The 192,106-nt window shown below is 63.7% G+C and carries 190 protein-coding genes, 3 tRNA genes and 3 pseudogenes (1 of these 196 cut by a window edge); 94 read left to right on the forward strand and 102 right to left on the reverse strand.

Going from position 1 to position 192,106, the window contains the following annotated elements; translation table 11 throughout:
- Both DPM33_RS16360 and DPM33_RS16365 read left to right on the forward strand, forming a co-directional pair.
- A protein-coding gene (locus DPM33_RS16360) for a kinesin (protein WP_112098486.1) crosses the window boundary here: on the forward strand, positions 1-1,215 show its end. 5,193 nt of this gene lie to the left of the window's left edge; 1,215 of the gene's 6,408 nt are visible here — the last part of the coding sequence; the start codon falls outside the window, past its left edge; the stop codon is at positions 1,213-1,215.
- Positions 1,216-1,324: 109 nt separating this feature from the next.
- The gene (locus DPM33_RS16365; RefSeq protein ID WP_112098487.1) at positions 1,325-1,693 is read left to right on the forward strand and encodes an Imm1 family immunity protein; all 369 of its coding nucleotides are present in this window, start codon (positions 1,325-1,327) and stop codon (positions 1,691-1,693) included.
- Between the two features lie 40 nt (positions 1,694-1,733).
- Here DPM33_RS16365 and DPM33_RS16370 read toward each other — a convergent pair whose 3' ends face one another.
- The 4 genes from DPM33_RS16370 to DPM33_RS16385 all read right to left on the reverse strand — a co-directional run bounded on the left by DPM33_RS16370 (position 1,734) and on the right by DPM33_RS16385 (position 5,805).
- Entirely contained in the window at positions 1,734-2,345 is a 612-nt protein-coding gene (locus DPM33_RS16370; RefSeq protein WP_425373521.1) for an ABC-type transport auxiliary lipoprotein family protein, read from the reverse strand.
- Positions 2,346-2,415: 70 nt separating this feature from the next.
- Entirely contained in the window at positions 2,416-3,789 is a 1,374-nt protein-coding gene (locus DPM33_RS16375) for an MlaD family protein (protein WP_112098489.1), read from the reverse strand.
- Positions 3,790-3,803: 14 nt separating this feature from the next.
- Positions 3,804-4,616, reverse strand: coding sequence for an ABC transporter ATP-binding protein (locus DPM33_RS16380; protein WP_112098490.1), 813 nt, complete (start codon positions 4,614-4,616; stop codon positions 3,804-3,806).
- Position 4,617: 1 nt separating this feature from the next.
- Positions 4,618-5,805, reverse strand: coding sequence for an MlaE family ABC transporter permease (locus tag DPM33_RS16385; RefSeq protein WP_112098491.1), 1,188 nt, complete (start codon positions 5,803-5,805; stop codon positions 4,618-4,620).
- A gap of 77 nt (positions 5,806-5,882) precedes the next feature.
- Between DPM33_RS16385 and dgcA the strand changes: the two genes are divergently transcribed.
- Positions 5,883-6,866 (forward strand): N-acetyl-D-Glu racemase DgcA, encoded by a 984-nt coding sequence (gene dgcA, locus DPM33_RS16390; RefSeq protein ID WP_112098492.1) that lies wholly within the window; start codon positions 5,883-5,885, stop codon positions 6,864-6,866.
- Here dgcA and DPM33_RS16395 read toward each other — a convergent pair.
- Positions 6,837-8,051, reverse strand: coding sequence for an MFS transporter (locus DPM33_RS16395; RefSeq protein ID WP_112098493.1), 1,215 nt, complete (start codon positions 8,049-8,051; stop codon positions 6,837-6,839). The genes dgcA and DPM33_RS16395 overlap by 30 nt on opposite strands.
- A 203-nt stretch (positions 8,052-8,254) precedes the next feature.
- Positions 8,255-9,085 carry a UDP-2,3-diacylglucosamine diphosphatase gene (locus DPM33_RS16400; RefSeq protein ID WP_112098494.1) on the reverse strand — a complete coding sequence of 277 codons (831 nt, stop codon included), beginning with the start codon at positions 9,083-9,085 and terminating at the stop codon, positions 8,255-8,257.
- A gap of 121 nt (positions 9,086-9,206) precedes the next feature.
- On the opposite strand from DPM33_RS16400, the gene DPM33_RS16405 reads away from it, so the two are divergent.
- Together DPM33_RS16405 and DPM33_RS16410 are read left to right on the forward strand one after the other, a co-directional pair.
- The gene (locus DPM33_RS16405; protein ID WP_112098495.1) at positions 9,207-9,986 is read left to right on the forward strand and encodes an SDR family oxidoreductase; all 780 of its coding nucleotides are present in this window, start codon (positions 9,207-9,209) and stop codon (positions 9,984-9,986) included.
- Between the two features lie 169 nt (positions 9,987-10,155).
- Complete coding sequence (locus DPM33_RS16410; RefSeq protein WP_112098496.1) at positions 10,156-12,480, forward strand: NADP-dependent malic enzyme; 2,325 nt, start codon at positions 10,156-10,158, stop codon at positions 12,478-12,480.
- Positions 12,481-12,502: 22 nt separating this feature from the next.
- On the opposite strand, the gene DPM33_RS16415 is transcribed toward DPM33_RS16410, so the two are convergent.
- Positions 12,503-13,126 (reverse strand): DUF1287 domain-containing protein, encoded by a 624-nt coding sequence (locus tag DPM33_RS16415; RefSeq protein ID WP_425373529.1) that lies wholly within the window; start codon positions 13,124-13,126, stop codon positions 12,503-12,505.
- A gap of 248 nt (positions 13,127-13,374) precedes the next feature.
- Here DPM33_RS16415 and DPM33_RS16420 point away from each other — a divergent pair, with 248 nt between their 5' ends.
- Positions 13,375-14,610 carry a DUF2865 domain-containing protein gene (locus DPM33_RS16420; protein WP_112098498.1) on the forward strand — a complete coding sequence of 412 codons (1,236 nt, stop codon included), beginning with the start codon at positions 13,375-13,377 and terminating at the stop codon, positions 14,608-14,610.
- Here DPM33_RS16420 and DPM33_RS16425 read toward each other — a convergent pair.
- A complete protein-coding gene (locus DPM33_RS16425; protein WP_112098499.1) occupies positions 14,528-15,901 on the reverse strand; it encodes a glutamate--tRNA ligase in 1,374 nt (457 codons plus the stop codon). The genes DPM33_RS16420 and DPM33_RS16425 overlap by 83 nt on opposite strands.
- 712 nt (positions 15,902-16,613) lie before the next feature.
- Here DPM33_RS16425 and DPM33_RS16430 point away from each other — a divergent pair.
- Positions 16,614-20,390, forward strand: coding sequence for a vitamin B12-dependent ribonucleotide reductase (locus DPM33_RS16430; protein ID WP_112098500.1), 3,777 nt, complete (start codon positions 16,614-16,616; stop codon positions 20,388-20,390).
- 70 nt (positions 20,391-20,460) lie between these two features.
- Positions 20,461-20,832 carry a VOC family protein gene (locus DPM33_RS16435; RefSeq protein ID WP_112098501.1) on the forward strand — a complete coding sequence of 124 codons (372 nt, stop codon included), beginning with the start codon at positions 20,461-20,463 and terminating at the stop codon, positions 20,830-20,832.
- 275 nt (positions 20,833-21,107) lie between these two features.
- Here DPM33_RS16435 and DPM33_RS16440 read toward each other — a convergent pair whose 3' ends face one another.
- Together DPM33_RS16440 and DPM33_RS36275 are read right to left on the reverse strand one after the other, a co-directional pair.
- Complete coding sequence (locus DPM33_RS16440; protein ID WP_112098502.1) at positions 21,108-21,710, reverse strand: class I SAM-dependent methyltransferase; 603 nt, start codon at positions 21,708-21,710, stop codon at positions 21,108-21,110.
- A 43-nt stretch (positions 21,711-21,753) separates the two neighbouring features.
- Positions 21,754-21,927, reverse strand: coding sequence for a hypothetical protein (locus DPM33_RS36275; RefSeq protein ID WP_167449097.1), 174 nt, complete (start codon positions 21,925-21,927; stop codon positions 21,754-21,756).
- 105 nt (positions 21,928-22,032) lie between these two features.
- Here DPM33_RS36275 and DPM33_RS16445 point away from each other — a divergent pair, with 105 nt between their 5' ends.
- Both DPM33_RS16445 and DPM33_RS16450 read left to right on the forward strand, forming a co-directional pair.
- Positions 22,033-22,947, forward strand: a complete 915-nt coding sequence (locus tag DPM33_RS16445) for a LysR substrate-binding domain-containing protein (RefSeq protein ID WP_112098503.1) — start codon at positions 22,033-22,035, stop codon at positions 22,945-22,947.
- Between the two features lie 138 nt (positions 22,948-23,085).
- Positions 23,086-23,538, forward strand: a complete 453-nt coding sequence (locus DPM33_RS16450; protein WP_112098504.1) for a pyridoxamine 5'-phosphate oxidase family protein — start codon at positions 23,086-23,088, stop codon at positions 23,536-23,538.
- Between the two features lie 239 nt (positions 23,539-23,777).
- On the opposite strand, the pseudogene DPM33_RS16455 reads toward DPM33_RS16450, so the two are convergent.
- The 4 genes and pseudogenes from DPM33_RS16455 to DPM33_RS16465 all read right to left on the reverse strand — a co-directional run.
- Positions 23,778-24,647 (reverse strand): annotated as a pseudogene (locus DPM33_RS16455) (glycoside hydrolase family 25 protein); the annotation flags it as partial.
- Between the two features lie 158 nt (positions 24,648-24,805).
- Positions 24,806-24,941: pseudogene (locus tag DPM33_RS37755) on the reverse strand (glycoside hydrolase family 25 protein); the annotation flags it as partial.
- A 156-nt stretch (positions 24,942-25,097) separates the two neighbouring features.
- Positions 25,098-25,883 carry a phosphodiester glycosidase family protein gene (locus tag DPM33_RS16460; protein WP_112098505.1) on the reverse strand — a complete coding sequence of 262 codons (786 nt, stop codon included), beginning with the start codon at positions 25,881-25,883 and terminating at the stop codon, positions 25,098-25,100.
- Positions 25,884-25,929: 46 nt separating this feature from the next.
- Complete coding sequence (locus DPM33_RS16465) at positions 25,930-26,802, reverse strand: undecaprenyl-diphosphate phosphatase (RefSeq protein WP_112098506.1); 873 nt, start codon at positions 26,800-26,802, stop codon at positions 25,930-25,932.
- 205 nt (positions 26,803-27,007) lie between these two features.
- Between DPM33_RS16465 and DPM33_RS16470 the strand changes: the two genes are divergently transcribed.
- On the forward strand, positions 27,008-27,940 hold the full coding sequence (locus DPM33_RS16470; RefSeq protein ID WP_112098507.1) for a hypothetical protein: 933 nt from the start codon (positions 27,008-27,010) through the stop codon (positions 27,938-27,940).
- Between the two features lie 18 nt (positions 27,941-27,958).
- Here the strand turns inward: DPM33_RS16470 and DPM33_RS16475 are convergent, their stop codons facing one another.
- Both DPM33_RS16475 and DPM33_RS16480 read right to left on the reverse strand, forming a co-directional pair.
- Entirely contained in the window at positions 27,959-28,171 is a 213-nt protein-coding gene (locus DPM33_RS16475) for a hypothetical protein (protein WP_112098508.1), read from the reverse strand.
- A 140-nt stretch (positions 28,172-28,311) separates the two neighbouring features.
- Positions 28,312-28,707: a GFA family protein gene (locus DPM33_RS16480; protein WP_112098509.1), complete on the reverse strand. Its 396-nt coding sequence runs from the start codon at positions 28,705-28,707 to the stop codon at positions 28,312-28,314.
- Between the two features lie 183 nt (positions 28,708-28,890).
- Between DPM33_RS16480 and DPM33_RS16485 the strand changes: the two genes are divergently transcribed.
- Complete coding sequence (locus DPM33_RS16485; protein WP_112098510.1) at positions 28,891-29,925, forward strand: isopenicillin N synthase family dioxygenase; 1,035 nt, start codon at positions 28,891-28,893, stop codon at positions 29,923-29,925.
- A 161-nt stretch (positions 29,926-30,086) separates the two neighbouring features.
- Here the strand turns inward: DPM33_RS16485 and DPM33_RS16490 are convergent, their stop codons facing one another.
- A complete protein-coding gene (locus tag DPM33_RS16490) occupies positions 30,087-30,335 on the reverse strand; it encodes a ParB N-terminal domain-containing protein (RefSeq protein WP_095490758.1) in 249 nt (82 codons plus the stop codon).
- 148 nt (positions 30,336-30,483) lie between these two features.
- On the opposite strand from DPM33_RS16490, the gene DPM33_RS16495 reads away from it, so the two are divergent.
- The 5 genes from DPM33_RS16495 to DPM33_RS16515 are packed head-to-tail and all read left to right on the forward strand — an operon-like array spanning position 30,484 to position 35,972.
- Positions 30,484-32,124: a N,N-dimethylformamidase beta subunit family domain-containing protein gene (locus tag DPM33_RS16495; RefSeq protein WP_112098511.1), complete on the forward strand. Its 1,641-nt coding sequence runs from the start codon at positions 30,484-30,486 to the stop codon at positions 32,122-32,124.
- 1 nt (position 32,125) lies between these two features.
- Positions 32,126-33,508, forward strand: coding sequence for an aminotransferase family protein (locus DPM33_RS16500; RefSeq protein WP_112098512.1), 1,383 nt, complete (start codon positions 32,126-32,128; stop codon positions 33,506-33,508).
- Positions 33,509-33,517: 9 nt separating this feature from the next.
- A complete protein-coding gene (gene kce / locus DPM33_RS16505) occupies positions 33,518-34,447 on the forward strand; it encodes a 3,5-dioxohexanoate:acetyl-CoA acetone transferase (RefSeq protein ID WP_112098513.1) in 930 nt (309 codons plus the stop codon).
- On the forward strand, positions 34,447-34,941 hold the full coding sequence (locus tag DPM33_RS16510) for a GNAT family N-acetyltransferase (protein ID WP_167449098.1): 495 nt from the start codon (positions 34,447-34,449) through the stop codon (positions 34,939-34,941). Before kce ends, DPM33_RS16510 begins: the two co-directional genes overlap by 1 nt.
- 2 nt (positions 34,942-34,943) lie before the next feature.
- On the forward strand, positions 34,944-35,972 hold the full coding sequence (locus DPM33_RS16515; protein WP_112098515.1) for a histone deacetylase family protein: 1,029 nt from the start codon (positions 34,944-34,946) through the stop codon (positions 35,970-35,972).
- Between the two features lie 3 nt (positions 35,973-35,975).
- Here the strand turns inward: DPM33_RS16515 and DPM33_RS16520 are convergent, their stop codons facing one another.
- From DPM33_RS16520 to DPM33_RS16530, 3 genes are all read right to left on the reverse strand, one after another.
- Positions 35,976-37,232: a cysteine desulfurase-like protein gene (locus tag DPM33_RS16520; RefSeq protein WP_112098516.1), complete on the reverse strand. Its 1,257-nt coding sequence runs from the start codon at positions 37,230-37,232 to the stop codon at positions 35,976-35,978.
- Between the two features lie 37 nt (positions 37,233-37,269).
- The gene (locus DPM33_RS16525) at positions 37,270-38,337 is read right to left on the reverse strand and encodes an aldo/keto reductase (protein WP_112098517.1); all 1,068 of its coding nucleotides are present in this window, start codon (positions 38,335-38,337) and stop codon (positions 37,270-37,272) included.
- A 110-nt stretch (positions 38,338-38,447) separates the two neighbouring features.
- Positions 38,448-38,906: a hypothetical protein gene (locus DPM33_RS16530; RefSeq protein WP_112098518.1), complete on the reverse strand. Its 459-nt coding sequence runs from the start codon at positions 38,904-38,906 to the stop codon at positions 38,448-38,450.
- 400 nt (positions 38,907-39,306) lie between these two features.
- Here DPM33_RS16530 and DPM33_RS16535 point away from each other — a divergent pair, with 400 nt between their 5' ends.
- The gene (locus DPM33_RS16535) at positions 39,307-39,471 is read left to right on the forward strand and encodes a DUF1127 domain-containing protein (protein WP_112098519.1); all 165 of its coding nucleotides are present in this window, start codon (positions 39,307-39,309) and stop codon (positions 39,469-39,471) included.
- Positions 39,472-39,529: 58 nt separating this feature from the next.
- Here the strand turns inward: DPM33_RS16535 and DPM33_RS16540 are convergent, their stop codons facing one another.
- Entirely contained in the window at positions 39,530-40,036 is a 507-nt protein-coding gene (locus tag DPM33_RS16540) for a DUF1993 domain-containing protein (RefSeq protein ID WP_112098520.1), read from the reverse strand.
- Between the two features lie 140 nt (positions 40,037-40,176).
- Here DPM33_RS16540 and DPM33_RS16545 point away from each other — a divergent pair, with 140 nt between their 5' ends.
- Complete coding sequence (locus DPM33_RS16545; protein ID WP_112098521.1) at positions 40,177-41,226, forward strand: DUF1176 domain-containing protein; 1,050 nt, start codon at positions 40,177-40,179, stop codon at positions 41,224-41,226.
- Positions 41,227-41,241: 15 nt separating this feature from the next.
- Here the strand turns inward: DPM33_RS16545 and DPM33_RS16550 are convergent, their stop codons facing one another.
- The 7 genes from DPM33_RS16550 to DPM33_RS16580 form a co-directional block, all read right to left on the reverse strand.
- Positions 41,242-42,129, reverse strand: coding sequence for an alpha/beta hydrolase (locus DPM33_RS16550; RefSeq protein WP_112098658.1), 888 nt, complete (start codon positions 42,127-42,129; stop codon positions 41,242-41,244).
- 33 nt (positions 42,130-42,162) lie between these two features.
- Positions 42,163-43,779: an NTP transferase domain-containing protein gene (locus DPM33_RS16555; protein ID WP_112098522.1), complete on the reverse strand. Its 1,617-nt coding sequence runs from the start codon at positions 43,777-43,779 to the stop codon at positions 42,163-42,165.
- Positions 43,780-43,845: 66 nt separating this feature from the next.
- On the reverse strand, positions 43,846-44,583 hold the full coding sequence (locus tag DPM33_RS16560; RefSeq protein ID WP_112098523.1) for an XdhC family protein: 738 nt from the start codon (positions 44,581-44,583) through the stop codon (positions 43,846-43,848).
- Between the two features lie 6 nt (positions 44,584-44,589).
- The gene (locus DPM33_RS16565) at positions 44,590-44,928 is read right to left on the reverse strand and encodes an XdhC family protein (protein ID WP_042644561.1); all 339 of its coding nucleotides are present in this window, start codon (positions 44,926-44,928) and stop codon (positions 44,590-44,592) included.
- Between the two features lie 102 nt (positions 44,929-45,030).
- A complete protein-coding gene (locus DPM33_RS16570) occupies positions 45,031-46,281 on the reverse strand; it encodes a vWA domain-containing protein (protein ID WP_167449099.1) in 1,251 nt (416 codons plus the stop codon).
- Positions 46,282-46,286: 5 nt separating this feature from the next.
- Positions 46,287-47,210 carry an AAA family ATPase gene (locus tag DPM33_RS16575; RefSeq protein WP_112098524.1) on the reverse strand — a complete coding sequence of 308 codons (924 nt, stop codon included), beginning with the start codon at positions 47,208-47,210 and terminating at the stop codon, positions 46,287-46,289.
- A gap of 47 nt (positions 47,211-47,257) precedes the next feature.
- Complete coding sequence (locus tag DPM33_RS16580) at positions 47,258-47,752, reverse strand: flavin reductase (protein ID WP_112098525.1); 495 nt, start codon at positions 47,750-47,752, stop codon at positions 47,258-47,260.
- A 194-nt stretch (positions 47,753-47,946) separates the two neighbouring features.
- Between DPM33_RS16580 and DPM33_RS16585 the strand changes: the two genes are divergently transcribed.
- The gene (locus tag DPM33_RS16585) at positions 47,947-49,017 is read left to right on the forward strand and encodes a branched-chain amino acid ABC transporter substrate-binding protein (RefSeq protein WP_112098526.1); all 1,071 of its coding nucleotides are present in this window, start codon (positions 47,947-47,949) and stop codon (positions 49,015-49,017) included.
- Positions 49,017-50,033 (forward strand): P1 family peptidase, encoded by a 1,017-nt coding sequence (locus DPM33_RS16590; protein ID WP_112098527.1) that lies wholly within the window; start codon positions 49,017-49,019, stop codon positions 50,031-50,033. Before DPM33_RS16585 ends, DPM33_RS16590 begins: the two co-directional genes overlap by 1 nt.
- 85 nt (positions 50,034-50,118) lie before the next feature.
- Here the strand turns inward: DPM33_RS16590 and DPM33_RS16595 are convergent, their stop codons facing one another.
- Positions 50,119-50,376 (reverse strand): DUF2171 domain-containing protein, encoded by a 258-nt coding sequence (locus DPM33_RS16595; RefSeq protein WP_112098528.1) that lies wholly within the window; start codon positions 50,374-50,376, stop codon positions 50,119-50,121.
- 184 nt (positions 50,377-50,560) lie between these two features.
- Here DPM33_RS16595 and DPM33_RS16600 point away from each other — a divergent pair, with 184 nt between their 5' ends.
- Complete coding sequence (locus tag DPM33_RS16600; RefSeq protein ID WP_167449100.1) at positions 50,561-51,085, forward strand: hypothetical protein; 525 nt, start codon at positions 50,561-50,563, stop codon at positions 51,083-51,085.
- Positions 51,086-51,143: 58 nt separating this feature from the next.
- Positions 51,144-52,451: an adenylosuccinate lyase gene (purB, locus tag DPM33_RS16605; RefSeq protein ID WP_112098530.1), complete on the forward strand. Its 1,308-nt coding sequence runs from the start codon at positions 51,144-51,146 to the stop codon at positions 52,449-52,451.
- A gap of 51 nt (positions 52,452-52,502) precedes the next feature.
- On the opposite strand, the gene DPM33_RS16610 is transcribed toward purB, so the two are convergent.
- A complete protein-coding gene (locus DPM33_RS16610; RefSeq protein ID WP_112098531.1) occupies positions 52,503-53,315 on the reverse strand; it encodes a VOC family protein in 813 nt (270 codons plus the stop codon).
- 198 nt (positions 53,316-53,513) lie between these two features.
- Here DPM33_RS16610 and DPM33_RS16615 point away from each other — a divergent pair, with 198 nt between their 5' ends.
- Positions 53,514-54,071 (forward strand): RBBP9/YdeN family alpha/beta hydrolase, encoded by a 558-nt coding sequence (locus DPM33_RS16615; protein ID WP_112098532.1) that lies wholly within the window; start codon positions 53,514-53,516, stop codon positions 54,069-54,071.
- 8 nt (positions 54,072-54,079) lie between these two features.
- On the opposite strand, the gene DPM33_RS16620 is transcribed toward DPM33_RS16615, so the two are convergent.
- The gene (locus DPM33_RS16620) at positions 54,080-54,853 is read right to left on the reverse strand and encodes an HpcH/HpaI aldolase family protein (protein WP_112098533.1); all 774 of its coding nucleotides are present in this window, start codon (positions 54,851-54,853) and stop codon (positions 54,080-54,082) included.
- Between the two features lie 145 nt (positions 54,854-54,998).
- Complete coding sequence (locus DPM33_RS16625) at positions 54,999-55,319, reverse strand: DUF1476 domain-containing protein (protein WP_112098534.1); 321 nt, start codon at positions 55,317-55,319, stop codon at positions 54,999-55,001.
- Between the two features lie 274 nt (positions 55,320-55,593).
- On the opposite strand from DPM33_RS16625, the gene purC reads away from it, so the two are divergent.
- The 6 genes from purC to DPM33_RS16655 all read left to right on the forward strand — a co-directional run bounded on the left by purC (position 55,594) and on the right by DPM33_RS16655 (position 59,069).
- On the forward strand, positions 55,594-56,388 hold the full coding sequence (gene purC, locus DPM33_RS16630) for a phosphoribosylaminoimidazolesuccinocarboxamide synthase (protein WP_112098535.1): 795 nt from the start codon (positions 55,594-55,596) through the stop codon (positions 56,386-56,388).
- Positions 56,389-56,454: 66 nt separating this feature from the next.
- On the forward strand, positions 56,455-56,694 hold the full coding sequence (gene purS / locus DPM33_RS16635; protein WP_112098536.1) for a phosphoribosylformylglycinamidine synthase subunit PurS: 240 nt from the start codon (positions 56,455-56,457) through the stop codon (positions 56,692-56,694).
- Positions 56,695-56,737: 43 nt separating this feature from the next.
- Positions 56,738-57,289, forward strand: coding sequence for an RNA 2'-phosphotransferase (locus DPM33_RS16640; protein WP_112098537.1), 552 nt, complete (start codon positions 56,738-56,740; stop codon positions 57,287-57,289).
- Positions 57,286-57,954 (forward strand): phosphoribosylformylglycinamidine synthase subunit PurQ, encoded by a 669-nt coding sequence (gene purQ / locus DPM33_RS16645; RefSeq protein WP_112098538.1) that lies wholly within the window; start codon positions 57,286-57,288, stop codon positions 57,952-57,954. Before DPM33_RS16640 ends, purQ begins: the two co-directional genes overlap by 4 nt.
- 37 nt (positions 57,955-57,991) lie before the next feature.
- Positions 57,992-58,402, forward strand: a complete 411-nt coding sequence (locus tag DPM33_RS16650) for a hypothetical protein (RefSeq protein WP_112098539.1) — start codon at positions 57,992-57,994, stop codon at positions 58,400-58,402.
- 7 nt (positions 58,403-58,409) lie between these two features.
- Positions 58,410-59,069, forward strand: coding sequence for a Pr6Pr family membrane protein (locus DPM33_RS16655; RefSeq protein ID WP_112098540.1), 660 nt, complete (start codon positions 58,410-58,412; stop codon positions 59,067-59,069).
- Between the two features lie 3 nt (positions 59,070-59,072).
- Here DPM33_RS16655 and DPM33_RS16660 read toward each other — a convergent pair whose 3' ends face one another.
- Positions 59,073-59,327 (reverse strand): DUF1127 domain-containing protein, encoded by a 255-nt coding sequence (locus DPM33_RS16660; protein WP_425373522.1) that lies wholly within the window; start codon positions 59,325-59,327, stop codon positions 59,073-59,075.
- 85 nt (positions 59,328-59,412) lie between these two features.
- Between DPM33_RS16660 and DPM33_RS16665 the strand changes: the two genes are divergently transcribed.
- The 6 genes from DPM33_RS16665 (at position 59,413) to DPM33_RS16690 (ending at position 65,936) form a co-directional block, all read left to right on the forward strand.
- Positions 59,413-60,822: an aminotransferase-like domain-containing protein gene (locus DPM33_RS16665; protein ID WP_112098542.1), complete on the forward strand. Its 1,410-nt coding sequence runs from the start codon at positions 59,413-59,415 to the stop codon at positions 60,820-60,822.
- Between the two features lie 145 nt (positions 60,823-60,967).
- Complete coding sequence (gene purL, locus DPM33_RS16670; RefSeq protein WP_112098543.1) at positions 60,968-63,199, forward strand: phosphoribosylformylglycinamidine synthase subunit PurL; 2,232 nt, start codon at positions 60,968-60,970, stop codon at positions 63,197-63,199.
- Entirely contained in the window at positions 63,196-63,720 is a 525-nt protein-coding gene (locus DPM33_RS16675) for a hypothetical protein (RefSeq protein ID WP_112098544.1), read from the forward strand. The genes purL and DPM33_RS16675 overlap by 4 nt, the downstream gene beginning before the upstream one ends.
- Positions 63,721-63,799: 79 nt before the next feature.
- Positions 63,800-64,033 carry a BolA/IbaG family iron-sulfur metabolism protein gene (locus tag DPM33_RS16680; protein WP_112098545.1) on the forward strand — a complete coding sequence of 78 codons (234 nt, stop codon included), beginning with the start codon at positions 63,800-63,802 and terminating at the stop codon, positions 64,031-64,033.
- A gap of 152 nt (positions 64,034-64,185) precedes the next feature.
- Positions 64,186-64,521, forward strand: a complete 336-nt coding sequence (gene grxD, locus DPM33_RS16685; RefSeq protein WP_059185116.1) for a Grx4 family monothiol glutaredoxin — start codon at positions 64,186-64,188, stop codon at positions 64,519-64,521.
- A 146-nt stretch (positions 64,522-64,667) separates the two neighbouring features.
- Positions 64,668-65,936: a multidrug effflux MFS transporter gene (locus DPM33_RS16690; RefSeq protein ID WP_112098546.1), complete on the forward strand. Its 1,269-nt coding sequence runs from the start codon at positions 64,668-64,670 to the stop codon at positions 65,934-65,936.
- Between the two features lie 30 nt (positions 65,937-65,966).
- Here DPM33_RS16690 and DPM33_RS16695 read toward each other — a convergent pair whose 3' ends face one another.
- From DPM33_RS16695 to rpsD, 4 genes are all read right to left on the reverse strand, one after another.
- The gene (locus DPM33_RS16695; RefSeq protein ID WP_112098547.1) at positions 65,967-66,374 is read right to left on the reverse strand and encodes an energy transducer TonB; all 408 of its coding nucleotides are present in this window, start codon (positions 66,372-66,374) and stop codon (positions 65,967-65,969) included.
- Positions 66,375-66,441: 67 nt separating this feature from the next.
- Positions 66,442-67,269: an inositol monophosphatase family protein gene (locus DPM33_RS16700; RefSeq protein WP_112098548.1), complete on the reverse strand. Its 828-nt coding sequence runs from the start codon at positions 67,267-67,269 to the stop codon at positions 66,442-66,444.
- Positions 67,259-68,143 (reverse strand): tRNA 2-thiocytidine(32) synthetase TtcA, encoded by an 885-nt coding sequence (ttcA, locus tag DPM33_RS16705; protein ID WP_208648419.1) that lies wholly within the window; start codon positions 68,141-68,143, stop codon positions 67,259-67,261. Before ttcA ends, DPM33_RS16700 begins: the two co-directional genes overlap by 11 nt.
- Positions 68,144-68,255: 112 nt before the next feature.
- Positions 68,256-68,873 (reverse strand): 30S ribosomal protein S4, encoded by a 618-nt coding sequence (gene rpsD, locus DPM33_RS16710; protein ID WP_112098550.1) that lies wholly within the window; start codon positions 68,871-68,873, stop codon positions 68,256-68,258.
- A gap of 370 nt (positions 68,874-69,243) precedes the next feature.
- Here rpsD and DPM33_RS16715 point away from each other — a divergent pair, with 370 nt between their 5' ends.
- Complete coding sequence (locus DPM33_RS16715; RefSeq protein ID WP_112098551.1) at positions 69,244-69,447, forward strand: hypothetical protein; 204 nt, start codon at positions 69,244-69,246, stop codon at positions 69,445-69,447.
- A gap of 68 nt (positions 69,448-69,515) precedes the next feature.
- Here the strand turns inward: DPM33_RS16715 and DPM33_RS16720 are convergent, their stop codons facing one another.
- Positions 69,516-69,698: a DUF3008 family protein gene (locus DPM33_RS16720; RefSeq protein ID WP_112098552.1), complete on the reverse strand. Its 183-nt coding sequence runs from the start codon at positions 69,696-69,698 to the stop codon at positions 69,516-69,518.
- Between the two features lie 226 nt (positions 69,699-69,924).
- Between DPM33_RS16720 and DPM33_RS16725 the strand changes: the two genes are divergently transcribed.
- Positions 69,925-71,316, forward strand: a complete 1,392-nt coding sequence (locus tag DPM33_RS16725; RefSeq protein WP_112098553.1) for an RNB domain-containing ribonuclease — start codon at positions 69,925-69,927, stop codon at positions 71,314-71,316.
- Between the two features lie 3 nt (positions 71,317-71,319).
- On the opposite strand, the gene murI is transcribed toward DPM33_RS16725, so the two are convergent.
- The 4 genes from murI to DPM33_RS16745 all read right to left on the reverse strand — a co-directional run bounded on the left by murI (position 71,320) and on the right by DPM33_RS16745 (position 74,435).
- Positions 71,320-72,120: a glutamate racemase gene (gene murI / locus DPM33_RS16730; RefSeq protein WP_112098660.1), complete on the reverse strand. Its 801-nt coding sequence runs from the start codon at positions 72,118-72,120 to the stop codon at positions 71,320-71,322.
- A 164-nt stretch (positions 72,121-72,284) separates the two neighbouring features.
- A complete protein-coding gene (locus tag DPM33_RS16735) occupies positions 72,285-72,896 on the reverse strand; it encodes a hypothetical protein (protein WP_112098554.1) in 612 nt (203 codons plus the stop codon).
- An 81-nt stretch (positions 72,897-72,977) separates the two neighbouring features.
- Complete coding sequence (locus DPM33_RS16740; protein ID WP_112098555.1) at positions 72,978-73,826, reverse strand: RNA methyltransferase; 849 nt, start codon at positions 73,824-73,826, stop codon at positions 72,978-72,980.
- Positions 73,827-73,982: 156 nt separating this feature from the next.
- The gene (locus DPM33_RS16745; protein ID WP_112098556.1) at positions 73,983-74,435 is read right to left on the reverse strand and encodes a hypothetical protein; all 453 of its coding nucleotides are present in this window, start codon (positions 74,433-74,435) and stop codon (positions 73,983-73,985) included.
- A 226-nt stretch (positions 74,436-74,661) separates the two neighbouring features.
- On the opposite strand from DPM33_RS16745, the gene DPM33_RS16750 reads away from it, so the two are divergent.
- The 3 genes from DPM33_RS16750 (at position 74,662) to DPM33_RS16760 (ending at position 77,232) form a co-directional block, all read left to right on the forward strand.
- Positions 74,662-75,873: an NADP-dependent isocitrate dehydrogenase gene (locus DPM33_RS16750; protein ID WP_112098557.1), complete on the forward strand. Its 1,212-nt coding sequence runs from the start codon at positions 74,662-74,664 to the stop codon at positions 75,871-75,873.
- 170 nt (positions 75,874-76,043) lie between these two features.
- A complete protein-coding gene (locus DPM33_RS16755; RefSeq protein WP_112098558.1) occupies positions 76,044-76,658 on the forward strand; it encodes a glutathione S-transferase family protein in 615 nt (204 codons plus the stop codon).
- Positions 76,651-77,232, forward strand: a complete 582-nt coding sequence (locus DPM33_RS16760) for a demethoxyubiquinone hydroxylase family protein (RefSeq protein WP_112098559.1) — start codon at positions 76,651-76,653, stop codon at positions 77,230-77,232. The genes DPM33_RS16755 and DPM33_RS16760 overlap by 8 nt, the downstream gene beginning before the upstream one ends.
- Before the next feature lie 9 nt (positions 77,233-77,241).
- Here the strand turns inward: DPM33_RS16760 and alaS are convergent, their stop codons facing one another.
- Both alaS and recA read right to left on the reverse strand, forming a co-directional pair.
- Positions 77,242-79,911, reverse strand: coding sequence for an alanine--tRNA ligase (gene alaS / locus DPM33_RS16765; RefSeq protein WP_112098560.1), 2,670 nt, complete (start codon positions 79,909-79,911; stop codon positions 77,242-77,244).
- 444 nt (positions 79,912-80,355) lie between these two features.
- Complete coding sequence (gene recA / locus DPM33_RS16770; protein WP_112098561.1) at positions 80,356-81,453, reverse strand: recombinase RecA; 1,098 nt, start codon at positions 81,451-81,453, stop codon at positions 80,356-80,358.
- 282 nt (positions 81,454-81,735) lie between these two features.
- Between recA and DPM33_RS16775 the strand changes: the two genes are divergently transcribed.
- The gene (locus DPM33_RS16775; RefSeq protein WP_112098562.1) at positions 81,736-82,674 is read left to right on the forward strand and encodes a carbohydrate kinase family protein; all 939 of its coding nucleotides are present in this window, start codon (positions 81,736-81,738) and stop codon (positions 82,672-82,674) included.
- A gap of 39 nt (positions 82,675-82,713) precedes the next feature.
- Positions 82,714-83,631, forward strand: coding sequence for a pseudouridine-5'-phosphate glycosidase (locus DPM33_RS16780; RefSeq protein ID WP_112098563.1), 918 nt, complete (start codon positions 82,714-82,716; stop codon positions 83,629-83,631).
- 3 nt (positions 83,632-83,634) lie between these two features.
- On the opposite strand, the gene DPM33_RS16785 is transcribed toward DPM33_RS16780, so the two are convergent.
- A complete protein-coding gene (locus tag DPM33_RS16785; RefSeq protein WP_112098564.1) occupies positions 83,635-83,958 on the reverse strand; it encodes a TfoX/Sxy family protein in 324 nt (107 codons plus the stop codon).
- Between the two features lie 89 nt (positions 83,959-84,047).
- Here DPM33_RS16785 and DPM33_RS16790 point away from each other — a divergent pair, with 89 nt between their 5' ends.
- Positions 84,048-84,545 (forward strand): GFA family protein, encoded by a 498-nt coding sequence (locus tag DPM33_RS16790; RefSeq protein WP_112098565.1) that lies wholly within the window; start codon positions 84,048-84,050, stop codon positions 84,543-84,545.
- 2 nt (positions 84,546-84,547) lie between these two features.
- On the opposite strand, the gene DPM33_RS16795 is transcribed toward DPM33_RS16790, so the two are convergent.
- From DPM33_RS16795 to DPM33_RS16835, 9 genes are all read right to left on the reverse strand, one after another.
- Positions 84,548-85,072: a DUF2199 domain-containing protein gene (locus DPM33_RS16795; protein WP_112098566.1), complete on the reverse strand. Its 525-nt coding sequence runs from the start codon at positions 85,070-85,072 to the stop codon at positions 84,548-84,550.
- A gap of 9 nt (positions 85,073-85,081) precedes the next feature.
- On the reverse strand, positions 85,082-85,468 hold the full coding sequence (gene sufA / locus DPM33_RS16800) for a Fe-S cluster assembly scaffold SufA (protein WP_112098661.1): 387 nt from the start codon (positions 85,466-85,468) through the stop codon (positions 85,082-85,084).
- A gap of 92 nt (positions 85,469-85,560) precedes the next feature.
- Positions 85,561-85,953 (reverse strand): SUF system Fe-S cluster assembly protein, encoded by a 393-nt coding sequence (locus DPM33_RS16805; protein WP_112098662.1) that lies wholly within the window; start codon positions 85,951-85,953, stop codon positions 85,561-85,563.
- Positions 85,954-85,958: 5 nt separating this feature from the next.
- Positions 85,959-87,200, reverse strand: coding sequence for a cysteine desulfurase (locus DPM33_RS16810; protein ID WP_112098567.1), 1,242 nt, complete (start codon positions 87,198-87,200; stop codon positions 85,959-85,961).
- A 106-nt stretch (positions 87,201-87,306) separates the two neighbouring features.
- The gene (gene sufD / locus DPM33_RS16815; protein WP_112098663.1) at positions 87,307-88,578 is read right to left on the reverse strand and encodes a Fe-S cluster assembly protein SufD; all 1,272 of its coding nucleotides are present in this window, start codon (positions 88,576-88,578) and stop codon (positions 87,307-87,309) included.
- 25 nt (positions 88,579-88,603) lie between these two features.
- A complete protein-coding gene (sufC, locus tag DPM33_RS16820; protein ID WP_112098664.1) occupies positions 88,604-89,359 on the reverse strand; it encodes a Fe-S cluster assembly ATPase SufC in 756 nt (251 codons plus the stop codon).
- A 32-nt stretch (positions 89,360-89,391) separates the two neighbouring features.
- Complete coding sequence (locus tag DPM33_RS16825; RefSeq protein ID WP_112098568.1) at positions 89,392-89,631, reverse strand: hypothetical protein; 240 nt, start codon at positions 89,629-89,631, stop codon at positions 89,392-89,394.
- Complete coding sequence (sufB, locus tag DPM33_RS16830; RefSeq protein WP_112098569.1) at positions 89,628-91,151, reverse strand: Fe-S cluster assembly protein SufB; 1,524 nt, start codon at positions 91,149-91,151, stop codon at positions 89,628-89,630. The genes DPM33_RS16825 and sufB overlap by 4 nt, the downstream gene beginning before the upstream one ends.
- A 189-nt stretch (positions 91,152-91,340) precedes the next feature.
- Positions 91,341-92,501 carry a cysteine desulfurase family protein gene (locus tag DPM33_RS16835; RefSeq protein WP_112098570.1) on the reverse strand — a complete coding sequence of 387 codons (1,161 nt, stop codon included), beginning with the start codon at positions 92,499-92,501 and terminating at the stop codon, positions 91,341-91,343.
- Positions 92,502-92,766: 265 nt separating this feature from the next.
- Between DPM33_RS16835 and DPM33_RS16840 the strand changes: the two genes are divergently transcribed.
- Positions 92,767-93,441 (forward strand): alpha/beta hydrolase, encoded by a 675-nt coding sequence (locus tag DPM33_RS16840; protein ID WP_112098571.1) that lies wholly within the window; start codon positions 92,767-92,769, stop codon positions 93,439-93,441.
- A 32-nt stretch (positions 93,442-93,473) separates the two neighbouring features.
- Here DPM33_RS16840 and DPM33_RS16845 read toward each other — a convergent pair whose 3' ends face one another.
- On the reverse strand, positions 93,474-94,331 hold the full coding sequence (locus DPM33_RS16845) for a phosphatase PAP2 family protein (RefSeq protein ID WP_208648415.1): 858 nt from the start codon (positions 94,329-94,331) through the stop codon (positions 93,474-93,476).
- Positions 94,332-94,376: 45 nt separating this feature from the next.
- Positions 94,377-96,020, reverse strand: a complete 1,644-nt coding sequence (locus DPM33_RS16850) for an ArnT family glycosyltransferase (RefSeq protein ID WP_112098572.1) — start codon at positions 96,018-96,020, stop codon at positions 94,377-94,379.
- A 233-nt stretch (positions 96,021-96,253) separates the two neighbouring features.
- Between DPM33_RS16850 and tyrS the strand changes: the two genes are divergently transcribed.
- Positions 96,254-97,507 carry a tyrosine--tRNA ligase gene (tyrS, locus tag DPM33_RS16855; RefSeq protein ID WP_112098573.1) on the forward strand — a complete coding sequence of 418 codons (1,254 nt, stop codon included), beginning with the start codon at positions 96,254-96,256 and terminating at the stop codon, positions 97,505-97,507.
- An 8-nt stretch (positions 97,508-97,515) separates the two neighbouring features.
- Here the strand turns inward: tyrS and DPM33_RS16860 are convergent, their stop codons facing one another.
- Positions 97,516-100,917 carry a YhdP family protein gene (locus tag DPM33_RS16860; protein ID WP_112098666.1) on the reverse strand — a complete coding sequence of 1,134 codons (3,402 nt, stop codon included), beginning with the start codon at positions 100,915-100,917 and terminating at the stop codon, positions 97,516-97,518.
- Between the two features lie 95 nt (positions 100,918-101,012).
- On the opposite strand from DPM33_RS16860, the gene DPM33_RS16865 reads away from it, so the two are divergent.
- Together DPM33_RS16865 and DPM33_RS16870 are read left to right on the forward strand one after the other, a co-directional pair.
- Positions 101,013-101,486 (forward strand): peroxiredoxin, encoded by a 474-nt coding sequence (locus tag DPM33_RS16865; protein WP_112098574.1) that lies wholly within the window; start codon positions 101,013-101,015, stop codon positions 101,484-101,486.
- Between the two features lie 166 nt (positions 101,487-101,652).
- A complete protein-coding gene (locus DPM33_RS16870) occupies positions 101,653-102,930 on the forward strand; it encodes a M23 family metallopeptidase (RefSeq protein WP_112098575.1) in 1,278 nt (425 codons plus the stop codon).
- Positions 102,931-102,945: 15 nt separating this feature from the next.
- On the opposite strand, the gene DPM33_RS16875 is transcribed toward DPM33_RS16870, so the two are convergent.
- Positions 102,946-104,172 (reverse strand): M20 metallopeptidase family protein, encoded by a 1,227-nt coding sequence (locus DPM33_RS16875; protein ID WP_112098576.1) that lies wholly within the window; start codon positions 104,170-104,172, stop codon positions 102,946-102,948.
- Positions 104,159-105,337 (reverse strand): M24 family metallopeptidase, encoded by a 1,179-nt coding sequence (locus DPM33_RS16880; protein ID WP_112098577.1) that lies wholly within the window; start codon positions 105,335-105,337, stop codon positions 104,159-104,161. Before DPM33_RS16880 ends, DPM33_RS16875 begins: the two co-directional genes overlap by 14 nt.
- A gap of 242 nt (positions 105,338-105,579) precedes the next feature.
- Here DPM33_RS16880 and DPM33_RS16885 point away from each other — a divergent pair, with 242 nt between their 5' ends.
- The 8 genes and pseudogenes from DPM33_RS16885 (at position 105,580) to DPM33_RS16920 (ending at position 111,700) form a co-directional block, all read left to right on the forward strand.
- Positions 105,580-107,016, forward strand: a complete 1,437-nt coding sequence (locus DPM33_RS16885; RefSeq protein ID WP_245442191.1) for an FAD-binding oxidoreductase — start codon at positions 105,580-105,582, stop codon at positions 107,014-107,016.
- Positions 107,013-107,747, forward strand: coding sequence for a FadR/GntR family transcriptional regulator (locus DPM33_RS16890; protein WP_112098579.1), 735 nt, complete (start codon positions 107,013-107,015; stop codon positions 107,745-107,747). Before DPM33_RS16885 ends, DPM33_RS16890 begins: the two co-directional genes overlap by 4 nt.
- A gap of 2 nt (positions 107,748-107,749) precedes the next feature.
- Positions 107,750-108,184, forward strand: coding sequence for a VOC family protein (locus tag DPM33_RS16895; protein ID WP_208648416.1), 435 nt, complete (start codon positions 107,750-107,752; stop codon positions 108,182-108,184).
- A gap of 67 nt (positions 108,185-108,251) precedes the next feature.
- Complete coding sequence (locus tag DPM33_RS16900) at positions 108,252-109,304, forward strand: ABC transporter substrate-binding protein (protein WP_208648417.1); 1,053 nt, start codon at positions 108,252-108,254, stop codon at positions 109,302-109,304.
- Positions 109,304-110,077, forward strand: coding sequence for an ABC transporter ATP-binding protein (locus DPM33_RS16905; protein WP_112098582.1), 774 nt, complete (start codon positions 109,304-109,306; stop codon positions 110,075-110,077). The genes DPM33_RS16900 and DPM33_RS16905 overlap by 1 nt, the downstream gene beginning before the upstream one ends.
- The gene (locus tag DPM33_RS16910) at positions 110,074-110,829 is read left to right on the forward strand and encodes an ABC transporter permease (RefSeq protein ID WP_112098583.1); all 756 of its coding nucleotides are present in this window, start codon (positions 110,074-110,076) and stop codon (positions 110,827-110,829) included. Before DPM33_RS16905 ends, DPM33_RS16910 begins: the two co-directional genes overlap by 4 nt.
- 50 nt (positions 110,830-110,879) lie before the next feature.
- Positions 110,880-110,987, forward strand: a pseudogene (locus DPM33_RS36985) (SDR family oxidoreductase); the annotation flags it as partial.
- Between the two features lie 170 nt (positions 110,988-111,157).
- Positions 111,158-111,700, forward strand: coding sequence for a hypothetical protein (locus tag DPM33_RS16920; RefSeq protein ID WP_112098584.1), 543 nt, complete (start codon positions 111,158-111,160; stop codon positions 111,698-111,700).
- Positions 111,701-111,774: 74 nt separating this feature from the next.
- Here DPM33_RS16920 and DPM33_RS16925 read toward each other — a convergent pair.
- Positions 111,775-111,850: transfer RNA gene (locus DPM33_RS16925), tRNA-Val, on the reverse strand.
- 218 nt (positions 111,851-112,068) lie between these two features.
- Between DPM33_RS16925 and DPM33_RS16930 the strand changes: the two genes are divergently transcribed.
- Positions 112,069-112,145 (forward strand) — tRNA-Asp (locus DPM33_RS16930).
- A gap of 98 nt (positions 112,146-112,243) precedes the next feature.
- On the opposite strand, the gene DPM33_RS16935 is transcribed toward DPM33_RS16930, so the two are convergent.
- Positions 112,244-112,438 carry a hypothetical protein gene (locus DPM33_RS16935; protein WP_112098585.1) on the reverse strand — a complete coding sequence of 65 codons (195 nt, stop codon included), beginning with the start codon at positions 112,436-112,438 and terminating at the stop codon, positions 112,244-112,246.
- A gap of 539 nt (positions 112,439-112,977) precedes the next feature.
- The gene (locus DPM33_RS16940; RefSeq protein WP_112098586.1) at positions 112,978-113,859 is read right to left on the reverse strand and encodes an ATP-dependent DNA ligase; all 882 of its coding nucleotides are present in this window, start codon (positions 113,857-113,859) and stop codon (positions 112,978-112,980) included.
- A gap of 389 nt (positions 113,860-114,248) precedes the next feature.
- Between DPM33_RS16940 and DPM33_RS16945 the strand changes: the two genes are divergently transcribed.
- Positions 114,249-115,145 (forward strand): ankyrin repeat domain-containing protein, encoded by an 897-nt coding sequence (locus tag DPM33_RS16945; protein WP_112098587.1) that lies wholly within the window; start codon positions 114,249-114,251, stop codon positions 115,143-115,145.
- A gap of 37 nt (positions 115,146-115,182) precedes the next feature.
- Here DPM33_RS16945 and DPM33_RS16950 read toward each other — a convergent pair whose 3' ends face one another.
- The gene (locus tag DPM33_RS16950; protein ID WP_425373525.1) at positions 115,183-115,452 is read right to left on the reverse strand and encodes a hypothetical protein; all 270 of its coding nucleotides are present in this window, start codon (positions 115,450-115,452) and stop codon (positions 115,183-115,185) included.
- A gap of 44 nt (positions 115,453-115,496) precedes the next feature.
- Between DPM33_RS16950 and DPM33_RS16955 the strand changes: the two genes are divergently transcribed.
- Complete coding sequence (locus DPM33_RS16955; RefSeq protein WP_112098588.1) at positions 115,497-115,700, forward strand: hypothetical protein; 204 nt, start codon at positions 115,497-115,499, stop codon at positions 115,698-115,700.
- A gap of 25 nt (positions 115,701-115,725) precedes the next feature.
- Here the strand turns inward: DPM33_RS16955 and DPM33_RS36655 are convergent, their stop codons facing one another.
- The 4 genes from DPM33_RS36655 to DPM33_RS16970 all read right to left on the reverse strand — a co-directional run bounded on the left by DPM33_RS36655 (position 115,726) and on the right by DPM33_RS16970 (position 118,393).
- Positions 115,726-115,824 (reverse strand): putative RiPP precursor, encoded by a 99-nt coding sequence (locus DPM33_RS36655; protein WP_208648418.1) that lies wholly within the window; start codon positions 115,822-115,824, stop codon positions 115,726-115,728.
- A 99-nt stretch (positions 115,825-115,923) separates the two neighbouring features.
- The gene (gene rbsK / locus DPM33_RS16960) at positions 115,924-116,853 is read right to left on the reverse strand and encodes a ribokinase (protein ID WP_112098589.1); all 930 of its coding nucleotides are present in this window, start codon (positions 116,851-116,853) and stop codon (positions 115,924-115,926) included.
- A gap of 4 nt (positions 116,854-116,857) precedes the next feature.
- Positions 116,858-117,310, reverse strand: coding sequence for an RbsD/FucU family protein (locus DPM33_RS16965; RefSeq protein ID WP_112098590.1), 453 nt, complete (start codon positions 117,308-117,310; stop codon positions 116,858-116,860).
- A gap of 27 nt (positions 117,311-117,337) precedes the next feature.
- The gene (locus tag DPM33_RS16970) at positions 117,338-118,393 is read right to left on the reverse strand and encodes an ABC transporter ATP-binding protein (protein WP_112098591.1); all 1,056 of its coding nucleotides are present in this window, start codon (positions 118,391-118,393) and stop codon (positions 117,338-117,340) included.
- A 281-nt stretch (positions 118,394-118,674) separates the two neighbouring features.
- Here DPM33_RS16970 and DPM33_RS16975 point away from each other — a divergent pair, with 281 nt between their 5' ends.
- The 3 genes from DPM33_RS16975 to DPM33_RS16985 all read left to right on the forward strand — a co-directional run bounded on the left by DPM33_RS16975 (position 118,675) and on the right by DPM33_RS16985 (position 122,475).
- Complete coding sequence (locus tag DPM33_RS16975) at positions 118,675-120,339, forward strand: ABC transporter substrate-binding protein (RefSeq protein ID WP_112098592.1); 1,665 nt, start codon at positions 118,675-118,677, stop codon at positions 120,337-120,339.
- Positions 120,340-120,432: 93 nt separating this feature from the next.
- Complete coding sequence (locus DPM33_RS16980) at positions 120,433-121,548, forward strand: carbohydrate ABC transporter permease (protein WP_112098593.1); 1,116 nt, start codon at positions 120,433-120,435, stop codon at positions 121,546-121,548.
- A 9-nt stretch (positions 121,549-121,557) separates the two neighbouring features.
- Positions 121,558-122,475, forward strand: a complete 918-nt coding sequence (locus DPM33_RS16985; RefSeq protein ID WP_112098594.1) for a carbohydrate ABC transporter permease — start codon at positions 121,558-121,560, stop codon at positions 122,473-122,475.
- A gap of 40 nt (positions 122,476-122,515) precedes the next feature.
- Here DPM33_RS16985 and DPM33_RS16990 read toward each other — a convergent pair whose 3' ends face one another.
- Both DPM33_RS16990 and DPM33_RS16995 read right to left on the reverse strand, forming a co-directional pair.
- Positions 122,516-123,259, reverse strand: a complete 744-nt coding sequence (locus DPM33_RS16990) for a creatininase family protein (protein ID WP_112098595.1) — start codon at positions 123,257-123,259, stop codon at positions 122,516-122,518.
- Positions 123,260-123,262: 3 nt separating this feature from the next.
- Positions 123,263-123,829, reverse strand: a complete 567-nt coding sequence (locus tag DPM33_RS16995) for an SIS domain-containing protein (protein ID WP_112098596.1) — start codon at positions 123,827-123,829, stop codon at positions 123,263-123,265.
- A 186-nt stretch (positions 123,830-124,015) separates the two neighbouring features.
- On the opposite strand from DPM33_RS16995, the gene DPM33_RS17000 reads away from it, so the two are divergent.
- Complete coding sequence (locus DPM33_RS17000; protein ID WP_112098597.1) at positions 124,016-125,038, forward strand: aldo/keto reductase; 1,023 nt, start codon at positions 124,016-124,018, stop codon at positions 125,036-125,038.
- Positions 125,039-125,106: 68 nt separating this feature from the next.
- Here the strand turns inward: DPM33_RS17000 and hupB are convergent, their stop codons facing one another.
- The 4 genes from hupB to clpP form a co-directional block, all read right to left on the reverse strand.
- Positions 125,107-125,379, reverse strand: coding sequence for a DNA-binding protein HupB (gene hupB, locus DPM33_RS17005; RefSeq protein ID WP_027166452.1), 273 nt, complete (start codon positions 125,377-125,379; stop codon positions 125,107-125,109).
- A 196-nt stretch (positions 125,380-125,575) separates the two neighbouring features.
- On the reverse strand, positions 125,576-127,987 hold the full coding sequence (gene lon / locus DPM33_RS17010; RefSeq protein WP_112098598.1) for an endopeptidase La: 2,412 nt from the start codon (positions 127,985-127,987) through the stop codon (positions 125,576-125,578).
- A gap of 274 nt (positions 127,988-128,261) precedes the next feature.
- The gene (clpX, locus tag DPM33_RS17015) at positions 128,262-129,536 is read right to left on the reverse strand and encodes an ATP-dependent Clp protease ATP-binding subunit ClpX (protein ID WP_112098599.1); all 1,275 of its coding nucleotides are present in this window, start codon (positions 129,534-129,536) and stop codon (positions 128,262-128,264) included.
- Between the two features lie 295 nt (positions 129,537-129,831).
- Positions 129,832-130,461: an ATP-dependent Clp endopeptidase proteolytic subunit ClpP gene (clpP, locus tag DPM33_RS17020; protein ID WP_112098600.1), complete on the reverse strand. Its 630-nt coding sequence runs from the start codon at positions 130,459-130,461 to the stop codon at positions 129,832-129,834.
- A 344-nt stretch (positions 130,462-130,805) separates the two neighbouring features.
- Between clpP and DPM33_RS17025 the strand changes: the two genes are divergently transcribed.
- Positions 130,806-131,393 carry a hypothetical protein gene (locus tag DPM33_RS17025; RefSeq protein WP_112098601.1) on the forward strand — a complete coding sequence of 196 codons (588 nt, stop codon included), beginning with the start codon at positions 130,806-130,808 and terminating at the stop codon, positions 131,391-131,393.
- 171 nt (positions 131,394-131,564) lie between these two features.
- Here DPM33_RS17025 and DPM33_RS17030 read toward each other — a convergent pair whose 3' ends face one another.
- The 3 genes from DPM33_RS17030 to DPM33_RS17040 form a co-directional block, all read right to left on the reverse strand.
- On the reverse strand, positions 131,565-131,768 hold the full coding sequence (locus DPM33_RS17030) for a DUF3126 family protein (RefSeq protein ID WP_027166457.1): 204 nt from the start codon (positions 131,766-131,768) through the stop codon (positions 131,565-131,567).
- A 148-nt stretch (positions 131,769-131,916) separates the two neighbouring features.
- On the reverse strand, positions 131,917-132,765 hold the full coding sequence (gene cysE, locus DPM33_RS17035; RefSeq protein WP_112098602.1) for a serine O-acetyltransferase: 849 nt from the start codon (positions 132,763-132,765) through the stop codon (positions 131,917-131,919).
- Between the two features lie 203 nt (positions 132,766-132,968).
- Entirely contained in the window at positions 132,969-133,604 is a 636-nt protein-coding gene (locus DPM33_RS17040) for a VOC family protein (protein ID WP_167449101.1), read from the reverse strand.
- 147 nt (positions 133,605-133,751) lie between these two features.
- Between DPM33_RS17040 and DPM33_RS17045 the strand changes: the two genes are divergently transcribed.
- The gene (locus DPM33_RS17045) at positions 133,752-134,360 is read left to right on the forward strand and encodes an HD domain-containing protein (protein WP_112098603.1); all 609 of its coding nucleotides are present in this window, start codon (positions 133,752-133,754) and stop codon (positions 134,358-134,360) included.
- Between the two features lie 189 nt (positions 134,361-134,549).
- Here the strand turns inward: DPM33_RS17045 and DPM33_RS17050 are convergent, their stop codons facing one another.
- From DPM33_RS17050 to DPM33_RS17060, 3 genes are all read right to left on the reverse strand, one after another.
- Positions 134,550-135,317: an alpha/beta fold hydrolase gene (locus DPM33_RS17050; RefSeq protein ID WP_112098604.1), complete on the reverse strand. Its 768-nt coding sequence runs from the start codon at positions 135,315-135,317 to the stop codon at positions 134,550-134,552.
- A 16-nt stretch (positions 135,318-135,333) separates the two neighbouring features.
- Positions 135,334-135,834, reverse strand: a complete 501-nt coding sequence (locus DPM33_RS17055) for a DUF192 domain-containing protein (RefSeq protein ID WP_112098605.1) — start codon at positions 135,832-135,834, stop codon at positions 135,334-135,336.
- 113 nt (positions 135,835-135,947) lie between these two features.
- Positions 135,948-136,541 (reverse strand): cold-shock protein, encoded by a 594-nt coding sequence (locus DPM33_RS17060; RefSeq protein WP_112098606.1) that lies wholly within the window; start codon positions 136,539-136,541, stop codon positions 135,948-135,950.
- Between the two features lie 258 nt (positions 136,542-136,799).
- On the opposite strand from DPM33_RS17060, the gene gloA reads away from it, so the two are divergent.
- Together gloA and DPM33_RS17070 are read left to right on the forward strand one after the other, a co-directional pair.
- Complete coding sequence (gloA, locus tag DPM33_RS17065) at positions 136,800-137,240, forward strand: lactoylglutathione lyase (protein WP_112098607.1); 441 nt, start codon at positions 136,800-136,802, stop codon at positions 137,238-137,240.
- Between the two features lie 223 nt (positions 137,241-137,463).
- Positions 137,464-137,751: a DUF2218 domain-containing protein gene (locus tag DPM33_RS17070; RefSeq protein WP_112098608.1), complete on the forward strand. Its 288-nt coding sequence runs from the start codon at positions 137,464-137,466 to the stop codon at positions 137,749-137,751.
- Positions 137,752-137,764: 13 nt separating this feature from the next.
- On the opposite strand, the gene DPM33_RS17075 is transcribed toward DPM33_RS17070, so the two are convergent.
- Together DPM33_RS17075 and ilvA are read right to left on the reverse strand one after the other, a co-directional pair.
- Entirely contained in the window at positions 137,765-138,322 is a 558-nt protein-coding gene (locus DPM33_RS17075; RefSeq protein ID WP_112098609.1) for a DUF1697 domain-containing protein, read from the reverse strand.
- Positions 138,319-139,575 (reverse strand): threonine ammonia-lyase IlvA, encoded by a 1,257-nt coding sequence (gene ilvA, locus DPM33_RS17080; protein ID WP_112098668.1) that lies wholly within the window; start codon positions 139,573-139,575, stop codon positions 138,319-138,321. Before ilvA ends, DPM33_RS17075 begins: the two co-directional genes overlap by 4 nt.
- Positions 139,576-139,851: 276 nt before the next feature.
- Here ilvA and DPM33_RS17085 point away from each other — a divergent pair, with 276 nt between their 5' ends.
- Both DPM33_RS17085 and DPM33_RS17090 read left to right on the forward strand, forming a co-directional pair.
- On the forward strand, positions 139,852-140,886 hold the full coding sequence (locus DPM33_RS17085) for an alpha/beta hydrolase (RefSeq protein WP_245442193.1): 1,035 nt from the start codon (positions 139,852-139,854) through the stop codon (positions 140,884-140,886).
- Between the two features lie 95 nt (positions 140,887-140,981).
- On the forward strand, positions 140,982-142,148 hold the full coding sequence (locus DPM33_RS17090) for an alpha/beta hydrolase (protein ID WP_112098611.1): 1,167 nt from the start codon (positions 140,982-140,984) through the stop codon (positions 142,146-142,148).
- Positions 142,149-142,257: 109 nt separating this feature from the next.
- Here the strand turns inward: DPM33_RS17090 and ade are convergent, their stop codons facing one another.
- A complete protein-coding gene (gene ade / locus DPM33_RS17095) occupies positions 142,258-144,075 on the reverse strand; it encodes an adenine deaminase (RefSeq protein ID WP_112098612.1) in 1,818 nt (605 codons plus the stop codon).
- 251 nt (positions 144,076-144,326) lie between these two features.
- Between ade and DPM33_RS17100 the strand changes: the two genes are divergently transcribed.
- Complete coding sequence (locus DPM33_RS17100; RefSeq protein WP_112098613.1) at positions 144,327-144,983, forward strand: outer membrane protein; 657 nt, start codon at positions 144,327-144,329, stop codon at positions 144,981-144,983.
- Positions 144,984-145,230: 247 nt separating this feature from the next.
- Here the strand turns inward: DPM33_RS17100 and DPM33_RS17105 are convergent, their stop codons facing one another.
- Complete coding sequence (locus DPM33_RS17105; RefSeq protein ID WP_112098614.1) at positions 145,231-145,458, reverse strand: hypothetical protein; 228 nt, start codon at positions 145,456-145,458, stop codon at positions 145,231-145,233.
- 609 nt (positions 145,459-146,067) lie between these two features.
- Here DPM33_RS17105 and DPM33_RS17115 point away from each other — a divergent pair.
- A tRNA-Leu gene (locus DPM33_RS17115) sits at positions 146,068-146,153 on the forward strand.
- Between the two features lie 106 nt (positions 146,154-146,259).
- Here DPM33_RS17115 and DPM33_RS17120 read toward each other — a convergent pair.
- Positions 146,260-146,838 (reverse strand): NUDIX domain-containing protein, encoded by a 579-nt coding sequence (locus tag DPM33_RS17120; RefSeq protein ID WP_112098616.1) that lies wholly within the window; start codon positions 146,836-146,838, stop codon positions 146,260-146,262.
- Positions 146,839-146,994: 156 nt separating this feature from the next.
- Between DPM33_RS17120 and DPM33_RS17125 the strand changes: the two genes are divergently transcribed.
- From DPM33_RS17125 to DPM33_RS17135, 3 genes are all read left to right on the forward strand, one after another.
- A complete protein-coding gene (locus DPM33_RS17125) occupies positions 146,995-148,098 on the forward strand; it encodes an NADH:flavin oxidoreductase/NADH oxidase (RefSeq protein WP_112098617.1) in 1,104 nt (367 codons plus the stop codon).
- Positions 148,099-148,240: 142 nt separating this feature from the next.
- A complete protein-coding gene (locus DPM33_RS17130; RefSeq protein ID WP_112098618.1) occupies positions 148,241-148,519 on the forward strand; it encodes a DUF982 domain-containing protein in 279 nt (92 codons plus the stop codon).
- A gap of 25 nt (positions 148,520-148,544) precedes the next feature.
- Positions 148,545-148,784 (forward strand): DUF2188 domain-containing protein, encoded by a 240-nt coding sequence (locus DPM33_RS17135; RefSeq protein WP_027045573.1) that lies wholly within the window; start codon positions 148,545-148,547, stop codon positions 148,782-148,784.
- A 64-nt stretch (positions 148,785-148,848) separates the two neighbouring features.
- Here DPM33_RS17135 and DPM33_RS17140 read toward each other — a convergent pair whose 3' ends face one another.
- The gene (locus tag DPM33_RS17140; protein WP_112098619.1) at positions 148,849-149,127 is read right to left on the reverse strand and encodes a hypothetical protein; all 279 of its coding nucleotides are present in this window, start codon (positions 149,125-149,127) and stop codon (positions 148,849-148,851) included.
- Between the two features lie 181 nt (positions 149,128-149,308).
- A complete protein-coding gene (locus tag DPM33_RS17145) occupies positions 149,309-150,283 on the reverse strand; it encodes an alpha/beta fold hydrolase (RefSeq protein WP_112098620.1) in 975 nt (324 codons plus the stop codon).
- A gap of 128 nt (positions 150,284-150,411) precedes the next feature.
- On the opposite strand from DPM33_RS17145, the gene DPM33_RS17150 reads away from it, so the two are divergent.
- The 4 genes from DPM33_RS17150 (at position 150,412) to DPM33_RS17165 (ending at position 153,407) form a co-directional block, all read left to right on the forward strand.
- The gene (locus DPM33_RS17150; protein WP_112098669.1) at positions 150,412-151,152 is read left to right on the forward strand and encodes a competence/damage-inducible protein A; all 741 of its coding nucleotides are present in this window, start codon (positions 150,412-150,414) and stop codon (positions 151,150-151,152) included.
- A gap of 93 nt (positions 151,153-151,245) precedes the next feature.
- Positions 151,246-152,079: a universal stress protein gene (locus DPM33_RS17155; RefSeq protein ID WP_112098621.1), complete on the forward strand. Its 834-nt coding sequence runs from the start codon at positions 151,246-151,248 to the stop codon at positions 152,077-152,079.
- Positions 152,080-152,220: 141 nt separating this feature from the next.
- Positions 152,221-152,721, forward strand: coding sequence for a xanthine phosphoribosyltransferase (gpt, locus tag DPM33_RS17160; RefSeq protein WP_112098622.1), 501 nt, complete (start codon positions 152,221-152,223; stop codon positions 152,719-152,721).
- Between the two features lie 197 nt (positions 152,722-152,918).
- Entirely contained in the window at positions 152,919-153,407 is a 489-nt protein-coding gene (locus DPM33_RS17165) for an NUDIX hydrolase (RefSeq protein WP_112098623.1), read from the forward strand.
- Positions 153,408-153,513: 106 nt separating this feature from the next.
- Here the strand turns inward: DPM33_RS17165 and DPM33_RS17170 are convergent, their stop codons facing one another.
- From DPM33_RS17170 to DPM33_RS17185, 4 genes are all read right to left on the reverse strand, one after another.
- Positions 153,514-154,683, reverse strand: coding sequence for a hypothetical protein (locus tag DPM33_RS17170; RefSeq protein WP_112098624.1), 1,170 nt, complete (start codon positions 154,681-154,683; stop codon positions 153,514-153,516).
- 374 nt (positions 154,684-155,057) lie between these two features.
- Complete coding sequence (locus DPM33_RS17175) at positions 155,058-156,863, reverse strand: ABC transporter ATP-binding protein (protein WP_112098625.1); 1,806 nt, start codon at positions 156,861-156,863, stop codon at positions 155,058-155,060.
- 444 nt (positions 156,864-157,307) lie between these two features.
- Positions 157,308-158,984 carry an NAD+ synthase gene (locus tag DPM33_RS17180; protein ID WP_112098626.1) on the reverse strand — a complete coding sequence of 559 codons (1,677 nt, stop codon included), beginning with the start codon at positions 158,982-158,984 and terminating at the stop codon, positions 157,308-157,310.
- Positions 158,985-159,101: 117 nt separating this feature from the next.
- Positions 159,102-159,815 carry a DNA-3-methyladenine glycosylase I gene (locus tag DPM33_RS17185; RefSeq protein WP_112098627.1) on the reverse strand — a complete coding sequence of 238 codons (714 nt, stop codon included), beginning with the start codon at positions 159,813-159,815 and terminating at the stop codon, positions 159,102-159,104.
- Positions 159,816-159,906: 91 nt separating this feature from the next.
- Here DPM33_RS17185 and DPM33_RS17190 point away from each other — a divergent pair, with 91 nt between their 5' ends.
- Both DPM33_RS17190 and DPM33_RS17195 read left to right on the forward strand, forming a co-directional pair.
- Positions 159,907-160,470 carry a DUF1003 domain-containing protein gene (locus DPM33_RS17190; protein ID WP_112098628.1) on the forward strand — a complete coding sequence of 188 codons (564 nt, stop codon included), beginning with the start codon at positions 159,907-159,909 and terminating at the stop codon, positions 160,468-160,470.
- Positions 160,467-161,066: a DedA family protein gene (locus tag DPM33_RS17195; protein WP_112098629.1), complete on the forward strand. Its 600-nt coding sequence runs from the start codon at positions 160,467-160,469 to the stop codon at positions 161,064-161,066. Before DPM33_RS17190 ends, DPM33_RS17195 begins: the two co-directional genes overlap by 4 nt.
- A gap of 16 nt (positions 161,067-161,082) precedes the next feature.
- Here the strand turns inward: DPM33_RS17195 and DPM33_RS17200 are convergent, their stop codons facing one another.
- Together DPM33_RS17200 and DPM33_RS17205 are read right to left on the reverse strand one after the other, a co-directional pair.
- Entirely contained in the window at positions 161,083-161,442 is a 360-nt protein-coding gene (locus DPM33_RS17200; protein ID WP_112098630.1) for a diacylglycerol kinase, read from the reverse strand.
- Between the two features lie 78 nt (positions 161,443-161,520).
- Positions 161,521-161,940, reverse strand: coding sequence for a GFA family protein (locus tag DPM33_RS17205; protein WP_112098670.1), 420 nt, complete (start codon positions 161,938-161,940; stop codon positions 161,521-161,523).
- Positions 161,941-162,261: 321 nt separating this feature from the next.
- Here DPM33_RS17205 and DPM33_RS17210 point away from each other — a divergent pair, with 321 nt between their 5' ends.
- From DPM33_RS17210 to DPM33_RS17220, 3 genes are all read left to right on the forward strand, one after another.
- Complete coding sequence (locus DPM33_RS17210; protein WP_112098631.1) at positions 162,262-163,332, forward strand: GGDEF domain-containing protein; 1,071 nt, start codon at positions 162,262-162,264, stop codon at positions 163,330-163,332.
- Between the two features lie 62 nt (positions 163,333-163,394).
- Positions 163,395-163,772, forward strand: coding sequence for an antitoxin Xre/MbcA/ParS toxin-binding domain-containing protein (locus tag DPM33_RS17215; RefSeq protein WP_112098632.1), 378 nt, complete (start codon positions 163,395-163,397; stop codon positions 163,770-163,772).
- Entirely contained in the window at positions 163,732-164,499 is a 768-nt protein-coding gene (locus DPM33_RS17220) for an RES family NAD+ phosphorylase (RefSeq protein WP_112098633.1), read from the forward strand. The genes DPM33_RS17215 and DPM33_RS17220 overlap by 41 nt, the downstream gene beginning before the upstream one ends.
- A 58-nt stretch (positions 164,500-164,557) precedes the next feature.
- On the opposite strand, the gene DPM33_RS17225 is transcribed toward DPM33_RS17220, so the two are convergent.
- Positions 164,558-165,262, reverse strand: coding sequence for a hypothetical protein (locus DPM33_RS17225; protein WP_112098634.1), 705 nt, complete (start codon positions 165,260-165,262; stop codon positions 164,558-164,560).
- A gap of 202 nt (positions 165,263-165,464) precedes the next feature.
- On the opposite strand from DPM33_RS17225, the gene DPM33_RS17230 reads away from it, so the two are divergent.
- On the forward strand, positions 165,465-167,045 hold the full coding sequence (locus tag DPM33_RS17230; protein ID WP_112098635.1) for an ArnT family glycosyltransferase: 1,581 nt from the start codon (positions 165,465-165,467) through the stop codon (positions 167,043-167,045).
- An 88-nt stretch (positions 167,046-167,133) separates the two neighbouring features.
- On the opposite strand, the gene DPM33_RS17235 is transcribed toward DPM33_RS17230, so the two are convergent.
- The 3 genes from DPM33_RS17235 to DPM33_RS17245 all read right to left on the reverse strand — a co-directional run bounded on the left by DPM33_RS17235 (position 167,134) and on the right by DPM33_RS17245 (position 172,497).
- A complete protein-coding gene (locus DPM33_RS17235) occupies positions 167,134-168,507 on the reverse strand; it encodes a class II 3-deoxy-7-phosphoheptulonate synthase (RefSeq protein WP_112098636.1) in 1,374 nt (457 codons plus the stop codon).
- A gap of 191 nt (positions 168,508-168,698) precedes the next feature.
- Positions 168,699-172,196 carry a transcription-repair coupling factor gene (gene mfd, locus DPM33_RS17240; protein ID WP_112098637.1) on the reverse strand — a complete coding sequence of 1,166 codons (3,498 nt, stop codon included), beginning with the start codon at positions 172,194-172,196 and terminating at the stop codon, positions 168,699-168,701.
- A gap of 13 nt (positions 172,197-172,209) precedes the next feature.
- Positions 172,210-172,497, reverse strand: coding sequence for an FAD assembly factor SdhE (locus tag DPM33_RS17245; RefSeq protein ID WP_112098671.1), 288 nt, complete (start codon positions 172,495-172,497; stop codon positions 172,210-172,212).
- A 93-nt stretch (positions 172,498-172,590) separates the two neighbouring features.
- Between DPM33_RS17245 and recG the strand changes: the two genes are divergently transcribed.
- Entirely contained in the window at positions 172,591-174,699 is a 2,109-nt protein-coding gene (gene recG / locus DPM33_RS17250; RefSeq protein WP_112098638.1) for an ATP-dependent DNA helicase RecG, read from the forward strand.
- Here recG and DPM33_RS17255 read toward each other — a convergent pair.
- The 4 genes from DPM33_RS17255 to glmS all read right to left on the reverse strand — a co-directional run bounded on the left by DPM33_RS17255 (position 174,651) and on the right by glmS (position 178,028).
- Complete coding sequence (locus tag DPM33_RS17255; protein WP_112098639.1) at positions 174,651-175,403, reverse strand: DUF502 domain-containing protein; 753 nt, start codon at positions 175,401-175,403, stop codon at positions 174,651-174,653. The genes recG and DPM33_RS17255 overlap by 49 nt on opposite strands.
- An 85-nt stretch (positions 175,404-175,488) precedes the next feature.
- On the reverse strand, positions 175,489-175,788 hold the full coding sequence (locus DPM33_RS17260; RefSeq protein WP_112098640.1) for a HigA family addiction module antitoxin: 300 nt from the start codon (positions 175,786-175,788) through the stop codon (positions 175,489-175,491).
- A 37-nt stretch (positions 175,789-175,825) separates the two neighbouring features.
- Positions 175,826-176,107 (reverse strand): type II toxin-antitoxin system RelE/ParE family toxin, encoded by a 282-nt coding sequence (locus DPM33_RS17265; RefSeq protein WP_112098641.1) that lies wholly within the window; start codon positions 176,105-176,107, stop codon positions 175,826-175,828.
- Between the two features lie 97 nt (positions 176,108-176,204).
- Positions 176,205-178,028 (reverse strand): glutamine--fructose-6-phosphate transaminase (isomerizing), encoded by a 1,824-nt coding sequence (glmS, locus tag DPM33_RS17270; protein WP_112098642.1) that lies wholly within the window; start codon positions 178,026-178,028, stop codon positions 176,205-176,207.
- A 211-nt stretch (positions 178,029-178,239) separates the two neighbouring features.
- On the opposite strand from glmS, the gene DPM33_RS17275 reads away from it, so the two are divergent.
- Entirely contained in the window at positions 178,240-178,611 is a 372-nt protein-coding gene (locus DPM33_RS17275; RefSeq protein WP_112098643.1) for an ADP-ribosylation/crystallin J1, read from the forward strand.
- 3 nt (positions 178,612-178,614) lie between these two features.
- Here DPM33_RS17275 and glmU read toward each other — a convergent pair whose 3' ends face one another.
- The gene (gene glmU, locus DPM33_RS17280; protein WP_112098644.1) at positions 178,615-179,985 is read right to left on the reverse strand and encodes a bifunctional UDP-N-acetylglucosamine diphosphorylase/glucosamine-1-phosphate N-acetyltransferase GlmU; all 1,371 of its coding nucleotides are present in this window, start codon (positions 179,983-179,985) and stop codon (positions 178,615-178,617) included.
- A gap of 332 nt (positions 179,986-180,317) precedes the next feature.
- On the opposite strand from glmU, the gene DPM33_RS17285 reads away from it, so the two are divergent.
- Positions 180,318-182,276 (forward strand): adenylate/guanylate cyclase domain-containing protein, encoded by a 1,959-nt coding sequence (locus tag DPM33_RS17285; protein ID WP_245442195.1) that lies wholly within the window; start codon positions 180,318-180,320, stop codon positions 182,274-182,276.
- An 18-nt stretch (positions 182,277-182,294) separates the two neighbouring features.
- Here DPM33_RS17285 and DPM33_RS17290 read toward each other — a convergent pair whose 3' ends face one another.
- On the reverse strand, positions 182,295-183,041 hold the full coding sequence (locus DPM33_RS17290) for a cytochrome c biogenesis CcdA family protein (protein ID WP_112098673.1): 747 nt from the start codon (positions 183,039-183,041) through the stop codon (positions 182,295-182,297).
- Positions 183,042-183,206: 165 nt separating this feature from the next.
- On the opposite strand from DPM33_RS17290, the gene DPM33_RS17295 reads away from it, so the two are divergent.
- The 7 genes from DPM33_RS17295 (at position 183,207) to DPM33_RS17325 (ending at position 191,763) form a co-directional block, all read left to right on the forward strand.
- Positions 183,207-183,584, forward strand: coding sequence for a COG4315 family predicted lipoprotein (locus DPM33_RS17295; protein ID WP_112098645.1), 378 nt, complete (start codon positions 183,207-183,209; stop codon positions 183,582-183,584).
- 275 nt (positions 183,585-183,859) lie between these two features.
- Positions 183,860-186,427: a type I DNA topoisomerase gene (gene topA / locus DPM33_RS17300; protein WP_112098646.1), complete on the forward strand. Its 2,568-nt coding sequence runs from the start codon at positions 183,860-183,862 to the stop codon at positions 186,425-186,427.
- A gap of 6 nt (positions 186,428-186,433) precedes the next feature.
- The gene (rnr, locus tag DPM33_RS17305) at positions 186,434-188,740 is read left to right on the forward strand and encodes a ribonuclease R (protein ID WP_112098647.1); all 2,307 of its coding nucleotides are present in this window, start codon (positions 186,434-186,436) and stop codon (positions 188,738-188,740) included.
- Positions 188,740-189,183 (forward strand): DUF983 domain-containing protein, encoded by a 444-nt coding sequence (locus DPM33_RS17310; protein ID WP_112098648.1) that lies wholly within the window; start codon positions 188,740-188,742, stop codon positions 189,181-189,183. Before rnr ends, DPM33_RS17310 begins: the two co-directional genes overlap by 1 nt.
- A gap of 92 nt (positions 189,184-189,275) precedes the next feature.
- Positions 189,276-190,016 (forward strand): NUDIX hydrolase, encoded by a 741-nt coding sequence (locus tag DPM33_RS17315; RefSeq protein WP_112098649.1) that lies wholly within the window; start codon positions 189,276-189,278, stop codon positions 190,014-190,016.
- 20 nt (positions 190,017-190,036) lie between these two features.
- A complete protein-coding gene (locus DPM33_RS17320) occupies positions 190,037-191,212 on the forward strand; it encodes an MFS transporter (RefSeq protein WP_112098650.1) in 1,176 nt (391 codons plus the stop codon).
- A gap of 92 nt (positions 191,213-191,304) precedes the next feature.
- Positions 191,305-191,763 carry a YqfO family protein gene (locus DPM33_RS17325; RefSeq protein ID WP_112098651.1) on the forward strand — a complete coding sequence of 153 codons (459 nt, stop codon included), beginning with the start codon at positions 191,305-191,307 and terminating at the stop codon, positions 191,761-191,763.
- The last annotated feature ends 343 nt before the right edge of the window (positions 191,764-192,106 follow it).

A 192,106-nucleotide genomic window follows, 5' to 3' on the forward strand; every position in this document is an offset into this window, starting at 1 on the left:
TCCAACACGACGCGGCTCACCGACCTGTCGTCGGCGACGCTGCGCGAGGTGGCCTCGATCGCGACGAAGTTCGACGAGCACAGCCGGTTGCTCTCCAGTGCCTCGAATTTGCTCAGCTCAGCGCAGAGCAATCTCGAGCACACGCTGGAGCGCCAATCCTCGCTGGAAGACCTCGCCGTCGGCCTGGTCAAGAAATCGGAAGACCTCGAGAAGGTGATGCGTTCCTTCGAGAGCCTCGTCGGCCAGACGATGCAGACCGCGGAAGGCCGGACGATGGAATCGGCTGAAAAGATCCGCACCGCGATCGCCGAGGTCGTGGATTCGGCGACGCGCCGCTTTGCCGACGCGACCGAGGAGATGCGCCGCACGGCGGGTTCGATCAAGAGCGAGCTCGACCTGACCCGCGCCGAACTGAAGAAGGGCGTCATCGAGATGCCGGTCGAGGCCAAGGAATCGACCTCGGCCATCCGCCGCGCCGTCTCCGAGCAGATCAATGCGCTCAAGGAACTGTCGGATATCGTTGCGAAATCCGGTCGCAGCGGCTCGAGCGAGCAGAGCCTGCGCCCTGCTCCGCAGCAGGCGCTGGCCCGTGCCGCCGAACCGCCGCTGCGCCGCCCGCCGGCCCCGCAACCTCAGCCGCAGCCGCAACCGGTGCCTCGCGCTCCGCAGGCGCCGCTTGCCGAAACCACGCTGCGCGGCACGCTCGATCTGGAACGTCCCGCCGAAGCGCCACGCCGCGACCCGAACGGCAAGCCTGCGCAGGGCGGCTGGGTGCGCGACCTGCTGACCAACGCCTCGCGTGAGGAAGAACTGAGGCCGTCGGCGCCGGTGGAAGCGCCGCGCGCGACGCCTGCCCAGCGCTCGCCGCTGCATGTCATGGAGTCGCTCAACTCGCTCTCGGTCGACATTGCGCGGGCCATCGACCACGACGCTTCGATCGAGCTCTGGAACCGCTACCGGCGCGGCGAGCGCGACGTGTTCACGCGTCGCCTCTACACGCTGAAGGGCCAGCAGACCTTCGACGAGATCCGCCGCAAGTACCAGGCCGAGGCGGAATTCCGCGCCGCGGTCGATCGCTACTGCGAGGATTTCGAGAAGCTGCTCAAGGATGTCTCGCGCAACGACCGCGACAACATCATGGCGCAGACCTACCTGACGTCCGACACCGGCAAGGTCTACACCATGCTGGCCCACGCCAGCGGCCGCCTGCACTGAGCCTGACCCGCATGCGGGAGACATTCGTGTCTTCCCGCATGCTGACGTGGCACCCTGGGCTGATTGCCAGTTTCTGGTTGGTGTTAAGATGTAGCGGCTGGCTGACGCGATGAGAGTCACATTCAACGGCGTCGCTCAATCATACGAAGCCTTGGAAGATTTTGCTTCGGCCCTGGGTCGCTTCGAGGTGCAGCAGTTTGAACTGTTTATCTCGGCCTTAAGCGGCCAATCCATCTCTATGCTGCGACATGGCCGCAATGCGTGGCTGATGTATTTGCGCTTCGAGGGCGATCGTGGTTCGGTGACGCAAGGCACCCAACACGTGAACGCGACGTGCACCTACACGCTCGCGAATGGTCAAGTCGACGAATACCCGCTCTCGTGGTGTATCCCGATCGAGCAATGCTACGAGGCGATGGCGCACTTCTTCCGTAGCGGCGGCAGACGATACGACTTGGTGCCATGGCAGGAACCCTGACCAGCGATCGCCGAACCACAGGCGCCTGATCGCCAGACTATCAGATCGTTGAATCCGTCCAGCGGACGATGTCCTTGGCCACCTGACCGAAGGCGTTGTCCAACGCACCAACATAGGCGGCATTGCCGCTGCCGGAGACCGGCGCGCTCGCGGTGAAGCTCTTCGAGGCGCGCACCTCGCCGTTGCGGTCGTTCAGGATGCGCACGAACAGGTCGACATCGGCATGCTCGCCGCCATTGACGCGCACCTCGAAGGAGCGCACCTCGACGATGATCTGGTAGTCGATCGCAAGCCCCTCGCCCGGCTTGCCGACGCCGGCGAAGCTGCCCGAGCGCTGGAAGGTCTCGGCCAGCCTCGCCTGCACGATCAACGGCAGCCGGTCCGCCCATTGCGCGCCCTTCAGGAACTGGATCGACTGGTCCGAGGGCCTGATGACGATGTTCTGGCTGTCGAGCGCTTTGAGCGCCGACGGCTGGGCGATCAGGATCTGGCGGCGGCTGTGCACATGCGCGTCGACCGACGGCGCGGATAGCTCGAACGTGTCGAGCGGCGCCGGCTTGCCGCCCAAGGCCGCGCAACCGGCAACCGCAAGCACCAGCAGCACCGCCGCGGATGATCTCAAACTACCCGCTACCACCCTGACCGACTTCACGCGTGATCCCCGTTGTCCCCGATCAACCCGCATTCGCGGTTCATTTTCTTGGCGGTCGCGGCGGCCGAAGTCAACGCCGTGCCCTTCCGTCGAACTGCCGGACCTCGCCATCGCCGCCAGACAGGATGCGCTGCGGATTGCGGCTGAGATCGGTCACCGCTTCCTCGATGCGGTTGATCGAGCGGCGGCTGTCCTGCACCAGCGCCTCGACATTGTTGAGGCCCTGGCCGGAGAAGCGCGCCAGATTGTCTGTGATGGTGCCGAGCCGGGCATTCAGCGTATCGGCTACCTGCTTGAAGGATTTCAGCGTCTCCCTGGCATCGGCCATCACGCCGTCGGCCTCGCCGGAGCCGAGGAGCTTGTCGACCTTGGCCAGGATGCCGTCGACGCGCACCGACGCGTCGTTGAGTCGCTGCGCCAGCTGGCGGGCGTCCTTGATGGTCTGGTCTATGTCGTCGGAACGGTTGGCGATCTTGTCGGTGACTTTGGCGATGTCCGAGGCGGCTTTGTCGGCGCTGGCACTAGCCTTCTGGATGTTGGCCAAAGCGGCCTTGACATCGGCCGGATCGATGCCGTCGAGCACGCCGTCGACCTTGGCCAGCGTGCCTTGCGTCTGCTTGGCGAAATCGTTGATCGAGCCCACCGCCGTGTTGACGTTGTCGATGACGGTATCGAACTGCTTCGAGGTCTCTTTCAGGTTCGCTGTCACCGTGTCGACATTGGCCACGATGCTCTTGATCTGGTCCTTGTCGACGGAGTTGAGCAGGCCTTCGGCCGCCTTCAGCGTGCTGTCGAGCCGGCCCGAGACATTCTTCAGCTGGTCCGAAAGCGAGCTTACCGCCGTCAGGAACTTGTCGATGCCGTCGGAATTCTTGGCCAGCGCGTCGGAGAAGGTCTCGACGTTCTTGACCGTCTGCGTCAGCGGACCGCGAACGTCCTTGGTGAAGCCTTCGAGCTCGCTGAGCACCTTGTCGGCGCGCGTGAAGATGTTCTGCGCCGTCTGCAGGAGGTTGGTGACCGCGGACGGATTGGCGACGATCTCGGCGACCTTGCCTTCCTTCTCCGCCTCGTCGAGCAGCCTGGCTTCCTTCGGGTCGGCGCCCTTGAGCTCGATATTGGCCTGGCCGCTGAGGCCGGTAAGTCCGAGATCGGCCTGGGTCGATTTGGTGATCGGCGTCCAGCGCGCGACTTCGGTATCGGCAATAGCCACCGTCGGATCGTCGCCGTCGATATAGACGTTCTTCACGTCGCCCACCCGGACGCCGTTGAACAGGACCAGGCTGCCGCGGCTTAGGCCGGAAGCCGAGCCCGGGATGCGCACGCGCAGCATCGCCGTTTCGCCCTTGTCGCCGATCGCGGCGGTCCAATAGACGAAAGCAAAGGCAGCCAGGATCGCGCCCAGCGTGAAGATGCCGACAATTACGTAGTTGGCTCTTGTTTCCATCGCCCCACTTATGGCTATGCGCGCGCCGCAAGATCAAGTTGCCGGGCGCGTTTTCCGCGGAAATAGGATTTCACCCACGGCTCGTCGCTTTTCAGCATGTCGTCGATCGTTCCTTCGACCAGCACCTTCTTCTTACCAAGCACCGCCACGTGGTCGCAGGCGGTGAACAGCGTGTCGAGGTCGTGCGTGACCATATAGACGGTCAGATCCATCGTATCGCGCAGCTTGACGACCAGCTCGTCGAACTCGGCGGCGCTGATCGGATCGAGCCCCGAAGTCGGCTCGTCGAGAAAGACGATGTCGGGATCGAGCGCCAGGGCGCGCGCCAATGCCGCACGCTTGATCATGCCGCCGGAAAGCTCTGAAGGGAACTTCTGCGCGGCGTCGGGCGGCAGCCCGACCAGCTCGATCTTGAGGATGGCGAGTTCGTCCATCAGCGCCTTGGGCAGATCGAGATATTCGCGCATCGGCACCTGCACGTTCTCCAGCACCGTCAGCGCCGAAAACAGCGCGCCATGCTGGAAAAGCACACCGAGCCGCATATCGATGCGCAGGCGATCGGCGTCGCTCGCCTTGTCGACATCGACGCCGAACAGGCTGATCGTCCCCGATTGCTTCGGCATCAGCCCCAATATGGTGCGCAGCAGCACCGATTTGCCGGCGCCCGAAGCGCCGACGAAACCGAGGATTTCTCCGCGCTTGATGTCGAGCGAGAGCTTGTCGAGGATCAGCTTGTCCCCGATGGCGACGGTGACGTCGCGCACCGAAAGCACGATCTCGTCGTCGTGTGGATCCTGCCCTGCCGTCGCGCCGTTGCCGTTCGCCATCTCAGAACCCGATCGCCGCGTAGAACATGGCGAAAAGCCCGTCGAGGATGATGACGACGAAGATCGACTTCACCACCGAAGCGGTGACATGCAGGCCGAGCGATTCGGCGCTGCCGCCGACCTTCATGCCTTCGACCGACGCGATGATGCCGATGATCAGGGCCATGAAGGGCGCCTTGATCAGCCCCGCAAAGATGGTGCTGAGATCGATGGCGACGCGCAGCCGGTCGATGAACGCGGCCGGCGGGATATCGGAATAGAGCCAGGCGGCGACGATGCCGCCGCCAAGTGCTGCGAAATTGGCGATGATGGTGAGGCATGGCAGCCCGATCACCAGCGCGACAAGCCTTGGAAAGACCAGCACGCCGATCGGATTGAGGCCGATCACCTTCAGCGCGTCGACCTCCTCGCGCATTTTCATCGAGCCGATCTCGGCGGTGATGGCGCTCCCCGAACGTCCGGCGAGCATGATCGCCGTCATCAGCACGCCGAGCTCGCGCAGGATCAGCACGCCGACGAGGTCGACGACGAAGATGTTGGCGCCGAAATAGCTGAGCTGGTAGGCGCCTTGCTGGGCGACGATGGCGCCGACGATGGCCGACATCAGCACTACCACCGGGATCGCGCCGACGCCCATGCGGTCGATCTGGTTGAAGATCGCGGCCAGGTTGACCGCATGGCCACGGCCGAGCTTCATCTGCGCGCCACGGATCGTGGCGCCGAGGATGTTCATCGAGGCGAAGAAGTCGTCGCGCATCTCATAGACCCGCCGGCCAACCAACTCCAGCGCGCGCAGGATAATGTTGGGCGGCCCGGGCGGACCCGATTCGGGCTCGCGGCGGACCGCGGCGCCGACAGCGCCGAGCAGAATCGAGGCGATCTCGCTCTGCCCCTGCATATGAACCTCGACGCCCTTCTTCTCGAAGGCGCTGGCCAGCCGGTCGATCAGCCAGGCGCCGGCCGTGTCCATCTTTTCGATGTGGGAAAGGTCGAGCATGAGCTGCTTTGCGCCGCCTCTGCGCTCGATCTTGCGCATGTCGGCATCGACCAGCGCCACGGTGCGCGTCGTCCACACGCCGGAAAAGGCGCAGCCCAGCACGCCGCCTTCGTCGCCCACGGAGACGCGTGGCCGGTGCTCGCCGTTCTGGGCGGCCTCGCTGCTTGCGTCGCGTTTGCGGATGGTCAACATGGCGTCCTGTTTAGCGTGATGGGACAGGCGTGTCGATTTGCCGGCAGACCGGTGTCGCACAGCCGGAGAAGAAAATTATGGCGCGTGGCATTTCGGTCGAAATGGAGCGATTCCCGATCGCCGGCACCTTCACCATCTCGCGCGGCTCGAAAACCGAGGCCGAAGTCATCACCGTAACGATCGCTGAAGAAGGACGTTCCGGACGTGGCGAGTGCGTGCCCTACAAGCGCTATGGCGAGACCATGGAGGGGGTGCGCGCGGCCATCGAGGCCATGCACGGTCCGATCGTTGCCGGCATCGACCGGACCGCTTTGCTTGCGGCGATGCCGGCGGGCGCCGCGCGCAACGCCATCGACTGCGCGCTTTGGGACCTGGAAGCCAAGCTGACCGGCACGCCCGTCGCGGTGGCGATCGGCGCGCTTCCGGCCAGGCCGCTGGAAACCGCCTATACGCTCTCGCTCGCCGAACCGGAAGCCATGGCGGCGCAGGCGCGCGCCAACGCCATGCGGCCTCTGCTCAAGGTCAAGATCGGCGGCGACAACGACATGGCGAGGATCCGAGCCGTGACGCAAGCCGCTCCAAACAGCCGCTTCATCCTCGACGCCAATGAAGGCTGGGCCGCAGACAACATCGAAGCCAACCTCGCCTTTGCTGCCGAGCACGGCATTACGCTGATCGAGCAGCCGCTGCCGGCGGGCAAGGACGCCATCCTGAGGCAGATCCCACATCCGGTGCCGATCTGCGCCGACGAAAGCGTGCATGCGGCAAAGGACCTCGATGCCCTGGTCGGCCTCTACGACGCCGTCAACATCAAGCTCGACAAATCGGGCGGCTTGACCGAAGCGTTGAAATTGCGCGACCGCGCCCGCGAGCTGGGCTTCGGCATCATGGTGGGCTGCATGGTCGGCACCTCGCTCGCCATGGCTCCCGCGGTGCTGCTGGCCCAAGGCGCCGATTTCGTCGATCTCGACGGTCCGCTGCTGCTCGCGCGCGATCGCGAGCCCGGCCTCGTCTACCAGGGATCGCTCGTTTCACCCCCGGACAGGACGCTGTGGGGCTGAACGCGAAGCGAGCCCGATCAGCGCCATCCCGATGATGGCGATCGGGATCATCGCCCAGAAACCGTCGACGCCAAGACGCTCATAGAGCGGACCGGAAGCAAGCGTCACCGCCGCCATGAAGAAGCCGTTGAAGAAATAGGCAATGCCTTGCGCAGCGCCGGTCCGCTCCTCGGAAACCGTCTCGCCGATCATCTTCTGCAGGCCGATCAGCACCATGGCGACGGAGACCGAGTGCAGCGACTGCACGAGGAAGAAGCCGGCGACACCCAGCCCGAGCGGCCAGACCAGCGGAAAGGCGATCCAGCGCACGATGGACCCGATGCTGGCGATCACCATCACCCTCGTGACCGAGACGGAAGCGAAAATACGGTTGAAGAACAGGAACATGCAGACTTCGGATACCACGCCCCAGGCCCACAACAGGCCCACGACGGAATCGCCGATGCCGATCGACTTCCAGTAGATCGACACGAAGCCGTAGAGGTAGGCGTGACTGGCGGTGATGATGCCGACGCCGAGCGTGAAATAGAGGAAATAGGCGTTGAACAGGCTGGGCGCCTTGTGCTGGATTTCGGCGGCCGACAGCGGTGAGGCTTTGCGCGGCCGCCCCATGCGCGGCGCCCACAGCCCAGCGGCAAGAGCCGCGCCAAGCGCCACGAAGATGATCACCGGAACCGCCTGCGGGCCGGTGGCCGCCAGGATCAACCCGCCCACGACATTGGCGCAGAGATATGAGATCGAGCCCCATTTGCGCATCGCCGTGTAATTCGAACCGAAGCGGCGCACGCCAGACAGCGCCAGCGAATCGGCCATCGGCGAATGCGGCGTCCAGACAATGGTGAGAAGCAGCGACACCGCCAGCACGATCGCATAGGTGACAGGCAGGAAATAGCCGGCTGAGATCACCATCGATGCCGCGAGCAGCGCGATATAGACGGTAGCGCGGTCTTTTGCCCGGTCGGCAAGCGCGGTCAGCATCGGTGTCGTCACCACGCGCAGGAACATCGGCGCCGCCAGGATGACGGCGATCTGTTCGGCATGAAAGCCTTTCGCCTGCAGCCAAAGCGGAAAATAGGGCAGATGCGTGCCCAGCGACACGAACAAGGTCGCAAAGATCAGGCTCATGCGCAGTTCGAAATGGCTGGGCTTGACGAGTTGCTCGGGCGACAGGGGCGGCAGCGACATGAATCGATCCAATTACGCTGCATTCCAGCACCTGCAACGCGCCCCGATCCCTAACATGCGGCAAGGCGCGGCGAAACCGTCTGGACCAATCGATCGGCGGCAAAGCTGTTGAAGACGGCGGCGTAGCTCGCCCGTGATTCCACGATGTCGATGAAAGTCGGGCCAAGGAGGCCGAATTGGCCAGTCTGACGGGGCAGGCGCGTTCAGGCTGCCTGTGCCGCCCTGCCCTTGAGGTCGATGATGTCGACCGGCACCAGCACGTCAGCGTCGGCCGAAGATTCGGGCAGCACATGCGCCCAGGTCAGGATCTCCATGCGGCCGTCGAAATGCTCGACCACCGCCGTGCAGCTCTCCACCCAGTCGCCGGTGTTGATGTACTGCACCTCGCCATAATTCTCGATGGCGGCATGGTGGATATGGCCGCAGATCACGCCGTCGACATGTGAGCGCCGCGCCTCCTCGGAAAGCACGGTCTGGAACGAGCCGATGAAATTCACCGCCTTCTTCACCTTGACCTTGGCCCAGGACGAGAACGACCAGTAAGGCAGGCCGAGCAAATGGCGCAGCTTGGTCACCACCCGGTTGATCAGCATCGCCGTGTCATAGGCATAGTCGCCGAGATAGGCGAGCCAGCGCTGGTTGTGCACCACCGTGTCGAACTGGTCGCCGTGGATGACCAGCAGCCGCCGTCCGTCGGCGGTTTCGTGGATGGCGCGGTCGGCGACGACGATGCCACCGAAATGCACGCCCTGGAACTGGCGAGCGAATTCGTCGTGGTTGCCGGCGATATAGGTGATCGAGGCGCCCTTGCGCGCCTTGCGCAGCAGTTTCTGCACCACGTCGTTGTGGCTTTGCGGCCAATGCCAGCTGCGCCGCAGCCGCCAGCCGTCGACGATATCGCCGACCAGATAGATGATCTCGGCGTCGTGATAGCGCAGGAAGTCGATCAGGAAATCGGCCTTGGCCGCCTTCGAGCCGAGATGCACGTCGGAAATGAACAGGGCGCGGAAAGTGCGGGGCTCTGGGTCTGACATCGCGATTTTACCCTTTGCTTTCGCGTGCCTATGCCCCGATTCATGCAACAACCGTATGACGGTTGCGGTTGGTCCAGCCCAGGCGCTAGCTTGCGCGCAACGCATTCAGGAGAAAATCACCATGGATCTGGGCATTCGCGGCAAGAAGGCCATCGTCTGCGCCTCGAGCAAGGGACTGGGGCGCGGCTGCGCGATGGCACTGGCCGAAGCCGGCGTCGACCTCGTCGTCAACGGCCGCAACGCCGAACTCGTGGCCAAGACCGCCAAGGAGATCCGCGACCGGTTCGCGGTCAAGGTGACCGAAATCGTCGGCGACGTGTCGAAGCCCGACGTGCAGAAGGCGATCCTTGCCGCCTGCCCCGATCCGGACATTCTGGTCAACAACAATGGCGGCCCGCCGCTGCGCGATTTCCGCGAACTCGACCGCACGAAAATCCTCGAAGGCGTGACCCAGAACATGGTGACGCCGATCGAGCTCATCCAGGCGGTGATCGACGGCATGGCCAGGCGCGGCTTCGGCCGCATCGTCAACATCACCTCGCTGTCCGTCTATGTGCCGATCCCCGGCCTCGACCTGTCGTCCGGCGCGCGCGCCGGCCTGACCTCGTTCCTGGCCGGCGTGGCGCGCACCGTCATCGACCGCAACGTCACCATCAACAGCCTGCTGCCGGGCAAGCTCGACACCGACCGGCTGCGCGGTCCGCATGAGGCTGGCACCCAGGAAGACCCGGCCGCGGCCGCCGCGCGCAAGGCCCGCATCAGCGCCGACGTGCCGGCAAAACGCCTCGGCACGCCGGAAGAATTCGGCCAGATCTGCGCCTTCCTCTGCTCGGTCCATGCCGGCTACCTGACCGGCCAGAACATCCCGGTCGACGGCGGTCTCTACGTCAGCGCGTTCTGAGCACTCGGCACCGAGTGTCGGAGGAGTCGCAGAGACCCAGCGCAAAACGCTGAAATAACTCGACGATTCCTCTTTCGCCAATGTGAACGCCGCGCCCGAGATTTTGGCGTCGCCAAAACGTTGCCGCATGCTAAAAGGCTCCAAAGCAGTATCGCAGGGAGGGGCCGCAATGGACGGCGAGAGCAAGAAAACGGCCCGGTCGGACCTCGACGAGGCCGCCCTCTTCTTCCACAAGCACCCGACACCGGGAAAGCTCGAGATCCAGGCGACGAAGCCGCTCGGCAACCAGCGCGACCTGGCGCTGGCCTATTCGCCGGGTGTGGCGGCGCCCTGCCTGGAGATCCGCGACGATCCGGCCACCGCCGCCGACTACACGGCGCGCGCCAACCTCGTCGGCGTCGTCTCCAACGGTTCGGCCGTGCTCGGGCTCGGCAATATCGGCCCGCTCGCCTCCAAGCCTGTCATGGAAGGCAAGGCGGTACTGTTCAAGAAATTCGCCGGCATCGACGTCTTCGACATCGAGATCGACGCGCCCGAGATCGAGCGAATGGTCGAAACCGTCGCCGCGCTCGAGCCGACCTTCGGCGGCATCAATCTCGAGGACATCAAGGCGCCGGAATGTTTCGAGGTCGAGGAGCGGCTGAAGGCCCGCATGGGCATTCCGGTCTTCCACGACGACCAGCACGGCACGGCGATCATCGTCGCCGCCGCTGTGCTCAACGGGCTGGAACTGGCCGGCAAGGCGATTTCGGAGATCAAGATCGTCACCTCCGGCGCCGGCGCGGCCGCACTCGCCTGCCTCAACCTTCTGGTTTCGCTCGGCGCCAAGGTCGAGAACATCTGGGTCACCGACCGCTTCGGCGTCGCCCACAAGGGCCGCGTCGAGGAGATGGATCGCTGGAAAGACCCCTATGTGAAAGACACCGAGGCGCGCACGCTGGCCGACGTCATTCCCGGTGCCGATGTCTTCCTCGGCCTTTCCGCCGCCGGCGTGCTGAAGCCGGAACTTTTGGCGCATATGGCGCCGAAGCCGCTGATCCTGGCTTTGGCCAATCCCAATCCCGAGATCATGCCGGAAGCGGCACGGGCCGCGCGCCCCGACGCCATGATCTGCACCGGGCGCTCGGATTTTCCCAATCAAGTCAACAACGTACTTTGCTTTCCTTACATCTTCCGCGGCGCGCTCGATTGTGGCGCCAGCGCCATCAACGAGGGGATGAAGATGGCGGCGGTCAGGGCGATCGCCGCCCTTGCCCGCGAGGAGCCGTCGGATGTCGCGGCGCGCGCCTATTCCGGCGAGACGCCGATGTTCGGCCCCGATTTCCTGATCCCCTCGCCCTTCGATCCGCGCCTCATCCTGCGCATCGCGCCGGCAGTGGCCAAGGCTGCCTGCGACACCGGCGTCGCGACACGGCCGATCGCCGATTTCGCCGCCTATATCGACAAGCTGAACCGCTTCGTCTTCCGCTCCGGCCTGGTGATGAAGCCGGTTTTTTCCTCGGCCAAGGCTTCCAGCGCCAAGCGCGTCATTTATGCCGACGGCGAGGATGAGCGCGTGCTGCGCGCGGCACAGGTGGTGCTGGAGGAAGGCATTGCCGAGCCGACCCTGATCGGCCGACCGCATGTCGTGGAGGTCAGGCTGAAGCGTTACGGTCTGCGCATCAAGCCAGGCGTCGACTTCGCCCTGATCAATCCGGAAGACGATCCGCGCTACCGCCACTATGTCGACCTCCTGATCGAGCTTGCCGGCCGGCGCGGCGTGACGACGGAAGCCGCCCGCACCATGGTGCGCACCGACAACACGGTCATCGCGGCACTGGCGCTGAAGCGCGGCGATGCGGACGCCATGATCTGCGGCCTCGAGGGCCGCTTCGAGCGGCATCTGCGCAACGTGACGCTGATCATCGGCCCGCGCGCCGGCATCAAGGACCGGGACCTGTCGACGCTGTCGATGCTGATTTCGCAGCGCGGCATCATCTTCCTCACCGACACCCATGTCTCGGTCGACCCGACGGCGGAGGAGATCGCCGAAATGACGGTGCTGGCGGCGGAGGAAATCCAGCGCTTCGGCATCGAACCGAAGGCGGCGCTGCTGTCGCATTCGGATTTCGGCTCGCGCGATTCTCCGAGTGCGCTGAAGATGCGCCGGGCAGCGGAAATCCTCGGCAGCATCGCGCCCGATTTGCAGTGCGACGGCGAGATGCATGCCGACACGGCTCTGTCGGAGCATCTGCGCCAGCGCGTCTATCCGCACTCGCGGCTGAAGGGCGAGGCCAATCTGCTGGTCTTCCCGAACCTCGATTCGGCCAACATCACGCTGACGGCGCTGCGCGCCATGATGGATGCGCTGCATGTCGGGCCGATCCTGCTCGGCACCGACAAGCCGGCGCATATCTTGACACCGTCGGTGACCTCGCGCGGCGTCGTCAACATGACCGCGCTTGCCGTCGTCGAGGCGGCGCACAAGGCGCAGGCGCTCGTCGATCTGGGCTAGGCTTCCAGGGATGCCAACCTTCTCAGATGGGCGCGAAGCGGAAATGCCCCGCCCGCCTGAAGACATATAGCGTGTCCTCCTCGCGGGCGCCCTGGCCGATATTGTGGATGACCAGCGGCCGTTCCGGCGCCTCGGTCGAGCGATTGGTCGAGACGATGGCGATATGCGTCAGGTTGCCGGGCAGCATCTGCGTGACGAGATCGCCCGGCTGGTAATCGGCGGGGTCCTCGCTGACGGCCAGGGAAGCGCCGCGCCGTTCAAAGAACATGGCGAGATTGGGCACGCGGCGGTGATCTATGTTGGTGTCCGTCGATTTCAGGCCCCAGGCCTTCGGATAGGCGGGGAAATTGGCCGCCATGTCCTCATGCACCAGCCTTTGCAGGTCTAACCGGAAGGCGCGGCGATAGGCGCGGATCACGACATCCGTGCACACGCCCCGATCCTCAGCGACATCGCCGCCGGGATAAGCGATGCGAGTGTAAGTCGGATCATAGAGCGTGGTGACGCCGATCTGCTGGCGCGCTGCACCGACCAGCCTGCCAGGCCAGTCTGGCACGGCCCGCGGTTTCGCGGCCATGGCGGCGGGCATCACCGCGCACAAGAGGCCGAGCTGTAGTGCGGTTCGACGGGTAATCGCGGTCAACACTGGCCTCGGCATCGCTGGAGCCAGAGGATTTTCGAAGCCGAATGCGTCTTTTTTGCTCCTTTCGCGTGCAACTTTCATGCACGGGAAGATCTCGCGTGCTTTGTGCAGCGGCGCCGGCGCCGATCCGCCCGTTCTGTTCAAGGTCGCCCTTGGCTGTGATCAAGGTCGCCTTTGGCTGTAAATTGAGGAAACGGTTAACCGCGAATCCGTTAGCATCCTGGCAGACGTGCGAGCGGGGTTCTGGCAAAATGGCAGGAGGGCTTAGGCTGACCCACCTTGCGGCGCTGCTTATGGCGCTGGGGGGCTTAGCCGTCGCCGTGTCCGAACCGCAGGCGGCCTCGCGCACCTGCAGGCAGCTCGAAGCCGAACTCGCGGCAGCGCGCGGCGGCGGTGGAGGCCCCGGCCTCGTCCGCAAATATGACGACGCGATCGCGCGCCAGCGCGAGCAGCTTGCCAAGGCCCGCGGCCGGGCGAGCGATGCCAGCTGCGGCTTCACGCTGTTTTCGCGCAATGTCAGCCAATGCGCGGCGATCAATGCCTCGATCCAGCGCATGAACGCCAATCTCGACACGCTTCAGGCCAAGCGCGAGCGGCTGTCCGCAGGCGGCGGTACGCGGCGCGACCGCAGCCGTATCCTGGCGGCGCTCGATGCCAATGGCTGCCGCGGCGACGACACCCCGCCGCGCCGTGCTCCGCTTCAGGAGGCCGCTCGCGACAATGGCGTCGGCAATCTGTTCGAGCAGCTTTTCGGTCGCCAGGACCAACAGCTGGAAACGCCGGAGGCTCCCGACGGGCCTGATATGGCGGAGGTGCCGCTCGACGATCCGAGCGTTCGCAACATCCGCCGCGTCATCAACCAGCCGGACGGCATGGACCTGCCGCGCCTCGGCGGCGAGTTCCACACCATGTGCGTGCGCACCTGCGACGGCTATTTCTTCCCGATGTCCAACGCCGCTTCCGTCGGCGACTTCGAACGCGACCAGAAGAATTGTGAATCGAGCTGCCCGGGCACCGAGATGCAGGTCTTCTATACGCGCGGCATGGATGACGACGCCGGCAACATGACGTCCTCCGCCGACGGCCGCCCCTACAGCGAGCTGCCGACCGCCTATCTCTACAAGCAGGCCAATTATTCGCGGCCGCCGAGTTGCGGCTGCAACGCGCAGGCCGGCAATGGCAATTTCACCATCATCGGCGGCAACCCGCCCAATCCCGAACAATCGCAACCGGAGGGCGGGGTGGCGCCCTTCATTCCGGTGCCCGCGAACAAGCCCGACCCGGGCGCCGATCCCGAAACGCTTGCCAACGCCCAAGGCGGGCTCGACCAGGACGCGATCAAGCGCCTGACCACCAAGGTGCCGGTGTCGCCGGTCTCGATGCTGCCGCCGGATCAGCGCAAGGTCAGGGTCGTCGGGCCAGCGTTCCTTCCCGACCCATCAGCGGCAATAGATCTGAAAGCTCCGGCCCCGAAGTCCGCCCCGTGAGCGCCAGCCGCAACGGCATGAACAGCGGCTTGCCTTTGCGCCCCGTAGCTTCCTTGATCGCGCCGGTCCAGTCCTTCCAGACCGTGCCGTTCCACGGCTCCTCGGGCAGCACGTCGAACGCCTGATTGAGAAAGTCGCGGTCCTCGCCGGAAAACTCCGCAGGCTCCTGCGGGCCGTCGCTGAGGATTCGCCACCAGCCGAGCGCATCCGACAGGCGGTCGAGATTGCCGCGCACCGCCATCCAGAACGGCTCGGCCCTGTCGCCCGAGATGCCGAGCACCATCAGCCGGTCGCGCGCCTCGTCGAACGGCATGTGATGCATCAGCGTGCGGTTGAGCACGAAGAGCTCGTCCGGATCGAACTTGGAGGCGGACTTGGAGGTCGCTGCCGGATCGAAATGGCCGGCAAGCTCGGTGAGGTCGTGCGCCGCGGTGACATTCTCCGAAGTGCCGACGAGCACGGCCAGCGAGGCGACCGCCATCGGCTCGATGCCGTCCTCGCGCAGGCTTTCGATCGACAGCGCGCCGGTGCGTTTCGACAGTCCCTCGCCCGACACGGTGGTGAGCAGGTTGTGGTGGCCGAGGACCGGCGGCTCGGCCCCGAGCGCCTTGAAGATCGCAATCTGCACGCCGGTGTTGGTGACATGATCGTCGCCGCGGATGACATGGCTGACGCCCATGTCGATATCGTCGACCACCGAAGGCAGCGTGTAGAGATAGGTACCGTCCTCGCGCACCAGCACAGGATCCGACAGCGAGGCGAGATCGACGGTCTCCTCGCCGCGCACCAAATCGTTCCAATGTACTTCGGTGCGTTCCGGCTGCAGCGGATCGCTGGTGAAATTGGGCAAGAGAAAGCGCCAGTGCGGCTTGCGTCCGTCCGACTGGTATTCGGCCACCTGCTCCGGCGTCAGCGTCAGCGCCTCGCGGCCATAGACCGGTGGCAGACCGCGCGTACGGCGCACCTTGCGGCGCAGGTCGAGCTCTTCCGGCGTCTCGTAGCAGGCATAGAGCACCCGCGCCGCCTTCAGCCGTTCGACCGCCGCGTCGTAGATCTCGAAGCGGCGCGACTGGTATTCGGTGACATCCGGGAAGATGCCCAGCCAATGCAGGTCGTAAAGGATGGAATCGGCATATTCCTGCTTCGAGCGGGCGATGTCGGTGTCGTCGAAGCGCTGGATGAAGCGGCCCTTGTTGTTCATGGCGAAAAGCCAGTTGAACAGGGCCGTGCGCGCATTACCGATATGGATGCGGCCGGTCGGCGAAGGGGCAAAACGTACGGTGACTGTCATGAGCGGGGCGTAGCGGATGCTTTTGGTGTTGACAAGGCGCGCCCCCCGCGCGAACGCAACAGATAGTGCAAGCCAGCTAAAATGAAAAGCCGCCGCCCCAGCACGCTTCGCGGCAGCCTGTTAAACCGCGTCAAGAGCCTGCGAAGCCGGGCTTCTCATGTCCCCGTTATCCACATATGTGACACACAAGATGTTGGGGTCATAAAAGCTACGCAAACGAATCCTTGACGGGTCGGAACGAGTCGCCTTTTATAGGTCATGCGCTCCTGTTGCGGGCGCGACCGGAGAGTTCTGAGGCCGGTCTTTTTTCCCGGATTTTGTGCGTTTTGCCCGGACTTCCGCCTGTACACGAGGGCGGCGGAAGCGTTGGGATCGTAGGGGCTTGGGTGGGCGAAAGGGAGAATTGTCGGTCTGGAAAAAATGATCTGTTAACACTATATTTAGTGTTTGCAGGCAGGCTCGACGCTAGATAGTGTGAACCTCCCTCTACGGAGGGAATCGACAAAAGTTTCAGTCTCGAGGGACCCGCGGGTCGGCCGGCAACCTGGGTAAGCGCCTGGAAAGGCGTTTGCTCGTCTGCATGGCTGCGCCCGCGACGAGGAGAGTGTCGGCGTCGCCTGCGATGCCGGCAAACGGCGGACTGCGCTTTTCGCTCAGCGGGGCAGAAAACCCCAGGGAAAAGCGCTATATGTAGATAAAAGGGACCGGACCAATGCGCATCGAGCGTCGCTTCACCAAGCCAGACCAGTCAGCCTATGCGGAGATCGAATTCCGCAAGGCTCTGTCGGAGATCAAGAATCCGGACGGCTCGGTGGTGTTCCGCCTGGACAACATCGATGTGCCGGCGCAGTTCAGCCAGGTCGCGGCCGACATCCTGGCGCAGAAATATTTCCGCAAGGCCGGCGTTCCGGCGCGCCTGAAGAAGGTCGAGGAGAACGACGTCCCCTCCTTCCTGTGGCGCTCCGTCGCCGACGAGGCCGAGCTGGCCAAGCTGCCCGAGGCCGAGCGCTACGGTTCGGAAACCGATGCCCGCCAGGTCTTCGACCGTCTTGCCGGCACCTGGACCTATTGGGGATACAAGGGCGGCTACTTCAAGTCCGAGGACGACGCGCGCGCCTTCCGCGACGAGCTCGCCTATATGCTCGCCACCCAGCGCGTCGCGCCGAATTCTCCGCAATGGTTCAACACCGGCCTGCACTGGGCCTATGGCATCGACGGTCCGAGCCAGGGCCATTTCTATGTCGACCCCTTCACCGGCAAGCTGACCAAGTCGAAGTCCTCCTACGAGCATCCGCAGCCGCATGCCTGCTTCATCCAGGGCGTGCAGGACGACCTCGTCAACGAGGGCGGCATCATGGACCTGTGGGTGCGTGAGGCGCGCCTGTTCAAATACGGCTCGGGCACCGGCTCGAACTTCTCCATGCTGCGCGGCGAAGGCGAGAAGCTTTCCGGCGGCGGCCGCTCGTCCGGCCTGATGAGCTTCCTCAAGATCGGCGACCGCGCGGCGGGCGCCATCAAGTCGGGCGGCACGACGCGCCGCGCCGCAAAGATGGTCATCGTCGACGCCGACCACCCGGATATCGAGGACTTCATCGACTGGAAGGTCAATGAGGAGCAGAAGGTCGCCTCGCTCGTGACCGGCTCGAAGATCGTCAAGAAGCACCTCGAAGCCATCATGAAGGCCTGCGTCAATTGCGAGGGCCATGACGACGACTGCTTCGACCCGGCGCTGAACACCGCGCTGAAGCGCGAGATCAAGGCGGCCAAGAGGGACGCCGTGCCGGAGAACTACATCTACCGGGTCATCCAGTTCGCCCGCCAGGGCTACACCTCGATGTCGTTCAAGACCTACGACACCGACTGGGATTCGGACGCTTATCTCACCGTCTCCGGCCAGAACTCCAACAACTCGGTGTCGCTGAAGGATAATTTCCTGCGCGCCGTCGAGGCCGACGGCGACTGGCAGCTCACCGCCCGCAAGGACGGCAAGGTGCTGAAGACGCTGAAGGCGCGCGACCTGTGGGAAAAGATCGGCTACGCCGCCTGGGCGTCGGCCGATCCGGGCCTGCACTTCAACACGACGATGAACGACTGGCACACCTGCGCCTCCGCCGGTGCCATCCGGGCCTCCAACCCGTGCTCGGAATACATGTTCCTCGACGACACGGCCTGCAACCTCGCCTCGATCAACCTTTTGCCCTACCGCAACGAAGACGGCACGATCGACATCGCCGCTTACGAGCACACCGTTCGGCTGTGGACCGTCGTGCTCGAAATCTCGGTGATGATGGCGCAGTTCCCGTCGAAGGAGATCGCCAAGCTCTCCTACGACTACCGCACGCTCGGCCTCGGCTACGCCAATATCGGCGGCCTGCTGATGACCTCTGGCATTCCCTACGACTCCGACGAGGGCCGCGCAATTTGCGCAGCGCTCACCGCCATCATGACCGGTACGGCCTATGCCACCTCGGCCGAAATGGCCGCCGAGCTCGGCGCATTCCCGGACTATGACCGCAACGCCCAGAACATGCTGCGCGTCATGCGCAACCACCGCCGCGCGGCATACGGCGACAAGGACGGCTACGAGAAGCTCGCCGTCAACCCGGTGCCGCTGGTCGCCTCCGACCTCAAGCAGCAGGCGCTGGCCGAGCATGCCCGCACCGCCTGGGACCGCGCCATCGAGCTCGGCGAGGAGCATGGCTACCGCAACGCGCAGGCGACCGTGATCGCGCCGACCGGCACGATCGGCCTCGTCATGGACTGCGACACCACCGGCATCGAGCCCGACTTCGCTTTGGTGAAGTTCAAGAAGCTCGCCGGCGGCGGCTACTTCAAGATCATCAACCGCGCCGTGCCGGAGGCGCTGCGCACGCTGGGCTATTCCGAGAGCCAGATCGCCGAGATCGAGGCCTATGCGGTCGGCCACGGCAACATGAACCAGGCGCCCGGCATCAACCCCGGCTCGCTGAAGGCCAAGGGTTTTACCGATGAGAAGATCGCCACGCTCAACGCGGCGCTGAAGTCGGCCTTCGACATCAAGTTCGTCTTCAACCAGTGGACGCTCGGCGCCGACTGGGTGAAGGAAACGCTCGGCTTCACCGACGAGCAGCTCGGCGACATCTCCTTCGAGATGCTGCCGGCGCTCGGCTTCTCGAAGAAGGACATCGACGCCGCCAACATCCATGTCTGCGGTGCGATGACGCTGGAAGGCGCGCCCTTCCTCAAGGCCGAGCACCTGCCGGTGTTCGACTGCGCCAGCCCGTGCGGCAAGATCGGCAAGCGCTCGCTGTCGATCAACAGCCACATCCTGATGATGGCGGCGGCGCAGCCCTTCATCTCGGGCGCCATCTCCAAGACCATCAACATGCCGAACGAGGCGACGGTCGAGGACGCCAAGAACGCTTACATGCTGTCCTGGAAGCTGGCGCTGAAGGCCAACGCGCTTTACCGCGACGGCTCGAAGCTTTCGCAGCCGCTCAATGCCTCACTGCTCGCCGATGGCGAGGAGGACGAGGACGAGGCGGTCGAGCAGCTGATCGCGGCGCCCGCCGCGCAGCGCGCCGTGCAGGTGACGGAAAAGATCGTCGAGCGCGTCATCGAGCGGCTCTACCGCGACCGCGAAAAGCTGCCAAACCGCCGCAAGGGCTACACGCAGAAGGCCGTCGTCGGCGGCCACAAAGTGTACCTGCGCACCGGCGAGTTCGACGACGGCCGTCTCGGCGAGATCTTCATCGACATGCACAAGGAAGGCGCTGCCTTCCGCGCCATGATGAACAACTTCGCCATCGCCATCTCGCTCGGCCTGCAATATGGCGTGCCGCTCGATGAATATGTCGAGGCCTTCACCTTCACCAAGTTCGAGCCGGCTGGCATCGTGCAGGGCAACGACGCGATCAAGAACGCGACGTCGATCCTCGACTACGTGTTCCGTGAGCTCGCGGTGTCGTACCTCGCCCGTCACGACCTCGCCCATGTCGACCAGTCGGACTTCGACAAGACGGCACTCGGCCGCGGCATCACCGAAGGCAAGGCGACGCCCTTCTCCAAGGGCCTCTATCGCGGCGCCTCGCCGGTGAAGCTGGTCTCGGGCGTGGGTTCCGAGCCGAAGGGTTTTGGCGGCTCCGCCCCGACGACGGCCCCTGCCCGCGCGGCGCCGACCGCCTTCGCCGGCTCCAACGTGCTGGCGCTGAAGCCGGCCAGCGACGAGGCGCTTGCCTACAAGCGCGACTATGAAGAGCGCGCCAGGGAGCTGGCCGAGGACATGATCGAGGAGGAAGCCGAAGCCGCCGGCGGCGCCGAAGCCCTGTTCACCGACGCCGCAGCGAATGAGGCCGCCGAAGCGAAGAAACTCGCAGCGACCAGACGCCAGCAGTCGCTGCTGCAGGGCTACACCGGCAACGAATGCTCGGAATGCCACAACTTCACCATGGTGCGGAACGGCACCTGCGAGAAGTGCGACACGTGTGGTTCGACGAGCGGGTGCAGCTGAGGACTGAAATCTAACTCAATATCATCGGCCCGGTCGCAAGATCGGGCCGATTGCTTATGTGAGGCACACCATGATCGACCACATCACCATCGAAGTGAGCGACCTCGACCAGAGCAAGCTCTTCTACGAACAGGCTTTTGCGCCTTTGGGCTACAGCATCGCCTTCGGCAAGGACGGCGTGTTCTGGGCCTTCGATGTCGGCAATGGCTGCCTGTTCGAGATCCAGAGCACGGGCGAGAAGCCGCCGCTCACCCATCTGCATGTCGCCTTCCGGGTGAAGAGCAAGGCGGAGGTGGATGCCTTCTATCGGGCGGCGCTCGAGGCGGGCGCCAAGGACAATGGCGCGCCCGGACCGCGTCCGGACTATGCGGCGCATTACTACGCCTGCTTCGTGCTCGATCCGGATGGGTACAACATCGAGGCGATGATCAACGAGGCGTAGTGTGGCGGCGCCCCCTCCGCTTCGTCATTCCAGGGCGGAGCAAGGAGCGAAGCGACGCGCAGACCCTGGAATCCATGCCGTGACGCTAAGGCGTTGCAACGGTTACAGAATTCTGCACCGCAGTGCGCTACGATAAGGGTCACGGCATGGATTCTCGGGTCAAGCCCGAGAATGACGAAGGCGCAATTGATCCGACCGCCGACGTTCCCTGGAACGCCCCATCATCCGGCCGCTTGCGGTCACCTTCTACCGCAAAGGTAGAAGGAAGAAACCGTTCACGCCGGCTTCACAGCCAGGAACGTGTTCCACTCCTCGCTGTTGCGGCCAACGTTGAAATCGTCCCGAAGTAGCACCAATCCGGCGCCTTCGAGACGGGACGCGAAATCGTCCCTGCGCCAAAGGACCGTATGACAGTTGCCCTCCGTCTCGCCGTCGCCATTGCGCATCGACGCGAGGAAAGCGCCGCCCGGCCGCAGCGATCCTTCTATCTTGGCAAGCACCTGGTCGGTCTGGTCGCGCGGCACATGGATGAGGACGGCGAGCGCAAGCACCGCATCATAGGGGCCGCCGAGGTCATCGATGAGAAGATCGAGAAGCTCGCCCTGCTTGCCGCGCGCGGCCTGCAGTTCGAGGAACCGTTTTGTCGCGTCGGTACGGCGAACCGTGACGCCCAGGCTCTCCAGAAAGTCCGCGTCGTATCCCGCGCCCGACCCGACTTCCAGAATCCGGCCGCCTTTGCCGGCTAGCGCCACGAGGCGCTTCAGCGATGCCTGCCCGCTCTCATTGGGAACATGTCGGACGATGGTATCGTAGCGTTCCGCGTAGTCTTCATAGGAACTGATCGTCTGACGGCTCTTCGCCAAAGCTTCCGATGACATTTCTGCCTCTCATGATCCAATTGGTCGAAGCGCGAGGATTGCCTCAGCGAACGGTGCCGGGCGGAACGCGGCCATCCAGCATGCCGATATCGCGCAGGAAATGGTCCGACACCGAACGGCGATCGACAAGGCCGCGGCGGCGGGGCTTGAACGGCGCGGTGAAGAGGTCGAGCAGCGGACGGCGAAGATTGTTGTAGAAAGCGACGGTGGAGGTCATTGCCCTTGTCCTTTCGGGTTCGATCCGATGGACGAAGCATGCCGCTTTCCGGCCTTGGTTTCCAATCGAACGTCGCGTAGTATGCATCAGGAGGATTGATGCGTCATGAGCTGGGAACTACCGCCGCTGGGAGCCATCCGCGTCTTTGAAGCTGCGGCCAGACTGGGCAGCTTCACCAAGGCGGCCGAAGAGCTCGGCATGACCCAGTCGGCCGCCAGCTATCAGATCAAGGTGCTGGAAGAACGCGCCGGAACGCCGCTTTTCTTAAGAAAAACAAGGCAGATCGCGTTGACCGAGGCCGGGCAGCAACTGGCGCCGCGCGCAACGGACGCCTTCTCGTCACTCGCCGATGCGTGGGTCGCCACCAAGGGCGGCGCCACCGGTGTGCTCTCCGTCACGACCATGGAAACCTTTGCCACCAACTGGCTGGCCGTATGGCTCGGAACATTCCAGTTGATGCATCCGGATCTCGCCGTGAAGGTCAATACATCGCAGCGACTGGTCGATTTCTCGCGCGAGGACATGGATGTCGGGATAAGAACCGGCACCGGAAACTGGCCGGGGCTGACGGCGCATTATCTGTTCAAGGCGGACTACACGCCAATGCTCAGCCCGAGGCTGGCGGAGAGCGTCGGCGGCATCCACCACCCCGAGGATCTCTACAAGGTGCCGCTATGCTGTGCCTCGGATCCGTGGTGGAAAATCTGGTTCGAGGCGATGGGCGTGCCGTTCGAACCCGATCGCGTGATTGCGGGGCCGATGCTGGGGTCGCAGGCCTATGATGCCATGGCCGCGCTGACCGACCGGGGCGCCGCGATCCTCACCCGCAACATCTACAGCGCCCTTTTGGCGAAGGGCCAGCTGATACAGCCCTTCGACGTCCTGGGATCCGATGGCGACGGTTATTGGCTGGTGCATCTGGAGAGCCGCCGCAACACACCCAAGATCAAAGCCTTCCGCGATTGGGTGTTGGCGCAGACGGCCGACATACGCGAACGCGAAAAGGGCGAGGCTCGGTAAGGTAAGGTTGAGCGAAGCGACGTGGCGCGAACCTGGACGACGAACTGCCGTGAAGCCAAAGCCAGCTTGACATGCGTCAATGCTGTGCCTTCCCCATCCTCTACCGTCGCGTCGTCAGCAATGGCTTCGGAGGCGATGATGGACAAGGAGATCAAGGACAAGATCCAGACGCTGTTGGATCAGCATCGGGTCATGACAGTTGCGACGCTCAGGGCGGACGGCTGGCCGCAGGCGACGACGGTGGGTTACGTCAACGACGGTCTCACCCTCTATTTCCTCTGCGGTCTGGACAGCCAGAAGGCGTCGAACCTCGCGCGAGACGATCGTCTGTCGCTGACCATCGACCACGACGCGCCGCAAGTAATGGAGATTACAGGGCTTTCCATGGCTGCGCGCGCGCATCCGGTCACCGACCGGTCAGAAGCCGAAAAGGTATTGCGCATGTTGCCCATGAAATATCCGCCGCAGGTCTCGATGCCAGGCCCGATGCCGACGCCGGATCAGGTCCGGATCTTCCGCGTGATGCCTTCCGTCATCTCCGTGCTCGACTACTCGAAAGGCTTCGGCCACACGGATCTCGTCACCGTCTGAAGGGCAACTCGCCGCTGGACTAAAACGCCAAATCGGTTGACCCAAATCAAGGCATGGCCGCTTTTCCTGACGTCTCCTCGGATATCTTTCAAAGGAGACGGGAAATGCCCGCAGAGACCATAGTCGCCGTCGCTCTTATTCTGGCCTATTTCGGATCTTTCATGGGCGTGCTGGCCTACGCGCAATTCGCGGAATCGCGTCCGAAGGCACAAAAGCGCTTGAGTACCTTCGCGCTCAATTCAGTCCGCGTCGGCCACCATCTGCCCGCCACCGCCGAACCAGGCTTGCCATTGCCGCTCGTCGCCATGAAACACGTTGAGGTCGATGCGGCCGCTCACGCCGTGCGATAGGCCGGAGCCTGAATACTGCCAGAACACCCACTTGCGGCCTGGATAGACTTTTGACGGATGCGCCGCCACCGCGCGCAGCCAGAATGGATAGTCCGGGAAGGCGCCGCGCAGGTTGTCGCGGTAGAAATCGGGGCTGGTGTAGATGATGGGACGCTGGCCGTAGTGGCGCTCCAGCTTGTCCATGAATACCTGCATCTTCTCCAGCACTTTTTCACGCGAAGGGCGCCGCTGGCAGGAGGAGTCGCCGTTCCACTCGACGTCGATGACCGGTGGCAGCGCGCCGTCGACCTTCGGCACGTTGCGGATGAACCAGTCGGCCTGCTCACCGGCGGTGCGGCACCAGTAGAAGAAATGATAGGCGCCGCGCTTCAGCCCGGCGGCGTCCGCATTGCGCCAGTTCCTCATGAACATCGGGTCGAGATGGTCGCCGCCGTCCGTCGCCTTGATGTAGGCGAAGTTGGCGCCTTGGGCGCGCAGCTTGCCCCAGTTGATGTCGCCCTGCCAGCGCGAGACGTCGACGCCGTGCACGGCCAGATGCCGCGGCGAGGCGCGGCCGAAATTGATCGGCTTGGCGTCGCGGAAAGCATAGCGGGTTACCGGCCCGGCAAGCATGGCGGGCGCGGCGCGCGACAGCCGCTTCGGCGGTGAGACGAGCGCTGCCTCTTGCACCGGCGGCTCGGCGTTGTCCGGCAGGCCCTGCGGCGGGAAGTTCACCGTCTCCTCCTCGGCCAGGCCGAAGGGGCGCGAAGTCCCGTCGCCAGGGTGCGAATTCTCGTCGATGGCGCCCGCGCTGTCCTCGCCTGAGCTGGCGTTCTCCTCATCAAGCAACGGCGCCGGCGGCTTCATGCGCGCCGCGCCCGACATCGAGGCCGTCTCGACGGTTCTTTCCGTCACCACGGTCCTCATGCCCTTCGGCACCGATGCGCTCGGCCGCACGACGGAACTCGTCGTCTCGTTGGACGGCATCTGCAATGCATCGACGCCCGACGTGGACGAGCAGCCGGCAAGGCAAAGCGATGCAAATAGGAAACCGACGACCCCTGAAATCCGCATCTTGACCTGTACGCGATACAAAACAGACCGAAGGCAGGAACGGCGCCGCCGGACAATCAGGCCATTCCTAACGAGAAATTACCAACAAAGTTTGAATCAAAATTTACCTTTGACGCGACCAAGCGATTCGCCGCGGCTTCCTGAAAGCGGTTTCAGCTAGCGCCTGAACACGCCGATCATCGGCCCGAGATTCCAGAAATCGTCGTTGCGGCCGATGCCAGGCGCATAGAGGCTCGAAATCGAGCCGTCGAGGAACAGCGCGTTCGGGCAGCCGAGTTGATCACGGAACAGCCGCGCGAATTCGTGAAAGGTCACGACGTCGTCCGAGATCGCGAAGACCGCCACGCCGTCGGCGCGCACGCCGACGCCGTCGCGGATCTTGCGCGAGGTGCCGTCAGCCTGGAATTTCGGATGCAGCTTGCCGTCGATGACCAGCATCGGCCCGGACTGGGTGGCGTAATCCACGCGTGGCGGGCGCTTCAGGTAATTCCTAGTGGCGCGCACCCCGGCCTTGCCGGCACTGAGGTAGAAGATGCCGTTGGGCTGCATCGAGAAATTGCCGGTTCCCGATCCGGTCTTGGCCGGCCTGACCTGCTGGCCGCGCTCGACATAGAGCCCGACTGGGGCGAGATCGGGATGATACATGCCGGCATTGATGCCGAAGAGCATGGTGCGCCCCGACGCTTGCTCGGCCGTGCGCAGATTGTGAAGCGACCGGTAGAGCTCGCCGTCCTTGTTCTTCCAGAACAGCTCGATGGAAAAATGCTTCGGATCGGTCTCGCAGACCAGATAGGTCGCGTTCTCGAAAGCCTGGTCGCGGCACGGCGGCAGCGCCGCCAGCCATTGGCCGAGGCCCATGCTGGCGCCAACGGCGGCCGGCACCGCCGATTTCACCAGCGTGGCCAGCAAAGGCACCGATTGCAGAAGCGTCACAAGATCCATCGGCGCACCCGAGGGTCAGCTGTCGACATAGCGGATACGGAAGGCCCTAAGTGAGCCAGCCGGCGGCGACACTGACGAGCAGCACCACGCCGAGCAGGCCGCGATAGATGACGAACGGCCATGCGGAGAAGCGTTCGAGCACACGCATCAGCCCCCAGATGGCGAAGAAAGCCGAGATCGATGCGACGATGAGGCCAACGGCCAGGATCGACCAGCCATGCGCGTCGAGATGCACCTTGTGCAGTTCCCAGAGCTCTTTCAGGCCGGCCAGCGCGATGGCCGGCAGGCCGAGCAGGAATGACAGGCGCGCCGCCTCGGGCCGGGCGAAGCCCAGCCCCATCGCCGCCGTCAGCGTCGAGCCTGAGCGCGAGACGCCGGGAATGAGCGCGCCGACCTGGGCGACGCCCACCAGCAGCGCATCGAGGATCGATGCCTGGCGCAGCATCAGCTTGTGGCTGGCGAAAATTTCGGCGAGCGCCAAAAGGAGCGCCATGGCGATACAGGCCCAGCCGATAACCGCCAGCCCGCGCAAGGGCGAATTGCAGGCGTTGAGCACGCCGGACAGCGCCAGGCCGGCAATGACGATCGGGATGGTGGCAAGCACGATGCTGATCGCGAGGCGGAAATGGCGGTCGCCGAAATCGCGGCGCGAGATCGCCGACAGCGATCCGAACACCACGTCCCTGACATCTGTCCAGAAATAGCTGACCACCGCCGCCAGCGCCGCCAATTGCATGGCGGCGGAAAAGGCCGAGCCGGGATCCTGCCAGCCGAGCACGGCCGGCACGATGCGCATATGCGCCGTCGACGAGATCGGCAGCAATTCGGTGATGCCTTGCACGATGCCCAGAAATGCCACCTTGACATAACCCAGGCCGACAAAGCCGGTATCCAGTCCTTGAGTGCAGACGTCGGTCATCTCAATCCTTTTCCCCGCGCCTCGACCCCCGTCCGAGGCAAAAGTGAATCGTCATTCGAAAAGCCCTCGAGGACAGGCTTAGCCTCACGGTAGCGTGATTCCAACTCACGGATTTGTAAGACGCCGCTAATCCTGCTTGACAACGGGTGCCGCCATATTATTCTCTGCTAATCTTACGCTGTAAGGCAATCGGAGGAGCATCACCATGTCGACCGCCGCCCTCTCGGAACTGCAGCCAGTCGTGCCGCCGGAAAAGCATGTTGCGGAGATCGCGATCGAGGAGGTCGGGCTTGATGTCAGCCGCGCCATCGAGCGTGCCGAAGTCGCTGCCTGGCTGGACCTTTACGAGGCGGCGCCCTCGGATTTCGCGGCCCGGCACGGGCTGTCTATCGCGCGTGACGGCGACCTTGTCTGGACCACCTGCACGACGATCCCGTTCATCCATTTCAACTGCGTCAAGAATATCGGTGTCGACGGCCCGGTCTCGGAAGCTGAGCTCGACGCGCTGCTTGCGCATTACCGCGATGCCGGCATCAGGCGGCCGTGGTTCTATACCAATCCGCACACCGAGCCGTCGCGGCTGAGATGCTGGCTGGAAGCCCGCGGCCTGCAGCACCAGGGTGGCTGGGAGCGCATCTATCGTGACGCGACGCCGCTGGCCGCCGAACCGCTCTTCCCTGGCGACCCGCTCATCCCGGTTGACGATCCGGTGGTCGAGGAGGTCACGTCCGAGACGGCTTCGCAATGGGCCTCTTTCATCGATGGCAAATACAGGCTGCCCACCTCGCCCTGGCTCACGGCGCTTGTCGGTCGCAAAGGCTGGCATCACTACATGCTGAAACGTGGCGGCGCGGTCGCCGCTGCGCGCTCGCTCTTCATCGGCCCTGACGGCGCCGGCTGGAGCGGCATCGACGCGCCGGTGCCGGGCATCATGGCGCCGAGCTTCGATCTTGATGCCATGCTTGGGGAAAGACTGGTTCGCGACGGCATCGCCGCCGGCGCGAAACTGTTTGTCGCCGATATCGAGGCGCCGCTCCCCGATCGCGACGGGCCGGCCTATCGCAATTACGACCGGCTCGGCTTCAAGCTCGCCTATTTACGCAGTCATTACAGTTACTTGCCCGCGCATTCCAGTTGACGATTGCCTGGAGTTGCCTCAGCGGTACAGCCACTGCTTCAGGCAGCTTCTCGCCACCACATGCGCGGGTGGCACCGAAGCCTGGTCGATGCGAGAATCGTCGCCGGTCCTGCCGCGAGCCTTTTCCAGAAGCAGGCGAAGCTCGGCCGGCCGCACGCGGTCGCGCGCCATCACGAGCTGGATCATCGGGTCGTTCAAAAGCTCGTCCAAGGTGTTGATGCTCTCGCTCATCCGTCGCCTCCTCGATGTCTGCCGCATGGCGCTTAGATAAGCAGCCAATGATGGCTCGCCAATGACGCTTTGCCGGCTATCTCGTGAATCGAAGATGAAATTTTTGTGCAGAGATGCGTCGAAATGAATCAGCCGACAAGCTACGCTGGCGGCGCGCCCTCATATTGCGGCAGACCATCGTCGAGCATCACCCAGGGTTGCTTCGACGTGGTCCAGAAATGCATGTCGGGTTTGAACAGCGACGGGTCGTCGAGCGACCCCGACGTGACGCCGAGAATGCCCCTGGAGTCGCGCCGCGAGAACATCGTCGTGCCGCAGACCGGGCAAAAGCCGCGCTCGAGGTCCGGCGTGGAATTTATTGTCGCCACCGGCCCTTTGATGCTCACATCGTCGATGCGGAAGAGCAGGCGGGCGTTGAAGGCCGCGCCGATTGCCCTCTGGCAGATCCGGCAATGGCAGACCCGTTCGTTGATCGGCGCGGCATCGGCCCTGTAACGCACCGCGCCGCACAGGCACCCGCCTTCATATTTCGCCATCACCGTCACCTGTTTCGAGGAAATGCCGGCACGGTAGTGGCCGGCATGACTGGGTCAAACAAAAAACATTGATGGGATGCGATCGCTCGGGGTGATGCGGGTGGCCCAATGACGTGTGCTCGCCCGCGATTGACAATCGCCAGCCGCCAGGCCCTGCTTACGGCGTCCGGCGGGAGGAGATTGATGGCCGACATCGATACGATCGCGATTGCACCCTTGTTCGGTCCGCCCTCACCTGCCCGCGACCAGACCGACTTGAGGATCATGGCCGCGGCCTCCGGCGTTGGCTTCATGGCGATCCGCGACTTTCCCGGCGACGATCGGCTGACGCCGCAGAACCGGGCCCGGCTGCTGGCGATCTTTGCGCTGCCTGAGACCGAAAAAGAGAAGCTGCTGCGCTGGAATTTCGACCGCACCAAACAGAATGTCTATCGCGGCTGGTTTCCGCTGCAGCCGACCGCCGTCTCCTATAAGGAAGGCATCGACATGGGGCCGGACATCGCCGACGCGCGGACCGCGCCCATAGGTTTCGATGCCAGTGATCCGCTCTGCGAGCCGACGCCGCTGCCTCTCGAAAGCGCCCTGCCCGGCTGGCGCCAGGCTGCCGCCGGCTACTACAAGGCGATGGAGACGGTCGGCAACGCGCTGCTGCGCTCGGTCGCACGCGGCCTTGGCCTTGCCGAGACCATTTTCGACGCCGATTTCGAAGGCGGCATCTCGACCTTGCGGCTCATCCGATACCCGCTGCGTGATGCAAGCAGCGGTGTCGATCTGAGCGGCCCCGACTTCTCCGTGCTGCACAAAGGCGAAACGCGAACGATCATCGGCCGCGAGCACGCTGATTCCGGTTTCGTCACCCTGCTGGCGCAGGACGGCGTCGAAGGCCTGCAGGCCAGGACCCTTGCCGGCGAATGGATCGACGTGCCGCCCGCCGACAACACGCTCGCCGTCAATTTCGGCCAGTTGCTGGAGCGCTGGACCGCCGGTCGGATGCGCGCAACCCGGCATCGGGTGATCGCGCCGAAGCAGACGCGCTTCTCGATTCCGTTCTTCTATGAGCCACGCGTCGACGCCGAGATCGCTCCACTGCCGCTCGAGGGCGCCGACCCCTTCGAGCCGTTTCTGTATGGCGACTATCTCTGGGACACGGCGACGAAATTCGTCGAGATGAGCGGCGTCAGGCATCTGCGTGAGCCGCGGCGGGCGAAAGCCTCGTAGAGAGACCGCAGCCGGTTTAAGGTGGGTTGAGATTCAGGTCAGGCCGAGTCGAAAACGGTGGCTTTCGAGAACCGGAGCGGAGCGTACTTGAAGTACGTGAGCACCGGAAGCGCAGAAAGTCGCCGTTTGAAGGCCGGCATCACCTGAATATCAGCACACCTTTAGTGGCGCTTGGCCTGGACGAGATAGGCGTCGATCTCGGTCTCGCCAAGCCATTTGGCGGCTTCGAGCCGGTGCAGCCCCTCGACCAGGATGTGGCGCTTGCCGTCGTGGCGCACCTGGATCGGCGTCTTCATGCCATTCTCGAGGATGTCCTCGGCGAGATGGCGCACGGTTTCGGGATGCAGCGTCTTGCGCCTCGCCGTCGGCACGTAGATGTCGTCGACCTTGACCTTTTGTACCCGCAGCATGTCGGCTCCCGGCGAAAATCTCGCCCTGGCATGAAATAGTCGGTTTGCCGGATATCGCCAAGCGCGAGGGCACGCTGGCCCGATGCTTTCCATTTGACGCTTGGCCGGCCGATGGTCTCAATGACGGCCTCGTGACCTCAGGTGTTCCTTGACGCAGCTGCCCACCGACTTCCCCGATTTCGGCTTGACGCCCGAGCAGCGCCGCGAGGCGGTGCGCGGCCACTATTACGAATGGCCCGGGATGGATGGCTCGGGCGGTGAAATCTGGTGCTACAGCGACCGCTTTTCCTACCGCCCGGGCCAGACGGTGACGCTGCATGTGAGCTCGACGGCACCGCAATTCACCATCGCCGTAATCCGCGACGGAGCCGTTGAAACCAAGGTCCTCGAACAGACCGGCCTGTCGGCGCGCTGGCAGGACGCGCCCGACCAATGCTCCGTCGAGGGCTGCGGCTGGGAAGCGACGTTCGAGTTCCGCGTCGGCGAGGACTGGCCGTCCGGCGCCTATCGCATCACGCTTTCGGTGGATGGCCGCGACGGCAAGCCGATCCGCGGGCATCACCTCTTCATCGTCGCGCCCTCGCCTGGCCGCAAGCCCGGCCGCCTGCTGCAGGTCGCCGCGACAGGCACCTGGCTCGCCTACAACACCTGGGGCGGCTCCAATCACTATCAGGGCATCACCGGCGCGAACCGCGATCAGTATGCGACAACGGTGTCGACGCAGCGCCCCTGGTGCCGCGGATTCGTCGTGCTGCCCAGGGAAGCGCCGCGCGTGCCGCTCGAAGTCGCGGTGCCGCCGAAGACCGTGCCGCGCTATCCGCACATGGAATGGGCTTTCGCCACCGGTCACTCGAAGAAATACGCCTCCTCCGGCTGGGCGAGCTACGACAGCCATTTCTTTCGCTTCGCCGAACGCGCCGGCTATGCGGTCGATCTCGCCAGCCAGCACGAGCTGCATTTCTCATCCGAGATCCTCGATGGCTATGACTGCGTCGTCTTCGTCGGCCATGATGAATATTGGACCTGGGAGATGCGCGACGCGGTCGACACCTATGTCGAGCGCGGCGGGCATGCGGCGCGCTTCGCCGGCAATTTCATGTGGCAGACCAGGCTGGAGGACGAGGGGCGCCGCCAGGTCTGCTACAAATACAGGGCGCGCGCCGAAGACCCCGCCTATCGCGGCGGCGACGTCACCCGCGCCACCAACTCCTGGGAAGCGCCGGAGATCGGCCGTCCCGGCAGCACCACCTTCGGCCTCAAGGCGACGCGAGGCGTCTATGCCGGCTGGGGCGGCTGCGCGCCGCGCGGCGTTCGCGGCTTTCCGGTCTACCGTCCCGAGCACTGGGCCTTCGCCGGCACCGGCATCTATTATGGCGACCTGCTCGGCGCCGACAGCCATGTCTATGGCTATGAGGTCGATGGGCTCGATTTCGAGATTCGTGGTGGCCTGCCCTACCCGACCGCGGAGAGCGGCGCGCCGGACGGCCTGCAGGTGCTGGCCGTCGGCATGGCCAGCCAAGTCGAGGAAAGCGCCGACATCCCGATCGAGGACCAGTTCCTCACCGACGAGGACGGCCGCTTCACCGCCGAGACGCTATTCGGCGAGGCCAGCGACGCCAACCTCGACAAGGTCAAGCGCGGCAACGGCATGATCGTCAATTTTTCGCGCGGCAAGGGCGAAGTGTTCCATGCCGGAAGCTGCGAGTGGGTCGCCGGCCTGCTGAGGCAGGACGCGATGGTCGAACGCGTGACCAAAAATGTTCTCGACCGCTACCTTGGAAAGTCCTGACATGTCGAAACTGGAAATGCAGCCGTCGCCCGAGCCTGAGGCCCGGTCGCCATCGCACCTGTTCTATCTCTCGAGCCTGCGCCGGCCGCTGGTCGACCGCGCCGAAGGCATCTATTTCTGGACGAAGGACGGTCGCCGCTTCATCGACGGCTCGAGCGGCCCGATGGTTGCCAATATCGGCCACTCCAACCGCAACGTGCTCGAAGCCATGAAGCGGCAGATGGATAAGACCACTTTCGCCTACCGGCTGCATTTCGAGAACGAGCCGGCGGAAGAACTCGCGCGGAAGCTGGCCAGCAAACTACCCGCCGGCATGGACCGCATCTTCTTCGTTTCCGGTGGCTCCGAAGCGACCGAATCCTGCATCAAGCTCGCCCGGCAGTGGGCTGTCGTCACCGGCCAGCCGAAGCGCTGGAAGGTCATCACCCGCTTCCCCTCCTATCACGGCGGCACGCTAGGCTCGCTCGCCGTCACCGGCGACGATGCGCTGGCCGAAAGCTTCACGCCGATGATGCGGGTGATGCCGGCTATCCCCGCGCCAACCGCCTGGCGCGACCGTGACAACCTTTCCATGGAACAGCGCGGCGTCCGCTATGCCGACATGCTCGAGGAGAAAATTCTCGCCGAAGGGCAGGAAAGCGTGCTCGCCTTCATCATGGAGCCGGTCGGCGGCGCAGCCACCGCAGCGCTGGTCGCGCCCGACAGCTACTATCCGCGCATCCGCGAGATCTGCGACCGCTACGGCATTCTTCTCATCCACGACGAAGTGATGTGCGGCTCCGGCCGCACCGGCAAATTCCTGGGCGGCGACCACTGGAACTGCAGGCCCGACATCGTCGCGCTGTCGAAGGGGCTGGGCTCGGGCTACGCCCCGCTCGGCGCGTTGGCAGCGCCGATGCGGCTGGTCGAGCCGCTGCTGGCCGCCGGCGGTTTCCAGCACGGCCACACCTATGCTGGCAATCCGCTCGCCTGCGCCGCCGGCCTTGCCGTGCTCGGCGAGATGGACCGGCTTGATCTGATCGCCAACGCCGCTGCCATGGGCGACGTGCTGATCGACGAATTGAAGGCGCTGCAAAAGCGCTTCTCCTTCATTGCCGACGTGCGCGGCAAGGGCCTCCTTCTCGGCGCCGAACTGCTTGCCGATCCGGAGACGCTGAAGCCCATCGACCCCGCTCGCAAGGCAACGCAGCGCCTGCTCGATCACGCCTATGCGCGCGGCCTGATCATCTATGGTCGCAAGGTCAAGGGCGGCGTCGACGGCGACAATTTCATGGTGGCGCCGCCAATGATCATCACGCGTGAGCAGATCGGCGAGATGATTTCCATCATCGGCGACTCGCTGGAAGCGCTCGCCAATGAACTCGACCTGCCGGTCGAACGCTGAGGGACGACAATGGCGCCCAGGAAAGTCATCATCACCTGCGCCGTGACCGGTTCGGTGCACACGCCGTCAATGTCGCCACATCTGCCGATCACCCCCGACCAGATCGCCACGGATGCCATCGCCGCGGCCGAGGCCGGCGCCTCGATCCTGCACCTGCACGCCCGGGATCCCAACGACGGCCGGCCGACCTCCGATCCGGAGGTGTTCATGCAGTTCCTGCCCCGTATCAAGCAGGCGACCGACGTTGTGATCAACATCACCACCGGCGGCTCGTCGCTGATGACGCTCGACCAGCGGTTGGCGGCGCCTTTGCGGGCGCAGCCCGAAATGTGCTCGCTCAACATGGGCTCGATGAATTTCGGGTTGTTCCCGATGCTGGAGCGGCCGCGCGAATGGCGGCACGAATGGGAGCCAAAGCTTCTCGAAGCCACCCGTGACACCATCTTCAGGAACACCTTCGCCGATATGGAATCGATCCTAGAGAAGCTCGGCAAAGGCTGCGGCACGCGCTTCGAATTCGAATGCTACGATGTTGGCCATCTCTATTCGCTGGCGCATTTCCGAGACCGCGGCTTGGTTTCAGGGCCATTCTTCATTCAGTTCGTGCTCGGCATCCTCGGCGGCATCGGCGCCGATCCCGACAATCTCGTCCACATGAAACGCATCGCCGACAAACTGTTCGGCGGCAGCTACCAGTTCTCGGTGCTCGCCGCCGGCCGCCAGCAGATGTCGTTGATTTCGATTGCCGCGGCGATGGGCGGCAACGTCCGCGTCGGCCTGGAGGACAGCCTCTACGACGGGCGGCAGTTGGCAAAGTCGAATGCCGACCAGGTGCGCCGTATTCGCGGCATTCTCGACGGCCTGTCGCTGGAGGTCGCCACGCCCGCGGAAGCGCGCGAAATGCTGACGTTGAAGGGCGGCGACCGGGTGGGGTTTTGATGCTTTCGCCAACTATCATCCTCCGCCCCGGCCGCATCGACGACGTCGAAACCATCCATGCAGCCCTGCTGCGCCTCGGCACCCATATCGGCGCGCATCAGGAAATCACCTCGACCGCCAACGATCTCCGCCGCTACGGTTTCGGTGAGAAACTCGCCTTCTCCACCCTGATAGCCGAGGTAGAGGGCGAATTCGCCGGGCTTTGCCTGCATTTCCCGATCTTCTCGACCTGGATGGGCCGTCCAGGCGTCTATGTGCAGGACCTCTATGTCGAGGATCGCTTCCGTGGTTGGCGCATCGGCGAAAAGCTGTTGCGCCGCGTGGCAAAGGAGTGCCGAGCGGCGGGCGGTGTCTATCTGAGGCTGTCCGTCGACACCGACAATGAAACGGCCAAGGCCTTTTATGAGAGACTGGGCATCGGCTGGTCGAACTACGAACAGGTGCAGAAGATCGTCGGCGACGCCTTCTTTGTCTTTGCCGACGGGGAGGAATGACGATGAAAGTTTTCTATGCCGAGGAGCAGAAACGCCACGATCCCAAGGCTTTCCTTTCCAGCGGCGCGCCGCAGCCCAACCCGGAGAAGCCGGAGCGCATCGAAAGACTATTAGCCGGCGCAAGATTGGCCGGTTTGATGGTCGAACGTCCAAGGAACCATGGCCTTGGACCGATCGCGACGGTGCACACGCCTGAATATCTCGACTTCCTCGAGCACATCTTCGTACGCTGGCAGCGCATCGACGGCGCTTCGGCGGAGGTCATTCCGAACATTCATCCGATCGCCCGCAACGGTTCCTATCCGGCATCGGCTGTCGGCCAGGCCGGCTACCACATGGCCGACACCGCCTGCCCGATCTCGGCCGAGACCTGGAACAGCGCGCTTTGGAGCGCCTGGACCGCGGTCGAAGCCTCCGAAACTGTGATGGCCGGCGCGTCTTCGGCCTATGCGCTCTGCCGCCCGCCGGGCCACCATGCCTTCGCCGATGTCGCCGGCGGCTTCTGCTTCATCAACAATTCGGCGGTCGCGGCGCAGGTGCTGCGCAGGAGTGCCGCGCGCGTCGCCATCCTCGACGTCGACCTGCATCACGGCAACGGCACGCAAGGCATCTTCTACGCCCGCTCGGACGTGCTGTCCGTCTCGCTGCACGCAGATCCGGTACGCTTCTATCCGTTCTTCTGGGGCCATGCCGACGAACGCGGCGAAGGCCCCGGCCTCGGCTACAATCTCAACCTGCCGCTGCCGCGCAAATCCGGCGACGCGGCGTTCCTCGAAGCGCTGGCGACCGCCTTCCAGCGCATCCGCGCCTTTGCGCCGGAAGCGCTGGTCGTGGCTCTCGGCCTCGACGCCTTCGAAGGCGACCCGTTTGGCGGGCTTTCGGTGTCGACGCCCGGCTTCTCTCGCATCGGCGAGGCGATTGCCGGGCTCGGCCTGCCGACGGTGATCGTCCAGGAAGGCGGCTATCTCTGCGATGCGCTGGGCGACAATCTCACCGCTTTCCTGACCGGCTTCGGCGGCAAGCAGGCTTAGCCTCTACGAACGCTGTTGCCGAAGCATCGCGACCACGCGGTGCACGCTTTCCAGCGTCTCCTCGATCTCGGCCGCCGTGTTGTAATGCGCGATGCCGATGCGCACGACGCCCTGCTCGGCCGGTATGCCGAGCTGATGGACGATCTCCCACGCGTAATTATGGCCCGACCACAGGAAGATGTTTTCGGCGTTCATCTGCCGCACGATCGTTTCCGGCGCGATGCCTTCGACGGTGAAGGAAACGGTCGGCACCCGCTCAGCGAGGCGTTGCGGATCGGTGATGCCGCGGATGACCAGGCCATCGATATCGGACAGGCCTTCGATCAATTGCCAGGCCAGCGCGTTCTCGTAGGCGATCGACACCTCGAACGCCTTGGCGATCCGCTGCCGGCGCGATCCGCCCGCGCCGAGATCGGCGAAATAATCGACCGCCGCCGTCAGCCCGGCCATCAGCTCGATCTGCGGCGTCCCGAGTTCGAACCGCTCCGGCAACCCGTTCGAGGAGCAGCGGCATTTGTAAGGTTTCAGACCGTCGATGACGTCGCGACGCCCCCACAAAATGCCCATATGCGGCCCGAAGAATTTGTAAGCTGAGCAGATCAGGAAATCGCAGCCGAGGTCCTGCACGTCGATCCGCCCATGCGGCGCAAACTGCACGGCATCGACATAGACCAGCGCACCGGCCTTTTTGGCGGTCGCCGTCAACGCTTTGACGCGGTTGATCGACCCGGTGAGGTTCGAAGCATAGTTCAACGCCACCAGCCTCGTCCTGTCCGAAAGCTGCGCCTTCAGCGCCGCCTCCTCGACCTGCCAGCTTGTCTCGTCGAAAGGCAGGAAGCGCACGACAAGCTCGAGATCCTCGGCAAGCTGCAGCCAGGGCGAGACATTGCCTTCGTGGTCCATGCGCGTGACGATGATCTCGTCGCCCGGCTTCATCGTGCGGCCAAGCGTGCGCGACATGTGGTAGGTCAGCGTCGTCATGTTGGCGCCGATGACGATCTCCTCGGCGCTTGAAGCGTTGAGGAAATCGGCCATGGCGGCATGCGCCGCGTCGACCACCTGCTGCGCCGCGACCGTCGTTTCGAAAAAGCCGCCGAGATTGGCGTTGGTGGTGAGCAGGCAGTGCGACACCGCGTCCGCCACCGCTTGCGGCACCTGCGTGCCGGCCGGATTGTCGAGATAGATGCGGCGGTGCCCTTTGTCGGTCATTGAAAGTGCCGGAAATTTGCCGCGCACCGCCTCGATCGGAAAATCCGCCATCGTCTCGCTCCCCTTGTCCTTCCTCAACGACTTCCGATCACGGGCACGGATTGCCGACGCGCTGGTGGACCGCGTCGACCGCCTTCTGCATCTCCTCCGTCCAGGCGACATCGGTCGAGGACAGCGCCATGTCGAGCTGCGCCACACTGGTGGCGCCGACGATGTTCGCGGTCACGAACGGCCGGCTCGACACAAAGGCGTTGGCGAACAGCGCCGGCTCCATGCCGAAGGAGCGCGCCAACTCGGTGTATTCCAGCAGCACTTCCGCCGCATTCGGCGTCTCGTAGCGCTGGCCGCGGTTGAAGAGCTGCGAACGCGAACCCTGCGGCCGCGCGCCATGATTGTATTTGCCGGTGAGATAGCCCTGGGCAAGCGGTGAATAGGGAAGAAACGCTATCTCCTCGCGCTCGCAGACCTCGGCAAGATTCACTTCGAAGGTGCGGTTGACGAGGTTGTAAGCGTTCTGCAGCGATGCGATACGCGGACCGGTGCCCTTCTCGGCTTCGAACACGAAACGCATGACGCCCCAGGAACTTTCGTTCGAGAGGCCGAGATGGCGGATTTTTCCCGCTTTCACCAGTTCCTCGAAAACAGCGAGCGTTTCGGCGATCGGCGTCTCGCCTCCCGGAGTACCTGTCGCATCGGCGCGTCGAGCCACCGCTCCGATCCGCGTCGGGTTCGAGCCCCAAGGGATATCACGGTCCGGCCAGTGGATCTGATAGAGGTCGATATAGTCGGTCCCGAGTTTCGCCAGCGATTTCTCGACCGCGTCGAAAATATCGGCGCGCACCAGCTTGGACGGACGATCGCCGCGGAACCATGTGTTGGCCGTACGGCCGACCACTTTGGAGGCAAGGATGACCTTGTCGCGGTTGCGGTTGGCCTTCATCCAGCCGCCGATGATCTTTTCGGTACTGCCTTGCGTCTCCGCCTTGGGCGGGATCGAGTAAAGCTCGGCCGTGTCGATGAAGTTTACACCGCGCGAAAACGCCAGATCCATCTGCGCATGCCCTTCGGCTTCGCTGTTCTGCTGACCCCAGGTCATCGACCCCAGGCAGATTTGCGAGACAAGGAGATCGGTCCGACCGAGGCGGCGTTTTTGCATGAGATGTCTCCGGCGGGAGGTTTTTGCGCTGGCTGCGCTGGGAGGAAAGCCAAGCATAAGCACTGGCCGGAAATTCTCCAAGCCCGCTGTCTTCGACTTTTGCGTGACTGTTATCGACGGGTGGCCGCCAAGGCTCGCCGCTTGGCCTCGTCGATCAGCATGTTGGCCACCTGCATGCGGATCATGGCGCGCTGGCGCAGATGCGGCGCGACCCGGTCAGGGTGGTTGGCGAAGGCGAAGTTGCGGCGGATGCGGCCGAAATCGGCATTCTTGGCCGGACGGTCGAGGCCAAGCTCGCCGGCGATCGCTTCGGGGTCGATCGGCGGCAGCTCTTCCTCCGGCCGGTGCTCTTCGCCGGCAAGCGCCAGTTTCGCCTGGTCGAGAAGCGCTGCGAACTCGGCCGCGAGATCGGCGCCCGACTCACGATATTCGGCGGCGACGCTTTCGCCGGCGACCTTGATGCGGCCGGAATGCAGTTCATCGGCTACCGACAGATAGTCGAACGGGATAGACGGCCGGGCGCCCGCCTCCTCGCCTTTCTCCGAGGCGACGATCAGGTCGTCGAGCAACGAAGCGAAATCGAGCTTGTTCCCGGTGCCGATCTCAGCCTCCCCCTATGGTGACGGCATGCATTGATGCCGCTGAAGATAGGGCGCTCTCGTTAAAAATGAATTCTGGCGACGTTAACAATTGAGGGCATTTCCACTCGCCAAAGGGCCCCGGCCACATAGAATAAAAAGCCGGACTGCATTTTCGTGCAGCCCGGCAAGGTCGCCAGGAGTGGCGAGGAAAAGCCAGCCATGAGCCGGCATCGGTGCCTACGCTCGAACCTGCCGAAAAGTTTCACGAAAAATCGACAATGGCGGAAAAAATTCGTTCGGCATGGCAGCCATGCAATTGCTGCACTGCACAATTTTAACAAATCGCCTATATCGTGGAGTCGGGAGGACCAACAGGGGCAACTGAGTCATGGGGTTCTTCACTGAAATGTTCGCTCGGCCGAGGCCGCAGGAACACCAGCGTTACCGCGCGGCACTCGCGCTTCTGAACGCGATGAGCAACACCGACCGCGCCGATATCGGCATCAAGCCGGCGGATTTTCCTCGCATCGCGCGCGAAATGTCGATCCGCTGACTGCACTGAACCAAAGAGGTTTCCCGGGATGCCGGGAAACCTCCAAACCATTCAAAAATCAGCGATTTCCGAGGAAAGTCTGCTTGCCGAGCGGCACGCCATTGTGGCGCAGGATGTCGTAAGCGGTGGTGACGTGGAAATAGAAATTCGGCATCGCGACATGCAGCAGATATTGCAGGCCGGGCAGCGTGGCTTCGCGCCCGCCGAGCCTCAGTTCGACCGTCCTGTCCTCTGAACCTTCCAGATCGGCCGCCGAGAACGACGCCAGCAGATCCAGCGTCTTGGCGATACGAGCCTGCAGATCGGCAAAGCTCGCTTCATGGTCCTCATATTTCGGCACCTCGCGGCCGGCGAGCCGCGACGGCGCGCCCTTGGCATGATCGGTGGCGATCTGGACCTGCCGCGTCAATGCGAACATGTCGGGCGCCAGCCGCGCGTTGAGGAACACCTGCGGATCGATCTTGCGCTCGCCCGCATTCTGCTCCGCCGCCGTCAGGACGCTGGCCAGCGCCTTCAGCCGGGCGGAAAAGACGCCCACCGAAATGTCATACATGGAAATGGTCATGGGTATCTCCCAGGCGGCCCAGCGCCGCGAGCCGTGACCTAGCGCCTCCGGCCACCATTCTTCAAGCGCTCATGCCCCCCGCGTCACCGCGCCGCCGCAATCGCCGTGGTAGTATTTTCGTTATCGAGCGGAGATTCCCGATGAGACATGTCTTTCTCGCAGCGGCTGCCTTCTTCTCCCTGACCAGCATCGGCCAGTCGGCGCTCGCAGCTGACGCGCCCTATGTCGACGACAGGTCCACTGCCGATGCGGTCGTCCGCTCGCTTTACAGCGCCATCAATCGCCACGAATTCGCCCGCGCCTGGGGTTATTTCGGTGATGCTAAGCCGGCAAAGGATTTCAACGCTTTCGTCAGGGGTTACGACGGTACCGACACCGTCGACGTCAAGACCGGCGCCGTATCGGACGAGGGTGCCGCCGGCAGTATCTATTACAGCGTCCCGGTCGCCATCCAGGCCACCGACAAGAAGGGCGAGGCCAAGGTTTTCGCCGGCTGCTACACGGTTCGCCAAGTCAATGTGCAGATCCAGGAGCCGCCCTTCCAGCCGATCTTCATCGACAAGGGCGCGCTGAAACCTTCGACCGAGGATTTCGACAGCGCCGTGCCGGCAAGCTGCGGCGACGGCCCGCCGCCACCGAAGAAGGACGAAGCGCTGGAACAGGCCAAGAAGGCATTTCTCGCCACCTATGGCGGCCAGTGCGACAAGCAGGATCCGGACGGCAAGCCGATCGGCGAGCCCGAGGCTCATTCCATCCACTACAAGGACAAGGATGCTCAGCCGAGCGACCCGGAGCGCGAGACGCGGCTGTTCCGCTTCTTCTGTTCGATGGCCGCCTACAACGAAACCGCGGTCTATTACATCGCCGATGACGTCAACGGCGTCACCCAATTGCAGTTCACCGAGCCGGAGCTCGATATCCGCTATGAGAACAACAACAGTGAAGGCAAGGTCGAATCGATCCACATCATCGGTTTCAAGACGAGCGGCTGGGCGACCAACTCCGACTATGACGAGAACACCAAGACCATCACCACAGCCGACAAATGGCGCGGTGTCGGCGATGCCTCGTCATCGGGAACTTATCTGTTCCGCAACGGCTATTTCTCGCTCGTCCAGTATGACGTCGATGCGTCCTATGACGGCGAGATGAATCCACAGACCGTGATCGATTACAACACGGCGCCTTGAGCCTCGGCGCAGGAGTCATGGTGCCCTCGTCAGCATCCAGTTGAGCGTGCCGCGCCAGTCGACCATGCGGATTGGCGTGCCGTGCGTGCCGGTCTCGAAGCGCACGAAGCGGGTCGGGTAGGCCTTCCTGGCGAGGATCGAGCGGAAGAAGGCTTCCTGCTTCTCGATCGGAAAAACCACGTCATGGCTGCCCTGTCCGAAGAACACCGGCACGCGGCGCTTGAAGGCGGGGCTGGCCAAAAAGCTGTCGTCCCATAGCGAGCCGAGCAGCAGCAGGCCGTTGATGCGGCCGCCAGTATCCTTTCGATCCGCCAGCTTCCAGCAGATCATGCCGCCCATCGAGCCGCAGGCGACGAAGATCTTCGCGCCCGGCGATGTCTCGGCATAATGATCGATCAGCGCCGCGACTTGGGCGGCGCCTTTGTCGCCAAAATCGGGAAAATCAGGCGAGAGATAGAGGCCGTTGTTGGCGGCCATCAGGTTCTTGATGCGGTTGAAATTGCCGCCGAAGGTGAAGTCGTCGACGCCCTGCTTGCGACTGCCGCCCTGCCCGTGCAGGTAGAGCACGATGATCGAAGCACGTTCCGTTTTGCCGACCGCGACATGCCTGACATCGCCGACATCGGTCTTCAGCATCAGGTCCTGCTGCACCTTGCGCACGCCGGGATCGGTATATTGCGCATGCACGCGCTTTTCCGGCACCTCGTCGCGCTGGTTGATGTCGCGCATCTCGCGATAGTCGAGGACTGTGTAGGCGCCGTTGTCGCTCGTCGACAGCGTCGCCGGATAGGCGAAGAGGTCGTCCTTGAATGATTTCAGCGAAAGCGTCTGCCCCTCGGCAGCCGAGAGGGAAAGCGTTATTGCGGCGATCAAGGCGAAGAAACGTCGGAAACGGAAACACATGCCGAGAGCCATGCGAAATTCGGCTTCGGTTTGTCAATCCTGCAGGACGCCGCCCGCCCCTTCCAGCGCCTCGCGCGTGTCGACATCTATCGACGCGCCCTGCCCGATCTCGACATCGATGACGTCGAGACCCTCGGCTTCGACCAGATGCCGCGCGCCGGTATCGCCCTCGAGTTGCGCAACCGCCGCGAAAAGCGATCGCGGCAAAAGCACCGGATTGCCGCGCTTGCCCTGATGCGAGGCGCGCACCACGGCGCGGCCGCCGGAGCGGCGGAAAGCGTCGATCAGGCTGTCTAGATCCTTCGACGAAACGCCGGGCATATCGCCGAGCACGATCATGGCGCCGGCGGCGTCGGGCGCGACCCGCGCAATGCCTGCCTTCAACGATGAAGCCAGGCCGTCGGCGAAATCCGGATTGTCGGCGAGCGTCACATCAAGTCCAGAGAGAGCGGCGCGCACGCGCTCTCGCTGATGGCCGGTGACGATGATCGTGTTCGCGGCCTTGGAGCCAAGCGCTCGCTCCGCCGTGCGGCGCACCAGCGGCTCGCCGTCGAACAGCGCCAGAAGCTTGTTGGGTCCGCCCATGCGGCTGGACCGGCCGGCGGCCAGAAGCACGATTTCGACTTTCAGCGCCGACCCTGCCGGCCGCGGCGCCGGCTCGCGCGGCTGCGGCCTGGTCGGGATTTCCATCAGAAGTCCGCCGACGCCCATGCCGGCAATATCGCCCGCCGTCACCTCGAGCCCGGCAACCAGGCGATCGAGCACCCAGTCGAAGCCGTTTTCCTTCGGACTGCGCGCGCAGCCCGGCGCGCCGATGACACGCTTGCCGCCCAGCGTGCCCAGCACCAGCAGATTGCCGGGATCGACCGGCATGCCCGCGCGGATCACGGTACCGCCCGCTCGCTCGATAGCGGCCGGCACGACATCGGCGAAATCGCTCATCGCCGAGGCGCCGAAGATCACCACCATGTCATTGTCGCGCGCCAGCGCGGTAGCCGCTGCCGCGACGGGCGCCACCTCATGCGGCGTACGCCGCTCGGCCGTCAGCCGGCCGCCGGAGCGCGCCAGCCGCGCCTCGGTGACGCGCAGCGTCTTGTCGAGCACGCTCGGCTTGACGCCGGGAAGCATCGTCTGAATGACACCGACGCTGATCGGGCGATAGGCGTTGACGGCAAAGATCTCGCGGCCGGCGCAGATCTTCACCACTTTGTCGACCAGGCTTGCGGCGACGGCGAAAGGAATGATCTTCACCGTCGCCACCATCTGGCCTTGCTCGACCGGCGCGTGCTGCGCCAGCGTGGCGATGGTGATGGTCGGATCGACGGCGTTGATGGCGTCGATCATCCCAACGTCGACGGTAAAGACGCCCGCGGCCGCTGCATGCAGGTTCACCCGCCCGGTCGCGGCCGGCTTGACCTCGATGCTGCGGTGGCTCATGCCGGCCGCGATCTTCGCGGCGGCGGCATCCTCGCCGAGATCGTCCTTGGCAAGCACGGCCGCGACGACTTCACGGATGCCCGCCGCCTTGAGCGCAGCGACATCCTCGCCGCTCAACCGGTGCGCCTTGCGGAACCGCTTTTCACCGGCGCTGGTCGCATGCGCCAGCACCGCGCCCTCCGCCTCATCGATCGGAACCGGCCCGAATTTCACGCCACGGCGCCCGCAGAGCGCCGCGCGTCCATTTGGACGCGCAAAGGACGCTCTGCTATTTTGAATCTACGCATCGTGCTTCTCCAAAATCGGTTCCGATGTTTGGGCCGATGCGGAGGCTTCGAGACCGCGCGAGCGGAAGGCGTGGATGGTCTGCGCAAGGACCGCGACGGCGATCTCGGCGGGGCTGGCAGCACCTATATCCAGCCCGATCGGCGCGTGGATGCGAGCGATCTGATCAGCGCCGGAGCCGAGCGCCAGCAAGCGTTCGACACGCTTGGCGTGCGTCTTGCGGCTGCCGAGCGCCCCGACATAGAAGCACCGGGCGTCGAGCGCCGCCTTCAGCGCGAAATCGTCGATCTTCGGATCGTGGGTGACCGCGGCAAGCGCCGTATAGCTGTCGAGCGGCGCGCGCTTCAGCACATCTTCCGGCCATTCGGCATGCAGCGCGACGTCGGGAAAGCGTTCCGGCGTGGCGAAAGCGGTGCGCGGATCGATGATTTCGACCGGATAGCCGGCGATCCTGGCCATCGGCGCCAGCGCCTGGCTGATATGCACGGCCCCGATCACCACGAGGCGCGGGCGCGGCAGATGCGCGTTGAGAAAGAAAGTCCGGCCTTCCGCCTCGACCGACCTCGAATTGCCGGTGCGGAACGCACTGGCGATTGCCGCCCCGAGCTCGCCCGCAACATGGTCGCCCTCGCGCACGATGCGGTCGCGGCCATCGCCGAGATCGGTGACCAGCACCGCCGCTCGGCGGGCGCGGCGTTCCTCGTTCAATGTCTTGAGAACGAATGGATCCATGAACGGTCAGCCCAGCCTTTCGACATAGACCTTGATGCGGCCGCCGCAGGACAGGCCGACCTGCCAGGCGGTTTCGTCGGCGACGCCGAACTCCAGCATTCGGGCCTTGCCTGAGCCGATGACGTCGATCGCCTCCGTCACCACCGCGCCCTCGACGCAGCCGCCGGAGACCGAGCCGTGGAAGTTCCCCTCGGCATCGATGACCAGGTGGCTGCCGACCGGACGCGGCGCCGAACCCCAGGTTTCGACTACGGTCGCGATGGCGACATCCTTGCCGTCCTTCATCCAGCCTTCCGCGATGATCAGCGGATCGCGGGCCTCATCGAGATAAATGCTCTCATCCATCGTCGCTTCTCACAAAGTCTGTTTTTCAGGGGAAACTTCAGTTTTCCCGAGGAAACTTTGGTTTTCCCTATGGGAACGTCAGTTGCCCCCACGATCATATGGCTACGCCGCGCGCCTGTCGCCAGTTCGCAGCCAGCGGCGCGGATCGACCGAAGCCGCCGGCCGCTGGTCGAGCGAAGCGCAAAGATCGGCCAACGCGTCGAGATTGTGCACCGCCCGGAATTCGTCGACATGCGGCAGCATCGCCTTGACGCCGCGGGCGCGCGCCTCGAAGCCGTCGAAGCGCAAGAGCGGATTGAGCCAGATCAGCCGCCGACAGGATTTATGCAGCCGCTCCATCTCCTCCGAAAGGCCGCCGACGTCGTCTCGCTCCAGCCCGTCGGTGATGAGAAGCACCACGGCGCCCTGCCCCAGCACGCGCCGCGACCACAGGCGGTTGAACTCGGCGAGCGTGTCGCCGATGCGGGTGCCGCCCGACCAGTCCTTCACCGCCGCCGAGCATTCGGCCAACGCCTCGTCCGGATCGCGATGCCGCATCTGACGGGTAAGGTTGGTCAGCCGCGTGCCGAAGACGAAGGCGTGCACGCGGCGCCGTTTCTCGGTCAGCGCGTGCAGGAAATGCAGGAAAATTCGGGTATATTGGCTCATCGAACCCGAAATGTCGGCAAGCACGACCAGCGGCGGGTGCACTTCGCGCCGCAACCGGAATTTCGGCAGGATCAACTCGCCACCGGTGCGCGCGGCCGAGCGCATCATGGCGCGCGGATCGATCCGGCGCCCCTGCGCGTCCGCCTTGAAGCGCCGCGTGCGGACGAGATCGAAGGGCAGCCGCAAGGCCGCGATCGCCTTCTTGGCCTCGGCCATTTCGGCGGCGTCCATCTGGGCGAAATCCTTGGCCCGCAGAACCTCATTGCCGGAAAAGGTGAGGCGCGCATCGACCTCGATCTCCGGCACTTCACGCACCGGCTGGTTCTTCTGATGGCCCTCGAATATCGCCTGGCTGACGCGGTTCTCGGCCGCCCGAGGCTTCTGCTTTTCGCGCTCGTCCGGCGCGACCGGCGAGAACATCGCCAGCAATTTCTCGATCAGCTCGCGCGATTTCCAGAACAGCCGAAAAGCCTCGTCGAAGACGGGATGATCCTCGTGCCGCGAGACCAGCACCGCATGCAGCGTCCAGTAGAAATCGTCGCGCGAACCGATGCCCGCGGCAAGCACCGCCTCGATGGCGTCCTTCACCGAGGCCGGCCCGACGCGCATGCCAGCCTTGCGCAGCGCCCGCGCGAAATAGACGATGTTGTCGGCGATGCGCCCATCCGCTGTCGCCTCTTTGGGTTCCGGGCTCGGCACGCGCATCGCGCCTACTCCGCCGCCGAAAGTTCGGCCTTCACCTCATTGAGGATGCGCCGGCCCTCGCCCTCGCCGATGCGGGCAATGTCGTCCTGGTATTTCAAAAGCACACCGATCGTGTCGGACACGGTCTCAGGATCGAGCGCCACCTTGTCGAGCTCTGTCAGCGCGCCCGCCCAATCGATGGTTTCGGCGACGCCAGGCGCCTTGAACAGCTCGACCTGGCGCAGCTTCTGGATGAAGGACACGACCTCCGCCGACAGCCGGCGGTTCGCCTGCGGCACCTTGCGCCGCACGATCTCCAGCTCGCGCTCGGCGTTCGGATAGTCGACCCAGTGATAAAGGCAGCGCCGCTTCAGCGCGTCATGGATCTCGCGCGTTCGGTTGGTGGTGATGATGACGATCGGCGGCTCTTCCGCCTTGATCGTGCCTAGCTCCGGAACCGTAACCTGGAAGTCCGACAGGATTTCCAGGAGAAACGCCTCGAAGGCCTCATCGGTGCGGTCGAGCTCGTCGATCAGGAACACCGGCGCGGCGCCCGTCTTACCGGTCAGCGCGTCGAGCACCGGGCGGCGGATCAGGTATTTTTCTGAAAAGACGTTGCGCTCCATGTCGGAGCGCACGACCTTGCCAGCCGCCTCCTCCATGCGGATCTCGATCATTTGAGCGGCGTAGTTCCATTCATAGACGGCCGAGGAGACGTCGAGCCCTTCATAGCATTGCAGGCGGATCAGCCGGCGGCCGAGCGCATCGGCCAGCACCTTGGCGATCTCTGTCTTGCCGACGCCCGCCTCGCCTTCGAGGAACAAGGGCCGTTTCATGCGCAGCGAAAGGAACAGCACGGTGGCCAGCGAACGGTCCGCGACATAGTCGGCGCCGGTCAAAAGATCGAGCGTTTCGTCGATCGATTTCGGCGCGGGGCGCGGCCCGGTCATCTTGTCTCCGTGGATCCCGCCCGCTCTTTTCAAAGAAAATGCCCGTTTCAAAGAAAATGGTAGCCGCGGTTGTGGTAGATCAGCGGGCGCAAATTATCGCCGATGCGCAGGCCTGTCACCTTGCCAAAAAGCACACGGTGAGTGGCTAAATCCTTGGTATCGATGATCTCGCAGTCGAACACGGCAAGCGCACCCTTCAGCGTCGGCGCCCCGGTCGAGATCACATCCCACTCGGCGAGCGCAAAGCGCTCCTCCACCGGCAGGCCGGTAATGCCGGAAAAGCCGACCGAGACGGCTTCCTGGTCCGAGGCCAGGGTGTTCAGCGCGAACCTGCCGTTTGTGACGAAAGCCTCGTTCTTCACGTTCTCGCGGTTGAGGCAGACCAGGACCGTCGGCGGCGTATCCGAAACCGAACAGGCGGCGATCACTGTGGCGCCGCGCTTGCCGCCCGGCCCGTCCGTCGTCACCACATGCACATGGCCGGCAAAATGAGCCATCGCATCGCGATAGTGCTGCGGCCCGATGTCGTTGATCTTCAGCACGTGAAAAATCCACCTGTCAGAACAAGCCCGTTATATATGGCGGCATATTGCACGTCACAAGCTGCCTGGCATAGGCGAAGTGGTTGACCGCAATCCGCAAATTCGCGTGTTGCGCGGCGCTTAGCCAGCCTTTAGGCATTTCTTTGCAATAGTGTCGGGACTGTATTCCCGGCATGGAGGATCTCTTAGCCCGAATGCGTCTTCTCATGACGACATCAGCCGTGCTGCTCTGGCTGTCGCTGGCCGCGAGCGCCGAGGCCGAGACGCTGGTCGGCGTTGCGGCGCCGCTGTCCGGTCCGTCGGCGATCCTGGGCAAGCAGGTCGAGGACGGCGCCGGCCTGGCGGCGGAGGCGAACGGCCTTGCGATCAAGACCGCCGACGATGCCTGCACCGCCGATGGCGGTGCCGTGGCGGCAAAGGAATTCGTCGACGCCAAAGTCGATATCGTGGTGGGCTTCCTCTGCACCGAGGCGATCGAAACGGCGCTGCCGATCCTGAAGAACGCCAAAATCCCGGTGATCACCGTCGGCGTGCGTACTGAAAGCCTGACCGACCGGCGGGCCAAGACCGGCTGGCCGGTCTACCGGCTCGGCCCGCGCGGCGACGATGAGCGCAATGCGGTCGCCGCCAAGCTCACGCAGCTCTGGCGCGACGACCTGTTCGCCATCGTCGATGACGGCACCATCTATGGCCGCGAGATGGCCGAGACGTTTCGCGCGGCGGCCGAGCAAGCGGCGTTGAAGCCGGTCTTCGTCGACACGTTCCGGCCGCAGCTCGACAACCAGATCGGCCTGGTCGGCCGCTTGAAAAAGGCCGGAGCGACCAAGGTCTTCGCCGGCGGCGATGGCGACGACATCGCGATCATGGGGCGTGATGCCGCGCAGCTCAATGCCGGCATCACCTTTGCCGGCGGCGAAAACCTGCGCACGCCGCCTGGCGATGTGCCCTACGCCGTCGGCACGCTGATGATCGCGACACCGGAATGGTCGGAGGTCGCCGACCCCAAGATCGTGCAGGCCTTCGGCGCCAAGAACATCGCGCCGGACGGCTACACGCTTCCGGCCTACGCCGCGGTCGAAATCGCCAAAACCGCCCTGGCTGACGCCGAAAGCTCTGGCGAACCGCTCGGCAAGGCGCTGACCGGTCGTGATTTCGCAACCGCGATCGGCACCATCCGTTTCGACGACAAGGGCGACCTCGGCCAGAACCCGTTCCGCGTTTTCCGCTTCGACGGCACGCATTTCGTTCCGCTGGAGGACAAGTGATGTACCGCACCGGACCGCGCAACCTGATCACCGACGTCACCGGCCTGAGCGTCGGCAATGCCGCCGACGCCAGGTTGAAATCCGGTGTCACGGTGGTGTTGTGCGATGAGCCCGCCGTCGCCGGTGTCCAGGTGCTGGGCGGCGCTCCAGGCACGCGCGAGACCGATCTGCTCGAGCCGCAAAATTCGATCGCGACGATCCATGCCGTCGTTCTGTCCGGCGGCTCCGCCTTCGGCCTCGACGCCGCCTCGGGCGTGCAAGCGGCGCTGCGCGAGAAGAACATCGGAGTCGAGGTCGGCGGCTTCCGCGTGCCGATCGTGCCGGCGGCGATCCTGTTCGACCTGCGCAATGGCGGCGACAAGGATTGGGGCCGTTATCCGCCCTATCGCGAACTCGGTTATCAGGCTGTGCAGGCCGCAACAGTGGATTTCGCCATCGGCACGACCGGCGCCGGCACCGGCGCGCTGACCTCTGGGCTTAAAGGCGGCCTCGGCTCCGCCTCGACCGTGCTCGACAGCGGCGTGACAATCGGCGCGCTCGCCGCCGTAAACCCGACCGGCTCGGTGACGGTTGGCCGCGGCCGCCATTTCTGGGCGGCGCCCTTCGAGATCGGCGACGAGTTCGCCGGCCTGGGCTATCCCGACCCGCTGCCCGAAGACGCCAGGAAGATCCTGCTGAAATACCGCGACAGGCGCGTCGGTGGACAAGAGGAAGGCTCCAACACTACCATTGCCGTTATCGCAACCGACGCCGTCCTGACCAAGGCCGCGGCCAAGCGGCTGGCGATTTCGGCGCACGACGGCTTCGCCCGCGCCATATGGCCGACGCACACGCCGGCCGACGGCGACCTGGTGTTCGCGTTGGCGACCGGCACGAGTGGCATCGAGCTTGGCGCCGATGCCGCGATCGACCTGTTCGCTGCCGCCGGCGCGACCATGGCGCGCGCCATCAGCCGTGGAGTCTATACAGCGACGCCCGCCGACGGCGATCTGTTTCCGGTCTGGTCGTCGCGCTGACTGGAGCAATTCCAGGAGAAGTATGCGGCGGTTAGGCTCGGCGCCTTAGCCGTCACCTTCCGTCCGGAATTGCTTGAAACAAAGATCAGGTCGGATCGGACTTTTCTTCCTCGAAGGTGACGGCGACATCCGAATTCGCCGACAGCCATACCTTGTGCCCGTCGATCTCCGCGACCAGGGCAAGCGAAATGTAATGGTGATGCCCCTTGTGCGAGCCCATGCCGCTGTCGGCCTTGGTCAGCTTGATCCGGTCGCCTTCGACCTTGTCGACGGTGCCGATATGGACGCCGTCGGCGCCGATCACTTCCATATGTCCGCGTATCTTGCTGATGTCGGTGCTCATGCTGGTCCTCCGCTGGATGCGCTTTGCCCTTCGGATGTGAGACGGCCGACAATAACAAATGAACGCCGGATTGGATGCATCGCGCGGCAGGTCTCGTTCACCATGGCGTGATAGGCATGACGCCCATGAGACAGATGACGCACCGCCGGCCCGGCCATGTGGGCCGCGATATGGTCTGCCGCCCATGACGCCGTTGGAGCAAGTCCCGTTGCGCCGCGGCATCACGGATCGGTTGCGTGCCGCACTTCCCTCAGCTAGCGAGGCTGCTGTCGGAACCCTGCTCTGGGGCACCGCCATGGGCGCCAGCGCGCTGGCCAATTTGCTGCTTGCAGCCTGGGAAACGCCCGACAGGGTCCGCTTCGTCGCGCTGCTTTATGTCCTCGGCGGCATGTTCGCCTTCCCGGTTGGGTTGACACTGGCCAGGCTGGTTTCTCGCGGCCGCCACGGGGAAACAGCCTTCGCCGCGGCATTCGTGTCGTTGCTGGCGGCAACGCTCGCCTTCACCGCCGGCCTGTTCGCGCTGCAGTACCGCTCCTATTACGCCGAATGGCATGCGCCGACATTTACGCTGACCTGGGCGTTCGAATTCGCCTTCACCATGCTGACGGCGCTCTACCAGTTCGTCGTGCTGGGCGTGCGGCTCTATTTTCCGTTCGGCTTTGCAGCACTTGTCGCGGCCAGCGTCTGGTTTGCGCGCCAGCGGCGTTGAGCATTGGCCCGGCCTCTGTTAGGACGCGGCCAAAGCTTCTCCCGCAGGACTCGAAACGATGATCCCTCGCTATTCCCGGCCGGAAATGGTCGCCATCTGGTCGCCCGAGACCCGCTTCCGCATCTGGTTCGAGATCGAGGCGCACGCCTGCGATGCGCTGGCCGAGCTTGGCGTCATCCCGAAGGAAGCGGCAAGGACGATCTGGGAAAAAGGCGGCGCCGCCAAATTCGACGTCGCCAAGATCGACGAGATCGAGCGCGTCACCAAGCATGACGTCATTGCTTTCCTGACCCATTTGGCCGAATTCGTCGGGCCGGACGCCCGCTTCATCCATCAGGGCATGACCTCGTCGGACGTGTTGGACACCTGCCTCGCGGTGCAGCTGACGCGCGCCAGCGACATGCTGCTTGCCGACATTGATGCGCTTCTGGCGGCGCTCAAGCGCCGCGCCTTCGAGCACAAGGACACCGTCACCATCGGGCGCAGCCACGGCATCCATGCCGAGCCTACCACTTTCGGCGTCAAGCTGGCGCAGGCCTATGCCGAATTCTCGCGCTGCCGCGAGCGGCTGCTGCATGCGCGCGAAGATATCGCCACCTGCGCCATCTCCGGCGCTGTCGGCACCTTTGCCAACATCGAGCCCTATGTCGAAGAGCATGTGGCGGCAAAACTCGGGCTGAAGCCGGAGCCGGTATCGACGCAGGTGATCCCGCGCGACCGTCACGCCATGTTCTTTGCCACGCTCGGCGTCATCGCCTCGTCGGTCGAACGCCTCGCCATCGAAATCCGCCACCTGCAGCGCACTGAAGTGCTGGAAGCGGAAGAGTATTTCTCGCCGGGCCAGAAGGGCTCGTCGGCGATGCCGCACAAGCGCAACCCGGTGCTGACCGAAAACCTCACCGGCCTTGCCCGCATGGTACGCGCCTACGCCATGCCCGCGATGGAAGACGTGGCGCTCTGGCATGAGCGCGACATCTCGCATTCCTCGGTCGAGCGCATGATCGGGCCGGACGCAACGGTGACGCTGGATTTCGCGCTGTCGCGCCTCACCGGCGTCGTCGACAAGCTGCTCGTCTACCCCGAGAACATGGAGAAGAACCTCAACAAATTCCGTGGGCTGGTGCATTCGCAGCGCGTGCTCCTGGCGCTGACCCAGGTTGGCCTGTCACGCGAGGACGCCTACCGGCTGGTGCAGCGCAACGCCATGAAAGTGTGGGAGCACGGCGCTGATTTCCTCGAGGAACTGCTCGCCGACAAGGACGTCACGGCGGCCCTGCCCGAGGCCGATATCCGCGAGAAATTCGACCTCGGCTATCACACCAAGCACGTCGACACGATCTTCAAGCGGGTGTTTGGAGAAGCCTGAGCTTCCTTCTCCCCGGTTTACGGAGAGAAAAATGCCGTCGCCAACGCCCAATCACGCCTTGCCCGGCACGGTCCTGATCACCGTGCCCCACGGATCTTCGCGGGTCGTCTCCGCCTTCACATTGTCCGAGCGCATCTCGACCCAGGCGAGGCCCGAGCGGGACGGATCGCGGCGGCCGGCGCCGGCGCTCTGCCAGGCGTTGGCGCCGATATGATGGTGGTAATGGCCGGACGACAGGAACACCGCCTGGCCGCCATATTTGGCGACGGTGTCGAAGTCGAACTGGTCATGCCACCAGGCTTCCGCGTCTTCCGGCCGGCCGACACGCAGATGCACATGGCCTACAATGGTGTTTTCCGGCGCCCCCTGCCAGCCCGCATCGCCCGCCGGCACGCTGCCGACCACCGCCGGCAGGTTCAGCCGCTCGGTCGCCATTGCGATCTTGTCGCCGTTCCACTTCCAGTCCTGCGGGCGGCGGTCGGCATAGATCTCGATGCCGTTGCCTTCCGGGTCGGTCAGATACAGCGCCTCGCTGACCAGATGGTCCGACGCACCTTCGATGCCGATGCGGTCGGCGGCGGCATGGCTGATCCAGCGGCCGAGATCCGCGCGTGACGGCAGGAGGAAAGCGGTATGGAAAAGCCCGGCGCTGCGCGGGTCGTCGGGCTTCGCCGAGGAATCCTCCTCGAGCACCAGCAGCGAGCGGTTGGCGGCGCCAAGCGTGATGGCGCCGTCGACGCGGCTCAGTTCCTGCAGGCCGACAACGGCGCGGTAATAGGCGGCCAGGCTCTCGGCGTCACGCGCCTTCAACCCGACACGCGACACGCTGACCGGGGTGGTCCCGGCAAAAGGCAGTTCGCTCATCAGACTCTCCGTTCGGGCGGCGCTTCCTAATATGGGATTTTCCGGGCCGCCAGCTATTGTTCCTTGTTCCCTCTCCAAATCAGCTATTGCGATCGTTCACACAAGACGGCAAGAATCGAACAGGTTGTTCACAATTGTGAGCGCACCGATATTTCCGACAGGGTTGCAGGCGACAGACCCGCTCGCTACATCGGCGCCATGAAAGTCAAAGAAGCAGATATCCTCATCGTACCGGGCTACACCAATTCCGGCCCCGAGCACTGGCAGACCCGTTGGCAGTCGAAACTGTCGACGGCGCGCCGGGTCGAGCAGACGGAATGGACAAAGCCGGTGCGCGAGGACTGGACCGCGAGCGTGGCGAACGCCGTCAACGAAGCCGAGCGGCCGGTGGTGCTCGTTGCGCACTCGCTCGGCGTCGCGGCGGCGGTACAGGCCATCCCGCAATTCAAGAAGCCAGTGGCTGGCGCCTTCTTCGTGGCGCCGCCGGATGTCTCCAATCCGGAAATCAGGCCGAGGCATCTGATGACCTTCGGCCCTTACTCGCGCGACCCGTTGCCTTTCCCGTCGATCGTGATCGCCAGCCGCAACGATCCGTTCTGCGCCTTCGACGTCGCCGAGGATATCGCCGCCGCCTGGGGATCGCTGTTCATCGACGCCGGCGAAGCCGGCCATCTAAACCAGGACGCCGGCTTCGGCCCGTGGCCGGAAGGCTCGATGACTTTCGCCAAATTCCTGACGGAGTTGAAGCAGCCGTAAGGCTCGCCTCAGGAGCCGATCGAATCCCGCATGCTCTTCAGCAGCGTCTTTGCGCCGAGCGAGATCAGCGTGTGGTCCGAGCCCATGGCGAGCAGCCTATAGCCCATCGCCACGACGCGGCCGGCGATTGCCGGCTCGATGACGTAGATCGCGGCATGCTTGCCGGCCTTGCGCGTGCGCTTGGCGATCGACGCGACCGTCTCCATCATGCTTTCCAGCGTCGAGTTGACGGTGGTGCCGTTCGACCATGCGATCGAGAAATCCGACGGACCGACGAAGATGCCGTCGATGCCGGGCGTATCGAGGATGCCGTCGAGTGCCTCGAAGGCCGCCCGCGTCTCGACCATGGCGAAAGCCATGGTGCGCTGGTTGGAGTCGCGCAACCATTCGGCATGGTCGCCCTTGCCGTAGCGCGGAAAAGCATAGGTCGGGCCCCAGGAGCGCTCGCCCAGCGGCGGATATTTCATCGCGGCGGCGAACTGCCGGGCATCGGCCACGGAGTTCACCATCGGCGCAATCACCGCCTCGGCGCCGAAATCGAGCGCGCGGCTCGCCATGTCGAAGCGGCCGACCGGTATGCGCACCAGCGCCGGCTTGCTGGCGGCAAGCACCGGCACAAGGCCACGCAGCACGCTGTCCTCGTGATGGCCACCATGCTGCATATCGAGGGTGACGGCGTCAAAACCCTGCTTGGCGATGATTTCGACCGTCAGCGCGTCCGGCACGCCCGACCAGGCGGTGAACAGCGTTTCGTCGGCGGCCAGACGGGACTTTAGCGACATCGGAACTTTCCTTGTTAACAATCCGCAGTTTCAGCCGGAAACGGCAACGAAGGCAAAGAAAAACCGCCCGGCTGAGCCGAGCGGTCGATTGGTCCAGTCATTCTCCGCAAAAACCGTGGGACACTTTTGCGGAACCTGCCTTGGATCAGGTGTTCTTGATCTGCTCGATCGCCTGCGCCATCAACTCGTCCATGGTGCGGCGGATCTGGTGATCGGACTGGTTCACGCCAGCCGCATCGAAATCCTTGCGGATCTTGCGGAAGACGTCGTGGTCGCCTGCCTCCTCGATATCGGAGACCACCACTTCCTTGGCATAGGCCTCGGCAGCGGCGCCGGATTTGCCCAGCTTCTCGGCGGCCCACAGGCCGAGCGCCTTATTGCGGCGCGCCGCGGCCTTGAAGCGAAGTTCCTCGTCGAAGGCGAATTTGCGCTCAAAGCCCTCTTCGCGGTCTTTCATGCTGCTCATGACGTCCCTCCGATCAATCCGATTCGCTTGGCGATGAATATGTGTGATGGGCAAGCACAAATCAAAAGGCCGCGAGCCGGTCAATATGCTTCGTCGTATGCTGCGCTGCGGCATTTCGGTCCCGAAAGCGGTTGATTCGCCGGATTTCGCGATTGAGCAAACAAGGCGATTGCGATAACACCGGCATTGAACGCTACCGTCGCCATACTAATTTAGGCAGACGGACAGGAATTGGTCACTTGCCGCCTGCCCGCAGACCCAGAGAAAAAATCAGATGAAAAATCGCCGCCGCATTTACGAAGGCAAGGCCAAGATCCTTTATGAAGGACCCGAGCCGGGGACACTGATCCAGTTCTTCAAGGACGACGCCACCGCCTTCAACAAGAAGAAACATGAAGTGGTCGATGGCAAGGGCGTGCTCAACAACCGCATTTCCGAGCACATCTTCAATCACTTGAACCGCATGGGCATCCCGACCCACTTCATCCGCCGGCTCAACATGCGTGAGCAGCTGATCAAGGAGGTCGAGATCATCCCGCTCGAGATCGTCGTGCGCAATGTCGCCGCCGGCTCGCTGTCCAAGCGCCTCGGCATCGAGGAAGGCACCGTGCTGCCGCGCTCCATCATCGAATTCTATTACAAGGCCGACGCGCTCGACGACCCGATGGTGTCGGAAGAGCACATCACCGCTTTCGGTTGGGCAAGCCCGCAGGAAATCGACGACATCATGGCTTTGGCCATCCGCGTCAACGACTTCCTTTCCGGCCTGTTCCTCGGGGTCGGCATCCAGCTCGTCGACTTCAAGATCGAATGCGGCCGCCTGTTCGAGGGCGACATGATGCGCATCGTCGTCGCCGACGAGATCTCGCCCGATTCCTGCCGGCTGTGGGACGTCGCCACCCAGGACAAGCTCGATAAGGATCGTTTCCGCCGCGACATGGGCGGCCTTGTCGAGGCCTATCAGGAAGTTGCCCGCCGTCTCGGCATCATCAACGAGAACGAGCCGCCGCGCCCGACGGGTCCGGTGCTCGTCGCCTCGTCCGAGGCCCCCAAGGGCCTGAAGCACTGAACACCGACGGGCCTGCCGGACAATGGCAGGCCCCTTTCGCAAACGACCATCTGCCCAGGAGTATCGATGAAAGCCCGTATCACCGTGACCCTCAAGAACGGCGTTCTCGACCCGCAGGGCAAGGCGATCGAGCACGCGCTGTCGGGGCTGGGCTTCGACGGCGTCGGCCAGGTGCGTCAGGGCAAGGTCTTCGACATCGAGCTCACCGGGACCGACAAGACCAAAGCCGAAACCGATCTCAAGGCCATGTGCGACAAGCTTCTGGCGAACACGGTGATTGAGAATTACAGCGTCGCTATCGGCTGAGGCGGTCTACGGCTTCGGCCCGGCTCATGCTTGAGAAACCGCAATGCCGAACGACATCCAGATCTCGAAATTCATGAGCCTTGCGCTGCGGCATGCGCCGGAGGAAGCAGGGCTTGTCCTGGACGAGAATGGCTGGGCCGATCTCGGCGCGCTCTGCGCGGTGATCGAGCGTAAATTCAGCGCGTCGCCTGCGGATGTCGCTCGCGTCGTCGCGGAAAACCCGAAGAAGCGGTTTGCCATTGCTGGCGATCGCATCCGCGCCGTGCAGGGCCACAGCGTCGACATCGACCTCGGCCTCGCATCGAGCGCGCCACCCGAGTTGCTCTATCACGGCACCAAGGAAGAGTTTCTTCCCGCAATCCTTCGCGAAGGCCTGCGCAGCCAGTCGCGCCAGCATGTGCATCTGTCGAAGGATATCGAGACCGCTCGCATCGTGGCACGGCGCCGCAAGGGAAAAGATGTTATCCTTCGGGTCGACTCGGCGGCCATGGCTGGGGATGGGCTGATTTTCTTTGTCTCCGACAATGGCGTCTGGTTGACCGATAGCATTCCGCCCCGGTATCTGCGTGAAATCAGCGAACGGGAACTGCCATGAAATCAGCCGTCGTCCTCCTGCCTGGCCTCAACCGCGACCGCGATATGATCGCGGCGCTGACCAAGATTTCCGGCCAGGCGCCGGCGACCGTCTGGCAGACCGACACCGAAATCCCCGATGTCGACCTGATCGCCATCCCCGGCGGCTTCTCCTTCGGCGATTATCTGCGCTGCGGCGCGATCGCGGCGCGCATGCCGGTGATGCGGGCGGTGGCCGAAAAGGCCGCCAAGGGTGTCACCGTCATCGGTGTCTGCAACGGCTTCCAGATCCTGGTCGAGGCGGGGCTGCTGCCCGGCGCCTTGATGCGCAATGCCTCGCTTAAATTCGTCTGCCGTCAGGTGAAGCTCCGGATCGCCAATGCCAACACCATGTTCACTCGTGGCTACCAGCCGGGACAGATCATCCGCTCGCCCGTGGCGCATCACGACGGCAATTATTTCGCCGATGCCGAGACGCTTGCCCGGCTCGAAGGCGAGGGCCAGGTGGTGTTCTGCTATGCCGACGGCACCAACCCCAACGGCTCGATCAACGACATCGCCGGCATCGTCAACGACAGGGGCAACGTGCTTGGCCTGATGCCGCATCCGGAAAACCTGATCGAGGCAGCGCATGGCGGCAATGACGGGCGGGCGCTGTTTGAAAGCGCGCTCGGCATCGCGGCTTGATCCTCAAAATCTATCGGAACGCGGGGGCGGACTGACCATGAGACCGACGATTGCTCGCTTTGCTCTCTTGGCCGCCCTAGGGCTTGCCTTGGCTTCCTGCCAATCCAGCCCCAAGACGACACCGGTTCCGTCAGGCAAAAGCGCCTCGCTGCTGGCCATGGAACAGGTCGCCATCGCGGCGCATAAATGCTGGATCGCCAGCAAGGATCCGGCCTTCAAGGCCTATCAGATGGCCAATGAGCTCAATTCCTACAGCGGCACGCCCCGCTTCCTGCTGGTGCCCGCCAAGCATTATGGCGGCAAGCCGCTGCTGGTCGTGCAGGCGCAGGGCAATTCCAGCCGCGTCGACGTCTTCGGGCCGCTGATGAATGACCCTGTCGGCGCGCGCATCGGCTCCGACATCGCCCGCTGGCAAGCCGGCAATCCGTCCTGCGCGGCTGCCGCGTGAGGTTGCCATGGGCCGGTTCCTGCAGATGGCGGGACTGGTTGTCGGGCTTATCGGGCTCGTCCTGCAATTCGCGATCACCATTCCGGCGTCGATGGCGGCAGGGCGTGGCCTGCTGGGCTCGATCGTCTTTCTCTTCAGCTTCTTCACCATCCTGACCAACATCGCCGCGGTGATGGTGCATGCTTCGCTGCTGTCACCCACCGGCTATGCCTGGTTCCCGGCCTTCGCCGGACAGCGTTTGCGGACGGGCGTCGCGGTCGCCATCACGCTGATCTTCATCGTCTATGCGACCGTGCTGGCGGGCCTTTGGCAACCGCAGGGCCTGTTCCTGCTTTGCGACATCCTGCTGCACTACATCACGCCGTTTATCTTCGTCCTGTGGTGGCTCACCGCGGGTGCCGACGGCAGCACGCGCTGGCGCGACGTCTCCTGGTGGATGATCTATCCGCTCGCCTATCTCGCCTATGCGCTGATACGCGCGCCCTTGGCCGGCGAGGTGCCCTACCCGTTCCTGGACGTCGCCAAGAACGGCGCGGCCAGCGTCGCCGTTTCGGCCCTGGCCGTCACCGCCCTTTTCATCGGATTGAGCGTGCTTGCCGTGCTTGTCGATCACGGCATCGGTCGGCTGCGGGGAAAGCCCGCAACCGGGGTTCGATCGAGTCGATAGACGTCACTCCCAGAACGCCCTGATGCCTTCGCGATGGGCGTCACAGCGCGAGACACCGATATCCTTGAGCTGCTCGTCCGTCATCTCCAGCAGCGCCAGGCGGCCGCGCCAACGCTGCAGCATGCGATCGATCTGCCTTGCGAGGGAGCGGAGCGCGATCAACAGGCGACCGGCGAAGCCGCGGTGGGTGAGAGGATCGGTCTGTGCGCGAAACGCCGGGCCGGCGTAGCGAATTGTCTCGATTGTGTCCATTGTCATTGTGCCTTGTGTAGATTGTACCCTTTCAATTCTCGGCTTGATATGAATTGACTCATCGCGCGGTGCAATATAGAAAATTGTCACCATGACAAATTGGCCCCCCGAACTCTCTGGTGGCTCAGGCCCTCTCTATCAGCGCCTTGCTGACAGCATTGAGTCAGATATCGACAAGGGCGTCATCAATGCCGGTGCAAAACTGCCGCCGCAGCGCGACCTCGCCTATGACATCGGCACGACCGTCGGCACCATCGGCAGGGCCTATCAGTTGCTGCGCGAACGCGGCCTGGTGAGCGGCGAGGTCGGCCGCGGCACCTATGTGCTCGGCCGGCGCGCCGAGGCCCCGAAACCCGATGTCGAACCGGGCCTGCAAGGCACGCGCCCCATCGACGCGCCGAGCGGCAAACTGCGCTTCGACAGCACCGCCGCGCCCGATGTCGGCCAGGGCGCGGTGATTGCCGATATCCTGGCGCGCACGGCGCAGGAACACCCGCACGACATTTCGAGCTACACGCGTGATTTTCCCGAGCGCTGGTACGAGGCGGGCAGCCGCTGGCTGGCGCGCAATTCCTTCCGCCCCTCGCCCGATTCAATCGTTCCGACGATGGGCACCCATGCCGCTGTCATGGCGGCGATCGCCGCACTGACCATGCCCGGCGACTACGTGGTCTTCGAGCACCTCACCTATTCGCAGATCGCTCGCAGCGCGGGGCTGATAGGGCGCCGTATCGCGCTGGTTTCGACGGACGACAACGGCATCGACCCGGACGATTTCGAGCGCGTCTGCGCGCAGAAACATCCAAAAGTGATGTTCCTGATGCCGACCGCGAAGAACCCGACGCTGGTGACGCTGTCGGCGGAACGGCGGCAGGCGATCGCGCAAATTGCGCGCGAGTACAACGTCGCGCTGATCGAGGACGACCTTTACGGCGAACTCACCGACGACCCGACGCCGCTGCTGGCCGAATATGCGCCGGAGCGCACGATCGTCGCCGGCGGCCTGTCGAAGTCGGTCGCGGCCGGCGTGCGCGGCGGCTGGCTTTCCTGCCCGCCGACCTATCGCCATCGCATCCGCGTCGCCCATAAGATGATGACCGGCGGCCTGCCCTTCCTCTTGGCTGAGGTCGGCACAAGGCTGGTGATGTCGGGCCAAGCAGGCGAAATCCGCAAGCGCTGCATTGCCGAGCTTCGAACACGTCTCGCCATCGTGCGTGAGATGTTGGCGGGATTCGACTTCAAGACAAGAGACAACGTGCCCTTCATCTGGCTGACCTTGCCGGACCCATGGTTGTCCGGCACCTTCAAGAATGCCTGCCTGGCGCAGGGCGTGCTCATCGACGACGAGGACGAGTTCAAGGCCGGCCGTTCCGAGCAGGTCTTTCACGGCGTACGCTTCGGCGTGTCGCAACCTCGGCAAAGCAAGGATGTCGCCGGCGGCGTCGCCGTCATCCGTCGCCTGCTCGACGAAGGCCGCGCCGGCTACGACAGTTTTTCCTGACCGGCCCCGATCACGCCGGCAAGCAGCTACGGCGGAGGCAGTTTTCCGGCGTTTTTCGTCATTCGGTGGGGTGTATCGCGCGAAAGCTTGCGATAAGAGGAGACTCAAGAAACTCCCCCTCTCCCACGGATATAAATCGCCGCTCATGACCATTTCCAATTCCGTGCCGATCACTCCGGAACTGATTGCCGCGCATGGGCTGAAGCCCGACGAATACCAGCGCATCCTCGATCTGGTCGGGCGCGAGCCAAGCTTCACCGAGCTCGGCATCTTCTCGGCGATGTGGAACGAGCACTGCTCCTACAAGTCTTCCAAGAAATGGCTGCGCACGCTGCCGACCAGCGGCCCGCAGGTCATCCAGGGCCCTGGCGAGAATGCTGGCGTGGTCGACATCGGCGACGGCGACTGCGTGGTCTTCAAGATGGAAAGCCACAACCACCCCTCCTACATCGAACCCTATCAGGGCGCCGCGACAGGCGTCGGCGGCATCCTGCGCGACGTCTTCACCATGGGTGCCAGACCGGTTGCGGCGATGAACGCGCTGCGCTTCGGCGCGCCGGACCATCCCAAGACCCGGCATCTCGTCGCCGGCGTGGTTTCCGGCGTCGGCGGCTACGGCAATTCCTTCGGCGTGCCGACGGTCGGCGGCGAGGTCAATTTCGACGCCCGCTACAACGGCAACATCCTGGTCAACGCGTTTGCGGCGGGCCTCGCCAAGACCAACGCCATCTTCCTGTCGCAGGCCAAGGGCGTCGGCCTGCCGGTCGTCTATCTCGGCGCCAAGACCGGGCGCGACGGGGTCGGCGGCGCCACCATGGCCTCGGCCGAATTCGACGACAAGATCGAGGAAAAGCGCCCGACCGTGCAGGTCGGCGACCCCTTTACCGAAAAATGCCTGCTGGAGGCCTGCCTCGAATTGATGGCCTCGGGCGCCGTCATCGCCATCCAGGACATGGGCGCAGCCGGCCTCACTTGCTCGGCGGTCGAGATGGGCGCCAAGGGCGACCTCGGCATCGAGCTCGACCTCGACAAGGTGCCGGTGCGCGAGGAGCGCATGAGCGCCTACGAGATGATGCTGTCGGAAAGCCAGGAGCGCATGCTGATGGTGCTGCGCCCCGAGAAGGAAGAGGAAGCCGAGGCGATCTTCCGCAAATGGGGCCTCGACTTCGCCATCGTCGGCAAGACCACCGACGATTTGCGTTTCCGCGTCATCCATCAGGGTGACGAAGTCGCCAACCTGCCGATCAAGGAACTGGGCGACCAGGCGCCGGAATATGACCGCCCTTGGGTCGAGGCGAAGAAGTCCGCGCCGCTCGCGGCGAACGATGCGCCGAAAGCCGATGTCGCGGATGCACTGCTGAAAATGCTCGGCGGGCCGGACCTCTCGTCGCGCCGCTGGGTGTGGGAGCAGTATGACACGCTGATCCAGGGCAATTCGCTGCAGCTTCCCGGCGGCGATGCTGGCGTCGTGCGCGTCGAAGGCCACCCGACCAAGGCGTTGGCTTTCTCCTCCGACGTCACGCCTCGCTATTGCGAGGCCGATCCTTACGAAGGCGGCAAGCAGGCCGTCGCCGAGTGCTGGCGCAACCTGACCGCCACCGGCGCGCTGCCGCTCGCCGCCACCGACAACCTCAATTTCGGCAATCCCGAACGGCCCGAGATCATGGGCCAGTTCGTCGGCGCGGTGAAAGGCATCGGCGATGCCTGCCGCGCGCTCGGCTTCCCGATCGTCTCCGGCAACGTCTCGCTCTACAACGAAACCAATGGCCGCGGCATCCTGCCGACGCCGACCATCGGCGGCGTCGGCCTGATTGCCGACTGGTCGAAGATGGCGCGCATCGGCTTTGCCGCCGAGGGCCAGATGATCGTGCTCGTCGGCGCGCCACCGAGCTGGGGCACCCATCTCGGCCAATCTGTCTATATGCGTGACATCCATGGCCGCGCCGATGGCCCGCCGCCACCGGTCGATCTCGCGCATGAGAAGCGCGTTGGCGACCATGTGCGGTCGCTGATAGCGTCCGGCATCGTGACCGCCGCCCATGACGTCTCCGACGGCGGGCTGGCCGTAGCGCTCGCCGAAATGGCGATGGCCTCGGGCATCGGCGCCACCATTCCCGGACTCACCGGCACCGACCCGATCCCGGTCTGGTTCGGCGAGGACCAGGGCCGCTATCTGCTGACGCTGTCGATCGACCCGCAAAGCAGCGAATGGGACAAGATCCGCGAGGAGCAGGGCAAGCTCGGCATCTTCGCGCCCTGGATCGGCACGACCGGCGGCAGCGACCTGAAGCTCGGCGAGGCGCGCGCGATTGCGGTCAGCGAATTGACAGCGGCGCACGAGGGCTGGTTCCCGCGCTTCATGGATCAGGCCAGTTGACCCGGTTGGCCTCGAAGGCGCTGATCGCAGTCGTCTTCTGGCCGTCCCTGTTCTTCTTCTGGTTTCTCGGACCGTTCGTGCTCTTCCTGCTGTCGACGACCTCGAGTGAGGTCTGTCCACTGCTGGAAACTCGCGCCGAGTTCCTAGCCGCGGCCAACGGCACGCTGCCGATGCTCGTCGTGCAGAACCTGATCTACGCGGTTCCGATCGTCTGCCTGGTGCTATGGAACAGGCTTTCACCGGAGCCCTCGCGGGCACGTCATATCGCGACCTGCATCAAGCTCTTTATGGTCGGTGCCGTGATCGGAGCGGTCTGGGAATATGGCTCGTCCTTAATCTGTGGCGGCTATGGTCAAGCCTTCTTCTCAACCGCGTGGCAGATGACGAGTTATCTTCCCATCGTCATCCTGCTGATCAATATCCCGCTCTACGTGTGGGTCTTCAGCCTCGGCCGCGCCTATTCGACGCGCGATGGCATCACCGAGGACGGCGTGGTTCACTCCAGGCAGGATAACCCTTAGGCTTCAATCCGGGCTGGAAAGGCTTTACGCTGACCCGAGTCACGCGATACCGCCTGCCTCCTTGAAATAGGATTTTGCCATGGCAATGGATGCCCACGACATCGAAAAACTGATCAAGGAAGGCATTCCTGACGCCAAGGTGACGATCCGCGATCTGGCCGGCGACGGCGACCATTACGCGGCCGAGGTCGTCGCGGAGAGTTTTCGGGGCAAAAGCCGTGTCCAGCAGCACCAGATGGTCTACAACGCCTTGAAGGGCAACATGGGCGGCGTGCTGCACGCGCTTGCGCTGCAGACCAGCATTCCCGACTGAGCGCTGTCGCCACTTAAGGCTTGGCCCAAAATCGCGTTATCCCTTGCGCCATTGGAGCAGCGTCGCGGCTAACGTCTTGTTTCAGCCACCCTATGGGTTTATTTGAAGGGCATGTTTCGAGCCTGACTCCCACAGGCGTGAAAGGATCGTCCATGACCGGCATCAACGACTACATCGACAATGAAGTGAAGAGCAACGACGTCGTGCTGTTCATGAAGGGCACGCCCGGCTTCCCGCAATGCGGCTTCTCCGGCCAGGTGGTGCAGATCCTCGATTATATCGGGGCTGACTACAAAGGCGTGAACGTGCTCGACTCGGCCGAACTGCGCCAGGGCATCAAGGATTATTCCAACTGGCCGACGATCCCGCAGCTCTATGTGAAGGGCGAATTCGTCGGCGGTTGCGACATCGTGCGCGAAATGTTCCAGGCCGGCGAGTTGCAGGACTTCCTGGTCGAAAAGGGCGTCAGCGTCAAAGGCGCCGCCTGATTGAACAGGCCTGCCGGTGCCTTCGCCGGCGGATGACGTTCCGGGGCAGCCCCCACCCCGGCATTGTGGTTCTCGGAGATCGGGAACGGGACGAATTGATGCGCCGGTAGCCCGGCGCATATTCGTTTGAAAGATCGGATTTCGCGGTGGACAAGCAGGCAGTAGCGCAGCAATCGGCAACACGGTTGCCCATTCCGCGCTGGGAATTCATTGCGCTCTGCGCCGCGCTCATGGCGCTCAACTCTCTGGCCATCGACATCATGCTGCCGGCGCTGCAGCAGATCGGCGCCTCGCTCGGCGTCGAAAGCGAAAACCACCGCCAGTATGTCATCACCGCCTACATGCTCGGTTTCGGCGGCGGCCAGCTTTTGTTCGGGCCGATCTCGGACCGCTACGGCCGCCGCGCGCCGCTGGTCTTAGGTCTTGTCGTCTATGTCGTGGCTGCCGGTGCCGCCGCGGTAGCACCCAGCTTTGCTCTCTTGCTGACCTGGCGCTTCATCCAGGGCGTCGGCGCCGCCGCGACCCGCGTCATCGCCGTCTCGATCGTCCGCGACACGTTCGAAGGACGCCGCATGGCCGAAGTGATGTCTCTGATCTTCATGGTGTTCATGGCGATCCCGGTCATCGCGCCCGGCATCGGCCAGTTCGTGATGCTGTTCGCCAGCTGGCACTGGATCTTCGTGACCATGGCAGTCGGAGCGCTGGTTGTCTCGACATGGGCGCTGATGCGCCTGCCGGAAACGCTGCATCCGGAATATCGTCGGCCGCTGACGGTGAGCTCGGTTGTCGGCGGTTTCCGCATCGTTCTGACCAATCGGCTGACGCTTTGCTACGCGTTTGCCAGCACCTTCATCTTCGCGGCCATGTTCGGCTTCATCAGCTCGGCCCAGCAGATCTACATCAACATCTTCCATGTCGGCGAGCTGTTCCCGCTGATCTTTGCCGGCGTCGCCGGCGTGCTCGCCTTTTCCAACTTCCTGAACTCGCGGCTGGTCGGGCAGATCGGCATGCGCCGCCTGTCGCAAGGCGCGCTATTGATCTTCCTGTGCATCAGCCTTGCCTGGCTGGTCGTCTCGCTCGAAATTCAAATGCCGCTCTGGCTGTTCGTGACCTTCTTCGCCAGCGCGATGCTGCCCTTCGGTGGGCTCGGCGCGAACTTCAACGCGCTTGCGATGGAGCCGCTCGGCGAGCTCGCCGGCACGGCTGCATCCATCCTCGGCTTCATGCAGACTTTCCTCGGCGCGCTCATCGGCGCTGCTATCGGGCAAGCTTACAATGGTACGGTCACGCCCTTGGCCGCCGGCTTCTGCAGCGTCTCGGTCGCGGCGTTGCTGATGATCCTCATTGCCGAGCGCGGCAAGATGTTCCAGCCGCAGAATGCCCCCGTTTCGGGACACATTACCGATCTACATTAACAGCGTAAGGCGGCTATTCGACGAGCGCGGTCAGGATTTGCGTTCCTGCGTCGCCCTGAAGAGCGGGCAAAGGGGGCGCCCCGCAATCGCACTACCCATGCCTTTTGTGAAAGGCACGGGCAGTTCCCTGTTAAGGGCCTCGATCACCGAAGCAACGAAAGCCCTGTTCAAACTGCTATCCGGCCCCAGTTTGGAGAAGGTGGCGCGCGGCTTGCCAATAAGCGTTCCGTCGCGGCGAAGCGAGAAGCATAAAGTCAACGTCAGGTCGGCCGTGCCCGGCGGCGGCTGCCAGCAGGCGTAGATGGCCTGCGCCATCTCGGCGATGGAGTTGACCGGATCGCGGCTGCCGCAGGCGCGCACCTGGGCCTGGGCTTTGCCGCAACCCGCGCTGGCGATCAAGGCGAAAGCAAAAGCGGCCATCGCGTATCGGAAATTCATTGGCATCCCCCGCTCCGTGCGGGGTCATAGCGGCTTGGCCGCCCCCAGCCCCGCAACCGAACCGATCCTAATCGGCCCAGAGCTCGCGGCGCAACTCGTCCCAGCTTTGCTTGTCCGGCGCGACCAGCAGCCCGCCATCGAGATGCGACGGCAGATAGCCGCTGCCATCGATGCGCGCGGCATGGCCGCCAGCTTCCTGATGGATCAGCGCGCCCGCCAGATGATCCCAGGGCATCAGCTTGTTGTAGAGGACGAAATGGGCATGGCCGCTGGCCAAAAGCCGGTATTCGTGCGCGGCGCAGCGATAGGCAAATTGCGACAGCGTCTTGGTCTGGTTACGGGCGAGCCGCGAGCGTTCGGGCTCTTCGACAAACTGCCAGGAAACGGAGCCGGTCATCTGCGACATCGGCACCGGCGCCGCGACCCGGACCTTCTCCAGCGCGCCATGCACGTGGCGGATATGGCTGCCGGCGCCCTTGGCGCCGATCAGCCAGTCCTTGCCGACCGGATCGTGGATGATGCCCGCGACGGTCTCGCCGTTGACCACGACGCCGGCCATGACGCCGAACAGCGGCACGCCGGAGGCAAAGTTGAAAGTGCCGTCGACCGGATCGATGACGAAGGCAAGCTTGGCATCGCCGAGGCCGCCAAGCAGCGCCGGATTGTCGGAGCAGGCCTCCTCGCCGATCACCATGGCGTCGGGATAGCGCTCGCGCAGCCGGGCGGTGATCAGCCTCTCGGCATTCACGTCCGCTTCGGTCACGAGGTCGGCGGCGGAGGTCTTCTGGCGGACGTCGCCCTCGCCCAGCCGGCGGAAGCGCGGCATGATTTCGGCCCTGGCGGCGTCGGCAAGAAGCTCGGCCAGCCAGTCGATCGAACGGTCGTCAAATTTCATCGGGAATGTCTCGTCCTTGGTTCGCGTCGAGCCCCGCGAAGTCGAACAGCTTCCTGTCCAGGAGATGCGAGGGCCGCACATTGGTCATGGCGCGGATCATCGTGTCCTTGCGCCCCGGCATGCGCTTCTCGATATCGTCGAGCATCGCCTTCATGGCGTTGCGCTGCAGCCCTTCCTGGCTGCCGCACAGGTCGCAGGGAATGATCGGGAATTTCATCGCGTTGGCAAATTTTTCGAGATCGGCCTCGGCGCTATAGGCGAGCGGCCGCAGCACCATGACGTCGCCTTCGTCGTTGAGCAGCTTCGGCGGCATGGCGGCAAGACGCCCGCCATGGAACAGGTTCATGAAGAAGGTTTCGAGAATGTCCTCGCGGTGGTGGCCGAGCACCAGCGCGGAGCATCCCTCCTCCCGCGCGATGCGGTAGAGATGGCCGCGCCGCAGCCGCGAGCAGAGCGAGCAATAGGTGCTGCCCTCGGGCAATTTGTCGGTTACCACCGAATAGGTGTCCTGGTATTCGATGCGGTGAGCGATGCCGTTGGCATTGAGATAGTCGGGCAGGATGTGTTTCGGGAAATTCGGCTGGCCCTGGTCGAGATTGCAGGCGAGCAGCTCGACCGGCAGCAGCCCGCGCCATTTGAGATCGAGCAGCAGCGCCAGCAGGCCGTAGGAATCCTTGCCGCCCGAGAGCGCGACCAGCCAGCGATCGCCGGGCTTCACCATGGCGAAATCCTCGATCGCCTGGCGCGTCAGCCTCAGCAGCCGCTTGCGCAGCTTGTTGAACTCGACCGAGGACGGCACGTCGCGAAACAGCGGATGGAAGCCGCCCTCGGCGTCATCGTCGATCGGCTCGAGCGTTTTGACATCTGGCAGCATGTTCATGGCGCCGGCCCCATGGTTTTCCTGGCGCCCGAATTACCGGACATGGCGACCAAAGAAAAGGCCGCCTCGAAAGGCGGCCCTGGATGTTGCTGCTGATTGATACCGATCAGCGCGAGTAGAATTCGACCACCAGGTTCGGTTCCATCTGCACGGCGAACGGAACGTCCGACAGGCCGGGAACGCGGGCGAAGGTCGCAACCATCTTGTTGTGGTCGGCTTCGATATAGTCCGGCACGTCGCGCTCGGCGAGAGCAACCGATTCCAGCACGATGACGAGCTGCTTCGACTTCTCGCGCACCTCGACGACGTCGCCCGGCTTGCAACGGTACGAGCCGATGTTGACGCGCTTGCCGTTGACGTTGACATGGCCGTGGTTGACGAACTGACGGGCGGCGAAGATGGTCGGCACGAACTTGGCGCGATAGACGACCGCGTCGAGACGCGACTCGAGCAGGCCGATCAGGTTCTCGGAGGTGTCGCCCTTGCGGCGGTCGGCCTCTTCATAGACCTTGCGGAACTGCTTTTCCGAAACGTCGCCATAGTGACCCTTCAGCTTCTGCTTGGCGCGCAGCTGCAGGCCGAAGTCGGAAAGCTTGCCCTTGCGGCGCTGGCCGTGCTGGCCGGGGCCGTACTCACGCTTGTTGACCGGGGACTTCGGGCGGCCCCAGATGTTTTCGCCAAGACGGCGGTCGATCTTGTATTTCGCGGATTCGCGCTTGCTCATCGCATTCCCTTTCAAAACAACATACCCGGAACCCCATGGCTCCGGGCGAAGGAAACGCGCCCTCCTCTGGCCTCCGTTTTCGAGACCTGACAGGGTTTTCCACGCAGAGCGACGGAAAACCCACGGGACACGTCAAAAGAAACCACCGGGCGTCGCCACCCGGTGTTGGGGGCCTGTTAAACACAGATTTAACCGCTGTCAAGCTTGTGGCTGGCGGCGCCAAGGGCAAACCTATACCATTCCTGCGTTGCATGTTGCGCTGGATGTGGCGGAAAGTTGTATGCCGGCGGCATCGGGGCGGATGCGGCATCTTCGGATGCAAACGCCCTGCACACGATGAAGGGACTGGAGCAGAGGAGTGCGAATTCCCATGAAGAAATTCTTCCTTACCCTGACCGGAGCCGCCGTCCTGGCCGGATCGATGGCGGTCATGACGCCGGAACCGGCCATGGCCAGGCACTGGCACGGCCACAAGCAGATCTGCCGCGTCGTGGTGAAGAAAAGAGTCGTCTGGCGCCACGGCCACCGCCACGTCGTCCGCTACAAGACGAAGCACTGCTGGTGGCGCCGCTAATTGGTCTTTGAGCCTATGAAGATTAGGCCCATGGACAAGACCACGGGCTTTTTCGTCCAATCCGCAATTTAAGACTTCTTCGCCGGCAGGCTCTTGCGCTTGGTCTCGGCAAATTCCTCCAGCTGCTTCTCGCTCATCGAATCGTACATCTCGCGAGAAGCGCCTTTGAGCTCGCTCTTCTTAGTCTCGCCTCGTTTGGCGGAAAGTGCTGCGCCTGCGGCCTTTTGCTGGGCTTGCGAGGTGGCGGGCATGGCGGTTTCTCCTTTGCTGGGAGAGCAATTCCAGGAAAAGTGTGAAGCGGTTTTCCGTCCGGAATTGCGTCAATTTAGATAGAGCAGTAACGCCGCGCTTCGGCGCCGGTTCCGGCGACGGCGGGTAAGCTTATCGGCCCTATCGGTATCGGCCGTCGGACGGCCCGCTTTGGCGAATCTGGTTGGCAGCCTTCCCGTGTCCGGAACGCCAGTGTAGGACGGTTGCATGAAATCGCTGACCGATCCCTCACAAGCGCTTGCTGCCGGCCTCGCGAAAATCCGCACCGAATTCCACGTGCCGGATGGATTTCCCCCTGATGTGGCGGCCACGGCGGAGGCGGCGGCCAAGCGCGCGCCTAGCCAGCATGCCGATCGCACGGCGATGCCTTTCGTCACCCTCGATCCCGCGAGTTCGACCGATCTCGACCAGGCATTCTCGATCGAGGCGAGCGGCGGCGATCTTCTCTTGCATTATGCCATTGCCGACGTGGCCTGGTTCGTCGAGGACGGGGATGCTATCGATCTCGAAGCCTGGAACCGGGGCCAGACGCTTTATCTGCCGGACGGCAAGGCCGGGCTCTACCCGCCGGTGCTTGCCGAGGCCGCGGCGAGCCTGTTGCCCGATGGGCCGCGTCCCTCAGTCATCTTCACGGTTCGAGTCGCCGGGGACGGCGCGGTCAAGCTGGACGGCGCGGAGCGGGCCATCATCCAAAGCCGCGCGAAGCTTGCCTATGACAGCGTGCAACCCTCCGACGTTCCGGCCGGCTTCGCCGAATTGGCGCGGCGCATGGCGGCAAACGAAGAGCGCCGCGGCGCTTCGCGCGTCGACCCGCCCGAGCAGGAGGTGGAAGAGCTCGTCGATGGCACGTTCCGGCTTTCGTTCAGGCCGCTGCTGCAATCCGAGCAGGACAATGCAGCGCTTTCGCTGGCCGCCAACATGGCGATTGCCGACACCATGCTGGCGCACAAGACCGGGCTGTTCCGGGTGATGTCCGGGCCGGACGCATCCAAGGTGCAGCGACTGCGCAACGCGGCACAGGCGCTCGGCCTGTCCTGGCCGGCCTCCACCGGTCTGCGCGACTATCAGCGCACGCTCGATCCGTCCGATCCGAAACAGGCCGCACTGATGCTGGAAATCCGCCGTGCGGGCAACGGCGCGTCCTACCAGCCCTATGTGGAGGGCGTCGTTCCCTGGCATGAGGCGATGGCCGCCACCTATGCCCACGCCACCGCGCCGCTCAGGCGGCTCGCCGACCGCTACGTCGTGCGTTGCACGTTGGCAATCGCCAACGGCCAGCCCGTGCCGCAGGCCGTCACCGACGCGTTCGCGAATTTGCCCAAGGTGATGGGACGCTCGGATGCCCGCGCTTCGCAGATCAACCACGCGGCCATCGACCTTGCCGAGGCGGTGATGCTGAAGGGACACGAAGGTGAGGCGTTCAAGGCCGTCGTCACCGATATCGTCGATCATGGCGTGCGGGTGCAGCTTGCCGACATGCCTATCGTCGCCAACGTCAAGGCTTCCGGCCTCAGGCAGGGCGACGCTCTCGACCTGAAGCTGGTCTCGGCCGATCCGGATCAGCGCAGCATCGTCTTCGAACCCGCCGCGTCCGCTTGAGCGCTAAGGTGCGCTAAGGCCAAAGCCCTGGATCAGCCGCCTGGTGGCGAAATCCACCTTGCCTGAGGTGAAGACGGCGAGATCGGGTTCGCCTTCGCCCGACGTCTCGCCGACAGGCTCGAGCAGCGACATGGCGCGCCGCGCGATCGCCTCGGCCGGATCGATCCAGTCGACCGGCCAGGGCGCCGTCTTGCGCATGCGGTTGGCGAGAAACGGGTAATGCGTGCAGGCAAGCACGACGATGTCGGTGCGATTGCCGTCGCGCTCGATGAAGCAGGGCGCGATTTCGGAGCGCACGGCTTCCTCGTCGACGAACCCCTGGCGCATATAGATCTCGGCGAGCCCCGCCAGCCGGTCGCTGCCGACCAGACGCACATGGCATTTCTGCGCCCATTTGCTGATCAGGTCGCGCGTGTACTGACGCTTCACCGTGCCCGGCGTCGCCAGCACGGAGACGAGGCCGGACCGTGTGCGTTCGGCGGCCGGCTTGATCGCCGGCACGGTGCCGACGAAGGGATGGTCGGGAAATTTTTCGCGCAGCGCGTCGATCACCAGAGTCGATGCCGTGTTGCAGGCAATCACCGAGATCGCCGGCCGCAGCCGGTCGAGCAGCTTGCCGAACAGCGTAAGGATGTGGTCCTTGAGCGCCGGCTCCTCCCAGGCGCCGTAAGGAAATGCCGCGTCGTCGGCGACATAGACGAAGCGGCGATCGGGCATCAGAACGCGCGCCTCGCGCAGCACGGTCAGCCCGCCAACGCCGGAATCGAACATCAGGATCGGGCTTTGGCTTGATCGATCGCTCATCGTCATCCGGTCATTCGAGACGGCCGGTCCGTGATTGGACCGACGGCGCTTCTATCGCGAATGATCGTGGTCTTGAAGAGGCGAATGCGAGCAGCTTTTGCGCAGCCGCCGGAGCATGATGCCGAAAAGCGTGAAGCGGGTTTCGGACATGCTCCAAATCTCGCTCATACGCCGCGCTTGCCGAAGCCGGCCGGGCGCGGCCTGCCGAAAGGCTGCGGCGCCGGCGGAACGCGAGCGGCCGAAGCAGCCGGAGCGGCGGCGCGTGAAGAAGTGGCCGGCGCGGTGGCGCGTCCAGTGCGTGTCGATGCCGGAAGCGGACCGTCGAACTCGAAGACATCCGTCAATTCATCGATGTTGCTGCCGGCGACGGGCTTTGCCCACAGGATCGTGCACCAAAGGCCGAATATCGAAAGCCCGAGCAGATTCAGCCCGCCGGGAATGCTCTCGGGATCGCCGAATTTGACGACCAGCAGCACGCCCGCCTGCAGCAGCGCGTAGACGGCCGAAAGGGCGATATAGGCCCACAGGATCCAGCGGCGCCCATTGGCGTCGCGGGTGCGGCACGCGGCGAGATTGCCGCGCAGCGCGACAAAGATGAGCGAAGCGATGAGGACCGCGCCCGCCATGCCCTGACGCGACGGACCAGGTGCTGAATTGAGCAGTCCCTCGAAGCCGATCGTGCTGACGATGCAGACAACGATCACCACGGTTTCGGCCACAGCAAGGCCGAGAGAGTAAAGGAAAAAGCGCAGTCGACCAATATTGGACGTAAACATGTGCCACCCTCACTATTGCAGCAAGGATGACACACGACCGAATAAAAATCGGTTACTTCAAATGCTCACAGCTTACCGATTTTAACTCTCTTCGTCTTTGACACGACTGCGCGCGGCGGCCGGCAATCGTCTCGGATCGTCGCCCGGCGAGCCGTCGCCGCGTGGCATGGCCGGCGAGAATCGGTCGAGCGACGAGATGATGCCGCGCAGCACCTTGAGTTCGGGCTCGGCGAAGCCGGCGCGTGTCAGCACGGCGCGCAGATTGTCGACCATCTTCGGCTTCTTTTCTTCAGGCCGGAAATAGCCCCGCGCTTCCAGCGCGCCTTCCAGATAGGCGAACAGGCTGTGCAATTGTTCCTTGGTCGCCGGCGCCAGTTCCGGCCCGGAGAAATTGGTTTGGGTCTCCTCGGCAAGGCCCGACTTCATCCACTCATAGGACATCAAAAGCACGGCCTGCGCGATGTTGAGGGAGGAGAAACCGGGATCGACGGGGAAGGTGACGATCTCATCGGCGAGCCCGACCTCGTCATTATAGAGGCCGAAGCGCTCGCGGCCGAACAGGATGCCGGTGCGCAGCCCGGCCTCGGCGCGCGCCCTGAGCGCCCTGCCTGCTTCTACCGGCCCGCGCACCGGCTTGAAGCCGTCGCGCTCGCGCGCAGTCGTGGCGAAGACGAAGTTGAGATCGGAAACCGCGGAGGCCAGGTCGTCGAAGACTTTCGTGGCGTCTATGACATGGTCGGCGCGGCTCGCGGCCGCGCGCGCCTTCTCGCTCGGCCAGCCGTCGCGCGGATTGACCAGCCTGAGCTCGGACAAGCCGAAATTCGCCATGGCGCGCGCGACCATGCCGATATTCTCGCCGAGCTGCGGCTCGACCAGGATGATCGCAGGTCCTGAGGAAGCGGGTTTGGCTGTATCTTCGATGGCTGGCATGGCTGTGGGTAACCGGAGTTTGCGGCGTTTCGGCGTCCCCTGCCACATCCGGCCCGGAAAATGAAGCATTCCCAACAGCGGGTAGTGCATCAGCTTGAAATCTGCAAACTGTTCGGCGCTTCACGAGATCGCACGCGGGACCACGCGGGACTATGTTCAACCAAGCCAATGATGTGCCAGCCACGCGAAGAATAAGCCGGCTATGACTGCGTGGATTAGGCCGAATGAGCCGTGGTCGGGAGGATGGTACGCCACGCGTCGCGGCCGAATGTATAGCTGCTGCCACGAGGCGATCAGCATTTTCTCCAACTCACGGCGCCCTTCCTCCCTTGCCCGTTTTGAATCGAGGCGCTCCTGAGCGTAAAGCTGTCTCGCATGTTCAGTGGCCGAAAATGAGTTTTCGGCCAGCCACCCTTTGAACTTGCCGGGTCTGATGAGAACTTTGGCCCGGGTGAAGTCGCGTCGGTGGAGTCTCTCCGCCTTAGCCGCTTCGAAATCCGCATGCCACTCTTCCCAAGTCGCCGGCATGTCATCGGCGCCCGGAAGCTGGCGGATACGAGGATAGTCCTTGGCAGTATATACTGGGATAGCCCTGACTTCGCAGGTCATTGCAAGTCTTCCCCCCTTCTCCCAACATGAGGATGCAGGGCTTAGTGTCCAGATGGCGCTGCCCAGTCTTGCCGAGCCGCACCGTCCCGCTCCAAGCCAAGGATAGCGCCAAGGTGCGGATCGCGGTTTGCGCGCTGAAAAAGCCTTTGATATACGCTCCCGCATCCCCGGCCGAAACCATGCGGGCGAGGCCGTTCAGATCCCCCAGCAACGAGGCATTCTTTCCATGGCGAAGATCAAGGTGGCGAACCCGGTCGTCGAACTCGACGGCGACGAGATGACCCGCATCATCTGGCAGTTCATCAAGGACAAGCTGATCCACCCCTATCTCGACCTGAAGCTCGAATATTACGACCTCGGCATCGAGCACCGCGACGCCACCAACGACCAGGTGACGATCGACTCGGCCAACGCCATCAAGAAATGGGGCGTCGGCGTGAAATGCGCGACGATCACCCCCGACGAGCAGCGCGTCGAGGAATTCAAGCTGAAGAAGATGTGGAAGTCGCCCAACGGCACCATCCGCAACATCCTCGGCGGCACCATCTTCCGCGAGCCGATCATCATGAAGAACGTGCCGCGCCTGGTGCCGGGCTGGACCAAGCCGATCATCGTCGGCCGTCACGCCTTCGGCGACCAGTACCGCGCCACCGACTTCCGCTTCCCCGGCAAGGGCAAGCTGACGATCAAGTTCGTCGGCGAAGACGGCCAGGTGATCGAGCACGACGTGTTCGACGCGCCCTCCTCCGGCGTCGCCATGGCCATGTACAATCTGGATGAATCGATCCGCGAGTTCGCCCGCGCCTCGCTGAACTACGGCCTGCTGCGCAACTATCCGGTCTATCTGTCGACCAAGAACACCATCCTCAAGGCCTATGACGGCCGCTTCAAGGACATCTTCCAGGAAGTCTACGAGAAGGAGTTCGAGGCCGAGTTCAAGGCAAGGAAGCTCTGGTACGAGCACCGCCTGATCGACGACATGGTCGCGTCCAGCCTGAAATGGTCGGGCGGCTATGTCTGGGCCTGCAAGAACTATGACGGCGACGTGCAGTCCGACACGGTGGCGCAAGGCTTCGGCTCGCTCGGCCTGATGACCTCGGTGCTGATGACGCCGGACGGCAAGACGGTGGAAGCGGAAGCCGCGCACGGCACCGTGACCCGCCACTATCGCCAGCACCAGAAGGGCGAGGAAACCTCGACCAATTCGATCGCCTCGATCTTCGCCTGGACCCGCGGTCTCGCCCACCGCGCCAAGCTCGACGACAATGCCGAGCTGAAGCGCTTCGCCGAGACGTTGGAGAAGGTCTGCATCCAGACCGTCGAGTCCGGCTTCATGACCAAGGACCTGTCGCTGCTGATCGGCCCCGACCAGCCCTGGCTCTCGACCACCGGCTTCCTCGACAAGATCGACGAGAACTTGCAGAAGGCCATGGGGTGAGGAGAGGTGCGCGAAGCGCGTGAAAAGCCCCCAAATGGGCTTTTCAAGTGACGAACGCCCGGAGCCATAGCGGAGGGCCGGGCCGCGTGGCAAAGTCCCGGCATCCCGAAGGCTCCGAAAGGAGCCTTCACTTTTTGAGCACTACCACGAGCGGAAGGGAGAGCTGATCCATGGCCAAGCCAACTCTCTACGGCGCCGACTACAGCGTCTATGTGCGCATCGCGCGGATGGCGTTGCAGGAAAAGGGCGTCGACTACGAGCTCGTGCCGCTGGATATCTTCACGGCCGAGGGCATTCCGGCCTGGTATCTGGAGCTTCACCCATTCGGCCGCATCCCGGCCTTCGAGCATGACGGCTTTCGTCTGTTCGAGACCGGCGCCATCGCACGCTATGTCGACGAAGCCTTCGACGGTCCTGCGCTGCAGCCGGCCGACGCCCGCGGCCGCGCCAGGATGGGCCAGATCATCGGCATGCTCGACGCCTATGCCTACCGCGCCATGGTCTGGGACGTTGCCGTCGAGCGGCTGGAAAAGGCGCAGCCGGATGAGGCGCTGATCGCAGCCGGTTTGAGCCAGGCGGAGACGGTGCTCGAGGTGCTGACGTCGCTGAAGGCGCAAGGGCCGTGGCTGCTCGGCGATCAGCTGACGCTGGCCGACCTGCACGCCGCGCCCATCATCGCCTATTTCCTCAAGGTTGCCGAAGGGCAAGAGCTTTTTGCCCACTTTTCCGGCTTGCAGGACTGGTGGGATCGTATCGTCGAGCGGGCAAGCTTCTCCAATGGGTGAGCTTTCTCGCCGCGAAGCGTTGACCGTGGCCAGGATAGTCCGGGTCAACCACGCCGGCGAATTTGGGGCGATCAGGATCTACTCGGCGCAAATCCTCGTTGCCCGGCACGTCTGGCCGGATTGCGTGCCGTCTTTGTCGGAGATGCTGGGACATGAGCGCCAGCATTGCGACGCCTTCCGTGCCGCCATGCCGGCGCGAAATTCACGTCCATGCCGCGTGATGCAATTCTGGAGCTGGGGTGGCTGGCTGTTGGGCTTTTTCACCGCCCTGCTCGGCCCGCAAGGCATCTGGGCATGCACCGCCGCCGTCGAAGCGACTGTGCACCGCCATCTCGACGACCAGCTCAATTATCTAGCCGAGCGGGATCGCGGACTGCACGCCACCATCCTGTCGATCCGCGAGGAAGAACTGGCCCATCTCCATCACGCCGAGGAGCAGTTGCCGGCGCAAGGCCCGCTGCTGCGTCTCTTGCGCGCCACGATCGCCGTCGCCACGGGTTGCCTCATCTGGCTCTCCACCTGGGGCGACTCCGTCAGAATGGCGCGCGCCCTGAGAGCGGCAAGGCTTTCCTGACGCGCCGAACTAGGCCGCTTCGAGCGCCGCCCGCACCGCCGCGATCGCGTCATTGGCCTTCGAGGCATCCGGGCCGCCGGCCTGCGCCATGTCGGGGCGGCCGCCGCCGCCCTGCCCGCCGAGCGCGGCGGAAGCGACACGAACCAGATCGACGGCGCTGAAGCGGCCGGTCAGGTCGTCGGTGACGCCGACGACCACGCTCGCCTTGTTGTCCTCGCCGGCGCCGACAAAGACGACCACGCCGGAGCCGAGCGTCTTCTTGCCGGCATCCGCGAGCGGCTTCAGATCCTTTGGCGCCACGCCGCTCACCGCCTTGCCGAGGAAGCCGACGCCGGCGACGGTCTCGTTTGCAGCCGGGGCATCGGCAACGGCCGAGCCGCCGCCCAGCGCCAACTTCTTGCGCGCCTCGGTAAGCTCTTTTTCGAGCTTCTTGCGCTCTTCGAGCAGCGTCTCGACGCGAGCCGGCACATCGGCCGGCGCAATTTTCAAGGTCGCCGCCGCGGCCTTCAGCCGCCTGTCCTGCTCGTCGAGGTGTTTGCGCGCCGCCTCGCCGGTCAGCGCCTCGATGCGGCGCACCCCGGCTGCCACGGCGCTGTCCGACAGGATGCGCACCAGGCCGATGTCGCCCGTGGACCTCACATGCGTGCCGCCGCACAGTTCGACCGAATAAGGACGATTGGCCTTGGCGCCATGCAGGCCGGTGCCCATCGACACGACGCGCACCTCGTCGCCGTATTTTTCGCCGAATAGCGCCATCGCGCCCTCGGCGATGGCATCGTCGACCGACATCAGGCGCGTCGTGACCGGGCTGTTCTGCACGACGATCTCGTTCGCCATGCGCTCGACCTCGTCGAGATCTTCCGCCGAGATCGGCTTGTTGTGCGAGATGTCGAAGCGCAGCCGGTCCGGCGCGACCAGCGAGCCCTTCTGCGCCACATGGGTGCCCAGCACCTCGCGCAGCGCCTCGTGGATGAGGTGCGTCGCGGAGTGGTTGGCGCGCAGCTTCGAGCGGCGGGCATGGTCGACCTTCAGCTCGACGGCCGCACCGGTCTTCACCGTGCCGCTCGCCACCTTGCCGAGATGCACGAACAAGCCGTCGGCCTTCTTTTGCGTGTCGGAAACCTCGATCGAAAAACCGTCGCCGGAGATCAAGCCAGTGTCGCCCATCTGGCCGCCGGACTCGCCATAGAACGGGGTCTGGTTGACGACGATGGCGACCGCATCGCCCTGAGAGGCGCTGTCGATGGTCTTGCCATCCTTGACCAGCGCCTGGACGATGCCTTCCGCAGCTTCAGTCTCATAGCCGAGGAACTCGGTCGCGCCGGTCTTCTCGCGCACTGCGAACCACACCGTCTCGGTCGCCGCCTCGCCAGAACCCGCCCAATGCGCGCGCGCCTCGGCCTTCTGCCGCTCCATCGCATTGGTGAAGCCGGCGATGTCGACCGAAATGCTGCGCTGACGCAGCGCATCCTGGGTCAGGTCGAGCGGGAAGCCATAGGTGTCGTAGAGCTTGAAGGCCGTCTCGCCGTCCAGCATGTCGCCGGCATGCAGCGTCTCGGTCGCGTCGGAAAGCAGGCCGAGGCCGCGCACCAGCGTCTTGCGGAAGCGCGTCTCTTCGAGCTTCAGCGTTTCGGTGATCAGCGCTTCGCCGCGCACCAGTTCCGGATAGGCCTGGCCCATCTCGCGCACCAGCGCCGGCACCAGCTGCCACATCACGGGCTCCTTGGCGCCGAGCAGCTGCGCATGGCGCATGGCACGGCGCATGATGCGGCGCAGCACATAGCCTCGGCCTTCGTTGGAGGGCAGAACGCCGTCGGCCACCAGGAAGGAGGACGAGCGCAGATGATCCGCGATCACGCGGTAGGAGGCCACGTTCTCCTGGCTCGGCCCCTGGCCGAGCGCCGAGGACGCCGAGTCGATCAGATGCTTGAACAGATCGGTCTCGAAGACGCTTTCGACACCCTGCAGGATGGAGGCCATGCGCTCCAGTCCCATGCCGGTATCGATCGACGGACGCGGCAGGTCGATGCACTCCTCCTTCGTCACCTGCTCATACTGCATGAACACCAGGTTCCAGAATTCCAGGAACCGGTCGCCGTCTTCTTCCGGGCTGCCGGGCGGGCCGCCCCAGATATGCTCGCCGCGGTCGATGAAGATTTCCGAGCAGGGGCCGCACGGGCCGGTATCGCCCATCGCCCAGAAATTGTCCGAGGTCGGGATGCGGATGATGCGATCGTCGGAGAAGCCGGCGATCTTCTTCCAGTAGCCTGCAGCCTCGTCGTCGGTGTGATAGACGGTGACGAGCAGCTTGTCCTTCTTCAGGCCGAAGCCCTTGGTGATCAGATTCCAGGCAAGCTCGATCGCGCGCTCCTTGAAATAGTCGCCGAACGAGAAATTGCCGAGCATCTCGAAGAAGGTGAGATGGCGCGCGGTGTAGCCGACATTGTCCAGGTCGTTGTGCTTGCCGCCCGCGCGCACGCTCTTCTGCGCTGTCGAGGCCCGCGAATAGGGGCGCTTCTCCAGGCCGGTGAAGACGTTCTTGAACTGCACCATGCCGGCGTTGGTGAACATCAGCGTCGGATCGTTGCGCGGCACCAGCGGGCTGGAGGCGACGATCTCGTGGCCCTCCTTGCGGAAGTAGTCGAGGAATGTCGACCGGATGTCGTTCACGCCACTCATTGCATACTGCCTTTTCGCAAGAACCGCCGGCCCGGCCGGCGGCAAATGGGCTTTGGTGTTTCAGAAGATAGATTGGCCTTTTAGCGATAGCTCTTGAGCCTGTCCAGAAACACGGAGCTAAAGCAATGTCTCCCGAAAGTGGGAACCGGTTTCGGGATAAAGACGTGCGTAAAATCAAAAACCTAAAGCGCATGGAGCGAACCTGAAAGATCGCGACGCGCTTTAGGCCAATTAAACGATCCGCCGGCCGCGCGACGCTACCCTGAAACGCAAAACCGCCGGCACGAGGGCCGGCGGTTCGGGTACGCAGTACTCAAGAACTCGATTACATAAGCATATGCCGATAAACCGGCATTGTGGCCGAACTCCGGCTAAGCCGACTAATTGCTTTGCCTCAATCCCGAACAGGAAACCGCTGCGCGATCTTCCTGGAACGAGCCGGCCCTACACGGCGCCGGCTTCATCCTCAAAACCGTCGTCGCCGCCTTCGGAGCCGCCATTCTCGAGGAATTTCTCGGCGATCAATCCGGCATTCTGGCGCAGCGCCAGCTCGACCTCGCGCGCCGTGTCCGGATTGTCGCGCAGGAACAGTTTCGCATTCTCGCGGCCCTGGCCGAGGCGCTGCGAATTGTAGGAGAACCAGGCGCCCGACTTCTCGATGACGCCGGCCTTGACGCCGAGATCGATCAGCTCGCCGGTCTTCGACACGCCTTCGCCATACATGATGTCGAACTCGACCACCTTGAAGGGCGGGGCCAGCTTGTTCTTGACTACCTTGACGCGGGTCTGGTTGCCGACGACCTCGTCGCGGTCCTTGACCGAGCCGATGCGGCGGATGTCGAGGCGCACCGAGGCATAGAATTTCAGCGCGTTGCCGCCGGTGGTCGTCTCGGGCGAACCGAACATGACGCCGATCTTCATGCGGATCTGGTTGATGAAGATGACCATGGTGTTGGAGCGTGAGATCGAAGCGGTCAGCTTGCGCAGCGCCTGGCTCATCAAACGAGCCTGAAGCCCGGGCAGCGAATCGCCCATCTCACCTTCGATTTCAGCGCGCGGCGTCAGTGCGGCTACCGAATCGACGACCAGCACGTCGATCGCGCCGGAGCGCACCAGCGTGTCGCAGATCTCCAGTGCCTGCTCGCCGGTGTCGGGCTGGGAGATCAGGAGGTTTTCGAGGTCGACGCCGAGCTTGCGGGCATAGACCGGATCGAGCGCGTGCTCGGCATCGACGAACGCGCAGATGCCGCCCTTCTTCTGGGCTTCCGCAACTGTATGCAGCGCCAGCGTCGTCTTGCCCGAGCTTTCCGGCCCGTAGATCTCGATGATGCGGCCGCGCGGCAGGCCGCCGACGCCGAGCGCGATGTCGAGGCCGAGCGATCCCGTCGGCACGGTTTCGATCTCGACCACCTGCTCGTTGGCGCCGAGCCGCATGATCGAGCCCTTGCCGAAAGCACGCTCGATTTGCGACAGCGCCGCATCCAGAGCCTTTGATTTGTCCACTGCCTTATCCTCTACAAGCCGCAAAGTATTCTGAGCCATGATACATCACCCCTTGGTCGTCAATGAAGGCCGGACAATCCGTGATCCCTACGGCTTTTGTACCTTTTTTGTTCTCATTTGGCAATAGGCAGCAAATATCTGAAAAGCAATCAATATCTGGATTTGTTCTATTTTTGTCTCACTAAGCCTAGTACCCACTGGAAGCGCTGATACAAACGAGACTTCGCCGTCCGGCCGTCCCGAATCGCGACCCGATTGCGAGGCGACGCTTGGAAACCTAGTGTGCGCTGCCGACCGATCAATGAAGGTGAAACCTCCCGCATGCCGACATCCCCAACAATCCTGGCGCTCGGCGGCGCCCATATCGACCGGCGCGGCCAGGTCTCGGGCACCTATGTGCCGGCCGCCTCCAACCCCGGCATGATGCGCGAGGATGTCGGCGGCGTCGTTTTCAACGCGCTGCGCAGTGTGGTGAAGCGTGGCGTGTCCGCCTCGCTGATTTCCGTGCGCGGCGGCGACGCGGCCGCGGACACCGTGGCGGCGGCGATCGACAACGCCGGAATAGCCGACCTCTCGGTCGTCTTCCTCGACCGCACGACGCCGAGCTACACGGCGGTGATCGACGCCGAGGGCGAATTGATCGTCGGGCTGGCCGACATGGCGCTCTATGATCTCGCCTTCCCCAAGCAGATAAGGCGTTCCAAGGTGCGCGAGGCGATCACCGCCGCCGACGCGATCCTGTGCGACGCCAACCTGCCGACGGCGGCGCTGGAACGCCTGATGGCGCTGGCCGACGGCCGGCCGATCTTCGCCATCGCCGTCTCGCCGGCCAAGGTCGTTCGGCTGACGCCGCTGCTCAGGCGTCTGTCGCTGCTTTTCATGAACCGCCGCGAGGCTGCCGCGCTGGTCGGCGCCGAGCCGTCCGGCAAAACCCTTGTCGGCAAGCTCAAGCAGGCCGGCCTGAATGCCGGCGTCGTGACGGCCGGCAGCGCTCCCGTGCTCGGTTTCGACGACACCGGCATCTTCGAAATCGACCCGCCTACGCCGCGCCGGGTCGCCGACGTGACCGGCGCCGGCGACGCGCTGACCGGCGCGACGGTCGCCGCGATGCTGCGCGGCCTGCCGCTGCGCCCCGCGCTGTGCGAAGGCGTCGCGGCGGCCATGCTCGCCATCGAGAGCCCCGAGGCAGTGCCGTCCTTCACGACGGCCAACTTCACGCAGGCGCTTGCCCTTGTGCCGGAGGCACGGGAGGTGGCATAGGGCCACCAATCATCCACTTCCTCCTGATCGGAGACAGCCGTGACGCCCGAGACCGCCCGCCCCTTCGTCGACATCCATCCGCCCGTCGCGGAGGCGCTCGCCGCCAGCCGGCCGGTGGTGGCGCTGGAATCGACCATCATCACTCACGGCATGCCCTACCCCGACAATGGCGCCATGGCGGCCAAGGTCGAAAAGATCATCATCGATGGCGGCGCCGTGCCGGCGACGGTCGCCGTGGTCAATGGCCGCATCAAGATCGGGCTGTCCGACGGCGAGCGCGAATCGCTGGCCATGACCGGCGACGCCATGAAGCTGTCGCGCGCCGATATCGGCTTTGCCGTCGCTCAGGCGCGCACCGGCGGCACTACGGTGGCCGCCACGATGATCGCGGCCCATATGGCCGGCATAAAAGTCTTCGCCACCGGCGGCATCGGCGGCGTCCACAAGGGCGCCGAGAAAAGCTTCGACATCTCGGCCGACCTGGACGAGTTGGCGCGCACGCCGGTCATCGTCGTCTCGGCCGGCGCCAAGGCGATCCTCGACATCGAAAAGACGCTGGAAGTGCTGGAGACGCGCGGCGTGCCGGTCATCGGCCATGGCTGCGAGACCATGCCGGCCTTCTGGTCGCGGCAGTCGCCTTTCCGCGCGCCGTTGACGCTGCACGCGCCTGAAGATATCGCGCATTTTTACCGCACGCGGCAGGCGCTGGGCTTGGGCGGCGGCATCCTGATCGCCAATCCGGTGCCGCAGAATGACGAAATCCCGGCCGCCGAGATGGATGGCTACATCCAGGCGGCGCAGAAGACTGCCGAAGCGCTCAACGTAACCGGCAAGGCGGTGACGCCGTTCCTGCTTTCCAAGATCCTCGAACTGACCGGCGGCCGCAGCCTCAAGACCAACATCGCGCTGGTCGAGAACAATGCGCGGCTGGCGGCGGAGATCGCGAAGGCGCTGTAGCGCTTACCTCCCCGCCCTTCGCCCCGCCTCATAGGCCCGCCGCGCCCACACCGCCATCTCGTCGGGATCGTCGAAGGCGTCGTCCGGCACGCTCCAATAGGGCATCGCCACCTGCTTGCCGTGGCGCGAGCCGGTATAGGTCCACTGGCTGCAGCCGGCGGCTTCGAAATCGGCAATGCTCTCCTCGTCGGCCTTGAGCATCAGCTCGCCGCGCACCACGACCGCGACGATGACGCCATCGCAATAGATGCCCTTGCCGCCGAACAGCTTGCGGATGCTGATCGGCCCCAGGCTTTCGAACAGTTCTTCAAGGCGAGCATTGTCCATGCCGCGATCATCTCATCCGTCATCGGCCTTGTCATCGCCGCAACAAAAAGCATGCTGACAGGTTGAGACCTGGAAACGGAGTTCCCGCCATGCCTGTCCTGCTCAAAGGCTCCTGCCGCTGCGGCGCCGTCCGCTTCGAGGTGCAAAGCCACACGCCGGCGCCATTCATGCTCTGCTACTGCTCGATCTGCCGCAAGCAGCAGGGCGGCGGCGGTTTCGCCATCAATCTCGGCGCCGACTACGAGACGCTTGATATCAACGGCAAGCGCAGCCTAGGCGTCTACCGCGCCGAGATCGAGGATGACGAGCATCCGCATTGCGACGTCTCGACCGGCGAGCGCAATTTCTGCAAAAAATGCGGCTCGGCGCTCTGGCTTTACGATCCGACCTGGCCGGACCTGGTCCACCCCTTCGCCTCGGCGATCGACAGCGACCTGCCGAAGCCGCCGGAAAAGGTGCATCTGATGCTGAAATACAAGGCGAACTGGGTCGAGCCGGTGATTGGCAGACAAGACAAGGTGTTCAACGTCTACCCGGAGGAATCGATCGCCGACTGGCACAGGCGGACGGGGATGTGGGTGGAGTAGCGCTAGACCTCGGGGCGATGCGTTAGCGCAACCCAGCGCATGACCTGAGTCACGTCCACCCCGTCGCGCTGTGCGACGACCAAGGGATGATCTGCATCATGCAGAAACACTCGGGGGCGCATATTGCCAGGCTGGAATACAACGTTGGCATGTAAATGCATCGAGCTTGGATATTCGGGGATGTCGTGCATCAAATACCCGAAGCAAAGCTCGTCCTCATATTGGCCACTGTCATATCCGTCTCGATAGACATTCCAGCTCCTTTCCGAGACCGACATCCAAACGCCGAAACAGAACTCGTCGGATAGCCGGGGAACGGGCAATGGCAGCAGGCAGCGAATAAAGCGATCCGTCTGCCCCGTGGCGTAACTCACCACGCAGAAATCATCATTTTTGCGGAAGGTCGACTGCGCGATTTCATCGAGCGCGTCAGGATTCACCGGAGCGTCAAAGGCCAGGTCCGTAGGAAGCCCGACAAACTCCTTGTCACAACAGGCACATCGCCAGCGATATGCCTCCGCGCTCATCGTGAAAGCCTAGACCGCGCTCGAAGCGCGCGCCTCGGCCAGTGCCTTGAGGTCAGCCGGCTTCAACTCGACGGATTCGCCGCAGCCGCAGGCCGAGCTCTGGTTCGGATTTCTGAAGGTGAAGCCGGTGCGCAAAGTGGTCTGCTCGAAATCCATCTCGGTGCCGAACAGGAAGAGCGCTGCCTCCGGCGCGACATAGACATGCGCGCCGTCGCGCTCGATATGGTCGTCCTTGGGGTTCGGCTCGGTGACCAGGTCGACTGTGTATTCCATGCCCGCGCAGCCACCCTTCTTGATGCCGAGCCGGATGCCATGCGCGTTGTCGCGCGTGGCGACGATCTCGCGCACGCGATCGGCGGCCTTGTCGGTCATCGTGATGACGGCGAAGCGTCCCATCTTTTCCTTCTCCATTCCCTGCAGGTTCAAGGCCTGCGGAATGATTCTCACCTAAAATGGTGAAGTTTTACCACTGGCGCAAGGCCATAGGCCTAGTACCAGCCGACTGCGACCTGCGCCTCTTCCGACATGCGGTCCGGCGTCCAAGGCGGATCGAAGGTCATCTTGACCTCGACGCCCGAAACCCCCTCGACGGCGCCGACGGCGTTCTCGACCCAGCCCGGCATTTCGCCGGCCACCGGGCAGCCCGGCGCGGTCAGCGTCATGTCGATCTTGACCGAACGGTCGTCCTCGATGTCGATCCTGTAGACGAGGCCGAGCTCGTAGATATCGGCGGGGATTTCCGGGTCATAGACGGTCTTCAGCGCCGAAACGATGTCGTCGGTCAGACGCGCCAGCTCGTCGGCGGGGATCGCCGAGGCCGAGACGATGCCGTTGGCCGCCGTTTCCGGCGCGGTTTGTGCGGTTGTGCTCACATCGTCCATCATCGTCACCCGAAGAACTTTCGCGCCTTTTCCAGCGCCTCGGCCAAAGCATCGACTTCGGCCCTGGTATTATACATGCCGAACGATGCCCTGCATGTGGAGGTGACGCCGAAGCGTTTCAACAATGGTTGAGCGCAATGCGTGCCGGCGCGGACCGCCACGCCCTGCCGGTCGATCACCATCGACACGTCATGGGCATGGATACCCTGCAATTCGAACGAGATGATGGCGCCCTTGCCGGGCGCATCGCCGAAGATCCGCAGCGAGTTGATCGCGCGCAGCCGCTCATGCGCGTAGGTCTTGAGGTCCGCCTCGTGTGCCGCGATGCGCTCACGACCGACCTTTTCCATGTAGTCGAGCGCGGCGCCCAGGCCGATCGCCTGCACGATCGGCGGCGTGCCGGCCTCGAAACGATGCGGCGGCTCGTTATAGGTGACGATGTCTTCCGTCACCTCCTCGATCATCTCGCCGCCGCCCATGAAGGGCCGCATCTCTTCAAGCCTGTCCTTCTTGCCATAGAGCACGCCGATGCCCGACGGGCCGTAGACCTTATGGCCGGTGAAGACGAAGAAGTCGCAGTCGAGATCCTGCACGTCGATCGGCATGTGCACCGCGCTCTGGCTGCCATCGACGAGCACGGGAATGCCACGCGCATGCGCGATGCGCACGATCTCCTTGATCGGCGTCACCGTGCCCAGCGCATTCGACATCTGGGTGATGGCAACGAGTTTTGTGCGCGAGGTCAGCCGCTTTTCGAATTCCTCGATATGGAAGGCGCCGAGGTCGTCGACCGGCACCCATACCAGCTTGGCGCCCTGCCGCTCGCGGATGAAATGCCAAGGCACGATGTTGGAGTGATGCTCCATGATCGACAGCACGATCTCGTCGCCCTCGCCGATCCGCGGCATGCCGTAGCCGTAAGCAACCGTGTTGATCGCCGCGGTGGTGTTGGAGGTGAAGACGATGTTGTCGGTGCTCGGCGCGTTGAGGAAGCGCTGCACCGACTTGCGCGCACTCTCATAGGCATCGGTCGCGGCATTCGACAGGAAATGCAGGCCGCGATGGACGTTGGCGTATTCCTGGGAGTAGGCGTGCTGGATGGTGTCGAGCACCACCTGCGGCTTCTGTGCTGAGGCGCCGTTGTCGAGATAGACGAGAGGCTTGCCGTAGACTTCTCGCGACAGGATCGGGAAGTCGCGGCGGATCGCCTCGACGTCGTAGGGGGTGGTTTCGATCTTCTGGTCCATTGCGCAGTCCTTGCCGGCCAAAGCCGCGATCCTTCCAGCACCCCTCATCCGTCTCGGCGCTGCGCGCCGATCCACCTTCTCCCACAAAGGGAGAACGGGAAGCGCGCTACCCGTGCGTCGAAAACCAGCCGTCGAGACGCGCTTCCAGCGCGTCAACCAGCGCCTCGTCGTCCAGTTCCTCGATCACTTCGGCGACGAAAGCCTTCACCAAGAGACCCCGCGCGCTCTTCTCGTCGATGCCGCGCGCCATCAGGTAGAACAGATGGTTGTGGTCGATCTCGGTGACCGTCGCGCCATGGCCGCAGACCACGTCGTCGGCGAAGATTTCCAGCTCCGGCTTGGTCGAGAACTCGCCGTCGTCCGACAGAAGCAGCGTGTTGCAGGCCATCTTGGCGTTGGTCTTCTGCGCGTATTGATGCACGTTGATGCGGCCCTGGAAGACGCCGCGCGCCTTGCCGGTCACGACGTTGCGGATCACTTCCGTCGAGGTCGTGTGCGGCACGGCGTGGTCGAGCACCATGGTGGTGTCGGTATGCGTATCGCCGGCCAGAAGGTTGATGCCGCGCAATTTGAAGTCGGCGCCTTCGCCCGTCGTCCTGACGACGACCTCCTGGCGCACCAGCTTGCCGCCGGCATTCATCACGAACAGCGTCAGCTTCGCATCCTTGCCGATATGCGCCTTGAACTGGGCGAGATGCGTGGCCGTCTCCGGCTGCTCCTGCACGATCAGCCAGGCCACTTCGGCGCCGTCGCCGACCACGAGTTGGCTCACCGAAGAGACGAGCGCCTCGTCGCCCTCACCCGTCTGGCGCTCGAGGATGATCGCCTTGGCGCCGGCGCCGACGCGCGTCAGCAGCCGCACATGCGACTGGCCGCCGGCCTGCAGGTTCTGCAATTCGATCGGCTTTTCCAGCTCGGTGCCGTCGGCGATGTCGACGAAATAGCCGTCAGCGACGAAGGCCGTATTGAGCGCACCGATCGCGTCGTCATCGCCATAGGGGTCGAGCCCGGGCGCGACGCTGCCGTCGGTCAGCTTTTCCGACAGGCGCTGCACGGTGACGCCTTCGATCTCCGGTAGCTTGCCGTTGGAGACGCCGTTCAGCACCGGCAGCACCGCCGAGCCTTCGAGAACCGGCGCAAGCGCCTTCACGACGGCGTCGGCCTCGAAAGCCGGAACCTTGGTCAGCAGCCGGCGCAGATCGGTGTAGTGCCAGGATTCGACGCGCCGCGTCGGCAGGCCGTGCTTGATCGCCTCGATCGCGTCATCGCGCTTGACCATCACCGCGCCGTCGCCAGGCAGCAGCGACAACCGCTCGCCGAAGGCATCGATCAGCGCCGTCTCGGCCAAGGTCCGCTGGGGCTGTGCATGCATGTTCATGACTTTCGCCTCGACCGCCCCCATCTCACGCGGCTTCGCCGATCACGCCGGCATAGCCATTGGCCTCGAGGTCGAGCGCCAGCGACTTGTCACCCGACTTGATGACCTGGCCCTTGTAGAGCACGTGCACGGAGTCCGGCACGATGTGCTCCAGCAGGCGCTGGTAGTGGGTGATGACGACGATGGCGCGCTCCGGCGAGCGCAGCGCGTTGACGCCGTCCGAGACTATCTTCAGCGCATCGATGTCGAGGCCGGAATCGGTCTCGTCGAGCACGCAAAGCTTCGGCTCGAGGAGCTTCATCTGCAGGATCTCGGCGCGCTTCTTCTCGCCGCCGGAGAAGCCGACGTTGAGCGGCCGCTTCAGCATGTTGATGTCCATGCTGAGCGAGGCGGCTGCCTCCTTCACGCGCTTCAGGAACTCCGGCACCTTCAGCGGCTCCTCGCCGCGCGCCTTGCGCTGCTCGTTCATCGCCACTTTCAGGAATTCCATGGTCGCCACGCCCGGTATCTCCATCGGATACTGGAAGGCGAGGAAGATGCCGGCGGTGGCGCGCTCGGCCGGATCCATTTCGAGGATTGACTGGCCGTTATAGAGGATGTCACCCTCCGTCACTTCATAGTCCTCGCGGCCCGCGAGGATGTAGGACAGCGTCGACTTGCCCGACCCGTTCGGCCCCATGATGGCGGCGACCTCTCCGGCATTCACCGTCAGGTTCAGGCCGCGGATGATCTCGGTGCCGTCATCGACGATGCGGGCATGCAGGTTCTTGATTTCAAGCATTTTCGTTCCGTTCCAAAACTGTCCGTTCAGATTCAATGCCAACGCCAGCGCCATTCGCCGTCGGTCTTGGCCTTGATGAGCGGGATGATCGCGCCCGTCAGCCCAGCGACAATGAGGACGACCAGCCAGGCGGCGGCGCCCTCGTGAATAAGCATCAGTGAAAGCACGACGACGATCGCGATGTAGACGACCATGAAGGCCCAGCCCTTCCAGTTGTCCGGCGTCGCGCCGTAGCCGAAGCGCTTCGGCCTGAACCATTTATCTCCGGTCACCCCACGCTCCCCTCGAGGCTGATGCCGATCAACTTCTGCGCCTCGACCGCGAATTCCATCGGCAGCTGCTGGATGACGTCCTTGACGAAGCCGTTGACGATCAGAGCGATCGCCTCTTCTTCCGGAATGCCGCGCTGCATGACGTAGAACTTCTGGTCCTCGGAGATCTTCGACGTCGTCGCCTCGTGCTCGAACTTCGCCGACGCGTTCTTGGCCTCCATGTAGGGCACGGTGTGCGCGCCGCACTGATCGCCGATCAGGAGCGAATCGCAATTGGTGAAGTTGCGCGCGTTGGTCGCCTTGCGGTGCGCCGACACCTGGCCGCGATAGGTGTTCTGCGAGAAGCCGGCGGCGATGCCCTTGGAGATGATGCGGCTCGACGTGTTCTTGCCGAGATGGATCATCTTGGTGCCGCTGTCGACCTGCTGGTAGCCGTTCGATACCGCGATCGAATAGAACTCGCCGCTGGAATCGTCGCCGCGCAGGATGCAGCTCGGATATTTCCAGGTGATCGCCGAGCCGGTCTCGACCTGCGTCCACGATATCTTCGAGCGGTCGCCGCGGCAGTCGCCGCGCTTGGTGACGAAATTGTAGATGCCGCCCTTGCCCTCGGCGTCGCCGGGGTACCAGTTCTGCACCGTCGAATATTTGATCTCGGCATCGTCGAGCGCGACCAACTCGACCACCGCCGCATGCAGCTGGTTCTCGTCGCGCTGCGGCGCCGTGCAGCCTTCGAGATAGGAGACGTAAGCCCCCTCCTCGGCGATGATCAGCGTGCGTTCGAACTGGCCGGTGTTCTTCTCGTTGATGCGGAAATAGGTCGACAGCTCCATCGGGCAGCGCACGCCCTTGGGCACGAACACGAACGAGCCGTCGGTGAAAACGGCCGAATTCAGCGTCGCGTAGAAATTGTCCGAGGTCGGCACGACCGAACCGAGATACTTCTTCACCAGCTCCGGATGCTCGCGGATCGCTTCCGAGATCGAGCAGAAGATGACGCCCGCCTTGGCGAGCTCTTCCTTGAAGGTGGTGACCACCGAAACGGAATCGAACACGGCGTCGACCGCGACGCGCCCCGACTTGTAGACGTTGTCACCGACTTCTTCCTCGTCAGCGTCGGCTACAGCGGTTTTCTGCACACCGGCCAGGATTTCCTGTTCCTTGAGCGGGATGCCGAGCTTCTCGTAGACCTTGAGCAATTCGGGATCGACTTCGCTCAGCGACTTCGGTCCCGGCGTGCTCTTCGGCGCGGCGTAGTAATAAATGTCCTGGAAATCGATCTTCGGATAGTGGACGCGCGCCCAGGTCGGCTCGTCCAGAGTCAGCCAGCGGCGATAGGCCTCCAGACGCCATTCCAGCATCCAGTCCGGCTCATCCTTCTTGGCCGAGATGAAGCGAATGATGTCTTCGCTCAGGCCCTTGGGGGCCTTGTCCATCTCGATCTCTGTCTGGAATCCGTATTTATACTGGTCGACGTCGATCTTTCGAACTCGATCGATCGTCTCCTGCACAGCAGGCATAAGCGTTCTCCATCCACGCCGGGGTCAAGGCCCGACAGTTTTCAAACTATGGCACCGCTGTGATCGCGTCCCGCAGGGACGTGCAGCGGAGTAAGCTCCATATAGTGCGTGTCGGCTGGAAATTCACCCGGCCAGGACAAAACGCACGGCTCTACCAGGCCGCAAGGCCTGAATTCGTCTTTGCCGCCGTCAGGCGGCCTCTTCCTTGCCCGCGCGGCGGGCGACGATGCCGGCCAGCGCCACCCTGAAGGCCGCGATATCCTCGGCGCCGGTCTCGCGGCCGATCGAAACGCGCAAGGCGCCCAGGCTGTCGCCACGGCCCATCGCCTTCAGCACATGGCTTGGCCCGACTTTTCCCGACGAGCAGGCCGAGCCCGCCGATAACGCGACGCCGGCAAGATCGAAAGCGATCTGCGCCGTCTCGGCCTTGACGCCCGGAATAGCGAAGAATGTCGTGTTGGCAAGCCTTTGAGCGCCATTTCCGAAGATTTCCGCGTCCGGCGCCAATTCCGTCACGATCGCCTCGATCTCATCGCGGCGCCGCGAAACCGCATCGATATCGTCCAGACCCGCAAGTGCAGCCCGGGCGGCGGCGCCGAAACCGGCGATCCCGGCGACGTTTTCCGTGCCGGCGCGATGGCCCTTTTCCTGGCCGCCGCCATTGACCAGCGGTCGCGGCATCATCAAGTCGGACGCGGCGACGATCGCGCCGACGCCCTTCGGACCACCGATCTTATGCGAGGACAGGATCAGGTAGTCAGCATAAGGCGCTGACATATCGAGCGGAATCCGCCCGGCAGCCTGCACGGCGTCGACCACCAGCACCCCGCCGGCGGCCTTGACGATTTCGGCGATGCGCTCGACCGCCTGGATCACGCCGGTCTCGTTGTTGGCGGCATGGATCGCCACCAGCGGCAGGCCGGCGGCCTTGTCGTGCGAAGCCAAAGCAGAGGTCACTTCGTCGAGATCGGCAATGCCGTTGCGATCGACACCGATCTTCGTCACCTGCGCCGCCGGGAAGCATCCACCGCCCAGGATGCAGGGATGATCGGCCGCCGATACATAAAGCCGGCTCATGCGGACGGCGCCGCGCCCCATCCGCCAGTCGGGCGAAAGCAGCGTGGAAGCGGCTTCTGTCGCGCCGGAGGTGAAGACGACATGCTCAGGCCTGGCGTTGACCAGGCGCGCTACGTCGCGGCGCGCGTCCTCGACCAGACGGCGCGAGGCGCGGCCCTCGGCGTGGACCGATGACGGGTTGGCGGCGTCGAGCGCGGCGACCATCGCCGCCCGCGCTTCCGCAATGAGCGGCGCGCTGGCGTTGTAGTCGAGATAGGCGCGGGTTGCGGCCATTTTCGCTCAGTTCGTCCTTCCGCCGACTATCCCGCGAGGATAGCGCGTTATTTCCTTGAAATTGCAAGGCAAGCCGTCCTATTTACCCGGCTTGCGGCGCGGGCGGCCGGACCATCCGGTTTCGGCCTCCCAGTTTTGAACAATTCTAAACTAGCTTCTAGGAAGACGCTCGCCCTGCGTCAAGGCCACAGAGGTATGGGGCCGCGGGAGAGCTGGGGCAGAAGAGTTCCGGGCTAGCGCCATCGTATGCCACGTGGAGTATTTTATGCCTGAGGTCATTTTCGCCGGTCCGGCCGGTCGCCTGGAGGGACGTTACCAGCCCTCGAAGGAAAAGAGCGCCCCGATCGCCATCGTGCTGCACCCGCACCCGCAATTCGGCGGCACGATGAACAACAAGATCGTCTACGACCTCTTCTATATGTTCCAGAAGCGCGATTTCACCGTGCTGCGCTTCAATTTCCGCGGCATCGGCCGCAGCCAGGGCGAGTTCGACCACGGCACCGGCGAATTGTCGGACGCGGCCGCGGCACTCGACTGGGTGCAGTCGCTGCATCCGGATTCGAAGAGCTGCTGGGTCGCCGGCTACTCCTTCGGCTCGTGGATCGGCATGCAGCTTCTGATGCGCCGGCCGGAGATCGAGGGCTTCATCTCGGTCGCGCCGCAGCCCAACACCTATGATTTCTCGTTCCTGGCGCCCTGCCCTTCGTCCGGCCTGATCATCCATGGCGATGCCGACAAGGTGGCGCCGCCCAAGGACGTGCAGGGGCTGGTCGACAAGCTGCACACGCAAAAGGGCATCACCATCACCCAGAAGACGCTGCCCGGCGCCAACCATTTCTTCGCCAACGACACCGAGCTGCTGATCCAGGATTGCGCCGACTATCTCGACCGGCGCCTGGCGGGCGAGCTCGCCGATCCGAGGCCGAAGCGCCTGCGCTAAACTCGCGCGGGGCTGCCCTCGACCCAGCCGCTTCAACGGGTCTGCGTTCGATCGACGCCGTCGGCTTGGCCGACCATCGAACCCCTTCCCGTCGGCGCGCGGGGCCGGACCAGCCGGAATGTCCGCTTGCGCACCGGCAGTTTCAAACCTGTCTGGCCAAAGATGAAACCGAGCCGGGCGAACACCAGGCCCGAGATAACCGCAAGCGCCAGCCCGAGGCCAAAGCCCGCAACCGTGTCGCTTGGATAATGCGCGCCCACGAAGACGCGGGTCGAGGCGATGCAGGCGGTGACCGCCAGCGCGACGATCCAGCGCCGCGGGAACAGCAGCAGCAGGATGCCGAACACCGCGCCCATCGTCGTGGCATGGCCGGACGGAAAGCCGGCAAAGCGCGCGTCCATGGCGAAAGGATGCAGCGACAGGACGCCGAAACTGTCGAAATAGAGTGGCCGGGCGCGGCCGATGCCGTATTTCAGCACGTTGACCGCCAAGCCTGACAGGCCGACGGCGCAGAGCACCAGGAACGCAAAACACGTCCAGTTGTAGACGATCATCCGGCCTTGCCGGGACAGGCCGCGCCAATCCGTCAGATTGGCGGCGACGAGGCAAAGCGCCGCCGGAATGAGGTACCAGCCGCCGAGCCCGAACTGCGTGAAGAAATCGGTGAAGCGCACGAAGCCGGGTGACCACTCGCCGCGCATCTCGCCGGCGGCGGCGTCGAAACGCAGGAAGACCGCCGCGGTGAGCAGCAGCCAGGCCAGCAGCCAGACGCTCCAGAAGATTTTCGGGTAACGCGCAGGACGCACGGCGAAGCGTCGCTTCACGATCGTCATCGTGTCGCGGAAATTACCGAGCGAGCGGCGATAGAGGTCAAGGGGCGCGGCGGACATGGCTTTAGCGCAGTCTACAGGGCATTCGATGCCCGACGCTGTTCATCACGGAGCCACCCGATAAAGGCCGAGCGACAGTCTGTCTCCTGACGAATAGTTGATGCCGTCGATCTCGGTCAACCGCTTCGCCGACTTGCCCTGGGTAGCCAGCACATCGGCAAGCTTCTGCTCGTCCTTGATCGGCGCGAGGCCGAGCGCGCAAGACGGATCGGTGAGCAGATGCCGCGCCACGCCCTCGACATCGGTAAGCACCGTTTTGGTGCCGACCAGGAAGATGAGGCTCGGCTCCTCGAACCTCGCCGAGGCAAGCACCGTGGTATCGCACAGGCGGTTGGCGTCGACCGCGGCCTTGACAGCGGGGCTCAGCCAGATCGGCTTCAGTGACGGCGCAATGACACCGAACAGCAGGCTGAAGGTGATGCCCGCGCCGACGGCGATCGCGGCGATGCGCGCAAGCGGCACCTGCAATTGCCGCGGGAAGGCAAGATAGCCGGTGACCAGAGCGGCGATCGCCGCCGGAATGCTCCACCAGAAGAAGGTTTTCGCCAAGTAGATCGGCGCGCCGACGCACACCACGGCCAGACCGATCGACACGACGACGACGCCAAAGGCCGTCGCCCACCACAGCCATGTCTGCCAGCGCCTGAGCGGCGCGTTGGCCTGGTCCGCCGGCAAGGTGAGCAGCCAGCCGATCAAGAGCGCCATGCCTGGATAGGCCGGCATGACATAATGCGGCAGCTTGGTCGGGATCGCCTCGAACACCAGCCAGAACGGGATGTACCAGGCGAGGCAGAAGCGCAGGCGCGGATCGTCCCAGAACCGGTTGATCGCCTGCAATCCGGCGCCGACCGCGATCAGCCCGAAGGGCCACATGAACAGCGAATAGGTCAGCATGTAGAAGCCGGGCGGCAGGCCGTGCGATTCCTCGCCCTGCGCCACCTTGTTCAGCATGTCCTTGCCGACCGCCTCCTGAAAGAAGGCGCCGCCACTTTTCCAGGTGATGAGGATCAGCCACGGCAGCACGATAGCAAGCACAATGGCGACACCGCGCGCCAGCTTCATCTTCAGCAGCCAGCGCCAGTCACGATCGAAGGCAACCAACGCCGCCGCCGTCAGCAGCGACAGCAGCGGCGAGACGGGCCCCTTGATGAGGATGCCCAACCCTTGCGCGATCCAGAAGATCCACGGCAGATGTCCGGGAACCGGTTCGTTGCGCTTTGCCGCCAGATAGACCTGCGCCAGCGCGCCCTGCGCCATCACGCAGCAAGCGAGCAGCATGGCGTCGGTCTTGGCGTCACGTCCTTCGAAGGCGGTGGCGAAGATCGCCGCCATGATCAGGCCGGCTGCCAGCCCGGCATTGGCGCCGAAGAGCTTTGTGCCGGTCCAGCCGATGCCGACGACGGCGATCGCGATGCCCAGCATCGAGACCAGGCGATAGACCCAGATCGGCGCCGCCGCCCCCTCGCCGCTCAGCGCCACCGCCGCCGACTGCAGCCAGTAGATGCCGATCGGCTTCTTGTAGCGCGTGACGTCCTGCAGGCGGATATCGACGTAGTCGCCCGTCTCGACCATCTGCTTGGTCGCCTGGACGAAGCGGGATTCGTCGCGGTCGACCGGCGGCAGGCTGGCCAGCCCGCTGACGGTCATGACGATGCTGAACAGAAAGAGGAGAATGTAGTTCCTGTTCATCGCGGGGAGCTCGTCCGATCTGAAGCTGCGGGATGGCCCCGTGGCGGCGCCTAGGCGCCTGTCTTTGCGCGGCGCCTCATTACGCCAGCAAAAAGGGCGAAGCAAGGACGCCTGGGCGCCGCGTCCAATCGGTCGCAAAACCGGAAACCACTTTTGCTGACAGCGGTTGGATGCTAAACGCGCGCCTTCATATCGAGCTTGGCTGAATGCCCGGCGATCTCCAGGAAGAAAACATGTCCGCCTTCAAATCCGATTTCCTGCGCATCATGAGCGAGCGCGGCTTCATCCACCAGATTTCGGATGAATCCGCCCTCGACCAGCTTTTCGCCAAGGAAACGGTAAGCGCCTATATCGGCTTCGACGCCACCGCCAAGAGCCTGCATGCCGGATCGCTGATCCAGATCATGATGCTGCACTGGCTACAGCAGACCGGCCACCGGCCGATCGCGCTGATGGGCGGCGGCACCTCGATGATCGGCGACCCGTCCTTCAAGGACGAGGCGCGCAAGCTTTTGACGCCGCAGGACATCGACGACAATCTCGTCGGCATCCGCCGCAATTTCGCGCCTTACCTGAAGTTCGGCAGCGGCCCGGGCGATGCGGTCATGGTCAACAATGCCGACTGGCTGATGCAGATCAACTACGTCAACTTCCTGCGCGATGTCGGCCGGCATTTCTCCGTCAACCGCATGCTTGCCTTCGATAGCGTGAAGCTGAGGCTCGACCGCGAGCAGTCGCTGTCCTTCCTCGAATTCAACTACATGATCCTTCAGGCCTACGACTTCGTCGAGCTCTACAAGCGCGCCGGCTGCCGGCTGCAGATGGGCGGCTCGGACCAGTGGGGCAACATCGTCAACGGTATCGACCTGGGCCACCGCATGGAGGGCGTGCAGCTCTTCGCCATGACCACGCCGCTGCTCACCACCTCGTCCGGCGCCAAGATGGGCAAGTCGGCCTCGGGCGCGGTCTGGCTCGATGGCGACATGCTGTCGCCCTACGAGTTCTGGCAGTACTGGCGCAACACCGAGGACGCCGATGTCGGCCGCTTCCTGAAGCTCTACACGACCCTGCCGCTCGACGAAGTGGCGCGCCTGGCAAAGCTCGGCGGTTCTGAGATCAACGAGGCAAAGAAGATCCTCGCCACCGAGATCACGGCGATGCTGCATGGCCGCGAGGCGGCCGAAACCGCGAGCGAAACCGCGCGCAAGACCTTCGAGGAAGGCGCGCTGGCCGACACGCTGCCCAGCGTCGAGGTGGCAAGGTCCGACCTGGAGACCGGCATCGGCATCCTGGCGCTTTTCGTCAGCGCCGGGCTGGCAAGCTCGAACGGCGAAGCGCGCCGCCACATCCAGGGCGGCGCCGTGCGCATCAACGACCAGCCCCTGACCGACGACCGGCGCGTCGTCACGCTTCAGGACCTCGGCCCGGAGGGCGTCGTGAAGCTCTCGCTCGGCAAGAAGAAACACGTTCTGGTGCGGCCGGCTTGACCACCATCCTACCGGTACTCGAAGATTGACCTGAAGATTCCGGGCGCGACCACCGACAGCGGATTGATGTTCAGGGTTGGTTTGTTGGCATTGCCCTTCAGCCGGTAGGTGACGCCGATCAGGCCGCGGTCGCGGCCATTGCCGAGCAGCGGGCCGAACAGCGGCAGTTCGCCAAAAATGCGGTTCAGCCCGTAGACCGGCATGAAGGTGCCGGTCACATCCATGTTGTTGCTCGGGTCGTAAAGTGTGCCCTGGAAGGTGGTGCCGATACGCGGGCCGCGCAGCAGACCGTTGGCCAGCTTCAAATAACCGGAGCCCTTTTCGATCTCGGCAAAGCCGCGCTCGAACTGCACGCGCGACGTGTCGATATCGGCCTTGACCGCTTCGTTGAGGCTGCGCGTGTCGCCGGCCGGCTTGGTCGACACGATCGAAGCCAGCTTGGGCTCGTTGACGATGTAGAAATTGCTGGTGTCGATCTGGCCTTTCATAGGCCCGTCGGCCGCGCCGGCGAGCGACATGGTGATCGTGCCGCCCTCCATGTGCTCATAAACGTTGAGGAAGCGCAGGATGGCGCCGGCGTCGGCCGACTTCACCCTGAGCGAGCGGCCGCCTTCGCTGGTCGTGTTGCTGATCGTGATCGCCGCGCCCGAGCTTGCCGCGGCGGTGACGTTGAGCCCGTTCACGTGCGATCCGGCGGCGCTGTATTCCAGCTTGAGATTGGAGAGCGCCTCGTCATGAAAACCAGTCAAGGATGCCACATCGGCGCTGACCGAGATGGCGTCGCTGCCGGCGCCCTTCGTGGCGGTGTCGACATCCGAGGTGAACTGCTTGATCAGCGAGCGGGCATCGAGCGACGCGCCGCTGATATCGACGGCGTAGCTTTTACCGGAGCGCTTGACCGAGACGGCGATGTCATCGCCCCTGTTCAACGCGACTTTGCTGAAGCGGGCCGCGGACAACGCCCCGTTCACCAGCGTCAAATTGCCCTCGATCGAAAAGCTCTTTCCGTCGAGATCGAAGTCCGACAGCGTCGTGGTGCTGCCGGACTTGGCCATGTCGAAAGTGACCTTGGCGGGAATGCCTGCGCCCTTGCTCCATCCGGCCCAGGGAATATCCAGCCTGGCGTTGGTGAGATCCGCCGAAACCTGCTGGGCGCCCTCACCGCTCTTGTCGATCGCCACCTTGATGGTTCCCGAAAGCAGGTCCGAGAGGCCTGGCATGCTGGCATTGCGCGTCTTGTCGTCGAGAATCAGCGTGACCTTGCGGCTGCGCGCCGGCCCGTCATCGGCGAGCGGCTCGACGAGGTCGAGCTCGGCCGGAATGCCGTTGAGCTTCGCATCGGCCGAAATCACCGCCTGCTTCGGCCCCACGGTGATGGAGCCATCGGCCTCGGTCACCGTCTGATCCTCGAACGGCTTGGCGAGGGACAGATCCTTGTAGTCGAGCGACACCAGCCAATCGAGCGTCGAGGTATCCATGCCCCTCGTCAGCGGAATATCCGCCCTGACGTGGCCGGTGACGGTGCCGGACAGGTCCTCCGGCGCCAGCCCGACATGGCGCATGGCATTGATCGGCTCGTAGGAGGCAAGCTCGGCAATCGCCGGGGCCTCACCCGCGACGTCGATGTCGAGCTTGCCAACCACGATCGGTCGGTTCGCGTTCTTGATCGTCAGCGTGCCGCCGCTTGCCGCCACGGTGCGGCCGCTCGGCATATAGACGCTGCCCGAGGAAAGCGCGATGTCGACATCGTTGCCGTGGAAGGCAACGACGCCGACGGCGTCGCGGATCGGCGGGATGCGTCCGGCGGTATCGAAACGCGAGCCGTCGATCTGGAAGCGACCGAACACTTCGTCGCCGGAAAGCGGCACGCCGTTGCCCAGGCGCCCCGGCGCGACCTGGAACTGCAGATTGGCATCGGTCACCATGCCGCCGAACAGATTGCCCAGCACCCAGAGCCGCGCGTTGCGGGCCGAGAACCATGGCCACAATTGCTTGACATGCGAGACGGGCATGTCGTGGACGTTGAGCGACAGCGATACGCCCGGAGGGCCGTTGTCGATGAAGGCGACCGTGGCCGCGCCAAGCACCTCGCCCGATCCGCCGGACCGGACGCCGATCTGCTCGACGACGAGCTTGCGGCTCTTCGGCTGGTAGACGCCGGCGATACGCGCCAGGAACTGCAGCGCCGGTTCCGGCGAATCCGAAGGCGCCAGCGTCGAGCCGTCGCTGGTGAGGTCATAGCGATAGGCGGGCTCCTCCCCCGCGACTGCCGGTTTCGGGCCGATCGATCCGGCAAAGTCGATGCTGGAGCGGCCGGTCTTGATCAGCAGCCGGTCGACCGAGATCTTGTTCGAGCCGGCCACCAGCGTGACGTCGGCATCGACGTCGGCCGGCATCAGGCCGCGTTCGTCGAGGTCGAGCACCGAGCCGGCGATCGACAGCGAAGCCGCCAGGCGGGATGGGTTGTCGCCGGACGCTTCCGAGCCTGAAAGCTTCAGCGCGATCGAACCCAGCTTCGCGCCCTCGTCCGCAGGCATGGCCGCGGTCGAGCTCCCCTCGGCGGAGGCACCGGCGATCGCGAGGTTGGCGTCCAGCGACGCGATCCGCCTTGCCGTCGCATCGCGGGTCGCGGTGGCGGTCAAAGTCGCGTGGCGGCCGTCGACATCGGCGTCGTAGGAGAACTGTATGCTTCCCGTGCCGGTCTGCGCGACGGTTGCCGAGGTGACGGTCACCCGCTTGACCAGCCCTGTGTCCGGCAGTTCGAATTCGACATTGCGCAGATCGACCTGGCGCATCGAGTCCTCGCGCACGGCATCCAGCGCGTCGTTGACGCCGCCGAAGACCGCCGCAGAGACTTTCTCCGGATCGACGAGGCCGTCCTCGTTGCGCAGCACTGCCGTCCAGTCGCCGCCGCCAGAGGGCATGGCGGCCACCACGATATGAGCGTCGGAGAATCTGGCGCTGGTCAGCCGGACGTCGCCGGAAAGCAGCGGCAGCAGGCGCATGCCGAAACGCACGCGGCCGACATCGGCCATCGGCTTGCCGTCGGCCGTCTTGAGGCTGACATCGCTGACCTGAAGGGCGATGAAGCTCGATCCGTCGAGCGTCAGCCGCGCCGCGCCGACCGTGACGTTGACATCGACGCCGGCCAGCTTCTCGATGGCGGTCTCCGCCTCGGCCCGCAGCCGCTCCGTGCCGATGCCCGAGGCTCCCAAGACATAGACGCCGACCGCCGCCAGAAGCACCAGCGCGCAAAGCCCGGCAAGCACGCGCCCGAGAAAGCGAAAACGGCGCCGCACGGCTGCCCGGCCGAGCGGCGGCACGCCGCACGCGGACGGAAGCTTCGCCAGGTCGGTGATCTCGTCACGCCTGAACTTGATCTTCTCGTGCTGCGGTTCTTCCTGATCCAAGCAATATTCCGTTGTGACGAACTCGTCGTGGACGAATCCCCGCTTCACGTTATATCGATGACTTCCCGCGCGTAACCGCAAACAAGGGCATCGACATGGCTGATCTCGACGTGGGCGACGCAGCACCCCAATTCGATCTTCCGCGTGACGGCGGCGGCTCTCTCAGCCTCGCCGCGTTCCGGGGCAAGCCCGTTGTACTGTATTTCTATCCGCAGGACGACACCACAAGTTGCACCAACGAGGCGATCGGCTTCTCACAGTTGAAATCGGAATTCGAGAAGGCCGGCGCCGTGGTGATCGGGCTGTCGCCTGATAGCGTGAAGAAACACGACAAATTCAAGGCGAAATACGATCTGACCGTCGATCTCGTCGCCGACGAGGAGCGCCAAGTGATCGAGGCCTACGATCTGTGGGTCGAGAAGACGATGTACGGGCGCAAATACATGGGTGTCGAACGCGCCACCTTCCTGATAGGCAAGGACGGTCGCATCGCCCGGATCTGGCATCAGGTCCGCGTCAAGGGCCATGCCGAAGAGGTGCTCGAGGCCGTGCGCTCTCTGAGGCGGTAAACGCATAGCCCTTTGCGCCGCCGGCTTTGCCGGCCCTCGCCCGTTGCAACTCATCACTCGCAACGCGCGAATTGGTTACGCAAACGTTGCGGCCAGCAAAACTTTGTTAACCCTAATAATGTGTAATTCGGAGCTGTCGTTGGTGTCGTAACGAAAGCTCGGTCCCGTGAAATCAACCGGTCAGTCAGCGGTCTTCGGCAGGCGCAAGGAGCCCCACACGGTCATCATCGCCAGGGGCAACGAAATAAGACACTTCACGATCCGACCCTGGCTCGCCGCTTTCATCGGCTCGGCGCTGGCCGCGATCGCCATCGGCTACCTGCTCGCCACCTCTTACCTTGTGCTGCGCGACGACCTGATCGGCGCCACCACGGCCAGGCAGGCACGCATGCAGCAGGCCTATGAGGACCGCATCTCGGCGCTGCGCGCTCAAGTCGACCGCATCACCAGCCGCCAGCTTCTCGACCAGCAGCTCATGGAGACCAAGGTCAGCGAGCTGCTGGCCAGGCAGACCCAGCTCAGCGAGCGCCATGGGCGGCTCGGCCCGATTCTCGAGCGCGCCGAGAACGAAGTCGGCGACGCGCCGGCGGCGGGCGCGACGCCCAAGCCCGGCGAACAAGCGGAAATCACCGGCAGCCTTTCACAGGCGCCCGCCTATTCCGTCGCATCCTTGAGCGCCGGCGATACGAGACCCTTCTCGCTCTGGTCGACGAGGTCCGATCCGCTTGAAGGCGAAACGGCCGCCGACCGCGCCGACAAGCTGTTCGTCTCGATCAATGCGTCGCTGAAGTCCATCGAGAACCAGCAGCTTTCGCGCATCACCACGCTTGCCGACAACGCCTACAAGAATGCGGATGGCATCGTACAGGCGCTGGAAGCGGCAGGCCTGCCGGTCGACAGCGAACTCAACAAGAGTGATGTCGGCGGCCCGCTGGTTCCGGTTGATCCCTCGCTGGTTTTCGACAGCAAGGTCAAGGAGTTGGATGAAGCGCTGGACGCGCTCGACGAGGTCAAGAAAGAGGCACGCAAGCTGCCGCTCACGAATCCCGCCCCTGGCCGTACGGTGACGAGCCCGTTCGGTGTGCGCACCGATCCGATCCTTGGCACCGCCGCGCTGCATACCGGAATGGATTTCAGGGCGCCTATCGGCATGCCGGCCAAGGTCACTGCCGCCGGCGTCGTCACCAGGGCCGGCTGGGCCGGCGGCTACGGCCGCATGGTCGAGGTCGACCATGGCAACGGCTTTGCGACGCGCTACGGGCATTTGAGCGAGATCGACGTCGCCGTCGGCCAGAAACTCGCCGCCGGCGACGTCATCGGCAAGACCGGCAGCAGCGGCCGCTCGACGGGCCCGCATCTCCACTACGAAGTGCGCCACGATGGCGAGGCGGTCGATCCGCTGCGCTTCCTGGCCGTCGGCAAGAAGGTGGCGCAGTATCTTTAAGGTTGCCGATCCTGGCTAGACGCCAGGAGCCTCCTGCCCCCCCAGGAACATCGTTGCCGCCGAAACCAAAGTAAGCGCGCCGTTTTTGAGGGCAGCCTCGTCGACCCGGAACCTGGCGTGGTGAAGCGGATAGATCGATCCCACCTCTTCGTTGCGGATACCGAGCCGGAAATAGACCGACGGACGTTTCTCGCTGTAATAGCCGAAGTCGTCGGCAATGCTCCATCCAGGCATGGTGAGCGCATTGTCCGCGCCGATGCTGGCCCCGGCGCCGGCAAGGATCAGCGCGGTCATCTGGGCGTCGTTGACGACGCCAGGTTCGCCCCGGTGGATCTCGACTTGCACGCTCGCGCCATGGCTTGCGGCTATCCCTTCCACCACCTCACGAAGCCGGCGCCAGGCGCGCTCGCGGGTGGCGTCGCTGCCGCTCCGGATGGTGCCTTTCAAAGCCACCTTGCCGGCAGTGACGTTGTAGGCATTGCCGCCGTTGATGGTGGTCACCGAGATGACCAGCGGATCGTAGGGGTCGGTCTCGCGCGAAACAATCTTCTGCAGTTCCGTTACCATGGTGCAGGCCACGGCCAGCGCATCGACGCCTTCATAGGGTTTTGCGGCATGCGCCGCCGAGCCGATGACCAGCACATCGAACGTATCGCAGGCTAGCGTGTAGGGACCGGACCCGACGGCGACCTTGCCGGACGGCGTATACGGATCGACATGGACGCAGATCGCGGCATCGACGTCGTCGAGCAGTCCCTCCTCGACCACCCGCCTGCCGCCTGACGGTTCGTCCTCTTCGGCCGGCTGGAAGATGAGGCGGACGGTTCCGCCAAAACTGTCGCGCGAGCGCTGCAGATGCGCGGCCACCGCAAAGCCGATCGCGGCATGCGCGTCGTGGCCGCAGGCATGCATCACGCCTGGATTTTCCGAGGCATAATCGACGCCGGATTCCTCTTCGATCGGCAAGGCGTCGATGTCGGCGCGAATCGCGAGCTTGCGGTTCGACGGCCTGCCTGTGCCGACGATATCGACGGCAAGCCCGTAGCCCGCGACGTCGCGGATGTCGGCAATACCTTCGCTTGCGAGCATCTCGCGCAAATAACGCTGCGTGCCCGCCTCGCGGTTCGAAAGCTCCGGATGGCGATGCAGATGGCGGCGGATCTCGATCATCCGATCGAGAATCCCGGCATCGATGTCGGGCGCGGTACCGCTGGCCCCGCTCGGTTCGTCAGGCTTTGACATGGATATCCCGCGGGAACTTCGTCAGCGTCTCGTTGCCCGTCTCGGTCACCAGAATGGTCTCGCTGATCTCGATGCCCCAGCCGTCCATCCACATGCCCAGAATGGAATGCACGACATTGCCGGGTTGCAGCACCGTCTTGTCGCCGGGCCGCAGGCTGATCGTATGCTCGCCCCAATCGGGCGGATAGGCAACGCCGATGGAATAGCCGATGCGCGATTCCTTCTTCAGCCCGTGACGCGCGATGACCTTGCGCCAGGCGGCTTCGACCGCCTCGGCCGTCGTTCCCGGCTGTACCGCGTCGAGCACGGCATCCATGCCTTCAATCACCGCCTTCGCGGTATCCGCGACGCGGGTCGGCGTCTTGCCGAGCTGCATGGTCCTGGCAAGCCCGGCGGCATAGCGGCGGCAGACGCCTGCCAGCTCCAGCGCGATGGTTTCGTCCTTCCCGAACCGCCTGTCGCTCCACATGATGTGCGGTGCCGACGCGTTTTCGCCGCCGAGGATCGTCGGCGGCAGCGCCGTGATGTCGCCGGCGAAGTCCGGACTGCCGGCGATCTGCGCCGCCTGGATGGCGGCGATCGCGTCGCATTCGCGCACACCCGGCGCGATGATTTCGTAGGCCCGTGCGACGGCCGCTTGCGCCAGCGTCGATGCCTTGCGCAGATAGGCGATTTCCGGCGCCGACTTGACCGCGCGTATCCAGTTCACGAGCAGGTCGGCGTCGCGCCATTTCGCATTGGGCAATCCGGCGACGAGCCGCGCATGCGCCTTCGGCGAGAAATAATAGGCCTCGAGCTCGATGCCGATGGGACGATTGCCCCAGCCCTTGGCGACGATCCATGCCGCGATCCAGTCCATCGGATGCCGGTCGGCGCGCTGGACGTGATCCTCCGGGAAGCCGACCACGTTCTCCGGTTTCATCCAGGCCGTCAGCAGCCCGCCGGCGGCATCCATGGCGCGGCCGATCCAGACCGGTTCGGCATCCTCGATGGGAACAAGCACCACCTGGGGCGTGTAGAACGACCAGCCGTCATAGCCGGTGATGTAATGCTGATTGGCGACGTCGTTGACGATCAGGAGTTCGATGCCGCGCCTGGCCATCTCGGCGCGGATTTTTCCGAGCCGCCGCTGATACTCTTCGCGGGCAAAAGGCAGTTCAATCATCTTTTCTCCTCGCCGGGTCGATCTCGCCGGACAAGCCCAAGCTCCCCTGTCGTCCACCTTTGCGGTGGTTTCGACCGACCGGCAATCGGCCAGAGCCCCGCATAGGCAGGGCCTATGCCAGCCTTCTGAGCAACTGCCTGCACCCAACGGTAGGGCCGATAATTGTCCATCGATCACGGAAGCCGTTGACTCGGATCCAGTTGTAGGATGATATGTATCACCCGATATCCAGACACGACCTCATGAACGTCCATCGCCTTTCACCGGAAATCCTCAGCGCCATGGAGGGCGCCGTCGGGCAGATCGGCATTACCGTCGAACCGGCCGGAATGGCGAAATATCTGGGCGACTGGGCGGGCGATTACCGGGGCGATGCTCTTGTGGTGCTGCGGCCCGGCTCGGTCGGCGAGGTCCAGGCCTTGATGCGCCTGTGCGGCGAGCTCGGGCTGGGCGTCATCCCGCAGGGCGGCAACACCGGACTGGTCTCGGGCGCCATCGACAGCAAAGGCGGCGGTCTGGTGGTCGTTAGCCTGGAGCGACTGAATTCCATCCGGCAGATCGACAAGGACAACTTCACATTGCGCGCCGATGCCGGCTGCGTGCTGCAGACGATCAAGGACGCATGCGAGGCGCAGGATTACCTGTTCCCGCTGGCGCTCGGCGCGCAAGGCAGCTGCCAGATCGGCGGCAATGCAGCGAGCAATGCCGGCGGCGTCAACGTGCTGCGCCATGGCATGGCTCGCGACCTGATCCTCGGGCTGGAGGTCGTGCTTGCGAATGGCGAGCTGTGGAACGGCTTCTCCGGCCTGCGCAAGAACAATAGCGGCTATGACCTTAAGCAGCTTTTCATCGGCTCGGAAGGTACGCTGGGCGTCATCACCGGTGTCGAGGTCAAGCTTTTTCCAAAGCCGGCGCGCGTCGAAACGGCCTATCTCGGGCTGGCCTCATTCGAAGCTGCCGTCACCTTGTTCAACCGGGCGCGCCGCGACTGTTCGGACCTGATCTCCGCTTTCGAGATCATCGGCTCGGAATGCATCGAGCTTGCCAGGCTGATCGACCCCGGCATGGCCGCGCCGGTCTCGGCGCCCGTGCAGGTGCTGGTCGAATTGTCCTCCGGCCCGGGCATCGACCTCAACGGACTGTTGGCCGGCTTCCTCACCGATGCCATGGAGAAGGGGTTGTTGATCGACGCGGTTCTCGCCGCGAGCAACGCGCAGGCGAGAAGTTTTTGGGCGATCCGCGAAGGGTTGGTCGAGGGCCAGGCCAAGCGCGGATATCATGTGCGCACCGATCTATCGGTGCGCATTTCCGATATCCCCGCCCTGATCGAGAATGCGAGCCGCTTCGTCGCGAATGATCATCCTGGCTGGATTGCGCTGGCCTATGGCCATGCTGGTGACGGCAACATCCATTTCAACGTGTTACCGCCGATGCACCTTGCCGTTGCCGATGCCCGCACCCGCGGCTCTGAGATCACCGCGGGGCTTTATGAAATCGCGGTCGGCCTCGGCGGCTCGATCAGCGCCGAGCACGGTATCGGCCGCAGCCGCGCCCGGGAATTCTGGTCCGGCCTCTCGCCGGCGCATCGCCGCATGGTAGCGGCGCTGAAGAACGCCCTCGACCCAAAGGGCCTGATGAATCCCGGCTGTCTTTTGCCCTCGACGGAGACTTTTCCATGAAGCAGAGACTGGCCGCCATCGGCACCGTCGAGACACTCCCGCACCGGGTCGCGGCCTTCCTCAGCCGGGAGATCGAATCCGGCGAGTTGAACCCTGGCGCGCGCCTGCCGACCGAGCAGGAGCTTTCGGAAAAATTCGGCGTCAGCCGCAACGTGGTGCGCGAGGCGATCGCGCAGCTTCGGGCCGACGGCATGATCGAGGCACGGCAAGGCATCGGCGCCTTCGTGCTGGCGCCCGAACAACGGGCCGCGATCCGCATCGACCGCGAGGCGCTCAAGGACACGCACAACATGGAGCGGCTGTTCGAGCTGCGCTGCATCCTCGAGGCCGAGGCGGCGGCGCTCGCCGCGACGCGGCGAGAAAAGGAACATCTCGATTCGATCAAGGCGGCGCTCGACCGCATGGGCGGCGAGGAGCGATGGGAAGAAGGCAGCATCGACGCCGACCTGCTCTTCCACCGCGAGATCGCGCGCGCCACCGGCAACAGCTACATCCACACTTTCATCTCGTTCGTCTGCGAGCAGATCCGCCAGTCGATCCACTACGCCCGCCTGACCAACCCGCTGCACGACCTCGTCGAGATCAATGTCGGCGAGCATGTGCGCATCTATGACGCGCTGGTGGCGGGCGATCCGGACGCGGCGGAAGCGGCGATGCGGGCACATATCGTCGGCGCCGCCAATCGTGTCGGCGTCAAGCTGCCGCTCCAGAAAACCACCGGAGCGAGATAGCCATGCCGGCAAATATCACCCGCATCTCCGACGTCTGCCTGCTGGTCGGAAACATCGAGAGGACAGTCGACTTCTATGTCGACAAGCTCGGCTTCCGCCTGCGCCGCCGCGCCGAGGGCTTTGCCGACTTCCACGGCCAGGGCGTGACGCTCGCCGCCTGGGAACTCGACCACATCAACCGTCATACCGGCGTGTCCAACCTGAAGTCGCCGCGCCACGCCCACAAGGTTTGCGTCGCCGTGCGGCTCGACACGCCGGCCGACATCGACCGGCTGCATGACGCATTGAGCGCCAAAGGCGTGCCTTTCTACGGCCCGCCGGAAGATTACGTCTGGAATGCGCGCTGCGCCTATTTCACCGACCCGGACGACACGCTTTGGGAGCTTTACGCCTGGCTCGACGGCGGCCCTGGCGACTACCACGACGAACAGCCGTAGACGACGCCGCGCCGGAAGGGAGCGGCGCCTGAAGAAGAGACGAGAAAGTCTGCAACAGGAGCGAAAAATGAGTGGGAACAGGGATTTCGAGTTGAATCGCCGCGCTTTCATGAAAGGCGGCATGGCGGCCGTGGCCGCAGCTTCCGCCGGCATACAGCTGGTGCTGACGCCCGGCGCAAGGGCCGCCGGCAAGGTCGTCATCCAGTACGACTGGCTGATGTCCAACGGCCAGATCGGCGACATCGCCGCCGTCGCCAATGGCTATTTCAAGGATGCCGGGCTCGAGGTCGAGTTCAGCCCCGGCGGCCCCAACGCCTCGACCGTGCCGCCGGTCGTCTCGGGCTCGGCGCAGCTCGGCCAGTTCTCCGAAACGCCGCAGCTCTACGCCGCGCGCGCCAGCGGCGTGCCGGTCAAGATCATCGCCTGCGGCTTCCGCACCGGCCCCTATGCGCTGACCTCGAAGCCGGCCAAGCCGATCCGCGGCGTGGCCGACCTCAAGGGCAAGAGGATCGGCATCCAGCCGACGGCGCGCTTCGTCATCGACGAGATCCTGGCCAAGAACGGCATCGACCCGTCTGAAGTCACCATCGTCAATGTCGGCTTCGACAAGGCGCCCCTGGTGCGCGGCGATGTCGACGCCATTGGCGGCTGGATCACCAACACCCAGGCGCTCAGCGTTGTCGGCGACGACCGCATCGACCTGCTGACGCGCGATCTCGGCCTGAGTTCATACGCCGACGTCTATTTCGCCACCGACAAGGCAATCGATGAGAATGCCGACACGCTGGCAAAATTCATCGGCGCTGTCGGCAAGGGCTGGGGCTGGGTGCATGCCAACCCGCAGGAAGCGGTCAAGAAGATGGTCGCCGCCTATCCGGAAATGGATCTCGGCTGGGAGGAAAAAACCGTCAACCTGGTGCTGAAACTATCCTTCGACGGCGCGACCGCCAAGGACGGCTGGGGGACGTTCGATCCCGCCTCGATCGAGGAGCAATTGGCGCTGCTCGACAAGGTCGGCCAGTATCCGAACGGACGCCCGGCGGCCAAGGATGTCTACACCACCAAGATCCTGGAGCTCTCGGCGGCCGACCGGCCCAAGCTCGACGCGCCCGCCGCGTGATGCTCGACGCGATCGAAGCGCGACAGTTGGATGTAGGCTATGGCGGCCGACATGCGGCCGTCAAAGTGCTTGCCGGCCTCGACCTGACAGTCGCGGCCGGTTCCTTCCTGTCGATCCTGGGACCGTCCGGCTGCGGCAAGTCGACCTTGCTTCGGGTGGTGGCCGACCTGCTCGACCCGCTCGGCGGTTCGATCAGCGTGCTGGGCGCCACACCGCACGCGGTGCGCTCGCGCCGCGATGTCGGCTTCGTCTTCCAGGATTCGACGTTACTGCCCTGGCGCACGGTGCGCGACAATGTGCGCCTGCCGCTCGGCGTCGGCCAGCGCAGCCTGACCCGCAAGATCGAGGACCGCAGCACGGAGCTGCTGGAATTGATGGACCTGGGCAGCTTCGGCGAGCGCCTGCCGCATCAGCTCTCCGGTGGTCAGCGTCAGCGTGTCGCGATCGCGCGCGCCTTGCTCGGCGAACCAAAACTGTTGCTGATGGACGAACCCTTCGGCGCGCTGGACGAGATCACGCGTGACCGGCTGAACGACGAGCTGTTGGCGCTCTGGCGGCGCACCGGTACGACCATCCTCTTCGTCACTCATTCGATCGCCGAGGCCGCCTATCTCGGCGAACGCGTCATCGTGCTGGCCGCCAATCCGGGGCGCGTGGTCAAGGACCTCGACATGCGGCCCTTCAAGCAGGAGGGCAACCGCTGCAAGCGGGAGGATGCGGCGATCGCCGCCGCCATGGCCGATCTGCGCACCGCGCTGGAGCGTGCGTCGTGAGACGGACGCCCCTCTCCCCGCAAATGACGATCGCGCTGCCGGTCCTCGGCGCGGCTTCGATCCTGATTGCCTGGCAATATCTTCTGCCGCTGATCGGCGTTCCCGCCTATATCGTGCCGACGCCGACGGCGATCTTCGGCGTCTTCCAGAGGAGTTTCGCCCTTCTCATCGACAATCTGAGGCCGACCCTGATCGAGGCGCTGGCCGGCTTCATCATCGGCAATCTGGCTGCCGTGCTGCTTGCAGTGCTATTCGTGCACAGCCGTATCCTGCAGGCCGCCTATTTCCCGGTCGTGCTGTTCTTCAACACCATTCCGATCCTGGCGCTTTCGCCGATCATCATCCTGATCTTCGGTATCGGCATGACGCCGAAGATCGTCATCGCGGCGGTGATCTGCTTCTTCCCGACGCTGGTGAACATGATCCGCGGTCTCGATTCGGCCAGCGATAACGAGCACGAACTGTTCCGGGTACTGTCGGCGACGCGCTCGGAGATTTTCTGGGGCCTGCGCCTCCCGCGCGCACTGCCGATGCTGTTCTCTTCGCTCAGGATCGCGTCAGCGACGGCCGTCATCGGCGCCATCGTCGGCGAATGGATCGGCTCGGACAAGGGGCTCGGCGCCTTGATCATCCAGGCGACCTTCAACTACCAGTCCGACCGCCTCTACGCGGCGATCGTGCTTTCGTCGTCGCTGTCGATCGCGCTCTTCTGCATCGTCGTGCTGATCGAGCGGCGGGTGATCCGCTATTAGCTTGCCACTCGCGGCCTGAGCGCTCTCGGCTTCCTGCCGCGAAGTCGCTCTTCCTGTTCCTGGCTTCTGACGACGCCAGCTACATCACCGGAACGACCATTGTCGTCGATGGCGGACAGTTCCTGCCCGAAAGCCAGGATTTCCACCTGACGCCGTGATTCGCCGCGGTTTCGACGACGGCCTTTCCCTCGCAGCGAGGCCGGCTAACGGCCGCTCTTGCAACGGCCGGCTCATTCATCGCCTATTCAAGTGGGCTGCGGTAGGATGCCCCCCGCTTGAATCGCATGGAGGACAAATCGTGTCAAAAACCCCAACTGCCTTGATCCGAATGGCGTTTGCAGTCGTTTGCCTCGTTGGCCTGGCCGCGGCCGCCACCGCCCTTTTTCCCGCCACCGCTTCGGCTCAGCAACTGCGGCGATGCGCGAGTGAGGGCGGCATCTGTCGCTTGCCCTACCCTACGCAAGTGGTCTACGGCGCCCGGGGTCGCGTGACCTCCCGGTTTTTCGACCGTAGGGCCGTGCCTTGCTCCAATCGCCTTTTCGGCGACCCAGCCCCCGGCCGCGAAAAGGCTTGCTATTACGTGGCGCGCGGTCGCGGCGATTATGGCGGTGACAACAACTACGGCGACAACAACTACGGAGACGGCAACTACGGCGACGACGAATACGGCTCGCGCCCGGACCGCGGCGAATGGGTTGCATGCGCCAGGGAGGGTGAGTTCTGCGATTTCCGCGGCCGTGCAATCGTCAGATACGGCGCACGCGGCCGCTACGCGCAGGATGTCTTCCGAAACGGCGCCAGATGCGGCAACGACGCCTTCGGCGGTGATCCTGCTCCGGGCGCGCATAAGAACTGCTACGTCAGGCAGTAATTGCCCGACGCTCGACAAGGTGGCGGCCCAGGCAAGGGCCGCTTCCGCATTCCGTTTCAACTTTTCCGGCAGGCTGGTGGGCGATGACGGGCTCGAACCGCCGACATCTTCGGTGTAAACGAAGCGCTCTACCAACTGAGCTAATCGCCCGCTTGAGCGCGGACCTTTAAGCAGTTAGGGCCGCCTTCGCAAGGCCAAATGAAGAGACGGCACGCCCGTCGCGGCGCGGTTTTCCCCAGTCCGGGCGTCGCTGTCAAAAAACCTTCTCCTGATTGCTGTTATGCTTCAATGCCGCGCTTGACACCCGCAAACGAACCCCTTATCCAGCGCCCCAACGACGAACACGCCTGACACGTGCTCGTCAGTGCGCGGGTGTAGCTCAGTCGGTTAGAGTGCCGGCCTGTCACGCCGGAGGTCGCGGGTTCGAGCCCCGTCACTCGCGCCATTTAACTTACGGGATCGACCGGAAAATTCGGCCTGTAAAGCACGCTTCGACGCGGGTTACGGTTGCGGGTAGTGCTGACGGCGATAGTGCTGCTTGTCCTACCGCTCGGTCGCTAAGGGCGAGACTTCCGCCTGGCCATACCATTCGGCTTCGAACTCACATATGACGGCCTGGGCCGCGGCCCACTCGTTCGCTTTTTGGTCGGGCTGTCGGTCGGTAAGGTCATCTAACTTTCGATCGTCCATATCAGGCTCGGTCGTGCAGTCGTCGACCCGTCTCCGGATGGTGCCCATTTGATCTCCTCCTACAGGGAGAATGAACTACTTAGATCATCTCCCTAATGTTCCATCATCACTCTTCGGGACCGGTCCGGTCCGCGGTCCTGCCGGTGACGCACAACCGCAGACCGGTGTCCATCCGGGTAGAGATGGCGCTTGCCCGGCACGATAGCCCGCTGCGACGGCCGGGGCAGGCACCCGACAGAAGGCCATTGGCGACGGCTTTGTCTTCCGTCGAGCAGCACCTGGGCACATGCTACCTGAGCACGATCGTAACTTGAGTTCGTCAAATCAACGACTTACGGATTCGTAAGCTTTGGACGTCGCTGCTCTGGCGTCATGGCGAGGTTTGTGAATTGCGGATTGCCGTCGTCGCCGCCGGCGGCGCGACATTCGCTGCAGAAGATAACATTGAGAAGCCCCAATGCGGACAGCACTGATCCGGTCCGAGCCGCTTGGCCAGTGCCGCAACGCGTGAGAAATATTCCCGCCCATGGCGATCTCCAAAGAGGTCGCCCAACCGCGATTTTATCTATTGCGGCCCGCCTTTGCCTTCAAACGGACTCATCGCGAAAATCCTTCAGCGTGGCGTGCCGCAGGCCCTCTTCTCCCCTCATGTGCTTCACACGACCGACGAGCCCAGGTTTGACCCACTGCGTTGCAGCGCGCTTCACGCCCTTCGGCGGTGGCCCAGAGTGTTCTTGCACTCGCTGCCAAAGCCGCTCGCGCATCTCCCGGTTCAACGCAATGACGGCCAAACCGACAAAGCGCCCAGTACCTCGCTCTGCCATGATGGCAAAGGCCGGTTTGCCATGTTCGCGCTCGACGCCAAGTACGTCGTATTCGTCGACCGCAAAGGCTTTCGTCTTTAGCCAAGCTGTCGAACTGCCACTGCGATAGACGCTATCCTTACGCTTCGAGACGATGCCTTCCAGCCCCGCCTGATCGATCAGATGGAAGATCGACTTCGCGTCGCCGAGCAGCGCCTTGCTGAATTGGATGCGGGCGCCTGGGGGAATCATCGCTTGCAGCATATCGCGCCGATCTCCAAGCGGCATGTCACGCAGATCGCGACCGTTGAGGTGCATTAGGTCGAAGGCCATGAAGTATAGGTGGTGCGGGCGGCGCGTGATGGCCTTGCGAAGCTCCCGGAAGTCTGAATGCCCCGCTGCATTCAGCATAACGATCTCGCCGTCGACGATGACGCTCTCGACCTTCAGTTCCCCGGCTGCCTTCGCAAGCTCGCGGTACTTTGTCGTCCAATCGAGGCCGCTTCTCGTGAAGATGCGCACACCTTGGTCATCGATGACGATTTGAGAGCGGTAGCCGTCAAACTTCATTTCGTGGATCCAGCCATCGCCCTCCGGTGGCTTGCCAGCCAAGGTCGGCAACAGCGGTGGAATGAAGGACAGCCGAACGCCGCCTGACTTACGCATCAATACCCCAACGCACCACTCGAGTTTGATTCAAATAGCATATGGTCGCTTCAGGTCCATTAGAAATTGCTAAACTATGCTTCGAGCCCTGCGGAGATGCCGCTGTGTCTGGCGGCCTCGGTGGCATTTGTGCCGCCGGGTGTTCATCGTGCGAGAATTCAAGCCGACACGAACTGCGATCCCGCCGTCCGCTTCTTGGTCTTTATATAAGCATCTGCTAAAATTTATTTTTGTGCAGGGGAGCCGGAATTGCAATGCGAGCCAACCTTCCGCGCTTTTCCGAGCAGTGATGTCGGTCGGTCGCGTGATCGCACGCCGGCCAGCGCTGGAACTGTCGATAATGGCTGTCTCGCTTGCGGGAATTCGCGACACTCATCGGGGAGGACAGTATGATCAAGTGGGTTATGGGAGCTTTGTGGGTTCTTTGGCTTGTTGCCCTGCCTGCCCAGGCGGGCAACCTGGGTGATCTTGTCAAGAATGGCGACGTCGCGGGTGTGGCTTCCGCCTTGGACAAGGGCGCGGCCATCAACGAAATTGACGGGGTAACGGCGCTCTACATAGCCTGCGAAGGCGGGAACATCGAGCTGGCCAAACTGCTGGTCAATCGTGGGGCGGACGTGAACCTGCCCGTCAGTTGGCAAAGAACGCCACTCTACGCCGCCAACAAGGGTGGGCATGCGGACATCGTGAAGCTGTTGCTCGACAATGGGGCCGATCCAAATCAGGTGGCGAAATCGCAAACCCCGCTGCACGTGGCTGCCGAGAAAGGCTGCCTCCCGTGCGTCATCCATCTCGTGGACGCTGGAGCTAACGTCAACGCACTGACATCGAATGGAAATCCACCCATACATTTGGCCAAGCTCAGTGGCCACGAAGACGTCGTGGCCTACCTGCGCGCTCATGGCGCCGGACGACCGGCCATTGCCCCGATTTCGGCACGACTCGCATCGGCGAACGCCGAGTCGGGCAAAGGAATTTTCGACGGAACGTGCGGGGCCTGTCATCTTTCAGCGCCGGACCTCAATATCCCCAAAAGGGTCAATCTGTGGGGCGTCGTAGGGCGGCCGAAGGCTTCACAAGGCGATGTCCCCTATTCGTCAGCTCTTAAGGAAGCCGGCGGCATATGGAGCTTTGAAGACCTTAACTCCTTTATCTCGAACCCGGCATTCGCTTTGCCTGGAACAGATATGATTTTCCCGGGTCTGCAGGACGAGAAGCAGCGGGCAGACGTCATCGCTTACCTGCGGACCTTGAGTGACGCACCATTGCCGCTACCCGAGAATTGAACGGTGGGACCTGCCCGCCGTTCCCTCTTTCCAAGGATCAGCTGTTCCAGCTGACCAGCCCCAGCAGCCTTTCGCCCAACGGGGTCAGCTTCGCCGTTTTCGCGTGTCTCTTCTCCCAGCCGCGCGGGTCTCCGGCAAAGCCGGCGCGTTGTGGCGCCTCGCGCTCGCGCCAGGACCGGATTCGCGCCTCACGCTCGACCAGGTTGCGCTCATCCGCCGGGAACATCGAGATGTATTGCGCCATCCACGCCGCGCGAATATCGCGGCAGGTTTGCCAACTGAGGCCCTTGTCCGGGAACCATTCCAATCTTGTCCCGTTCAGCCCACGGGCGAAAAAGACGGGAGACCAAGATGGCTGTGAGATGCCGCATTTCGATCGATGACGCCAGGGATGTCGACGAGCTCGCCTTCCAGGAATTGCCACGGATCGGTGAAAGCGTGTCGATACCGGTGGAAGGATCGAGCAGGGACCTCCGCGTTCTGCGCGTCGTGCATATGCCCGGCGCCGAGCAAGGCGCAACGACGATGCTGGAGCTGACCAGCAGGATTCTGTAACGCCATCTCGGCCCAATCCAGGAAATCATTCGCCAAGGACGACGCCCGAGGCGACTATCTGGGCCGTCCGTTCGGTGAGCTTCTGCCGCTTCACGAGCGTGGGCTTTTCGTAAGGCTTTTTCATCCTGCCGTTCCAAACCGGCCTCGCCGACAGGACGATGAACGCGCTTACCTCGGTTGCGTTCCAGAGCCGCCAACAAAGCAGCGAACAGCTGGGGTGGTCTCAGGCCTTGGCGAGCAGCGCCTCGACCTCCTGCAAGGTCGGCATCGACGGCGCGGTGCCAGGCCGCGTCACCGAGATACCCGCGACCGCGCAGGCAAAGCGCACTGCCTCAAGCGGCTCGACGCCCTTTGCGAGCGCCGCGGCGAGGCCGCCATTGAACGCATCGCCCGCCCCAGTGGTCTCGACCACCTTGCCGACGGTGACGGCGTCGACATGATCGGAACGGCTTTTGGTATGGAGCAAGGCGCCCTTCTCGCCGAGCGTCACGATGACGGCGCCGACACCCTTGGCCAGCAGGGCGTCGGCGGCGCGCCGGGCGTCGTCGACTGACGACACCTTGATGCCGGTCAGCCCTTCGGCTTCGGTCTCGTTGGGCGTGACATAGTCGCAGAGCGTGTAGATGCGGTCCGGCAGGCTGGCAGCCGGCGCGGGGTTGAGGATGGTCGTCACCCCTGCCCCGCGCGCGATATCGAGCGCCTTCAATGCCGCATCGATCGGCTGTTCGAGCTGGGTGACGAAAACGCCGGCTGAGCGGATCAGGCCCGCATGCGCCTCGATATCCTCGGGCGATATCAGCATCGCAGCACCTGGGCTGACGATGATGGCGTTGTTGCCGGTCCCCGCCTCGACGAAGATATAGGCAGCGCCCGTATAGCTGTCCGGGGTGTCGATGACTGCGCTCTTCACGCCGGCTTGCTTCCAGGTCTGTTTGGCCATTTCGGCGAATGCGTCGACGCCGAGACGCGTCAGGAAGGTGATGTCAGCACCGAGGTTGCCGGCCGCCACCGCCTGGTTCGAGCCCTTCCCGCCTGGGCCGAGCTTGAAGGAATTGCCGAGAATCGTCTCGCCCATGCGCGGCTGGCGGTCGGCGCGATAGGCGGTGTCGGCGACGAACACACCCAGGATGACGACGGGCTTGCCGGCTGCCATGATCTTACTCCGCATCCGGCGGCACGACGCCCTTGCGGAAGGCAAAGCAGCCATAGAAACGGCGCTCGCCGGTCTGGATCACGCAATAGGCCTTCTTCGAGCGTTCGTAAAAGGCGTAGCGTTCGATCGAGATCATCGGCCAGGGCTTGCCCTCGGCCGCGTCGATCTCCTTCTGGACCTCCTTTTGCACCGGCGGGATCTCGTTCGGCTTGCCGACGATCTCCATGCGCGCGGCCGCGTCGTTGACGAACGTATCGAGCGGATAGAGCGACAGCACCGCCTTCACCACTTCAGCCGCCGTCGCATCGATGCGCAAGAGCTTGCCGTGCACGGTCTGCCGCGCCACCGAATCGGACGGGAAATTGGTGTCGGCGATGATCAGGTCGTCGCCATGGCCCATAGCCCGCAGCGCCTGGAGCACATCGGCATTGAGCAGCGGATTGATCCCTTTGAGCATGGTTCCCTCTTGAAGACTTGTTTGCGGTCAGAGACGCTTGCCGGTCCCGGCATCGAAGAGATGGACCTGGTCGAGACGGGGCTTGAGCTTCAGCGTGTCGCCCGGCTTGAGGTCGTGGCGCTCGCGAAACAGCGCCACCATCTCGCCCTCGCCGAAGCGCACGAAGGCCAGCGTCTCGGAGCCGGTCGGCTCGACCACGGAGATCTTGGCCTCGACACCGTCCGGATGGATTTCCAGATGTTCCGGCCGCACGCCGTAGACGACGGCCTGGCCATCCTCGGCCGCGACCCCTGACGGCATCGGAAACGCCGTGCCGGCGATCTCGACAACTTTCTCAGCCTTGTTCACCGTGCCCTTGAGAAGGTTCATCGAAGGCGAGCCGATGAAGCCGGCGACGAACAGGTTCGCCGGCCGGTCGAACAGTTCCAGCGGCGCGCCGACCTGCTCGATGCGGCCGTCGCGCATCACGACGATCTTGTCTGCCATGGTCATGGCCTCGATCTGGTCGTGGGTGACGTAGATGGTGGTGGTCTTCAGCCGCTGGTGCAGCTCCTTGATCTCGGTGCGCATCTGCACGCGCAGCTTAGCGTCGAGGTTGGACAGCGGCTCGTCGAACAAGAACACCTGCGGATTGCGCACGATGGCGCGGCCCATGGCGACGCGCTGGCGCTGGCCGCCCGAAAGCTGGCGCGGATAGCGCTTGAGATAGGGCGCGAGGTCGAGGATGTCGGCGGCGCGCTTGACCCGCTCGGCGACGACAGCCGGATCGGTGCCGCGCAGCTTCAGCGCGAAAGCCATGTTCTGCTCCACCGTCTTGTGCGGATAGAGCGCATAATTCTGGAACACCATGGCGATGTCGCGCTTGGCCGGCGGCAGATTGTTGACGACGCGGTCGCCGATCGAGATCGTGCCGCCGGAAACGGTTTCCAGCCCGGCCACCATTCTCAAAAGCGTGGACTTGCCGCACCCCGACGGGCCGACCAGCACGACGAACTGGCCGTCGGCAATGTCGACGCTGACCTCATGCAGGACCTTGACGGTTCCGAATGCCTTGGCCACACTGCTGATCGCGACTTGAGCCATCGTCTCCCCTTTATCGTTTGCGGTGAAGCTAGCCATTGCCAACGGCGACGGCAAGTCGGTATCTTATAGATAAAAAGCCAATCTTGTTGACAAGGTAATCGATTACGCGAATAGTGGCGAGTGCCAATCCGAGAGCAGGTCTGTTACCCTGAAATCGGAGCTCCGGCGACGCAGGGTGGGGTCCCACGTCCCCGTATGATCGAGGAGAACCGTGAGACGTTTCGACGTCCGAGAGATTGGCACTTCAATTCAATGGCTGTTGTTCTGGGAGGAACCTGTAGATGAGAGTCGACCTGTATGAAAAACTGATGCGCGCCGGCGCCAGCCGCCGCGATCTGCTGAAGGGTGCTGCCTCGATGGCCGCAATCGCCGCGGCGTCCGGCGCCGGGCTCGGCGCGCTGACGAGGCCGGCCGCGGCTGATGACGGCCTGCGGGCGAAAATCCTGCAGATCCCCGGCGTCGGGAAAGGCCAGCCGACGGACGCGGACTTCCAGAAGGTCGGCGAGCTCTGCCTCGAGGCGACCAAGGCCAATGTCAAGGAAGGCGAGTTCGCCGGCGTCGAGCTCACCTTCATGGGCCTCAACAACCAGAACCTGCACAATGTGCTGTTCCGTGGCTTTCTGAAGCCGTGGGAGGCCTATACGGGCGCCAAGATCAGCTGGATCGATCTTGCCCAGGCCGACTACAACGCCCGCCTGCAGCAGTCGATCGCCACCGGCACCGTCGACTTCGACATCATCGAGATGGGCGCGCCCTTCGAAGGCGACGTCTGCGGCAAGGGCCTGACCTCGGAAATGCCCGACTGGGTCAAGAAGCAGATCGATTTCGACGACCTCGTCAACTATCTGAAGCCGCCGGTCGGCACCTGGGACGGCAAGCAGTATCGCGTCACCATCGACGGCGACACGCACAACTTCAACTACCGCACCGACGTGTTCGCCGATGCCGACCTCGCCAAGCAGTGGAAGGACAGCGGCGCGACCACCGAATGGGGCGTGCCGAAGACCTGGCAGGAAGTGCAGGCCGTCACCAAGTTCCTCAAGGGCAAGAAATTCAAGGGCCAGGACGTCTACGGCTATCTCGACGCGCCCAAGCCCTGGGGCGGTTTCGGCTTCTACTTCCTCGGCAGCCGCGCCACCGCCTATGCCAAGCATCCCGACGACAAGGCCTGGCTGTTCGATGCCGACACGATGAAGCCGCGCATCAACAATCCGGCCTGGGTGCGCGCCATCCAGGACGTGATCGACGCCCTGCCGTCCGAGCCCGCCGACCAGATCAACGCCGATCCGAACACGACTGCCTTCCAGCAGTTCCTGGCCGGCACCGGCTCGATGATCCCCTGGTGGGGCGATGTCGGCTCGAACGTCAAGACCAATGACTCCTCGGTCATCGGCGACGTCACCGGCTTCTCGATCCTGCCTGGCTCCGACGACGTCTACAATTCCAAGACCGGCAAGTGGGAAAAGCTCGCCAGCGGCCCGAACTATGCGCCGAACTGCGCCTATCTCGGCTGGGGCGTCTATGTCATGGCCCGCGTCGACAAGGACGAGAAGAAGAAGAAAGCCGCATGGTCCGCCGCCGCGCATCTCGGCGGCAAGGACCTGTCGATCTGGACGGCGATGTATCCGTCGGGCTTCCAGCCCTACCGCAACTCCCACTTCAACATTCCTGAATGGGTGGCGGCCGGTTATGACGAGGCCTTCATCACCTCCTACCTCAAGTCGGAAGGCGATAGCTACAACCATCCGAACGCGGCGATCGAGCCGCGCATCCCCGGCATCTTCCAGTACTACTCCGCCGCCGAGGACATCCTTGCCAACACCTTCGCGGGCAAGATGAAGGCGCAGGAAGGCGCCGACGCCATCGCCGCCGCATGGGAAAAGCTGACCGACCAGATCGGGCGTGACAAGCAGGTGAAGCTCTACAAAGCCTCACTCGGCATGTAAGCTGTCTCAAGGAAGTCGCGGCCCGGCGGCGCCAGTCGCCGGGCCGCATCTTTGACCGGCTGCGGCCGGTCGCCAGTCAAAGAGGCGAGAGGCGTGGCTGAACAGATTTCCACCACGAACGCATGGCCGGGAAATCCGGCCGACCTGATCCCGGCCGGCCGCAAGCGCCTCGGCTGGGGCCTCCTGGCCATCGCAACGCTTGCCCTGCTGGCGATCATCGTCGTGCAGATCCTCTACAAGACCGAGATGTCCACGGTCGGCTTCGACACCTGGCGCCCGGTCATCTATGCCTATGTCCTGTGGGGGGTTGCCCTCGGTGCCTGGCAGGTCCTGACGCGCGGCGAGGACGGGCAGCGCGCGCTGTTCCTCTTGCCGGCGCTGCTCTTCACCATCGCCATGGTGATCTTCCCGACGCTGTTCGGCTTCTACATCGCGCTGACCGACTGGAACCTCAGCTCTTTCGCCGGACGCAGGTTCAACGGCCTCGACAATTTCTGGCAGATGCTGGCCGATCCCTACTACCGCAACGCGCTGTTCAACATGGTGCTCTACGTGCTCGCGGTGCTGGTCGAATACGTCATCGCCTTCGGCCTGGCGCTGCTGCTCAACGCGCAGATCCGGGCCCGCAAATTCTTCCGCGTCGTCTTCCTGCTGCCGCTGATGCTGTCGCCGGTCGCGGTGTCCTGGATGGTCGGCAAGTCGCTGATGGAGTACCGGTTCGGGCCGGCGGCGACGCTGGCGCGTCATCTCGGCTGGGACAACCCCGCCTTCTTCTCCGATCCGATCACGGCCCGCATCTCGATCATGATGCTCGACGCCTGGACCTTCATCCCGTTCATGATGATCATGCTGCTTGCCGGCCTGCAGGCGATGTCGCGCGAGGTGCTTGAAGCCGCGCGCGTCGACGGCGCGACCGCGTGGCAGACATTCTGGCAGGTGACGTTTCCGCTGATGCTGCCGGTTTCGGTGACGGCGGTGATCCTGCGCATCATCTTCAAGCTGAAGCTCGCCGACATCATCATCACCCTGACCTCCGGCGGCCCCGGTGGCGCCACGGATTCGGTATCGAGCTTCATCTATCGCGAATATCGTGACCGCTCGAATGTCGGCTACGGCACCATGCTGGCAATGGCCTATCTCGTCATCATCGTCGTGTTCGTGACCTGGCTGTTGAAATTCGCCAGTCGCTTCGTGCGCAACGTCAACTGAGCGGCAATCATGAGCGTCCAGACCACCGATTACACCGTCTCCGAAATCCGCTCACCGGCGGCCTTCGTCGCCAGCCGCGTCTTCATCTATGGCGCGCTGGTATTCTGGGCTTTCGTCTGCCTGTTCCCGATCTACTGGACGATCACCACCTCGTTCAAATCGGCGGTCGACGTCACTCAAGGACATCTCATTCCCTTCGTCGACTTCCAGCCGGACTGGAAGGGCTGGCGCTCGCTCGGCCTGTCGCCGGATTCGATTTTTGAGACCTCGACCGTGCGCGACGAATTCTTCAAGCGCTTCATGAATTCGGTCATCACCTCCGTCGGCGCATCGGGCCTCGCCATCATCATCGGCAGCCTCGCCGCCTATGGCCTCGTTCGCTACCGCTACAAATTCGCCTGGTTCAAGAACGAGGACATATCCTTCTTCTTCCTATCGCAGCTGATCCTGCCGCCGGTCGTGCTCGCTCTCCCCTTCCTGGTGCTCTACCGGGAAGTGGCGCTCCTCGACACGCGCGTCGGGCTCGTGCTCCTCTACACGCTGATGGTGCTGCCGATCGTCATCTGGATCATGCGCGACCAGTTCAACTCGATCCCTGTCGAGCTGGAGGAGGCGGCTTTGGTCGACGGGCTTTCGATCTGGGGCGCCTTCTTCCGCATCGTCATGCCGATCGCGCTGCCCGGCATGGTCGCCGCTTTCATCCTGGCGATGGTGCTGTGCTGGAACGAGTATTTCTTCGCCGCCCTTCTGACCTCGACGGACGCCAAGACAATTCCCGTCATGGTGGCGAGCCAGACCGGCTCGCAAGGCATCAACTGGTGGTCGATGGCAGCTTTGGCCACGGCGGCGATCGCGCCGCTGGCCATCCTCGGCATCGCGCTCGAACGCTATCTGATCATGGGCATGACGGCCGGTTCGGTGAAATAGGCCCCATCCTTCTCCTTTGTGGGAGAAGGAAGAACCGCGCCTATCGCACCAATATCGCCCTGAGATGGTCGAGGATCATGGCGACGCCGATCTTGCCGAGCCCTGGCGAAGCATCGGCCGCGCTCTTCGTGTACCAGCCGGTGTTGTCGGCGAAACGCTTCTCGTCGACCGCCTCGGGACATAGCGCCAACATCAGCGAGGTCTCACCGATGCCGGCATGGTCGAACGGATATTTGCCGTTCATCGTCGCGGGCATCAGCGGATGCACCTGCACCCAGTTGAAGACGTTTTCGCCCTGGGCATGGCCGGCGTAGTAGTCGGCCATCGTGTTCGATCCCCACCAACCCTCGCCGCGCTCCTTTTCGAGGAACCTAAAGATCGCCTGCCGGCCGGCGCTCTTGAAGGCGAGATCGGTCGGCATGCCGGCCGCGAAATTCTCGGTCTGGTGATGGATGACGGCGTGGATGTTGCGGAAACCGATGCGTAGCAGGCCGTAGAACAATTCCTCCGCGAAGGGCGAAAGCACCGGACCGCCGACCTGCACCGAGCCGCTGCCTTCCGGCGCCGCCACCGCATAGCTTGCCGCTCCGTAATAGAAGGGCGGCAGGATGACGAGGTCCCTCTCTTTCTCGACCAGCTCCACCGTCTTGATGACGGCTAAAGTGTCCATGCCGACGGCCATGTGCTCGCCATGGTATTCGAGCACGCCGAGCGGCAGCACGACCGGCCAGTTCTCCTCGATCGCCTTGCCGATCTGGTGCGGCAGCATGAGCTCGTAGCGCATCCCCTACTCCATATTGGTGTGTCTGGCGCGCATCGCTTCCGGCGAGGCGTTGGTCAGCGCTTTGAGCTTCAGCACCATGATTTCGAACAGAAGGAACAGCGCGCCTTCGAACAGCGAGCCCATCGGCAGCACCGAGGTTCTCGCCGCGCCTTGGTCGCTGGCCATCGTCTGCGCCGGGATGAGCAAAGTGAAGTCCGCAAGCTTCTCGGCGCTGCTTGCCGGTTCCGCCGTCAACAGCAGCACCTTCGCGCCGGCCTCGCGGGCAACCCGCATCAAGGTCAGCACCGTGGTGGTCTCGCCCGGCCCTGAACTCGCCAGGAAGACGTCGCCCCGCCCGAGCGGCGGCGCGGTCATGTCGCCGACGACCGACACCGGCAGGCCGAGATGGTAGAGCCGCATGGCGAAGCCCTTCACCTGCAGCGCCTCGCGTCCGCAGCCATAGACGGCGATCTTGCCCGCGCCGGCGAGCATTTCGCAGGCGGCGTCGATCCGTGCTTCATCGGTGCGCGCCAGCACTGCGCCCAGTTCGTCCAGCGCGGTCGCGAACATGCCTGATCCGGCTTTGGTCATGACGGCTCACCCTGTATGCGGAGGTGTCACTAAGCCTCTATGGATTTGCGGCTCACCGCCGCGAAAGGCTTGTTTTTGTTCATGCTACCACCGCGAAAATCGCTGTCCAACGAGCCTCGGCACTTTTGCTGGGCCACCAGCGTGATAGTGTCATGTCAGACAAATCACTCCGGGACATCGTCAGACATGAAGACACGGCATTTCGACCGCATCGGCAATGGCGGCATCACCTTCACCGAGCTCGGCTTCGGCACCGCGCCGCTCGGCAATCTCTACCGCGCCATCTCCGACGAGGACGCCAATGCCACCCTGGAGGCGGCTTGGAAGGCGGGCTGCCGTTACTACGATACGGCGCCGCTTTACGGCCTCGGCCTGTCGGAAACTCGCCTCAACCCCTTTCTGCGCGGCAGGAAGCGCGACGACTATGTGCTGTCGAGCAAGGTTGGTCGCATCATGCGCGTCGTCCCGCCGGAACAGCGCACCGGCATCGGCAAGTTCTTCGAGACGCCGTCGCGCCGGGAAGTCTACGACTACTCCTACGACGGCGTCATGCGATCCTTCGAGGCCTCGCTGGAACGCCTCGGCGTCGACCGCATCGACATCCTCTTCGTCCACGACGTCGACATCTTCACCCATGGCAGCAAGCAAGCCTCGGATGCCCGCATCGAGGAGTTCATGTCGTCCGGCTATTACGGGCTGCTGGCGCTGCGCGACCAAGGCGTGATCAAGGCCTTCGGCGGCGGCATCAACGAGTGGCAGGTCGCCCAGACGCTTGCCGAGCGCGGCGACTTCGACCTGTTCCTGCTCGCCGGCCGCTACACGCTGCTCGAGCAGGAGGCGCTGGCCAGCTTCCTGCCGCTTTGCCAGAAGCGCGGCATCGGCATCGTGCTGGGCGGCCCCTACAATTCCGGCGTGCTTGCCACTGGGCCGAAGCCCGGTGCCTTCTACGATTACAGCGAAGCGCCGAAGGAAATCCTCGATCGCGTGGCGCTCATCGAGGCCGTCTGCAAGCGCCACAATGTGCGCCTGATCGAGGCGGCGCTGCAATTTCCGCTGCAGCATCCTTCGGTGATGTCGGTGATCCCCGGCGGCCAGCGGCCGGCCGAAGTGGAAAGCAACCGGGCGCTACTCGACACCAAAATACCGGCGGCGCTGTGGGCGGATTTGAAACAAGAAGGCCTGATGCGCGGCGACGCGCCGACGGCCTGAGCCGCTTCATCAGCCGCAAAAAGAAAAGCCGGGCAAGCCCGGCTTTTCTGATCTTAAACAAAAAGGTCTTAGTTGACCGCGTCCTTGAGACCCTTGCCGGCCGAGAACTTCGGCACGGTGCGGGCCGGAATCTTCACTTCCGCGCCGGTCTGCGGGTTGCGGCCGGTCGAAGCAGCGCGTTTTGACACGGTGAAATTTCCGAAGCCGACAAGCCGGACATCGCCGCCCTTCTTCAGTTCGCCAGTGATCACGGAGAACACCGCATCGACGGCGGACTGCGCATCAGCCTTCGAAATGCTTGCGGAGTCGGCGACGGCGGACACCAGTTCGTTCTTGTTCATAAAAATTCCCTTCCATGAGAAAACCGGAACTTACGACTCATCCGGCAGGAAACGGACTTTAGAAAGAAGCGTTCCGGAACCCAAGCCAAAAACCGCGGAATTCCGGGCTTTTTTGCATTTTTTCGTGGCTTTTTCACATGAAAAAGCCGGGCTCGAAGCCCGGCTCTCTCTTTGTGCACCGCACCGTTAACTTTTGTCAGTGCGCGAGCGACTTTCCGGTGTCATCGCCGCTGTCGACTGGAGCCGGCGCATTGACCGGTTCGACCCACTCGATCGGCTCCGGCATCCTGGTGAGCGCGTGCGCGAGCACCTCGCCGACCCGCGAAACCGGCACGATCTCCATGCCGTTCTTCACATTGTCCGGAATCTCCGCCAGATCCTTGACGTTCTCTTCCGGGATCAGGACCTTCTTGATGCCGCCGCGCAGGGCCGCGAGCAGCTTCTCCTTCAGGCCACCGATCGGCAGGATGCGCCCACGCAGCGTGATCTCGCCGGTCATCGCCACATCGGCCCGGACCGGGATACCCGTCAGCACCGACACGATCGCCGTTGCCATGGCGGCACCGGCGGACGGGCCGTCCTTTGGGGTCGCGCCTTCCGGCAAGTGGACATGGATGTCGCGCTTGTCGAACAGCGGCGGCTCGATGCCGAAATCGAGAGCGCGGGAGCGGACATAGGAGGCCGCCGCCGAGATCGATTCCTTCATCACGTCGCGCAGGTTGCCGGTCACCGTCATGCGGCCCTTGCCGGGCATCATGACGCCTTCGACCGTCAGCAGCTCGCCGCCGACTTCCGTCCAGGCAAGACCCGTCACCACGCCGACCTGATCGTCGGCCTCGACCTGGCCGAAGCGGAAGCGCGGCACGCCGAGATAATCGGCGAGGTTGTCCGCCGTGATCTTCACCGTCTTCTTCTTCGTCCGCAGGATCTCGGTCACCGCCTTGCGGCCGAGCTTCATCAGCTCGCGCTCGAGGCTGCGCACGCCGGCTTCCCGCGTGTAGGTCTGGATGATGCCGCGGATCGCGTCCTCGCCGACCGAGAATTCGTTCGGCTGGAGCGCATGGTCGCGGATCACCTTGGGCATCAGGTGACGCTTGGCGATCTCGATCTTCTCGTCCTCGGTGTAGCCGGCGATACGGATGATCTCCATGCGGTCCATCAGGGGCGCAGGGATGTTCAGCGTGTTCGCCGTCGTCACGAACATCACGCTCGACAGGTCGTATTCGACCTCGAGGTAATGGTCCATGAACGTCGAGTTCTGCTCGGGATCGAGCACCTCGAGCAGGGCCGATGACGGATCGCCGCGGAAGTCCTGGCCCATCTTGTCGATCTCGTCGAGCAGGAAGAGCGGGTTGGACTTCTTGGCCTTCTTCATCGACTGGATGACCTTGCCGGGCATCGAGCCGATATAGGTCCGCCGGTGGCCGCGGATCTCGGCCTCGTCGCGCACGCCGCCGAGCGCCATGCGGATGAACTCACGACCTGTCGCCTTGGCGATCGACTTGCCGAGCGAGGTCTTGCCGACGCCGGGCGGTCCGACGAGGCACAGGATCGGCCCCTTCAGCTTCTTCTGGCGGCTCTGCACGGCGAGATACTCGACGATGCGCTCCTTGACCTTGTCGAGGCCGAAATGGTCGGTGTCGAGCACGTTCTGTGCGAAAGCCAGGTCCTGCTTGACCTTGGAGTTCTTACCCCACGGGATCGACAGCAACCAGTCGAGATAATTGCGCACCACCGTCGATTCAGCCGACATCGGTGACATCGAACGCAGCTTCTTCAGTTCGGCTTCCGCTTTCTCGCGGGCCTCCTTGGAAAGCTTGGTCTTCTTGATGCGCGCCTCGATCTCGGCGGCCTCGTCGCGGCCGTCCTCGCCCTCGCCAAGCTCCTTCTGGATCGCCTTCATCTGCTCGTTGAGGTAGTACTCGCGCTGCGTCTTCTCCATCTGGCGCTTGACGCGCGAGCGGATGCGCTTCTCCACCTGGAGCACGGAGATTTCGGCTTCCATGAAGCCCATCGCCTTCTCCAGACGCTCCTTGACGGAAAGCGTGGCGAGCATCTCCTGCTTCTCGGGGATCTTGATGGCGAGATGCGAGGCAACCGTATCGGCGAGCTTGGAATAGTCGTCGATCTGGCTGGCCGCACCCACCACTTCGGGCGAGATCTTCTTGTTCAGCTTGACGTAATTCTCGAAGTCGGTGACGACCGAGCGGGCAAGCGCCTCGATCTCGACCTCTTCCTCTTCCGGCTCGGCCAGCGCGGTGGCGCGGGCCTCATGGAAATCGGCGCGGTCGGTGAACGAGACGATCTTGGCGCGCGAGGCGCCCTCGACCAGCACCTTCACGGTGCCATCGGGAAGCTTCAAAAGCTGCAGCACATTGGCGAGCGTGCCGATGTCGAAAATCGCATCAGGCTCAGGATCGTCGTCTGCTGCATTCATCTGGGTGGCAAGCAGGATCTGCTTTTCCTGACCCATAACCTCTTCCAGCGCCTTGATCGACTTTTCACGGCCCACGAAGAGCGGAACGATCATATGCGGGAACACGACGATATCGCGCAGTGGGAGGACCGCGTAAACGCCGTCGCCGGAAGCCTTGGATATCTTGGCCATTGTCCAACCTTTCATGTCGCGGCCGCTTATTTTAGCCAACCGCGAATCTCATATTAACGACCGAGTGTCGTTCCGCCTACCACCGTTTGTGACGGGAGTTTTACAGCACAGAATTCGGCGCCTCGGCCTTCTGCTGTTAGGTGGATGCAGCCGGGGCAAAGATCAAGGGTTAACACGGTCGCTCGACCCGTTCCATTGCATGCCTTCCCGCCTTTCACAGCAAAACGGCGCCACGCGGGCGCCGTTCCATGAAAATTGTGGGCCAGATGCCATTTCAGGCGCTGACATTGCCCTTCTTTTCCTTCTGCTCGGAATAGATGTAAAGCGGCCGGGCGCTGCCGGTCACCACCTCTTCCGAGATCACCACTTCGCGCACGCCTTCCAGCGCCGGAAGCTCGAACATGGTGTCGAGCAGAATCGCTTCCATGATGGAGCGCAGGCCGCGCGCGCCAGTCTTGCGCTCGATGGCGCGCTTGGCGATCGCCGACAGCGCGTTCTCGTGGAAGGTCAGGTCGACATTTTCCATCTCGAACAGCCGCTGATACTGCTTGACCAGCGCGTTCTTCGGCTCGGTCAGGATCTGGATCAGCGCCGGTTCGTCGAGGTCTTCCAATGTCGCCAGAACCGGCAGACGGCCGACGAATTCCGGGATCAGGCCGAATTTCAGCAGGTCTTCTGGCTCGACCTGGCGGAACAGGTCGCCGGTGCGGCGATCCTCGGGCGACGCCACGGTGGCACCGAAGCCGATCGAGGTCTTGCGCCCGCGATCCGAGATGATCTTGTCGAGGCCCGCGAAGGCGCCGCCGCAGATGAACAGAATGTTGGCGGTGTCGACCTGCAGGAATTCCTGCTGCGGATGCTTGCGGCCGCCCTGCGGCGGTACGGAGGCGACCGTGCCTTCCATGATCTTCAGGAGCGCCTGCTGCACGCCCTCGCCCGACACGTCGCGGGTTATCGAGGGATTGTCCGACTTGCGCGAAATCTTGTCGATTTCGTCGATATAGACGATGCCGCGCTGGGCGCGCTCGACATTGTAGTCGGCTGACTGCAGCAGCTTCAGAATGATGTTCTCGACGTCCTCGCCGACGTAACCGGCCTCGGTCAGCGTCGTGGCGTCGGCCATCGTGAACGGCACGTCGATGATGCGGGCGAGCGTCTGCGCAAGAAGCGTCTTGCCGCAACCGGTCGGGCCGATCAGCAGGATGTTCGACTTCGCCAGTTCGACGTCGTTGTTCTTGCCGGCATGCGCGAGGCGCTTGTAGTGGTTGTGGACCGCCACCGACAGCACGCGCTTGGCGTAAGGTTGGCCGATGACGTAGTCGTCGAGGACCTTGAGGATCTCCTGCGGTGTCGGCACGCCCTCGCGCGACTTCACCATCGAGGTCTTGTTCTCCTCGCGGATGATGTCCATGCAGAGCTCGACGCACTCGTCGCAGATGAAGACGGTCGGACCGGCGATCAGCTTGCGGACTTCGTGCTGGCTCTTGCCGCAAAACGAGCAGTAAAGCGTGTTCTTTGAATCACCGCTATTGTTGCCGACCTTGCTCATTTTCCTGTCCTTTCACCAACGCCCGCCGATGGTCTGGCTCGAGTGACGTCTCACCAATCTATCGCGGGAATCCGCCACCGCCAGTGTCCCGGCTCACACAGCGCATCCCGTACGAAACACGAAATCAGAAAACGCGGCAATGATTCGAAGCAACCCCACGCAAAGCTAAGCCGTCGAAAATCAACATAGCCTTAACGTAGGCAATCCCAACGCCTGAGGGAACAGCCAAATGTGGCCGAAATGCCGCAAAACACGCCAAAAGCGCGTTATGCTGCCATTTGGCTGTTAGTCCAGGTCAGGCGGTCGCCGTCTCGGTCGACTCACGGCTCGAAATGACCTTGTCGATCAGGCCGAAGTCCTTGGCCTCGTCCGCGGTCATGAAATGGTCGCGGTCGAGCGTCTTCTCGATCTCGTCATAGCTCTTGCCGGTGTGCTTGACATAGACCTCGTTCAAGCGGCGCTTCAGCTTGATTATGTCCTGCGCATGACGTTCGATGTCCGAAGCCTGGCCCTGGAAGCCGCCGGACGGCTGATGGACCATGATACGGGCGTTCGGCGTGGCAAAGCGCATGTCCTTGTGGCCGGCGGTCAAAAGCAGCGAGCCCATCGAAGCGGCCTGGCCGATGCAGAGCGTCGACACGGCCGGCTTGATGAACTGCATGGTGTCGTAGATCGCCATGCCCGAGGTGACGACGCCGCCCGGCGAATTGATATAGAGGTTGATCTCCTTCTTGGGGTTCTCCGCCTCGAGGAACAAAAGCTGTGCACAAACCAGCGTCGCCATCCCGTCCTCGACCGGGCCGGTGATGAAGATGATGCGTTCCTTCAAGAGGCGCGAGAAGATGTCATAGGCACGCTCGCCGCGATTGGTCTGTTCGACCACCATCGGAACGAGGTTCATGTAGGTTTCAACGGGGTTCTTCATGGACTACCCTTGTTGGAGAGGAATTCCGGCACGGTGATAGGTCAGCAATCGCGCGGAATCGTTCTGGATCGGTTACGATCTAAATAGGATGCCGGCTCACCCTAGCGCAAGGCCGCCTCTCCTAGCCATCTGGTTAACTCGAATCAAGCGGGACGGCCGGTGAAACGCGGAGGATTTGGCCCCTTCAAGATGGGCTCGGCTCCTGTTGGCCCGCCGAAGCCATCCGCGAGGTAGCAATTCCTTAACCGCGCCGCTTAACGCAAAGCCTTGAAATCGCTGTCCACCCCCGGACCTTCCGCTACAGTCCTGCGTTGTGAAGGCGTCCTTTTCAACGGGGGAATGTCATGATCCGCAAAAGCTCCGCATCGCTCGCGGCAGTCGCGATGCTTGCCACCGTCTCGGAAACCGCCGCCGGCGGGCGTGCACTCGAATGCTACGAGCCGATCCACAGGCCGGCGCTTTACGACACCGTCTATGAGGACGTGATGCTGAGCCCCGGCGGACAGGTGGTCGATTACGACGCGCCGATTTACGGCACCTATCAGGGCGTGGAGCAGATCGCGCCGCCGCGCGTCACCTATGAGACCGTCCCGGCGGCCACACGCACGGTCTACCACACGGTCAAGGTCGACGACGGCGGATACACCTGGGAATGGCGCGTCATCCATGGCCGCAAGGTGCTGTGCAAGATATGGCGCAAGGCCCGCTATGCTCGCGTCGCCGAGACCGTCGTGGTCAGGCCGGAACGCGCCCGGCGTGTGGTCGTGCCGGCCGAATATGAGAGCGTCGCCCACGAAGTGCTGGTGCGGCCGGAGCAGGTGCGCGTGCGGGAAATCCCGCCTTCTTACGGAACGGTGGCGCGTCGGGTGGTGGTGCGGGAAGGTTCGACCAGCTGGCGGCGGGTCCATATCCCGCGGCATTGCCAGGATTAGGCGGCTTTCGCCTGAAGGTCGTAATGGGCCGGGCGGCGGTGTCGCGCGTCCCGGCCGGATGAATTGCTGGCTTAGAGCAATTCCAGGAAAGTGTGAGCGGTTTTCCGTCCGGAATTGCGTAAAAACAAAGAGATAGAGCGGTTCGCCGTTTCCGTGAAACGGTGAAACGCTCTAGGCCAGATCGATGTCGAGAATGGCCATCGAGAAATTGTAGTCGCCGTCGTCCTCATCCTTGAAGACGATGCCGAGGAACTCGTCGCCGACATAGACCTCGGCCGAGTCTTCCTTGCGCGGGCGCGCCTTGACCTGCAGCTTGGGATTCTGGAAGACGCGCTTGAAATAGGCGTCCAGCTTTCTGATTTCGTCAGGCTTCAAAAGTCTTCTCCGAAATGTCGGCCTTGTTCGTTGGAACGCGCTTCTGACACGCCAACAATGGCCATGTAAAGGCAAGCCGGCACAATTGCATAGGACAAGCCGGCCGAGACCGGGCGGCCGGATTTCGGCGGTTCCCGCGACGGCAAAGTCAGATGTCGAAGCTGACGACGTGATCCATGCTCTGCGACGGCAGGAGCTGGTCCATCTGCCGCGAGGGCTGGTCGCAGCCGGTCTCGCCGACGACCCGCGCCGGCACGCCAGCGACCGTCTTGTTGTGCGGGACGGGCGACAGCACCACCGATCCGGCGGCGATCTTCGAGCAATGACCGACCTCGATATTGCCGAGGATCTTGGCGCCGGCGCCGATCAGCACGCCGCGACGGATCTTTGGATGACGGTCGCCATTGGCCTTGCCGGTGCCACCCAGCGTCACCCCGTGCAGGATCGACACGTCATCCTCGATGACCGCCGTCTCGCCGACGACTAGGCCGGTGGCGTGGTCGATGAAGATGCCCTTGCCGATGCGCGCGGCCGGATTGATGTCGGTCTGGAACACCGAGGACGACCGGCTCTGCAGGTAGAGCGCGAAGTCCCGGCGGCCCTGGTTCCACAGCCAATGCGCCAGGCGATGCGTCTGGATGGCGTGAAAACCCTTGAAATAGAGCACCGGCATGATGAAACGGTCGCAGGCCGGGTCGCGGTCGTAATAGGCCTGGATGTCGACACGCACCGTCGTGCTCCAGTCTGGATCGTCGGCCAGCATGGCCTTGAAGGTCTGGCGGATGAGGTCGGAGCCGATGTCCTGGTGATCGAGGCGCTCGGCCAGCCGGTGAATGACCGTCTCCTCCAGGCTCTCCTGGTTTAAGACGGTCGCATAGAGGAAAGCCGCGAGCAGCGGATCGCGGTTGACCGCTTCCATCGCCTCGTCACGGATCGATCGCCAGATCGGGTCGACCGGCTGCACCATGCTGGGGCGGGCAATCGTAACGCTGTTCATCGACGCTCTCCGGCCTTACTCTTTCTCCGGCGGCACATATAGGCTAGATCATAGCACGGTTGAACTCAATTTTCCTTAGTGCTTTGTCAAATGGACATGGTTCACGCAAATTCAAGCGACGATGGAAAACGAACCCTTGATCGAGATCGCGTTCGAAATCGCTCCATTTTCGCATTCTCAGCCCTAAAACTCGGCGCCAGAGCCTATTCCGGCAGCGTCGTTCCGGCCTGCTCCGCCACCATGTAGGCGGCATACCAGTCGGGCCAGTTCGTGTCATACTGGCCGCCGGTGCGCTTCTCGTGCTCGCCGTGCGCCGCGGCCGCTCGCCGCAACGCTGCGGCAAGGCCCGTCACCGAGGTGAAGACCGTGTCCTTGGCATCGACACGGCCAGGCAGACGCTGGGTGATCTCCTGCAACAGCCAGCCATTGCCGTCCGGATCGCTGAAGGTGACGAATGAGGAATAGCTGCGCCCCTCCGGATGCCGGCCCTTGATCGGCGGCTGGCCGGCGCCGTTGCGATGAAACACTTCGCTTGCCTCGACGCCGCGCGCCACGAGTTCGGCGCGAGCCGCTTCGATGTCGGTCACAATCAGATAAAGCACTTTTGCCGAACCGGGCGCGGCGGAGGTGATACCCGTGCCAAAATGGATCGAACAAGGCGAGCCCGGCGGGGTGAACTGCACGACCCGAAATGTGTCGCCGACCACGAAGTCGGCGTCGAGCCTCCAACCCAAGCCGACATAGAAGGCCTTGGCTCGATCGACGTCGGCAACGGGAATGACGACGGCCTCCAGCTTCATGTCGATCATGCCCGGTTTTGGTGCGCTCCCGCTGCTCATGCCAAGCTCCTCCGGTTCAGTTCTGGTTCAGTGACTGGTGTGCAGCTTCTCGCCGCAGCCCATTTTGGTCAATCGGCTGACGACAATGCTGTTGAAGTTGACGGCGACTTGCGCTGTCTTGCCGCCAGCGGCCCGGGAAAATTCGCCATGGAAGAAGAAACGCTGATCGACGACGCGCTGAAAAGCGAGCTTGCCGCGCTCTATCGAGCCAAAGATCGCCACTATCACGGCCTGGCTCATATCGAGGCCATGCTGGCGCTGGCTCGAGAATATCGGGGCCTGCTCGACGATCGAGGTGCCGTCGAGGCGGCGATCTGGTTTCACGATGCCATCTATGACAGCCGCGCCAAGGACAATGAGGCAAAAAGCGCCGAGCTGGCAGAGAAGAAGCTCGTCGGACGTGCCAATCCGCTTCGCCTCGCCCGCATCGCGGCGATGATCAACGCCACGGCCATGCACCAATTGCCGTCTTTCCGCGACGAGAATGCGCTCAACGATGCGGCCCTTTTGCTCGACATGGATCTGGCGATCCTAGGTGCCGAACCGGCTGTATTCGATGCCTATGAGAAAGCGGTCCGGCTGGAGTATGGCTGGGTGGAGGAGCCGATGTGGCGCGCCGGCCGCTCGGCCGTCCTGAAGAGTTTCCTCGCCCGGCCAGATATTTTCTACACAGCCGAGTTCCGGCGGCGTTTCGAGCCGAAGGCGAGGCAGAACATCGAGCGATCGCTCGCGGCGCTGGAAGGCAGGACCGCTTAATCCGGAAAGGTCTCGATTCGTCGCGCGTAAGGCTCGAATCCAGCGCGTTCATAGACCGGCTGGGCCGCCGGATGGTCATGGCGGGACAGGGCGAAGGTGACAGATGCGGCGGCCCTGCGGCGGCGTCAGCATCTCCCATTTGGGTGGCGAGAAGGTCAACCATTGCCAGCCGCGAGAAGCGCAGCGCGCTCAAAGCGGATTTTCGGCGTAGAACTCGAGCACGCGCTGCTTGAAGCTCTTGTCGCCGACGGCCAGCATGTGGTCGCGGCCTTCGATGTGAAACGCCCCGGCATTGGGCATCAGGGCGGCAAGCTCGTCCGGGGAACCGCCGATATCGTCCTTGGTGCCGACGGCGACCAGCGTCGGCTGGGCGATACGCGCCATATCGGCCTCGCTGAGCAGTTCGCGCGACTTTGCGATGCAGGCCGCGAGCGCGCGCCGGTCGCTGCGCGTCTGGTCGGCGAAGGCGCGGAACGAGCGGCCGCGCGGATGCGTGGTTTGGGAGGGATCCTCCTCCAGCAGCGCCGCCGCGATCGGGTCCCAGTCGCCGACGCCGTCGACCATGCCGATGCCGAGGCCGCCGAACACCAGCGTCGCCACCTTCTGCGGATAGGAGAGCGCCAGGAAAGCAGAGACGCGCGCGCCCATCGAGTAACCCATGACATGCGCCCGCTCGATGCCCAGCTGATCAAGCAGCGCGGCCGCGTCGGAAGCCATCTTTTCCGGCGTGTAGTCGGCCTCGTCATAGCTCTTCGACGACGAGCCGTGGCCGCGATGATCGAAGGCGATCGCCCGGTAGCCGGTGTCGTTCAGCGTCTTGAACCACCCCGGCGAAACCCAGTTGACATAGTGGCTGGAGGCAAAGCCGTGGATCATCAGCACGGGATCGCCCTGCCCCGATGCCGGCTGGCGATCGAGGAAGGCAAGCTCGAAACCGTCATGCGAAAGGAATTGCATCGGCAGAAATTGCTTCTCAGTTGGAACCGGCGCTCGCGCCGATGGAAGGATGGCGCAAGACATCGCCTTCCTTGATGCCGTCCCTGGCCGCGGTGCCTGCCTTCAGCTCGAGCACGAAGCGCACGGGCTGTCCGGGCGAGATGATCGCTTCGGATTCGGGCTCGCCGCGCTTGATGGCTTTGATCCTGCCGTCCTGGCCGATAAAGATGAGGTCGAGCGCCATCGGCGTGTTCTTCATCCAAAAATCCACCTCGCCGGTTCTTTCGAACACGAACAACATGCCGTGATCGTCGGCCATGGACTGGCGAAACATCAACCCTGCCTCGCGCTCGGCCGAGGTGTCGGCGATCTCGATGGAGAAGGAACGATCGCCCGAACCGGTCGCCACTACCAGCGGCGTCCGGTCGATCGGCAGCAGCATCGCATCCGCCGCGCTCGGCTTCAGAACGCTGAAATAGGCGGCGAAAACGATCGCGGCGCAGAGCGCGCCCGCAGTCAGCCAATTGCGATGAGCCATATAGGGTACCTCGTCCGGGCCTGTCCTAAACCATGATCCGGGTAAGTGGAACCGGTTTTCGGACAATAGGGTCGTGCCGCGGCAAGGGACGAATCAAATGCGTCGAGTGGCCCTCAATGCGAGACCGACAAGGTGCCCATATCGGGGTGGATTTCGGCGGCCATAAGGCCTTTGTCGCCGCGTCCAAAGCGGACGAGCACGACCTGGCCAGGCCTGAGCTCGGTTATGCCGTAGCGCCGCAAGGTCTCCATGTGGACGAAGATATCCTCGGTTCCCTCGCCCCGCGTCAGAAAGCCAAAACCCTTGGTGCGGTTGAACCACTTGACCAGCGCCCGCTCTAGGCCGCTCTCCGCGTTCACGGTGACATGGGTGCGCTGCTCCTGCTCCGCCGGGTGGACGGCCGTCGAGGCATCCACGGAAAGGACGCGGAACGCCTGCAGCCCGCGCTCGCCCTGTTTCACGAGGCAGACGACCCGCGCGCCTTCGAGCGCCGTTTGGAAGCCGTCCCTTCGAAGACAAGTCACATGGAGGAGGATATCACCCGAGACGCCGTCGTCCGGAAGAACGAAGCCGTAGCCCTTGGCCACGTCGAACCATTTGATAGCGCCGGCGATTTCAACGAACTCGGCGGAGTCGCCGCCGCTGTCCCGCTGCAAGGCGTCGTCAAGGCTTCCGTCCCGCCCCGTGAAAGAGGCTTTTTCCCCCATAAGAATGCCCCCTTTTTTCAACTGAACTGCAACTGATTCTTGACGTCAGCTTAACACTGCGGCTTCCGGGGTGTGCAAGGGCTGACGTGCCTTTTTTCACCGTTGAACACCGGAAAGGCTGAAATGTCGTTTGCCGGCGTCGCCGGGCGGACGGCAGCCGGCCAAAAATCGACCATTGCGCCGATATGTCCGACGATTGCCCTTTGACCGAGCGGCTCCTATGGTGCGCCGCAACGCAACGCCCCCGAGGAAACCGATATGCGCTATCTCCACACAATGGTCCGCGTCGCCGATGTCGACCAGTCGCTCGATTTCTACTGCAACAAGCTCGGCCTCAAGGAGGTCCGCCGCTACGAAAACGAGCAGGGCCGCTACACGCTGATCTTCCTCGCCGCGTCGGAAGACGAGCAGAGCGGCATCAACGAGAAGGCGCCGCTGGTCGAGCTGACCTACAATTGGGACCCCGAAGACTATAAGGGCGGCCGCAATTTCGGCCATCTCGCCTATGAGGTCGACGACATCTACGCCACCTGCCAGAAGCTGATGGACAATGGCGTGACCATCAATCGTCCGCCGCGCGACGGCAACATGGCCTTCATCCGCTCGCCGGACGGCATCTCGATCGAGCTGCTGCAGAAAGGCCCGGCCAAGGCGAAGGCCGAACCATGGGCCTCGATGTCCAACACCGGTGTCTGGTAAAGTCGGCGGTCCACGCCGATTTGACTGGCGACCGCTGGAGCAATTCCAGGAAAAGTGTGGGCGGTTTTCCGTTTCGGAATTGCGTCAAAACAAAGAGACAGAGCGGTTCGCCGTTTCCGCGAAACGGTGAACCGCTCTGGCGTTTCACCAAGCCTCGCCTATCTATCTGCAATTGGCGCCAGCCTTTCGAGGCTGGCGTTTCTTCATCCGCCAGGAGAATTCAATGCTGACCAGCCGCGCCGATGTCGCCACCGAACATGCCAGCCGCTATCTGCAGCAGCTCTGCAAACACTGGTCGCACAAATTCCCGGTCGAGTTCGACCCGCGGCACGGCGCCATCCAGCTTTCGATCGGCCGCACCGTTATGGACGCCGACGAAAAGGCGCTGCATATCGCTTTGGCAGCTGACGACAGCGCCGCGCTGGAGCGGCTGGAGACGGTGGTCGCCGATCATATCAAGCGCTTCGCCTTCCGGGAGGAATTGAGCTTCGACTGGCAAAAGGCCGCTTGAGTCAGGTTAGGTTTCAAACACCTGCCTTGCCCGCCATTTCGAGCAACGCCAGCACGGTGCGCCAGTTGCGCGCCGTGCCTGGGACCTTCAACGTGCGTGGAATGAGGTTGGCGAACACCGACTTTCCCAACCCGTCCGGTGCGTGCAGGTAGAGCACGTCGCCCTTGATCTCGAACTGCTCCGGACCGGTGCATTTGTCGGCGAGCCGCGTCGTTTCCTCGGCGGTCGGCTCGCGCTCCAGCACATAGGCATGCAGCTTGGTCGGTTCACCGGCGACTTCAGGGTAAGGATTGTCCTTCACCAGCCGCTCGAACCAGCCGGCATCGCGCACCATGATGCGCGAACTGAAACCCCATTTCTTCTCGAAGGCCGCTTCGAGTTCCTTGGTCAGCGCCGCCGCATCCGCCTTCTTTGCCTGAAACACGACATTGCCGCTCTGCACATAGGTCGCGACATCGCTGAAGCCGAGGCTTTCGAAGAAGGCTTTGAGTTCCGCCATTTTGACGATGCGGTTGCCGCCGACATTGATGCCGGAAAACAGCGCGACGAAGATCGAGCCTTTTGCGCTCATATGATGAACCCCGCCAGCGTCTCGTTGTCGGTGATGTCCTGGTACTGCACACCCTCGGCGTCGAAATTGGCCTTCAGCAGGTCGAAATTGCGCCGGTCCTTGGTTTCGATGCCGATCAGCACCGAGCCGAAATTGCGCGCCGACTTTTTCAGATATTCGAAGCGGGCGATGTCGTCGTCAGGACCGAGCATTTCGAGGAAATCGCGCAGCGCGCCCGGCCGCTGCGGAAAGCGGATGATGAAATACTTTTTCAGCCCCTCGAAGCGCAGCGCCCTTTCCTTCACGTCCGGCAGCCGTTCGAAGTCGAAATTGCCGCCGGAGACGACCGCGACGATGGTCTTGCCCCTGATCTCCTTGCGCGAAAAATCCTTGAGCGCGTCGATTGCCAGCGCGCCGGCCGGTTCCAGCACCACTCCCTCGACATTCAGCATTTCGATCATGGTGGCGCAGAGCCGGTTCTCCGGAACCAGCCGGACCGCATCGGCGGTGAAGTCCTTGAGATGGCGCAGCGGCTCGCGGCCGATCTCGGCCACTGCGGCGCCGTCGACGAAATTGTCGACCTTGGCGAGCCTGACGCGCTTGCCGCTGGCAAGGCTCTCGCTGAGGCTCGGCGCGCCGGCCGGTTCACAGAACACGAAACGCGGGTCGCGATGCTGATCGGCGAAATAGTGAGTGACACCGGCGGCAAGGCCCCCACCCCCTACAGGCAGCATGACGATATCGGGCACGCGCCCGCCCGGCATCTGGGCCGCGATCTCATAGGCAACCGTCGCCTGGCCCTCGATGATGTCCTTGTGGTCGAAGGGCGGCACCATGTGCGCGCCGGCGTTTTCGGTGAATTCGAAGGCGGCGCGGTAGCAATCGTCGAAAAAGTCGCCGACCAGCCTGATCTCGACGAATTCGCCGCCGAACAGCCGTGTCTTGTCGATCTTCTGCTGCGGCGTCGTCACCGGCATGAACACGACGCCCTTTTTGCCGAAATGGCGGCAGACGAAGGCAAAGCCCTGCGCATGGTTGCCGGCCGAGGCACAGACGAACAACTCCGCATTGTTGCCGGCGGCGAGCGCCTTGCGGAAGAAATTGAAGGCGCCCCTGATCTTGTACGAGCGTACGGGCGTCAGGTCCTCGCGCTTTAAAAGGATGCGGGCACCGGTCTTCTTCGACAGATAGTCGTTCTCCTGCAGCGGCGTTTCCGGAAAAATTCCGCGGATCGCTTCGGCGGCCACGGCAACGCGGGCGGAAAAGCTGTTCACCACAAATCCCTCATTTGATCTCGGCCGCACGCGCCAGGGTGGCGTGGCCCGTGCCGGCAAACCTTCCTGCCGCCCTTTTGGCTTTCGCGCAACAGTAGGATCACCGCCGCCCGGCGCCGAGCCAATTTCCGCTGGACACGACTTACTTTAGCCGCACTTCGGCTGTCCGGGAGATTTTGGCGGAGGTGGCTGGCCAATCGTGGCCGGAAGTGGAATTGCAGTGGAAGTGTCGAAGTGCGGTTGAAAACCATTCTGATCATTGCCCTTAGCCTGCTGATGGCGGGTTGCGCGGGCCACCAGACGCAGGAAATCCTGGGCAGCGTCGTCGTGCCGACGCAGGCGACCGAGATCGCCGGCAACCATTCGATCTTCATCGCAACCACGCGCAAGCGATCCGACGACCCGAACAAAGTCTTCGACGGCGAACGCTCGGCGACGCTCAACTATGCCCGGGTCAACGTTACCGTTCCGCCGGTTCACCAGACCGGCCAGATCGAGCGCCGTTCGCGGGGCAAGTCGGACGACCCGACGAAATATTTCATGGCCTCCGAAGTCGTCGGCTACGACACGCAACCGAAATTCGCCAGCGCCCTCAATGCCGACATCGAAGCCCGCGGCGGTCGCGTCATGGTCTTCGTGCACGGCTACAACACCGGCTTCGACGATGCCGTCTACCGGCTGACCCAGATCGTCCACGATTCCGGCTATCCTGGAACGCCGGTGCTGTTCTCCTGGGCTTCCGGCGCAAAGACCACCGACTACGTCTACGACAAGGAAAGTGCCGCCGCCGCCCGCGATCAGCTGGAAGTGACGCTGAGGATGCTGGCGCAGAGCGGCGCCCGGCGCATCGACATCGTCGCCCATTCGATGGGAACCTGGGTGACGATGGAGACGCTGCGCCAGCTCGCCATCACCGGCGACCGGGATCTCAGCGGCAAGCTCGGCGATGTCGTGCTCGCCTCGCCCGACATCGACGTCGACGTCTTCAAGAGCCAGATGCGCCGCTACGGCAAGCCGGACAAGCCCTTCATTCTGCTCCTGTCGGACGACGACCGGGCGCTGCGGCTGTCCGGCCTGATCGCCGGCTCTAGGCCCCGCGTCGGCGACTACAGGGATGCCGCCGACCTCGCCTCCTATGGCGTCACGGTTGTCGACCTCTCCAAGCTCAAGGGCGCCGACAGCTTCAATCACACCAAATTCGCCGACAACCCGATGATGGTGCAGATGATCGGCCAGCGTCTGCGCGAGGACGACGGCCTTGCCAGCGATCGCGATGTGACGGATCGCATCCGACAACTGGCCTCGCAGTAACCGTATCCGCGCGGTTTCTGACTTTGAACTGGACCCGGCAGCCCTCTGGCTTTATCGAAATAGCAGGAGAGGTTGCCGCCCTTGGGGGATCCCGGGTGATCGTGCGTGTCAGGATCGTGCTTGGCCTTGCGTTTGCGCTCGCCGTCAGCGGCTGCGCCGGCCAGAGCGCGCACGACCTTCTCAACCGCAAGCCGGTTGCGGCACCGGCCTCCGACATCGCCGCAAGGCACGAGATTTTCGTCGCCACGACCCGCCAGCAGGCGACCAAGGATCCGCGCCAGGTGTTCGACGGCGACCGTTCGCCGACCACCAACTATGCGCTCGTCGACGTCACCGTGCCGAAAATCCACCAGGTCGGCGCGATCGAGCGCGAGAAGGGCTCGGCCGACAGCAACCCGGCCAAGCAGTTCACGGCTACCGACGTCGTCCATTATGGCGACGCCCAGCAATTCGCAAAAGCGGTCGGCGCCAACATCGCCGTAAGCGGCGATCGTGCCCTGGTCTTCGTGCACGGTTTCAACAACGGCTTCGACGACGGTGTGTTCCGCCTGACGCAGATCGCGCACGACACCAAATATCCGGGCACGCCGGTGCTGTTTTCCTGGGCATCGAGCGGCAAGACCACCGGCTACATCTACGACAAGGATAGCTCGACCGCCGCGCGCGACGACCTCGAAGCAACGCTGCGGATGCTCGCCAAGACACACGTCAAGAGCATCGACATCATCGCCCATTCGATGGGCACCTGGCTGACGATGGAGGCGCTGCGCCAGCTCGCCATCACCGGCGACCGCGATCTCAACGGCAAGCTCGGCTATGTCATTCTGGCGTCGCCGGACATCGACGTCGATGTCTTCAAGAAACAGATGATCCGCTACGGCAAGCCGGACAAGCCGTTCGCCATATTGCTTTCGGGCGATGACAGGGCTCTGAAACTGTCGAGTTTCATTTCCGGCGACAAGCCGCGCGTCGGCGACTACGGCAATGCCGCCGACCTCGCGAGCTACGGTGTCGTCGTGGTCGATCTGACCAACACCAAAGGCGGCGACCGTTTGAACCATGCCAAGTTCGCGGACAATCCGGTCCTGGTGCAGTTGCTCGGCGACCGGCTGCGCACGCCAGCCGCCCTGCGGGCGGACGAACCTCAGGGGGCCGGGTTGGAAAATATCGGCCAAGGTCTCGGCAAGGCCGTGGGATCGGTCGCGGAAGTGGTCATCACCACGCCGTTCAAGGTGCTGACCATAGCCACTGGCGGCGAATGATCAGCTGGAGCAATTCCAGGAAAAGTGTGAGCGGTTGGGCTCGGCGTCTTCGCCGCAGCCTTCCGTCCGGAATTGCGTCAAAACAACAAGATAGAGCGCCCGTTCCCGATCAGACGAAGAGGTCGACCTTCTGGAACGTCGTCACGTCGACCAGACCGACATCCGAAATCCTCAGCTCCGGAATGACAACCAGCGCCAGCAGCGAGTGCTGCATATAGGCGTTGTTGAGCGAACAGCCGACCTTGCGCATCGCATCGGTCAGTTGATCGGCTTTGGCCGCGACGATTTCGGCGCGTTCGTCGGACATCAGGCCGGCGATCGGCATCTCGACCAGCGCCAGTTCCTTGCCCTTGGAATAGAGCACTACTCCGCCGCCCACCTCGCCCAGACGGTTGACCGCGAGCGCCATGTCTTCCTTGTTGGTGCCGACGACGATGATGTGGTGCGCGTCATGCGCCACGCTCGACGCCATCGCGCAGTCTTCCACATAGCCGAAGCCGGAAACGAAGGCGTTGGTGACGCCGCCCGTGCCGCGGTGGCGCTCGACCAGGGCGATCTGGCAGACGTCGTTGCGGCGATCCATGGCGACCAGCCCGTCCTCGACGGCCAAGTCGGCCTCCAGCGCGCGCGTCGGCGCCTGGTTCTCGATCACGCCGATCACCCGCGCCCGCACCTCGTTGGCGCCTTCTGGAGCGGCGATATCGAAGTCCGACGCGGCGAGCGTCTTGCCGAGCTTGACCGTGTTCTTCGCCGACTCCGGGTAGTCATAGGCCGCAATGTCGATCTCGAGCTTGCCGGCTTTGGCCAGTCTCACGCCACGGCCATAGACCTCGTCGATCCGCATCTCGGCAAGATCGGAAACGATCAGGAGGTCGGCCAGCCGTCCGGGCGCGATGGATCCAACCTCGCGCTCCAGCCTGAAATGCTGCGCGGTGTTGAGCGTCGCCATCTGGATCGCCGTCACCGGCTTCAAGCCCTGTTGGATTGCATGCCGCACCACCCGGTCCATATGGCCTTCATGCACCAGCGTGCCTGAATGGCTGTCATCGGTGCACAGGATGAAGTTGCGCGGGTCGACGCCGCTTTCGGTCACCGCTTTGATCTGCGCCGCGACGTCGTACCAGGCTGAACCCAGCCGCAGCATCGCCTTCATGCCCTGGCGCACGCGCGCGATCGCGTCTTCGGCGCGCGTGCCTTCATGGTCGTCCTCGGCGCCGCCCGCGACATAGCCGTGGAACGGCAGGCCGAGATCGGGCGAGGCATAATGTCCGCCGACCGTCTTGCCAGCCTTGACCGTCTCGGCGATCTCGCCCGACATCACCGGATTGTTGGCGGCGACGCCCGGAAAATTCATCACTTCGCCGAGCCCGATGATGTTTTCCCAGGTCATCGCTTCGGCCACGTCGGCCACCGTCAATTCGGCACCCGCGTGCTCCAGCCCGGGCGCCGACGGCACGCAGGACGGCATCTGCACATGCACGTTGATCGGCATCGCGACCGCCTCGTCATGCATCAGCCGCACGCCCGGCAGTCCCAGCACATTGGCGATCTCGTGCGGATCGATGAACATCGAGGTGGTGCCATGCGGGATCACCGCGCGGCAGAACTCCGTCACCGTCACCATGCCGCTTTCGACATGCATGTGAGCGTCACATAGACCGGGCACGAGATAGCGTCCGCCGGCATCGACCACCTTGGTGCCCTGCCCGATGGCGTGGCTGGCGTTCGGTCCGCAATAAGCGAAGCGGCCGCCGGCGATCGCGATATCGGTTCCAGGGATGATCTCGCCGGAATGGACATTCACCCAGCGCCCGTTGCGGATGACCAGATCGGCGGGCTTCCGGCCCATCGCGACGTCGACCAGATGTGTCGCCACCTCCGTCCAGGGCTTTGGCTTTGCGGCGCTTGTCGGCTTGGCGTTCGTCATTGGCGAGTCCTCTGCATGGGCCACTCTGGCAAAAGTCGGCGCGCGGAGCCAGAGCCGTCCGAAGGCATCCGACGGAAAAGCCGCGCGGCAAGATCGGCATACCGACGGCCACCGGCGCCTCCCGACCGTTCGAGACGGCACAGATGGCGTCAGGTCGTAAACCACTGTTGCATAAATGCAATTCCGTTTCACGGCGAATGAGACTAGTTTGCGCAAAGGAGTCTTTCGGAACCGCCATTTCGGAGTGCTCGATGCGTCGATCGACGCTCGCCAGTGCCGGCTTTCTTGCCCTGCTGTCCGGGTCTGCCTGGGCGGCGGACATGGGCACCGATCTGCCGATGACCGCGCCTGGCTTCGACTGGACCGGCTACTATGCCGGCATGCAGGCCGGTTATGGCTGGGGCCGGTCCGACATCACCGTCGATGGCGGTTCGGTCAAGCCCGACATCGACGGCGGTTTCGTCGGCGGCCATGTCGCGGGGCTCTGGCAGTTCGATCAGGCCGTGCTCGGCGCCGAGGCCGATCTCAACTACGCCTCGATCGACGGCTCCGCCGATGCCGGTCCGGCAAACACATTCGGCACAGACGTCAAATGGTTCGGATCGATCAATGCCAAGGCAGGCTACGCCATGGATCGCATGCTGCTCTATGGCATTGGCGGCGTCGCATTCGCCGGCATCGAGACCTCGCAGACGGCAGGCACGGCCTTTGCCCGAACCGGCACCAGCACCGGCTGGACGCTTGGCGCCGGTGTCGACTATGCGTTGACCAACAATGTCGTCGTCGGCGCTCAGTACCGCTACTATGATTTCGGCAAGGAGCATTTCGATGCTTCGGACACCTTCACCGACCGCGACCAGGACGTGAAGCTGCAGACGCTCGGCGTGAATTTCAGCTACAAATTCTGAAGCCTTGCCCCTGTCGCGGCAATGCCGAAGCTTGTCCCATATTGCTCTTGGAAATCAGGCGGCCGGCGCCCGCAGGGGGCGGGGGAATGGGTAGGGGCCTGATTGACGCCGGCCTCGGCGGATCGATCCGCCGCGTGCCGAACCCTAGCGATCCCACGGCTGGCCGTAATTCCGCGATCGCGCCATTTTCCGGCCGCCCTACCCCGCCGAAACCGGACACGGCGGACACGCATCACCCATCAGCCCGTCAGGATTGGCCCGAACCTGCCTTTCCCGCGGGCATCGCGGCCAGGCACTCCTCCAGCCGTTGCAGCCGTGCCTTTTGCCAGCGCAGCGTGTGCGCGACCTCGTGCAGGTTGCATTTGGCCTTCGAATTGGCGGCCTTGATCAGATCGAGCTCGAGCCGATCGATCTCGCGGCGCAGCCGCCGCGCCTCCTCCTCCCGCAGCCCCCGGATCCAGCCTGGCCCACGCATGGTTCCACCATCAAAGCCGGCTCGATGCTGACAGACAAAGGCTAATGAGAGCGGTTTGGCGAGCTTTGCATTTTACACATCACTAATATTGAATTTGCACGCGCGACGATGGATCTGGTCAGCCGTCGGCGATGCCGCTCGCGCTCGAAACTGGCAGGTCAATATATTAGCATTTGCTTGTATTTGAGAGCCAGCAGGATCATAATAGCTCCGCGGGTACGGGGACTATGAGGGAGGTTCCGATGCGACCGATCCTTCTGATCGCTGCCGCGGCTGTCATATTCTTTGTCTGGGACGGTTTGGCCAACAAGAGCGCATACAGAATCGCGCTGATGAAAACTGCGGACCAGGTCGAGAACTTCCAGGGCCTTGTAAGGGTCTCGTGGAATTAGCAGGCCCAGGTTCGCCGACTGGCATCTCTCGCGAGAGCCGACTGACGTCGGTCTCGAGAAGTCGTTTCTTTGCGCGGCGCGCGGGCGAGAGACATTGCGACACCACGACGTGTCTCTCGATTTCACGACTCCAGCGCGTCCAAGCTCAGCACTGATTGCCGCGCCGCACTGATGGTTGCAATTGGCCCTTGTCTGGGGCATGCCTCAATCGCGGCGCGCGGACGTGGCGGAATTGGTAGACGCAAGGGACTTAAAATCCCTCGATCTCTGATCGTACGGGTTCGATTCCCGTCGTCCGCACCACCCTTCGCTCTTCAAGCTTGGGGGCAGGCCACCGGAAGCTCGTTAGACGAAGGCAGTGTCCTCCGAAGCCACAAGCGAAGGAGAACCATCCCGATCGAAGCTAGGCTCAGGCTCTGATCGGATTGAGCTTCAAATGCTGGATCAGGATGATGGTCTTGGCGTCGATGATCCGCCCGTCGCCGATGGCGGCCAGTGCTTCGTCCAGCGGTATTTCCAGAACCTCGATGTCCTCGCCCTCTTCGGGAGCCCCACCGCCGGCCGAGATCCGGTCGGCCGGCGAATAGCGCGCGACGAAGAACCACAGCCGCTCGGTCACGCTGCCGGGGCTCATATAGGGCGAAAACAGCCGCTCGATATCTTTCAGGTGGTAGCCGAGTTCCTCTTCCGCTTCCTTCAGGATGGCGGTTTCGGGGTCGTTCTCGTCGAGCAGGCCGGCGCAGGCCTCGATCAGAGGCTCTCGATGGCCGGTGACATAGGCCGGGAAGCGGAACTGCCGCACCAGGAGCACGGTCTGGCGCTGCGGATCGAACGGCAGGATCACCGCGCCGTCGCCGCGATCGTAGGTCTGGCGAGTCTGCGTCTCCCATTGCCCGTCGCGACGGCGATAGTCGAGCACTGTCTTCTTCAGCACCGCCCAGTCGTCCGAGAGAACCTCTTCCGAACGGATGCGAACGCGATCTTCCATGACGACCTCCCGATTGGCCGCAAAAGGGGTAATGGCGAAAGATGGCCTGCGCAATCCTGGAAACCGACTGGTCCAACCGGAGTTTCAACGGACTCGCGTCTGGCGCGACGAGCCGCGGCTGACTAGATAGCGGTATCTCTCCCGGGAGCCCGTTTCATGACGTCATCGCTTTTCCAGCCGATCACCCTCGGCGGTCTCACCTTCCCCAACCGCATCGCGGTCGCCCCCATGTGCCAGTATTCGGCCCAGGACGGCTCGGCCAGCGACTGGCATCTCCATCACTGGATGAACCTGGCAATGTCGGGCGCCGGCATGGTTACCGTCGAGATGACCGATGTCGAGCGGCGCGGACGCATCTCGCATGGCTGCCTCGGCCTTTATTCGGACGACAACGAGGCGGCCGCCAGGCGCACGCTCGACGCCGCCAGGCGCGTCGCCGCGCCCGGCACGAGGTTCGGCATCCAGCTTGCCCATGCCGGCCGCAAGGCCTCCAACAGGAAACCCTGGGAAGGCGGCGGTCCGTTGCAGCCTGGCGAAGATCCCTGGCAAACGGTTTCGGCCTCGGCCATTGCCTATGACACGGGCTGGAACGTGCCGCATGCGTTGGAGGACGATGAAATCCTGCAGCTCATCGAGCGTTTTGCGCGGGCGGCCGTGCGCGCCGAACGCGCCGGCTTCGACTTTGCCGAACTGCACGCCGCGCATGGCTATCTGATCTTCCAGTTCCTCTCGCCGCTCTCCAATCAGCGGACGGACCGCTGGGGCGGGTCCCTCGAAAACCGCATGCGCTTCGCGCTCGAAATCGCTCGGGCCGTGCGGAAGGCCGCCCCGACCATGATGCTGGGGGCGCGCCTTTCGGTGAAGGAATGGGTCGATGGCGGTTTCGACGTGGAGGACGCGATCGAGGTGGCCAAGGCATTGAAGGCCGAGGGCGTCGCCTATCTCTGCTGCTCCAGCGGCGGCAATTCACCCCTCCAGCAGGTGCCACCCGGTCCCGGCTACCAGGTGCATCTGGCGGAGGCCGTGCGCAAGGGCGCCGGCATCCCTACGCGCGCCGTGGGATTGATCGACGACCCGAGCCAGGCCGAGGCGATCGTCGCCGATGGTCGCGCCGACATGGTGGCGCTGGCGCGCGCTTTCCTCGCCGACCCGCGCTGGGGCTGGCGCGCGGCGGCGACCTTCGGTGAGGAAATCCACCCCGCGCCGCAGCTGGCGCGTTCCGTGACGACGATGCGGCATTGGATGAAGGCCGCCGGCTAGAGCAATTTCAGGCAAAGTGTGACAGGATTTTCCGTCCGGAATTGCGTCAAAACAAAACCTGAAGATCGGCGGGCTCCTGAGACGTTTGGGCGCAGGATCCTCGCCACAACTGCAACCAATTTGGCCGTTTTACGTTGCGGCCATGATGGACAACAAGCCCTTTGAAAAGCCGGTGGTGGTCGAGCTCGGCCATGTCGGCAAATATCGCCACATAAACAGCACCCGCGAGGCCGCCGAGTGCCTGATGACCGTTTGGCCGCTCAATCGCGGCGAGCGTCATCGTGATGCGCTCGACACTTGCCTCAAAGCGCTGGAAGGTTATCGTTCGACAGCGGACGCGCGTCGCGCCCTTGTCGAGGCAGCCAGGGAATCGGAAGTTCTGGTTCCCGAAGACAGGCTGCCCGACGCAAAGCTGCACTGAGCGGACTTCTCAACCGGAGGATTTCATGGCGAAGCTGACTTACAAGATCGTCGAGCACGATGGCGGCTGGGCCTACAAGGTGGGCTCGACGTTTTCGGAGACCTTCCGAACGCATCAGGACGCGTTGCGCGCGGCCGAAATCGCTTCGGCCGAGCAGCAGGTCGCCGGCGCCACCGACGGCATCCAATATGAGGACGCTGACGGTAAGTGGCACGACGAACTGGCTGATGGCCGTGACCGGCCGCAGACCGAAGTCTCCGACTGATTTTTGCCCGCGCCGCGACCGATCATGCCCGAGCCTTCATGCCGGCCGCTGGCGGGCGCTGAGGTTACTTTCCGCAATACTGGTCGTTGACGTTCCCGTCGGCATTGGCGTCCGGTCCGGGCGTGTTCGACGCGCATGGACCCAGAGCGCCGGTATTGCCCAGGGTATTGAGGCCGGAAGCGTCGCCTCCCGCAATGCTGCCTGTGGTGGTCCGATCGATCGGCCGCTCGCTCGACGTTGAGCGGTCACTGTGCCACCATGACCAGTCGTTCGACGACTGCGCCATCGCCGCGCCACTCGTGGCCAACACGAGCGCCGAAGCTGATATAATTTTTCTAAGCATTGGAGTCTCCATTCTGGTTCGTCACCGCTTGGGGTCGGCGACCCGAATGAAACCCTAGGTTCAACGCAAGGTTCCGGTCGGAAAATCACGATGAACCAAGGCATTCGACACGTTTGTGTGACGGGACTGTGAGCCGGCGAAGGCCCGATACCGGGTAGAACCGCGCAACTCTCGCCGAAACTCAGTTCACGCCCGCGAAGGCGCGGGCGGCGATGCGTTGGATGAAGGCGACGACCCGTTCGACTTCGACGAATTGCGGCATGTGGCCGAGGCCCTCGACCCGCTCGAAGTCGAGCCCCGGGATCTTATCCAGCATCGGCTCGCCGTGGACCGCCTCGCCAATGACACGGTCGGCGCTGCCGAACAGAATTCCCGCCGGCATCTCGATCTCGCCGTAACGCTCTTCGATGCGACCAAGATCCCGCTCCACCGCCACGACGTCGGTGGACGTGGCGAAATAGTGAGATGGGCGCAGCCCGAGCCATCCGCCACCAGCGATCATATAGTCCGCGGGAACCATCTGAGGCGCGAAAATGAATCTCATTGTCGGTTGCGCGTAACGAAGGCTCAGCGGTATCGCCACCGTATGAGCCAGAACGCGGCGCAGCAGTCGTGACGGTACATGGAGCAGATCGAACCTTTGACGCCCCCTCGCTTCCAGATGCGTCAGCGGCGAGAGCAGCGCCACACCGGAAATCGCGGCCGGATGCTCCGTCGCCAGCGCAAGCGCGACCGCTCCGCCGAGCGAATGGCCGACGATCAGGGGCCGCTCCAGGCGCAGTTCCTCGATGAAGCGCCGCACGATTTCCGCCTGTTCGGGCAGCCGGCCGGTCGCGCCGCTTGCGCGAACCGAATAACCGGAGCCTGGCCGGTCGAGCGCGATCAGCTGATAGCCAGCGCCGAAGCGCCCGAACAGCATGTGGCGGAAATGATGGAGCTGGGCACCCAGCCCGTGCACAAAGACAATCGGCCGGCCTTCGCCCTCTTCGACATAGTGGATGCGGTTGCCGTCGATCTCGACGAATTTACCGCAAGCCGGCACCAGCCTTTCGGCTTTCGCGGCGATCCGCCAGGTCGCGAGCATCAGGGCAAGCAACACAAGGGCGATCGCAAGCAGCGGGCCGGCGAACAGCCACAAGACAATCGATATCAGCATGTCTTCATCCGGGCTCCGACCGACCGCACCATATCCGCAACGGCCGCGGTCACAAGCGCGCATCCGGCTTTCGCATTGCGGCCGGGCGCGGCCCGCGTTATCTCAGGCGACCAATGCCGGAGCCCGCCATGCCTGAAATCGTCACCGCCGCCATGCTCGTCATCGGCGACGAAATCCTCTCCGGCCGCACCAAGGACAAGAATATCGGCCACCTCGCCGACATCATGACGGCGATCGGTATCGACCTGAAGGAAGTGCGCATCGTCCCCGACGAGGAGGACGAGATCGTTGCCGCTGTGAATGCCGTGCGCGTCCGCTACACCTACGTCTTCACGACCGGCGGCATCGGCCCCACGCATGACGACATCACCGCCGATTCCATGGCCAAGGCCTTCGGCGTGCCCTGCGAATACGACGCCAAGGCCTATGCGCTGCTCGAAGCAAGCTATGCGGCACGCGGCATCGAATTCACCGAAGCGCGCAAGCGCATGGCGCGCATGCCGCGCGGCTCCGACCATATCGACAACCCCGTCTCCGTCGCGCCGGGCTTCCGTATCGGCAACGTCCACGTCATGGCCGGCGTGCCCTCGATCTTCCAGGCGATGCTCGACAATGTCGTGCCGACGCTCAAGGCTGGCACGAAAATGCTGTCGGCAACCGTGCATTGCCCGTTCGGCGAAGGCCTGATCGGCGCACCGCTGGCCGACATCCAGAAGGCGCATCCCGACACCATCATCGGCTCTTATCCGAAATATGGCGACGGGAAGTTCTGGACCGAGCTCGTCGTCCGCGCCCGCAGCGAGGACGCCCTCGAGGCCGCGCGCAAGGACGTCGAGGCGATGGTGGCGGAATTCGCCACGGCGGGCTGATCTCCGGAACCAGATCGGGCTTACCGACGTTTCTGGCTGACCGGCCATCCGAGGCCGGAGGCGCGCGTGCGCCGACAGATTTGAGGGGACGTCATGCGCTTCAAGACAATCGTCGCCATCTTGCAGAACGAACAGGACGCCGAGCGCGTACTCGACTGCGCCCTTCCGCTTGCCGACCGGTTCGAAAGCCATCTCGTCGGCATCCATGCCGAGGCGCTGCCCGTCCCTTACACATCCGCCACCGGCTTCCCGGATACCGAATTCCTGCAGGTCTCGGCCGAGATGAACAAAGAACGCGCCGACAAGCTGCAGGCATATTTCCTGAAGCGGATCGAGGAATCCGGCCTGTCCTTCGAATGGCGGAGCCTGGAGAGCTTCTCGGGCGACAGCGCGCTGACCGGCCTGTCGAGCGTGCGCGCCGCCGATCTGATCATCGCAGCGCAGCGAGACACCGGCGGCGACCCGAGCGCCGATGTCGACACGCTGGTTTACGATGCCGGCAGGCCGGTGCTGGTCGTGCCCCATGCCGGCCCGCTGGTCACGACCTTCAGGCGCGTGCTGCTTGCCTGGAACGGCAGCAAGGAGGCGGCTCGCGCCGCATTCGACGCCCTGCCCTTCATCGCCGAGGCCGACAAGACGGACATTCTCGTCATCGACCCGCCGGAAACGCTGGATGAATCGCCGGAAGCGGCTGGCGCCGAGATCGCCGCGGCGCTCTCGCGCCACGGCGCCAATGTCAGCGTCTGCGTGCAGAAATCGGATGGATCCTCGGTCGACGACATCATTCAGGCCCGCATAACCGAGTCCGGCGCCGATCTTCTGGTGCTTGGCGCCTACAGCCACTCCTGGCTGCGCCAGCTCCTGTTTGGCGGCGTCACCCGCACGGTGCTGCGCACGACCAACGTGGCGGCTTTCCTGTCACGTTAGTAGACCCCGTCGCTTTCAACGCGCTGAGTCCACAGCCATCGCCAGCCCCGGCCCTTGCCAAGGCTGGCGCTTTCCGGCTAATTCCGCCTGCATTCCATTGATTTTGCGCGCCGCGGCGCGCGCTTGCGGAGTGCGCGAACCATGTCCCTTCCTGAAAAAGCCTTTCCCGTGTCCTGGGACCAGTTCCATCGCGACGCCCGCGCGCTGTCCTGGCGGCTTTCCGGCGCCAACAAGGGACAGTGGAAAGCGATCGTCTGCATCACCCGTGGCGGCCTGGTGCCGGCGGCCATCATAGCGCGCGAGCTCGGCATCCGGGTCATCGAGACGGTGTGCGTCGCCTCCTATCATGACTACACCAGCCAGGGGCAGTTGCAGGTTCTAAAGGAAATTTCGCCGCCGCTGCTCGCCGACGACGGGGCCGGCGTGCTCATCATCGACGACCTGACCGATACCGGCAAGACCGCCGGTATCGTGCGCGCCATGATGCCGAAGGCGCATTTCGCGACCGTCTATGCCAAGCCGAAGGGCCGCCCGCTGGTCGACACATTCGTTACCGAGGTCAGCCAGGACACCTGGATCTACTTTCCCTGGGACATGGGCTTCACTTACCAGAAGCCGATCGCGGACGATCACCCCGGCTGAGCGGCCGTCACATTTTCCAAACAATCTGCCTCGAAGGCGTGTCGTCCAATCACGCCAATGGCTGCAACTACTTGCGAGCTGACTTTTTCTGGTGGGATTTTCCGACGGAGTGAAGTTTTTTACTTTTAAAGCTCATAATTCGCCGTAAGATTCATAAGGTGGCAAACGATTCTGGAGGCTGGGGGCAGCTTTCTTCAATGTTGACGAGGCCTGCAACATATAGCGCTATGACCGAAAGAGTCAGAAGACTTTTCGGCACGGCACCATGTCGCCTGCAGGTTGCCGCCTTGCCCTGGCGTGAAGGCGAAAGCGGCGTCGAGATCATGCTGATCACCAGTCGCGACACCGGACGCTGGGTGCTGCCCAAGGGTTGGCCGGAGGCCAGGGAGGCGCTTTGCGAGGCCGCGGCACGTGAAGCGGGCGAGGAAGCCGGGTTGCGCGGCAAGGTCTCGCATCTTGAAGCCGGCCGCTATTTCTATGCCAAGGTCCTCGCCTCCGGCGAGGAAGTGCCTTGCGAAGTGCTGGTCTTTCCGCTGCATGTCGACCGCGTCGCCGACCGCTGGAAAGAGAAGCGCGCGCGAACGCGCAAATGGGTCGGCGCGACCGAGGCCGTTCAAATGCTGAACGAGCCGGACCTTTGCCAGATCATCGCCGGCTTCTGCGCCGCGCCGCATAAATTCGCCTGATTCAAGGCAATTCCAGGAAAATATGTGGCAGTTGGGCACGGCGGATTCGCCCTGGCTTCCGTCCGAAATTGCATGAAAACAAAGACTTAAATCGGCTCGGCGGTCGTCAGACGCGGCCGAAATCGTCGGAGCTGAGCCGGGTCCAGCGGTCGCCCATCAATCCGCCGATGAAGATGTCGCCGGAGCGAACCGCTTCCGCGACTTCGGCGATGCGCGAGCGGACCATCGTGCCCCCGGCATAACGGAAGAACACACGCTGGTGGCTGAAGAGCTGGGGCATCAATCGGCTCTGCGTCTGCCCCACGATGCCCACGCAGCCCATCTCCCGCGCAGCCGCGATAAGAGCATCGAGCGTGGCGCCCCAATGGGATCCGGACCCCTGGATTTGCAACAGGTTCGCAACGCCCCCGGCTTGACCGTAAAAGGCATAGCACCCAAGCATCTTGCCGGCGTCGTCGCAAATCCCGCCGAAATGAAGCGGCCCGTCGGCCCGCTTCTCGGCCGCCAGCGCGAGCAGCCGCGGCAACTCGCCATCCTTCCAGCTCGGTCGAAGAGCATAATCGGACATAAGCATCGGGAGCCGCTCCGCGAACTGCGCGGCGTCGATCGGCTCGCGATGGACCCGATGTGATGACGAATGCTGGGCCGGGAGTTCGGACCTTCTCCCTGCAAGGGCGTCGAATGCTCGCGCGCAGGGATCGAGCGCCAGGCGAGGCAGTCCAGGCCATTTGCGGTGCAACATGGCGGCGGCCATGGCGCCCGGCCGGAAAACACAGGTCCATTCCAGACAATGAACCGGCAACAGCTGATACTTCATAGGGCGCGCGAAGGCCAAGGATGTTCGGTTGGCCGAGTCAGTCAGGTATAGATCGTATTCGCCTTGATGCAGGGTACGCAGCAATTGCGGCCCGGCCCAACCGTGATCGGTGTTGGAGTCGGTCATGAAGGGGCCGATGATGGCCGCATTCAATGCCGTTCCGTTGAGCTCATAGCGGGCCTTCAGAACGCCCATGAACCCACCCAGACGGCCCTGCGGGTTGATCTGGACGAGAGCCTTGCTCTCGCCGCCGTCAAGATAAAGCTCACGCATATATTGCGCCGTCCGCGCAATCGCGCGATCGCGGTGGTGGCGACGATGGCGAAACTTCGTCAGGAAGAGTGCGGCGACATTCTCCAGATCCTCGGTCGTGAGCGGCCGAACAGAGCCGTGCTGAGAGTCCACGACCGGCGGCGCAGTGATCTTTTGTGGACCGGCATTTGAGGAATCAAGGTCCATTGTGAATGCCTATACGAGGCTGTCTGCCGATGGGCGAATCCTGCGGCCTCCCATGGAGACCACTTCCGATCGGCATCGCTATAAAACAAAATCTCCAACGGGCCGCGTCTACCATATCCGGTTTGCTTTTCTGTAAATACACGCCAGACGCTGCTTTGAACACTTTATCTTTACCGGCGACGTGAGTGAAAGGACTCAAGAAATCACCAAGTAGAAAGGAATTTGAACATCACGTTGCATCACTCTTGCCTTATGACGCGAGCACGGTTGCAATTGCGGACTTCAAGGGCAGTTCGAGTTGCGCCTTGCAAGAGAAGACAAAGGCGGCGCCGGGCAACTGACGGCGCCCGGCCGAGGCCGGGCGCTGTCCTTGATCAGCCGACAAGTCCTTTGGTCAATTCGAGCGCCTGACGCTCGAACAGCCGACGGTAGATGCCGCCATTGAGCCGGATCAGTTCGTCATGCGAACCTTCCTCGGCGATACGGCCGCGATCGAAGACCAGCAGCCGGTCGAGCGCCCGCACCGTCGAAAGCCGGTGCGCGATAACCAGCGTCGTGCGCCCCACCATCAGCCGCTCCATCGCCTTCTGGATCAGCACTTCCGATTCCGAATCGAGGCTCGATGTCGCCTCGTCCAGGATCAGGACGCGCGCATCGGCGAGGAAAGCACGCGCGATCGCCACGCGCTGACGCTCGCCACCCGACAGCTTCACGCCGCGCTCGCCGACCAGGGTTCCATAGCCCTTGGGCAGGTTGGCGATGAAGTCGTGCGCGCTGGCGAGCTTCGCCGCATGCTCGATGTCGGCCTGGCTGGCCCCCGGCCTTGCATAGGCGATGTTCTCGGCCAGCGAGCGGTGGAACAGGATCGGTTCCTGCTGGACGATGGCGATCTGGCCGCGCAGCGACGCCTGCTCGACCTTCGAGATATCCTGCCCGTCGATCAGGATCCGCCCCGCATTCACGTCATAGAGGCGCTGGATCAGCTTGACGAAGGTCGTCTTGCCCGAGCCCGAATGCCCCACCAGTCCGATGCGTTCACCCGCCGCGATATCGACCGAGAAATCGCGATAGAGCGGCAGCCGGTGATTGCCGTAGTGGAACGTCACCTTGTCGAAAGCGATACGCCCTTCGGTGATCCGGATCTGCTTGGCGCCGAGCCGGTCCTCGATGCCGAGCGGCTCGGACTGGAAGTCGACCAGTTCCTCCATGTCGTTGATCGAGCGCTGCAGGTTGCGGATATGCGTGCCGATGTCGCGCAGATAGCCCTGCAGCACGAAGAACGAGGTCAGCACGAAAGCGACATCGCCGGCGCTCGCCTCGCCCCATGCCCACAACATGAGCGCAAGGCCGATCACTGCCGCGCGCATCACGAGCAGCAGCACCCCTTGCGTCGTGCCGTTGGCGGTGCCGCGCATCCAGGTGCGGCCGGTGCGCAGACGCCATTTGGCCACGACGCGCGCCAGCCGCGCCTCCTCGCGGGCCTCGGCGCCGAAGCCCTTGACGACGGCGTTGCAGCTCACCGCGTCGGCCAGCGAGCCACCCAGCCGCGTGTCCCAACTGTTGGCGAGCCGGGCCGCAGGCGCGACATAGCCGAGCGACAGCATCGCCGTGACCGTGATGAACAGCACCGAGCCGGCGGCCACGACCGCTCCCATCAGCGGCCAGAACCAGCCGAGCAGCAGCGTCGAACCGACAAGCATGACGACCGACGGCAGCAGCGCGATCAGGATCGTGTCGTTGAGCAGGTCCAGCGCCCACATGCCGCGCGTTATCTTGCGCACCGTCGATCCGGCGAAGCTGTTGGCGTGCCAGTCCGTCGAGAAACGCTGCACCCGATGGAACGCATCGGCGGCGATGTCCGACATCATCTTCAGCGTCAGCTCGACGATCCACAGGAAAGCGACATTGCGCAGCACGACGCCGGCCAGCGCCAGCGCCATCAGGATCGAGAACGCCGTCATCGCCGCATTCCAGGCGACCGCGTCGGTCCCGGCGCCGCTGGCGACCGCGTCGACCAGCCGACCGGAATAGAAGGGTGTCAGCACGTCGGCCAGCGTCGAGAGCAGGAATGCGCCCATGATGAGAGAAAGCCGCCACGGCTGGTGGCGCCAGTGGCTGAAGGTAAAGCCGAGCACGCTGCGAAAGGCGCCGGCGCGCAGGTCGATCTTGAAACGAGCCATGATGTCATCCGGGCGCGAACGAGCCCGGTCCCGGTAAAGTCAAATTGGAAAACCCGCGTCTGGCCTTAAGGCGCCTTGGAAAACGGGAGGTTCAGTATGGGTAGGCCGCTCGCCCGAAGGTGGCGACCGGCAGCGGCAAAAGCCTGCCCTTGCGTCTGGCTCTCCGACAGATCTTCGGAAAGCCTAAGCAGACCTAGGCTTCGCGGCCTCGCATAACGATGTCAAATCCTGCCATACGGTCCTCCCGGAAGGGAATCGCGGAGTGGTTCTTATAGGGAGGCGTCAGCCGATCGCCAAGCCGGCCCACCGCCAAAACGACATCTGGCCCAAGCACTGCGACGAATTTGCAACAACGGCGGGTTGCACGCCCGGCCGCCGCAATCCCGAGCAATTCCAGGAAAAATGTGCACGGGTTTCCGTCCGGAACTATTTCAAAACGAAGCGCTAGCGGTCGCGGAACCGGTTGGTGATCGGATAGCGGCGGTCGCGGCCGAAATTCTTCCGCGTGATCTTCACCCCGGGCGCCGCCTGCCTGCGCTTGTATTCGGCGATGTAGAGCAGGTGCTCGACGCGAGCTACGGTCGCCCGGTCGTGGCCGCGCGCGACGATGTCGTCGACGCTCATCTCGTTCTCGACCAGGCACTCGAGAATATCGTCCAGGACCGGATAAGGCGGCAGCGAATCCTGGTCGGTCTGGTTTTCGCGCAACTCCGCCGACGGCGCCTTGTCGATGATGCTCTTCGGGATCACCTCTCCAGCGGGTCCGAGCGCGCCCGGCGGCACATGCGCGTTGCGCCAGCGCGACAGGGCGTACACCTGCATCTTGTAGAGGTCCTTGATCGGATTGAAGCCGCCATTCATGTCGCCATAGAGCGTGGCGTAGCCGACCGACATCTCGCTCTTGTTGCCGGTGGTGACGACCATCGAGCCGAACTTGTTCGAGATAGCCATCAGGATGGTGCCGCGCGCCCGGCTTTGTAGGTTTTCCTCGGTGATGCCTTCCTGGGTGCCCTCGAAGAGCTGCGTCAGCGCATGCCTGAAGCCTTCGACCGGCTCGGAGATCGGCACGATGTCGTAGCGGCAGCCAAGGGCGCGCGCGCAATCCTCGGCATCCTTCAGCGAATCCTTCGACGTGTAGCGGTAAGGCATCATGACGGTGCGCAGCCGCTCCTCGCCGAGCGCATCGACGGCCAAGGCCGCGCAGATCGCCGAGTCGATGCCGCCGGAAAGGCCAAGCACCACATTCTTGAAACCGTTCTTGTTGACGTAGTCTCGCAGGCCCAGCATGCAGGCGCGATAGTCGGCCTCCTCGCGCTCGGGGACCTTCGACATCGGGCCTTCCGAGCAGACCCAATGATCGCCTTTGCGCTTCCAGGTGGTGACGTCGACCGCGTCCTCGAACTGGCTCATCTGGAAGGCGAGCGTCTTGTCTGCCCCTATGGCGAAAGAAGCGCCGTCGAAGATCAGCTCGTCCTGGCCGCCGAGCTGGTTGGCGTAGATCATCGGCAGGCCGGTTTCGATGACCTGCCTGATCACGACCTGATGCCGGACGTCGATCTTGGCGCGGTAATAGGGCGAGCCGTTCGGCACCAAAAGAATCTCGGCGCCGCTTTCGGCCAGCGTCTCGCAGACGGCGACATCGCCCCAGATGTCCTCGCAGATCGGAATGCCGATGCGCACGCCGCGGAAATTGACCGGACCCTGCAGTTCCGGCCCGGCCTGGAAGACGCGCTTCTCGTCGAACTCGCCGTAGTTCGGCAGATCGAGCTTGTAGCGTTCCGCGATGATCTTGCCGCCATCGGCGAAGACGATGGAATTGTGCGTGCCGCTCCGGCGCTTCAGTGGTGTGCCGATGATGACGCCTGGCCCGCCATCGGCCGTATCCTTCGCAAAATCCTCGGCCGCCTTCTCGCAAGCCTTCAGGAAGGAAGGCTTCAGCACCAGGTCTTCCGGCGGATAACCGGCGAGGAAAAGCTCGGTGTAAAGCACCAGATCGGCGCCCTGTCGCGCCGCATCCGCCCTCGCCTCTCGCGCTTTTGCCAAATTGCCGGCAACGTCGCCGACGGTCGGGTTGAGCTGGGCGACGGCAATGCGCAGGATGTCGGGAGCGGTGTTGGCCATGTAGTGGATGTAGCGTGACCGAAATCGGCCCGCAATGGCGATTGCTTATACCAATTCCGATCAATCAATCGACGAATGTCGATCGATCGACAGTGGTGTCGATCCCAGCGGTTGAACCTAGTCGCCCATATACTCGCGCAGTGCCTCCGCCGAGCGGTTCTCGCCGATCGACATCGCCAGAATGCGCGAGATGTGGCGACGCGGCAGGCCGGCTTCGGCCGACCATTGGTTGATCTGCGCCTGAATCTTGTCGAGGTCCCGCTTCGAGGTCGGGTTTTCGGCGATATCGAGGCCGGCATCGCGCAAGGCCGCAGCCATGTCGGTGGAGACGACGAACGTATCCCATTCCAGCCAGCGCAGGAAATACTGGCCGGTGTTGCCGCCCAGCCGGCTACCATGCTTGGCGAGGTAGGCCGTCAGGCCGACCTGGTCGTCCGCTGGCCACCCGGCGATGAACTTGCCGAAGCTGCCGTGCTCCTTCGAGACGCGATCGACGAAAGCGGCATTGTCGCGCACCGATTTGATCTTCTGCGGATTGCGCACGATGCGGCTGTCCGAGGCTAGTTCGTGCCAGAAGTCGTCCGGCTGAAACAACAGCCGCTTCGGCTCGAAGCCGAGGAACGCTTCCTCGAAACCCGGCCATTTCTGCTCGATGACGCGCCACACGAAGCCGGCGGCGAAAATGCGCTCGGCCATGGTGGAGAGAATGCGATCGTCGGGGATTTTCGCAACTGCCAGGTTGTCGGGCTTAGGCCCAAGCAGCGGCGCCAGCACCGCCTCGCCGCCCTTGCGCTTTGCCGCCCGCGCATGGATTTTCTTGAAATCGAGCATCGTCGTCCTCGCCTGTTTGCCGCAATCTATCACTTCACCTTCGGCCCGGCAGCCTCTACGTCTATCGATGCTCTGCTGAAGGAGAGGACCAATGAACAAGATCGTCGAAGACATGGCGAACCGCCTGCTCAAGCGAAAGCCGGAAGGTCTCGGCCCGCTCGAGAGCCGCGTGCTTCAGTCGACGCTCGAGCGCACCACCATCACGCGCGATACCAACAAGGCCGTCGCCTTCCACGAGACCTATGGCGACCGCGTCGCCGACAGCATCGCAAGGATCGGCGGTTCCTGGTCGTTCATCCTCGCCTTCCTGGCCTTTCTCGTTGTTTGGACTGCCGGCAATGCCTGGCTGCTGACGCGCGACGCCTTCGACCCCTACCCTTTCATCTTCCTCAACCTTGTGCTGTCGATGCTTGCGGCGATCCAGGCGCCGGTGATCATGATGTCGCAAAACCGCCAGACTGAGCGCGACCGCATCGACGCGGCGCATGACTATGAGGTCAATCTGAAGGCCGAGATCGAGATCATGGCCCTGCATGAAAAGCTCGACGAGCTGCGCCACAGCGAGATCATCGGTATGCGGGACGAAATCCTGCGCATGGCCGAGCAGATCAGGCGCATCGACGAGAAACTATCGGCGCGGCCCGCGACAGAATGAACGAGACCATCCACCACCTCATCGAGCAATACGGGCTGATCGCGGTCTTCCTAGGCTGCGTCGCCGAAGGCGAAAGTGCCGCGATCCTTGGCGGCTTCTTTGCCCATCAGCACATCTTCGTGCTGTGGCAGACTTTCCTTGCCGCCTTCCTCGGCGCCTTCGCCGGCGACACGTTCTTCTTCACACTCGGCCGCAGCTTCGCCGATCATCCCTATGTGAGAAGACTGCGCCGGCGGCCAGGCTTCAGCCGCGCCTATCGTCTGCTCAACACCCATCCCAACATTTTCGTTCTGACCAACCGCTACATCTACGGCATGCGCCTGGTCGGCGGTATTGCAGCCGGCCTGTCGACGGTGCAAATGCCCCGTTTCGTCATCCTGAATGCCATCTCTTCCGCGGTCTGGGCGGCTCTGTTCAGCGGCATCGGCTATGTCTTCGGCCTGGGCGCGGAGCAGATGGTGGGCCAGGCGTTTGCGCGGCATGAGCGCCTGCTCATTGCCCTTGGTGTGGGTGTCGTCGTTGCAATTATTGCCTGGCTGGTCGGCCGGCACTTTGCCGCGCGCGAACGCGCCCGGGAGGATCAGACAAGATCCTGACTGCCGGCAGTTCCGATCAGATGGGCGCGCCGATGAGACGCTCGATGACGGCGATGCCCCAGACACCGCCTGCGATCACGATCGAAATCAGCACCGCCAGCGAACCGCAGTCCTTGGCAAGCTGGATCTCGATGTGAAATTCGCGCGAGATCGCGTCGCAGGCTGCCTCGATGCCGGTGTTGAGGACTTCGACCATGATCAACAGCAGAACCGCGCCGAGCAGCACGGCGTAGCCGCGCCAGGAGACCGAAATGAACCAGCCGGCCGGCAAGGCAAGCGCGAGCAAAAGCAGTTCCTGCTGGAATGCCTTTTCGTGCGCGGCCAACTTGCGGAAGGCTCGAACTGAATTGATGAAAGCATCGATCAGCCGCTGCATGCCTCTGCCCCTTTGCGAGTCACCGGCAGGGGATATCGCAATGGCGGGATCAAGGGAATAAGCCAGCCGCTGCAAAGTTCATCCGTCCGCGACCTTTATCGACGGCGTCGATTTTTCGAACTGCGGCAGCCCGTCCTCGATCGAATAGTAGTCGCCCTTGTCGCCGACGAAGATGTGACTTTCCGCCGAAAGGCCGCTCGGCCTCTCGAAGGAGCCGGCCATGATGGAGATCGTGTCCAATTCATTGTGCTTCCAGAAGAGCAGCGAGCCGCAGGTACGGCAGAAGCCGCGCTTCGCCGCGTCGGAGGCGCCGTACCAACTGAGCGCGTCGGCACCCTCGATGACGATATCGGCGTCCCTGGAGGCGGTTGCCGCCACGAAATGGCCGGTTTGCCGACGGCACTGCGAGCAATGGCAATAGACGACGCCGCGCAACGGGCCGCTCGTCCTGAAACGCACCGCCCCGCACAGGCACGATCCGCTGTGGTTGTCGTCCATTCCGGTCTCCTTCGGCATCATCTTTCCCGATCGTTTGCCGGATAGAATTTCAGTTTTGCAGTGACTGGGCACAGGCAAATGCGACACCGAAGCGACGTGTTTCAAAAGCTGCGCCCGCACCGCGCTACAGCCTGTGGTAGCAACAATAATGAGCAAATGTGGGCTATTAAGGAAACTTTAGCGCAACTGCATTTATGATTCCCACAAGCGGAGGTCGTGAGGGGACGCGCCGTCGCATTCGCAATTCCGATTCAATCCCCGCGTGAGCGACTCCCGGCGGTGGCAGGTCTCCGGTCGCACTGAAGGGGCAGTGAAGACGATATGCAACCGGCAGCCATTCCGACCGACAGAAACGCCGACATTGCCAGTCAGGTCGTGGCGACGATGCGCCAGCTGGGCGTGCTCGGTCTGCCGCGCAACTATGAGATTTTTTACGAGGCGCTCAGCGGCAGCAATCATGAACTCAGCGTTGCCGTCGTCTCGCTGAGCAACCGACCGACCCAAGATGATCTCGACCGCATCGGGCGCGCCTTTTTCCCGCAGCACCACGGCCCCGCAATCGTCGAGCATGCCCGGGATATGATCGCCAAGGAATTGGAGGACATAGCCGCGCTGCTGCGCAACGAACGCACGCATATCGAGAAATACGGCCGTATCCTCGACGAGACCTCGAGCGGCTTGAGCAACCGCAGCCTGCTTTCGCAGGAACTGCTGCACAAGATTGCCGGAGCCATGTCGGCCGCCACCAATTCGACGCTCGATCACAACCGCCAGATCTCCAGCACGCTCAACGAAAAGACGGCAGAGCTTGAAAGCGTCAAGTCGAAGCTCGAGGAATACAAGCGGCTTGCCGACACGGATCCGCTGACCCAGCTCTGGAACCGCCGCGCCTTCGACAAGGAGATCACCCGGATCTACAACAGCAATCGCGGCATACTGTTCAACGCCCTGATCCTAGCCGACATCGATCATTTCAAGGACATAAACGATCGCTACGGCCACCCTGTCGGCGACAGGATTCTGCAGATCATCGCCGAAATCTTCCAATCGAGCGTGCGTCCGGACATGTTCGTCGCGCGCACCGGAGGCGAGGAATTCGCGCTGATCGTCGAAGGCGCCAGCGAGGACGCCACCTGCGAAATCGCCGAGCGCATCCGGGCGCTGATCGAGCAGACCCCGTTCACCAGCAGTCAGAGCGGCATCAACTACGGCACCGTCACCGTATCGCTGGGCGTCTGCATGGCCTCGGAGGCGGATAGCCCCGAAGATCTCTACACCAAGGCGGACCGGGCGCTTTATCGCTCCAAGGTCGGCGGCCGCAACCGCGTGACGCGGCACTCGGCCACGGCCAATCGGGCCGGCAAGGGCTGGCTGCTCTATAAGAAAGACTGACACGGCCCTTTCCAGATGAATTTTTGTGGATTATATTTTCCACAGAAATGAAGGGTGCGCTCATGCAACGTCCAGTCGCGGCCGCGACGGCGGCCGAAAACGCCGTCATCACCAAAGCCACGCTGCGCGCGGCCGACTTGCTCGACATCACCGCCAAGACACTTGCATTGGTCATCGGCGTGTCGGAAGCGACGGTCTCGCGCATGCGCAAGCAGGAATTCCTGCTTGAACGCGGCACCAAGCCGTTCGAGCTGGCGGTGCTGTTCGTGCGCCTGTTCCGCTCGCTCGACGCCATCGTCGGCGGCGACGAGACCGTCGCCCGGGCATGGCTGAAGAATCCCAACACCGCGCTCGACGGCGCGCCGCTCGAAAAAATCCTGACGATTGCCGGACTTGTCGATGTCATTGCCTACCTGGACTCCCGCCGCGCTCTCGTCTGAGGCCGTCAGGCTCGAAGGCAAGTACTGGCGAATGGTCGAGGCGCAACACCGCGTCTCGACCCTCAAGCTCGTCGACACGCTCGACGAGCAGGCGCTGCTGGAGGACCTCATCGAGAGCACCAAGCCGCGGATCCCGATGGAATGCCGCCACCTCCACTATCTGCTGGCGACGCCCTTTCGCTACGGCTCCGTCTATCCGTACGGCTCGCGTTTCCGCCGCGCCGGCAAGACCAAAGGCGTCTATTATGCCGCCGAGACGGTGCTGACGGCGGTGGCCGAAATGGCCTTCTACCGCCTGCTGTTCTTCGCGGAATCGCCGGCGACGCAATGGCCGAACGACGCGGCCGAATACACCGCCTTCGCCGCTGCGATCAGATGCGACAGCGCCATCGACCTGACACGGCCGCCACTCGATCGCGACGAGGTGGCCTGGACGCAGGCCACCGACTACGCCGCTTGCCAGGCGATCGCCGACGTCGCGCGCGAGGCCGAGCTGCAGGCGATCCGCTATCGCTCGGTGCGCGATCCGAAGGGCGCCAACATCGCGCTTTTGACATGCAAGGGCTTTGCCAAGGCAAAGCCGCTGGAGCCGCAGACCTGGCGCATCCGCATTGGCTCGTTCGGCATTCAGGCGATCTGCGAATTTCCAGACAAGCGGCTCGAATTCTCACGCGCCGCCTTTGCCGATCCGCGACTGGCAGGCATGCGCTGGGAGCGCGGCCACTGAACTCGGAGAACTGTATCGGGATTCAGGTCAGGCCGGTCTTACCCCAAACCCGATAAAGCTACGCAAGGATGTTCACGGCACGCGCGGCCACCAGCGCGATCGTCAACAGCGAGATCATCGCTTCGGCCATCATCAGCAGCTTCGCGCGCTGCGATAGCGGCAAAGTGTCGGTCGGCGAGAACGCGGTGGCATTGGTGAAAGCCAGGAAGACATAGTCGACGAAGCCCGGCAGCCAGCCCTGGATCTCACGATCGGGCAGCGTCATTTGCGGGAACAGGAAGTCCGCCTGCGCCCGCTTGACCAGGCCGCAGGTCGGTGGACCGCCCCTGTCGGTGCTCCAGAACCACAGCGCGAAGACGATCACGTTGGTGACCCAGATGTTGAGCGCATCGACGAGCAGCGTCGTGCCGGCGCCGGCATGCCCTTGCAGCAGGGCCCGCACCAGGAAAGCCAGCGATCCGCAATTCATGATGCTGATGACGCCGGTCATCACCAATGCCGTGCGGCGGATGTAGAGGCGCAGTTGTCCGATCGCGTACCAATGCTCGTGGTCGACTGCGGTGCGCGTCTGCATCTGCGTCCAGGCCGTCGCGATCGAGAGTGGCAGGAGCAGCGCCGCCTCGACAGTCGGGGCAACCCAGCGCGGAGCAAAGGACAGGTTGTTGATGACCAGAAGCTGCAGGCAGATGATGACGAGAACCGCCGCGCGCGCCGACCAGAAGTCGAGCCCACGGTGATGGATGACGGCGTGCTGGTGACGCATGGAGGCACCTGAAAATGGCTAGAATCGCAGCGCCCCTTGAGCAGCGGGCCGGTTCCAGCCATCAGCCGGCCGCGGTCTTGCGCAAAGCGCCGGCGACGGGTTCCATGGCAATCTTGGTTTTACGATGTTGTGGCAGCATACATTTTCGTAAGCTTTCGCTATCGGACTGTTCAGAAATCCGCCGGTGTGATTTTAGGCCCGCATGTCGAGAACCAGCGAATCCGTTCACCTTTGGCCCGCGGCGGCCGCGGCGGAGGGCAATCTGTCTTCGATCTGGAACGGCCTGATCCGGCGCCCATGGCGATTGCTGGCGCTTTTGTGCCTGGTCCAGATCGCTTGCTGGACCTTCATGCCGGCGCTCGTCAACGTTGGGCCGCCACGCGACGTCGTCGAGGGTTTCATGTGGGGGCGCGAATGGGTGCTGCTGACCTACAAGCACCCGCAACTGCCCTGCTGGCTGCTCGAGATCAGCCATCTGCTGACCGGCTCATTCCGCTGGCCGCAATATATGCTGTCACAACTGATGGTCTCGACGACTTTCGTCCTGGTCTATCTTCTCGCGCGTGACATCATGGGTTCGACCCGCGCGATCGCGGCCGTGTTGTTGATGCCGTCGATCTATTTCTTCGGCTGGCCGACCCCGCAATTCAACCATGACTACGCGCAGATGCCTTTCTGGGCCGGTGTCTCGTGGCTCTTGTGGCGGGCGGCACGTGACGGACGGCCTGGCTGGTGGCTCGCCCTCGGCCTCGTTTCCGGCCTGGGTCTCTACGCCAAGTTCTCGACGGCCTTGCTGCTGGCGTTTGGTGGCGCCTGGCTGTTGTACGACACCCGTGCCCGAAGCCGCCTGGCGACCCCATGGCCATGGCTCGGCCTTGCTGTTTTTCTGGGCGTCGTTGCGCCGCTGGCGGTCGAGCTTTTCCGCCTCGATTTCCTGCCGCTGACCTATGCCGCGCATCGCAACGCCTGGGTGATCGCCAACCGCCCCCGGCTCTACTACATCGGCGTTCAGCTTGCCGGGCTTTCCGCTTTTCCCGTCGTTCTCGCTCTTTCCGGCCTAACGCGACGGCAGGGAGGGTCCGCGCAAGACCCGCTGCCGACCGACCCTGCCCCGGAGCGGCGCGCGATCGTCTACCTGGCCTGGATGGGTCTGGGGCCGGCGCTGCTGATCATGGTCGCCTCGCTGTTTACCGGCACCGGCGAAGCCTGGGGCGCCACGATGTACAATCTGGTCGGCGCCCTGGCGGTTGCGCTGCTCGGCCAGCGGCTGGGGCCCACGGAGTTGCGCCGGTTGACGGTGCTGGCACTGCTATGCGTGGTCGGCGTATCGAGCGCCTATGCGGCGACCCGCTGGACAGGCTGCAATGTCCTCGGTCGCCCGCAGCCAATGTGCTGGCCGGCACGATCGATCTCGGAAACGGCCGAGGCGATCTGGCACGAGACGGTGCCCGGGCCACTGGGCATTGTCGGCGGCGAGGACGGCGTGGCCCAGCTTGCCGGGCTGGAAGCTGCTGACCAGCCCTCGATCTTCACGAACCTCGACAGGCGCCTTGCCCCCTGGATCACCGACCAGCGCCTGCGGGATCAGGGCATGCTGCTGGTCTGGCCAACAGGCTGGAAACTCACGCCGCTGCAGCAGGCCTGGATTGCCGGCCTGCCGGTCAAGACGGCGCTTTTCGACTGGTCGCTCAAACGGCGGCCGATGGAGATCAGCTTCGCCGTCATTCCTCCCGGCAGAACCAGTTTCCCGGGCGACCCGCCCGGACCGCCCGACCCGGAATGACCAGCAGCCCGCACTGAATCCATCCGCCAAATGAAAAAGGCGCCGACATGGCTGCCAGCGCCTCCAATGATCAAGCGCTCCAGCCTTTTCAGGCGTTCGCAGCCTGTTTGTGGTGCACCGGATGGCTCTTCTTGAGCAGGTCCGAAACAAGGAAGGCAAGTTCGATAGCCTGGTCGGCGTTGAGGCGCGGATCGCAATGGGTGTGGTAGCGATCCTGCAAGTCTTCCGCCGTGATCGCGCGGGCGCCGCCCGTGCATTCGGTGACGTTCTTGCCGGTCATCTCGACATGGATGCCGCCCGGATGCGTGCCCTCGGCGCGGTGCACCTCGAAGAAGGTCTGCACTTCCTTGAGGATGCGGTCGAACGGACGCGTCTTGTAGCCCGCCGCCTCGATCGTGTTGCCGTGCATCGGATCGGACGACCACACCACGTTGCGGCCTTCCTTCTTCACCGCCCGCACCAGCTTCGGCAGGTGCTCGGCAACCTTGTCGGACCCAAAACGGGCGATCAGCGTCAGCCGACCCGGCTCGTTCTCGGGATTGAGCAGGTCGATGAGCTCCAGCAAGCCGTCCGGCGTCAGCGATGGCCCGCATTTCAGGCCAAGGGGATTCTTGATGCCGCGGCAATATTCGATATGCGCATGGTCGGGCTGGCGGGTGCGGTCGCCGATCCAGATCATATGGCCCGAGGTCGCGTACCAGTCGCCCGAGGTCGAGTCGACGCGCGTCAGCGCCTCCTCATAGCCGAGCAGCAGCGCTTCGTGGCTGGTGTAGAAATCCGTCTCGCGCAGCGCGAAATTGGTTTCCGACGTGATGCCCACCGCGCGCATGAAATCCATCGTCTCGGTGATGCGGTTGGCGAGCGATTCGTACTTCTCGCCCTGCGGGCTGTCGGCAACGAAGCCCAGCATCCAGCGGTGCACGTTCTCCAGGCTGGCATAGCCGCCCTGCGCGAAGGCGCGCAGAAGGTTGAGCGTCGCGGCCGACTGGCGGTAGGCCATCTCCTGGCGCGCCGGATCCGGGATGCGCGACTTGGCGTCGAACTCGATGCCGTTGATGATGTCGCCACGGTAGCTCGGCAGCGTCACGCCGGCTTTCGTCTCGTTGTCGGACGAGCGCGGCTTGGCGAACTGGCCGGCGACGCGGCCGACCTTAACCACCGGCTGCGCGCCGGCGAAGGTGAGCACCACCGACATCTGCAGGAAGACGCGGAAGAAGTCGCGGATGTTGTCGGCGCCATGCTCTGCGAAGCTTTCCGCGCAATCACCGCCCTGGAGCAGGAAGGCCTCGCCGGCGGCGACCGCCGCGAGTTGCTTCTTCAGCTTGCGCGCCTCGCCGGCAAAAACCAGTGGCGGGAAGGTTGCAAGTTGAGCTTCGGTGGCCTTGAGCGCCGCAAGATCCGGATAGGCCGGGACCTGCTTGATCGGCTTTGCTCTCCACGAATTCGGCGACCATTTCGTCATCGCTGCACCCAAACGCCCTTTAGGAGCAACTCCAGGGAAAACTGTGAAATTTCCGTCGGAATTGCGTCAAACAAACCGGCGAACGCGCTTGCCCGCCATTCCAGCCTCATTACGAGGTCGCGGCTCCTTACACCAAGCCGATTACCTATTCTAGCCGGGTTTTTCAGTGGTGGCGAATGGTCCTGGTGCGCTTACGCGGCCTTGTCGACCAGCCGCGCCAGCTGCGTCATCACCACGGCCGATCCCGCCAGGCGCTTTTCGGCGTTCGGCCAGTCGCGCATGAAGACGACGCTGTGGTCGGCCCTGATCTTGGCCAGCGAGCCCTGCTCGCCGATGAACTTGACCAGCCCGACCGGGTTGGGGAACTCGCGCCTGCGGAAGTGGATGACGATGCCCTTGGGGCCGGCGTCGAGCTTCTCGACATTGGCCTTGCGGCAGAGCGCCTTGATGAAGACGATCTTCAACAGATGCGTCACCTCTTCCGGCAGCGGCCCGAAACGGTCGATCAACTCGGCGCCGAAACCGTCGATCTCCTCGGTGGTTTCGAGATCGCCGAGGCGGCGGTAGAGCGCCATCCTGAGCTGCAGGTCGGGCACATAGCTTTCCGGGATCATCACGGCGGTACCGACCGCGATCTGGGGCGACCAGCCGCCGTCCTGCACCTCGCCCGTGTCCTTCACTTCGGCGACAGCCTCCTCCAGCATCTGCTGGTAGAGTTCGAAGCCGACCTCCTTGATATGGCCCGACTGCTCTTCGCCCAGAAGATTGCCGGCGCCACGGATGTCGAGATCGTGGCTGGCGAGCTGGAAGCCGGCGCCCAACGTGTCGAGCGACTGCAGCACCTTCAGCCGCCGCTCGGCCGTGTCGGTGAGCTTGCGGTTGGCCGGCAGCGTGAACAGCGCATAGGCGCGCACTTTCGAGCGGCCGACGCGGCCGCGCAGCTGGTAAAGCTGGGCGAGACCGAACATATCGGCGCGATGGATGATCAACGTGTTGGCGGTCGGGATGTCGAGGCCGGATTCGACGATGGTCGTCGACAGAAGCACGTCGTACTGGCCGTCGTAAAAGGCGTTCATGATGTCGTCGAGTTCACCCGGCGGCATCTGGCCATGGGCCACCGCGACCTTCAGCTCCGGCACGGATTCGCGAAGGAAATCATGGATTTCGGCCAGGTCACTGATACGCGGCACGACGTAGAAGGAATGGCCGCCGCGATAGCGCTCGCGCAGCAGCGTCTCGCGGATGACCAGCGGATCGAAGGGCGAGATGAAGGTGCGCACCGCCATGCGGTCGACCGGCGGCGTGGCGATCAGCGACAGTTCGCGCACACCGGTCAGCGCCAATTGCAGCGTGCGCGGGATCGGCGTCGCCGACAGCGTCAGCACATGCACGTCGGACTTGAGATCCTTCAGCCGTTCCTTGTGCTTGACGCCGAAATGCTGCTCCTCGTCGATGATCAGAAGGCCGAGGCTCTTGAACGAAATCGAGCTGCCGAGCAGCGCGTGCGTGCCGACGACGATGTCGACCGTGCCTTCGGCAATCCCCTTCTTGGTTTCGGCCAGTTCTTTGGAACCGACCAGGCGCGAGGCCTGCGCGATGCGGATCGGCAGGCCGGAAAAACGCTGCGAGAAGGTCTTGAAATGCTGGCGCGACAGCAAGGTCGTCGGCACCACCACCGCGACCTGGAACCCTTCCATCGCCGCGATGAAGGCGGCGCGCAGCGCCACCTCCGTCTTGCCGAAGCCGACATCGCCGCAGACTAGGCGGTCCATCGGCTTGCCGGCGCCGAGATCGTCCATGACGGAATCGATCGCGGTCTGCTGGTCGTCGGTCTCCTCATAGGGGAAGCGCGCGGCGAATTCGCCATAGAGCCCTTCGGCGGGAATCATGGTTGGCGCGGAGCGCATCTGCCGCTCGGCTGCGATGCGGATAAGCTGTCCGGCCATGTCGAGCAGGCGCCGTTTCAGCCGCGCCTTGCGCGCCTGCCATGCGCCGCCGCCAAGCTTGTCGAGTGGTGCTTCGGCCGAATCCGAGCCGTATCGTGAAAGCAGTTCGATGTTTTCGACCGGCAGGAACAGCCGGTCGTCGCCGGCATAGTGGATTTCGAGACAGTCATGCGGCGAGCCGACCGCCTCGATGGTGCGCAGACCGATGAAACGGCCAATGCCGTGGTCGGCGTGGACGACGATGTCGCCGGAAGACAGCGACGAGGCCTCGGCGATGAAATCGGAAGCCTTCTTCTTGCGCTTCGAGCGCCGGATCAGCCTGTCGCCGAGAATGTCCTGCTCGGCGACGACGACCATCTCGTCGGTCTCGAAACCGGATTCGAGCGGCAGCACGGCGAGCCCCGCCTGGCCCTGCTCGAGTTTTTCGACTTCAGCCAGTGTCGCGACCGACTTGAGATTGCCGAGGTGATGCTCGGCCAGAATCTGGCCGAGCCGGTCGAGCGAGCCTTCCGTCCAGCCGGCGACGATAACGCGGCGGCGCGCGGCGCGCTCATCGGCAATGTGCTTTACGACGACGTCGAAGACATTGATGTTCGGGTCGGCGCGCTCCTCGGCAAAACTGCGCCCCTGCCGAGAACCGCCATGAAACACCCTTTTGCCACCGACATCGGGCGCGTCGAAGACGGTGAAGTCGATGTCTTCGCGCGGCCCGAGCGAGGCTTTGAGGTTTTCCGGCGACAGATACAGCAGATCCGGCGCCACAGGCTTGTAGGGCACGGCGTCCTTCAGCGCGCTGTCGGCCTGTTTCCGGCGCGCCTCATAGTGGTCGAGGATCAGCGTATGCCGCTCGGCCAGCGCCTCGTGCGCAAGATGATCGAAGACCACGGGCGCATCCGGCAGATAGTCGAACACCGTCTCCAGCCGCTCGTAGAAGAACGGCAGCCAGTGCTCCATGCCGGCAAAGCGCCGGCCTTCGCTGACGGCGGCATAGAGCGCGTCGTCGCGCGAGGGCGCGCCGAAGGCCTCGATATAGGAGCGGCGGAAGCGGCTGATCGTCTCCGGCGTCAGCGCGACCTCGCTCATCGCCTGCAGCGACATCGACTTGCGCTGCCCGGTGGTGCGCTGGGTGGCGACGTCGAAGACGCGGATCGATTCCAGCGTGTCGCCGAAGAAGTCGAGGCGCAACGCCTCGCTCCAGCCCGGCGCGAACAGGTCGAGGATGCCGCCGCGCACCGCGAATTCGCCGAGGCCGCGCACCGTCGGCACGCGCTCGAAGCCGGAGGTCTCCAGCCGCGCGATCAGCGCGTTCATGTCGATCTGGTTGCCGGGCCTGGCGTGGAAGGTCTGCGCCTCGATCAATTCGGCCGGCGGAATGCGCTGCAGCAGTGCATTGGCGGTGGTGAGGATCACCGCGCGATGCGGCTTCTTCGCCAGCGCAATCATGGACGAAAGCGCGTCGAGTCGCCGCGCCGCGGCATCGGCGCCGGGCGAAACGCGGTCGTAAGGCAGGCAGTCCCATGCTGGCAGTTCCAGCACCGGCAGGCCTGGCGCGGCGAAGGCAAGCGCCTCGATGATCGCCGGCAGCCGCTGCCCGTCGCGCGCCACGAACAGCACCGGCTTGTCGGGCGCGATCTCCTGAGCCGTTTGCACCAGCGCGAAGGCTTCGTAGCCGTCGGCGACGCCGTCAACGGTGAACTGGCCGACGCGGCCCTTCGGCAGGCCGATTGTGGGGATAAGGCTCATGGATATGCGTTTTTCAAAATGTCATGGTCCGGCGCGACGCCAGGATCTTCTGCAGCACCGCGCAATCGATATCGGGCGGAACCGGGCGCTCGCCGGTGACCATTGGGAAAAATTCAGTATCGGGAATTTCGAGAAGTCTTTCATATTGGTCGATTTCGTCGCCGGTCAAGGCGCCGATCTCGGCATCGGCGAAGGAACCGAGGATCAAGTCCATCTCGCGCATGCCGCGATGCCAGGAACGGAACAGGAGCTTGCGGCGGCGCGCGTCCAGCCCCTCGCTTGATCGCTGTGTTCCGGTCATGGCGCCGCATCCCTGTTCGAAGCGGCGCATATAGCGTGGATAGAGAGCGGTGTCAGCCTTTGCGCTGCCGCCGTCGCGACATAAGCTGACACGATGCGTCCTTCCATCCTCGATCCCCTGTTCGTCCCGATCACCTCGCTCGCCGGCGTCGGCCCGAAGGTTGGCTTGCTGATCGAGCGGATCGTGCCGGCTGATCTCGGCGATCGCACCGCGCGCGCAGCCGACCTTCTGTTTGTGCTGCCCAACACCGTGATCGACCGCCGCAACCGGCCCGGCATCGCACTGTCGGCCGAAGGCCAGATCGTCACGCTCGACGTGCGGGTCGACCGCCACCAGCCGCCGCCGCGCGGCAACAGGTCGGTGCCGTACCGGGTTTACGCCCATGACGACACCGGCGAGGTCGCGCTGACCTTCTTCCACGCCCATGCCGCCTATCTGCAGAAGCAACTGCCCGAAAGTGAGCGGGTCGTGATCTCCGGCCGCATGGAGTGGTTCAACGGCCGCCCCACCATGGTCCATCCCGACCATATCGTGCTGGCGAGCGAAGCCGAGGGTCTGCCGCTGGTCGAGCCGGTCTATCCGCTCACCGCGGGCCTGTCGGCAAAGGTGCTGCGCCGCGCCATCGGCCAGGCGCTCGGCCGGCTGCCGGAACTGCCGGAGTGGCAGGACGACGCCTTCATGCGCCGCCATACGTTTCCGTCCTTCGGCGATGCGCTTGCCCGAATCCACTATCCGAAGGACCCGATCGACGTTGCCGTCGAGGGCTCGGCGTGGCGCCGTCTCGCTTATGACGAGCTGCTTGCCGGCCAGGTATCGTTGGCGCTGGTGCGAGCAAAGATCCGCCGCCTCTCGGGCCGGCCGCTCACCGGCGACGGCAGCATCGTCGAGAAACTACGAGCCGCCCTGCCCTATAAGCTCACCCCAAGCCAGGAATTCGCGCTTGGCGAGATCAACGCCGATCTCGCCGATCCCGAACGCATGCTGCGCCTGCTGCAGGGCGATGTCGGCTCCGGCAAGACGGTGGTGGCGCTGCTGGCCATGGCGCGCGCGGTCGAGGCCGGCGGCCAGGCGGCGCTGATGGCGCCGACCGAAATCCTGGCGCGCCAGCATCTAGCGACGATCGCGCCGCTGGCGGAAAAGGTCGGCCTGCGCCTCGCTATCCTGACCGGCCGCGAAAAAGGCCGCGAACGCACGGAGACGCTTGCAGGCCTTGCCAGCGGCGCGATCGACATCGTCGTCGGCACGCATGCGCTGTTCCAGGAAACCGTCACGTTCCGCGACCTCGTTCTTGCCGTCGTCGACGAGCAGCACCGTTTCGGCGTCCACCAGCGCCTCGCCATCACCGCCAAGGGCGATGCGCCGGACATGCTGGTGATGACGGCCACGCCGATTCCACGCACGCTGGTGCTGACCGCCTTCGGCGACATGGACGTCTCGAAGCTCACCGAAAAGCCGGCCGGCCGGCAACCAATCCGCACCGTGACCTTGCCGATGGAGCGGCTGGACGAACTGGTCGGGCGCATGCGCGACGCTGTCGCCGAGGGACAAAAGATCTACTGGATCTGCCCGTTGGTCGAGGAATCCGAGGAAATGAAACTGATGTCGGCGGAGGACCGTTTCGCTTCGCTGAAACCGCTGTTCGGCGACCGGATCGGCCTGGTGCATGGCCGCATGAAGGGCGCGGAGAAGGACGAGGCGATGCGCGCCTTCAAGCAGGGCGAAACGCGTATATTGATCGCCACGACCGTCATCGAGGTCGGGGTCGATGTACCGGACGCGACCATCATGGTCATCGAGCATGCCGAACGCTTCGGCCTTGCCCAGTTGCACCAGTTGCGCGGCCGCGTCGGGCGCGGCGACAAGTCGTCCTCCTGCGTCCTGCTCTACAAGGAGCCGCTCGGCGAGACCGCCAAACGCCGGCTTTCTGTGATGCGCGAGACCGAGGATGGCTTCCGCATCGCCGAGGAAGACCTGAAACTGCGCGGTGAAGGCGAATTGCTGGGCACAAGGCAGTCCGGCACGCCCGGCTTCCAGGTGGCGCGCATCGAATTTCATGCCGACCTGCTCGAAGCCGCGCGCGATGACGCGCGGCTGATCCTGTCGCGCGACCCGGAACTGCAGTCCGAACGCGGCGAGGCGCTCAGGCTGTTGCTTTACCTGTTCGGGCGCGACGAGGCGGTGCGGCTGCTGCGCGCCGGCTGAGCGCCGAGCGCCGGATTGGCTAAAGCCCCCTCGATGGGCTCGCCGTTCAACGTCACCAGCTTGGCCTTGACCTCCGGCGCCACCATGCCAGCCGACACGATCAGCTTGGCGCCGTCCTCGATCGACATGTCGAGCAGCACGATCTCGGATTTATGCACATACATCAGGAAGCCCGTGGTCGGGTTCGGCGTGCAGGGCATGAACACCGCGACCAGCGGATCGCCTTCCTGGTCGAGCTTCTGGTTGATCTCGGTTTCCTTCTCGCTGGCGACGAAGACCAGCGACCAGACACCCTTGCGCGGATATTCGACCAGCCCGACCTGGCGGAACATGTCACCCTTGTTCGATAGCACCGTCTCGAAAATTTGCTTCAGCGACCCATAGATGCCGCGCACCAGCGGCATGCGGCCGAGCAGCCGCTCGCCGAAATTGACGATGGCGCGGCCTACGATATTGGCCGTCAGGAAGCCGATCAGCGTGATCAGGATAAGCGCCACGATCAGCCCGAAGCCGGGCACCGGAAACGGCAGGTAGGTGTCGGGATTGTAGCGGGCGGGGATGTAGGGCTTCACCCAGGAATCGACCCAGCCGATCAGCGACCAGGCGATATAGGCCGTGATCGCCAGCGGCGCGCAGACGATGAAGCCGGTCAGGAAATAGTTCCTCAGCCGGGTCATGCCAGAGGTCTTCAGGGCGTCGGACATGCGTTCACCACGGCGCAGGGTTGCAACGCCGAGATTAGTGAACCGCGAGCCCGTTTGGAACTGCGAAGTTTTTAAAGAGCGATCGTCACGCCGCTGCGTCCAGCGGCACGATCTTCTCAAGTTCCGCCGCTATTTTCCTGGCTTCGGTCTCCAGCTCGTAGGCTTTCTGGAAGTTCATCCAGAACTCCGGCGTGGTGTTGAAGAACCTGGCGAGACGAAGCGCCGTATCCGGAGTAAGACCAACCTCTTCCTTGACGATGCGCTCGATCCGGGTGCGTGGAAGATTGAGCTTCTTTGCAAGCGCGCCGGCGCTCATGCCGAGCGGGACTAGATACTCCTCACGCAGGAATTCCCCGGGGTGTACGGGGCGTGCAAACTTGAGCATAGCTCAGTGTCCTCAAAGGGTTAGGGCAAGTGCCCACTCAATGGTAGTCGACAATTTCCACATCTTCGGCTCCGGCAACGGTCCATCTGAAACAGATACGCCATTGGTGGTTGATGCGGGTGGAATGTTGCCCGGCGCGATCTCGTTTCAAAGCCTCCAAGTGGTTGCCTGGTGGCGACCGAAGGTCATTCAGCTGGACGGCATTATCAATCGCTCGGAGCCGCCTTTCAGCACCGGCGACCAGATCCGGCGGAAATCCCTTAGGTGCCCTGCCAGCCGCTACCTCTACGACCGTCTTGCCTTTGAATGAAACGATCAATAGCCTTCCCCACGCGCTGTATCATACTCTGATACGCAGCTCGTCGCAAGATCATGTATCATCAATTGATACAGATCGGTCGTGTGGGGATGCGGTGCTACTCCACCGTCACCGACTTCGCCAGATTGCGCGGCTGGTCGACGTCCGTGCCCATGAAAACGGCTGTGAAGTAGGCCAGCATCTGGATCGGCAGCGCGTAGATGATCGGCGAGATGATCTCCGGCACCTCGGGCAGAATGATCGTCTCCATCGTCTTGATGCCGGCTTGCGCCGCGCCCTTGGCATCGGTGATCAGGATGATCTTGCCGCCGCGCGCCGCCACTTCCTGCATGTTCGACACGGTTTTTTCGAAGATCCGGTCATGCGGCGCAATTACGATCACCGGCATGTTCTCGTCGATCAGCGCGATCGGCCCGTGCTTCAACTCGCCGCCGGCATAGCCCTCGGCGTGGATATAGGAAATCTCCTTGAGCTTCAGCGCGCCTTCCATGGCCAGCGGAAAATTGGTGTCGCGGCCGAGATAGAGCACGTCCTTGTAGCGCGACAGCTCGCGCGAGATGCGCTCGATCTGTTCGTCGAGCTTCAGCACCTGGGTGGCGAAGCGCGGCGCTTCCGAAAGCTCGCGCACCAGTTGCTTTTCCTCATCGCGCGAGATGGTGCCGCGCGCCACGCCCGCGCGGACGGCAAGCGCAGCCAAGACGGACAGCTGACAGGTGAAAGCCTTGGTCGAGGCGACGCCGATCTCAGGCCCGGCAAGCGTCGGCAGCACCACGTCGGATTCGCGCGCTATCGTCGATTCACGCACATTGACGATGGCGCCGATCTTCATGCCGGCCTGGCGGCAGTAGCGAAGCGACGCCAGCGTGTCGGCGGTCTCGCCCGACTGCGAAATGAAGAAGGCCGCGTCGCTGGCCGAAAGGGGCATTTCGCGATAGCGAAATTCGGAGGCGACATCGATATCGACCGGCAGCCGCGCAAAGCGCTCGAACCAGTATTTGCTGATCAGCCCGGCAAGATAGGCGGTGCCGCAGGCCGAGAGCGCCAACCGGCTGATCTTGGCGAAATCGAAGGGCAGGTCGAGCGGCTTCGACATACCGGAGACGAAGTCGACATAATGCGCCAGCGTGTGCGAGATCACCTCCGGCTGCTCATGGATTTCCTTTTCCATGAAATGCCGGCGGTTGCCCTTGTCGACCATGAAGCTGGTCGACAGCGACTGCTGGCGCTTGCGGTCGACCTTCCTGCCGTCGATGTCGTAGATGGTCACGCTTTCGCGGCGCACCACCGCCCAGTCACCGTCCTCGAGATAGGTGATCGAGTTGGTGAAGGGCGCCAGCGCGATCGCGTCGGAGCCGAGATACATTTCACCATCACCATGGCCGACGGCCAAAGGCGGACCATTGCGGGCGCCGACGATCAGGTCCTCGTCGCCCTTGAACATGATCGCCAGCGCGAATGCGCCGCGCAGCCGCTTCAGCGCATGGTGCGCGGCCTCGACCGGCTTCGATCCCTTGGCGAGTTCGCGCGCCACCAGATGCGCGACGACCTCGGTGTCGGTCTGCGAGGAGAAGCTGTAGCCGTCGCGGGTAAGTTCGTCGCGCAGCTCGGCGAAATTCTCGATGATGCCGTTGTGGACGATGGCGACGCCGTTGGAAAAATGCGGATGCGCGTTGGTCTCGTTCGGCACGCCATGCGTTGCCCAACGGGTATGGCCGATGCCGATCGTGCCCTCGAGCGGCTCGTCCTTCAGCCGGCGTTCGAGGTTGACCAGCTTGCCTTCGGCGCGGCGGCGGCCGAGTTCGCCGTTCTCGATTGTGGCGACGCCGGCCGAGTCATAGCCGCGATATTCGAGCCGCTTCAGCGCATCGACGATGAGCGGCGCGACCTGCTGCCGGCCGACGATTCCAACGATACCGCACATGCGATAGCCCCCGATTTCCAGCGGAAAACCCAGCGTTATCTAGGGATTGCCGGGCCGCCGCGAAAGTCACTTTGCGTTTCGTTCCGTGTCAATGGAACGGCCCCGCACTCATGCACCATGACATGCCGCGCTTGCAATCCGGTTACCGCGATTGCTCGGTTTTTCACGCGCTCGTTGTTGGTCTGCAAGGGTTTTGGGCTAGGATGCCGGCATGAACAGAACCGAAGCCGTCGTAACCCTCTGGCGACCCGTTGGGCCGCAGGAACTGAAACTGATCGAGATCTCAGGCATGCGTGAATTTCCGCCGCGATTGCCTGACCAGCCGATCTTCTATCCGGTTCTTTCCGAGGCCTATGCCATACAGATCGCCCGCGACTGGAACGTGCCGGCGAGCGGCGCTGGCTTCGTCACCCGGTTTGATGTGCTGAAAAGCTTCCTCGACGGCTACCGCGTAGAGCATGCCGGCAGCAAGGCGCATCTCGAATATTGGATACCGGCCGAGGACCTGCCGGCGTTCAACGAGGCGATCGTCGGCAGGATCGAGGTGACGGCCAGCTTCGGCAAGACCGCAGCCGCCAGTTGAAAGCTATTCCGCCGCCGCCTTCTTCCGCGCCGCGGCGGCCGAGGCAAAGCGCTCGCGCAACTCCTTGCCCTTGCCGGGGATCGTCTTCTGGCGGGCGCGGCCGAAGGCCAATGCGTCATCAGGCACACTTTCGGTGATCACGCTGCCGGAGGCGATATAGCCGCCCTTGCCGATCGCGACCGGCGCCACCAGCGAGGAATTCGAGCCGACAAAGGCTCCCTCGCCGATATCGGTGAAGAATTTCGAGAAGCCGTCATAGTTGCAGGTGATGGTACCGGCGCCGATATTGGCACCCGCCCCGACGCGCGCGTCGCCGATATAGGTCAGATGGTTGACCTTGGCGCCTTCCTCGATCGTCGCCTGCTTGACCTCGCAGAAATTGCCGACCTTGGCCTTCGGCTTCAGATCGGCGCCGGGCCGCAGCCGCGCGAACGGACCGACATCGCAGTTCGATGCGATCGTCGCGCCTTCGATATGGCTGAAAGCGTGGATCTTGGTGCCCGACGCGATCTTGACGCCCGGTCCGAACCAGACATTCGGCTCGACGATCGTATCGGCGCCGATCTCGGTGTCGTGCGAGAAGTATACGGTTTCCGGCGCAATCAGCGTCACGCCCGCAAGCATCGCCTCGCGCCGCCGGCGCGCCTGCCAGATCGCTTCCGCCTCGGCGAGCTCGGCCCGATTGTTGATGCCGAGCGCGCTCTCGAAACCGGCTTCCGTGGCCACAACGTCGAGGCCCTCCGCGCCGGCGATCTCGACGATGTCGGTGAGATAAAACTCGCCCTTGGCATTCTTGTTCCCGACCTTGTCGAGCAGCCGAAGCGCATGCTTGCCCGCCACGGCCATCATGCCGGCATTGCAGAAGCCGATCTTTTTCTCCTCCTCGGAGCAGTCTTTCTCCTCGCGGATGGCGATGAGATGGCCGGCCTTTTCAATCAAACGCCCATAGCCGGTGGGGTTCGGCGGGCGAAAGCCGATGACCGCTACGGCAGCGCCGCCAGCCAGCTTTTGCCGAGCCGCCGCCAGCGCGCCGGCATCGATCAGCGGCGTATCGCCGAACATGACGAGAATATCGTCATAACCCTTTGATATTGCTTCGCGCGCGGCGAGCACCGCATGCGCGGTGCCAAGCCGCTTCTCCTGCACGAAAGTCTGTGCCTCGGGCACGAATTTCTGCGCCGCTTTGCGCATCTCCTCGGCGCCGTGGCCGATCACCAGCGCCACGCCGGTCGCACCGGCTGCTTCGGCGGCCTTCACGACATGAGCCACCATCGGCAGGCCGGCAATGGCATGCAGCACTTTGGGCATCGCGCTCTTCATGCGCGTGCCCTCGCCGGCGGCGAGGATGACGGACAGGCAGGATCTCTGGCTCATAGAAGGCAACCATCTGAAATAGATTGAATCTGCATATGCTAGCAGCGGCGTGATGCTGCACCAATGCGGTTAAATTCCGGTGAGACGGCGAAGCGAAGTCTTCAAGCGCGGACGTCTGGTGGGATGCCCGATACAAAGGCACCGCCGCGGTGGCGTCAGCCGGTTACATAGGTGGGAGATATCTCCAGCCTTCTGGGAGTGCTGTGTCAGCGTCCCCGGAGCTGCGTGAACATGTCGTCGGTTGGTCGTTAGAACAATTTCAGGAAAGTCCGCAACGGTTTTTCCGTCCGGAGTTGCGTAAAAACAAAGAGATAGTGCGGTTTGGCGTTTCCGTGAAAACGCCGAACTGCTCACGCGCGGCGACTTGGATCGCTCCACGCCTCGCAAGCGGGATAGCGAAATCTCGTGAAGGCAAGGTCAAGCTGCTTTCTCCGGCCCGTACCGGCGACGGGCGGAGACTGGGAGAGATGGACACCATGCGCGTGGCGCGTCTGGAAATTGGCAGGACATGGACGCGGGGCGGCTCGCGTGCAGCCGCTTGGCCGAGCGGTGCAATGACCGCGCAGCGCCACCTCGCGGCGATCCTGGCCTGCGACGTGGTCGGCTACTCGCGTCTGATGGAGCGCGACGAGCGCGGCACGCTCGAGCGGCTGAAGACCTACCGCAAGGATCTCCTCGAACCGCTGGTCACCGAGCACCACGGTCGGATCGTCAAGCTCACCGGCGACGGCATGCTGTGCGAGTTCGCGAGCGTCGTTAACGCGGTGACCTCGGCGATGGCGATCCAGCAGGCCTTGGCAGAACACGAGTCGGAGACGCCCGAGGAAGAGCGGATTCGCTTCCGCATCGGCATCAATCTCGGCGACGTGGTCTGCGAGGAGGACGGCGACCTCTACGGTGACGGGGTCAACATCGCCGCCCGCCTCGAAAGCGTCGCCGATCCAGGCGCCGTAGTCGTCTCGGGCACCGCCTACGACCACCTGCAGGGCAAGCTCGACTGCGGTTTCACGCCGCTCGGCGACCTGCGCCTCAAGAACATCGAGCGGCCCGTGCGCGCTTACCGCGTCGAGGCCGACGCCAGCGCCGCACCGCCTCCTCTGCCCGAGAAACCTTCGATCGCGGTTCTGCCTTTCACCAACATGAGCGGCGACCCCGACCAGGAGTACTTCGCCGACGGGCTGGTGGAGGACATCATCACGGGCTTGAGCCGGGTGAATTCGTTCTTCGTGATCGCCCGAAACTCGTCCTTCACCTACAAGGGCCGGGCGGTGGACCTGCGCCAGGTCGGGCGCGAGCTGGGCGTCCGCTACGTGCTCGAAGGCAGCATCCGCAGAGCAGGTTCGCGGGTCCGCATCAGTGGGCAGTTGGTGGACGCGATCAGCGGACACCATGTCTGGGCCGACCGCTTCGAGGGCGACGTGTGCGACATCTTCGACCTGCAGGACAAGGTGACCGAGAGCGTCGTCGGCGCTGTCGAGCCGAGCATCCGGCTGGAGGAGATCAAGCAGGCGCGCATGAAGCCGACCGACTACATCAGCGCCTACGACCTTTACCTTCGCGCGCTGCCGCGCTTCTACAGCATGACGCGCGAAGGCTTTGCCGACGTGCGTCGGCTCACCAACGAGGCGCTCAGCATCGACCCTGCCTTCAACTTGGCGAAGGCACTCGGCGCCTATATCCGCAGCATATCCGTGAGCCAGTGCTGGCACGAGCCCGACGATACCAGGGTCGCTACGCGCATGGCGCGCGAGGTCCTGGCGGAAGCGCGCGACGACCCCACGAGCCTCCGCTTCGCCGCGCAGGTGATCGCCTACAGCGCGAAGGACTACGAGATGGCGCTGGCCACGATCGAACGATCCCTGCTGCTCAATCCCAATTCGGCGCAGGGCCATACGAGCTGCGGCTGGGTCAACGCACATTCCGGTCGCCCACTCGTCGCGATCGAGCATTTTCACAGGGCAATGCGGCTTAGCCCGGTCGACCCCGAGAAGGGCATCGCGCTCTCCGGCATCGGCATGAGCTACCTGATGCTCGAGCGCTACGAGGAAGCGCTGGCATCGGGAGAACGCGCGCTGCACGAGATGCCGAACTACGGCTCCTCGCACCGGGTGTTGATCATGGCGCTGGTCAAACTCAATCGGCTGGAGGAGGCGCGGGCGGCGGCGCGGCGGCTGATGGAGGCGTTCCCAACCTACACGCTCACCCTGCAGAGACAGATCAACCCATGGCAGGACAAGGTGTTCGGCGAGCGTTACGTCGAGGCGCTGGGCATCGCCGGCGTGCCGGAGTGATCGCGCACAAAGCGCAAATTACCCCAGCCGTCCCAGCACCGGGAAATTCTCCAGCAGCCAGTAGGATGCACTCTGCACGCCGCCGGTGAGAAAAAACACGCCTGCGACGACCAGCAGCGCGCCGATCGCTTTTTCCACACGGCCGAGATGGACGCGGAATTTGCCGAGGAAGCGCATGAAAGCGCCGGAAAACAGCGCCGCGATCAGGAAGGGGATGCCGAGGCCGAGCGAATAGGCGGCGAGCAGCAGCGCGCCCTCACCCACCGTCTCGCGCCCGCCTGCCAGAGTCAGGATCGGGCCCAGTACCGGGCCGATGCAGGGCGTCCAGCCGAAGGCGAAGGCCAGTCCCATGACATAGGCCGCGACCATGCTGGCCGGCTTGCCCTGCGATTGGAAGCGCGCCTCGCGCGACAGCAGCGGAATGCGCAGGATGCCGAGGAAGTTGAGGCCCATGACGATGATCAGCGCGCCGGCCACCATCGCCAGCGGTTCCTGCCAGACGCGCAGCAGGCGCCCGATGGTCGAGGCGCCGGCGCCGAGCGCCACAAAGACGGTCGAGAAGCCGAGCACGAAAGCCAGCGAGGCGTAGAGCAGCGCGCCGCGCGCGCCTTCCCTCGCCGTCACGCTCTGATTGCCGCGAAAATCATCGACCGAAACGCCGGCCATGTAGCAGAGATAGGGCGGAACCAGCGGCAGCACGCAAGGCGACAGGAACGAGATCGCCCCTGCCCCGACCGCGCTGACATAGCCGATGTCCAATGCCATTTCGTCCGCCCTGCCTGTGGTGGCGTCGATATAGCGATGCGAATGGCTCTTCGCCAATCACCATTGTGTGGCACGTCGCCGCTTCGCCAAGGAAGAAACGGCAGCCCCAACGCGTTGTTGGGATGAGCGCGCGATTGCCGCGTGCTTGTTCTCAGGGAGATTGTCATGAAAGCGATTGCACTCGGATTCGCCGCGCTTTTGCTCGGCACCGCCGCGTCCCAGGCCGCGGAAGCCTGGAAGGAAGCCGAAGTGGGCGGCACCAAGATCTACACCGACGCCAAGGGCATGACCCTTTATACCTTCGACAAGGATGAGAAAGGCAAATCCAACTGTTACGACAAATGCGCTAGCAACTGGCCGCCGCTGAAGGCTGAAGCCGGCGCCAAGGCCGATGACGAATGGACGCTCGTCGACCGCAAGGACGGGAGCAAGATGTGGGCCTATAACGGCAAGCCGGTCTACACCTTCATCAAGGACAAGAAAGCCGGCGACATGACCGGCGAAGGCGTCGCCGGCGCCTGGCACGTCGTCAAGGCCGACTGAGCCCACGCCATCGCGCTCCGGCTGTCGGGTTCGGTGATCCGGCAGCCAGCCATCTTTTTGCCCGTCGCCGCCCGTTCACGCCGCAGGCCCCGCTGTCCCCAAAAATGTGATCTTTGCCATACACTCTAAGAGTGTATCGTCGGCGAGCGCTTCGCAAATTGCCCGCCTCCCCTTGACCGATTGCAAAAGCGCGGCCATGTGAGCGACGAAAAGAGTGGGATTTCGTCGTGCGTCGCGGAGTTCTTCCGCCACCTCACAGCTGATTAAGAGACCTCATGGACGTCGTCGTCGTCGAATCGCCGGCCAAGGCGAAGACAATCAACAAATATCTCGGCAAGAACTATAAGGTCCTTGCCTCGTTCGGTCATGTCCGAGATCTGCCGGCCAAGGACGGCTCGGTGCGGCCCGACGAGGATTTCGCCATGTCCTGGTCGGTCGACACCGCTTCCGGCAAGCGCCTCGCCGACATCGCCAAGGCGGTTAAGGATGCCGACGGCCTGATCCTCGCCACCGACCCGGATCGCGAGGGCGAGGCGATTTCCTGGCATGTGCTGGAGGTCCTGAAGCAGAAGCGGGCGCTCAAGGACAAACCGGTCAGCCGCGTCGTCTTCAACGCCATCACCAAGGCCTCGGTGCTGGATGCGATGGCCAATCCGCGCCAGATCGACGCGCCGCTGGTCGACGCCTATCTCGCCCGCCGCGCGCTGGATTATCTCGTCGGCTTCACGCTGTCGCCGGTGCTGTGGCGCAAGCTGCCGGGCGCCCGTTCCGCCGGCCGCGTGCAGTCGGTGGCGCTGCGTCTGGTCTGCGATCGCGAATCCGAAATCGAACGCTTCATCCGCGAGGAATATTGGCAGATCGCCGCCATCCTCGACACGCCGCGCAACGACAGCTTCGAGGCCCGGCTCACCGCCTACGCCGGCAAGAAGCTGCAGAAGCTCGATATCGGCAACAAGGCGCAGGCCGACGACATCAAGGCGATGCTCGAAGGCGCGACTTTCAAGGCCTTGTCGGTCGAGGCCAAGCCGACAAAACGCAATCCCGGCCCCCCCTTCACCACCTCGACGCTGCAGCAGGCAGCATCGTCAGGGCTCGGCTTCTCTGCCACCCGCACCATGCAGGTGGCGCAGAAACTCTATGAAGGCATGGATGTCGGCGGCGAGACCGCCGGCCTCATCACCTATATGCGTACCGACGGCGTGCAGATGGCGCCGGAGGCGATCGAGGCTGCCCGCAACGCCATAGTCAGCGAATTCGGCGCGAAATACCTGCCGGAAAAGCCGCGTTTCTACACCACCAAGGCCAAGAACGCCCAGGAAGCGCATGAGGCGATCCGCCCGACCGATTTCCGGCGCACGCCGGCTTCCGTGCGGCAATATCTCGATGCCGACCAGGCCCGCCTCTACGAACTGATCTGGAAGCGCGCCATCGCCAGCCAGATGCAGCCGGCCGAGATCGAGCGCACCACGGTCGAAATCGAGGCGGTCAATGGCGCCCGCACCGCCGAGCTTCGCGCGGTCGGGTCGGTCGTCCGCTTCGACGGCTTCATCGCCGCCTATACCGACCAGAAGGAAGAGGACGCGGAAGACGAGGAAAGCCGCCGCCTGCCCGAGATCCGCGCCGGCGAGCCGCTTGCCCGCCAGGCGATCAACGCCACCCAGCACACCACCGAGCCGCCGCCGCGTTACTCGGAAGCGTCGCTGATCAAGAAGCTGGAAGAGCTGGGCATTGGCCGGCCGTCGACCTATACGGCCATCCTGAAGACGCTGGAAGACCGCGATTACGTCACCATCGACCGGCGCAGGCTGGTGCCGCAGGCCAAGGGCCGGCTGCTCTCCGCCTTTCTCGAAAGCTTCTTCGAACGCTATGTCGAATATGATTTCACCGCCTCGCTCGAGGAAAAGCTCGACGAGATTTCCGACGGCAAGCTCGCCTGGAAGGATGTGCTGCGCGACTTCTGGAAGGATTTCTCCGGCGCCGTCGACGACATCAAGGAGCTGCGCGTCACCGATGTGCTCGACGCCCTCAATGACGAGCTGGCACCGCTGGTGTTCCCCGAGCGTGAGGATGGCTCCAATCCGCGCATCTGCCCGAAATGCGGCAACGGCAATCTGTCGCTGAAGCTCGGCAAGTTCGGCGCCTTCGTCGGCTGCTCGAACTATCCTGAGTGCTCCTACACCCGCCAGCTCGGCGACGCCGCCAATCCCAATGGCGAGAACGGCAATGGCGATGACGGCGTCAAGCTGCTCGGCAAGGACCCTTACACCGCCGAGGAAATAACGCTGCGCAGCGGCCGTTTCGGCCCCTATATCCAGCGAGGCGAAGGCAAGGAGGCCAAGCGCTCCAGCCTGCCCAAGGGCTGGACGCCCGAGACGATCGATCACGAGAAGGCGCTGGCGCTGCTGGCCTTGCCGCGCGACGTTGGAAAACATCCGGAAACCGGCAAGATGATCTCGGCCGGTCTTGGGCGCTATGGCCCCTTCGTGCTGCACGACGGCACCTATGCCAATCTGGAAAGCATCGAGGACGTATTCTCGATCGGCTTGAACCGCGCCGTCTCGGTGATCGCCGAGAAGCAGCAGAAGGGCAAGGGCGGCCGCAATGGCGCCACGCCGGCGGCGCTGAAGGAACTGGGCGACCATCCAGATGGCGGTGGCAAGATCGTCGTGCGCGACGGTAAATACGGGCCCTACGTCAATTACGGCAAGGTCAATGCGACGCTGCCCAAGGGCAAGGACCCGCAATCGGTGACGATGGAAGAAGCGCTCACCCTGATTGCCGAAAAGGAAGCCAAGGGCGGGGGCGGCAAAAAACCCTTCCGCCGGGCGGCGAAGAAGGGATAGCAGGACGTGGCGCGCAGGATCTCCGGAAGAAGCCACGGCGATCCGCGCCACGCCGACACGAGGGCCAAGGTGAAGGACGACTACCGGCCCTCGCGTGACGAGATCCTGCGCTACATCGCCGAAAACCCCGACCGTTCCGGCAAGCGCGAGATCGCCAAGGCCTTCGCGCTACGCGGCGACGACCGCGTCTGGCTGAAAGACATTTTGCGCGACCTGCAGGACGAGGGTCTACTCAACAAGGAGCGGAAGCGCCTTACCCGCGCGGGCGCCGTGCCTCATGTCGCCGTCCTCGACATTTTTGGCCGCGACGACGACGGCGTGCTCCTGGCGCATCCGAGTGAATATACCGGCGCCGGCTCGCCGCCCGTCATCGCCATCCGCGTCTCGCGCGGTGCCGGCGGTCCTGCGCCCGGCATCGGCGACCGCGTGCTCGCAAAAACCTTCCCGACCGACGATCCGTCAGGCCCGGGCTATACGGGGCGGGTTATGAAGATCTTCGAGAAACGCAGCGACGCGGTTCTCGGCGTCTTCCGCGTGCTGAAGGACGGCACGTTCCGCATCGAGCCCGTCGAACGGCGCCAGCCGGAACTGATCGTCGACAAGGAATTCCAGAATGGCGCCAGGAATGGCGACCTGGTCGAGGTCGAGCCGGCGCGGGCGTCCCGCTTCGGCCTGCCGCGCGCCAAGGTGCTGGCGGTGCTGGGATCGCTGAGCAGCGAGAAGGCGGTCTCGATGATCGCCATCCACGCCCACGACATCCCCCATGTCTTTCCGGCGGACGTGATTGCCGAGGCCGACGCGGTGAAGCCGGCGACGCTTGACCACCGCGAGGACTGGCGCGATCTGCCGCTGGTAACCATCGATCCGGCCGACGCCAAGGACCATGACGACGCCGTCTTCGCGACACCCGATACGGATGAGAAGAACTCCGGCGGTGTGATCGTCACCGTGGCGATCGCCGATGTCGCCGCCTATGTCCGCTACGGCACGCCGCTCGACCGCGAGGCCTTGAAGCGCGGCAATTCGGTCTATTTCCCGGACCGCGTCGTCCCCATGCTGCCCGAACGCATCTCCAACGATCTCTGCTCGCTGCGCGAGGGCGAGGACCGGCCGGCGATTGCCGTGCGCATGACCTTCTCCTCGGAAGGCCGCAAGCTCAGGCATTCCTTCCATCGCGTGATGATGAAACCGGCGGCCAAGCTCGCCTACCCGCAGGCGCAGGCCGCGATCGACGGCGTCCCCGACGACAAGACGCGGCCGATTCTCGACGGCGTGCTGAAGCCGCTATGGGATGCCTATGGCGTGCTGAAGCGCGGCCGCGATTCCCGCCAGCCGCTGGAACTCGACCTGCCGGAGCGCAAGATCCTGCTGAAGCCCGACGGCACGGTCGACCGCGTCATCGTGCCGGAACGCCTCGATGCGCATAAGCTCATCGAGGAGTTCATGATCCAGGCCAATGTCGCGGCCGCAGAGACATTGGAGGGCAAGAAAGAGCCGCTCGTCTACCGCATCCACGACGCGCCATCGCTCGCCAAGCAGGAATCGCTGCGCGAGTTCCTGCATACGCTCAGCCTGTCCCTGGCGCGCGGCGCGCAGATGCGGCCGAGCCAGTTCAACGGCATTCTGGAGCGGGTGCGCGGCGCCGACAACGAGGCACTGGTCAACGAAGTGGTGCTGCGCTCGCAGAGCCAAGCCGAATACTCGCCGAAAAACATCGGCCATTTCGGCCTCAACCTCAGGCGCTACTCGCATTTCACCTCGCCGATCCGCCGCTATGCCGACCTGATCGTGCACCGTGGGCTGATCGCGGCGCTCGGTCTCGGGCCCGGCGGCCTGACGCAGCAGGAGGCGGACAGGCTGGAAGAGGTCGCCGCGCTGATCTCGGCCACGGAACGCCGCGCCATGGCGGCCGAGCGCGATACCGTCGACCGGCTGATCGCCGCCTATCTCGCCGAGCGCGTCAACGACACGTTCGACGCGCGCATCTCCGGCGTCACCAAGGCGGGACTCTTTGTCCAATTGCCACAGTACGGCGCGGACGGCTTTATTCCGGTTTCAACTTTGGGCGGCGATTACTACATTTACGACGAAACCGCCCGCTCGCTCTTCGGGGAACGCAGCGGCAAGGGCTATCAACTGGCCGATCGCGTCGAAGTCCGATTGGTCGAGGTCGCGCCAATGGCTGGCGCGATGCGTTTCGAGATGCTGACCGACCCGAAGCCCCTGCCCGGCTCGAAGCGGTCGTTCCACAAGGCCAAGGGCCGCGCCCGCGCCTCGCAATCGCGCGTCGGTCCGCGCGGCAGGAGACGATAATGCCAGGCAACTTGCCGGTGGAAGAACAGGTTTTTGGCGGCGAGCATCATTCCGGTCGCGCCGCGCGTCCCCTGTGGACGGCGATGAAGCACGGCATCCTTGGCCGCTGCCCGCATTGCGGCAAGGGCAAGCTGTTCCGGGCTTTCGTCAAGCCGGTCGACAAGTGCGAGGTCTGCGGCGAGGAACTGCATCACCACCGCGCCGACGACCTTCCAGCTTATCTGGTTATCGTCATCGTCGGCCACATCGTGGTTGGCTCCTTCATGGCAGTGGAGGCTACCACCACGCTGTCGACCTTGCAGCACGCGCTGATCTGGGTGCCGCTGACCATCATTCTCGCGCTGGTCTTGCTGCAGCCGGTCAAGGGCGCTGTCATCGGCCTGCAATGGGCGCTTTATATGCACGGCTTCGGCGGCGAGAAGGACGAGTTCGAGAGCCATTGATAAGCTGGGAATGCATCGCTGTCCGCCCTGGTGCAAAGGCCACGGCGCGCAAGCCACTTTCACATCCGAGAAGTTTCCGCTAGGTCGGGCGCATGGAACGAATGACCAAGGCGGATGTCGACAAGCTCGATAAAGGCCTGGCCGTACGCAGCGGCCGGGCATTGCGTCCGCGCGATGCCGCGACCCTCATTCTGCTCGATCGCAAGGCCAGCGACGTTCTGGTGCTTATGGGCCGGCGCCATGCAGGCCACGCCTTCATGCCCGGTAAATTCGTCTTCCCCGGCGGCCGCACCGATCCGGCCGACAGCCGCATTGTCGTCGCCGCCGCCCTGCCAGGCGACGAAGAGAAAAAGCTGGCCGCGGGTCCCGGCCGCGCCAGCCCGGCGCGGGCGCGGGCAATTGCCCTGTCGGCGATTCGCGAGACCTATGAGGAAGCCGGCCTGCTGATCGGCCGCAAGGGCGCCTTCTCGACCGCGAAGCGCGACTGGCAAGGTTTCGTCGAACATGGCGTCGTGCCGTCGCTGGATGTGCTCCGCTTCGTCGCCCGCGCCATCACCCCGCCCAACCGCGTGCGCCGTTTCGACACGCGATTCTTCAGCGCCTGGCGCCACGACGTCGCCGTGGAATTGCCCGATGGCGGCCCGACCAACGAGTTGGAAGAACTGGTCTGGCTGCCGCTTGCCGATGCCCGCAAGGCCGACATCCCCGACATTACCGGCATGATCCTGGAAGAAGTGGAAAAGCGGCTTGCCGACGATCCCTTGCTGCGGCCGGGGGGCGCCGTGCCGTTCTTCCGGCTTGTCCGCAACCGCTTTGTCCGCGAAGTCCTTTAGAAGCAGAGCATTTTGATCCCATGACGGTCGATACCCAAGAACAGGGCGACGAACGCGTACACTGGCTGCCGATGATCGCGGCGATCTCCTCGATCAGCGTCGTCGGCATCGCCATCGGCCTCGGCATGCCGCTGCTCAGCGTCATCCTGGAAACGCGTGGCCACTCGGCCTCGATGATCGGCCTCAACACCGCGGTAGCCGGCCTCGCCTCCATCGCTGGGGCGCCGCTCGCAACCCCTCTTGCCATGCGTCTCGGCGTCGCCTGGACCATGCTCGTCATGATCTTCCTTGGCGCGCTTGCCTTTGTCGGCTTCCATTTCGCGCCGGATTTCTGGATGTGGTTTCCGCTCCGCGTCGTGCTGCACATTTCGCTGACGGTGCTGTTCATCCTGTCGGAGTTCTGGATCAGCACGTCGGCGCCACCGCATCGGCGCGGCCTGGTGCTCGGTATCTACGCCACGGTCCTGTCACTGGGCTTTGCCGCCGGGCCGTGGCTCTTCGCCCATCTCGGAAGCTCGGGGTTCAGGCCCTTTGGCGTCATCATCGCTTTGGTGGCACTTGCCGCCATCCCGGTGCTTGCGGCGCGCAAGGAGAGCCCGACCATCGTCGCTGACAGCGAGACCAGCCATTTCCTGCGCTACATCTGGCTGGTGCCGACCGCCACCTTCGCCGTGCTGGTTTTCGGCGCGGTCGAGACCGGCGGCTTCGCCCTGTTCCCGGTCTATGGCAACCGCATCGGCTATTCGGAGGCCGACGCCGCGCTGCTTCTGACCATGATCGGCCTCGGCAACGTGCTGCTGCAAATCCCGATCGGCATGATCAGCGACCGCGTGTCCGACCGGCGCTACCTGCTCCTGATTTGCGCCACGGTAGGATTGATCGGAACTGCCTTCATGCCGTTCTTCGCGCAGAACTGGCATTTGATGGCGGCGCTTCTGTTCGTCTGGGGCGGCGTGGTGGCGGCCATGTACACGATCGGCCTTGCCCATCTCGGCTCCCAGCTTTCCGGCCATGAACTGGCCTCCGCCAACGCCGCCTTCGTGCTTTGCTACGGCGTCGGCATGGTGCTGGGTCCGCAGGCGATCGGCATCGGCATGGACGCCTTCGGCCCATCCGGTTTCGGCTGGTCGCTGGCCCTTTTCTTCGCCGCCTACATGCTTCTGGTCCTGGTCAGGCTCGTGCGCAAGATTCTCTAGGTAATGCCGTCGAAGCGTCAGGCATCCTGACATCACCGTGTCAGCAGCACCCCTGCTATACCCTGCCTCCAACGCGAGGTAGGAGAATTGCGATGATCGACAGCGGCTTTGAAACCAAATCCCTCAGGATGGAATTGCTTCTGCTCGTCACATTCCAGGCGCCGGCCGGCGATGTCGAGCGCATCATGGAGGCCGTGGCGGCGATCACGCCGCTGCGCATGGGCAAATATGACAGCAACGCCTATCAGTCGGCGCACGGCGTCGAGCGCTACCGGCCGCTGGACGGCGCTGCCGCAGGCGCCGAGACCGAATTGCGCCGCCGGCCTGGCACCGTCGAAGTGTCGTTCGAGATCGCCGACGACCAGCCGCTCGCCGCCCGTGTCGTCGAGGCGATATTCCAGGCCCATTCCTACCAGGAACCCGTCATCCGTATTCAACCGCTGCTTGCCAGCCGTTCCAAAGGCCTTGACGATCGCGCCAATCCGAACCGCTGGTGGAACACCACAGGCGACTGGAAAAAAGCGGGTCAGCCGATCAGGGAGAATGCTTGAAGCGGTGAAACCGGCGACAATCGGATGAGTCAAGAAAGGCGCCCGGGCTGTCGGTAGCTAATCAAGTTGTCCGGTTTGGTAGCACGTCATTTGTCCGCTTCAGTTTTGCGTCGAAGCGGTTCACGCAGCTCTGCCGATTGAGCATCCGTCCAGGATTGGTGCGCCATCTGAGGTGTATGTGGCAATGCGGCGCGGTCCGTGGAAGATTGCGAGTGTTCCGTCAGTGTATTGCCTGACCTTGACGGTGGCTTTGACGAAGTGGTGTCGGATCGGGCTTTGCGGCAGTTGCAATCTGAGCCGCGCGAAGGCGACGGTATTGTCGCGGGCAACGACACGCTCTTCT

Source organism: Mesorhizobium hawassense (assembly GCF_003289945.1).
GTDB lineage: Bacteria > Pseudomonadota > Alphaproteobacteria > Rhizobiales > Rhizobiaceae > Mesorhizobium > Mesorhizobium hawassense.

Excerpts from the sequence above, each read along its gene's own strand:
- DPM33_RS16365 (WP_112098487.1), top strand. The coding sequence starts at position 1,325 with ATGAGAGTCACATTCAACGGCGTCGCTCAATCATACGAAGCCTTGGAA.
- DPM33_RS16375 (WP_112098489.1), bottom strand. The coding sequence starts at position 3,789 with ATGGAAACAAGAGCCAACTACGTAATTGTCGGCATCTTCACGCTGGGC.
- DPM33_RS16380 (WP_112098490.1), bottom strand. The coding sequence starts at position 4,616 with ATGGCGAACGGCAACGGCGCGACGGCAGGGCAGGATCCACACGACGAC.
- DPM33_RS16385 (WP_112098491.1), bottom strand. The coding sequence starts at position 5,805 with ATGTTGACCATCCGCAAACGCGACGCAAGCAGCGAGGCCGCCCAGAAC.
- dgcA (WP_112098492.1), top strand. The coding sequence starts at position 5,883 with ATGGCGCGTGGCATTTCGGTCGAAATGGAGCGATTCCCGATCGCCGGC.
- DPM33_RS16395 (WP_112098493.1), bottom strand. The coding sequence starts at position 8,051 with ATGTCGCTGCCGCCCCTGTCGCCCGAGCAACTCGTCAAGCCCAGCCAT.
- DPM33_RS16400 (WP_112098494.1), bottom strand. The coding sequence starts at position 9,085 with ATGTCAGACCCAGAGCCCCGCACTTTCCGCGCCCTGTTCATTTCCGAC.
- DPM33_RS16405 (WP_112098495.1), top strand. The coding sequence starts at position 9,207 with ATGGATCTGGGCATTCGCGGCAAGAAGGCCATCGTCTGCGCCTCGAGC.
- DPM33_RS16410 (WP_112098496.1), top strand. The coding sequence starts at position 10,156 with ATGGACGGCGAGAGCAAGAAAACGGCCCGGTCGGACCTCGACGAGGCC.
- DPM33_RS16420 (WP_112098498.1), top strand. The coding sequence starts at position 13,375 with ATGGCAGGAGGGCTTAGGCTGACCCACCTTGCGGCGCTGCTTATGGCG.
- DPM33_RS16425 (WP_112098499.1), bottom strand. The coding sequence starts at position 15,901 with ATGACAGTCACCGTACGTTTTGCCCCTTCGCCGACCGGCCGCATCCAT.
- DPM33_RS16430 (WP_112098500.1), top strand. The coding sequence starts at position 16,614 with ATGCGCATCGAGCGTCGCTTCACCAAGCCAGACCAGTCAGCCTATGCG.
- DPM33_RS16435 (WP_112098501.1), top strand. The coding sequence starts at position 20,461 with ATGATCGACCACATCACCATCGAAGTGAGCGACCTCGACCAGAGCAAG.
- DPM33_RS16440 (WP_112098502.1), bottom strand. The coding sequence starts at position 21,710 with ATGTCATCGGAAGCTTTGGCGAAGAGCCGTCAGACGATCAGTTCCTAT.
- DPM33_RS36275 (WP_167449097.1), bottom strand. The coding sequence starts at position 21,927 with ATGACCTCCACCGTCGCTTTCTACAACAATCTTCGCCGTCCGCTGCTC.
- DPM33_RS16445 (WP_112098503.1), top strand. The coding sequence starts at position 22,033 with ATGAGCTGGGAACTACCGCCGCTGGGAGCCATCCGCGTCTTTGAAGCT.
- DPM33_RS16450 (WP_112098504.1), top strand. The coding sequence starts at position 23,086 with ATGGACAAGGAGATCAAGGACAAGATCCAGACGCTGTTGGATCAGCAT.
- DPM33_RS16460 (WP_112098505.1), bottom strand. The coding sequence starts at position 25,883 with ATGGATCTTGTGACGCTTCTGCAATCGGTGCCTTTGCTGGCCACGCTG.
- DPM33_RS16465 (WP_112098506.1), bottom strand. The coding sequence starts at position 26,802 with ATGACCGACGTCTGCACTCAAGGACTGGATACCGGCTTTGTCGGCCTG.
- DPM33_RS16470 (WP_112098507.1), top strand. The coding sequence starts at position 27,008 with ATGTCGACCGCCGCCCTCTCGGAACTGCAGCCAGTCGTGCCGCCGGAA.
- DPM33_RS16475 (WP_112098508.1), bottom strand. The coding sequence starts at position 28,171 with ATGAGCGAGAGCATCAACACCTTGGACGAGCTTTTGAACGACCCGATG.
- DPM33_RS16480 (WP_112098509.1), bottom strand. The coding sequence starts at position 28,707 with ATGGCGAAATATGAAGGCGGGTGCCTGTGCGGCGCGGTGCGTTACAGG.
- DPM33_RS16485 (WP_112098510.1), top strand. The coding sequence starts at position 28,891 with ATGGCCGACATCGATACGATCGCGATTGCACCCTTGTTCGGTCCGCCC.
- DPM33_RS16490 (WP_095490758.1), bottom strand. The coding sequence starts at position 30,335 with ATGCTGCGGGTACAAAAGGTCAAGGTCGACGACATCTACGTGCCGACG.
- DPM33_RS16500 (WP_112098512.1), top strand. The coding sequence starts at position 32,126 with ATGTCGAAACTGGAAATGCAGCCGTCGCCCGAGCCTGAGGCCCGGTCG.
- kce (WP_112098513.1), top strand. The coding sequence starts at position 33,518 with ATGGCGCCCAGGAAAGTCATCATCACCTGCGCCGTGACCGGTTCGGTG.
- DPM33_RS16510 (WP_167449098.1), top strand. The coding sequence starts at position 34,447 with ATGCTTTCGCCAACTATCATCCTCCGCCCCGGCCGCATCGACGACGTC.
- DPM33_RS16515 (WP_112098515.1), top strand. The coding sequence starts at position 34,944 with ATGAAAGTTTTCTATGCCGAGGAGCAGAAACGCCACGATCCCAAGGCT.
- DPM33_RS16520 (WP_112098516.1), bottom strand. The coding sequence starts at position 37,232 with ATGGCGGATTTTCCGATCGAGGCGGTGCGCGGCAAATTTCCGGCACTT.
- DPM33_RS16525 (WP_112098517.1), bottom strand. The coding sequence starts at position 38,337 with ATGCAAAAACGCCGCCTCGGTCGGACCGATCTCCTTGTCTCGCAAATC.
- DPM33_RS16535 (WP_112098519.1), top strand. The coding sequence starts at position 39,307 with ATGGGGTTCTTCACTGAAATGTTCGCTCGGCCGAGGCCGCAGGAACAC.
- DPM33_RS16540 (WP_112098520.1), bottom strand. The coding sequence starts at position 40,036 with ATGACCATTTCCATGTATGACATTTCGGTGGGCGTCTTTTCCGCCCGG.
- DPM33_RS16545 (WP_112098521.1), top strand. The coding sequence starts at position 40,177 with ATGAGACATGTCTTTCTCGCAGCGGCTGCCTTCTTCTCCCTGACCAGC.
- DPM33_RS16550 (WP_112098658.1), bottom strand. The coding sequence starts at position 42,129 with ATGTGTTTCCGTTTCCGACGTTTCTTCGCCTTGATCGCCGCAATAACG.
- DPM33_RS16560 (WP_112098523.1), bottom strand. The coding sequence starts at position 44,583 with ATGGATCCATTCGTTCTCAAGACATTGAACGAGGAACGCCGCGCCCGC.
- DPM33_RS16565 (WP_042644561.1), bottom strand. The coding sequence starts at position 44,928 with ATGGATGAGAGCATTTATCTCGATGAGGCCCGCGATCCGCTGATCATC.
- DPM33_RS16570 (WP_167449099.1), bottom strand. The coding sequence starts at position 46,281 with ATGCGCGTGCCGAGCCCGGAACCCAAAGAGGCGACAGCGGATGGGCGC.
- DPM33_RS16575 (WP_112098524.1), bottom strand. The coding sequence starts at position 47,210 with ATGACCGGGCCGCGCCCCGCGCCGAAATCGATCGACGAAACGCTCGAT.
- DPM33_RS16585 (WP_112098526.1), top strand. The coding sequence starts at position 47,947 with ATGCGTCTTCTCATGACGACATCAGCCGTGCTGCTCTGGCTGTCGCTG.
- DPM33_RS16590 (WP_112098527.1), top strand. The coding sequence starts at position 49,017 with ATGTACCGCACCGGACCGCGCAACCTGATCACCGACGTCACCGGCCTG.
- DPM33_RS16595 (WP_112098528.1), bottom strand. The coding sequence starts at position 50,376 with ATGAGCACCGACATCAGCAAGATACGCGGACATATGGAAGTGATCGGC.
- DPM33_RS16600 (WP_167449100.1), top strand. The coding sequence starts at position 50,561 with ATGACGCCGTTGGAGCAAGTCCCGTTGCGCCGCGGCATCACGGATCGG.
- purB (WP_112098530.1), top strand. The coding sequence starts at position 51,144 with ATGATCCCTCGCTATTCCCGGCCGGAAATGGTCGCCATCTGGTCGCCC.
- DPM33_RS16610 (WP_112098531.1), bottom strand. The coding sequence starts at position 53,315 with ATGAGCGAACTGCCTTTTGCCGGGACCACCCCGGTCAGCGTGTCGCGT.
- DPM33_RS16615 (WP_112098532.1), top strand. The coding sequence starts at position 53,514 with ATGAAAGTCAAAGAAGCAGATATCCTCATCGTACCGGGCTACACCAAT.
- DPM33_RS16620 (WP_112098533.1), bottom strand. The coding sequence starts at position 54,853 with ATGTCGCTAAAGTCCCGTCTGGCCGCCGACGAAACGCTGTTCACCGCC.
- DPM33_RS16625 (WP_112098534.1), bottom strand. The coding sequence starts at position 55,319 with ATGAGCAGCATGAAAGACCGCGAAGAGGGCTTTGAGCGCAAATTCGCC.
- purC (WP_112098535.1), top strand. The coding sequence starts at position 55,594 with ATGAAAAATCGCCGCCGCATTTACGAAGGCAAGGCCAAGATCCTTTAT.
- purS (WP_112098536.1), top strand. The coding sequence starts at position 56,455 with ATGAAAGCCCGTATCACCGTGACCCTCAAGAACGGCGTTCTCGACCCG.
- DPM33_RS16640 (WP_112098537.1), top strand. The coding sequence starts at position 56,738 with ATGCCGAACGACATCCAGATCTCGAAATTCATGAGCCTTGCGCTGCGG.
- purQ (WP_112098538.1), top strand. The coding sequence starts at position 57,286 with ATGAAATCAGCCGTCGTCCTCCTGCCTGGCCTCAACCGCGACCGCGAT.
- DPM33_RS16650 (WP_112098539.1), top strand. The coding sequence starts at position 57,992 with ATGAGACCGACGATTGCTCGCTTTGCTCTCTTGGCCGCCCTAGGGCTT.
- DPM33_RS16655 (WP_112098540.1), top strand. The coding sequence starts at position 58,410 with ATGGGCCGGTTCCTGCAGATGGCGGGACTGGTTGTCGGGCTTATCGGG.
- DPM33_RS16660 (WP_425373522.1), bottom strand. The coding sequence starts at position 59,327 with ATGACAATGGACACAATCGAGACAATTCGCTACGCCGGCCCGGCGTTT.
- DPM33_RS16665 (WP_112098542.1), top strand. The coding sequence starts at position 59,413 with ATGACAAATTGGCCCCCCGAACTCTCTGGTGGCTCAGGCCCTCTCTAT.
- purL (WP_112098543.1), top strand. The coding sequence starts at position 60,968 with ATGACCATTTCCAATTCCGTGCCGATCACTCCGGAACTGATTGCCGCG.
- DPM33_RS16680 (WP_112098545.1), top strand. The coding sequence starts at position 63,800 with ATGGCAATGGATGCCCACGACATCGAAAAACTGATCAAGGAAGGCATT.
- grxD (WP_059185116.1), top strand. The coding sequence starts at position 64,186 with ATGACCGGCATCAACGACTACATCGACAATGAAGTGAAGAGCAACGAC.
- DPM33_RS16695 (WP_112098547.1), bottom strand. The coding sequence starts at position 66,374 with ATGAATTTCCGATACGCGATGGCCGCTTTTGCTTTCGCCTTGATCGCC.
- DPM33_RS16700 (WP_112098548.1), bottom strand. The coding sequence starts at position 67,269 with ATGAAATTTGACGACCGTTCGATCGACTGGCTGGCCGAGCTTCTTGCC.
- ttcA (WP_208648419.1), bottom strand. The coding sequence starts at position 68,143 with ATGCTGCCAGATGTCAAAACGCTCGAGCCGATCGACGATGACGCCGAG.
- rpsD (WP_112098550.1), bottom strand. The coding sequence starts at position 68,873 with ATGAGCAAGCGCGAATCCGCGAAATACAAGATCGACCGCCGTCTTGGC.
- DPM33_RS16715 (WP_112098551.1), top strand. The coding sequence starts at position 69,244 with ATGAAGAAATTCTTCCTTACCCTGACCGGAGCCGCCGTCCTGGCCGGA.
- DPM33_RS16720 (WP_112098552.1), bottom strand. The coding sequence starts at position 69,698 with ATGCCCGCCACCTCGCAAGCCCAGCAAAAGGCCGCAGGCGCAGCACTT.
- DPM33_RS16725 (WP_112098553.1), top strand. The coding sequence starts at position 69,925 with ATGAAATCGCTGACCGATCCCTCACAAGCGCTTGCTGCCGGCCTCGCG.
- murI (WP_112098660.1), bottom strand. The coding sequence starts at position 72,120 with ATGAGCGATCGATCAAGCCAAAGCCCGATCCTGATGTTCGATTCCGGC.
- DPM33_RS16735 (WP_112098554.1), bottom strand. The coding sequence starts at position 72,896 with ATGTTTACGTCCAATATTGGTCGACTGCGCTTTTTCCTTTACTCTCTC.
- DPM33_RS16740 (WP_112098555.1), bottom strand. The coding sequence starts at position 73,826 with ATGCCAGCCATCGAAGATACAGCCAAACCCGCTTCCTCAGGACCTGCG.
- DPM33_RS16745 (WP_112098556.1), bottom strand. The coding sequence starts at position 74,435 with ATGACCTGCGAAGTCAGGGCTATCCCAGTATATACTGCCAAGGACTAT.
- DPM33_RS16750 (WP_112098557.1), top strand. The coding sequence starts at position 74,662 with ATGGCGAAGATCAAGGTGGCGAACCCGGTCGTCGAACTCGACGGCGAC.
- DPM33_RS16755 (WP_112098558.1), top strand. The coding sequence starts at position 76,044 with ATGGCCAAGCCAACTCTCTACGGCGCCGACTACAGCGTCTATGTGCGC.
- DPM33_RS16760 (WP_112098559.1), top strand. The coding sequence starts at position 76,651 with ATGGGTGAGCTTTCTCGCCGCGAAGCGTTGACCGTGGCCAGGATAGTC.
- alaS (WP_112098560.1), bottom strand. The coding sequence starts at position 79,911 with ATGAGTGGCGTGAACGACATCCGGTCGACATTCCTCGACTACTTCCGC.
- recA (WP_112098561.1), bottom strand. The coding sequence starts at position 81,453 with ATGGCTCAGAATACTTTGCGGCTTGTAGAGGATAAGGCAGTGGACAAA.
- DPM33_RS16775 (WP_112098562.1), top strand. The coding sequence starts at position 81,736 with ATGCCGACATCCCCAACAATCCTGGCGCTCGGCGGCGCCCATATCGAC.
- DPM33_RS16785 (WP_112098564.1), bottom strand. The coding sequence starts at position 83,958 with ATGGACAATGCTCGCCTTGAAGAACTGTTCGAAAGCCTGGGGCCGATC.
- DPM33_RS16790 (WP_112098565.1), top strand. The coding sequence starts at position 84,048 with ATGCCTGTCCTGCTCAAAGGCTCCTGCCGCTGCGGCGCCGTCCGCTTC.
- DPM33_RS16795 (WP_112098566.1), bottom strand. The coding sequence starts at position 85,072 with ATGAGCGCGGAGGCATATCGCTGGCGATGTGCCTGTTGTGACAAGGAG.
- sufA (WP_112098661.1), bottom strand. The coding sequence starts at position 85,468 with ATGGGACGCTTCGCCGTCATCACGATGACCGACAAGGCCGCCGATCGC.
- DPM33_RS16805 (WP_112098662.1), bottom strand. The coding sequence starts at position 85,953 with ATGGACGATGTGAGCACAACCGCACAAACCGCGCCGGAAACGGCGGCC.
- DPM33_RS16810 (WP_112098567.1), bottom strand. The coding sequence starts at position 87,200 with ATGGACCAGAAGATCGAAACCACCCCCTACGACGTCGAGGCGATCCGC.
- sufD (WP_112098663.1), bottom strand. The coding sequence starts at position 88,578 with ATGAACATGCATGCACAGCCCCAGCGGACCTTGGCCGAGACGGCGCTG.
- sufC (WP_112098664.1), bottom strand. The coding sequence starts at position 89,359 with ATGCTTGAAATCAAGAACCTGCATGCCCGCATCGTCGATGACGGCACC.
- sufB (WP_112098569.1), bottom strand. The coding sequence starts at position 91,151 with ATGCCTGCTGTGCAGGAGACGATCGATCGAGTTCGAAAGATCGACGTC.
- DPM33_RS16835 (WP_112098570.1), bottom strand. The coding sequence starts at position 92,501 with ATGGCCGCAACCCGCGCCTATCTCGACTACAACGCCAGCGCGCCGCTC.
- DPM33_RS16840 (WP_112098571.1), top strand. The coding sequence starts at position 92,767 with ATGCCTGAGGTCATTTTCGCCGGTCCGGCCGGTCGCCTGGAGGGACGT.
- DPM33_RS16845 (WP_208648415.1), bottom strand. The coding sequence starts at position 94,331 with ATGTCCGCCGCGCCCCTTGACCTCTATCGCCGCTCGCTCGGTAATTTC.
- DPM33_RS16850 (WP_112098572.1), bottom strand. The coding sequence starts at position 96,020 with ATGAACAGGAACTACATTCTCCTCTTTCTGTTCAGCATCGTCATGACC.
- tyrS (WP_112098573.1), top strand. The coding sequence starts at position 96,254 with ATGTCCGCCTTCAAATCCGATTTCCTGCGCATCATGAGCGAGCGCGGC.
- DPM33_RS16865 (WP_112098574.1), top strand. The coding sequence starts at position 101,013 with ATGGCTGATCTCGACGTGGGCGACGCAGCACCCCAATTCGATCTTCCG.
- DPM33_RS16875 (WP_112098576.1), bottom strand. The coding sequence starts at position 104,172 with ATGTCAAAGCCTGACGAACCGAGCGGGGCCAGCGGTACCGCGCCCGAC.
- DPM33_RS16880 (WP_112098577.1), bottom strand. The coding sequence starts at position 105,337 with ATGATTGAACTGCCTTTTGCCCGCGAAGAGTATCAGCGGCGGCTCGGA.
- DPM33_RS16885 (WP_245442191.1), top strand. The coding sequence starts at position 105,580 with ATGAACGTCCATCGCCTTTCACCGGAAATCCTCAGCGCCATGGAGGGC.
- DPM33_RS16890 (WP_112098579.1), top strand. The coding sequence starts at position 107,013 with ATGAAGCAGAGACTGGCCGCCATCGGCACCGTCGAGACACTCCCGCAC.
- DPM33_RS16895 (WP_208648416.1), top strand. The coding sequence starts at position 107,750 with ATGCCGGCAAATATCACCCGCATCTCCGACGTCTGCCTGCTGGTCGGA.
- DPM33_RS16900 (WP_208648417.1), top strand. The coding sequence starts at position 108,252 with ATGAGTGGGAACAGGGATTTCGAGTTGAATCGCCGCGCTTTCATGAAA.
- DPM33_RS16905 (WP_112098582.1), top strand. The coding sequence starts at position 109,304 with ATGCTCGACGCGATCGAAGCGCGACAGTTGGATGTAGGCTATGGCGGC.
- DPM33_RS16920 (WP_112098584.1), top strand. The coding sequence starts at position 111,158 with ATGGCGTTTGCAGTCGTTTGCCTCGTTGGCCTGGCCGCGGCCGCCACC.
- DPM33_RS16935 (WP_112098585.1), bottom strand. The coding sequence starts at position 112,438 with ATGGGCACCATCCGGAGACGGGTCGACGACTGCACGACCGAGCCTGAT.
- DPM33_RS16940 (WP_112098586.1), bottom strand. The coding sequence starts at position 113,859 with ATGCGTAAGTCAGGCGGCGTTCGGCTGTCCTTCATTCCACCGCTGTTG.
- DPM33_RS16945 (WP_112098587.1), top strand. The coding sequence starts at position 114,249 with ATGATCAAGTGGGTTATGGGAGCTTTGTGGGTTCTTTGGCTTGTTGCC.
- DPM33_RS16955 (WP_112098588.1), top strand. The coding sequence starts at position 115,497 with ATGGCTGTGAGATGCCGCATTTCGATCGATGACGCCAGGGATGTCGAC.
- DPM33_RS36655 (WP_208648418.1), bottom strand. The coding sequence starts at position 115,824 with ATGAAAAAGCCTTACGAAAAGCCCACGCTCGTGAAGCGGCAGAAGCTC.
- rbsK (WP_112098589.1), bottom strand. The coding sequence starts at position 116,853 with ATGGCAGCCGGCAAGCCCGTCGTCATCCTGGGTGTGTTCGTCGCCGAC.
- DPM33_RS16965 (WP_112098590.1), bottom strand. The coding sequence starts at position 117,310 with ATGCTCAAAGGGATCAATCCGCTGCTCAATGCCGATGTGCTCCAGGCG.
- DPM33_RS16970 (WP_112098591.1), bottom strand. The coding sequence starts at position 118,393 with ATGGCTCAAGTCGCGATCAGCAGTGTGGCCAAGGCATTCGGAACCGTC.
- DPM33_RS16975 (WP_112098592.1), top strand. The coding sequence starts at position 118,675 with ATGAGAGTCGACCTGTATGAAAAACTGATGCGCGCCGGCGCCAGCCGC.
- DPM33_RS16985 (WP_112098594.1), top strand. The coding sequence starts at position 121,558 with ATGAGCGTCCAGACCACCGATTACACCGTCTCCGAAATCCGCTCACCG.
- DPM33_RS16990 (WP_112098595.1), bottom strand. The coding sequence starts at position 123,259 with ATGCGCTACGAGCTCATGCTGCCGCACCAGATCGGCAAGGCGATCGAG.
- DPM33_RS16995 (WP_112098596.1), bottom strand. The coding sequence starts at position 123,829 with ATGACCAAAGCCGGATCAGGCATGTTCGCGACCGCGCTGGACGAACTG.
- DPM33_RS17000 (WP_112098597.1), top strand. The coding sequence starts at position 124,016 with ATGAAGACACGGCATTTCGACCGCATCGGCAATGGCGGCATCACCTTC.
- hupB (WP_027166452.1), bottom strand. The coding sequence starts at position 125,379 with ATGAACAAGAACGAACTGGTGTCCGCCGTCGCCGACTCCGCAAGCATT.
- lon (WP_112098598.1), bottom strand. The coding sequence starts at position 127,987 with ATGGCCAAGATATCCAAGGCTTCCGGCGACGGCGTTTACGCGGTCCTC.
- clpX (WP_112098599.1), bottom strand. The coding sequence starts at position 129,536 with ATGAGCAAGGTCGGCAACAATAGCGGTGATTCAAAGAACACGCTTTAC.
- clpP (WP_112098600.1), bottom strand. The coding sequence starts at position 130,461 with ATGAAGAACCCCGTTGAAACCTACATGAACCTCGTTCCGATGGTGGTC.
- DPM33_RS17025 (WP_112098601.1), top strand. The coding sequence starts at position 130,806 with ATGATCCGCAAAAGCTCCGCATCGCTCGCGGCAGTCGCGATGCTTGCC.
- cysE (WP_112098602.1), bottom strand. The coding sequence starts at position 132,765 with ATGAACAGCGTTACGATTGCCCGCCCCAGCATGGTGCAGCCGGTCGAC.
- DPM33_RS17040 (WP_167449101.1), bottom strand. The coding sequence starts at position 133,604 with ATGAGCAGCGGGAGCGCACCAAAACCGGGCATGATCGACATGAAGCTG.
- DPM33_RS17045 (WP_112098603.1), top strand. The coding sequence starts at position 133,752 with ATGGAAGAAGAAACGCTGATCGACGACGCGCTGAAAAGCGAGCTTGCC.
- DPM33_RS17050 (WP_112098604.1), bottom strand. The coding sequence starts at position 135,317 with ATGCAATTCCTTTCGCATGACGGTTTCGAGCTTGCCTTCCTCGATCGC.
- DPM33_RS17055 (WP_112098605.1), bottom strand. The coding sequence starts at position 135,834 with ATGGCTCATCGCAATTGGCTGACTGCGGGCGCGCTCTGCGCCGCGATC.
- DPM33_RS17060 (WP_112098606.1), bottom strand. The coding sequence starts at position 136,541 with ATGGGGGAAAAAGCCTCTTTCACGGGGCGGGACGGAAGCCTTGACGAC.
- gloA (WP_112098607.1), top strand. The coding sequence starts at position 136,800 with ATGCGCTATCTCCACACAATGGTCCGCGTCGCCGATGTCGACCAGTCG.
- DPM33_RS17070 (WP_112098608.1), top strand. The coding sequence starts at position 137,464 with ATGCTGACCAGCCGCGCCGATGTCGCCACCGAACATGCCAGCCGCTAT.
- DPM33_RS17075 (WP_112098609.1), bottom strand. The coding sequence starts at position 138,322 with ATGAGCGCAAAAGGCTCGATCTTCGTCGCGCTGTTTTCCGGCATCAAT.
- DPM33_RS17085 (WP_245442193.1), top strand. The coding sequence starts at position 139,852 with ATGGCGGGTTGCGCGGGCCACCAGACGCAGGAAATCCTGGGCAGCGTC.
- ade (WP_112098612.1), bottom strand. The coding sequence starts at position 144,075 with ATGACGAACGCCAAGCCGACAAGCGCCGCAAAGCCAAAGCCCTGGACG.
- DPM33_RS17100 (WP_112098613.1), top strand. The coding sequence starts at position 144,327 with ATGCGTCGATCGACGCTCGCCAGTGCCGGCTTTCTTGCCCTGCTGTCC.
- DPM33_RS17105 (WP_112098614.1), bottom strand. The coding sequence starts at position 145,458 with ATGCGTGGGCCAGGCTGGATCCGGGGGCTGCGGGAGGAGGAGGCGCGG.
- DPM33_RS17120 (WP_112098616.1), bottom strand. The coding sequence starts at position 146,838 with ATGGAAGATCGCGTTCGCATCCGTTCGGAAGAGGTTCTCTCGGACGAC.
- DPM33_RS17125 (WP_112098617.1), top strand. The coding sequence starts at position 146,995 with ATGACGTCATCGCTTTTCCAGCCGATCACCCTCGGCGGTCTCACCTTC.
- DPM33_RS17130 (WP_112098618.1), top strand. The coding sequence starts at position 148,241 with ATGATGGACAACAAGCCCTTTGAAAAGCCGGTGGTGGTCGAGCTCGGC.
- DPM33_RS17135 (WP_027045573.1), top strand. The coding sequence starts at position 148,545 with ATGGCGAAGCTGACTTACAAGATCGTCGAGCACGATGGCGGCTGGGCC.
- DPM33_RS17140 (WP_112098619.1), bottom strand. The coding sequence starts at position 149,127 with ATGCTTAGAAAAATTATATCAGCTTCGGCGCTCGTGTTGGCCACGAGT.
- DPM33_RS17145 (WP_112098620.1), bottom strand. The coding sequence starts at position 150,283 with ATGCTGATATCGATTGTCTTGTGGCTGTTCGCCGGCCCGCTGCTTGCG.
- DPM33_RS17150 (WP_112098669.1), top strand. The coding sequence starts at position 150,412 with ATGCCTGAAATCGTCACCGCCGCCATGCTCGTCATCGGCGACGAAATC.
- DPM33_RS17155 (WP_112098621.1), top strand. The coding sequence starts at position 151,246 with ATGCGCTTCAAGACAATCGTCGCCATCTTGCAGAACGAACAGGACGCC.
- gpt (WP_112098622.1), top strand. The coding sequence starts at position 152,221 with ATGTCCCTTCCTGAAAAAGCCTTTCCCGTGTCCTGGGACCAGTTCCAT.
- DPM33_RS17165 (WP_112098623.1), top strand. The coding sequence starts at position 152,919 with ATGTTGACGAGGCCTGCAACATATAGCGCTATGACCGAAAGAGTCAGA.
- DPM33_RS17170 (WP_112098624.1), bottom strand. The coding sequence starts at position 154,683 with ATGGACCTTGATTCCTCAAATGCCGGTCCACAAAAGATCACTGCGCCG.
- DPM33_RS17175 (WP_112098625.1), bottom strand. The coding sequence starts at position 156,863 with ATGGCTCGTTTCAAGATCGACCTGCGCGCCGGCGCCTTTCGCAGCGTG.
- DPM33_RS17180 (WP_112098626.1), bottom strand. The coding sequence starts at position 158,984 with ATGGCCAACACCGCTCCCGACATCCTGCGCATTGCCGTCGCCCAGCTC.
- DPM33_RS17185 (WP_112098627.1), bottom strand. The coding sequence starts at position 159,815 with ATGCTCGATTTCAAGAAAATCCATGCGCGGGCGGCAAAGCGCAAGGGC.
- DPM33_RS17190 (WP_112098628.1), top strand. The coding sequence starts at position 159,907 with ATGAACAAGATCGTCGAAGACATGGCGAACCGCCTGCTCAAGCGAAAG.
- DPM33_RS17195 (WP_112098629.1), top strand. The coding sequence starts at position 160,467 with ATGAACGAGACCATCCACCACCTCATCGAGCAATACGGGCTGATCGCG.
- DPM33_RS17200 (WP_112098630.1), bottom strand. The coding sequence starts at position 161,442 with ATGCAGCGGCTGATCGATGCTTTCATCAATTCAGTTCGAGCCTTCCGC.
- DPM33_RS17205 (WP_112098670.1), bottom strand. The coding sequence starts at position 161,940 with ATGGACGACAACCACAGCGGATCGTGCCTGTGCGGGGCGGTGCGTTTC.
- DPM33_RS17210 (WP_112098631.1), top strand. The coding sequence starts at position 162,262 with ATGCAACCGGCAGCCATTCCGACCGACAGAAACGCCGACATTGCCAGT.
- DPM33_RS17215 (WP_112098632.1), top strand. The coding sequence starts at position 163,395 with ATGCAACGTCCAGTCGCGGCCGCGACGGCGGCCGAAAACGCCGTCATC.
- DPM33_RS17220 (WP_112098633.1), top strand. The coding sequence starts at position 163,732 with ATGTCATTGCCTACCTGGACTCCCGCCGCGCTCTCGTCTGAGGCCGTC.
- DPM33_RS17225 (WP_112098634.1), bottom strand. The coding sequence starts at position 165,262 with ATGCGTCACCAGCACGCCGTCATCCATCACCGTGGGCTCGACTTCTGG.
- DPM33_RS17230 (WP_112098635.1), top strand. The coding sequence starts at position 165,465 with ATGTCGAGAACCAGCGAATCCGTTCACCTTTGGCCCGCGGCGGCCGCG.
- DPM33_RS17235 (WP_112098636.1), bottom strand. The coding sequence starts at position 168,507 with ATGACGAAATGGTCGCCGAATTCGTGGAGAGCAAAGCCGATCAAGCAG.
- mfd (WP_112098637.1), bottom strand. The coding sequence starts at position 172,196 with ATGAGCCTTATCCCCACAATCGGCCTGCCGAAGGGCCGCGTCGGCCAG.
- DPM33_RS17245 (WP_112098671.1), bottom strand. The coding sequence starts at position 172,497 with ATGACCGGAACACAGCGATCAAGCGAGGGGCTGGACGCGCGCCGCCGC.
- recG (WP_112098638.1), top strand. The coding sequence starts at position 172,591 with ATGCGTCCTTCCATCCTCGATCCCCTGTTCGTCCCGATCACCTCGCTC.
- DPM33_RS17255 (WP_112098639.1), bottom strand. The coding sequence starts at position 175,403 with ATGTCCGACGCCCTGAAGACCTCTGGCATGACCCGGCTGAGGAACTAT.
- DPM33_RS17260 (WP_112098640.1), bottom strand. The coding sequence starts at position 175,788 with ATGCTCAAGTTTGCACGCCCCGTACACCCCGGGGAATTCCTGCGTGAG.
- glmS (WP_112098642.1), bottom strand. The coding sequence starts at position 178,028 with ATGTGCGGTATCGTTGGAATCGTCGGCCGGCAGCAGGTCGCGCCGCTC.
- DPM33_RS17275 (WP_112098643.1), top strand. The coding sequence starts at position 178,240 with ATGAACAGAACCGAAGCCGTCGTAACCCTCTGGCGACCCGTTGGGCCG.
- glmU (WP_112098644.1), bottom strand. The coding sequence starts at position 179,985 with ATGAGCCAGAGATCCTGCCTGTCCGTCATCCTCGCCGCCGGCGAGGGC.
- DPM33_RS17290 (WP_112098673.1), bottom strand. The coding sequence starts at position 183,041 with ATGGCATTGGACATCGGCTATGTCAGCGCGGTCGGGGCAGGGGCGATC.
- DPM33_RS17295 (WP_112098645.1), top strand. The coding sequence starts at position 183,207 with ATGAAAGCGATTGCACTCGGATTCGCCGCGCTTTTGCTCGGCACCGCC.
- topA (WP_112098646.1), top strand. The coding sequence starts at position 183,860 with ATGGACGTCGTCGTCGTCGAATCGCCGGCCAAGGCGAAGACAATCAAC.
- DPM33_RS17310 (WP_112098648.1), top strand. The coding sequence starts at position 188,740 with ATGCCAGGCAACTTGCCGGTGGAAGAACAGGTTTTTGGCGGCGAGCAT.
- DPM33_RS17315 (WP_112098649.1), top strand. The coding sequence starts at position 189,276 with ATGGAACGAATGACCAAGGCGGATGTCGACAAGCTCGATAAAGGCCTG.
- DPM33_RS17320 (WP_112098650.1), top strand. The coding sequence starts at position 190,037 with ATGACGGTCGATACCCAAGAACAGGGCGACGAACGCGTACACTGGCTG.
- DPM33_RS17325 (WP_112098651.1), top strand. The coding sequence starts at position 191,305 with ATGATCGACAGCGGCTTTGAAACCAAATCCCTCAGGATGGAATTGCTT.